Annotated in this window: 201 protein-coding genes and 3 pseudogenes (1 of these 204 cut by a window edge); 82 read left to right on the forward strand and 122 right to left on the reverse strand. The window is 62.7% G+C overall.

What is annotated here, in order from left to right; translation table 11 throughout:
• Window positions 1–157: 157 nt before the first annotated feature.
• From glnT to CO655_RS03995, 6 genes are all read right to left on the reverse strand, one after another.
• The gene (gene glnT / locus CO655_RS03970) at window positions 158–1,465 is read right to left on the reverse strand and encodes a type III glutamate--ammonia ligase (RefSeq protein ID WP_097663875.1); all 1,308 of its coding nucleotides are present in this window, start codon (window positions 1,463–1,465) and stop codon (window positions 158–160) included.
• Between the two features lie 79 nt (window positions 1,466–1,544).
• On the reverse strand, window positions 1,545–2,873 hold the full coding sequence (locus CO655_RS03975; protein WP_097606736.1) for an FMN-binding glutamate synthase family protein: 1,329 nt from the start codon (window positions 2,871–2,873) through the stop codon (window positions 1,545–1,547).
• Between the two features lie 14 nt (window positions 2,874–2,887).
• Window positions 2,888–3,574 carry a GXGXG domain-containing protein gene (locus CO655_RS03980; protein WP_010029131.1) on the reverse strand — a complete coding sequence of 229 codons (687 nt, stop codon included), beginning with the start codon at window positions 3,572–3,574 and terminating at the stop codon, window positions 2,888–2,890.
• A 57-nt stretch (window positions 3,575–3,631) separates the two neighbouring features.
• Window positions 3,632–4,537: a glutamine amidotransferase family protein gene (locus tag CO655_RS03985; RefSeq protein ID WP_097606735.1), complete on the reverse strand. Its 906-nt coding sequence runs from the start codon at window positions 4,535–4,537 to the stop codon at window positions 3,632–3,634.
• Between the two features lie 90 nt (window positions 4,538–4,627).
• Window positions 4,628–5,305 (reverse strand): helix-turn-helix domain-containing protein, encoded by a 678-nt coding sequence (locus tag CO655_RS03990; RefSeq protein ID WP_097663876.1) that lies wholly within the window; start codon window positions 5,303–5,305, stop codon window positions 4,628–4,630.
• A 75-nt stretch (window positions 5,306–5,380) separates the two neighbouring features.
• Window positions 5,381–6,340 (reverse strand): GlxA family transcriptional regulator, encoded by a 960-nt coding sequence (locus CO655_RS03995; protein ID WP_097663877.1) that lies wholly within the window; start codon window positions 6,338–6,340, stop codon window positions 5,381–5,383.
• Between the two features lie 87 nt (window positions 6,341–6,427).
• Between CO655_RS03995 and CO655_RS04000 the strand changes: the two genes are divergently transcribed.
• The 5 genes from CO655_RS04000 (at window position 6,428) to CO655_RS04020 (ending at window position 13,058) form a co-directional block, all read left to right on the forward strand.
• A complete protein-coding gene (locus tag CO655_RS04000; protein ID WP_097663878.1) occupies window positions 6,428–7,678 on the forward strand; it encodes a sarcosine oxidase subunit beta family protein in 1,251 nt (416 codons plus the stop codon).
• Between the two features lie 11 nt (window positions 7,679–7,689).
• On the forward strand, window positions 7,690–7,971 hold the full coding sequence (locus tag CO655_RS04005) for a sarcosine oxidase subunit delta family protein (protein WP_010030606.1): 282 nt from the start codon (window positions 7,690–7,692) through the stop codon (window positions 7,969–7,971).
• On the forward strand, window positions 7,968–10,925 hold the full coding sequence (locus tag CO655_RS04010) for a sarcosine oxidase subunit alpha family protein (protein WP_097663879.1): 2,958 nt from the start codon (window positions 7,968–7,970) through the stop codon (window positions 10,923–10,925). The genes CO655_RS04005 and CO655_RS04010 overlap by 4 nt, the downstream gene beginning before the upstream one ends.
• Entirely contained in the window at window positions 10,918–11,463 is a 546-nt protein-coding gene (locus CO655_RS04015) for a sarcosine oxidase subunit gamma family protein (protein WP_097663880.1), read from the forward strand. The genes CO655_RS04010 and CO655_RS04015 overlap by 8 nt, the downstream gene beginning before the upstream one ends.
• A 464-nt stretch (window positions 11,464–11,927) precedes the next feature.
• The gene (locus CO655_RS04020) at window positions 11,928–13,058 is read left to right on the forward strand and encodes an RNA ligase (RefSeq protein WP_097663881.1); all 1,131 of its coding nucleotides are present in this window, start codon (window positions 11,928–11,930) and stop codon (window positions 13,056–13,058) included.
• 289 nt (window positions 13,059–13,347) lie between these two features.
• Here the strand turns inward: CO655_RS04020 and rtcR are convergent, their stop codons facing one another.
• Entirely contained in the window at window positions 13,348–14,955 is a 1,608-nt protein-coding gene (gene rtcR / locus CO655_RS04025; RefSeq protein WP_097663882.1) for an RNA repair transcriptional activator RtcR, read from the reverse strand.
• Between the two features lie 211 nt (window positions 14,956–15,166).
• Here rtcR and CO655_RS04030 point away from each other — a divergent pair, with 211 nt between their 5' ends.
• Complete coding sequence (locus CO655_RS04030; RefSeq protein ID WP_097663883.1) at window positions 15,167–16,723, forward strand: RNA-binding protein; 1,557 nt, start codon at window positions 15,167–15,169, stop codon at window positions 16,721–16,723.
• Between the two features lie 789 nt (window positions 16,724–17,512).
• Window positions 17,513–18,919 carry an RtcB family protein gene (locus tag CO655_RS04035; protein ID WP_097663884.1) on the forward strand — a complete coding sequence of 469 codons (1,407 nt, stop codon included), beginning with the start codon at window positions 17,513–17,515 and terminating at the stop codon, window positions 18,917–18,919.
• 93 nt (window positions 18,920–19,012) lie between these two features.
• Here CO655_RS04035 and CO655_RS04040 read toward each other — a convergent pair whose 3' ends face one another.
• Both CO655_RS04040 and CO655_RS04045 read right to left on the reverse strand, forming a co-directional pair.
• Complete coding sequence (locus CO655_RS04040) at window positions 19,013–20,290, reverse strand: L-fuconate dehydratase (RefSeq protein ID WP_097663885.1); 1,278 nt, start codon at window positions 20,288–20,290, stop codon at window positions 19,013–19,015.
• Between the two features lie 79 nt (window positions 20,291–20,369).
• Entirely contained in the window at window positions 20,370–21,104 is a 735-nt protein-coding gene (locus tag CO655_RS04045) for an SDR family oxidoreductase (protein WP_097663886.1), read from the reverse strand.
• A 301-nt stretch (window positions 21,105–21,405) separates the two neighbouring features.
• Here CO655_RS04045 and CO655_RS04050 point away from each other — a divergent pair, with 301 nt between their 5' ends.
• Window positions 21,406–22,191: an IclR family transcriptional regulator gene (locus CO655_RS04050; protein ID WP_097663887.1), complete on the forward strand. Its 786-nt coding sequence runs from the start codon at window positions 21,406–21,408 to the stop codon at window positions 22,189–22,191.
• 71 nt (window positions 22,192–22,262) lie between these two features.
• Window positions 22,263–23,099, forward strand: coding sequence for an amidohydrolase (locus CO655_RS04055; protein ID WP_097663888.1), 837 nt, complete (start codon window positions 22,263–22,265; stop codon window positions 23,097–23,099).
• Window positions 23,100–23,130: 31 nt separating this feature from the next.
• On the opposite strand, the gene CO655_RS34230 is transcribed toward CO655_RS04055, so the two are convergent.
• Window positions 23,131–23,376, reverse strand: a complete 246-nt coding sequence (locus tag CO655_RS34230; RefSeq protein ID WP_245423755.1) for a hypothetical protein — start codon at window positions 23,374–23,376, stop codon at window positions 23,131–23,133.
• 470 nt (window positions 23,377–23,846) lie between these two features.
• Here CO655_RS34230 and CO655_RS04070 point away from each other — a divergent pair, with 470 nt between their 5' ends.
• A complete protein-coding gene (locus tag CO655_RS04070) occupies window positions 23,847–24,251 on the forward strand; it encodes a helix-turn-helix transcriptional regulator (RefSeq protein ID WP_004668301.1) in 405 nt (134 codons plus the stop codon).
• 41 nt (window positions 24,252–24,292) lie between these two features.
• On the opposite strand, the gene CO655_RS04075 is transcribed toward CO655_RS04070, so the two are convergent.
• The 13 genes from CO655_RS04075 to CO655_RS04130 all read right to left on the reverse strand — a co-directional run bounded on the left by CO655_RS04075 (window position 24,293) and on the right by CO655_RS04130 (window position 37,342).
• On the reverse strand, window positions 24,293–24,559 hold the full coding sequence (locus CO655_RS04075; protein ID WP_004668299.1) for a hypothetical protein: 267 nt from the start codon (window positions 24,557–24,559) through the stop codon (window positions 24,293–24,295).
• 65 nt (window positions 24,560–24,624) lie between these two features.
• Entirely contained in the window at window positions 24,625–25,368 is a 744-nt protein-coding gene (locus CO655_RS04080) for a TfuA-like protein (protein WP_097663889.1), read from the reverse strand.
• Window positions 25,365–26,630 (reverse strand): YcaO-like family protein, encoded by a 1,266-nt coding sequence (locus CO655_RS04085; protein ID WP_097663890.1) that lies wholly within the window; start codon window positions 26,628–26,630, stop codon window positions 25,365–25,367. The genes CO655_RS04080 and CO655_RS04085 overlap by 4 nt, the downstream gene beginning before the upstream one ends.
• 13 nt (window positions 26,631–26,643) lie before the next feature.
• Window positions 26,644–26,787, reverse strand: coding sequence for a hypothetical protein (locus CO655_RS33750; protein ID WP_176539216.1), 144 nt, complete (start codon window positions 26,785–26,787; stop codon window positions 26,644–26,646).
• A gap of 103 nt (window positions 26,788–26,890) precedes the next feature.
• Entirely contained in the window at window positions 26,891–28,843 is a 1,953-nt protein-coding gene (locus CO655_RS04090; protein ID WP_097663891.1) for a BTAD domain-containing putative transcriptional regulator, read from the reverse strand.
• Window positions 28,844–29,091: 248 nt separating this feature from the next.
• A complete protein-coding gene (gene nadC / locus CO655_RS04095; protein WP_170964991.1) occupies window positions 29,092–30,015 on the reverse strand; it encodes a carboxylating nicotinate-nucleotide diphosphorylase in 924 nt (307 codons plus the stop codon).
• The gene (locus CO655_RS04100; protein ID WP_097663892.1) at window positions 29,993–31,534 is read right to left on the reverse strand and encodes an L-aspartate oxidase; all 1,542 of its coding nucleotides are present in this window, start codon (window positions 31,532–31,534) and stop codon (window positions 29,993–29,995) included. Before CO655_RS04100 ends, nadC begins: the two co-directional genes overlap by 23 nt.
• The gene (nadA, locus tag CO655_RS04105; protein ID WP_097663893.1) at window positions 31,531–32,502 is read right to left on the reverse strand and encodes a quinolinate synthase NadA; all 972 of its coding nucleotides are present in this window, start codon (window positions 32,500–32,502) and stop codon (window positions 31,531–31,533) included. Before nadA ends, CO655_RS04100 begins: the two co-directional genes overlap by 4 nt.
• 69 nt (window positions 32,503–32,571) lie before the next feature.
• Window positions 32,572–33,501, reverse strand: coding sequence for a hypothetical protein (locus CO655_RS04110; RefSeq protein ID WP_170964990.1), 930 nt, complete (start codon window positions 33,499–33,501; stop codon window positions 32,572–32,574).
• A gap of 339 nt (window positions 33,502–33,840) precedes the next feature.
• The gene (locus CO655_RS04115) at window positions 33,841–34,656 is read right to left on the reverse strand and encodes a 3-methyl-2-oxobutanoate hydroxymethyltransferase (RefSeq protein ID WP_010031211.1); all 816 of its coding nucleotides are present in this window, start codon (window positions 34,654–34,656) and stop codon (window positions 33,841–33,843) included.
• A 26-nt stretch (window positions 34,657–34,682) separates the two neighbouring features.
• Entirely contained in the window at window positions 34,683–35,906 is a 1,224-nt protein-coding gene (locus CO655_RS04120; protein ID WP_097663894.1) for an FAD-dependent oxidoreductase, read from the reverse strand.
• 10 nt (window positions 35,907–35,916) lie between these two features.
• On the reverse strand, window positions 35,917–36,231 hold the full coding sequence (locus CO655_RS04125) for a MocE family 2Fe-2S type ferredoxin (protein ID WP_010028639.1): 315 nt from the start codon (window positions 36,229–36,231) through the stop codon (window positions 35,917–35,919).
• A gap of 22 nt (window positions 36,232–36,253) precedes the next feature.
• Window positions 36,254–37,342, reverse strand: a complete 1,089-nt coding sequence (locus tag CO655_RS04130; protein ID WP_097663895.1) for a fatty acid desaturase family protein — start codon at window positions 37,340–37,342, stop codon at window positions 36,254–36,256.
• Window positions 37,343–37,472: 130 nt separating this feature from the next.
• Here CO655_RS04130 and CO655_RS04135 point away from each other — a divergent pair, with 130 nt between their 5' ends.
• On the forward strand, window positions 37,473–38,501 hold the full coding sequence (locus CO655_RS04135; protein WP_097663896.1) for a LacI family DNA-binding transcriptional regulator: 1,029 nt from the start codon (window positions 37,473–37,475) through the stop codon (window positions 38,499–38,501).
• Between the two features lie 161 nt (window positions 38,502–38,662).
• Window positions 38,663–39,475, forward strand: coding sequence for a TIM barrel protein (locus tag CO655_RS04140; RefSeq protein WP_097663897.1), 813 nt, complete (start codon window positions 38,663–38,665; stop codon window positions 39,473–39,475).
• Between the two features lie 86 nt (window positions 39,476–39,561).
• Here CO655_RS04140 and cobM read toward each other — a convergent pair whose 3' ends face one another.
• Together cobM and cbiE are read right to left on the reverse strand one after the other, a co-directional pair.
• Entirely contained in the window at window positions 39,562–40,320 is a 759-nt protein-coding gene (gene cobM, locus CO655_RS04145) for a precorrin-4 C(11)-methyltransferase (protein ID WP_097663898.1), read from the reverse strand.
• Window positions 40,321–40,324: 4 nt separating this feature from the next.
• Window positions 40,325–41,557 carry a precorrin-6y C5,15-methyltransferase (decarboxylating) subunit CbiE gene (cbiE, locus tag CO655_RS04150; protein WP_097663899.1) on the reverse strand — a complete coding sequence of 411 codons (1,233 nt, stop codon included), beginning with the start codon at window positions 41,555–41,557 and terminating at the stop codon, window positions 40,325–40,327.
• Here cbiE and CO655_RS04155 point away from each other — a divergent pair.
• On the forward strand, window positions 41,556–42,326 hold the full coding sequence (locus tag CO655_RS04155; RefSeq protein WP_097663900.1) for a cobalt-precorrin-6A reductase: 771 nt from the start codon (window positions 41,556–41,558) through the stop codon (window positions 42,324–42,326). The two genes, cbiE and CO655_RS04155, sit on opposite strands and share 2 nt — an antisense overlap.
• On the opposite strand, the gene CO655_RS04160 is transcribed toward CO655_RS04155, so the two are convergent.
• From CO655_RS04160 to cobF, 5 genes are all read right to left on the reverse strand, one after another.
• Window positions 42,290–43,054, reverse strand: coding sequence for a precorrin-3B C(17)-methyltransferase (locus CO655_RS04160; protein WP_097663901.1), 765 nt, complete (start codon window positions 43,052–43,054; stop codon window positions 42,290–42,292). The genes CO655_RS04155 and CO655_RS04160 overlap by 37 nt on opposite strands.
• A complete protein-coding gene (locus tag CO655_RS04165; RefSeq protein WP_097663902.1) occupies window positions 43,051–43,782 on the reverse strand; it encodes a precorrin-2 C(20)-methyltransferase in 732 nt (243 codons plus the stop codon). The genes CO655_RS04160 and CO655_RS04165 overlap by 4 nt, the downstream gene beginning before the upstream one ends.
• Window positions 43,779–44,411: a precorrin-8X methylmutase gene (locus CO655_RS04170; RefSeq protein ID WP_097663903.1), complete on the reverse strand. Its 633-nt coding sequence runs from the start codon at window positions 44,409–44,411 to the stop codon at window positions 43,779–43,781. The genes CO655_RS04165 and CO655_RS04170 overlap by 4 nt, the downstream gene beginning before the upstream one ends.
• Before the next feature lie 2 nt (window positions 44,412–44,413).
• Window positions 44,414–45,796, reverse strand: coding sequence for a precorrin-3B synthase (gene cobG, locus CO655_RS04175; RefSeq protein WP_097663904.1), 1,383 nt, complete (start codon window positions 45,794–45,796; stop codon window positions 44,414–44,416).
• Between the two features lie 71 nt (window positions 45,797–45,867).
• Window positions 45,868–46,632 carry a precorrin-6A synthase (deacetylating) gene (gene cobF, locus CO655_RS04180; RefSeq protein WP_097664070.1) on the reverse strand — a complete coding sequence of 255 codons (765 nt, stop codon included), beginning with the start codon at window positions 46,630–46,632 and terminating at the stop codon, window positions 45,868–45,870.
• Window positions 46,633–46,833: 201 nt separating this feature from the next.
• Here cobF and repA point away from each other — a divergent pair, with 201 nt between their 5' ends.
• The 4 genes from repA (at window position 46,834) to CO655_RS04200 (ending at window position 51,707) form a co-directional block, all read left to right on the forward strand.
• Complete coding sequence (gene repA / locus CO655_RS04185; protein WP_010031417.1) at window positions 46,834–48,030, forward strand: plasmid partitioning protein RepA; 1,197 nt, start codon at window positions 46,834–46,836, stop codon at window positions 48,028–48,030.
• The gene (repB, locus tag CO655_RS04190) at window positions 48,027–49,022 is read left to right on the forward strand and encodes a plasmid partitioning protein RepB (RefSeq protein ID WP_097663905.1); all 996 of its coding nucleotides are present in this window, start codon (window positions 48,027–48,029) and stop codon (window positions 49,020–49,022) included. The genes repA and repB overlap by 4 nt, the downstream gene beginning before the upstream one ends.
• A gap of 156 nt (window positions 49,023–49,178) precedes the next feature.
• Window positions 49,179–50,393 (forward strand): plasmid replication protein RepC, encoded by a 1,215-nt coding sequence (gene repC, locus CO655_RS04195; RefSeq protein ID WP_097663906.1) that lies wholly within the window; start codon window positions 49,179–49,181, stop codon window positions 50,391–50,393.
• A 180-nt stretch (window positions 50,394–50,573) separates the two neighbouring features.
• Entirely contained in the window at window positions 50,574–51,707 is a 1,134-nt protein-coding gene (locus tag CO655_RS04200; RefSeq protein WP_097663907.1) for an RHE_PE00001 family protein, read from the forward strand.
• Window positions 51,708–51,829: 122 nt separating this feature from the next.
• On the opposite strand, the gene CO655_RS04205 is transcribed toward CO655_RS04200, so the two are convergent.
• The 3 genes from CO655_RS04205 to CO655_RS04215 are packed head-to-tail and all read right to left on the reverse strand — an operon-like array spanning window position 51,830 to window position 53,854.
• The gene (locus CO655_RS04205; protein WP_097663908.1) at window positions 51,830–52,540 is read right to left on the reverse strand and encodes a Bax inhibitor-1/YccA family protein; all 711 of its coding nucleotides are present in this window, start codon (window positions 52,538–52,540) and stop codon (window positions 51,830–51,832) included.
• Between the two features lie 20 nt (window positions 52,541–52,560).
• Window positions 52,561–53,328, reverse strand: a complete 768-nt coding sequence (locus tag CO655_RS04210; RefSeq protein WP_097663910.1) for an anti-sigma factor — start codon at window positions 53,326–53,328, stop codon at window positions 52,561–52,563.
• Window positions 53,315–53,854 (reverse strand): sigma-70 family RNA polymerase sigma factor, encoded by a 540-nt coding sequence (locus CO655_RS04215; protein WP_097606695.1) that lies wholly within the window; start codon window positions 53,852–53,854, stop codon window positions 53,315–53,317. The genes CO655_RS04210 and CO655_RS04215 overlap by 14 nt, the downstream gene beginning before the upstream one ends.
• A gap of 177 nt (window positions 53,855–54,031) precedes the next feature.
• Here CO655_RS04215 and CO655_RS04220 point away from each other — a divergent pair, with 177 nt between their 5' ends.
• Window positions 54,032–54,340, forward strand: coding sequence for a hypothetical protein (locus tag CO655_RS04220; RefSeq protein WP_097606694.1), 309 nt, complete (start codon window positions 54,032–54,034; stop codon window positions 54,338–54,340).
• Window positions 54,341–54,345: 5 nt separating this feature from the next.
• On the opposite strand, the gene cueR is transcribed toward CO655_RS04220, so the two are convergent.
• From cueR to CO655_RS04250, 6 genes are all read right to left on the reverse strand, one after another.
• The gene (gene cueR / locus CO655_RS04225; RefSeq protein WP_009995283.1) at window positions 54,346–54,735 is read right to left on the reverse strand and encodes a Cu(I)-responsive transcriptional regulator; all 390 of its coding nucleotides are present in this window, start codon (window positions 54,733–54,735) and stop codon (window positions 54,346–54,348) included.
• Window positions 54,736–54,744: 9 nt separating this feature from the next.
• Window positions 54,745–57,264 carry a heavy metal translocating P-type ATPase gene (locus CO655_RS04230; RefSeq protein WP_097663911.1) on the reverse strand — a complete coding sequence of 840 codons (2,520 nt, stop codon included), beginning with the start codon at window positions 57,262–57,264 and terminating at the stop codon, window positions 54,745–54,747.
• 347 nt (window positions 57,265–57,611) lie between these two features.
• A complete protein-coding gene (locus tag CO655_RS04235) occupies window positions 57,612–58,118 on the reverse strand; it encodes a hypothetical protein (protein ID WP_097663912.1) in 507 nt (168 codons plus the stop codon).
• 321 nt (window positions 58,119–58,439) lie between these two features.
• A complete protein-coding gene (gene treY / locus CO655_RS04240; RefSeq protein ID WP_097663913.1) occupies window positions 58,440–61,046 on the reverse strand; it encodes a malto-oligosyltrehalose synthase in 2,607 nt (868 codons plus the stop codon).
• Between the two features lie 150 nt (window positions 61,047–61,196).
• On the reverse strand, window positions 61,197–63,278 hold the full coding sequence (pbpC, locus tag CO655_RS04245; RefSeq protein WP_097663914.1) for a penicillin-binding protein 1C: 2,082 nt from the start codon (window positions 63,276–63,278) through the stop codon (window positions 61,197–61,199).
• Window positions 63,275–68,746, reverse strand: coding sequence for an alpha-2-macroglobulin family protein (locus CO655_RS04250; RefSeq protein ID WP_097663915.1), 5,472 nt, complete (start codon window positions 68,744–68,746; stop codon window positions 63,275–63,277). Before CO655_RS04250 ends, pbpC begins: the two co-directional genes overlap by 4 nt.
• A 208-nt stretch (window positions 68,747–68,954) precedes the next feature.
• Between CO655_RS04250 and msrA the strand changes: the two genes are divergently transcribed.
• Complete coding sequence (gene msrA / locus CO655_RS04255) at window positions 68,955–69,659, forward strand: peptide-methionine (S)-S-oxide reductase MsrA (RefSeq protein WP_097663916.1); 705 nt, start codon at window positions 68,955–68,957, stop codon at window positions 69,657–69,659.
• A gap of 7 nt (window positions 69,660–69,666) precedes the next feature.
• Here the strand turns inward: msrA and CO655_RS04260 are convergent, their stop codons facing one another.
• Window positions 69,667–70,206 (reverse strand): L,D-transpeptidase family protein, encoded by a 540-nt coding sequence (locus CO655_RS04260; RefSeq protein ID WP_097606688.1) that lies wholly within the window; start codon window positions 70,204–70,206, stop codon window positions 69,667–69,669.
• A gap of 274 nt (window positions 70,207–70,480) precedes the next feature.
• Between CO655_RS04260 and CO655_RS04265 the strand changes: the two genes are divergently transcribed.
• Window positions 70,481–70,921: a response regulator gene (locus tag CO655_RS04265; protein WP_097664071.1), complete on the forward strand. Its 441-nt coding sequence runs from the start codon at window positions 70,481–70,483 to the stop codon at window positions 70,919–70,921.
• 14 nt (window positions 70,922–70,935) lie between these two features.
• Here the strand turns inward: CO655_RS04265 and CO655_RS04270 are convergent, their stop codons facing one another.
• On the reverse strand, window positions 70,936–71,676 hold the full coding sequence (locus tag CO655_RS04270; protein ID WP_097663917.1) for a TetR/AcrR family transcriptional regulator: 741 nt from the start codon (window positions 71,674–71,676) through the stop codon (window positions 70,936–70,938).
• Between the two features lie 172 nt (window positions 71,677–71,848).
• On the opposite strand from CO655_RS04270, the gene CO655_RS04275 reads away from it, so the two are divergent.
• Both CO655_RS04275 and CO655_RS04280 read left to right on the forward strand, forming a co-directional pair.
• A complete protein-coding gene (locus CO655_RS04275) occupies window positions 71,849–73,048 on the forward strand; it encodes a multidrug effflux MFS transporter (RefSeq protein ID WP_097663918.1) in 1,200 nt (399 codons plus the stop codon).
• Between the two features lie 141 nt (window positions 73,049–73,189).
• On the forward strand, window positions 73,190–74,482 hold the full coding sequence (locus CO655_RS04280; protein ID WP_097606685.1) for an MFS transporter: 1,293 nt from the start codon (window positions 73,190–73,192) through the stop codon (window positions 74,480–74,482).
• A gap of 5 nt (window positions 74,483–74,487) precedes the next feature.
• Here the strand turns inward: CO655_RS04280 and CO655_RS04285 are convergent, their stop codons facing one another.
• From CO655_RS04285 to CO655_RS04305, 5 genes are all read right to left on the reverse strand, one after another.
• Window positions 74,488–75,525, reverse strand: a complete 1,038-nt coding sequence (locus tag CO655_RS04285; RefSeq protein WP_097606684.1) for a LacI family DNA-binding transcriptional regulator — start codon at window positions 75,523–75,525, stop codon at window positions 74,488–74,490.
• 88 nt (window positions 75,526–75,613) lie between these two features.
• Entirely contained in the window at window positions 75,614–76,654 is a 1,041-nt protein-coding gene (locus CO655_RS04290; protein WP_097663919.1) for a LacI family DNA-binding transcriptional regulator, read from the reverse strand.
• A gap of 364 nt (window positions 76,655–77,018) precedes the next feature.
• A complete protein-coding gene (locus tag CO655_RS04295) occupies window positions 77,019–77,333 on the reverse strand; it encodes a hypothetical protein (RefSeq protein ID WP_097606683.1) in 315 nt (104 codons plus the stop codon).
• Between the two features lie 94 nt (window positions 77,334–77,427).
• Entirely contained in the window at window positions 77,428–79,326 is a 1,899-nt protein-coding gene (locus tag CO655_RS04300) for an ABC transporter ATP-binding protein (RefSeq protein WP_097606682.1), read from the reverse strand.
• Between the two features lie 224 nt (window positions 79,327–79,550).
• On the reverse strand, window positions 79,551–81,512 hold the full coding sequence (locus CO655_RS04305; protein WP_176539217.1) for an ABC transporter ATP-binding protein: 1,962 nt from the start codon (window positions 81,510–81,512) through the stop codon (window positions 79,551–79,553).
• 123 nt (window positions 81,513–81,635) lie between these two features.
• Between CO655_RS04305 and CO655_RS04310 the strand changes: the two genes are divergently transcribed.
• The 3 genes from CO655_RS04310 to CO655_RS04320 all read left to right on the forward strand — a co-directional run bounded on the left by CO655_RS04310 (window position 81,636) and on the right by CO655_RS04320 (window position 85,956).
• Window positions 81,636–82,253, forward strand: a complete 618-nt coding sequence (locus tag CO655_RS04310) for an NAD(P)H-dependent oxidoreductase (RefSeq protein WP_097663920.1) — start codon at window positions 81,636–81,638, stop codon at window positions 82,251–82,253.
• A gap of 289 nt (window positions 82,254–82,542) precedes the next feature.
• Entirely contained in the window at window positions 82,543–83,949 is a 1,407-nt protein-coding gene (locus tag CO655_RS04315) for an FAD/NAD(P)-binding protein (protein ID WP_097663921.1), read from the forward strand.
• A gap of 69 nt (window positions 83,950–84,018) precedes the next feature.
• Entirely contained in the window at window positions 84,019–85,956 is a 1,938-nt protein-coding gene (locus CO655_RS04320; RefSeq protein ID WP_097663922.1) for a PAS domain-containing sensor histidine kinase, read from the forward strand.
• 53 nt (window positions 85,957–86,009) lie between these two features.
• Here the strand turns inward: CO655_RS04320 and CO655_RS04325 are convergent, their stop codons facing one another.
• From CO655_RS04325 to cyoA, 6 genes are all read right to left on the reverse strand, one after another.
• On the reverse strand, window positions 86,010–87,185 hold the full coding sequence (locus CO655_RS04325; RefSeq protein WP_097663923.1) for an acyltransferase: 1,176 nt from the start codon (window positions 87,183–87,185) through the stop codon (window positions 86,010–86,012).
• Window positions 87,186–87,294: 109 nt separating this feature from the next.
• On the reverse strand, window positions 87,295–88,053 hold the full coding sequence (locus CO655_RS04330) for an SURF1 family protein (RefSeq protein ID WP_097663924.1): 759 nt from the start codon (window positions 88,051–88,053) through the stop codon (window positions 87,295–87,297).
• 46 nt (window positions 88,054–88,099) lie between these two features.
• The gene (gene cyoD / locus CO655_RS04335; protein ID WP_097606676.1) at window positions 88,100–88,501 is read right to left on the reverse strand and encodes a cytochrome o ubiquinol oxidase subunit IV; all 402 of its coding nucleotides are present in this window, start codon (window positions 88,499–88,501) and stop codon (window positions 88,100–88,102) included.
• The gene (gene cyoC, locus CO655_RS04340; RefSeq protein ID WP_097581881.1) at window positions 88,498–89,118 is read right to left on the reverse strand and encodes a cytochrome o ubiquinol oxidase subunit III; all 621 of its coding nucleotides are present in this window, start codon (window positions 89,116–89,118) and stop codon (window positions 88,498–88,500) included. Before cyoC ends, cyoD begins: the two co-directional genes overlap by 4 nt.
• 5 nt (window positions 89,119–89,123) lie before the next feature.
• Complete coding sequence (cyoB, locus tag CO655_RS04345) at window positions 89,124–91,127, reverse strand: cytochrome o ubiquinol oxidase subunit I (RefSeq protein ID WP_097663925.1); 2,004 nt, start codon at window positions 91,125–91,127, stop codon at window positions 89,124–89,126.
• Window positions 91,128–91,169: 42 nt separating this feature from the next.
• Entirely contained in the window at window positions 91,170–92,372 is a 1,203-nt protein-coding gene (gene cyoA / locus CO655_RS04350) for a ubiquinol oxidase subunit II (protein WP_097663926.1), read from the reverse strand.
• 377 nt (window positions 92,373–92,749) lie between these two features.
• Between cyoA and CO655_RS04355 the strand changes: the two genes are divergently transcribed.
• From CO655_RS04355 to CO655_RS04370, 4 genes are all read left to right on the forward strand, one after another.
• Window positions 92,750–94,081: an MFS transporter gene (locus CO655_RS04355; protein WP_097606673.1), complete on the forward strand. Its 1,332-nt coding sequence runs from the start codon at window positions 92,750–92,752 to the stop codon at window positions 94,079–94,081.
• 299 nt (window positions 94,082–94,380) lie between these two features.
• Window positions 94,381–94,839: a hypothetical protein gene (locus tag CO655_RS04360; protein ID WP_097663927.1), complete on the forward strand. Its 459-nt coding sequence runs from the start codon at window positions 94,381–94,383 to the stop codon at window positions 94,837–94,839.
• Window positions 94,836–95,126: a type II toxin-antitoxin system RelE/ParE family toxin gene (locus CO655_RS04365; protein ID WP_097606671.1), complete on the forward strand. Its 291-nt coding sequence runs from the start codon at window positions 94,836–94,838 to the stop codon at window positions 95,124–95,126. The genes CO655_RS04360 and CO655_RS04365 overlap by 4 nt, the downstream gene beginning before the upstream one ends.
• Entirely contained in the window at window positions 95,108–95,974 is an 867-nt protein-coding gene (locus CO655_RS04370; RefSeq protein ID WP_245423756.1) for a metallophosphoesterase, read from the forward strand. Before CO655_RS04365 ends, CO655_RS04370 begins: the two co-directional genes overlap by 19 nt.
• Before the next feature lie 86 nt (window positions 95,975–96,060).
• Here CO655_RS04370 and CO655_RS04375 read toward each other — a convergent pair whose 3' ends face one another.
• From CO655_RS04375 to CO655_RS04390, 4 genes are all read right to left on the reverse strand, one after another.
• Window positions 96,061–96,528 carry a cyclic nucleotide-binding domain-containing protein gene (locus CO655_RS04375; protein ID WP_004679746.1) on the reverse strand — a complete coding sequence of 156 codons (468 nt, stop codon included), beginning with the start codon at window positions 96,526–96,528 and terminating at the stop codon, window positions 96,061–96,063.
• 100 nt (window positions 96,529–96,628) lie between these two features.
• Window positions 96,629–99,343: an ABC transporter ATP-binding protein gene (locus tag CO655_RS04380; RefSeq protein ID WP_097606670.1), complete on the reverse strand. Its 2,715-nt coding sequence runs from the start codon at window positions 99,341–99,343 to the stop codon at window positions 96,629–96,631.
• A gap of 270 nt (window positions 99,344–99,613) precedes the next feature.
• A complete protein-coding gene (locus tag CO655_RS04385) occupies window positions 99,614–100,051 on the reverse strand; it encodes an EVE domain-containing protein (RefSeq protein WP_097606669.1) in 438 nt (145 codons plus the stop codon).
• Between the two features lie 227 nt (window positions 100,052–100,278).
• Window positions 100,279–101,112, reverse strand: coding sequence for an SDR family oxidoreductase (locus CO655_RS04390; protein WP_097663929.1), 834 nt, complete (start codon window positions 101,110–101,112; stop codon window positions 100,279–100,281).
• Window positions 101,113–101,489: 377 nt separating this feature from the next.
• On the opposite strand from CO655_RS04390, the gene CO655_RS04395 reads away from it, so the two are divergent.
• Both CO655_RS04395 and CO655_RS04400 read left to right on the forward strand, forming a co-directional pair.
• Window positions 101,490–102,107: a TetR/AcrR family transcriptional regulator gene (locus CO655_RS04395; RefSeq protein WP_097606667.1), complete on the forward strand. Its 618-nt coding sequence runs from the start codon at window positions 101,490–101,492 to the stop codon at window positions 102,105–102,107.
• Between the two features lie 9 nt (window positions 102,108–102,116).
• Window positions 102,117–102,334: pseudogene (locus tag CO655_RS04400) on the forward strand (Tn3 family transposase); the annotation flags it as partial.
• Between the two features lie 139 nt (window positions 102,335–102,473).
• Here the strand turns inward: CO655_RS04400 and CO655_RS04405 are convergent.
• The 8 genes from CO655_RS04405 to CO655_RS04440 all read right to left on the reverse strand — a co-directional run bounded on the left by CO655_RS04405 (window position 102,474) and on the right by CO655_RS04440 (window position 113,651).
• Window positions 102,474–103,622, reverse strand: coding sequence for a glycosyltransferase (locus CO655_RS04405; protein WP_097664073.1), 1,149 nt, complete (start codon window positions 103,620–103,622; stop codon window positions 102,474–102,476).
• Complete coding sequence (locus CO655_RS04410; protein ID WP_097606666.1) at window positions 103,619–104,866, reverse strand: glycosyltransferase; 1,248 nt, start codon at window positions 104,864–104,866, stop codon at window positions 103,619–103,621. Before CO655_RS04410 ends, CO655_RS04405 begins: the two co-directional genes overlap by 4 nt.
• A gap of 9 nt (window positions 104,867–104,875) precedes the next feature.
• A complete protein-coding gene (locus tag CO655_RS04415) occupies window positions 104,876–106,084 on the reverse strand; it encodes a glycosyltransferase family protein (protein ID WP_097606665.1) in 1,209 nt (402 codons plus the stop codon).
• A 97-nt stretch (window positions 106,085–106,181) separates the two neighbouring features.
• Window positions 106,182–107,354: an ABC transporter permease gene (locus tag CO655_RS04420; protein ID WP_176539218.1), complete on the reverse strand. Its 1,173-nt coding sequence runs from the start codon at window positions 107,352–107,354 to the stop codon at window positions 106,182–106,184.
• Window positions 107,354–108,352 carry an ABC transporter permease gene (locus CO655_RS04425; RefSeq protein WP_040111305.1) on the reverse strand — a complete coding sequence of 333 codons (999 nt, stop codon included), beginning with the start codon at window positions 108,350–108,352 and terminating at the stop codon, window positions 107,354–107,356. Before CO655_RS04425 ends, CO655_RS04420 begins: the two co-directional genes overlap by 1 nt.
• Before the next feature lie 3 nt (window positions 108,353–108,355).
• Complete coding sequence (locus CO655_RS04430; RefSeq protein WP_097663930.1) at window positions 108,356–110,263, reverse strand: ABC transporter substrate-binding protein; 1,908 nt, start codon at window positions 110,261–110,263, stop codon at window positions 108,356–108,358.
• Window positions 110,263–112,152, reverse strand: coding sequence for an ABC transporter ATP-binding protein (locus tag CO655_RS04435; RefSeq protein WP_097606663.1), 1,890 nt, complete (start codon window positions 112,150–112,152; stop codon window positions 110,263–110,265). The genes CO655_RS04430 and CO655_RS04435 overlap by 1 nt, the downstream gene beginning before the upstream one ends.
• Window positions 112,153–112,307: 155 nt before the next feature.
• On the reverse strand, window positions 112,308–113,651 hold the full coding sequence (locus CO655_RS04440) for an adenylate/guanylate cyclase domain-containing protein (protein ID WP_097606662.1): 1,344 nt from the start codon (window positions 113,649–113,651) through the stop codon (window positions 112,308–112,310).
• A gap of 605 nt (window positions 113,652–114,256) precedes the next feature.
• Between CO655_RS04440 and CO655_RS04445 the strand changes: the two genes are divergently transcribed.
• Complete coding sequence (locus tag CO655_RS04445) at window positions 114,257–115,594, forward strand: nucleotide sugar dehydrogenase (protein ID WP_097663931.1); 1,338 nt, start codon at window positions 114,257–114,259, stop codon at window positions 115,592–115,594.
• Here the strand turns inward: CO655_RS04445 and CO655_RS04450 are convergent.
• Complete coding sequence (locus CO655_RS04450; RefSeq protein ID WP_097606660.1) at window positions 115,584–116,759, reverse strand: DUF3095 domain-containing protein; 1,176 nt, start codon at window positions 116,757–116,759, stop codon at window positions 115,584–115,586. The two genes, CO655_RS04445 and CO655_RS04450, sit on opposite strands and share 11 nt — an antisense overlap.
• 122 nt (window positions 116,760–116,881) lie before the next feature.
• Here CO655_RS04450 and CO655_RS04455 point away from each other — a divergent pair, with 122 nt between their 5' ends.
• Together CO655_RS04455 and CO655_RS04465 are read left to right on the forward strand one after the other, a co-directional pair.
• Window positions 116,882–117,370, forward strand: a complete 489-nt coding sequence (locus CO655_RS04455) for a class I SAM-dependent methyltransferase (protein ID WP_097663932.1) — start codon at window positions 116,882–116,884, stop codon at window positions 117,368–117,370.
• A 616-nt stretch (window positions 117,371–117,986) separates the two neighbouring features.
• Window positions 117,987–119,480 carry a reverse transcriptase domain-containing protein gene (locus tag CO655_RS04465; protein ID WP_245423757.1) on the forward strand — a complete coding sequence of 498 codons (1,494 nt, stop codon included), beginning with the start codon at window positions 117,987–117,989 and terminating at the stop codon, window positions 119,478–119,480.
• A 216-nt stretch (window positions 119,481–119,696) separates the two neighbouring features.
• On the opposite strand, the gene CO655_RS04470 is transcribed toward CO655_RS04465, so the two are convergent.
• A complete protein-coding gene (locus tag CO655_RS04470) occupies window positions 119,697–121,610 on the reverse strand; it encodes an adenylate/guanylate cyclase domain-containing protein (protein WP_097663934.1) in 1,914 nt (637 codons plus the stop codon).
• A 178-nt stretch (window positions 121,611–121,788) separates the two neighbouring features.
• On the opposite strand from CO655_RS04470, the pseudogene CO655_RS34240 reads away from it, so the two are divergent.
• The 9 genes and pseudogenes from CO655_RS34240 to CO655_RS04515 form a co-directional block, all read left to right on the forward strand.
• A pseudogene (locus CO655_RS34240) lies at window positions 121,789–121,957 on the forward strand (NAD(P)/FAD-dependent oxidoreductase); the annotation flags it as partial.
• 199 nt (window positions 121,958–122,156) lie between these two features.
• On the forward strand, window positions 122,157–122,600 hold the full coding sequence (locus CO655_RS04480; protein ID WP_010029468.1) for a DUF805 domain-containing protein: 444 nt from the start codon (window positions 122,157–122,159) through the stop codon (window positions 122,598–122,600).
• Between the two features lie 3 nt (window positions 122,601–122,603).
• Window positions 122,604–123,344 (forward strand): hypothetical protein, encoded by a 741-nt coding sequence (locus tag CO655_RS04485; protein WP_097663935.1) that lies wholly within the window; start codon window positions 122,604–122,606, stop codon window positions 123,342–123,344.
• Window positions 123,337–124,608 (forward strand): hypothetical protein, encoded by a 1,272-nt coding sequence (locus CO655_RS04490; RefSeq protein WP_097663936.1) that lies wholly within the window; start codon window positions 123,337–123,339, stop codon window positions 124,606–124,608. The genes CO655_RS04485 and CO655_RS04490 overlap by 8 nt, the downstream gene beginning before the upstream one ends.
• A complete protein-coding gene (locus CO655_RS04495; RefSeq protein WP_097606652.1) occupies window positions 124,595–125,551 on the forward strand; it encodes a MoxR family ATPase in 957 nt (318 codons plus the stop codon). The genes CO655_RS04490 and CO655_RS04495 overlap by 14 nt, the downstream gene beginning before the upstream one ends.
• Window positions 125,551–126,870, forward strand: a complete 1,320-nt coding sequence (locus CO655_RS04500; RefSeq protein WP_097663937.1) for a DUF58 domain-containing protein — start codon at window positions 125,551–125,553, stop codon at window positions 126,868–126,870. The genes CO655_RS04495 and CO655_RS04500 overlap by 1 nt, the downstream gene beginning before the upstream one ends.
• Window positions 126,867–127,943 (forward strand): stage II sporulation protein M, encoded by a 1,077-nt coding sequence (locus CO655_RS04505; RefSeq protein WP_097663938.1) that lies wholly within the window; start codon window positions 126,867–126,869, stop codon window positions 127,941–127,943. Before CO655_RS04500 ends, CO655_RS04505 begins: the two co-directional genes overlap by 4 nt.
• Window positions 127,940–128,839: an RDD family protein gene (locus tag CO655_RS04510; protein ID WP_097663939.1), complete on the forward strand. Its 900-nt coding sequence runs from the start codon at window positions 127,940–127,942 to the stop codon at window positions 128,837–128,839. Before CO655_RS04505 ends, CO655_RS04510 begins: the two co-directional genes overlap by 4 nt.
• Window positions 128,840–128,969: 130 nt before the next feature.
• Window positions 128,970–129,296, forward strand: a complete 327-nt coding sequence (locus CO655_RS04515; RefSeq protein WP_097663940.1) for a hypothetical protein — start codon at window positions 128,970–128,972, stop codon at window positions 129,294–129,296.
• Between the two features lie 140 nt (window positions 129,297–129,436).
• Here CO655_RS04515 and CO655_RS04520 read toward each other — a convergent pair whose 3' ends face one another.
• A complete protein-coding gene (locus CO655_RS04520; RefSeq protein ID WP_097664076.1) occupies window positions 129,437–130,318 on the reverse strand; it encodes a DMT family transporter in 882 nt (293 codons plus the stop codon).
• Window positions 130,319–130,515: 197 nt separating this feature from the next.
• Here CO655_RS04520 and gcvA point away from each other — a divergent pair, with 197 nt between their 5' ends.
• Complete coding sequence (gene gcvA / locus CO655_RS04525) at window positions 130,516–131,433, forward strand: transcriptional regulator GcvA (protein ID WP_097663941.1); 918 nt, start codon at window positions 130,516–130,518, stop codon at window positions 131,431–131,433.
• A gap of 49 nt (window positions 131,434–131,482) precedes the next feature.
• Here the strand turns inward: gcvA and CO655_RS04530 are convergent, their stop codons facing one another.
• The 3 genes from CO655_RS04530 to CO655_RS04540 all read right to left on the reverse strand — a co-directional run bounded on the left by CO655_RS04530 (window position 131,483) and on the right by CO655_RS04540 (window position 134,918).
• Window positions 131,483–132,229 carry a dienelactone hydrolase family protein gene (locus tag CO655_RS04530; RefSeq protein WP_097663942.1) on the reverse strand — a complete coding sequence of 249 codons (747 nt, stop codon included), beginning with the start codon at window positions 132,227–132,229 and terminating at the stop codon, window positions 131,483–131,485.
• A gap of 98 nt (window positions 132,230–132,327) precedes the next feature.
• Window positions 132,328–133,206, reverse strand: coding sequence for an FkbM family methyltransferase (locus CO655_RS04535; protein WP_097663943.1), 879 nt, complete (start codon window positions 133,204–133,206; stop codon window positions 132,328–132,330).
• Window positions 133,206–134,918 (reverse strand): adenylate/guanylate cyclase domain-containing protein, encoded by a 1,713-nt coding sequence (locus tag CO655_RS04540; RefSeq protein WP_097663944.1) that lies wholly within the window; start codon window positions 134,916–134,918, stop codon window positions 133,206–133,208. The genes CO655_RS04535 and CO655_RS04540 overlap by 1 nt, the downstream gene beginning before the upstream one ends.
• Window positions 134,919–135,101: 183 nt before the next feature.
• Between CO655_RS04540 and CO655_RS04545 the strand changes: the two genes are divergently transcribed.
• Both CO655_RS04545 and CO655_RS04550 read left to right on the forward strand, forming a co-directional pair.
• Entirely contained in the window at window positions 135,102–136,193 is a 1,092-nt protein-coding gene (locus CO655_RS04545) for a glycosyltransferase family 4 protein (protein WP_097663945.1), read from the forward strand.
• Window positions 136,190–136,942: a polysaccharide deacetylase family protein gene (locus tag CO655_RS04550; RefSeq protein WP_097663946.1), complete on the forward strand. Its 753-nt coding sequence runs from the start codon at window positions 136,190–136,192 to the stop codon at window positions 136,940–136,942. Before CO655_RS04545 ends, CO655_RS04550 begins: the two co-directional genes overlap by 4 nt.
• Here the strand turns inward: CO655_RS04550 and CO655_RS04555 are convergent, their stop codons facing one another.
• The 8 genes from CO655_RS04555 to pcaD form a co-directional block, all read right to left on the reverse strand.
• Entirely contained in the window at window positions 136,943–137,839 is an 897-nt protein-coding gene (locus CO655_RS04555; protein WP_097663947.1) for an alpha/beta hydrolase, read from the reverse strand. It lies immediately after the preceding gene.
• Window positions 137,836–138,210 carry a GFA family protein gene (locus CO655_RS04560; protein ID WP_097606642.1) on the reverse strand — a complete coding sequence of 125 codons (375 nt, stop codon included), beginning with the start codon at window positions 138,208–138,210 and terminating at the stop codon, window positions 137,836–137,838. Before CO655_RS04560 ends, CO655_RS04555 begins: the two co-directional genes overlap by 4 nt.
• Before the next feature lie 149 nt (window positions 138,211–138,359).
• Window positions 138,360–139,190, reverse strand: coding sequence for an MBL fold metallo-hydrolase (locus tag CO655_RS04565; protein WP_097606641.1), 831 nt, complete (start codon window positions 139,188–139,190; stop codon window positions 138,360–138,362).
• A 315-nt stretch (window positions 139,191–139,505) separates the two neighbouring features.
• Window positions 139,506–140,552 carry a 3-carboxy-cis,cis-muconate cycloisomerase gene (locus CO655_RS04570; RefSeq protein ID WP_097663948.1) on the reverse strand — a complete coding sequence of 349 codons (1,047 nt, stop codon included), beginning with the start codon at window positions 140,550–140,552 and terminating at the stop codon, window positions 139,506–139,508.
• A gap of 193 nt (window positions 140,553–140,745) precedes the next feature.
• Entirely contained in the window at window positions 140,746–141,357 is a 612-nt protein-coding gene (gene pcaG / locus CO655_RS04575) for a protocatechuate 3,4-dioxygenase subunit alpha (protein ID WP_097663950.1), read from the reverse strand.
• Window positions 141,358–141,359: 2 nt separating this feature from the next.
• Window positions 141,360–142,109 (reverse strand): protocatechuate 3,4-dioxygenase subunit beta, encoded by a 750-nt coding sequence (gene pcaH, locus CO655_RS04580; RefSeq protein WP_003595120.1) that lies wholly within the window; start codon window positions 142,107–142,109, stop codon window positions 141,360–141,362.
• 9 nt (window positions 142,110–142,118) lie between these two features.
• The gene (pcaC, locus tag CO655_RS04585; protein WP_097663951.1) at window positions 142,119–142,517 is read right to left on the reverse strand and encodes a 4-carboxymuconolactone decarboxylase; all 399 of its coding nucleotides are present in this window, start codon (window positions 142,515–142,517) and stop codon (window positions 142,119–142,121) included.
• Window positions 142,514–143,323: a 3-oxoadipate enol-lactonase gene (gene pcaD, locus CO655_RS04590; RefSeq protein WP_097663952.1), complete on the reverse strand. Its 810-nt coding sequence runs from the start codon at window positions 143,321–143,323 to the stop codon at window positions 142,514–142,516. The genes pcaC and pcaD overlap by 4 nt, the downstream gene beginning before the upstream one ends.
• A 656-nt stretch (window positions 143,324–143,979) precedes the next feature.
• Here pcaD and pcaQ point away from each other — a divergent pair.
• The 3 genes from pcaQ (at window position 143,980) to CO655_RS04605 (ending at window position 146,176) form a co-directional block, all read left to right on the forward strand.
• Complete coding sequence (pcaQ, locus tag CO655_RS04595; RefSeq protein WP_097606637.1) at window positions 143,980–144,897, forward strand: pca operon transcription factor PcaQ; 918 nt, start codon at window positions 143,980–143,982, stop codon at window positions 144,895–144,897.
• Between the two features lie 71 nt (window positions 144,898–144,968).
• Window positions 144,969–145,481 (forward strand): MbcA/ParS/Xre antitoxin family protein, encoded by a 513-nt coding sequence (locus CO655_RS04600; RefSeq protein WP_010028981.1) that lies wholly within the window; start codon window positions 144,969–144,971, stop codon window positions 145,479–145,481.
• Entirely contained in the window at window positions 145,478–146,176 is a 699-nt protein-coding gene (locus tag CO655_RS04605; RefSeq protein WP_097663953.1) for an RES family NAD+ phosphorylase, read from the forward strand. Before CO655_RS04600 ends, CO655_RS04605 begins: the two co-directional genes overlap by 4 nt.
• On the opposite strand, the gene CO655_RS04610 is transcribed toward CO655_RS04605, so the two are convergent.
• The gene (locus CO655_RS04610) at window positions 146,173–146,811 is read right to left on the reverse strand and encodes an alpha/beta family hydrolase (protein WP_097663954.1); all 639 of its coding nucleotides are present in this window, start codon (window positions 146,809–146,811) and stop codon (window positions 146,173–146,175) included. The genes CO655_RS04605 and CO655_RS04610 overlap by 4 nt on opposite strands.
• A 69-nt stretch (window positions 146,812–146,880) precedes the next feature.
• On the opposite strand from CO655_RS04610, the gene CO655_RS04615 reads away from it, so the two are divergent.
• Entirely contained in the window at window positions 146,881–147,063 is a 183-nt protein-coding gene (locus CO655_RS04615; protein ID WP_010028543.1) for a hypothetical protein, read from the forward strand.
• 474 nt (window positions 147,064–147,537) lie between these two features.
• Window positions 147,538–148,239 (forward strand): DUF899 family protein, encoded by a 702-nt coding sequence (locus CO655_RS04620; RefSeq protein WP_097663955.1) that lies wholly within the window; start codon window positions 147,538–147,540, stop codon window positions 148,237–148,239.
• A gap of 12 nt (window positions 148,240–148,251) precedes the next feature.
• On the opposite strand, the gene CO655_RS04625 is transcribed toward CO655_RS04620, so the two are convergent.
• The 6 genes from CO655_RS04625 to hutI all read right to left on the reverse strand — a co-directional run bounded on the left by CO655_RS04625 (window position 148,252) and on the right by hutI (window position 155,202).
• On the reverse strand, window positions 148,252–148,881 hold the full coding sequence (locus CO655_RS04625) for a J domain-containing protein (protein WP_097663956.1): 630 nt from the start codon (window positions 148,879–148,881) through the stop codon (window positions 148,252–148,254).
• 174 nt (window positions 148,882–149,055) lie between these two features.
• Window positions 149,056–149,631: a HutD family protein gene (locus CO655_RS04630; protein WP_097663957.1), complete on the reverse strand. Its 576-nt coding sequence runs from the start codon at window positions 149,629–149,631 to the stop codon at window positions 149,056–149,058.
• Window positions 149,632–149,636: 5 nt separating this feature from the next.
• Window positions 149,637–151,310 carry a urocanate hydratase gene (hutU, locus tag CO655_RS04635; protein ID WP_040140912.1) on the reverse strand — a complete coding sequence of 558 codons (1,674 nt, stop codon included), beginning with the start codon at window positions 151,308–151,310 and terminating at the stop codon, window positions 149,637–149,639.
• A gap of 113 nt (window positions 151,311–151,423) precedes the next feature.
• Window positions 151,424–152,251, reverse strand: coding sequence for an N-formylglutamate deformylase (gene hutG / locus CO655_RS04640; RefSeq protein WP_097606631.1), 828 nt, complete (start codon window positions 152,249–152,251; stop codon window positions 151,424–151,426).
• A 156-nt stretch (window positions 152,252–152,407) separates the two neighbouring features.
• On the reverse strand, window positions 152,408–153,943 hold the full coding sequence (gene hutH, locus CO655_RS04645) for a histidine ammonia-lyase (RefSeq protein ID WP_097606630.1): 1,536 nt from the start codon (window positions 153,941–153,943) through the stop codon (window positions 152,408–152,410).
• Window positions 153,940–155,202: an imidazolonepropionase gene (gene hutI, locus CO655_RS04650; RefSeq protein WP_097606629.1), complete on the reverse strand. Its 1,263-nt coding sequence runs from the start codon at window positions 155,200–155,202 to the stop codon at window positions 153,940–153,942. Before hutI ends, hutH (CO655_RS04645) begins: the two co-directional genes overlap by 4 nt.
• Before the next feature lie 122 nt (window positions 155,203–155,324).
• Here hutI and CO655_RS04655 point away from each other — a divergent pair, with 122 nt between their 5' ends.
• Both CO655_RS04655 and hutC (CO655_RS04660) read left to right on the forward strand, forming a co-directional pair.
• A complete protein-coding gene (locus CO655_RS04655; protein ID WP_097606628.1) occupies window positions 155,325–156,671 on the forward strand; it encodes a formimidoylglutamate deiminase in 1,347 nt (448 codons plus the stop codon).
• A gap of 61 nt (window positions 156,672–156,732) precedes the next feature.
• Window positions 156,733–157,455, forward strand: coding sequence for a histidine utilization repressor (gene hutC, locus CO655_RS04660; protein WP_097606627.1), 723 nt, complete (start codon window positions 156,733–156,735; stop codon window positions 157,453–157,455).
• A 31-nt stretch (window positions 157,456–157,486) separates the two neighbouring features.
• Here hutC (CO655_RS04660) and hutC (CO655_RS04665) read toward each other — a convergent pair whose 3' ends face one another.
• The gene (hutC, locus tag CO655_RS04665; RefSeq protein ID WP_010029431.1) at window positions 157,487–158,242 is read right to left on the reverse strand and encodes a histidine utilization repressor; all 756 of its coding nucleotides are present in this window, start codon (window positions 158,240–158,242) and stop codon (window positions 157,487–157,489) included.
• 195 nt (window positions 158,243–158,437) lie between these two features.
• Here hutC (CO655_RS04665) and CO655_RS04670 point away from each other — a divergent pair, with 195 nt between their 5' ends.
• From CO655_RS04670 to hutH (CO655_RS04690), 5 genes are all read left to right on the forward strand, one after another.
• On the forward strand, window positions 158,438–159,280 hold the full coding sequence (locus CO655_RS04670) for a transporter substrate-binding domain-containing protein (RefSeq protein ID WP_097663958.1): 843 nt from the start codon (window positions 158,438–158,440) through the stop codon (window positions 159,278–159,280).
• 105 nt (window positions 159,281–159,385) lie between these two features.
• Window positions 159,386–160,111: an ABC transporter permease subunit gene (locus CO655_RS04675; protein WP_097606624.1), complete on the forward strand. Its 726-nt coding sequence runs from the start codon at window positions 159,386–159,388 to the stop codon at window positions 160,109–160,111.
• A gap of 10 nt (window positions 160,112–160,121) precedes the next feature.
• Window positions 160,122–160,826: an ABC transporter permease subunit gene (locus tag CO655_RS04680; RefSeq protein ID WP_040111352.1), complete on the forward strand. Its 705-nt coding sequence runs from the start codon at window positions 160,122–160,124 to the stop codon at window positions 160,824–160,826.
• A gap of 25 nt (window positions 160,827–160,851) precedes the next feature.
• Window positions 160,852–161,628: an ATP-binding cassette domain-containing protein gene (locus CO655_RS04685; RefSeq protein ID WP_040111353.1), complete on the forward strand. Its 777-nt coding sequence runs from the start codon at window positions 160,852–160,854 to the stop codon at window positions 161,626–161,628.
• The gene (gene hutH, locus CO655_RS04690; RefSeq protein WP_097663959.1) at window positions 161,625–163,115 is read left to right on the forward strand and encodes a histidine ammonia-lyase; all 1,491 of its coding nucleotides are present in this window, start codon (window positions 161,625–161,627) and stop codon (window positions 163,113–163,115) included. The genes CO655_RS04685 and hutH (CO655_RS04690) overlap by 4 nt, the downstream gene beginning before the upstream one ends.
• A 10-nt stretch (window positions 163,116–163,125) precedes the next feature.
• On the opposite strand, the gene CO655_RS04695 is transcribed toward hutH (CO655_RS04690), so the two are convergent.
• On the reverse strand, window positions 163,126–163,671 hold the full coding sequence (locus CO655_RS04695) for a hypothetical protein (protein WP_097663960.1): 546 nt from the start codon (window positions 163,669–163,671) through the stop codon (window positions 163,126–163,128).
• Window positions 163,672–163,830: 159 nt separating this feature from the next.
• On the opposite strand from CO655_RS04695, the gene CO655_RS04700 reads away from it, so the two are divergent.
• Entirely contained in the window at window positions 163,831–164,568 is a 738-nt protein-coding gene (locus CO655_RS04700) for a phosphatase PAP2 family protein (RefSeq protein WP_097663961.1), read from the forward strand.
• 62 nt (window positions 164,569–164,630) lie between these two features.
• Here CO655_RS04700 and CO655_RS04705 read toward each other — a convergent pair whose 3' ends face one another.
• The 6 genes from CO655_RS04705 to CO655_RS04730 form a co-directional block, all read right to left on the reverse strand.
• Window positions 164,631–164,969 carry a helix-turn-helix transcriptional regulator gene (locus tag CO655_RS04705; protein ID WP_097606619.1) on the reverse strand — a complete coding sequence of 113 codons (339 nt, stop codon included), beginning with the start codon at window positions 164,967–164,969 and terminating at the stop codon, window positions 164,631–164,633.
• Window positions 164,966–165,349 (reverse strand): type II toxin-antitoxin system RelE/ParE family toxin, encoded by a 384-nt coding sequence (locus CO655_RS04710; RefSeq protein ID WP_097606618.1) that lies wholly within the window; start codon window positions 165,347–165,349, stop codon window positions 164,966–164,968. Before CO655_RS04710 ends, CO655_RS04705 begins: the two co-directional genes overlap by 4 nt.
• 165 nt (window positions 165,350–165,514) lie before the next feature.
• Window positions 165,515–168,076, reverse strand: a complete 2,562-nt coding sequence (locus CO655_RS04715) for an FAD-dependent oxidoreductase (protein ID WP_097663962.1) — start codon at window positions 168,074–168,076, stop codon at window positions 165,515–165,517.
• Window positions 168,077–168,336: 260 nt separating this feature from the next.
• The gene (locus CO655_RS04720; protein WP_097663964.1) at window positions 168,337–168,576 is read right to left on the reverse strand and encodes a hypothetical protein; all 240 of its coding nucleotides are present in this window, start codon (window positions 168,574–168,576) and stop codon (window positions 168,337–168,339) included.
• Between the two features lie 11 nt (window positions 168,577–168,587).
• Window positions 168,588–168,848, reverse strand: a complete 261-nt coding sequence (locus tag CO655_RS04725; RefSeq protein WP_010032482.1) for a hypothetical protein — start codon at window positions 168,846–168,848, stop codon at window positions 168,588–168,590.
• Complete coding sequence (locus CO655_RS04730) at window positions 168,849–169,166, reverse strand: helix-turn-helix transcriptional regulator (RefSeq protein WP_097663965.1); 318 nt, start codon at window positions 169,164–169,166, stop codon at window positions 168,849–168,851. It abuts the gene before it with no gap.
• A 195-nt stretch (window positions 169,167–169,361) separates the two neighbouring features.
• Here CO655_RS04730 and CO655_RS04735 point away from each other — a divergent pair, with 195 nt between their 5' ends.
• Window positions 169,362–170,423: a class I SAM-dependent methyltransferase gene (locus CO655_RS04735; protein WP_097663966.1), complete on the forward strand. Its 1,062-nt coding sequence runs from the start codon at window positions 169,362–169,364 to the stop codon at window positions 170,421–170,423.
• Window positions 170,424–170,447: 24 nt separating this feature from the next.
• On the opposite strand, the gene CO655_RS04740 is transcribed toward CO655_RS04735, so the two are convergent.
• Complete coding sequence (locus CO655_RS04740) at window positions 170,448–171,290, reverse strand: AraC family transcriptional regulator (protein WP_097664077.1); 843 nt, start codon at window positions 171,288–171,290, stop codon at window positions 170,448–170,450.
• A 246-nt stretch (window positions 171,291–171,536) separates the two neighbouring features.
• Between CO655_RS04740 and CO655_RS04745 the strand changes: the two genes are divergently transcribed.
• From CO655_RS04745 to CO655_RS04770, 6 genes are all read left to right on the forward strand, one after another.
• Window positions 171,537–173,003, forward strand: a complete 1,467-nt coding sequence (locus CO655_RS04745; protein WP_097663967.1) for an alpha-glucosidase/alpha-galactosidase — start codon at window positions 171,537–171,539, stop codon at window positions 173,001–173,003.
• Window positions 173,004–173,128: 125 nt separating this feature from the next.
• Complete coding sequence (locus CO655_RS04750; RefSeq protein WP_097663968.1) at window positions 173,129–175,216, forward strand: ABC transporter substrate-binding protein; 2,088 nt, start codon at window positions 173,129–173,131, stop codon at window positions 175,214–175,216.
• A gap of 176 nt (window positions 175,217–175,392) precedes the next feature.
• On the forward strand, window positions 175,393–176,400 hold the full coding sequence (locus CO655_RS04755) for an ABC transporter permease (protein ID WP_010031684.1): 1,008 nt from the start codon (window positions 175,393–175,395) through the stop codon (window positions 176,398–176,400).
• Between the two features lies 1 nt (window position 176,401).
• Window positions 176,402–177,535, forward strand: a complete 1,134-nt coding sequence (locus tag CO655_RS04760; protein ID WP_097663969.1) for an ABC transporter permease — start codon at window positions 176,402–176,404, stop codon at window positions 177,533–177,535.
• A 10-nt stretch (window positions 177,536–177,545) separates the two neighbouring features.
• A complete protein-coding gene (locus CO655_RS04765; protein ID WP_097663970.1) occupies window positions 177,546–179,213 on the forward strand; it encodes an ABC transporter ATP-binding protein in 1,668 nt (555 codons plus the stop codon).
• 23 nt (window positions 179,214–179,236) lie between these two features.
• Window positions 179,237–180,607 (forward strand): alpha-glucosidase/alpha-galactosidase, encoded by a 1,371-nt coding sequence (locus tag CO655_RS04770; RefSeq protein ID WP_097663971.1) that lies wholly within the window; start codon window positions 179,237–179,239, stop codon window positions 180,605–180,607.
• A gap of 238 nt (window positions 180,608–180,845) precedes the next feature.
• Here CO655_RS04770 and CO655_RS04775 read toward each other — a convergent pair whose 3' ends face one another.
• From CO655_RS04775 to CO655_RS04785, 3 genes are all read right to left on the reverse strand, one after another.
• On the reverse strand, window positions 180,846–183,335 hold the full coding sequence (locus tag CO655_RS04775; protein WP_097663972.1) for a S8 family peptidase: 2,490 nt from the start codon (window positions 183,333–183,335) through the stop codon (window positions 180,846–180,848).
• A gap of 3 nt (window positions 183,336–183,338) precedes the next feature.
• Window positions 183,339–184,436, reverse strand: a complete 1,098-nt coding sequence (locus CO655_RS04780) for an ATP-binding protein (protein WP_210201016.1) — start codon at window positions 184,434–184,436, stop codon at window positions 183,339–183,341.
• Window positions 184,437–184,974: 538 nt separating this feature from the next.
• Entirely contained in the window at window positions 184,975–185,274 is a 300-nt protein-coding gene (locus CO655_RS04785; RefSeq protein WP_010001186.1) for a hypothetical protein, read from the reverse strand.
• A 194-nt stretch (window positions 185,275–185,468) separates the two neighbouring features.
• Here CO655_RS04785 and CO655_RS04790 point away from each other — a divergent pair, with 194 nt between their 5' ends.
• Window positions 185,469–187,430 (forward strand): elongation factor G, encoded by a 1,962-nt coding sequence (locus CO655_RS04790; RefSeq protein ID WP_097663974.1) that lies wholly within the window; start codon window positions 185,469–185,471, stop codon window positions 187,428–187,430.
• Window positions 187,431–187,538: 108 nt separating this feature from the next.
• Here the strand turns inward: CO655_RS04790 and CO655_RS04795 are convergent, their stop codons facing one another.
• A complete protein-coding gene (locus CO655_RS04795) occupies window positions 187,539–187,916 on the reverse strand; it encodes a type II toxin-antitoxin system VapC family toxin (RefSeq protein WP_097663975.1) in 378 nt (125 codons plus the stop codon).
• Window positions 187,913–188,113 carry a type II toxin-antitoxin system VapB family antitoxin gene (locus CO655_RS04800; RefSeq protein ID WP_097663976.1) on the reverse strand — a complete coding sequence of 67 codons (201 nt, stop codon included), beginning with the start codon at window positions 188,111–188,113 and terminating at the stop codon, window positions 187,913–187,915. The genes CO655_RS04795 and CO655_RS04800 overlap by 4 nt, the downstream gene beginning before the upstream one ends.
• 334 nt (window positions 188,114–188,447) lie before the next feature.
• Here CO655_RS04800 and CO655_RS04805 point away from each other — a divergent pair, with 334 nt between their 5' ends.
• The 4 genes from CO655_RS04805 (at window position 188,448) to CO655_RS04820 (ending at window position 192,486) form a co-directional block, all read left to right on the forward strand.
• Complete coding sequence (locus tag CO655_RS04805) at window positions 188,448–190,565, forward strand: carboxy terminal-processing peptidase (protein ID WP_097663977.1); 2,118 nt, start codon at window positions 188,448–188,450, stop codon at window positions 190,563–190,565.
• Between the two features lie 105 nt (window positions 190,566–190,670).
• Window positions 190,671–190,967 carry a DUF1778 domain-containing protein gene (locus CO655_RS04810; RefSeq protein ID WP_097663978.1) on the forward strand — a complete coding sequence of 99 codons (297 nt, stop codon included), beginning with the start codon at window positions 190,671–190,673 and terminating at the stop codon, window positions 190,965–190,967.
• Complete coding sequence (locus CO655_RS04815; protein ID WP_097663979.1) at window positions 190,964–191,458, forward strand: GNAT family N-acetyltransferase; 495 nt, start codon at window positions 190,964–190,966, stop codon at window positions 191,456–191,458. Before CO655_RS04810 ends, CO655_RS04815 begins: the two co-directional genes overlap by 4 nt.
• A gap of 131 nt (window positions 191,459–191,589) precedes the next feature.
• Complete coding sequence (locus CO655_RS04820; protein WP_097663980.1) at window positions 191,590–192,486, forward strand: GGDEF domain-containing protein; 897 nt, start codon at window positions 191,590–191,592, stop codon at window positions 192,484–192,486.
• A 21-nt stretch (window positions 192,487–192,507) separates the two neighbouring features.
• Here the strand turns inward: CO655_RS04820 and CO655_RS04825 are convergent, their stop codons facing one another.
• The 12 genes from CO655_RS04825 to CO655_RS04880 form a co-directional block, all read right to left on the reverse strand.
• The gene (locus tag CO655_RS04825) at window positions 192,508–192,873 is read right to left on the reverse strand and encodes a hypothetical protein (RefSeq protein ID WP_010034897.1); all 366 of its coding nucleotides are present in this window, start codon (window positions 192,871–192,873) and stop codon (window positions 192,508–192,510) included.
• A 29-nt stretch (window positions 192,874–192,902) separates the two neighbouring features.
• Window positions 192,903–193,376 (reverse strand): hypothetical protein, encoded by a 474-nt coding sequence (locus CO655_RS04830; protein WP_010034889.1) that lies wholly within the window; start codon window positions 193,374–193,376, stop codon window positions 192,903–192,905.
• 19 nt (window positions 193,377–193,395) lie between these two features.
• Entirely contained in the window at window positions 193,396–194,616 is a 1,221-nt protein-coding gene (locus CO655_RS04835) for a hypothetical protein (RefSeq protein WP_097663981.1), read from the reverse strand.
• Between the two features lie 42 nt (window positions 194,617–194,658).
• Window positions 194,659–195,423: a TfuA-like protein gene (locus CO655_RS04840; protein ID WP_097663983.1), complete on the reverse strand. Its 765-nt coding sequence runs from the start codon at window positions 195,421–195,423 to the stop codon at window positions 194,659–194,661.
• A complete protein-coding gene (locus CO655_RS04845; protein WP_097663984.1) occupies window positions 195,413–196,573 on the reverse strand; it encodes a YcaO-like family protein in 1,161 nt (386 codons plus the stop codon). The genes CO655_RS04840 and CO655_RS04845 overlap by 11 nt, the downstream gene beginning before the upstream one ends.
• A gap of 131 nt (window positions 196,574–196,704) precedes the next feature.
• Window positions 196,705–199,707 (reverse strand): AAA family ATPase, encoded by a 3,003-nt coding sequence (locus CO655_RS04850; protein WP_097663985.1) that lies wholly within the window; start codon window positions 199,705–199,707, stop codon window positions 196,705–196,707.
• Window positions 199,708–199,815: 108 nt separating this feature from the next.
• Entirely contained in the window at window positions 199,816–202,425 is a 2,610-nt protein-coding gene (locus CO655_RS04855; RefSeq protein WP_097664078.1) for an AMP-binding protein, read from the reverse strand.
• Window positions 202,426–202,684: 259 nt separating this feature from the next.
• A complete protein-coding gene (locus tag CO655_RS04860; RefSeq protein ID WP_097606591.1) occupies window positions 202,685–203,188 on the reverse strand; it encodes an SRPBCC family protein in 504 nt (167 codons plus the stop codon).
• Window positions 203,181–203,528: a helix-turn-helix domain-containing protein gene (locus tag CO655_RS04865; RefSeq protein WP_097606590.1), complete on the reverse strand. Its 348-nt coding sequence runs from the start codon at window positions 203,526–203,528 to the stop codon at window positions 203,181–203,183. The genes CO655_RS04860 and CO655_RS04865 overlap by 8 nt, the downstream gene beginning before the upstream one ends.
• Before the next feature lie 61 nt (window positions 203,529–203,589).
• Window positions 203,590–204,405 carry a carbohydrate ABC transporter permease gene (locus CO655_RS04870; RefSeq protein WP_097606589.1) on the reverse strand — a complete coding sequence of 272 codons (816 nt, stop codon included), beginning with the start codon at window positions 204,403–204,405 and terminating at the stop codon, window positions 203,590–203,592.
• Window positions 204,402–205,343: a sugar ABC transporter permease gene (locus tag CO655_RS04875; protein ID WP_097606588.1), complete on the reverse strand. Its 942-nt coding sequence runs from the start codon at window positions 205,341–205,343 to the stop codon at window positions 204,402–204,404. The genes CO655_RS04870 and CO655_RS04875 overlap by 4 nt, the downstream gene beginning before the upstream one ends.
• A gap of 104 nt (window positions 205,344–205,447) precedes the next feature.
• Window positions 205,448–206,788: a sugar ABC transporter substrate-binding protein gene (locus CO655_RS04880; RefSeq protein WP_097606742.1), complete on the reverse strand. Its 1,341-nt coding sequence runs from the start codon at window positions 206,786–206,788 to the stop codon at window positions 205,448–205,450.
• 376 nt (window positions 206,789–207,164) lie between these two features.
• Here CO655_RS04880 and CO655_RS04885 point away from each other — a divergent pair, with 376 nt between their 5' ends.
• From CO655_RS04885 to ssuD, 8 genes are all read left to right on the forward strand, one after another.
• Window positions 207,165–208,574 carry an LLM class flavin-dependent oxidoreductase gene (locus tag CO655_RS04885; protein ID WP_097606587.1) on the forward strand — a complete coding sequence of 470 codons (1,410 nt, stop codon included), beginning with the start codon at window positions 207,165–207,167 and terminating at the stop codon, window positions 208,572–208,574.
• A 30-nt stretch (window positions 208,575–208,604) separates the two neighbouring features.
• Window positions 208,605–209,873, forward strand: coding sequence for an SfnB family sulfur acquisition oxidoreductase (locus tag CO655_RS04890; RefSeq protein ID WP_097606586.1), 1,269 nt, complete (start codon window positions 208,605–208,607; stop codon window positions 209,871–209,873).
• Window positions 209,874–209,880: 7 nt separating this feature from the next.
• Window positions 209,881–211,143, forward strand: a complete 1,263-nt coding sequence (locus CO655_RS04895) for an SfnB family sulfur acquisition oxidoreductase (protein WP_097663986.1) — start codon at window positions 209,881–209,883, stop codon at window positions 211,141–211,143.
• A 24-nt stretch (window positions 211,144–211,167) separates the two neighbouring features.
• On the forward strand, window positions 211,168–212,145 hold the full coding sequence (locus CO655_RS04900; protein WP_097606584.1) for an aliphatic sulfonate ABC transporter substrate-binding protein: 978 nt from the start codon (window positions 211,168–211,170) through the stop codon (window positions 212,143–212,145).
• Between the two features lie 24 nt (window positions 212,146–212,169).
• Window positions 212,170–213,006 (forward strand): ABC transporter permease, encoded by an 837-nt coding sequence (locus CO655_RS04905; RefSeq protein ID WP_097606583.1) that lies wholly within the window; start codon window positions 212,170–212,172, stop codon window positions 213,004–213,006.
• Between the two features lies 1 nt (window position 213,007).
• Window positions 213,008–213,772, forward strand: coding sequence for an ABC transporter ATP-binding protein (locus tag CO655_RS04910; protein ID WP_097663987.1), 765 nt, complete (start codon window positions 213,008–213,010; stop codon window positions 213,770–213,772).
• Between the two features lie 97 nt (window positions 213,773–213,869).
• Window positions 213,870–215,318 carry an FAD/NAD(P)-binding protein gene (locus CO655_RS04915; RefSeq protein WP_097606581.1) on the forward strand — a complete coding sequence of 483 codons (1,449 nt, stop codon included), beginning with the start codon at window positions 213,870–213,872 and terminating at the stop codon, window positions 215,316–215,318.
• A 131-nt stretch (window positions 215,319–215,449) separates the two neighbouring features.
• Window positions 215,450–216,619 carry an FMNH2-dependent alkanesulfonate monooxygenase gene (gene ssuD, locus CO655_RS04920; RefSeq protein ID WP_097606580.1) on the forward strand — a complete coding sequence of 390 codons (1,170 nt, stop codon included), beginning with the start codon at window positions 215,450–215,452 and terminating at the stop codon, window positions 216,617–216,619.
• Window positions 216,620–216,693: 74 nt separating this feature from the next.
• Here ssuD and CO655_RS04925 read toward each other — a convergent pair whose 3' ends face one another.
• The 10 genes and pseudogenes from CO655_RS04925 to CO655_RS04970 all read right to left on the reverse strand — a co-directional run bounded on the left by CO655_RS04925 (window position 216,694) and on the right by CO655_RS04970 (window position 226,892).
• A complete protein-coding gene (locus tag CO655_RS04925) occupies window positions 216,694–217,506 on the reverse strand; it encodes an ABC transporter ATP-binding protein (RefSeq protein WP_097663988.1) in 813 nt (270 codons plus the stop codon).
• Window positions 217,503–218,492, reverse strand: coding sequence for an ABC transporter ATP-binding protein (locus CO655_RS04930; protein WP_097606578.1), 990 nt, complete (start codon window positions 218,490–218,492; stop codon window positions 217,503–217,505). The genes CO655_RS04925 and CO655_RS04930 overlap by 4 nt, the downstream gene beginning before the upstream one ends.
• Window position 218,493: 1 nt before the next feature.
• Window positions 218,494–219,351, reverse strand: a complete 858-nt coding sequence (locus tag CO655_RS04935) for an ABC transporter permease (protein ID WP_097606577.1) — start codon at window positions 219,349–219,351, stop codon at window positions 218,494–218,496.
• A gap of 3 nt (window positions 219,352–219,354) precedes the next feature.
• Window positions 219,355–220,359, reverse strand: coding sequence for an ABC transporter permease (locus tag CO655_RS04940; RefSeq protein WP_097606576.1), 1,005 nt, complete (start codon window positions 220,357–220,359; stop codon window positions 219,355–219,357).
• Between the two features lie 117 nt (window positions 220,360–220,476).
• Window positions 220,477–222,381: an ABC transporter substrate-binding protein gene (locus CO655_RS04945; protein WP_097606575.1), complete on the reverse strand. Its 1,905-nt coding sequence runs from the start codon at window positions 222,379–222,381 to the stop codon at window positions 220,477–220,479.
• Window positions 222,382–222,562: 181 nt separating this feature from the next.
• On the reverse strand, window positions 222,563–224,071 hold the full coding sequence (locus CO655_RS04950; RefSeq protein ID WP_010033088.1) for an alpha-N-arabinofuranosidase: 1,509 nt from the start codon (window positions 224,069–224,071) through the stop codon (window positions 222,563–222,565).
• Window positions 224,072–224,281: 210 nt separating this feature from the next.
• Complete coding sequence (locus tag CO655_RS04955; RefSeq protein ID WP_176539219.1) at window positions 224,282–225,208, reverse strand: ArsR family transcriptional regulator; 927 nt, start codon at window positions 225,206–225,208, stop codon at window positions 224,282–224,284.
• 113 nt (window positions 225,209–225,321) lie between these two features.
• Window positions 225,322–225,745, reverse strand: a pseudogene (locus CO655_RS04960) (type II toxin-antitoxin system VapC family toxin).
• Window positions 225,742–225,990, reverse strand: coding sequence for a plasmid stabilization protein (locus CO655_RS04965; RefSeq protein ID WP_097606740.1), 249 nt, complete (start codon window positions 225,988–225,990; stop codon window positions 225,742–225,744). Before CO655_RS04965 ends, CO655_RS04960 begins: the two are co-directional and overlap by 4 nt.
• A 143-nt stretch (window positions 225,991–226,133) precedes the next feature.
• Window positions 226,134–226,892, reverse strand: coding sequence for an IclR family transcriptional regulator C-terminal domain-containing protein (locus tag CO655_RS04970; protein WP_097663989.1), 759 nt, complete (start codon window positions 226,890–226,892; stop codon window positions 226,134–226,136).
• 160 nt (window positions 226,893–227,052) lie between these two features.
• Here CO655_RS04970 and CO655_RS04975 point away from each other — a divergent pair, with 160 nt between their 5' ends.
• The 3 genes from CO655_RS04975 to pcaF are packed head-to-tail and all read left to right on the forward strand — an operon-like array spanning window position 227,053 to window position 229,659.
• The gene (locus tag CO655_RS04975) at window positions 227,053–227,760 is read left to right on the forward strand and encodes a 3-oxoacid CoA-transferase subunit A (RefSeq protein ID WP_097663990.1); all 708 of its coding nucleotides are present in this window, start codon (window positions 227,053–227,055) and stop codon (window positions 227,758–227,760) included.
• A complete protein-coding gene (locus tag CO655_RS04980) occupies window positions 227,757–228,443 on the forward strand; it encodes a CoA transferase subunit B (protein WP_097663991.1) in 687 nt (228 codons plus the stop codon). The genes CO655_RS04975 and CO655_RS04980 overlap by 4 nt, the downstream gene beginning before the upstream one ends.
• 10 nt (window positions 228,444–228,453) lie before the next feature.
• Window positions 228,454–229,659 carry a 3-oxoadipyl-CoA thiolase gene (gene pcaF / locus CO655_RS04985; protein WP_097663992.1) on the forward strand — a complete coding sequence of 402 codons (1,206 nt, stop codon included), beginning with the start codon at window positions 228,454–228,456 and terminating at the stop codon, window positions 229,657–229,659.
• A 188-nt stretch (window positions 229,660–229,847) separates the two neighbouring features.
• Here the strand turns inward: pcaF and CO655_RS04990 are convergent, their stop codons facing one another.
• A protein-coding gene (locus CO655_RS04990) for a transglutaminase domain-containing protein (protein WP_097663993.1) crosses the window boundary here: on the reverse strand, window positions 229,848–230,686 show its 3' portion. 100 nt of this gene lie beyond the right edge of the window; the window shows 839 of its 939 coding nt (coding positions 101–939); its start codon lies beyond the right edge, outside the window; it ends in the stop codon at window positions 229,848–229,850.

Raw genomic sequence — 230,686 nt, forward strand, 5'->3', positions numbered from 1 at the left:
TCGCCGCAACGATGCCGCGCGTCGATTTGCAGGATACGGTGAGTACGACGTTTTTCATGCTGTCTCTTCCTTGGCCAGATCAGGTGCCCGGGGATGCGACACGCCGAAGCTTGTCAGCCCCGGCGTGTCGGTGGTCATTGAGGAGTCTGTCGGTCCTTCAGATGTCGAGCGTGCTCATCCGCTCCCACTCGGTAAAATGCGAGCAATAGGCATTCCATTCCCGATGTTTGAGCTTGAGGTAGGCGGCGGAAAATTCCGATCCGATCGCCGCCTTCAAGCCCTCGTCGGCATCGTAGGCGCGAAGCGCATCGAGCAGGTTGAGCGGCAGCCGCGGCGCGTCCTTCACCAGATGCCCCTCGGCATACATGTCAATATCGTGGTGCGGGCCGGGGTCGGCCTGGCTGCGGATGCCGTCGAGGCCGGCGGCGATGATGATCGCCTGCAGGAGATACGGGTTGACCGCCCCGTCCGGCAGGCGCAGCTCGAAGCGCCCCGGCCCCGGCACGCGCACCATATGGGTGCGGTTGTTGCCGGTCCAGGTGACGGTGTTCGGCGACCAGGTGGCGCCCGAAGTCGTGCGCGGCGCGTTGATGCGCTTGTAGGAATTGACCGTCGGATTGGTGATCGCGGCAAGCGCCGAGGCATGTTTCATGATGCCGCCGAGGAAGGTCTTGCCCTGAGCAGAGAGGCCGAACGCCATTTCCTTGTCGGCGAAGGCGTTGACCTTGCCGTCGAGGTCCCAGACCGAAATATGGGCATGGCAGCCGTTTCCGGTCAGGCCTTTGAAGGGCTTCGGCATGAAGGTGGCGCGAAGCCCGTGCTTCTCGGCGACCGATTTGACCATGAACTTGAAGAAGGAGTGCTTGTCCGCCGTCCTCAGAACGTCGTCATATTCCCAGTTCATCTCGAACTGGCCATTGGCATCCTCGTGGTCGTTCTGATAGGGCTTCCAGCCGAGTTCGAGCATGTAGTCGCAGATTTCGGCGATGACGTCGTAGCGCCGCATCACCGCCTGCTGATCGTAGCAGGGCTTTTCGGCGGTATCGAACTGATCCGAGATGACAGAACCATCGGCAGAGATGAGGAAGAACTCGGGCTCGACGCCGGTTTTTACCCTGAGCCCTTCTTTCCCAGCCTCAGCGACCAGTCTTTTCAGCAGCACGCGCGGCGCTTGTTCGACAGGCCGATCGTCCATGACGCAGTCGGCCGCAACCCATGCGACGTCTTTCTTCCAGGGCAGCTGGATGACGGAGGAGGCGTCGGGAACGGCGAAGAGATCGGGATGGGCGGGCGTCAGATCGAGCCAGGTTGCGAAGCCGGCAAAGCCTGCGCCATCCTTCTGCATATCGGCGATGGCTTCGGCCGGGACCAGCTTGGCGCGTTGGCCGCCGAATAGGTCCGTATAGCTGATCATGAAATATTTGATGCCTTTTTCGGCGGCGTATTGCGAGAGGTCGAGTGTCACGTTTGTCCCCTTATGTTGATCTTAGACACTTGATGATGAAGCCGGCCGCATCCTCCCAAACGCGGCCGGCCGGGTGTTCTTAGAAGCCGGTCTTGCCGGGGATCCAGTTGGTGCCGGCAAGCGGCACTTGCGCCATGGCCGAGGCCTCGATCGTCAGTGCGACGAGGTCTTCCGGCTCGAGATTGTGCAGGTGGTTCTTGCCGCAGGCACGCGCGATGGTCTGCGCCTCGAGCGTCATCACCTTCAAATAGTTGGCAAGGCGGCGGCCGGCCGCGACCGGGTCGAGCCGCTTGGCGAGTTCCGGGTCCTGGGTGGTGATGCCGGCCGGATCCTTGCCTTCATGCCAATCGTCATAGGCACCGGCCGTCGTGCCGAGCTTCTGATATTCCTCTTCCCAGTGCGGATCGTTATCGCCGATGGCGACGAGTGCCGCCGTGCCGATCGCCACCGCGTCGGCGCCGAGCGCCAGCGCCTTGGCAACGTCGGCGCCGGAGCGGATGCCGCCCGAAACGATAAGCTGCACCTTGCGATGCATGCCGAGCTCCTGCAGCGCCTGGACGGCCGGACGAATGCAGGCGAGCGTCGGCATGCCGACATTCTCGATGAAGACGTCCTGGGTCGCCGCCGTGCCGCCCTGCATGCCGTCGAGCACGACGACATCGGCGCCGGCCTTCACGGCAAGCGCGGTGTCGTAATAGGGACGCGCGCCGCCGACCTTGACGTAGATCGGCTTTTCCCAATCGGTGATCTCGCGCAGCTCCATGATCTTGATTTCGAGATCGTCGGGGCCGGTCCAATCCGGATGGCGGCAGGCCGAGCGCTGGTCGATGCCCTTCGGCAGGTTGCGCATATTGGCGACGCGGTCGGAGATCTTCTGGCCGAGCAGCATGCCGCCGCCGCCGGGCTTGGCACCCTGGCCGACCACGACTTCGATGGCATCGGCGCGGCGCAAATCCTTAGGATTCATGCCGTAGCGCGACGGCAGGTACTGATAGACCAGCGTCTGCGAGTGGCCGCGCTCCTCGTCGGTCATGCCGCCGTCGCCCGTTGTGGTCGAGGTGCCTGCGATCGTCGCGCCGCGGCCGAGCGCTTCCTTGGCATTGCCGGACAGCGCGCCGAAGCTCATGCCGGCAATGGTGATCGGCGTCTTGAGCGTGATCGGCTTCTTGGCGAAGCGCGAGCCGAGCACCACCGTGGTGTCGCACTTCTCGCGATAACCTTCGAGCGGATAGCGCGAGATCGAGGCGCCGAGAAACAAGAGGTCGTCGAAATGCGGAACCTTGCGCTTGGTGCCGGCGCCGCGGATGTCATAGATGCCGGTGGCAGCCGCGCGGCGGATTTCGGCGAGCGTATAGTCGTCGAAGGTCGCGGACTTGCGTGGCGGGGTATAGGGGTTGTGGTAGCTCATGGGGGTCCCTCGCCTCAGTACGCGTCGGCGTTGTCGATGTTGAAATTGTAGAGTTTGCGGGCGGAGCCGTAGCGCTTGAACTCTTCGGGCCTGACGTCCGTGACCCCGGCCTTGTCCAGCAGTTCGGCAAGCTTCTCCAGATGCTCGGGCCGCATCTCTTTCTCGATGCAGTCGGCGCCCAGGCTCTTGACCTCGCCGCGGACGAAAAGCTTGGCTTCGTAGAGCGAATCCCCCAGCGCATCGCCGGCGTCGCCGAGCACGACGAGATGGCCGGACTGGCCCATGAAGGCCGACATGTGGCCGATGCTGCCATGCACGACGATGTCGATGCCCTTCATCGAAATGCCGCAGCGCGAGGCCGCATTGCCCTTGATGACGAGCAGGCCGCCTTGGCCGGTGGCGCCGGCATACTGGCTGGCGTCGCCTTCGATGACGACGGTGCCGGACATCATGTTTTCGGCAACGCCCGGGCCGGCGGACCCGTGAACCGTCACCCTGCCGCCGTCATTCATGCCGGCGCAATAATAACCGACCGAGCCTCTGACGGCGACCGTGACGGGGCTGTCGATGCCGACGGCGACGGCATGGCTGCCGCGCGGGTTGAGGACTTCGAATTCGGTGTCGTTGGCGCCCTTGGAAAGGGCGTGCAGCGCGCTGTTCAGCTCGCGAAGAGGGGTGTTGGAAAGATCGAATGTGGGCATTGGGTCCTCATTGGTCGGGGGAGACGGTCTCGGCCGGCTCCTGCTTTCAGGCGCCCCTCAGGCGGCCTTGTCGTGATCCCAGAAGTAAACGGTTGCCGGCTCCGGCTCCCAGACGCGGGCATTCTCGATGCCGGGAAGGTTGACCAGCGCGCGGTATTCCGAGCCGAAGGCGACATATTGCTCGGTCTCGGCCATGACGGCGGGCTTGCAGGCGATCGGATCGCGCACCACGCCGAAGCCGGACTTGGTGCCGACGACGAAGGTGAAGAAGCCGTCGAGATCGTCGAGCGCACCGGTCAGCGCCTGGCCGAGATCCTTGCCCTTGGCCATCTCGGCCGTCAGATAGGCGGCGGCGACTTCGGAATCGTTCTGCGTCTCGAAGCTCATGCCTTCGCGGATGAGTTCGCGGCGCAGATTGTTGTGGTTGGAGAGCGAGCCGTTGTGCACCAGGCATTGGTCGGCGCCGGTCGAGAACGGATGGGCGCCGAGCGTGGTGACGGCGGATTCCGTGGCCATGCGGGTATGGCCGATGCCGTGGGTGCCGCTCATCGCACGCACGCCGAAGCGCGCCACGACGTCTTTGGGAAGACCGATTTCCTTGTAGATTTCGACGCTCTCGCCCGATCCCATCAGACGGACCGCCGGGCGGATTTCTTCAAGCGCCTTGCGCACGGCGCCGAGCTTCGAGGCTGCGAGCTCGATGACCGCATGCGTGCTCTTGACCGAGACCTCGGCTCTAATGCCGGCCTTATCGAGGTCGCCGGCAAGGCCTTCGAAGTCCGCGCCCGGATTGGCGGACTGAATGGTGATTTTCGCTTTGCCCTCAGCCGTTCCGCCATAGATCGCGATGCCGGCGGAATCCGGGCCGCGATCCGTCATGGTGATCAGCATATCCGAGAGCAGATTTCCCAGCTGGGGTTCAAGGCTCTTGTCCTTGAGGAACAGTCCAACAATGCCGCACATAGCGCGTGCCTCCGTTCATGTTGCGAAAGGAGTAACAGCTCTGTTTGCGGTCTTCAACTGGGAGGAATAAATTTTTCTTTTAAGGCAACATCAGCCTCTGGTGACTTGTTGGGGATAGCTGATGATCGAGAGATACCGGCTCGGCAGTTTCACCAGCTGCTCCGGCCCATGCGGCGCATCGGCGTCGAAGAACAGGCTGTCGCCCGGCTGCATCTGGAAAAGCTGGTCGCCGTGGCGATAGACCACCTCGCCTTCGAGCATGTAGAGAAACTCCATGCCCTCGTGCTGGAAGGTCGGGAAGATGTCGGAATCGGCCGTCAGCGTGATGAGGTAAGGCTCGACGATGACTCCGCTCGAATTGTTGTCGATATGGCCGAGCAGATTATACTGGTGGCCGGCGCGTGTGCCGCGGCGTTCGAGCTCGATGCCCTGCCCCGCCTTGACGAAGACGGCATTGCGCGGTTCCTCAAAACGGCGGAAGAAAGCGGTCATCGGCACGCCAAGCGCCCGCGACAGCGATTGCAGCGTCGTCAGCGACGGCGAGATGTTGCCGTTCTCGATCTTCGACAGCATGCCGAGCGAAATGCCGGTCGCGGCGGCGAGATCGGTGACGGTGATGCCGAGTTTCTTGCGATAGGCCCGCACCTCATGGCCGATCGCCATTTCCAGGTTGTTTTCCTTCGGCTCCCGAACAGCGTGCGGATCCTGGGAAAGGGGCGCACGTGTGCCATGGTCCGGTTGTTCTGCCGTTTCACGCTTGGTTGTCATGAATGTCCCGCCGCCTGCTTTTTGTCCCGTTGCCAACCTATCGCCCTGGTGAAAGTTCCTCAACCATGAAGAAACTTAATCCCGCCGCGCCTGCCGCGGCGCGACGCCATAGAGGGCGCGGAACATCCGGGAAAAATGGCTGAGACTGGAAAAGCCGGTGGCCACAGCGATCTCCGAGACGGAAAGCGGGCTCTGTTTCAGCAGGCGCTGGGCGTGCTGCAGCCGGATCCTGTGATATTGATCGAGGAAGGTGGTTCCGAGATGGGCTGCGAACAGCCGGTCGAGATGGCGGGCGGAAACACCGGCGATGCGCGCCATGGCGGCGCGGCCGAGCGGCATTTCGATCGTCTCCTCCATGCGTTCGAGAACGCTGAGCAGGCCGGGATGGTGGACGCCGTAGCGCTCGGCGAGCGAGGCGCGCTGCGGTGCGGCGGGCTCGTTGACCTCGGTATGAAGATACCAGTCGCTGACGCGGCGGGCGAAATCCGGCCCCATGCGCTCGGCAATCAGCACATGCATCATGTCGAGCGGCGCAATACCGCCGCCACACGTGATGCGGTTGCCGTCGATCATGAAGCGCGCCTGGCGCGGCGAAAGATCCGGGAAGGCTTCGAGAAGCGCGGCCGCATGTTCCCAATGGATGGTGAAGTCGCGGCCGGCAAGCAACCCAGCCGCCGCCATCAGAAAGGGACCGCCTGAAATGCCGCCGATCCTCACACCTTCGCGCGCCAGCTGCCGCAGGCAGGCAAGGACGCCGGGATAACGCCAGTCCCGCGGCGAGCCGCCGGCGCAGACGAAGGCCGTGCCGAGATCGGAGCCCCTGGCCGGAAGAGGTTCGGCCGGCACGGGCACGCCCGAGGAGGAGAGCACCGGCGCGCCATCCGGCGAGAAGATCGACAGGCGATAGATTTCTCGCCCAGCCAGAAGATTGGCCGCCCTGAGCGGCTCGGTCGCCGAGGCATAGGACATCAGCGCAAATCCCGGGATCAGGATGAAGCCGATCTCCTGGACATTTCTGCTATCGGGTGAGGACATGTCTCTTTTCTAACCATTGATGTCCCTATTGCGCAAGTCGCGCGTCGCCTTTCTGGCATCATGCGGACGTTCCATTCGGATTGACCCATGCGCTATTCCGCTCTTTCGATTTTCCTCAACGGCCTTCGCGGCAATAAAAGCTGGGCGCCCGCCTGGCGCGACCCCGCGCCGAAGCCGCATTACGACGTCGTCATCGTCGGCGGCGGCGGTCACGGTCTTGCCACCGCCTATTATCTCGCCAAGGAATTCGGCGTCACCAACGTCGCCGTCCTCGAAAAGGGTTATCTCGGCTCCGGCAATATCGGCCGGAACACGACGATCATCCGCTCGAACTACCTGCTTGCCGGCAACAATCCCTTCTACGAGCTGTCGATGAAGCTTTGGGAAGGGCTGGAGCAGGATTTCAACTTCAACGCCATGGTCTCGCAGCGCGGCGTGCTCAACCTCTTCCACTCCGATGCGCAGCGCGACGCCTATACGCGCCGCGGCAACGCCATGCGGCTGCACGGCGTCGACGCCGAGCTTCTCGACCGGCGGGCGGTGCGCAAAAAGCTACCCTTCCTCGATTTCGACAATGCCCGTTTCCCCATCATGGGCGGCCTGTTCCATCCGCGCGGCGGCACGGTGCGCCATGATGCGGTCGCCTGGGGTTATGCGCGCGGCGCCGACAGCCGCGGCGTCGACATCATCACCCAGTGCGAAGTGACAGGCATCCGCACAGAAAACGGTGAGGTGACCGGCGTCGAGACCAGCAGGGGCTTCATCGGCTGCGGCAAGCTGGCGCTGGCGGCGGCCGGCAATTCCACCACCGTCGCCGATATGGCGGGCCTCCGCCTGCCGATCGAAAGCCATGTGCTGCAGGCCTTCGTCTCCGAAGGGCTGAAACCGTTCATCGACAATGTCGTCACCTTCGGCGCCGGGCATTTCTATGTGTCCCAGTCCGACAAGGGCGGCCTCGTCTTCGGCGGCGATATCGACGGCTATAATTCCTACGCGCAACGCGGCAATCTGGCGACCGTCGAGCATGTCGCCGAAGCCGGCGTGGCGATGATCCCGTCGCTGTCGCGGGTGCGCTTCCTGCGCTCCTGGGGCGGGGTCATGGACATGAGCATGGATGGCTCGCCAATCATCGACCGCACCCATATCGACAATCTCTATCTCAACGCCGGCTGGTGTTACGGCGGCTTCAAGGCCACACCCGCCTCCGGCTTCTGCTACGCCCATCTGATCGCCCGCAACACGCCGCATCAGACGGCCCGCGCCTTCCGGCTCGACCGTTTCGCCCGCGGCTATCCGATCGACGAAAAGGGCGTTGGCGCCCAGCCCAATCTGCACTGAGGACACTCAACATGGCGAGCCTGATTTCCTGTCCCCATTGCGGCGCCCGGCCAAAGGAGGAATTCTCGATTCGCGGCGATGCGAGCCTTGCCCGGCCGGCGCCGGACGCCAGCGCGGATGCCTGGTTCGACTATGTCTATCTGCGCGACAATCCGCGCGGCCGGCATAGTGAATTTTGGCATCATTCCTCCGGATGCCGCCGCTGGCTGATCGTCGAACGCGATACCGTTACTCATAAGGTCCATGGCGTCAGGGATGCCGCCCTTTCAAAGCTCGGCGGAGAACCGGCATGACGAGCTTCCGTCTTTCCTCCGGCGGTCGCATCGACCGCGCCATGACACTCGGCTTCAGTTTCGACGGCAAGGCGCTGGAAGGCCATCCGGGTGATACGCTCGCCTCGGCGCTGCTGGCCAACGGCATCCAGCTCGTCGGCCGCAGCTTTAAATATCACCGCCCGCGCGGCATCCTGACGGCGGGAGCCGCCGAACCGAACGCGCTGGTGACCACAGGCAGCGGCGGGCGCACCGAACCGAATACGCGCGCGACGATGATCGAGCTTTACCATGGGCTGACGGCGAAGAGCCAGAACCGCTGGCCTTCGCTCGGTTTCGATGTCGGCGCCGTCAACAGCCTGCTCTCGCCTTTCCTCAGCGCCGGTTTCTACTACAAGACCTTCATGTGGCCGGCGGCCCTCTGGGAAAAGCTCTACGAGCCGGTGATCCGCAAGGCGGCGGGCCTCGGCAGAGCCTCCTACGAGGCCGATCCCGATGCCTATGAGAAATGCTGGGCGCATTGCGATCTGCTGGTGATCGGCGCCGGCCCGGCCGGTCTTGCCGCAGCACTCACCGCCGGCCGCGCCGGGGCCCGCGTCATCCTTGCCGATGAAGGCCCCGAGCTCGGCGGCAGTCTGCTGTCCGAAAGCGGCCCGATCGAGGGCAAGCCGGCGGACGCTTTTATCGCCGAGCTGCTGAGCGAACTCGAGGTGCTGGCAAATGTCCGCCGCCTGCCGCGCCTGACCGTCTTCGGCTGGTACGACGACAATGTCTTCGGCGCCGTCGAACGTGTGCAGAAACATGCGGCGCTGCCCGATCCGGACCGCCCGGTCGAACGCTTGTGGCGCATCGTCGCCCGCCAGGCGATCCTGGCGACTGGAGCTGAGGAGCGGCCTCTGGTCTTCGGCGGCAACGACATTCCCGGCGTGATGATGGCAGGCGCCATGCGCAGCTATTTCAACCGGCAGGCAGTCGCACCCGGCAAGCGCACGGTGATCTTTACCACCAACGATGCCGGTTACCGCACTGCCGCCGATCTTGAAGCCGCCGGCCTCTCCGTTGCGGCGATCGTCGACAGCCGCGCGGATGCGGGCAAGGGCTGGCAGGGGCGTGCCGAGGTATTGAAGGGCGCCCGGGTGGTCGATGCCCATGGCGGCCAACACCTGCGCGGCGTCAGCGTCGAAACCGCTGGCGGCACCCGCCGTATCGAAGCCGATGCGCTTGCCATGTCGGGCGGCTGGAGCCCGGTCATCCACCTTGCCTGCCATCGCGGCGCAAAGCCGCAATGGTCGGACGAGGCGGCGGCGTTTCTGGCGCCGGCCGCGCAAGACGGTCTTGCCGTTGCCGGCTCGGCCGCAGGCCTCCAGGAAATCACGGCCTGTCTGGGTGATGGAGCCGCAAAGGCGGCCGCCGCCCTGAAGGCGATCGGTTTCGCAGCCGCGGAACCGGCCTTTGCTGCTGCGCCGGAAGCGGTTCGAGGCTCAAAGCCGCTCTGGTCCGTCAAGGGCTCGAAGGGCAAGGCTTTCGTCGATTATCAGAACGACGTGCATCTCAAGGATCTCGGCCTCGCGGTGCGCGAAGGCTACGGCCATGTCGAGCTTGCCAAGCGTTATACCACCAGCGGCATGGCGACCGACCAGGGCAAGCTTTCCAACATCAACGCCATCGGCATCCTCGCCGAGGCGCGCGGCGTGTCGCCCGCCGAGGTGGGAACGACGACCTTCCGGCCCTTCTATACGCCGGTCTCCTTCGGCGCTCTGACCGGGGCATCGCGCGGTAAGGATTTCCAGCCGGCGCGCAAATCGCCGCTGCACGGCTGGGCGAAAAAGAACGGCGCCGTCTTCGTCGAAACCGGCCTCTGGTACCGTTCCTCCTGGTTTCCGCGCACAGGTGAGGCGACATGGCGCGATAGCGTCGATCGCGAAGTGCTGAATATCCGCAAAAATGCCGGCCTCTGCGACGTCTCCACCCTCGGCAAGATCGAAATCTTCGGTCGCGATGCCGCCACCTTCCTCGACCGGGTCTATTGCAACGGCTTCGCCAAGCTTGCCGTCGGCAAGGCGCGTTACGGCATCATGCTGCGCGAGGACGGCTTCATCTATGACGACGGCACTACCAGCCGCTTCAGCGACGAGCATTTCTTCATGACGACGACGACGGCGCTTGCCGCCGGCGTGCTCACCCATCTCGAATTCTGCGCCCAGACGCTGTGGCCGGAGCTCGACGTCTGCTTCGCCTCCTCGACCGATCAATGGGCGCAGATGGCCATTGCCGGGCCGAAATCCCGCGCCATCCTTTCCGAGATCGTCGACGAGGATATCTCCGATGCTGCCTTCCCGTTCATGAGCGCCCGCAAGGTGTCCCTGTTCGGCGGCCGTCTCGAAAGCCGGCTCTTCCGCATCTCCTTCTCCGGCGAACTCGCCTACGAATTGGCCGTGCCGGCCGGCTACGGCGAGAGCGTTGCCGATGCGATCATGGCGGCCGGGGAAAAACACGGCATCTGCGCTTACGGCGCCGAAGCGCTCGGCGTCCTGCGCATCGAAAAGGGCCATGTCACCCACGCCGAGATCAACGGCACGGTCACCCCGGGCGATCTCGGTTTTGGCCGCATGGTGTCATCGACCAAGCCGGATTTTATCGGCAAGGCGATGCTCGCCCGCGAAGGCCTGCAGGATCCAGATCGCCCGCGCCTCGTCGGCGTCAAGCCGCTCAACCCGGCAAGCGGCTTCCGCACCGGCTCGCATATCCTTGCCGAAGGCGCTGCGGCGACGCTCGAAAACGACCAGGGCTACGTCACCTCAAGCGCCTTTTCGCCGACGCTCGGCCATAAGATCGGTCTGGCCCTGGTCCGGCGTGGGCCGGAGCGCATCGGTGAGAAGGTGACGGTCTGGAACGGCCTGCACAACGAATTCACCGATGCGGTGCTCTGCCATCCCGTCTTCATCGATCCTGAAAACGAGAAGCTCCATGCTTGATCTCCCGCAGCACAGACCGGTTCTCGCCGGGGCAGCATATGCCGATATCTCAGAGGCCGGCATCCGGCTGGAAGCCTTGCCGGAGGGTCACCTGCTGCACGTACTCGGCACGATCGAGCCTGCGGCACTTGCCGCCGAACTGGTCAAGGCCGGCCTGACGAACAGTTCGATCCGCAAGGCCGGCTTCCGCCAATGGTTCGTCGCCGGCGACGAACCGCTTCCGCCCGCCGGTCTCGACGCTCTTGCGGCGGCGCTCGCGGGAAAAGCCTTCGTCATGGACCAGAGCCACGGGCGCGTGCGCATCGGCGTTTCCGGCCGCTCCTCGCGGCTGCTTCTCTCAAAAGGCACCGCCATCGATCTCGATCCCGCCGTTTTCCCGGAAGGCAGTTCGGCGATGACCATGATGGGTCACATCTCCGTACAGATCGTCCGCACCGGCGATGACAGCTTCGAACTCACCGTTCTGCGCAGCTTCGCCGAAAGCCTCTGGGACGAACTCAGGCATATGGCGGCGAGCGCTGAAAAGGAAGGAGCGTGAGGGCCGTGCCGGCACAAACATCGACGATTGAGCGAAATAGCTGGAAGGTTCAACTTTCCGGCGCGGTGGCACGCAGCCGTTGACCGTCGAGCCAACACGAGAATTCGCTACAGCGGAGAGGATGGCGGCGAAATTTTTAGGGACTGACGATGGAGCAGATGGTAAGCGGTGCCCCAATCACACCTTGTGGCAGCCTAGATAATGCCGCGAGATAAATTCTTTGAGCATGATTGATCGAACCGTTATCTCGAATCGGATTCACGCTTCGACGCGGGGATCGCGAACGCCAGTAGCGAAATCATTGGCAAAGGCTGCGTTGGGTCCGAACCCAATGGCGTTGCATCCATCAGAGCGGACAATCAAATCTATTAGTAAATCGCGTTTGACGGCGTGGAACGGCTGAACAATTGATAAATTCGGCCAAAATTAATTCTGAAGGCGATAAAAGAGGGTGCTGTGAAAAGATGAACGACCCGATACACCCTGCACGCCAAATCCCGTTTCCCGACCTTATCGCTGGCTTGAAGCGAGCCCAAGGGCTCGGCCATGTCCATCGCCGTCAGAACGCAACCGGTACTTTGCAGCTCTACATCTATACCCCCCGATGCGTATATGAGGATGGTTGGGATCAGTTTTCGCTGATCGCTCGCGGTCTCATTGTGGACGAGGGCGCTGGTCGGGTCGTTGCCACGCCGTTTCCGAAGTTTTTCAATGTCGACGAGCGGCATGGCGAAGTACCCGATCTGCCGTTTGAGGCGTTCGAAAAGCTCGATGGTAGTCTGATAATCGTGTTCAATGATGCTGGCCGTTGGCACGCAGCCACCAAAGGCGCGTTCGACTCCGAACAGGCCCTATGGGCTCAAGCACGCTTGGATGCCCACGATCTCTCCGGTCTGTCGCCGGATACGACATATCTGTTCGAGGCGGTATATCCGGAAAACAGAATTGTCGTGCGATATGCGGAGCCCGCCATGGTGATGTTGGCGGCCTACCACGCTTCAGGTCTTGAAGTAACCTACGACGAGGTTCGAACGACCAGCCAAGCGTTGGGATGGCGTGCGGCCGAACGCCATGAGTTCGGGAATATGGCGGACATGATGCTCCATACTGCAACGCTCCCACGCGACAACGAGGGATTTGTCGTTAGATTCACAAATGGCTTGCGCCTCAAACTCAAAGGCTCCGAGTACCGTCGTATCCATGCGTTGATCTCACGCTGCACGCCATTGGCAATCTGGGAAGCAATGGCCGCCGGGGACGACATGGCCGCGATTCGTCGTGATTTGCCGGAAGAGTTTTGGAGCGATTTTGACAACATCGTACTCCTCCTGACGAAGGAATACGCGGCGATGGAAAGGAAGGTCGCTGAACTGGCAGCATCTGTCGCCCATCTTTCCGATAAAGAGTTGGGATTGTCGCTCAATTCACTGCCTGCTGACGTGGGTCCTTACGTTTTTGGCTTGCGAAAAGCAGGTGCAATCGTCGGCAGGTTCCGAGACGCGTTGATGCGTTCCATCAGACCCACTGGCAACGTGTTGCCAGGTTACCAGCCGTCATATGCCATGGGGCGTGTGATTGATGAGGCAACATCGTAGATTTGCAGCGTACAGTAGCTCTGGCGTGAATGCAGGATTGGAGAAGGCCTCGGCTGAGAGGTTCCTTCGGCTGTGACATTGAAGCAATAATGCGTTAAATAGCGGCATCAGTGGAACGTGTGCTTTGCTCCAGAAGACGTTCTATAGGTGAACCTCACGCCCAGACTTCCTGGTCGTGAAAACCTCCAATGTACTCTCCATGGAGAAACTCCCGTTGCTCGTCCATGGCCGATCTCAGATTAGCCCAGACAGGGCAACGTGGGAGTAGAACACCGGTTACCACAAGCCTTTATCCGGCTTTCCTAATGTCCTCGAATCTGAGGCTGAAGCGCGCGAGATATTTACTCAGGCGATCGGCGTCGTTGCTGCTCTTTTTCTCCAGTCGCGTGATCGCAAACAGGGCTCTGCCCGCAGCACTTGCCGTGGCATATTGACGGCAGGTGTGGAGAACAGTGGCAAGCTGGGCTGCGTCGAAGCGATCGAGGCGCGCAGCAGCTTCCGCACCCAGCACGTCTTCAATGATCAGATCCACCCTGCCGTCGTCACTTGAGCTGCGCCAAAACGCATTCAACCGTCGGACTTCATCGTCAACGACGTCGGTCGTGATGCGCCCATGCGGCGCGAGGGTCGCCATACGGGTCACCGACGCCGAGAGATCGCGAAAGTTGGCGCTCCAGACGGCTTGTGAGCCGGTTGCGAAACTCAGGTAGCGGTCGCGTGCTTCCTTGTTGAACGTAACATTTTCGCCCTCTCGTTCCAGATAGCGCCGGAGCTCGAAGTCGAGATTGGGTTCTATGTCCTCCTTGCGCTCGCGCAGGGCCGGCAGCTGGAATGTCCAGAGGTTCAGGCGGGCATAGAGATCTTCGCGGAACCTGCCCTTGCGGACGTCCTCGCCAAGATCGCGATTGGTGCCGGCAAGCAGTTGGAAGTCCGCGGACGCCTCCCGATCAGCGCCCACGGGCAGGAACTTCTTCTCCTCGATCGCGCGCAGGCACATGGCCTGTTCATCAAGGCCGAGTTCGCCAATCTCGTCGAGGAACAGCACGCCTTTGTCGGCGGACTTGAGCAAGCCGGCACGCTCGCCGGCGGCGCCCGTAAACGCGCCTTTCACATGGCCGAACAGGGTGGACATGGCCTGGTCGCCGCGCAGGGTCGCGCAGTTGACCTCGATGAACGGACCGCTGACCTTGCGCTGGCTCTTCTTCAGCTCGTAGATCCTGCGGGCGAGCTGCGACTTGCCGGCACCGGTCGGCCCGGTCAGGAGAACGGGCGCGGTCGAGCGGATCACCACCCTCTCGATCTCGTCGATCATTCTGTTGAAGGCGGCGCTGCGGGTCGAAATCCCCGATTTCAGGAAGGAGGCGGCGTCTTCGCGCTCGGAGGCGAAGCGCTTGGCGATCTCGTCATAGCGGGAAAGGTCGAGGTCGATGATCCGATGCGTGCCGGCGAAATCCTGTTCCGGCTCGCGGTCGCGCGGCGGCGAGAGCTGCAGCAGCTGGCCGGGAATGATGCGGGCTTCGGTCAGCAGGAACCAGCAGATCTGTGCGACATGGGTGCCGGTGGTGATGTTGACGAGATAGTCTTCCGTTTCGGGGTCGAAGTTGTAGTTGCGGGCAAAGTCCCTGAGGTGCGTATAGACCTCCGAAAAATCCCAGGGGTCCCGGAAGTTGATGATGTTGCTCCGCACCTCCGTTGCCGGCGCCACGGTTTCGATGTCGGCAACGATACGGTGACAGAGAGCTTGCGAGTGGTTGTCGAGGATCAGCTCCAGCTGGTCGATGAACAGGCCCGGTTGCTGGCAGAGCGCGACATTGGGGCGCCAGCGGCTCCAGCGATTTTCCCATTTCCCTGCGTCCAGGGTGGTTCCCAATATGCTGATGGCAACACGGCGCTTCATGACTTATCCAGAATTATAAAGCTATATAGTTTTCGATAATATAATCGGGATGTGGATTTTCGCAATTCATGATTGTGCGTGAAGGCTCAGAAAAAATTTAATATTTAAAAACAAACAGATAAAATAAAAATGCAGGCGGGAGGTGTTCTTTTCTCCAAACTGGCACGCGTCTTGAAAGGTATCTGGCACGAACCACACAAGAGGGGCTGTCATGGTCAACAAGGCGATCTTCAAAACCTACCTCGGAAAACTGCTTCCGGGAACGGACACAAAAAATCATGAAGCGGCCCCTGCCTACCGGCTGACGCCGCGCGAGGCGCTGGCGCAATATGCTGTGACCGGCACGTTCAACGGCACCTTCTATGCTGAAGGAGCCGAGCAGCTTGACGCGGTAAAGGCGCTTGCCCTTCAGGTCGACCCGGAATTTCTCGCCAAGCTGGCTGTTTACGCCGCTGAAAAGGGTCACATGAAGGACATGCCGGTGACGCTGCTCGCCATGCTCTCCGGCCTTCAGTGCGACGCCTTCGCCCGTGCGTTCCCGCGCGTGGTGAAGAGCGGCAAGATGCTGCGCGGCTTCGTGCAGATCATGCGCTCTGGCGCCACGGGTCGAAAGTCGCTCGGCACACGCCCGAAGAAGATGGTGCAGGCGTGGCTCGAACGGGCGAGCACCGAGCAGATCCTGCGTGCGATGGTCGGAAACGATCCTTCGCTCGCCGACGTCATCCGCATGGTGCATCCGAAGCCGGCAACGGAGGAGCGCAAGGCGCTCTATGCCTGGGCGATCGGCAAGCCGCACGACTACGCGGCCCTGCCGGAGCTCGTCAAGGCATTGGAAGCGTTCCGACGTGACCAGACGATGCCGGTGCCTGATGTGCCGTTCCAGATGCTGACCTCGCTGCCGCTGACGCGGGAGCATTGGGTCGAGATCGCCCGCAAGGGCGGCTGGCAGATGGTGCGGCAGAACCTCAACACCTTTGCACGCAACGGCGTGTTCGAGATCGAGGGTTTTGCCGAGGCGCTGGCGGCGCGGCTTGCCGATCCGGAGGAAATCCGCAAGGCAAAGGTCTTCCCCTATCAGTTGATGATGGCGTGGAAGATGGTCGACGGCCAAGTTCCGGATGTCGTGCGGGATGCACTTCAGGACGCGATGGATATCGCCATCGCCAATGTGCCGTCCCCGATGGGCAATGTCGTGCTCTGCCCCGACGTGTCGGGTTCCATGGGCTCGCCCGTGACCGGTTACCGGAAGGGCGCGACGTCCTCGGTTCGTTGCATCGACGTCGCCGGTCTGATGACTGCGGCGTTCCTGCAGCGCAACCCGAAGGCGCGGGTGCTGCCGTTCGAGAATGACGTGGTGCGCGTCAGCCTCAACAAGCGGGATTCGGTGATGACCAATGCCGGTAAGCTGGCGAAAATCGGTGGCGGCGGAACCAACTGCTCCGCACCGCTGAAGATGCTGGCAAAAGAGAGGGCCAAGGTCGATCTCGTGGTGTTCATCTCGGACAATGAGTCCTGGGTGGATGCGCGCGGCAGCGGAAAGCCGACGGCAGTGATGACGGAATGGGCCAGGATCAAACGGGTCAACCCGGCTGCAAAGCTGGTCTGCCTCGACATCCAGCCCCACGCCACGACGCAGGCGCCGACGCGGGAAGACGTGCTCAACATCGGTGGCTTCTCGGATGCCGTCTATGGAGTGATCATGGCTTTCGCGGCCAATAGCAAAGGAGCGGATGGCTGGGTGAAAGCCATCGAAGCAATCGAGCTCTGACGGGCTCATAGGAAGCAATACCCCCGCGCCGCCGTGACCGGCGCGGGGAGCCGTGACGAATGCCGGATGAAACTACAGATCGTTAATCTCCAGGTCGCGGGTTCGAATCCCGTCGGGTCCTCCAGTTCATGGACCCGTAGCTCAGCGGATAGAGCAGGACGTTTCACCACACCTCGTCGTCACGGACGAATGGAATGACATGGCGAATGCAAAAGGAACTACATAGCCGCGGCAGGTTCGAACCCTGCGAGGGATTAAACGTCCCCTTTGGTAGCGGGAAGTTTCTTAAACACTTGTCGCCATAGCCAAATGCAGCGGCGAATGCCGGACGGAACTACAGCCGCCAAAGTTGGATGGTCTGGCAGGTTCGACTCCTCCTGGGCATACGCTCTTTGGCACGAGCGGGGCCATCCGGTTTCGTCCATCCTCGTCGCGGCTGCATGGCCTGCACTAACCCGTTTCACGGGGACGGAATAACTCGGCGAATGCCGGCAGGACTACAGGTAGAGCGGCCCGTCGGATTTTCGGCGGGCAGGTCGGATGTTCAAATCATCCCGTGTTTCCGAAGGGAGCACGTAGCTCAGTAAACCGTCCTGCCAAATCTCGTCGCCGGGACGATGGTAAGGCCCTGGGCGAATGCCGCCGGTGATTACAGGGGCCGCATCGCGCCATGATCATGGAATGCGTGCGGTGAGATAGATCTCCGGCAATGCTCGTCGCTCAGGCGGTGTGAAGAGAAGCAACTGAACAAGAAGGACTGCAGACGCAGAAAAGACAATGATAGCGGTAATGAGCGGACAGGATTTGATCGATGCCGGCATGAGCCAGGGGAAGTGGTTTCGCCCGGCTCTCGACGCGGCCAACGCGGTTTTGAGCCAGGGTGGCTCGGCAACCGATGCGCTGGAGGCGGCAAGGGCCTTCCAGCCCGGGCCGACGCTTGCCTTGAAAGCCGATAACGATATCGAGATCTATTCCAACATCCGCGCCGAGAATGCCTTCGAGCAAGATAATGTCGAGAAGGTCAACGCGACGATGCGGGCGCTGGTGCGGACACCGGTTGTCCGTTCCGCGGCGATCATGCCGGACGCCTGCCCGGCGGGTCCGGTCGGAACGATCCCGGTCGGTGGCGTGGTGGCATCCGAAGCGATCCATCCCGGCATGCACTCGGCCGATATCTGCTGCTCCATGGCGATCTCGATCTTTCCTGGCGTGGATCCGAAGTCGCTTCTGGATGCCGTGCACGCCGTGACGCATTTCGGTCCCGGCGGTCGGCCCCGCGGTGCGCAGCTGAAGCCTTCCGAGGCGACGCTTTCGGCCTTCGAGCAGAATCCCTATCTGCGCGACGGGGCGCTGAGCGCTGGCATCGAGCATTTCGCCACCCAGGGCGACGGCAATCATTTCGCCTATGTCGGAACGATGAAATCGACCGGCGAAACCGCGCTTGTGACCCACCACGGATCGCGGGCACCGGGGGCGCGGCTCTACGACAGGGGCATGAAGGTCGCCAACCGGTTTCGGGAGCGCATTTCGCCCGAGACGCATCGGGAAAATGCCTGGATTCCGGCAGATACCGAGGAAGGTGACTTTTACTGGTCGGCGCTGCAGACGATCCGCCAGTGGACGAAAGAAAACCACTATGTCCTTCACGACATGGCGGCGGAAAAACTCTCGGCCAAGGTCGCGGACCGCTTCTGGAACGAGCATAATTTCGTCTTCCGGAAGTCGGACGGGCTGTTCTACCACGGAAAGGGTGCCACCCCTGCCTTCGACAACTGGGCGCATGACGCGACCGATCTGACCATCATTCCGCTCAATATGGCGGAACCGATCCTGATCGTCCGCGGCTCGAACGCTGCCCATGGCCTCGGCTTCTCGCCGCATGGCGCCGGCCGCAACTTTTCGCGCAGCGCGCATATGAGGCAGTTGTCCGCGGAGTATGGGGCGGATTCGCGAGGCCTGAGCCCGAACAACATCGCGGCTATTCTGGAGAAGGAAACAAGCGGTCTCGACGCGCGGTTCTTCTCTGGTTTCGCCGATGTGTCGGAACTGCCGAGTGCCTACAAGAGCGCTGCGAACGTGCGGGCGCAGATCGAACACTACGGTCTCGCCGACGTAGTCGACGAGGTGATCCCCTACGGGAGCATCATGGCCGGCGACTGGCAGCAGAATGCGCCCTGGCGTAAAAAGCGCCGGTAAAGACGAGGGAAGGCAACCAGGCTTGCCTTCCCTCAAATGCGCTCAGGCATATGGCGGCGGGCGCCGACAAGGATAGCGGCGCCCAAGGCCGCATTAGCCGCGAAATGTATAGCTGCTGATCGAAGCCGGTTTCATCTCGATGGAGAAGCCCGGCAGAACAGGCGGCATGTAGGCGGCGTTCTCGATCCGGCAGGGGTCGAGGAAATGTTCGTGCAGGTGATCGACATATTCGATGACGCGGCCGTCCTTGGTGCCTGACACCGCGACGTAATCGATCATCGACAGGTGCTGCACATATTCGCAGAGGCCGACGCCGCCGGCATGCGGCCAGACCGGCAGGCCGAACTTGGCGGCGATCAGCAGCACCGACAGGACCTCGTTCAGCCCGCCCATGCGGCAGGAATCGATCTGGACGATGTCGATCGCGCCCTCGGCGATGAACTGCTTGAACATGATGCGGTTCTGGCACATCTCGCCGGTCGCGACCTTCACCGGCGCGATCGCCTGGCGGATCTTGCGGTGGCCGGCGACGTCATCGGGGCTGGTGGGCTCCTCGATGAAAAAGGGCTTGGCAAAGGCGAGCGCCTTGACCCAGTCGATCGCCTGGCCGACGTCCCAGACCTGGTTGGCGTCGATCATCAGGTAACGGTCGGGGCCGATCACCTCGCGGGCGATCCGCAGACGGCGGATATCGTCTTCCAGATCGCGGCCGACCTTCATCTTGATGTGGTTGAAGCCGGCGTCGATCGCCTCCTGGCAGAGGCGGCGCAATTTCTCGTCCTCATAACCGAGCCAGCCAGCCGAGGTCGTGTAGCAGGCATAGCCCTCCTTTTCGAGCAGAGCGATGCGCTCGGCCTTGCCCGCCTCGGCGCGCTTCAGGATTTCGACGGCTTCGGCGCGCGTCAGCACATCGGTCAGATAGCGGTAATCGACGATATCGGCGATCTCTTCCGGCGACATCTCGGCGACGAGCCGCCAGACCGGTTTGCCGGCCTGTTTGGCGAGCAGATCCCAGACGGCATTGACGACGGCGCCGGTCGCCAGATGGATGGCGCCCTTTTCCGGGCCGATCCAGCGCAACTGGCTGTCGCTGGTCAGATGCCGCCAGAACTTGCCGGGATGGGCGAGCACGTCGGTAAGCTCGGCGCCGACGATGAGATGGCGCATCGCCTCGATCGCCATGCAGCAAATGTCGTTGCCGCGGCCGATGGTGAAGGTCAGGCCGTGGCCGGCAAGATCAGGCGCGTCCGTATCGAGAATGACATAGGCGGCCGAATAATCCGGATCGGGGTTCATCGCATCGGACCCGTCCAGGCTTTGTGAGGTGGGAAAGCGGAGATCGAAGACGCGAAGGTCGGTGATGCGGGTCATGTTGTTCCTCCCGATTGCAATGGCCGGATCGGCCGGCAGCCTGCCGGCCTCCTCATCGGCGAAAGCGCGTTGCGCTGGGTCAGATCGTCCAGCCGCCGTCGATGGCGATCGCCTGGCCCGAGGTGTAGGTGGCGCCGGCGAGATAGACGGCAAGATCGGCGATCTCTTCCGGCGAACCGAGCCGGCCCATCGGCTGGCGGGCGATGAAGGCGGCGCGGGCCGCATCGTAATCGCCGCCGGCGCGCATGCGGTCCTGCAGCGACGGGCTTTCCACTGTGCCCGGGCAAATGGCATTGCAGCGAATGCCTTCGGCGACATAATCGGCGGCGACGGATTTGGTCAGGCCGATGACGGCGGCCTTGGTGACGCCATAGGCGAAGCGGTTCGGCACGCCCTTGATGCTGGAGGCGACGGAGGCCATGTTGATGATCGCCCCGTCCTTGCGCTCGAGCATGCCGGGCAGTACGGCGCGGATGGTGCGGATCATCGCCTTGACGTTGAGGTCGAGGGCGAATTCGAAATCGGCATCCTTCATCTCCAGGATCGATCCGGCATGGACGAAGCCGGCGCAGTTGAACAGCACGTCGACCGCGCCGATCTCGGCGACCAGAGCTTGGACCGCGTCTTCGTCGAGCACGTTCAGCTTATGGATGGAAACGCCGGTTTCGGCGGCGAGCGTCGCCAGCGCGTCGGTGTTGATGTCGGTGGCGTGGACCTTGGCGCCGGTCGCGGCAAAGGCTGCCGCCGTCGCCCGGCCGATGCCCTGGCCGGCGGCGGTGATGAGAACGGTCTTGCCGGAAAGTCTGTTTGTCATGTCACGGGCCTTTTCTGGAATTGTCTGCGCGAGCGGTGCGTATAGTCATATCTTGGCGAAGGCCGGGCTGAGATGGAATAGGTTGTCCGCCAGCGCCTGCCATTTTCCCTCTTTGCGCGTTGCGGCCCGCCTGAGGCAAGGCACGATGCCGGCTTCTCGTCGTTTCCGTCGATCAGTTGTCTTCAGCAATAATTTGTCTGTTTATAGACAAACAGACGATTGGCCGAGGGTCAAGCACGAAGTTTTGCTTTTCCGGCCGCGGTTCTGCGTATATGCAGAATAATATTCACAGGAGGATGGAATGGAGCCCGACGAGTCAGACCGCTATCGCGCTCCGGCCCTCGACAAGGGCCTCGACATCCTGGAACTACTTGCCGGCGTCGACAGCGGCCTTACGCAGGCGGAAATCGCCAAGCGGCTCGACCGCAGCCCCAACGAATTCTATCGCATGCTCGACCGCTTGGTGCGTCGAGGCTACGTCACCCGGCTGGACGGCGATCGCTATTCGCTGACGCTGAAGCTTTTCGGGCTTGCACAGCTGCATGCGCCGGTGCGCCGGCTTGCCTCCTACGCCACGCCGCTGATGCGCGATCTCGCCCAGCGCGCGCGTCAGGCCAATCACCTGGCCGTCTTCGATCGCGGCGCCGCCGTTGTCATCGCCCAGCAGGAAGCGCCGGATTATTGGGGATTCTCGATCCGCATCGGCGCCCATATCAGCCTGTTCGACACCGGTTCGGGGCATGTGCTGCTCGCCTTCCGCAGTGATGAGGAGCGGGAGATGATGATATCGGAACATGTGCGCAACCGCGCTGATATCGAACTCGGCGCCGAATTCTACGATCGCCTCGATCAGATCCGCGAGCGCGGCTACGAGATGATGGCGAGCGCCCAGACCTCCGGCGTCTACAATCTGTCGGCGCCGGTTCTCGGGCCGGATCGGCGCTGTATTGCCGCCCTCACCTGCCCGTTCATCGCGCTCGTCAATGCGCCGTCGGCACCCGACATTACGCAGACGATCATGCTGGTGCAAAAGACCGCCGCCGAGCTCTCGCAGCTTGCCGGCGCCGACGTCAGCATCCCAGCCTGAGCTGTCGAATTTCTATTTGAACAATCCATTCACCAGGGATAGCTTGCCGCAAGCCAGCTTTGGAGGAACCCGTGCTCATCGACACCCATCTGCATGTCATCGATCGGTCGGCGCTGCCCTATCCCTGGCTCTCCGGCGTACCTGCGCTCGACCAGGATTTCCTCTACGAGACCTATGCAGCCGAAGCGCGCCGCTGCGGCATCACCACGGCGCTGCATATGGAAGTCGATGTCGATCCGGCCGCCATGCAGGCCGAGACCGACCACATCGCCGACATCGCCCAAAAGCCCGGTAGCCTGATTGCCGGCGCCATCGTCTCCTGCCGGCCGGAAGATCAGGGCTTTGCCGCCTATCTCGAGCGGCAGAAGGCCGATCCCTTCGTCAAGGGATTTCGTCGCGTGCTGCATGTCGTGGCCGACGACGTCTCGGAGGGCGCGCTGTTTCGCGAAAACATCAGGCGCATCGGCGGCAGCGGTCTGACCTTCGACCTCTGCACATTGCCGCATCAGGCCGGACGCGTCGCCGCCCTCGTCGATCTTGCGCCGGATGTGCAGTTCGTGCTCGACCATTGTGGCGTGCCCGATATCCGTTCGGACGCCTTTCAGCCGTGGAAGGCCGGCATAGCAGAGATCGCCCGGCGGCCGAACGTCATCTGCAAGATTTCGGGCGTCGTCGCCTATGCCGATGCCGAGACGTGGACGGCGCAGACGCTGCGGCCCTATATCGACCATGTCATTGCAAGTTTCGGCTGGGACCGGGTCGTCTGGGGCAGCGATTGGCCGGTCTGCACGCTCGGCGGCGGCCTTTCCACCTGGGTTGCGGCGACCCATGCCGCGCTCTCCGGCAGCAGCGAGGCGGAACGTTCGAAGCTGCTCTTCGCCAATGCCCAACGGCTCTGGTCACTCTGACGCGGCTTTTGCCGGGGTCAGGGCGGCAGCATCATCCTTGGAGGATGGCCGCGCCGGCATAGTGTATCGAAGTGGTACGGTCGGCATCCTGCAAGCCGGCGCGCAGGAACAGGCAATGATGGCACATCGCGGCGTTGCCATGCGCCCGGGCATAGGCCGGATCGAGTTCGACGGCGCGTTCGAGCAGCCCGTCAACGAAAGCCGGCACGCGTGCTGATGGCTGTTTCTCCACCTGGGCACGAACAATATTTCGAAGAACTTGCCGAGCTCGCGGCATCCAGCCCTCCGGGTTCCATGGCGCTTGCCGACCGTCGAAGCCGCTACCACACGGATCGGATATCCATTCTGACGACAAGGGCGCAGGCTCGATCGACACTTTGCGCTTGCGACCGCATAACTGCCAAATCGCAATCGATTTAAGGATAATTAATTCAAAATATTGCAGCCTCTTTTGCGCAGTTTTGCAGGCGCGGGGCGTGGTAATCCCGGAACATGCCGGCGGTTGGAATCAAGGGTAGCCCGCCCTCTCTCCCGTAGGTGACGCCACATCCCAAAATCAGGTGATGTATCGTCCAAAAGTACTACTTTGGCATGCTTTTTGCTCCTGCTAATATGAAGCGAGGTGATGTTTCGGTTTGGGACGACTTACAGCCGGGCAATTGCTAGCTTTGTGTAACTCAGGTAAAAGTTGTCAGACACGGATATGGCGAATAACCTCATCTCCGTGTCCTCAGGAGGGAAAATAAAATGAAAGAAGAACCGCACGCAGTGGATGTCCACGTCGGGAAGACCATCCGCATACAGCGTCTGCTGCGGAAAGTCTCGCAGACCGAATTGGGCGATCGCGTCGGCGTGACATTCCAGCAGATCCAAAAATACGAAAAAGGCTCCAACCGCGTTTCCGCCAGCATGCTGGTCGAAATCGCCGGCGCGCTGAAGGTCGACGTCAGGACGTTCTTCGACGACCTGTCCACTCCTGATACGGCCAACGACAACCCCGCTCCCAGCGAGGAATTCGTTATTTCGCGCGAGGGCGTCCTTCTCAACGCCGCGTTCTTCTCGATCAAGAACGAAGCGCTTCGCAAGAAGATCCTGAAGCTCGTCCAGGCAATCGCCCACACCGAGCAAATGGACGGTGAAGCGGCCGAATAGGCCGGATCTCCTTCACGCGTTCCGAACGGACTGCATGAAGGTCAATGGCGATCGATCAGGATCAGATTCTCGCTGGCGTCCTTCATTGCGATCTTGGCCTTGCTGCCGAGCAGTTTCTCGAGGTTGACGTCTAGCTCCCTGTCCGGATCTATGCCGTCCCAATCGATGACGACCTGCAGCAGCGCCATGTTCGTCAGGTGCATCAGATTACGCAGCTGAAGCTTTTCAGCCTCCTCCTTGGCTGCCGACAGCAGCCGGAAGATCCTTGCGTATTCACTGCCTGTACCTTCGTTATGTTGTTCAAACATTGTCCCGCCCCTTTGGCCGTGGAGGCCTCAGATTCCATCACCACTGCATCTTTTCGCCATTACCGTTATACAAGCGTTACAGGCGTCACACTGCGCGTGACTTCGGCGTGCAAAAGCTCCCAGTGAGAGGTCGCGGCAAAGTGCCAGTCACGGTTGATGGGCACGAATTCGTCACGGCGCAGCCATTCCAGCACCAGCCGCGCGTCGTCCCGCTTGCGTTCGACCCGGTTCTTGCGGAGGGCCGCGAGCAGATGGTCGCGGCGCGCCTTGCGGAAATGGCACTCGTCCACCACCCGCGCATAGGTGCGTTCGGAGAAATGCAGGAAGCGGCCGGAGAGCAGCAGTTTCTTGCGCTCGGCCGACGAAATCTCACCGCCGGCGTGAAGCGCATCGATCGTCGGCTCGAAATCGACCCAGGGCACCGAAAGCGGCAGCCAGCCGAGCGCCTGCGGCGCATGCACAAGCGCGACGGCCTCGTCGTCGAGCAGCCGTCCGGACTGGTAATCTTCGAAGATCGAGCCGAGCCCGACCATGCCGAAAGGAGCGCATTCGGCGGCCCGCAATGCGCCCATGCTGGCGCCGCCGGCAACGGCGACATCGTGCTCGAGCGCGTAGAGAATTTCCTTGTGCCAGACCGAAGGCAGATCGCCGAAATAGCCGTCGACGAGGCCGATCGCGGTGGCCCCATCCTCCACCGCTTTGAGAATGTCGCCGCAGACGGCAGGCGGCCGGAAATCGATGCAGGGAGACATGTTTCTCGCTGCGGCAAGACCGCCACCAAGGCTCGGACCGACGAACAGAACCTTCATGATTGGGCTCCCCTCATGGTGTTGACGGCGCGCAGGCCGAGTTGGATGTACTGACCTGAAATATCGACTTCCAGGCCCGGCACGATCACCCTGACGACGGAGACCGGCAGAGCCTGATAATGCGGAAACGGCACGACGACGATCTGCTCGATGCCGGTCGCCGTCAGCCGGTCGGCAATGTGGCCGATGGTCTCCTGGATGGTTGCGGGACGGCGATGGCGGGGCTGGAAGGCGCGCATTCGGCTATCGCCCTCCCAGAGTTCGACCACCTGCCGCATCGCCGCACTCCTGTCGAGCCGCTGATAGATGCGCGGCGAGAAATCGTCGCGGCTGCCGGCGATCGCCGTCAGCCGGCTCTGCGCCGCCTCGGTGATGGCCCGCAGCGCAGCACGCACGGGATCGGGATGGCAGCCGCAGCCGCCGCAGACATGGGCCCAGCGCGCATCGACGCGGTCGGACAGATTGCCCGGCATGATGACGGCCAGAAAAGCCGGGACACCGATATCCGTCGTCATGTCGAGCAGCAGCAGACGCATGCCGGCGCGCGAAATCCGGTCGGTCATGACATCGATGACCGCATCACCGAAGGAGGCGGGGTCGATGCGGCTCTCCTTGAGGCGCTGCGGCGATTTCAGCTGGGTCAGGGCCCAGGCGTCGCGCTCCACCAGTTCGCAAAGCCCATGCAGGACCGCTTCGGACGGCGTGTTGCCGGAGGCGAGCCCGTCGCTCGACTGCTCGAAGCCCGACGGTCGCTCGCCGCGATGGTCAAGGCCGACGAGCCACCAGGGGACAAAGACGCTGCTGCCGGAGAGGATGTCGAGGCCTGAGCACCAGGGGATGGGGCCGCCGCCGATGTCATCGGGCGCGCAGCGCGCAACATTGTCGAGATCGATCATGGCGGCGCCTTCCGCCCGCATGCTCTCGACGGTCGCCAGTGTCAGGTCGGCTGGCGCAATTTCCGCGATCCGCGTCTCGATCGCCTCCATGGCGGCCGACGCCATGGCGGCATCATTGTCGATGCCTTTGCCCTGGAAGACCGAAAGCGTATGGCTGTTCGGCCTCGTCGCGAAGGCGACGGGGATGTTCAGCACATCGAGAGCGGTCAGCAGGCCGACGCGCGTAATGCCGAATTCGCGCAGATGCGGCCTGACGGCGGCCAATGTCTGCGCCGGCGTGACCGCGCGGTCATGATAGTCGCTGATGCCGGCCGATGATCGTTCGAGGTCACCGGCTAGCGTTTCAAGGTCGGCGAAGGCGGACATACCTGTTTGTTCCTCAGCGGAACTTCAGGGCGTGTGTCAGATTTTCCAGCGCGTTCGCAGTGATGTTGAGTTCGTCCTGCTTCATCGCTGCCTTGGCTGCAGCCGAGAAACGCGGCTGGAAGGGCATTGCGGCATTGGTTTCAACAGTGGCTTTCATGTTCCATCTCCAATGGATAGGCAGCCGGGCTGCCGTTAACCATTGGAGGGGAACACTACCTGCGTCATTTAAGCGTTACAGGCTTCGTTAAAAGGCCGCATAATCAGGGAAGTCCGGCCAGATGCAGGCCATGAATCAGCGTTTCGGTGTACCGGGGATCGCGATCGGGCACGAAATGGCGAATGTCTTCGCTGCGGAAATCCGGGAAATTTTCCAGAACAACCTTGGCATAAGTGCCGGCCTTTTTCACGTCGCCCGCCATAGCATGGGCGGCGGCGAGCAGTCGGGCGGTCGCCTGTTTGGACTTCACCGGCTCAAGCGCTTCGATCGTCTGTTGGTATTCTCCGCGATCGAAATGAATGCCGCCACGATTCCAGTAGTAATAATCGGGGGGCAAGGGATTAAGCTTGAAAGCAGCCTTGTTCAGATCCAGCGCTTTGTCAAAGTCACTGTAGTGGCACAGGGCATCGGCATAATCGGCGAGGATGTCGGCATCGTTGGGATTGAGATCCTGGGCCTGCTGGAAATATTCCAGGCTTTCGTCGAAACGGCGGCGGTACAGCGCCACGAAGCCGAGTTCGCGGTAGGCCCGGCCGCTGTTCGGGTCGGATTGCTGGGCGAGCCGCGCGGCCCCATTCGCCTCGTCGAGCAGGTCGGTGTCCTGCATGCCGCGGATCAGCCATTCCATGCCGAGCGCGCGCGACACGCCGGCATGGGCGGCCGAGAAATTCTCGTAACGATTGAGCGAAGATTTGAACCATTTGCGCGCCTGGCGCAGATGCTGCAGGTCGGTCTGGGCGATCAGCCGCTTGCCTTCCAGATAGAGACGGTAGGCGGATGGCGGCGCATCGCCGATCGGCATCACCAGTTCGTGGCGCTCGATCGTGTCGGCGAGCGAGGAAACAATCCGCCGTGTCAGATGCGCGAAGGATTCGCTGATCTTCTGCATGACCAGCGGCAGTTCCAGCGCCCAGATCACCTCCGACGTCGTCGTCCGCGTCAGCCTGCAGGTCGCATAGACATCCTCGTCGCGGCCCTGGATGGTCACGTAGACCGCATAATCGAAGCTGAGGTCGAGGGGGCCGGGGACGGCGCGCGCCGGATCGACCGAGCGGCTGAGGATCTCGAGGCTCGTATGGGCTGCGATCACCTTGAAGCCGCGCTGCTGGCTGAGGCCGATGGTGACGTCTTCGAGAAGGGCCCGGCCGACGCGCTCCATCAGCGGATCGGTAAAAATACTTTCAGGCGGCAGGATGATGATCCGCGGCTGGCCGAGCGGGTCGGCGAAGCCGCCGAGCGCGGAGGACGGGCGCTCGGCCGCGGCCTGTGCTGCCGGGACCAGGCCGAGTTCGCGGGCAAGCGCGGTGGTGCTTTCCTCCGGCTCGGTATCAAAGTCGTCCTTCAGCTGGCTCTTGCACTTCAGATAGGCCTGACGGGCCGCGGCAAGATCGTTCATCCTGACATAGAGGCGCATCAGGGCCCGATAGGCCGTCTCGCTGGCGGGGTCGAGTTCCAGCAGCCGCCGGGCAAAGGCGACCTGCTCTTCCTCCGATCTGTCTTCGCCAGCCTCGACCAGCCGGGTGAGATGGGCGGCGCGCAATTCGTCAACACGCTGGCGCTCGAAGGTCAGCCAGTCCTCGGCCCCCTGCGTCGGCGACTTGGCGCCTTCGAGCAGTTCGCCATTCAGGATGTCGCCGTCTTCAGCGGCGAGCGGCCCTTTCTGCTTCAGCAAATGAACGTCGACTTCCCAGCCATCCGCAAGCCCGATATGGGTTCGGGTTGCGGCAAGCAGCGGCGGAAGCTCGGCGGGGATACTCTGCTCGATGCGCGACAGCAGCTGGCGCAGGCTGCCTGCCCGCTTTTCCGGCAATTCCGATTGCCAAAGCTGGCGCCTGACGGTTTCGCGGTCGAGTTCGAGATTGGCTTCGGCGGCGAGCATGGCGAGGAGAAAATAAGACTTCTCCGGCAAGGGGAGTTCCCTCCCCGCTGCCAGCAGTCGCGGCCTTCCGAGCAGGCAAAGCCTGCTCGTCGACATCTGTCCGGATGTCCGTTGCATCCCGCTTCTCACCCCTGAAAGCCAAGCGCGCATACGCACTCGCCGGTCAACTCTATGTTAGAGCTATATGCGGTCCGCGCATAGCGGCTTTGCTATCGAAAAGCGGATTTTTCGTCGAATATTTGCATTTTTTCGCGTCTGCCGACAGGAAATGCTTGCCAACACTTTCCAGGCGACACGAATTGCCGTCCGTTATTTCAGCCGAGCGAGGCTCGATGGCCGGCAATTTCAGCGAGCAGAGCCGAGGATCACAGCACCGGTGCGACGCGTTTGGCGCGGGGTTCCGCCGCGGTTGCGGCCTCGACGAAATCGAGGCCGATATCCAGCACCGGCGCGCTATGGGTCAGCCAGCCGACGGAAATGAGGTCGACACCGGAGGCCGCGATTGCGGCGGCTGTTGCCGGCGTCACCCGGCCGGATGCCTCGGTGATCGCCCGGCCGGCGACGACGGCGACGGCCTCGCGCAGCTGATCCGGCGTCATATTGTCGAGCAGAACGGCATCGACGCCTGTTTCCATCGCCTCATGCAGCTGATCGAGCCTGTCCACTTCGACCTCGACCTTCACCAGATGGCCGACACCGGCCCGGGCCCGGCGGATCGCCTCGGCAACGCCGCCGGCGATCGCCACGTGATTGTCCTTGATCAGCACGGCGTCATAAAGGGCGAAACGGTGGTTCATGCCGCCGCCGGCCCGCACCGCATATTTCTCCAGCGCCCTCAGCCCCGGCGTCGTCTTGCGCGTGCAGGCGACAGAAGCTTTGCTGCCGCTGATGACGGCGGCAATCTCGGCCGTCACGGTGGCGATGCCGGAGAGATGGCCGAGGAAATTCAGTGCGGTGCGCTCGGCGGTGAGCAGGCCGCGCGACGGACCTTCGATGGTGGCGATCACGTCGCCTGGTTTGACCGCGTCGCCATCCTCGACATGGCGTCGCAGGACGATCTCGGGATCGACGAGCGTGAAAGCGAGCTCGGCCGCGTCGAGACCGGCGATCACGCCCGGCTGACGGGCGGCCATCACCACCGTCGAGCGGTGATCCCTAGGGATGACAGATGCCGACGTGATGTCGCCGGCGAGGCCGAGATCTTCGAGCAAGGCCGCCCGCACCAGCGGCTCGACGATCAGGCGCGGAAGGGGAACGAGGCTCATCTCAGGCACTCCTGGCAAGGGCATAGGGCGGGGTTGCGCGGGCGATCTCCAACGCCTGGGAAAGGCGCATCCGTCGGCGTTGCGCATCGGCGAGCTTCAGCGGAAAATCGGTGCGGGCATGGGCGCCGCGCGATTCCATCCGCAGGCCGGCAAAGACGGCGATCAACAGCGCGACGATGGCCGGATCGGCGGCAGGGCCGTCACTTTCGGCAAGCGGCAGCAGGGCAGCGATCGCGTCCTGGACGGCATCCCGATTGCGCAGCACGCCGAGATGGCGCGAGACGATCGGCCAGACAAGCGATGCGTCGGTCGACACCGGCAGCCTTTCGGATTGGCAGGGACTGCCGGTGCGTGCCGGCATGCCCGCTATGTCGCGCGCCGCCCGCATGCCCATCACCGCTGCCTCCAGCAGTGAATTGCTGGCCAGCCGGTTTGCGCCGTGCAGGCCGGTCGAGGCTGCCTCCCCGGCAACCCAGAGGCCGGGAACCGAGCTGCGGCCGTTGGCATCGGTCGCGATCCCGCCCATGTGGTAGTGAACGGCCGGGCGCACCGGAATGAGGTCTTTCGCCGGATCGATTCCGGCTTCACCGCAAAGAGCTGCGATAACCGGGAAGCGTGTGGCAAACCGACTGCCGAGCGCGTCGCGGGCATCGAGGAAGACCCTGTCGCCGCGGGCGATCTCGGCGCTGATGGCGCGCGCCACCACATCGCGCGGCGCAAGCTCGGCGCCCGGGATGCGGGCCATGAACCGCTCGCCGCGTTCGTTGACGAGCAAGGCCCCCTCACCGCGCACCGCCTCGCTGACCAGCGCTAAGGGCCTGCGGCGGGAATCGAGCGCAGTCGGATGGAACTGGACGAATTCCATGTCGGCGAGATCGGCACCTGCCCGTGCCGCGAGCGCGATCCCTTGGCCGAAATTGCCGAGCGGATTGGTGGTCGCATCATAAAGACCGCCGATGCCGCCGGTGGCGAGCACCACCTTTCCGGTCGGCAGGATGGCGGCTCCACCCGCGGTCGCGCAGAGCAGGCCGGCGACCTCGTCGCCGTCCATCAGAATCCGCCGCGCTTCGAAGCCTTCGAGCACGGATATGGCGGGCGTCTGCGCCACGGCCCGCACCAAGGCGGCGATGATTGCCGCACCCGAGCCGTCGCCTTCGGCATGGACGATGCGGCGGCGATTATGGGCCGCCTCCAGTCCGAGCGAGAATTCTCCCGCCGCATTGCGGTCGAAGCGCACGCCGGCCTGTTCCAGCGCTGCAATTGCCGACGGCGCCTCGGCGATGATGCCGGCCGCGACGGTCCGATGGCAGAGCCCGTCGCCGGCCGCAAGCGTATCGGCCAGATGCAGCGCCGCGCTGTCGTCGGCGCCGATGGCGGCGGCAATGCCGCCCTGCGCCCAGGCGCTCGAGGTCTGTGTGCCGAGGGCAGCGCGGGTGACGATGACCGAGGGTTCCGGCGCCAGCGTCAGTGCGGTCATCAACCCGGCCAAGCCGCTGCCGACGATGACGGTGCGCCCGCCAAGATGATCGAGACGTTCGCTCATATCGCCAGCATCCTTTCGACGGCGCGCCGCGCCGCAGCGGCGATTGCCGGATCGACCGTCACTTCATGGCGGTTTTCCTCAAGCGCGGCGCGGATATTGGCGAGAGTGATCCGCTTCATATGCGGGCAGAGATTACAGGGACGAATGAACTCGACGTCGGGATGGTGCACGGCGACGTTGTCGCTCATCGAGCACTCTGTCAGCAGCACCACACGCGCCGGCTTCCGGCTGCCGACATAATCCGACATCACGGCGGTGGAGCCGGCGAAATCGGCCTCGGCCACGACGTCGGGCGGGCATTCCGGATGGGCGAGCACCGTCACGCCGGGGTGGTTTTCGCGCAGCTGGCGGACATCGTCGGCGGTGAAGAGTTCATGCACTTCGCAATGGCCGTGCCAGGCGATGATCTCGACATCGGTCTCGCGGGCGACGTTGCGCGCCAGATATTCGTCCGGGATCATCAGCACCTTCGGCACGCCGAGCGATTCCACCACCTGTTTGGCGTTGCCCGAGGTGCAGCAGATATCGGAGGCGGCCTTCACCGCGGCCGAGGTGTTGACATAGGTGACGACGGGCACGCCGGGATGGGCCTGGCGCAACAGCGCGATATCCTCCGGTGTGATCGAATCCGCCAGCGAGCAGCCGGCGCCGAGGTCCGGGATCAGCACGGTTTTCTCAGGGTTCAACAGCTTGGCGGTCTCGGCCATGAAGTGCACGCCGGCGAGCACGATCACGTCGGCATCGACCTCGATCGCCTTGCGGGCGAGCGCCAGGCTGTCACCGACGATATCGGCCACGCCGTGAAAGATCTCCGGCGTCTGGTAATTATGCGCGAGAATGACGGCGTTGCGGCGGCGCTTGAGCGCGAGGATGGCGTCGACGTCGTTCTCGAACGCCATCCATTCGGCTTTGGGGATGACGCGGCTGACGCGCTCATAGAGCGAGGATGCGGAAACAGGATGATTCATGGCCGGCTCCTAATTATGCTCTATTTGAGCATATCATGGGCAAAGAGATATTCTCGTTCTGAGCATATGTCAATTGCGGGAGAGCGGTAATTTCGTTCCGGCGAGTGCCCGTTCCTCGAGCACGGTGTGGCGGAAGCGGAAAAGCTTGGCCGGCCGGCCGCCGGTTTCGCTTTCCGTGCCGCCGGTCTCCTCGACCAGTTCCTGCTGTTCGATCAGGCGGCGGAAGTTCTGTTTGTGCAATGTCAGCCCGGCGAGCGCCTCGATGGTGCGCTGCAGTCGCAGCAGCGTAAAGCTCTCCGGCATCAGCTCGAAGACGACGGGGCGGTATTTGATCTTGGCGCGCAGCCTGGCGATCCCGGTCGCGAGAATGCGGCGGTGATCGGCAAACATTGCCCGGCCGAGATTGGCTTCACCAGCACATCCGGCTTCGGCCACGAGCCCGGCTTCATAGAGCAGTTCGTAGCGTTGCAGCGCCAGATCCTCGTTCCAGCCGCCGCCATCGAGGCCGAAGGTGAAATCGGCGCGGCGATGGCGGTGATCACGCCGGGCCGGATCGGCATCCGCCCAGCTTCCGAGGCGCGTCATGATCTCATCCAGCACGGCCGGGCGGCCCTGCCGATGGTCTTCCCAGGGGAAATAGTCGTACCAGCCGTGCCATCCCGGCCGGCCGGCGCCCGCCTGCTCGTTGACGAGGCCGAGATAGCTGATCGAAATCGTCCGCCCGCCCGGGATGTCGTTGTTTCGGTCGCGGTCGGCGAAGGTATAGAGCTGCTCGAGATAGCCGACCGGGTGCTCCGTCTGTTCCTGGATCCATTCGCGCAGGCCTGATTGCAGGGTGCGATGGCCCATTTCGAAGGGACCTGACGGCAGCGCGCCGCCGGACCGGATGGTCATCACGCGCGGCTCATCCCCCGTCACTGCGACGAGCACCGCAATCAGTTCCGCATGCGCAAAGCCGATCGTCACAGGGGGCCGAATACTCCGTTCCGAATGGGTCATTCCTGACACAGGCGGGAGCGGAAGCCAATGGAACGGAAGCCACTTCGCGGGCCTTCCACATCTCTCTGTCTCTCGTGAAGATGCCTTTCGCTTGCGCTCAAGGCGTTCGTCGCGGGCGCTCCTCACCCCCCTCATCTGCCCTACGGGCATCTTCTCCCCGCTGGGGAGAAGGGGGAGCAAGATGCAAGCTTCGTTTTCTGCAAGCGAACCTTTTAGGAGGGCGAGACGCTGCCACATCCCCCTTCTCCCCAGCGGGGAGAAGATGCCGGCAGGCAGCTGAGGGGGTGAGCGACGATAGGAGCGAATGCGCTGAGCGCAAGCGAAGGCAAGAACAGACGCTCAGCTATTCCCCGTCTCGCCCGCCAGCCGATCCAGGAAAGCCTTCAATTCGCTTTCCTCGATGCCGACGAGATGGCGCTTTTCCGGGTAGGCGCCGGTTCGGACATCATCGGCGAATTCAGTGAAGGCGGCGATGCGTTCGCGCTGCAGCCGGTCGTGTTCGGCGGCGAAGTTGCGGTAGACCTTGGCATGGCGGGGATAGTGGTCGCGGTTGGCGCCAAGCACGTCGTCGGCGAAGAGATATTGGGCATCGCAGCCGCTGCCGGCCCCCATCGAGATCATCAGCATCGAAGTATTGCTGCTGATGGCGGCAGCGACATCGCCCGGCACGACTTCGATTTCGGCAGCGAAGGCGCCGGCCTCTTCCAGCGCCTTGGTCTGCCGCCAGATTTCGGCCGCACTCGCCGCCGTCTTGCCGACGGCGCGGAAGCCGCCGGTCCAGGTCGCCTTCGACGGGATCAGCCCGAGATGGCCGCAAACGGGAATGCCCTCATCGCGCAGGCGCCGGACGATCTGTAGGCTGGCGGCGCAATAGACCGCGTCGCCGCCGGCCTTCAGCGCCGCGAAGGCGGCGCGCAGATAGTCTTCGGCCGAAACATGGTCGCCATATTCGAGCCCCGGAATGGCAAAGGGCGTGGGCGCGATCTCGCGAAAGACCGGACCGAGCAGCGATGGCGGCACCGAGACGATGTCGATCCCCGCCTTTTCGGCCGCTTCCGCCTCTTCCAGCGAGGTGACGCGCAGCATGGTCAGCTGGCGCTTGCCTTTTTCCGAAAGCAGATCGGCGACGGTTGCACGCTTATGTTTTTTCATCATCAATTCCTTTGAAAATGTCGGACGGCTCAGGCGGCCAGAAGGGATTTCAGCTTGACGTCGGCGGCTGTCAGCGCCGACGGGGCGGGGTGGGTGCGTGCGGCGATCAGCATTTCCGCAAGCCTGATGTCGCGCGCCACCGCATTGCCCGGGCCGATGCCGCTGGCGGCGATCAGCCGTCCGTCGGCGTCGAGATGGAAAAGAATGAAGGCGCCGGCGCCGAGGTCGCGGCGGTAATGCGTGGCCGCCCCTTCGGCAAGGCCAGCAATCTGCAGCGTCATGTCGTATTGATCCGACCAGAACCACGGCACCGATGAAACGGCTTCGTCGAGGCCGAGCATGTTGGCCGCGGCCAATGTGCCCTGCTCCTGGGCATTACGCCAGGATTCGAGCCGCACCCGCCGGTCGCCATAGATCGGCAGCGGGAAGGAGCAGCAGTCGCCGGCCGCAAAAACGTCAGGCGCCGAGGTCCGGAGGCAGGTGTCGACGGCAATGCCGTTTTCGATCGTCAGCCCCGCCCTTTGCGCGATCTCGACATTCGGCCGCGCGCCGATGCCGACGAGAGCAAGATCGGCTTCGATCACCTCGCCGCTCGACAATCGGATGCGGGCTTTCCCGCCTTCCGCCGTCAGCGCCTCGATGGAGACGCCGCAGCGGATATCGACGCCTTCGGCGCGGTGGCGCTCGGTGAGCAGATGAGCGATCTCCTCCGGGACGCCGCGCTTCAGCACCCGTTCCAGCCCCTCGATGACGGTGACCTTCGCGCCGAGCAGGCGCGCCGTCGCCGCAAGCTCCAGGCCGATGAAGCCGCCGCCGATGACGGCGATATGCCGTCCTGGTTTCATGGCCTCGCGCAGCGCCGCCGCATCGTCATGGGTCCGAAGCGCGCGGATATGCGGACTGTCCTCCGGGGCGCCGGGGAACGATCGCGCGGCCGCGCCCGTCGCCAGCAGCAGCTTGTCGTAGAGAAGCGCAGTGCCATTCGAAAGCGTGACGGTCCTGGAGGCGGGATCGAAGTCCGTAGCTTCCAGGCCGGTCAGGAGCCGGATGTAGTTTTCGGCGTATTTTTCCGCGGCAACGATGAATTTCGGATCGCTCGCATCGGCCCCCGCCTTCGAAAGCGGCGGCCGCTCATAGGGGTGCAGGGGTTCCGCTCCGACAAGCGTTATTTCGCCGTCAAAACCCTTTTCCCGCAAGGCGAAGGCGGCGCGGGCACCGCATTCGCCCGCACCCAGGATGACGAAATGAGCCACGCCCGCCTCCTTATACAGCGATGAAGACGGTGTCGCCTTCGACCTTGACCGGATAGGTCTTGAGATTGACGCAGACCGGGGCGCCCTTGGCTTCGCCGGTCTTGTAGTTGAAGCGGCCGTTATGTTTCGGACATTCGATGATCTCATCCATCACCAAGCCGTCGGCGAGATGGATATGTTCATGCGTGCAGAGCCCGTCGGTCGCGAAGAACTCGTCGTCGGGGCTGCGGTAGACCGCGAAGGTGCGCCCGCCATGATCGAAGCGGATGACATCCTCTTCGTCGATCTCGTCCTTGCCGCAGACTTCGATCCAGTTTCCGCTCATCTTTGTCCTCCTCGATTTTCGATTATTGCGCCGCCGGCGCCAGTTCGTTGTGGAATTCCTCGCGATAGGGCCGCGCGGTGGCCGGCAGTTCCCGCCTCAGGAAATAATCCTCGTTGCGCAGCTGGCGCAGGAAGGCCGGGATCATCTCGCGATAGCCGGAGAGGATCGACGGGTTCGGCGCCGGCAGGTCGTGCTTGATCATCGCGTGCAGCTTCGGCAGCGCGTGGTAGGGCACCATCGGGAACATGTGATGTTCGACGTGGTAATTCATGTTCCAGTAGATGAAACGGCTGATGGGATTCATATAGACGGTGCGGCTGTTCAGCCGGTGATCGATGACGTTGTCGGCAAGCCCGCCATGCTGCAGCAGCCCGGTCAGCACATGGTGCCAGGCGCCGTAGAGACGCGGCAGGCCGATCAGCATCAGCGGCAGGATCGAGCCGGTGGCGATTGCGACGGCGATCGTGGCGAGATAGATCGCCAGCCAGATGCGGGCGATGCGGATCGCTTTGGGCTGCTCCATCTCGGGAATGAAGGTCTTTTCCGCGGCGCTGACGACACCGAAGGCGTTGCGCAGCATGTCGATGACAGCGTGCCAGACATCAAGGATGCCGAAGAAATTGAGAACCAGCCGGAGGAGGTCCGGCGGCCGCATCACAGCGATTTCCGGATCGCGGCCGACGATGACGGTATCGGTGTGGTGGCGCGCATGGCTCCAGCGCCAGGTCACCGGATTGCGCATGATCATGAAGCAGGCGATCTGGTAGACGGCGTCGTTCATCCAGCGCGTCTTGAAAGCGGTGCCGTGACCGCATTCGTGCCAGCGGCTGTCGGAGGCCGAGCCGTAAAGCACGCCATAGGCGAGGAAGAAGGGCACGGCGATCCACGAACCCCAGAAATAGATGCCGAGCCCGGCAAGAACCGCCATGCTGCCGAGCCAGATGACCGTGTCACGGATCGCCGGCGCATCGGAGCGCTGCATCAGCGCCTTCATCTCCTTGCGCGGAATATCGGTGTGGTACCATTGTGCTGCCGCCAGCCCCGTCTCGACGGCGGTGCGGCCGCTTTCGCCAAGCAGATCGTAGTCACGTTTCTTTGTCTGGGTCGCCATCATCTGCCTCCCGTTGCCCTGCCTGGGAGGATAGGTTGACTTTGTAAGGCGCTCAATGCAGGCTTGATATAATCTATCAAAAGCCATCAGAAATGGCTTGCATCCATGATCGAATCTATCAGGAACCCCGATGCGCCGTCCCACCATCTCCGATCTCGCCCGCGCCTCGGGCGTCAGTGTTGCCACCGTCGACCGGGTTCTCAACGGTCGCCACCGCGTGCGCGAGGAAACGGCGCGGCGGGTTTATGATGCAGCCCAGTCGATCGGCTACCATGCCGTCGGTCTCATCCGGCAACGCGTCTTCGAGGATCTGCCGCAATACAGGCTGGCCTTCCTGCTACAGAAGCCGATGCAACCCTTCTATCAGGCTTTCGCTCGCGAGATCGAAGTGGCGGCGCGTGCCGTGACCACCGCCCGTCTCCAGATCCAGATCGACTATCCCTCCGCTTCGACACCGGCGGCGATCGTCGAGAAGCTCAAGGCCCTCGGCGCCCGCAATCAGGCCATCGCTCTCGTCGCTCCAGACTATCCTGCGGTGACGGCGGCAATCGAGGAACTGAGGGAAGGAGACATTCCCGTCTTTTCGCTGCTTTCCGACTTCGCCTCAGGGGTACGCAATGCCTATATTGGCGTCAACAACCGCAAGGTCGGCCGTACCGCCGCCTGGGTGATTGCCAAGACTGCCCGTGTGCCGGGCAAAGTCGCCTGTTTCGTCGGCAGCCACCGTTTTCACGGACATGAGCTGCGCGAGATCGGTTTTCGTTCCTATTTTCGTGAAAACGCGCCGGAATTCGACGTCATCGATACGTTGATCAACCTGGATACCCCGGAGATCACCCACGAGGCAACGCTGACACTGTTAGAGAAACATCCCGATCTCGTCGGCTTTTACGTTTGCGGCGGCGGCATGGAAGGTGCGATCTCGGCGATCCGCGAAGAGGACGTCGGCGGCAGAATCGTCCTCGTGGTCAACGAGCTGACACCCGATAGCAAGGCGGGTCTTGCCGACGAAATCGTTGCCATGGCGATCGGCACTCCGTTGCCGGCACTCTGCAAGGAGCTAATGGCTCTGATGAGGAGCGCGATCGAAAACGGCGAAACCGCTGTTCCCGGGCAGATCTTCCTGCCTTTCGACATTCATATTTCGGAGAACATCTGAGAAATGATGGAATTCCATCATTCCGACGGAAATTCTTTCAGCGATGAGGGCGACGCGTGGGCGATGACGGATGGATTGCCAGGCAAATTCCGATAGAGATTCCCGGACTATTCACGAGGACTGCTCCGCCACGACGCGGAGACGAGGAGGAAATACCAGCCATGACTTCGATCCGCTTTGTGCTCAACCATATGGCCGCGCCGTCGCTTGCCATCGATGATTTCTTCGCGCTGGCAAAGTCGCTCGGCATCGACGCGGTCGAGATCCGCAACGACCTTTCCGGCAACGCCATTCTCGACGGGACCAAACCCGAAGCGATCAAGCAAGCCGCCGAGAGCCACGGGCTGACGATCATCTCGATCAATGCGCTGCAGCGCTTCAACGAATGGAATGCAACCCGGGCTGGCGAAGCGCAGGAACTGATCGACTATGCCAGCGCCTGCGGCGCCAAGGCGCTCGTCCTCGTTCCGAAGAACGATGGCACCGGCTGCGCCGATGGCGAACGGCAGGCCAATCTGCGCCAGTCCCTGACGGCGTTGAAGTCGATGCTCGAGAAAGCTGGGATCATCGGCCTCGTCGAGCCGCTCGGTTTCGAGATCTGCTCGCTGCGTTCGAAGACCGAGGCGGCCGAGGCGATCAAGGAACTCGGCGCGCAATCGACCTTCAAGCTCGTCCACGACACCTTCCACCATCACCTTGCCGGCGAAGCGGCGACCTTCCCGGAGCTTGCCGGTCTCGTCCACATTTCCGGCGTCAGCGACCCCTCTGTGTCGGTTGCCGATATGCGCGATTCCCACCGCGTGCTCGTCGATGGCGACGACCGGCTCGACAATGCCGGGCAGATCCGTGCGCTGCTGCAGGCGGGCTACAAGGGTCCGTTCTCCTTCGAGCCCTTCGCAGCCGAAGTGCATGCCGTCAAGGACCCGGCTGCAGCGCTACGCACCAGCATGGATCATCTCACCGCACGAGTTTGAGACTGCAAAGACCTGCGGCGCTGTCATGAAGTGTCGCCACGATTGTCGATGCGGTCGGCCGCTGGCGAGCGGCCGACCGCATTAATCTATTCGCGGCCCCTGAACCGGCGCTGATAGGCGGGGTCGTAAAGCGAGCTCTCACGAAAATCCTCTGCCGCAAGCGATGGGCCGACGAAGATGATCGCCGTGCGTTCGATCGGCTCGGCCGCAACCTTTGCCTCGATGTCGCGGAGTGTGCCGCGCAGCACGCGCTCGTCCGGCCAGGAGGCCTTGACGACGATCGCGACCGGGCAGTCGGCGCCGTAGAGCGGCGTCAATTCCGCCACCACCTGCTTCAGCGCATGGATTGCCAGATGGATCGCCAGCGTGGCGCCGGTGGCGCCGAATTTCGCCAGCGTCTCGTCATTCGGCATCGGCGAAGCGCGGCCGGAAACGCGGGTGAGCACCAGGCTCTGGGCCACGGCCGGGATCGTCAGTTCGCGACCGAGCACGGAGGCAGCGGCGGCAAAGGCCGGAACACCCGGCGTCATCGTATAGGCGATGCCGTGTTTTTGCAGCCGGCGCACCTGCTCAGCCACCGCACTCCACACCGAGAGATCGCCGGAATGCAGCCTTGCGACATCCTGCCCGGCAGCCGCGGCGGCGAGATATTCCGCCTCGATCTCGTCGAGCGACATCGGCGCGGTATCGACGATACGCGCGCCCGGCGGGCAATATTGCAGCAGGTCGGGAGAGACGATCGAACCGGCATAGAGACAGACCGGGCACTGGGCGATGAGATTGCGGCCACGCACCGTGATCAGATCCGCAGCCCCTGGCCCCGCGCCGATGAAATGCACCGTCATTCCGTCATCCTTTCGTCCAACGCCACTGCGTCACCGGCATGGCCGGCCGCCAGCCGCTCATGCCGCCGATGGCGCCGGCGCGCGCTATTTCGATGCGCGTCAGCGAGCCGCCGCGTTTTGCCTGTTCTGAGAGCAGCACGGCTTCCATTTCCAGCGTCACGGCATTGGCGACGAGCCGCCCTCCCCGCTTCAGCGCCGCAACGGCAGCATCGATGACGCCAGCCTCGCTGCCGCCGCCGCCGAGGAAGATCGCATCGGGTTCCGGCAGGCCTGCAAGCGCGCCGGGTGCTGCGCCTTCGATGACGGCGAGATGCGGCACGCCGAAGGCGGATGCGTTGCGGGCGATCCGCGCCGCCCGCTCCGGCGATTGCTCGATGGCAATCGTCTTCAGCGACGGGTCGGCAAGCATCCATTCGATGCCGATCGATCCCGAACCCGCGCCGATATCCCAGAGCAGTTGACCGTGCCGCGGCGCGAGCGCCGACAGCGTCATTGCCCGGATTTCGCGTTTGGTGATCTGTCCGTCATGCTCGAACAGTTCGTCCTCGAGCCCGGCGACGAAAGGCAGAATGCGCGCCCCCTCCCCTGCCGCGATATGGAGGGCGCAGACATTGAGGGGATCGATGTCCGCCAGATCGAAATCCGCGGCGATCGCGCTTCTGCGCCGTTCCCGCGCGCCGCCCAGAGCCTCGAGAACGGTAAGCTGTGACTGACCGAAACCATCGGCGGCAAGCAGGTTTGCCAGCGCGCGAGGCCCGTTCTCGTCCGAGGTCAGCGCGATGATGCGCCGTCCAGGGTGCAGATGCGGCCGGATCAGGTCGATCGGCCTGCCATGCAGCGAAATCGTCGCGACGTCCTGCAGCGGCCAGCCAAGGCGCGAGGCGGCAAGGCTGAAGGCCGAAGGCGCCGGGATGGTACGCATCTCTTCCACCGCCACATGGCGGGAGAGCGTTGCGCCGACGCCATGGAGAAACGGATCGCCGGAGGCGAGCACGACGACCGGCGTGCCGCGCCTTGCAAGGATGGCCTCGATCGAGCGCGCGAACGGGCTCTGCCAGGAAAATCTCTCACCTGATATCAGCGGCGCCGCCAGCGCATGATGCCGTGCGCCGCCAAAGACGGCCGGTGCGCTGGCGATCAGCCTTTTCGCCTCCTCGCCCAGCCCTTCTGGACCATCTTCACCGATGCCGATAATAGTCAGCCAGGGCTGATTGCCGGGAGGAGAGAGATCAGACATGGGACGACCTCGCATTCTGATCCTCGGCGGCACCAGCGAGGCGCGCCTGCTGGCCGAAGCGCTCGCGGCGCGCGACGATTGCGACGTTCTTCTGTCGCTGGCCGGTCGCACCGAAAAACCGGCTGCGCAGCCGGTTCCGGTTCGAATCGGTGGTTTCGGCGGCGCCGCGGCGCTCGCCGATTTCCTGAACGGGGGCGGATATGATCTGCTGATCGACGCCACGCATCCCTTCGCCGAGCGCATCTCCGCCAATGCCGCCCATGCTGCCGAGGCCACCGGCATAAGCGCGATCGCTCTGCGTCGTCCCGAATGGCAGCGCCTGCCGAGTGATCATTGGCGGGACGTGCGGAGCATTCCGGCGGCCATTGAGGCGCTTGGCCCCTCCCCCCGCCATGTTTTCCTGGCAACGGGCCGGCAGGGTGCGCATAATGCCGAAGCGGCAGCACAGCATCACTATCTCGTTCGCAGCGTCGACCCCGTCGAGCCGCCGCTTGCGCTTGCGAATGTCGATTATATCCTCGATCGTGGTCCGTTCACGCTGGAAGGCGAATTGGCTCTGCTGAGGCAGCACCATATCGATGTCATCATTGCCAAGAACAGCGGCGGCGTCGCCACCTATGCGAAGATCGAGGCAGCCCGCCTGCTCGGCATCGAGGTGATGATGGTCACGCGTGCGCAAGCGTCCACGGTCAAGACGGTCGAAACTGTCGAGGCGGCGCTGGCGGCGGTCGATCACCTCTTCCCCTCCGCCATGAATCGCGGGGTGTAGACGAGGTCCGGCCTGCCGGGCCGCGTGACGACCCGCGTTTCGGCCGAGCCGATGATGATGCAGGTCGCCATATCGGCCATCGAGGCATCCGCCTGCGACAGCGGCTGTACGGCGATACGTTCGTCCGGCCGTCCGGCCGCGCGGCCGAATATGACCGGTGTCGCTGCCGGCAGATGGTCGCGCAACAGCTTGAAGGCCTCGCCGAGCTGCCAGGGCCGCGCCCGGCTGATCGGATTATAAAGGGCGATGACGAAGCCGGCCCTGGCCGCCAATTCGATACGATTTTCTATTATATTCCAAGGCTTTAGATTGTCGGACAGCGAGATGGCGCAGAAATCGTGGCCAAGCGGCGCCCCGGCTCTTGCCGCCACCGCCAGCATCGCGGTGATGCCGGGCAGGATGGTGAGATCGACCGCACGCCAGGCGGCCGGGCCATTCTCGATCGCCTCGCAGACGGCGGCAGCCATGGCGAAGACACCGGGGTCGCCGCCGGAGACGACACAGACCTTGGCGCCGTCGGCTGCCATCGAAAGTGCCGCCCCTGCCCTATCCAGCTCTTCGCGATTGTCCGAGGCATGGCGCAGCTGATCGTCGCGGAGCTGCAGCCTGTCGAGATAGGGTCCATAACCGAAGAAATCCGTCGCTGCGTCGACGGCAGCCAATGCCTCCGGCGTCATCTGTTCGGGATTGCCGGGACCGGTGCCGATTACGAAAAGCGCGCCGCTCATCGGCGGCCCTCCCAGCCCGGCACCAGGACGAGCGAAAAATACGGCGCATCGCCGTCGGCCCTGTCGGCAAGCTTTGCCATGGCCGCATTCGCCATGGTGCCGCGTTCGACATAGACGGCTTCGCCGAGTCGTCCGGCAGTTTCCAGCGCCCGGCGGATTTTCGGCAGATTGCGGCCGACCTTCATGATGACGGCGGCTTGCGTATCGGCCAGGCGACGCGTCAGCTCGGCCTCGGCCATCGTACCGGGCAGTACGGAAAGCACGTCATCCCCCTGGACGATCGGCATGCCGGCCAGGGACCAGCAGCCCGACATGGCGCTGATGCCGGGGATCACTTCCGTCGGGTAGCGCTGGGAAAGTCTGACATGCAGGTGCATGTAGGAGCCGTAGAACAGCGGATCACCCTCGCTGAGCACGGCGACGGTGCGCCCGGCATCGAGATGGCCGGCGATTGCCTCGGCGGACCGGTCATAGAACTGGGTGATCAGGCTCCGGTAACGCTCGTCGTTCTTGTCGATCTCGGTGGTGACGGGATAATAGAGCGGCAGCAGCGTCACGCCGGATTTCAGCAGCGGCTCGACGATCGCCTTGCCGTTGCCGCCCCTGCCCTCTTTGGCGAAGTAAGCAATGACGTCGGCATCTTCGATGGCTCGGACGGCTTTAAGGGTCAGGAGCTCCGGGTCGCCGGGACCCGTGCCGACGCCGATCAGGCGGCCTTGTTTTGTCATAGGCCCGGCCTCGCCAGCGCATTGATGGCGGCCGCCGTCATGGCGCTGCCGCCGAGCCGGCCGCGCACGATGGCAAAGGGGACGCCATAGGAATTTTCCGCCAGCGCATCTTTCGATTCCGCCGCGCCGACGAAACCAACGGGCATGCCGAGGATGGCAGCGGGTTTCGGGGCGCCGTCGCGCAAGAGTTCGAGCAGGTGGAACAGCGCCGTCGGCGCATTGCCGATCGCGACAATGCTTCCGCCGAGCCGTTCGAGCCACAGATGCATGGCGGCGGCTGAGCGCGTATTGCCGGTCTTAACCGCAAGCTCCGGCGTGGCGGGATCGCGCAGCGTGCAGATCACCTCGTTCATCGCCGGCAGCCGTGCCCTGGTAACGCCCTGAGCGACCATTTCCGCGTCGCAGAAGATCGGTGCCCCACCTTTCAGCGCCTCGCGCGCCGCGCTGACGACATCGGCGGAAAACAAAAAATGCTCCGCCGCTTCGACCAGCCCGCAGGCATGGATCATGCGCACGGCGATCTCGGCCTGATCTTCGGTGAAGCGCGAAAGATCGGCCTCGGCGCGGATGATCGCAAAGGAACGCTCATAGATCGCGTCGCCGCTGCGGATATAATCGTAGTCTGGCATTCCTATTCCTGTCGCAGCGCCTTCGAAACGCCGGTTGCGCCAAGCCGTGTAAGGCAGGCGGCGGTCGATTCGCCAGCGCCTCTGTTATCTTCGATGGAGCGGGCGAGCCTCTCTATAGCGAAATCGATCCGTCCGCCAGCGATCCGTTCATCCGGCCGATCCATTGCCAACCCGTTGAGGATGAGATCGTAACCTTCAGCCGTGCCGGTCAGGGTCAGCGCCGGGCGCACATGCGCGCAGCCTTTGGCACAGCCGGAGAGATGCAGCGTCAGCGACCCGTCGAACAGGTCGGGTGCGGCGGCCAGGATGCGGCGGGCCAGCGTTCGTGTCTCGTAGAAGGCGGAGCCACAGGCGCCGGCGCCGGCGCAGGCGGCAATATGCTCCGCTTTCTCGCCAGGTTGCGCGCTGAAGCCATATTGGGCGGCCGCGGCTCTGATCGCCGGCACTCTCTCTGCCGGCAGGCCGAGGAAGAAGAAACCGCGACCCGGCGCCAGCCGGATGGCCGTTGCGCCGGAGGCTTTGGCGAGATCGAGCAGGGCGGTCAGGTCGGACGCTCTCGTCTGGCCGAATTCCGGCCGCACGCCGAGCACGGCTTTGCCGTCCGCCAGCCTATGCAGGCCCGGTAGCGGCATCCTTGCCGAGCACGACTGAATGGATCGGATGGTGGCCATGGCGGGAAAATGTGTTTGCAGAAGCACCGGATCGATATCCCGTGCCCGACTGCCCTGCCCGAGCATTGCCAGCAGAACCAGGATTTCGCCTACGGCCGAGACGGCCGCCTCCGCAGGACCGGCCGCGACCGGCGTTGCGGTCGCACCATCGCCGTTGATGGCGACAAGCCAATGCGCTTGGGATAGTGCGACGACACGAATATCGGCGGAAAGCGCCGACAAGCCGAAGGTTCCACCGCCGTCGATGACGATCGACAGTTTAGGCGCAAGCCGCGGCGAGGCGAGCAGTTCCTGAAGCTTGCTGCGCAGGGCCAGTTCCATTGCGGCCGGATCGCTCACCTCTTCCGGGTCGATGCCATGCAGCGGCGAGATCTCGATCGCCGGCCCGTCCGGCACGGTGATCCCGGCGGCATCGATATCGGAAGCGAGCTGTCCGACCGTCTCGGCCCGCAGCCCGCGGATCTGCAGATTGCCGCGTGCGGTGATCTCGAGAATGCCGTTTCCATGCGCCGCAGCTGAGCGAGCAAGGGCGGAGAATTGCGAGAGCGTCAACGCGCCGCCGGCCGGCCGCAGCCGCACGAGCAGGCCATCACCGGTCGGCATCGGCGCGGCAAGGGCGGGGCAGGCGCCGCGCGCGTGCCTCTTCGCCGCCGCGCGATCACGGCCGTCCGTCGCGTCTCTTCTATCGATCGCCTTGGCGGTCTCACTGCCCATTCTTAATCCTCTGTCCGTGTCTTACATGATCGCGGCAGACGCGGCAAAACATGATGGAAACGGTCGGCCGGCTATTCCTCGAAATCCCGTCCCTTGCGCAGGAGATAGATGTCCATGATCCAGCCATGCCGTTGCCGGGCCTCGCTCCTGAGGGTGAGGATATCGGTCGCGACATCGCCGAGCCGCCCTGATCGGACGATCTCGTCCTCGGTACCGAGATAGGCGCCCCAGAAGATCTCGGCATCTGGGTCGTCGATCTTCGCAAAAGCCTGTTCGCCGTCGAGCATGACGACCGTCGTGGGCGCCTGGAGCCCCTCCCGCGCCAGCCGGCGCCCCGTGGTAATTTCGATCGGCTTGCCGACGAGATTGATCGGGATTTTGTGGCTGGCCGCCAGGGCCTGGATGCTGGTGACGCCGGGAACGACACTGTAATCGAAATCCAGGTCGGCTTGCTGCCGCACCCGTTCGATGATGCGGATCGTGCTGTCGTAGAGACTGGGATCACCCCAGACCAGAAAGGCGCCGCTGCCATCCTCGGGCAGGCCGGCGATCAGCTCTCCATAGATATGGGCGATCTCGCCATGCCAGGCGTCGACGCTTTGCGTGTAGCTTCTGTCGGCCGTCTGTCGCTGCGGCACTGCGAATTCTGAAATCCGGATCCCCGGCCGTGTGATATACCGCTCGCAGATCTCGCGGCGGACTTCGGCAAGCTCTTCCTTTGCCGCGCCCTTGAGCGGCAGGAAGATCACGTCGGCGGCGTTCATCGCATTGATTGCCTGTATGGTGACGTGCTCCGGGTTGCCCGTGCCGATGCCGATGATATGGATGTGCTTCACGACGATACTCCCATGATTCCTGGCGGTCTTGCCGAAAAAGCCGGGTCGCCGCAAGGGCAGGGCAGGGAGTTGGCCGCGGCCAACCGGGCCGCCGATGAGGCCCTGGCCCCTATTGTTGCCGGAAATCCCGAATCGTGTCACTTTCGATACGCTTTTTGACGCTATGTTGACAGAAAAGCGCATCGAAAAGGATTGGGTGTTTTGGACAACATTAGCGTATCGACGACAGATGTGCGGATCGAGCGGCATGCGAACCAGCTGTCGCGGCAGTTGAAGCTGCTGCGTGACAAGCTGTTTCCGCCGCTTTCGCAGAAGACGCTGCGTACATTCTCCTCCGGCGAGGCCGCTCAGATGATCGGCGTTTCCGACGGCTATCTTCGCCAGCTTTCGCTGGATGGCAAGGGGCCGCAGCCGGAACTTTCCCCGAATGGCAGGCGCTCCTATACGCTCGGCCAAATCAATGAATTGCGCCATTATATGGCGAAGCTGAAGCCGAAGGATGCGCTCAGCTATCTTCCCTGGCGGCGTCCCGGCGAGAAGCTGCAGACGGTCGCCGTGACCAATTTCAAGGGCGGTTCGGCCAAGACGACGACGACACTCTATCTGGCGCAGTATCTGGCGCTGGCCGGTTACCGGGTGCTTGCCATCGATCTCGATCCGCAAGCCTCGCTCTCCTCCATGCTCGGCGTGCAGCCCGAATTCGATCTCTCCGACGGCGATACGCTCTATGGCGCCATTCGCTACGATGCCGGACGCAAGCCACTGAAAGAGATTGTCCGCAAGACCTATTTCGACGGGCTCGATCTGGTGCCGGGCAATCTCGAGCTGATGGAGTTCGAGCACGAGACCCCGCGGGCGCTCAATGATCGCCAGAAGCCGGCCGAGCTGTTCTTCCGTCGGGTCGGCGTGGCGATTGCCGAGGTCGAGGCGGATTACGACGTGGTGGTGATTGATTGCCCGCCGCAGCTCGGCTATCTCACCCTCGGAGCCGTCTGCGCCGCCACATCGCTGCTCATCACCATCCATCCGCAGATGGTCGACGTCGCGTCCATGTCGCAGTTCCTGCTGATGACCTCGGATCTGCTCTCCGTCGTTCGCAAGGCCGGCGGCGACCTGCAGCACGACTTCATCAAATATGTCGTCACCCGCCACGAACCTTTCGATGCACCGCAGTCGCAGATCGTTGCGCTGTTGCGCAGCCTGTTCGGCGATGACGTGTTGACGGCAACCATTCTCAAGTCGACGGCGATTGCCGATGCCGGCCTGACCAAGCAGACGCTCTTCGAAATCGAGAAGGGGCAGGTGCGCCGCTCGACTTACGATCGGGCGTTGGAATCGGTCAATGCCGCCAACAGCGAGGTTCTTGCCGGCATTCACAAAGCCTGGGGCAGGACATGAGCAGACGCGATCGCCTCAAAGGTCTTTTCGACGATACGGCGCAGGAGTTGGCCGCGGCCAACTACGAGGAGTCTTCTTCGCGCGGATCGGCCGGGCCGGTCCGGACGATGGCGCTGACCCTCGGGCGCATGGAGGAAGAGAGCAGGGCGATGCAGGAGGCCTTGCTCTCCGGCGAACGCATCGTCGAACTCGATCCCGATCTGATCGATTCCTCCTTCGTGCGCGACCGGCTTGCCGACCAGCCGCTCGATATGGAAGACGAGCTGGTGCGGTCGATTGCCGAGAACGGCCAGGAAGTGCCGGTTCTGGTTCGTCGCCATCCTGATGACGAGGCCCGCTACCAGATCGCCTACGGCCATCGACGCCTGCAGGCCGTCAGGCTGCTCGGACGCAAAGTGCAGGCGATCGTCCGTCAGCTCGACGATACCGATGTCGTCATCGCGCAGGGTATCGAGAACTCGGCGCGCCGGAACCTTTCCTATATCGAACGCGCCGTCTTCGCCTTCAATCTCGAGCTCAAGGGGTTTGAGCGTCCTGTCATCATGAAGGCGCTGTCGACCGACAAGACGGAGTTGTCGAAGCTGTTGTCGGTCGCAAAAGCCATCCCGGCCGAGATCGTCCGCTCCGTGGGAGCTGCCCCCGGCATTGGGCGGCGTAAATGGATGGCGCTGGCCCAGGACTGGAACGGGATGACGGCGGCGCGGCTTGCGAAGCTTATCGCCTCGGAACAGTTCATGGCGGAAGAGAGCGACCGCCGTTTCGAGCTTTTGGTTGCCGAGCTCGCCCGGAAAGAGGCGAAGCCGGAGCCCACGGAATATGACTGGAAGCCGAAGAGCGGCGGCAAGATTGCCGGCCGAATCAGAAGCGCCGGCAATTCTTTCACGATCGCGTTGAAAACAGGCGATGCGCCGGATTTCGGCGCTTATATTTCACGCCGTCTCGATGAGCTTTACGAAGCCTATCGGGAAGGCAAGTTGCAAGCAGGAGAGTAGGCCGCAAAAGAAAAAAGCCTCCGAACGTTGCCGTCGCGGAAGCCTTTCTCATATCTGGACAATCTGAGAATCGCACTTCCTCGAATCACTGTCAAGCATCTTCGGCATCCTTTTGGGTGGTAAGATTTCTTTTGCCTTGAAAAAAAGGTGAGGGACATGGAGCCTCAATATGTATCGACGCCCTTTGGGCGGCGATCGATGACGCTTGGCATGCTGGCAAGCCAGGAAAGCGCCAGCAAGGTCGATCCGGACGCATCGGTCGACAAGTGGAAGATCTTTCGCTCGCTCTGCGAGGCAAAGGACATGATCGGCGTATCCGATCGTGCGCTTGCCGTTCTCAACGCGTTGTTGACCTTCTATCCGAAGAACGAGATTGCCGAGGCCAACGGCTTCGTGGTTTTTCCTTCGAATGAGCAGCTCTCGTTGCGCACGCATGGCATGGCCGGCACGACGCTGCGGCGGAATCTGGCGATGCTGGTGGAAGCCGGCCTGATCATCCGGCGCGATAGCCCGAACGGCAAACGGTTTGCCCGCCGCAACGGTGAGGGCGGGCTTGGCGAGGCCTTCGGCTTCAGCCTGGCGCCGCTTCTTGCTCGCGCCGGCGAGATCGAAGCGCAGGCGGCTCAGGTGATGGCCGATAGGCTCGAATGGAAGCGCCTGAGGGAGCGCCTGACGCTCTGCCGGCGTGACATCGCCAAGCTGATCGAGATCGCGCTGGAAGAGGAAATTGCGGGCGAATGGATCGAGATGCAGAAGCATTTCAATCTGCTGTCGGCCAGCCTGCCGCGCCGTCCGTCGGCTGCGGAGATGAGAAGCCTGCTGGCGGATCTCGAAGCGTTCCGCGAAATGATCATCAAGACGCTGGAATCGAAAACGAAAACAGAAAAAACAGACGCCAATGACAGCCAAAACGGTCGGCACATACATAATTCAAACCCACACCTAATATCTGAACTTGAACCAAGCTTCGAAACGAAGCAGGGCGCAAAGCCGGAGGAAGAACCGCGGGCGTGGCGGGAGCCGCCAAAGTCCTTCCCGCTTGCCATGGTGTTGCAGGCCTGCCCCGAGATCGCCGCTTATGGGCCGGGCGGCGGGATCGGCAGCTGGCGGGATCTGATGGCCGCGGCCGTCATCGTCCGCTCGACGCTGGGCGTCAGCCCGAGCGCCTATCAACTGGCCTGCGATATCATGGGGCCGGAAAACGCCGCCACGGTGATCGCCTGCATTCTGGAACGAGGCGGCCATATCAACTCGGCCGGCGGCTATCTGCGCGACCTGACCCGGCGGGCGGAACGCGGCGAATTCTCGCTCGGGCCGATGCTGATGGCGTTGATGCGGGCAAATGGTCCGCTGGCGAGGAGAACCGGGTGAGCGGGTGGCCAAAAGCCTCGCGCCAGCTGCGAGGGTTAGAAGGAAATGCGGCCTGTCGATGAGACCCCTAACCGCTTTCTTCCCTTAGCACTTTTATTGAAATACACCGTTAACCATGTCATAGTGACGGAAGAAAACATGTCTTTTGCTTCCATTTGTGAAAAACCGTAAAGCTTAACAATGCGCTACGATATAGACGGTGCGATGCTGCAGAACCTGCTTCCACCCCTTGCCGCCGCAGAGGACGGATTGGCACGGCTGGACGAGCGGGTGTTGCGCTCGCCGGTCGGCGAGGGATTTGCCGAACGCAGTCATTTCTTCGATGCCGCCGGTGCGCTCTGGGTCGCCGGCGAACTCGTGCATGTCGAGGATCTCGTTTTGCACGACGCGCATATGGATAGCCGCGCGCCGAGCCACGAACTGACGATCGCCCATTCGGTGCTGCGGACGCGTCGGCGCATCTGGACCGGGGAACCTTCCTGGGCTCTTAGCGGGCCGGGCCTTGCAACGCTGACCGCGACCATGGGGGAAGGGGAGGGCACGGCCCAGGAAAGCAAAAACCCGGCAACCGTGGTCAAGACCGACGACGAGGACGAGGATGAAGACGGGCCGCTCGCTGCCGAGATGGCGGAGATCGATGCGCTTCTTGCCCGCTCGCAGAAGCTCATCGATATCCATACCGGCAAGGCGCCGGCTGGAGAGACAGCGGCAGTATCGACGACCAAGCGCACCGACGACCCGCTCGGGCTGCTCGGTGACGAGGAATGGGACGAGGAACAGCGGCTTGCGGAGTGGCGAAGCGTGCTGCCATTGGCCGACAGCCTGCCGCCGGTTCTCGGCGCTGTCATTCTGTTTGAAGCCTGGGACAGGATCGAGCCGCTACGGCGCCAGCATTGGCTCGGCGGTCTTCTGGTCGCAAGTTATCTGCGCGCCCGCGGCAAGGTCGCCTCGCATCTCTTCTCCTTCTACGGCGGGCTGAAGCTGGTGCGCCATGAGCGGCGTCGGGCCCGCGACCGGGCCACACGGCTGCAAGCCTTTCTGGAGGCGATGCATCTGGGTGCCGCAGCCGGTCTCAAGGAAGTCGACCGGTTGTCGCTGGCACGCACGCAGATGGAGCTGCGCTTCCGCGGCCGACGCTCGAACAGCAGCCTGCCGGACCTTGCCGATTTCATCCTGTCGCGGCCGATGGTCTCGGCGGCGATGATTGCCCGCCATCTCAGGATTACGCCGCGCGGCGCGCTGAACCTCGTCAATGAGATCGGCATTCGCGAAATCACCGGCCGCGGCCGCTATCGCGCCTGGGGTATCATCTGAAACGAAAGCGGCCGGGTCGTGAACCCGGCCGCTTCGTTTTTAAGTGAGCACCCGATCTGCCATCCTGTCACAGACTGCAGACCGGGCGCTCTTGCGCTTCCATTGCCCCCAGAAGCGCGGTTCTATTCCCGCTCGCCGGTGAAGTTGAGCAGAAGCTGGAAGATGTTGACGAAGTTCAGGTAGAGCGAGAGCGCACCGAAGACGGCGAGCTTCTGGTTCGATTCCTGATCGTAATTTTCCGAATACTGTTCCTTGATGTTCTGCGTGTCGTAGGCGGTGAGGCCGACGAAGACGACGATGCCGATCACCGAGATTGCGAACTGCAGCGCGCTCGAACCCAGGAAGATGTTGACGATGCTGGCGATGATGACGCCGAAGAGGCCCATCATCAGGAACGAGCCCATTCTGGAGAGGTCACGCTTCGTCACATAGCCGTAGAGGCTGGTGGCGCCGAACATCGTGGCGGTGATGAAGAAGGTCCGCGCGATGCTCATCCCGGTGAAGACCAGGAAGACGGAGGCGAGCGACAGGCCCATCACCGCGCAGAAGGCCCAGAAGGTGATCTGCGCCGTGCTCGCCGACATCGTCTGGATGCGGAACGTGAAGAAGAAGACGAAGGCGAGCGGCGCCAGCATCACCACCCACTTCAGCGGCGAGCCGAAGATCGGCACGTAGAGGGCCGGCGTCGAGCCGACGACGAAGGCGACGAGGCCTGTTATGACGAGGCCGAGAGCCATATAATTGTAGACGCGCAGCATGTGCTGGCGCAGACCCTCGTCGAAGATAGCCTGGGAGCCGGCAACGGCGCCATAGCGGGGATTGATCGGGTTCATGCTGATCTCCTCGGTTAGAACTAATAGAGCGAGCGGGCGAGCCGTTCGGCCGCCTGATCGAGATTGAGACCGCTATCGTCAGCGATCAGGGCGTAAGCGACCTCGCCGATCTGCCAATAGGCGGCTTCTGCTTTTTCCAGCGTGAGATGGCTGACCGGCTTGACCTCGAAAGCGCCCGGACGGACGGCGAAAAGCGACAGCCGCTTTCCATCCGACTGCTCGATCGCCATCTCGACGCTCGGGCCGAATTCGGATGGGAAGATCTGCACGTCGGCGATCTTCCAATCCCTAGGCAGTTCGGGCATCACGATCGCGGTGGCCGCGCGGATTTCGTCGGCGCTGTAAGTGGTCGGTGGCTGCGAAGGCATGGTTTCGCGCAGGACCGCGGTCTGATAGGCGCGGACGGCATCCTCGACATAGGCGGGCGCTGGAACGGAGGCCGCCACCTCGGTCGCCGAGAATGCACCGAAGGAATTGTGCGCCACCCAGCCGGCGGTCACGAGAATACCGACCGCGGCGATGCGCTGCATGGAGTGGAAGATGCGGCCATAGGAAAGGCCACGCTCCAGCCGGCGGGCGGCATCGCGGGTCTCGGCACGGCCGAAGGCGCTTTCGCCGGCAAGCGCCAGGCGCAGTTCACCTTTCACGCTGAGATCGGCCATCACCTTGGCGGCAATCGCCGGGTTCTCGGAAAGATAGGACTCCACCTGGATGCGGCGGGCGACATCGAGCTCGCCATCCACATAGGCGTCGAGATCGGCGTCGACGATCGGGTCAACTGCTTTCATGGCCGTTCCCTCCGATTAATCTCAGATGCGAAATGCGCGGTGTCTTCTCCTCGAATTCGCGCAGCTGCGTGCGGGCGCGGGAGATGCGCGACATCAGCGTGCCGATCGGAATGCCGAGCGCATTGGCGGCTTCCTGATAGGAAAGGTCTTCGATCGCCACGAGATGTAGCGCCTCGCGCTGTTCCTCCGGCAGGTCGAAGAAGGCGTCGCGCACCTGCTGCAGGCGCACGGCGTGTTCCTGGCCGGCCGGCAAGGACTGCTCGGCTTCGACAGCCGCTTCGTCGTGGCGCCGTGTCAGCGACCGCTTCTGGCGAAGGCGATCGATATGGGCATTGTGCAGGATGGACAGCAGCCAGGTGCGCAGGTTGCCGCCGCTGCGGAAGCTCTTTCGCTTCTCGAAGGCGCGCACCAGCGCATCATGCACCAGATCCTCTGCCTCGTCCGAATTGCGCACCAGCGCGCGCGCGTAGCGCCTCAGCGCTGCGAGCTGGCCGATGACGTCGAACGGGCGGTCTTTGCGTTCCATGATTGAGTATACGCAAGCGCGCCGGATTTTATTCCCGGCGGGACAAAAAAAGTCATCCGGACGGAACATCGTTGCCGAATATTCGGCCAGGATACGATGAGCGCCCTAAATCGGCGATTGTTTATGACAATTACATGACAGATCATCACGCCGCTGATTTGGAGGGGAAGATACACAATGAAGGAAAAGAAGCGGGTCTACGAAGCTCTCGTGGACGGCGCCATGGAAGGGCTGACGGGTGAGGCGCTGTATGATTTCGTCAAGATGCGTTGCCCGAAGGCCACCAGCAAGAAGATCGTCCGGGCCTCGCTTCTCGCCCTGACCGATCCGCATCTCAAGGACCGCAACATCCTCGACGTGATCTATGCGCTTGCGATCAAGCACCGCCTCGACGAGGGCGTGCTTGATGACGGCGACGAGGACGATGCCGCGGAGCCGGCGCCGTTCTCTCACGCGGTCATCCAGGACACATCTCGACCTTCCTGAAATGCTCAGCGGCCATCTGAAAGCTCTTCGAGAATCGGACAGTCCGGCCGGTCATTGCCGTGGCAGGCATGCACGAGGTGCTCCAGCGTGCGGCGAAGTTCCGTCAGCTCACGGATCTTGCGGTCGATCTCACCGAGTTTGCTCTCGGCTATATCCTTGACGTCGGCGCTCGCCCGAGCCTTGTCTTCATAGAGCGCCAGCAATTGCCGGCATTCCTCGACCGAAAAGCCGAGACCGCGCGAGCGCTGCAGGAAACGCAGTTTGTGAACGTCGCTCGCAGCGTAGTCGCGATAGCCGTTTCCGCCCCTTTCGGGGCGGATCAGGCCAATATCCTCGTAATAGCGGATCGTCTTCGAAGGCAGGCCGGAGCGCTCGGATGCTTCGCCGATATTCATTGCCATCTCCTATAATTTTGCCAAGCGCAGCCTCAGCGCGTTGGCAATCACCGACACGGACGACAGGCTCATCGCCGCTGCCGCGATCATCGGCGACAGCAGCAGGCCGAAGACCGGATAGAGCACGCCGGCGGCGACCGGAACGCCGAGGGCATTATAGCCGAAGGCGAAGCCGAGATTCTGACGGATGTTGCGCATCGTCGCCTCCGCCAGCCGCCGCGCTCTGACGATGCCGTTGAGGTCGCCCTTTACCAATGTAATGCCGGCGCTTTCCATCGCAACATCGGCGCCGGTGCCCATGGCGATGCCGACATCGGCCGAAGCAAGTGCCGGCGCATCGTTGACGCCGTCGCCGGCCATGGCGATGACGGCGCCCTTGGCGCGCAATTCCTCGATCAGCGCCTTCTTGCCTTCCGGCAGCACGTCGGCGCGGACCTCGTCGATGCCGAGGCTTTTTGCCACCGCCCGCGCCGTGCGCTCGTTGTCGCCGGTGGCCATGATGATCTTCAGCCCGCTGTCGTGCAGCGCCTTGATGGCGGCTGATGTCGTCGGCTTGATCCGGTCGGCGACGGCGACGAGGCCGGCAAGCTTGCCGTCGAGCGTGACGAACATCACCGTCTTGCCATCGCCGCGCAGGGCTTCGGCCTTTTCCGACAGCGCCGCGGGATCGATGCCGAGATCGGCGAGCATCGCCGCATTGCCGAGCGCCACCGTCATGCCGCCGGCAAGGCCCATGACACCCTTGCCCGTCTTTGCCTCGAAGCCGGTGACCTCGACGAAGGTGGCATCGCGCTCTTCGGCGCCGGAAACGATCGCTTCGGCCAGCGGATGTTCAGAGCCGCGCTCCAGGCTTGCCGCCAGCGACAGCAGCCGGTTCTCCTCGATGCCGCCGAAGGCGACGATGTCGGTGAGAACTGGTTTGCCTTCGGTCAGCGTGCCTGTTTTGTCGACGATCAGCGTGTCGACCTTGGAAAAGCGTTCCAGCGCTTCGGCATCCTTGATCAGCACGCCTTCCTGAGCGCCGCGCCCGGTTGCGATCATGATCGACATCGGCGTCGCAAGACCGAGCGCGCAGGGGCAGGCGATGATCAGAACGGCGACGGCGGCCAGCAGAGCATTGGCCAGGCTCGGTTCCGGCCCGATCGCGGCCCAGACGATGAAGGCAAGGATGGCCACGACGACGACGGCCGGCACGAAGACGGCCGACACCCGGTCGACCGCGCCCTGGATTGGCGCCCGCGAGCGTTGCGCCGCGGCGACCATGTCGATAATGCGCGACAGCACCATGTCGGCGCCGACCTTCTCGGCCGCCATGACGAGCGATCCATTCTTGTTGATCGTGCTGCCGGTCAGAGCATCGCCCTTCGCTTTCTCCAGAGGCAGGGGCTCGCCGGTAATCATCGATTCATCGACGGTCGACTGGCCTTCGAGGACGGAACCGTCGACCGGAATGCGTTCGCCGGGACGCACGCGCAGCCGGTCGCCGGCCTGGATGTCGTCCACCGGCACGTCGCTTTCGCTGCCGTCGGCATTGATGCGGCGCGCCGTCTTCGGCGCGAGATCAAGTAGGGCGCGGATCGCCGAGCCGGTGCGTTCGCGCGCCTTCAATTCCAGCACCTGGCCGACGAAGACGAGCGCGACGATGACGGCGGCCGCCTCGAAATAGACCGGCACGGCGGCGCCGTGGCCGCGAAAGCTCATCGGGAAGATCCCGGGCGCAAGCGTGGCGACGAGGCTGTAGAGATAGGCGGTGCCGACGCCGAGACCGATCAGCGTCCACATGTTCGGGCTGCGGTTGACGAGGGACGCCCAGGCGCGGCGGAAGAAGGGCAGGGCCGCCCACAGCACCACCGGCGTTGCCAGCAATAGCTCGATGTAGGTCGCCTGCGGTTCGCCGATCGCTTCGCGGAGCGGCAGGCCGAGCATCGGCCCCATGCCGAGCGCCAGCAGCGGCAGGGCAAGGATGGCGCTGACCCAGAGCCGTCTGGTGAAATCCACAAGTTCCGGGTTCGGGCCCTCGTCAGCAGGAGGAATGCCCATCGGTTCCAGCGCCATGCCGCATTTCGGGCAGTCGCCGGGACGGTCGCTGACGACCTCAGGATGCATCGGGCAGGTATAGAGCGTGCCCTTCGGCGCCGGCTTTGCGGCCGGGCGGGCGCCGTCGCGATAGGCCGTGGGGTCGGCTTCGAACTTGGTCTTGCAGCCGGCCGAGCAGAAGTAGAATTTTTCGCCGTCGACCTTCAGAAAATGTTTTGCCGTCGAACGATCGACGGCCATGCCGCAGACAGGGTCCTTCGCTGTCAGGTAATCCTGCGGCGTCGCCGCGAATTTCGTCCGGCAGCTCTCGGAGCAGAAATGGTAGATGCGGCCAGCATGCGTAAGCGAGGGCTTGCCGGCCTCCGGATCGACGGTCATGCCGCAGACGGGATCACGAATGACCGTGTCGGCGGCTTTCTCCCGAGCATGGCTGCAATGGCTATGATCATTGCCATGGGTGTGACCGTGATGGTGGTCGTGTTTTATGTTCATGCTTATCTCCTATGCCCCAAGGGCAGTTGGAGAGACTTATCGACCTTCCAGCAACTGGAAGGTCAAGTGCTAATTTCGGCGAGATTGATTTTTCGACGGCCGCCGCTCGCTTCCGGAGCGGGGGGGGCTTCACATAAAATGGGCACAGATATACGCTAAGCGCTTTGGACATCGGAAACTCCGATCTTTTGGCGCAACGGCCGCAGCCTTCCGGCCGTCGTGGAGGCGCGATCCGAGAGCGCAGGCCCCTGTCAAAAAACATGTTTTTGCCGACAGGCAGCTTTCCGACGAACTGCAGCGCGACCAAGGTCCGGAAAGCCGTGGCGGACATTCGTGCTTTCGAGACTTCAGTTACCTTTAATGCGTGCCCGAAGCTTGAGGAGATAAGACCTGGCCTTCCAAGCGAATAGCGCAAAGCTGATGTTTACAGCCACTGCAACGGTGACAACGGTCGTAAGCGCCCACAGACTGCCGCTTAAGAAGCTGCCAATAGTCAGTAGCAAGACATCTGCGACGATCAGCACTCCCCATCCTGGTCCGGCGTTAATTTGACGTTGCAGGGACTGCAGCGACCCGCGCCGAGATTGCTGAAGCTCCATCGCCCGGGCTATAAACTTGTTGAGCGGATAATTGGCTTCCCGATCCTCGATCGAAAAGCACACCTCCAACTCGTACTGGACGTCATCCAGAAAAGCGCGGAACCTACGAAGCCCTCGAAAGCTGTCGTAGAGCGCACCCTTCCTTTTGGGATCGGCCAACAAAAAGTCGAGAAAGTGGTCTTCGTCGTAGGGTGCGCCCGGCGTCGCGCGGTGCTTCTCGAAAAGGCGAATAATTTTAGTTCGGGCTTCAGTCATGCTTGCTTCCCCAACGTCCAACTCGTTGTTCAATGATAATCCTTGCAAAAGCTTGTTGCGCCGATTTCCGCATGTTTGATTCTTACGCCAGTCCGAACGTCTCTTTTTCACACACCCACACCGTTAGCGGACTCTGTCCGGACGCGGCAACCTTGCCGTCGAACCTACGGCAGATTCCGACGGAGGATCGGACGCGTCGAAGGTGGCAAGCGGCTATTCCTGCTCCAATGTGCGACAAACAGGTGTTTTTAGACACCCGCCATCCTTAGCGTATATCTGTGCCCATTTTATGTGACGGACCCGGGTGGCGTGGCGCCATCTTCAGGTCGGGCTGATCAGCCCGAGGGGCTGGCTTCCGAGCAAGGCGGCAACCGAAATGCTGCCGCCGGGCTCGATGGTTTTTCCGGTCAGCAGATCCGCCTTCAACCCGTGAAGAGGGGAGGGCACCGCGATCGCCGTGTCCTCCCAGAACTCCGGGCCGGCAAAAAGCACGCCGGGATCGAGCCAGCCGAACATCATTCGGGGCACGGCGACGATTGCGAAATCGCCTTTATGCACCCGGGCAAAGGCGAGCAGATGGTCGCGGCGGCTGCCCGTCGCCTTCAACGGCAGATAATCGCCTTTCGAAAACAGAGCCGGGTGCCGCCGGCGCAGCTGCAGGCCAATGCTGACGATACGCTGCTTCAACGCCGCCGCCTGAAGCTTGGCGATCGGTCCGGCTTCAGCAAGCCAGGCAACCAGCTGTTCGTGGTCGACCGGTCGGCGATTGTCGGGATCGACGAGACTGAAATCGAAACCTTCCGCGCCCTGGTAAATGTCGGGAATGCCCGGCGCCGTCAGCTTGAGCAGTGTCTGCGACAGGCTGTTGACGTAGCCGGCCGCAATAAAGGGCTGCAGCACCCTTTCGAAATCTTCGAGAAAGGCGTCATTGTCCGGCGACACCAGCGCCGCGGCATAACTCGCGACCGCCTCCTCATAAGCGTCATCCTGTTCGGTCCAGGCGGTGCGCAATTTCGCCTCGCGCACCGCCTTGACCGCGTAGTCGGTAAAGCGGGTGCGAAGCTCTTCCATCTGTCCTCTGTCGAAATCCTCCGGCCAGACGCCGGCGAGCGCCTGATAGAGCATCCATTCGGTATTCGGCTCCGGTGCGGCGCCATCCGCGAGATCCTTCAGCCACGGCCGGTTCATGTCACGCCAACGCGCCACTGCCTGGGCAAAAACATCCGCCCCCTCGCTCAAGGCGTAAAGCCTCGCGCGCGCATCCTCGCCGCGCTTGGTGTCGTGGGTGGCCGTTGCCGAAAGCCCATGCGGCTGCAGCCGCGCCCGCTCGGCCATGCGGCGATGGAAGCCGTCCGGGCCCTCGGGCGGCTTGCCCGGTTCGCTGCCGACCTCGTTTGCGGCAAGCAGCCTGTTATAGCGGTAGAACAGCGTATCCTCCGTCGCCTTCGCCATGATCGGCCCGCTCAACTGCTGGAAGCGAATCCGGAATTCGTGAGCCGCATCGCCCTCGATCCTGCCTTCGAGAAGCTTCAGCACATGATCGAGCGCGCGCCGGTCGTCGAGCTCAGCCATGACGTGCGATGCCGTCGCGGCGAGGACGGCCGAATCCTGCCAGGAAAGCGGACCGCCGTCGCCATAGGTGCGGTAGACGGGGAAGGCGACCAGCAGCGCGCCGAGCGCGGTGGCGATCTCCGCTTTGTCGAGTTCGGGAAAGATGCCTGCCGCGATCGTTGCCAGCCTGCCGGACTCGCCGGCGAAGTTGCGCTCCACCATCTGTCGCCTGGCAAGCCGCCGGCCCTCTTCGGGATCAGCCGCCTCGCCGGCGAGGCCGCGATAGGCATCATCCAATATGCGCAGTCCGCCAGCGTCGATGAAGAGCTCGCTCAGCGCGGCGATGAATTCATATCCTGTCGTGCCGGCGACCGGCCAGCTCTCCGGCAGCACCTCGCCCGCCCCGAGGATCTTTTCCACGACGATATAGATATCGGCTCCGACCGCTGCCCTCAGTCTGTCGAGATAGGCCCTGGGTTCGGCGAGCCCGTCGACGTGGTCGATGCGCAGCCCCTGCACTTTGCCCTGGCCCACCAGCTCGAGCACCAGCCGATGCAGATCTTCGAACACCGGGGGATCTTCGACGCGGGTGCCGACCAGTCCGGTCACCTCGAAAAAACGGCGGTAGCTCAGATGCCGCGCCGCCTCCTTCCAATGGGTCAGGCGCCAATGCTGTTCCTCATGCAGGCTTTTGAGAAAGTCATGATCGGACGAGACGTCCTCGAGTTTTTGCCGGAGAATCGCCCGATCGCCGCCTTCGAAGAGGATATCGCGCAGCGCGCGGGCAAAATCCTCGCCCGACGTCACGGCCACCTCGGCCATTCGCATGGCGACCGGATCGTCGAGGCGGTTGGCGAGCGCGCCGTAGCTGGCGGGGTTCAGCGGCAACAAGGTCTGGAAGTAAGCCAAGGCGAAGTTGCCGTAAGTCTCGTCGAGCACAAGACGCAGTTCGCCTGCAGCCAGCGCCTCTTCGAAGTCCCGGCCGAGCTGCGGCAGGGTCAGCGGCTCGCGCCAATCGATGTCGAAGTGGCCGGCATAGGCGCTTTGCCGGCCGGATGTCAGCACGTCGCGCCACCAAGCGTTATCTGGCGAGGCGGCCATATGGTTCGGAACGATGTCGAGAACCAATCCCATGCCGGCGGCAGCAAGTCTTTCCGTCAGCCGGTTGAAGCCTGCCCGGCCGCCAAGTGCGGGGTCGATGTCGTTGGCGTCGGTGACGTCATAGCCATGGGTCGAACCGCTGACGGCGGTGAAGATGGGTGAGGCGTAAAGGTGGCTGATGCCGAGCGTCTTGAGATAGGGAATGAGGCCGCAGGCGCGATCGAAGGTCATGCCGTTGCGGAACTGTATCCGGTAGGTCGCGGTCGGAAATGTCATGAGGCCGTCTGACGTTGGAGGGAGACCCTTTTCAACGGTTGTGGCCGGGTTTTTGTTCCCTCGTGGCGCCGCGTGTCTTGTGCGCTAATGCATGTCGTCCGGAAGTGTGCAGCGGTTCCGGGACAACGACATGCATCAAAACAAAGGGCTTTAGTCGATGAAGACGCCGACGCTCGCGGCTCGTCCGGCGGAGTCGATGACGGTCAGTTTCGAATAGCCGCCGCCGTCGGGCTGCCATTGCTGGGTGCGCCGGCGCGAAAGGTCGGGCAGCGGCTTGCCGTTGGCAAGCCAGCGGAAGGGCGCGCGGCCGCCCTGCAGCTTCAGCATCAACGGCGACAGATCGCCGCCTTTTGCACCGAGATCGATATGGGCGCCTTCGGGCGGATAGACAATCTGCGGCGCGGGTTCGCGTCCGGAGGCGACGAGCAGGCCGCTGGCATTCAGCGCAAAACGCCGCTGGCTGATCGGAAGCTCCGATTGGGCGATGCGCACGGCTCCGGCCGGAGGTCGCGGCAAGGGCGTCGTCGCGATGCCTGACTTGGCGAAAGCCTCGAACAGGATCGGTGCGGCGGTGCCATAGCCGGTCAGGCCGGGCACGGCGCTGTTGTCGGGCCGCCCGACCCAGACGCCGAGCACATAGCGTCCGTCATAGCCGACCGACCAGGCGTCGCGATAGCCGTAGCTGGTGCCGGTCTTGTAGGCGATGCCGCGCTGCGGCGCGCCGGCGGGGGGAATGACGCCGGAGAGAATATCGGCGACGTTCCAGACCGCCACCGGCTCGAGCAGCGGTTCGCCGTCGAGCTTGCCAGGTGTGCCGGTGATGCCGTCGCCGAGCCTTGCCGGCTGACCGCGATTGGCGAGCGCCGTATAGAGCTGCACCAGATCCTTCAGCGTGATGCCGACGCCGCCAAGACCGATCGCAAGGCCCGGCGTCTCGTTCGGCGGCAGGGCCGGACGCACTTCGGCGCGGCGGAAGCGCACCAGCAGCCGCGACGGCCCGACGGCGTCGAGCAGCTTGACGGCCGGCACATTCAAGGAGAGTTGCAAGGCCTCGCGCACGGTGACGTCGCCCTGGTAGCTCATGTCGAAATTGCGCGGCCGGTAGCCGAAGAAATCGGCCGGCCGGTCTTCGATGATCGTCTCCTGAGAGACGAGGCCTTGCTCGAAGGCAAGTCCGTAGATGAAGGGCTTCAGCGTCGAGCCGGGCGAGCGGTTGACGCGCGTCATATCGATCCAGCCGGAGCGGCTGGCGTCGAAATAATCGGCCGAGCCGACCTCGCCGACGATCGCCCCGGTCTGGGCATCGGCCATCACCATGGCGAGCGAAAGCTTCGGCCCGAGCTTCATGGCCGCGGCCCGGGCGACCGCTTCCAGCCCTTGCTGCACCGGCTTCTTCAGGGTCGTCTGATGCTTGAGCACATCAGGCTGCTTGCGCAGCGCGGCTTCGGCCACATGGGCGGCCAATGCCGGCAGCTGCATGCGCCGCATGGGGATCGCGACAGCTTCGGCCCGCTCCGCCTCGCCATCGCCGACGGCCTCGGCCACCGCGGCGCGCTCGAGCACGCGCTTGCGCGCCTCTTGCGCCGCCTGGAGATTGCGGTCCGGCCGGCGCCGTTCCGGCAATTGCGGCAGGGCGACGAGCAGGGCGGCTTCGGCGACCGTCAGGCGGCGCGGCTCCTTGCCGAAATAGGCGAGGCTTGCGGCGCGCACGCCTTCCAGATTGCCGCCATAGGGCGCATGGGTGAGATAGAGATCGAGAATCTCTTGCTTCGACAGCCGCCGTTCGATCTGCACGGCGCGGGCGAGCTGCAGCAGTTTTGCCGAAAACGAGCGTTCCGCGCGTGGCTCGATCAGCCGCGCCACCTGCATTGACAGCGTCGAGGCGCCGGAGACAATTCGGCCATTGCGGACGAATTGCAGGCTGGCCCGCCCGAGGGCCCAGACGTCGACGCCGCCGTGATCGTAGAAACGCTGATCCTCATAGGCAACAAGCATGCGCAGGAATTGCGGATCGACATCGGCGACTCCAGTCTTCAGCCGCCAGCGGCCTTCGGCCGTCGCGAAGGCGCGCAACAACTGCCCGTCGGCATCCAGCACTTCCGGGGAAAGCATATCCGCCTTGTCGAGCGGCGGCGGAAAGGCCTTGTCGGCGGCGTCGAGCGCAAGGAGAGCCCCGCCGGCAAGAATGATGCCGGCGGCGGATCCGATGGCAAACTTGCGCCACAGCCTCATTGTTGCGCCGCCACGACCTCCATCTTGCCGGTCGCCGTGCGGGCCGAAAGCTCGGGCCGATACATGTCCTCGACGCTTGCGGCCGGATGGTCGTAGGTGCCGGGGGTGACGGCGCGCACGACATAGGCGACGTTGAATTCACGATTGTCGCCGGCCGCACGGTTGAAAGCGGCGACGAAGCGGTCGTAGCGGAATTCGGTATGGGCGGCGGAGATTTCGCCGATCCAGTCGAAATTCGTCATCTGGGCGCTGTCGACGAGGTTCGGATTGTCGATCTCGAAACCGGCCGGCAGGAGGTCGGTGATGACGATGCGCGACGGCCAGTCGTTGGTCTCGCGCACGTGGATGACGACGACATAGCGTTCGTTCTGCTTGGCCTCGCTGACATTCGCCTGCTCGCCGTCGAGCGTGTAATAGCTGCGCTCGATGAGGAAGCCGTCGCCGCCAGCCGGCAGCGGCACGGTCGGAGCGGCAACGGTGGTGACGATGGCCGAGACCGCGTCGTTCGTCTGGTTGGTCAGCGTCAGCGGATGGCCGGCGAGCGCCTCGCCGGTCATCCGGGCCATATAGGCGCCGGTGTGCGCCGCGCCGTTGACGTCGACCTTCAACCCGTCATCGCCACCCTGGATGGCGCGGGCGGCCAGCAGCATCCAGGTTTCTTCCTGGGTGCTCTTGTATTTGCTGCGACCCCATTCCTTGGCAACGGCCTTGGCAAGATCCGGGATGACAGGCGGCACCGGCCGGCTTTCGGCGGCAAGCGCCAGGATCGCCGCGCCGTCGCGCAGGATCGTGCCGTAATCGGTACGCGACAGGTTCACGCGCGACACCATCGACTGCTGCGACATCTGCAGCGCGTCGAGGAAGATGTTCTTCGAGCGCTGGGCGTCGCCGTAGAGCGCCAATGCGGCGGCGATATGCGCCTTGGCGAGCGGCGTCGGGAAGTCGTTGATCATCGTATCGGCGTAATAACGCAGATCGCTGATCGCGGCCTTCTTGTTGCGGGCCAGCACATAGACGGCATAGGCGATCTGGTCGCCCTGACCCTTGATGTCGGTGGTGTAGGAGAGGGTATTCTGCAGGTTTTCGAGCGCCTGCACGAAGGCCCGTTCCGGCACGTCATATTTCATTTCGCGGGCTCGCGTCAGGAAATCGGTGACGTAGGAATCGAGCCAGACGTCGCCCGAATCCGGCCCCCAGAGGCCGAAGCTGCCGGCCGAGGCCTGGTAGGAGAGGACGCGGTAGATCGCGTCCTGCACGCGCTTGTGCACGTCGGCGTCGTTTTCGATGCCGGCCTGCTTCGCCACTTCGGCGAAGTAGAGCAGCGGCAGCGCCCGGCTGGTGGTCTGCTCGGCGCAGCCGAAGGGATAGCGGTCGAGCGTCATCAGCAGCGCCGGAATGTCGAAGGCGGCCGAACGGGTGACGTTGACGCTGATTGCGGCCCCGGGCAGCACGCTGTCGGCCAAGAGGTTCTTGTCGACGGTGAGTTTTGCCCCCGGTTTCAGCGCCAGCACCCTGCGTTGGGTGATCGGCAGGGATGCCGGGCGCACCGGCAGGTCGACGATCTGGTCGAGCGAAAGGCCGGAGGCGTCGGAGAGGTTGATCGAGACGCTGCCGGCGCCCGGCTGCCTGCCGATCAGCGAAAGCGTCAGCTCCGTCTTTGCGCCGGCCTCGAGGCGGATCGTCTGCGCGGCGGAGGCCTGCTCGATGCCGACCGCCTCGTTGCCGGTCAGCTGCAGTTTGAAGTCGCCGGCCGGCGCATCGGTATTGGCGATGTCGAGGCGCAGATCGGCCTTGTCGCCGGGGGCGAGGAATTTCGGCAGGCTCGCGGTCACGACGACCGGATCACGGATGATGACATCCTTGACGCCGTGGCCGACACCGGTCTTCGACCATGCCACCGCCATGACGCGCGCCGTGCCGTTGAATTGCGGAATGTCGAAGGAGACGTTGGCCTTGCCTTCGGCGTCGAGCTTCACCGGTCCGGAGAAGAAGGCAACGAGCTTCTGCGTCGGCGGGCTTGCCTGCAGCGCAATGGCGCCGCCGTCACCGCCGGTCCGGAGCTTGCCGGTGGCACCCAGCGAACCGTCGATCAGCCGGCCATAGAGATCGCGGATTTCGAGGCCCAGCTGGCGCTGGCCGAAATACCAGTCTTCCGGATTCGGCGGTTCGTAGCGCGTCAGGTTGAGAATGCCGACATCGACGGCGGCAACCGTGACATAGGCATCCTCATTGGCGCCCGCACCGGCCACCTGCAGGCCGATGTTCAACGGTCCGCGCGGCAGCATCTTTTCCGGTGTGTCGAGTTTGACCTGCAGGGCGCGCTGTTCGGGATCGACCTTCAGCCATTGGATGCCGATCGAGCGCATCGGCATGTGGCTGTCCTGGGCGTCGCCGGGACGGAAGAGGGTCGCGGTCACATAGGCGCCGGCGCCCCAGTCGGCGGTGACGGGGATTTCGATCTCGCCGCCGGTTTCGCCGATCGTCGCATTCTGCACGGCGACCAGCTTTTCGGTTCCTGCCGTCACCATCAGCTCGCCGCCGTAGCGCGAGGTGACTTTCAGCTTGGCCGTCTCGCCGATCTTGTAGCTGTCCTTGTCGAGGGCGATTTCCAAGCCGTCCGGCGTTTCGGTCGAGGTCGAGCTCACGAACCAGCCGGCATCGAACTCGACGCTGGAGGTCGGACCGTCGGCATCCGGACTTTCCACCTCGAGGCGATAGCGGCCCCATGTCACCGGCACGGAGATCTTGCCGCCGTCCATCGTCGCGTCGACGCTGCCGTCGGAAATCTGCTCGGCGGTATAGACCGGCTCATATTTCCAGGTGGTTCCCTCGCGATACCATTGGTATTGGCGGTTGAGGCTGTAGAATTTCCAGCGCAGCCCCTTGCTCTCCTGCTTCTTGCCATCGGCGCTGACGCCGATCACCGTGAAGTTGGCGATCGAATTCTCGGGCAGCTCGTCGGAAAATTCCGGCTTGATGCCGATCGTCGCGCGCTCGTTCTTCACCGGAATGACAAGCGAGCGTTCGATGGCGCGCCCGCCCGCTTCCTGCATCCTGATATAGACGGTGGCGTTGAGCAGCTGCGTCGTTGCCGGCAGATCGCCGACGGTGAGGTCGGTCGAGGCTTGCCCGTTCTCGTCGAGTTCCGGCAGGCCGTCGATCGGCAGGCGGGAATCTTCGCTCGCTTCCTCGTCGGCAAGCCCGAACTGGAAGCCCTTATAGGCGGCGCTCTCACGCGTCGGCTTGACGACGACGTCGCCTTCGAGCGTCAGGCCGACGGCCGGGGCGCCGTAGAGATACTTGCCCGAAATCGTAATATTCGCCGGCGTATCAGGGCCGATTTCCTTGGCTTCGGTCTTGATCTCCATGTCGGTGCGATCGGGCACGAAATCATCGACGAGGAAACTTTTGCTGGCGATCGCGCTGCCCTTGGGATCGGTATAGATGTTCATCGTCCAGGTGCCGCGCATGGCGTTTTCCTGGGTGGCGAAATCGACGGAATAGCCGCCGAGATTGCTGGTCTGGCTGACGACCCGCCGGTCTTCGACGCCGTCCGGGCGGCTGAAGATGAAGGTGAGCGGCAGGTTCTCGATGGCGTTGCCGTCGGTGTCGCGGGCAAGCGCCTGGGCATGCACCGTCTCGCCGGCGCGGTAGATGCCGCGTTCGGTGAAGGTCAGCACATCGATCGCGCCGGGTGCGGGGCGGCCGGTGACGCCGCGGTCGGAGAGATCGAAGCCGGCCCGGGTCATGTCGAGGAAGACATAGTCCGACGTGCCGTTCTTGGCGGCGATGACGGCGGGCGTCAGCGCCGCCGTGCCGCGGATCAGGCCGGCGGTGAAGGTGGCGCGGCCGTTTTCGTCGGTCGTCGCGGTGCCGAGCACTTCATTGTTCTTGGCGAGCAGCTGCAGCTCGACGCCTGACATCGGCTTGGCCGAGGCGAGCGAGCGGGCGAAGACGTTGAGGCCGTCGGTGCCGGCATAGGTGGTGATGCCGATATCGGAGACGAGGAACCATTGCGTCGCCTGCGAATCCCACTCCTGCGACGGGGCGTTCGGCGCCGTCGCGGTCAGCACGTAGATGCCGGGCTTGCGCTCGGGCAGCGCCTCGTCGACCGGGAAGCTGGTGACGATGTCCTTGTTGAGATCATTGGCGATGTCGATCGAGCCCTGCCAGACCAGTTCGCCGTTCTGGTCCTGGATGTTCTGGGCGCTATAGCCGTCGAGCTGGCTCAGGAACTGCGAGTTGGCCAACAGCGGTGCGATGGCGCGATCGCCGATGCGGTAGAGCTTGAGGTTGGCCGAGGTGAGGTTGACCGAGACGATCGGAATGCCGCGGCGCGCCGTCGAGGGCAGCACGAAGCTATCGCCGGTAAACCGCACCATCTGGCTGCGGTCCTTGATGTAGACGTCGATGCTGACGGGCGCTTCAAGGGTCTCGTCGACCGACGACGGCAGGCCGGTGCGGAAGGCGATCTTATAGGTCTCGCCGTGCGTCAGTCCCTCGACGCAGATCTGCTTGTCCTTGGTTTCCACCGCCTTGGGAGCGGCGCCGTTGAGCGTCACGAAGGGCGTGTAGTCGGTGGTCTTGACGAGCGACTCGGAGAAGGTGGCGCAGGCCCGCGGTGTGGCGCTGTCGGCATCGACCGTGTGTTCGGTGATGCGGAAGCCCTGCGTCGCCTTCAGCTGCAGATAGGCCGCCTGCACATCGTCGGAGGCAACCAGCTCCAGGCTAGCCTTGTAGGCGTGGAGGGCCGGGCGGTAATTGGCGTTTCGGTCCAGGGCGTCGGCGAGCACGGCGAGCGCCTCGGCGCGCTTGGCCTTGGTGCGGGTCAGCTCGTAGCCGTTCAGCGCGTCGAGCACGGCCTGGCCGCTCGTGCCGGTCTGGGCGCTGCCGAGCGAAGCGGCGGCGCGGGCGGTTTCGAGCCAGAGATCGGCATCACCGGGGGTGATCGACAGCGCGCCGTGGAAGGCGATCAGCGCGTCGGTCAGATTGTTGGCGGTCATGTCGAGACGGGCGCTGGCCGTCAGGCTGTCGACGCTCTGGCCCTGCTGGGCGTCGGTCAGGGCAAGATTGTCCCTGAAGTCGTGGGCCTGCTGGATCAGGTCGTTGGTCAGGAAGGTCAGGCGCGGCGCCGCGCCGATATCCGGCTCCTTCTGGGCGGCCGTCTCGACGATCTTGCCGGCGATGGCGCCGGGGAAGGCGTTCATCGTCTTGAAATCGGATTTGAGGAAGCACCATTTCACCTTGGGATTGTAGGTGAAGGCCTTGCAGCTCTTGTCGCCGATGCAGGAGGTCTTGCACTGATCGAGCGAGACGTTCTGCTCGGTGCGAAGATCGAAGCCGAAGAAATCGGCGTCCTTGATCGTCTGAATGTCACGCTTCGTCTCCGCGGCGGCGGCTGGAAAGCTGACGGTGATCACGGACAAAAATGCGATGCTGGCGAAAGCAAAGAACGAGCGCACGGACATAGGTTCCCCCCAAGGATACAGGCGATGCTGGCTCTAACCGGCGGCACTCTCCTCACTCCTCACGCGATTGTCAACTCAACTTGAGCGCTGTTTCAACTTCGCACAGCCACTTTCTTTTGGTTGTCACATCGGCGTGAGTGATCGCCTTGTGATTTGCCGCTTTTGCAAGGATGCGCAAGGATTTGGACAACTCGCAGGAGGTCGCGCCATGTCCATGTCTTTCCACCGCAGGCGCTTCGCCGCGCTCCTTGCCGCCGCTGTTGTCTTACTCGGTGTGAGTGCAGCGGGCGCCGCCGAGGAGGCGGTCGTCATCCCGCCGCCTGATATCGACGAAACCGCCACATCGGGCACCGAGACCGCCATTTTCGCCGGCGGCTGTTTCTGGGGCGTCCAGGGCGTCTTCCAGCACGTCAAGGGCGTCGAGAGCGCCGTCTCCGGTTATGCCGGCGGCGAGGCGAAAACGGCGCAGTACGAAACTGTCAGCACCGGCTCGACAGGTCACGCCGAAGCCGTCGAGGTGCGGTTCGACCCGAAAAAGATAAGCTACGGCAGGTTGCTTCAGATCTTCTTCTCCGTGGCGCACAACCCGACGCAACTGAATTTCCAGGGACCTGACCGGGGCACGCAGTATCGCTCGGCGCTGTTCGTCTCCAATCCGCAGCAGCGCAAGGTCGCCGAACGCTATATCGATCAGCTCGACAGGGCGCATGTCTTCCAGCAACCGATCGTCACCAAAGTATCGGATGCCGCCGGCTTCTATCCGGCCGAGGCCTATCATCAGGATTTCCTGACGCTCAACCCGACCTATCCCTATATCGTCTACAACGACCTGCCGAAAATCGAGAACCTGAAGTCGCTGTTTCCGGCCGACTACCGCAGCGAGCCGGTCCTCGTCGGGAAGGCGAAGGGCTGATTGATCGTCAGGGCATGATGTCGATCGGCGTATGGTCGGGCACGCGGGCCCAGATATCGCGCATCTCCGCGTTGGTGACTGCGATACAGCCATCCGTCCAATCCAACAGGCGGTGAACGTCTCCGAGCAGGCCCCAGCCATTGGGCAGCCCGTGGATCATGATGTTGCCGCCGGGCGGAAAGCCGTTCACTTGAGCTGCGCGCTGCTCTTCCGGCTTCGGATAGGAAATGTGCAGGCTCAGATGCGCCATGGATTTCGGATTGCGCCAGTCTATTTCATAGCGCCCTTCCGGTGTTTTTTCGTCGCCTTCGCGCTGCTTGGGGCCGGCATCCGCCGCCCTCCCGAGCGAAATCCGATATGTCGCGATGGGAGCGTCCGCTCTGAGAAGAACCATGCGGCGTTCGGATTTATAAACACGGATGAGGTCGGCGCGTTGCTCCAGCGGTGCATCCGGAGGCGGCGAGCCCGAGCCGATCCTGGCCATCACCTTGGTATAGGCGAAAAGGCTGATCGCCACGAGGGCAAGGACGATAAGCTTGGTTCTCAACGGGATCCTCCAAAAGCAATGGAATAATCAAATCGTATCATTGCGCCCGCATCAAGAAGCGCGGGCCCGGGATTGAACACGATCGAGCACCGGTTTTTGCTTTGCCGGCTTTCGGTTAAGATTTTATCAACGTTAACAATATCTTAAATCCGGGAAATCGCGTTTCACGGCGGAACATATCGTCAAGTTGCCCGTTACGACAATGAGTTTCGAGCAGCACAGGCTGCCGGAGCGGATCCTTCTTTCGAAGTATGGCGTAACAAGGGGACGTATCATGGCCACCAATGTCGTGCGGCGCTGGCAACGGGATGATCTCATGAAACAGCGCGTATTGATCGTCGAAGATGAATTCCTCATCGCACTCGATCTCGGCGCGACGGTGGAAGGCATGGGCATGCAGGTCGCCGGCCTGGCGAATGATCGCGAACAGGCGCTGCGACTGGCGCCGTCGGCCGATATCGCCTTCGTCGACGTCAATCTTGCCGACGGCCCGACCGGGCCCGAGCTCGGCAGGCGGCTGGCCGAAGAGCACGGCATCGCCGTCGTCTTCATGACCGGCAATCCCGAGAGCGTCGCCGACGGCGTCAAGGGGGCGGTCGGCGTCGTCCAGAAGCCAGTCATGCCCTCGGTTGTCGAACAGCTGGTGAAATATCTTGCCGCGCGCCGCGTCGGCATGTTCGCGGTCGTGCCGGCGCAGATGACGGTTTTTGCGTGATCGGAAGCGCTTGATCAGCCGGACAAAGCGGCAAGCTGCAGCTGAGCCTCGGCCTTTTCGGCCTTCGGGCCGCCATAGGCCCTGAGAAAGGTACACACCGCGTTGCGCGCTGCCTTTTCCAGTTCCGCGTCGCTCGGAGTTCCCCCGAAAAGGGTCATCATCTGCAGGTCGGCATTGGCGAGCGCGACGAACTGCCGGGCGGCGACGTCGAAATCGTCGATGACGAGAGCTCCCTTTTGCGCCAGCCGCGCGAGAAGCGCGGAAAGCGCGGTGGTCAGCTTGCCGGGCCCGTGCTGGCGCCAGCTCTCGAAGAGGTGCGGATAGCGCTCGCCCTCCGTCTGCACCAGCTTGCGCAGGAATTTTCCGTCATGGTTGCAGAGGCAGTTCTTGTTGAGGCGCACGACGAAGGCCGTCAGGTCGTCCTCGAGATTGTCGGCATTGTCAGGGAAGGCCGACAGCACGGAGAAGAGCATGGCGTTGGCGCGGTTCATGACGTCCTCGACGACGGCGACGAACAGCGTTTCCTTCTCGCGATAGTGGTTGTAGATCGTCTGCCGGGAGACACAGGCGACGGCGGCGATCTCATCGATGCTGGCGGCGGCGAAACCCTGGCGGCAGAAGACGTCGGCGGCGGCATCGAGGATGGACATGCGCTTGGCGCATTGCCCGCGCTGGGTATGTCCCGTCATCCGGCCTGCCGGTGTCATGCGATCTTTCATGCGAGCGAAGATAAGACGTCTTGACGTTTTAGACAATGGCGTCTAGTTTTACATCAGTGTCCAAATTTATTGACACTCCTGGTTCAGCCGCTGAAGATATGAGCTCCCAACTTCGTCTTCGCGCGAACGATCATCATTGAACCCCTAAGAGCAATGCGGCGGAGTGACGATCCGGCGCTCCGCTTCGCTTTTATGAAAGATCACCATTATGACGGCTTCCTTCTTTCGCATTGCGCTCATTCTCGGCCTTTTGTCGGCCATCGGCCCCTTTGCCATCGACATGTATCTGCCGGCGCTGCCTTCGATCGGCCAGGACCTGCGGGCCAATAATAATGTCACCCAGCTGACCTTGCTCGCCTTCTTCATCTCCTTCGCGCTCGCCCAGCTCTTCTATGGTCCTCTGTCCGATATGTGGGGCCGCAAGCTGCCGCTCTATCTCGGCATCGGCCTCTTCGCGCTCGCCTCGGTCGGCTGCGCGCTTGCGACCGATATCGAAACACTGATCGCCTTCCGTTTCGTCCAGGGCTTCGGCGGTGCCGCCGGCATGGTCATTCCGCGCGCCATCGTCCGCGACATGCATACCGGCGTTCAGGCCGCGCGCCTGATGTCGCTGCTGATGCTGGTCTTCTCGATCTCGCCGATCCTGGCGCCGCTGACCGGCAGCGCCGTCATCGAATTCTACGGCTGGCGCGGCGTGTTCTGGGCCGTGACAGCAGCCGCCCTGATCGGCCTCGTCCTGCTTGCCACCCAGCTTGACGAGACGCGCCCGGCCACCGAGCGCAGCGGCAGCGGCCTCGGGAGCGCCATGGCCGCCTACCGGCTGCTGCTTTCCGACCGCAACTTCCTGACACTGACCTTCATCGGCGGTCTCGGTATTTCGAGCTTCCTCGTCTATCTCGCCAATTCGCCCTTCGTGCTGATTGAGCATTATGAGCTGACGCCGACGCAGTACAGCTTCGCCTTCTCGATCAATGCCGTCTCCTTCTTTGCGGTATCGCAGGCGACGGGCTGGCTCGGAGAGCGTTTCGGCCTGGTGCGCGTCATGCGGATTGCCGTCAGCGCCTTTGCGCTGGCCATGGTCGTCATGGCGGTGATGATGGCTGCGGGCTTCAATGCGCTGCCTGTCATGGCGAGCTTCCTGTTCATCGGTTACGGTTTCCTCGGGCTTGTCATCCCGACGAGCGCGGTGCTGGCGCTTGAGGATCACGGCGCAATCGCCGGCACCGCCTCGTCGCTGATGGGCACGCTGCATTTCGTCATCGCCGCCGTCGCCATGGTGATCTCGAGCCTGTTCTTCGACGGCACCGCCGTTCCGATGGCCGCTGGCATCGCGCTCTGCGCCTTCGCAGCCTTCGTGCTGACCCAGGCGACGATCGGCCGCCGCGCCGCCGTCGCCGCTGCCGAATAGTCAAAGACCGGCCGCACCGATCCCCGGATGCGGCCACCAATCTGGGTTGCGGGATCGGAGAAAATACCTCGTCCAATTGAATATTGGCGGGCGGCACTATCTACGCTCCTCCGACGCACATGATCATTCCGGAGAATACGCATGGTTGATGAGAAGCGGCTGATCTCGAAAATCACCTGGAAGCTGATGCCGTTTCTCGGCATCCTCTATCTGATCGCCTATATCGACCGGCAGAATGTCAGCTTCGCCAAGCTGCAAATGGTCGATGCTCTCGGCCTGAGCGAATATGCCTATGGCCTCGGCGCTTCGCTCTTCTTCATCGGCTATTTTCTCTTCGAGGTGCCGAGCAATCTCTTCCTCGACAGGCTCGGCGCGCGTGTCTGGTTCGCCCGCATCCTGGTCTCCTGGGGCCTCGTCACCATCGGGCTCGCCTTCACCCAGAACGCGGCTATGTTCTATATCCTGCGCTTCCTGCTCGGCGTCTGCGAAGCCGGCTTCTTTCCCGGTGTCCTCTATCTCCTGACGCTGTGGTTCCCGTCGGCCTATCGCGGCCGGATGGTTGGCCTGTTCATGATCTTCAGCGCGATCGCCAATGCCGTCGGCGCACCGCTCGGCGGCGCGCTGCTCGATCTCGACGGCCTCTACGGCTTTGCCGGCTGGGAATGGGTGTTCCTGGCGACCGGTATTCCCGCCGTCATCGCCGGCATTGTCACCTTCTTCTATCTTCCCGGCCGGCCGGAAAATGCGAGCTTCCTGAGCAGCGAGGAGAAGAGCTGGCTCGAACGCCGGCTCGCCTCGGAAAATGCCGGCATGGGCGAACATGCGTCGGACGGCTTCAAGGCGCTCGTCGACCCGCGCGTCCTTTTGATGGCGCTCTGCTATATCGCCTTTCCGCTATCGGCCTATGGGCTGAGTTACTGGCTGCCGACCATCGTCAAGGCCTTCGGCGTCAGCAACACCGTCAACGGTTTTCTCAACGTCATTCCCTGGCTGCTGGTCGCCGTCTCGCTCTATGCCGTTCCCGCCATGGCCGACAAGGCGCAATCGAAGACGCCCTATATCGTCATTCCGGCGTTCATCGGCGCGGCCTGCCTGCTGCTGTCGGCGCTGATCCCGAACCACACGCTGCAATTCGCCTCCCTCTGCGTCGCCGCCGCCGGCATCTTCGCGCCGCAGCCGGTGTTCTGGAGCCTGCCCTCGCGGTTCCTGAAAGGGGCGGGTGCGGCGGCCGGGCTTGCCGCCATCAATTCGGTGGGCAATCTCGGCGGCTTCGTCGCCCAGAACGTCGTGCCCTGGATCAAGGATGAAAGCGGCAGCACGATCGCACCGATGTTCTTCCTCGCCGCCTGCCTTGCCGCCGGCGCCCTCTTGGTCTTCTTCGTGACGCGTCAGTTGTCGAGCCGGGAGGCTGCGGCGGCGCCGAGCCGGATCTGAAGGCTTCAGCCCGTCAGTGTGAAAGCGTCGCTTTCGCCCGGAACCAACTCCATCGGCCAGATCCTGTTGCGGGCGCCCTGCGGATAATGCTCGGCATAGGCCGGCATGGTGGCGAGCAGGGTTTCGCCGAGCTGGGCGCCGAGATCGCGCAGCGACATGCGGAAGGAGGTCAGCGACGGCTGCAGGAAATGCGTGCGCGGCTCCTCGCGGAAACCGACGACGGCAAGGTCGCGGCCGGGCACGATGCCGGCCTCGGCCAGCCTGCGGTAAAGCCCGATCGCCATCAGCTCGTGGATCAGGATGATCGCGGTTGGCCGGTCTTCGATCATCAGCAATTCGTGGCCGGCCTGATAGCCGCCCTGTTCGCTCGACTTGACGCGGATGACCAGCGCCGGGTCGAAGGCAAGGCCGTGGCGTTGCAGCGCCTGACGATAGCTGTCGAGGAAGATGTAGCCGAGATTGATGTCGGAGGAGGGGGCAGCCACCGCAATCCGCCGGTGGCCCTTGGCGACGAGCCGGTCGACGCCGCGCGCCGCCACGCCTTCGAAATCGAGGTCCATCCAGGTATAGCTGCCGCCGGACGCGCTGCGGCCGAGCGCCACGAAGGGGATGCGCGCCTTTTCCAGGAGCTCGATGCGCCGGTCGGTGCGCCGTGTCGCCGAGATGATCAGCGCATCGACGAGGCGGCGCGCCACCATCCGCTTCAGATATTCGTGCGGATCCTCGTCATCGGGGCAGGGCAGCATGACCAGATCGAGCTTGTGGCGGGAAAAGACGCTCTGCAGCCCGTCGGTGACGCCGAGGAAGAAGTCGTCGCTGTTTTCGACCGTCTCGCGGCTGACCTCGAGCATCAGCCCGATGACATTGGTCATGCCCTGGCGCAGGCTGCGGCCCGACTGATTGGCGACATAACCGAGCTCTTCGGCGGCGGCGAGCACGCGCCGGCGCGTTTCGTCATTGACGTCGGGCTTGCCGTTCAGCGCGCGGGATACGGTGCCGATCGAAATGTCGAGATGCTCGGCGAGCTGGCGAATTCCCTTCATCTCTGGCGATCGTCCTCCCTTGCCGCGCCGCGCGTCATCGCCCTTCTTGCCACAGGACGGCGTCTGCGAAAAGCCATGGGGGAAGAGGTTACGGTCTGAAGCTCTGGCGGATGACGAGTTCCGGAATGACGCGTTCGTAAGCTGGCGGCGAATCCGGGTTTTCCAGCCGCCGCTCCAACAGCGCGACGGCGCGTTGCGCCATCATCAGCGGGTCCTGGCGGAAGGTGGTCAGTTGATAGCTCAGCCAGGCCGATTCCGGCACGTCGTCGAAGCCGATGACGGCGACATCTTCGGGGACGCGTAGCTGCGCTTCCAGGCGCAGGACATCCATCAGCCCGAAGGCGATCTGGTCATTGGCGCAGAAGATGGCGTCGGGCTTTGTTTTTTCCGCGAGAAGCGCGCGCCCGGCGGTGACGCCGCCGTCATAATCGGAATCGCCGCCGCGGGCGAGGGTGACGGATGCGCCAAGCGTCTCCGCCGCCGAAAGGAAGGCGCTTTCGCGTTCGACGATCGCAGGCGTTCCCGTATTGGAGCCGATGACCGCCAGCCGCCGCCGGCCGCTGTCGTAAAACGCCGTCGCCGCCTTGCGTGAGGCTTCGGAGTTGCCGGCGCGCACGTGGTCGGCGTCGGGCTCCGACCGGCCGATGACGACGAGCGGCTGGCCGTTTCGCTGCGCGAGCTCGAGGAAACTTGCCGGCGGCGAGCCGGAGAGAATGATGATCGCCTCGGCGCGGTGGCCGATCAGCATCTTCTGGGCGGCGAGCAGTTCCTCTTCCGTCTGACCGGTGTTGATGAGGATCGGAATGCTGCCGCGCCGGATCAGCGATTTGGCAAGGGCTGCGGCGAGATGCGCGCGAAAGCCGACCTCCGGCCGCGTTGCGACGATGCCGACGAAGCGGCTCTGATTGGCGAGCACGCCGCGCGCCAGATCGTTGACATGGTAGCCGAGCTCTTCAGCCGCCCGCAGCACCTTTTCGCGCGTTGCCGGGGCGACGCTTGCGCCCGGCGTGAAGGTGCGCGAGACGGCCGAGCGCGAAACGCCCGCCAGTTGCGCCACCTGCTCGGCGCTGACGAAGCGCATGCGTTCTTTTTTCGGCGCTTTGCCGGCATTTATGGAACTATCATTCATCGGCCCTCAGCTATTGCTCGACTCTGACAGGCAGATGACAGCCGGTGGGGCGGGGGAAATTTTTGCGAAGGCATTGTCGTTGGGATGATCGACCGAATCACGCCAAAGGCTGCCCCTCACCCTAACCCTCTCCCCGTAAACGGGGCGAGGGGACGTGCCCCGCGAGACGTTGACGAGGGACGGAGAGGTCGCGGCCTGTCCCCTTCGCCCCGTTTACGGGGAGAAGGTGGCGGCAGCCGGATGAGGGGCTAATTCTTGGCCGATGTCCCTGATATAAAATGACAAAGCCGAGGCTGCGGGACGCAACCTCGGCTGAGAGCCGAGCGGCGCTGACGGGTTCAACGCCGCTGCAAAAACTTCAGGTCTACTCGCAGACCCGCACGGTTTCGGCGTGGTAGCCGCCGTCATAGCGGTTGCGGACGTCGCGATCCTCATACCAGCATCTCGGCTCGGGTTCGACATAGCGGGGGCTCTCGACATAACGAGGGCCTTCATCGACGTAGCGCGGGCCACCATTGGCGATTGCGCCGCCGATCAGGCCGCCGACGACACCTGCGGCTACGCCGCCGGCGATGATGCGGCCGGTATTGTCGTGATGACGGTCGCGCGCGGCAGCGGGCTGAATAGCCGATCCAACAAGGGCCGTCGCGATCAACAGGCTGCTAATAATTCTCTTCATAACATTCTCCTCAGTGGGCACTCGTCCCGGATAAGAGGAAAATACGGCAGCAAGGCGTTTGTTCGTTCAAACTTTGCGACAGGCGTTAATGCAGTCAGGTCGCCGATTGCGTCGCCGTCGTCTCCTCCAGCACATCTTCGGGTATATCGTCGAAAGAGGCGTAATTGAGGTTATAGAGCCTGGAGTACAGCTTGCCGTTCTTCATCAGCTGGCGATGGTCGCCGCTTTCGATGATCTCGCCGTTCTGCAGCACGATGATGCGGTCGGCCTCGCGGATCGTCGCCAGGCGGTGAGCGATGACCAGGCCGGTGCGGTTTTCCAAGAGCTTCACCAGCGCCTTCTGGATCAGCATTTCGGTATAGCTGTCGATATTGGCGGTGGCTTCGTCCAGCACGAGGATCTTCGCGTCCGCCACCAGCGCCCGGGCAAAGCTCAAAAGCTGGCGCTGGCCGAGCGATAGATTGCCGCCGCGCTCGCCGAGAATGCTGTCGTAGCCATCGGGCAGGCGCATGATGAAATCATGGGCGCCGACGGCCTTCGCCGCCTCGATCACCTGCTCGCGCGTCGCCTCCAGCTTGTGGTAGCGGATGTTTTCGAAGACGGTGCCGGTGAAGAGGAAGGGTTCCTGCAGCACCATGGCGATCTGCGCCCCGAGCGAATCCTGCGTCAGGTCACGCACATCGTGGCCGCCGACCAGCACCTCGCCCTGCTGCACATCGTAGAAGCGGTGGATCAGCGACATGCAGCTTGATTTGCCGGAACCCGTCGGCCCGACCAGCGCCACCGTCTCGCCCGGATTGACCTTGAAGCTCACATGTTTCAGCACCGGATGCTTCGGATTGTAGCCGAAGACGACGTCCTTGAATTCGACCGAGCCGTCCATGTCGCGCGACAGGGTCTTGGCGTCGGGGGCGTCCTTGATGTCGACCGGCACGTCGAGCACTTCGGTCAGCCGCTGGCCGGACGCCATGGCGCGCTGCATCACCGAATATTGCAGGGTCAGCGACCGGATCGGGTCGAAGAAGCGCTGGATGTAGAACAGGAAGGCGACGAGCACGCCGACATCGAGCGCCTGGTTGAGAACGCGGGCGCCGCCGACGACGATGACGAGCGCCATTGCCACGCCCGTCAGGCTGTCGACGATCGGCACCATCACCTGCGCATAACGCGCCGCCGTCAGATGCGTCTTCAGGTTGGCGTGCGCCTTGTCGTCGTAGAGCGTGAAGTTGACGCCCTGCCGGTCCATGCTCTGGACGGCGCGCACGCCATGGATCGCTTCGGCAAGGGCGCCGTTGGCGACCGAATTGGTCTCATGCGCGGCCATGAAGGATTTGCGGGCGAGAGGCAGCCAGAACAGCCGGACGACGAAGAGCACCGGCAGCACCGAGAGCGTCAGCAGCCCCAGCTTGAAATCCAGATAGAGCATCACGAAGACGATGCCGAAGAGCAGCACGATGTCGCCGACCGAAAGCACCGAGGTTTCGAGGAATTCCTGCATCGAGTTGACGTCGCCCTGCAGGCGCGACATCAGCCGCCCCACTTCGGTCTTGTCCATGAAGGAGAGCGAGACGCGCTGGAGATGCGAGAACATCGCCTTGCGGATGTCGAAGAGCACCTCTTCCGCGACATTGCCGACCAGCGTCTCCTGGGCATAGCTTGCCGCATAATTGATAAGGATGGCGATGGCGAAGGCGACGATCGCCCAAATCAGCGCCGAAGGATTGCCGCCCGGCGACATGCCGTGGTCGATGGCGTAACGGATGATCAGCGGGATCAACAATTGCATCGTCGTGAAGGTCAGGACGGCGACGACCGCCCAGAGCACCTGGGTGCGGTAGGGGTGGACGAAAGCCCAGATGCGCTTGACGATGTTGCCGTCGAAGGCCTTGCCGAACATTTCCTCCTCGACGCGGTGCGAACCGACCACCGCCCGCGGCGGCCGGCGCCCATCCTCGCGCACGTCGGGACGCTCGGTTTCCAGTTCCTCGGCCATCGTCGTTCCTCCTGCGGCCATCACTTGAGGGTGGTCCGCACATCAATTGATAGTCCGCGCTTCTCCCCAGCGGGGAGAAGGTGCCCGCAGGGCGGATGAGGGGGCCACACGGCACGCCCTCGCTTGCCCTTCGCTTCCGCTCAGTGCACTCGTCGCTATCGCTCCTCGCCCCCTCATCGCCTCGCTTTGCTCGGCACTTCTCCCCGGTGGGGAGAAGAGGGGAGTTACGCACTCAGCACCTCGTCGCCCGGCCGCACCTGCAGGTCGTAGAGCGCCTTGTAGCGGCCGCCGAGCGCAAGCAGCGCCTGATGCGTGCCGCGCTCGACGATCCTTCCGTCTTCGACGAACAGGATCTGGTCGGCATGCATCAGCGAGCTCAGGCGATGGGCGACGATAATCGTCACCCGGTCGGCGGCATAGCGGCGCATGGCGCTGCGGATGCGCTGTTCGGTCGCCGCGTCGATTGCCGCCGTCGAATCGTCGAACACCATCACCGCCGGCTTCAGCATCAGCGCGCGGGCGATCGAGAGGCGTTGCCGCTGGCCGCCGGATAGCGATACGCCGCGCTCGCCGACGACGGTGCCGTAGCCGGTGGGCAGGCCGAGCACGTAATTGTGCAGCTGGGCGCTTTCGCTGGCGCGTTCGATGCGGCTTTCCTTCGCCCATGGGTCGCCATAGGCGATGTTGTTCTCGATCGTCGTCGTGAACAGAAAGGAATCCTGCTGCACGACGGCAACGGCGCGGCGCAGCGACTGCAGCGTCGCCTTGCGGATATCCTGGCCGTCGATGGTGATCCTGCCGCCGCTGACGTCGTAGAAACGCGGGATCAGATGGGCGATGGTCGATTTGCCGCTGCCGGGCGGCCCGACGATGCCGATCGTCTGGCCGCGCCGGGCTTCGAAGGAGACATCGTGGAGCACGGTGCGCTTTTCCGAGCCGGGATAGGCGAAGCTGACATTCTCGAAGCGCAGCACGCCATCCGTCACCGCCAGTTCCCTGGCATCCGGCGCGTCCTTGATCGCGATGTCGAGGTCGAGCAGGGCAAAGAGGCGCGAGCCGCAGGTGGAGGCGCGGGCAAAGGCGTTGACCATCAGGCCGAGCTGGCGCACCGGCATCTGCAGAATGGTCATGAAGGTCAGGAACGAGGCGAGCGTACCGACGGTGATCTCGCCCGACATCACCTTGCCGCCGCCGATCCAGAGCACGAGGCCCATGGCGGCGAAGAAGGAGAAGGTCATGGCGCTGGTATTGGTGACGCGGATGCCGACGCGCTGATGGGCGAGCGCCAGGGCATTCTTCGAGGCCGCCTCGAATTTGGTGAGCTCATGCTCCTGCGCGGCAAAGGCGCGCACGACGCGGATACCGCCGAGGTTCTCCTCCATGATGCGGGTCAGCACCGACAGCCGCTCCTGCAGATCAAGCCAGGTGGCGCGCAGCCTGAGCTGCGTCACCGAGGAGCGCCAGCCGACGAAGGGCACGAAGGAAAGCGCCAGCAGCCCGAGTACGACATCGGTCGACAGCAGCAGATAGGCGCCGATGCCGATCAGGATCGACAGAAGGATCATGCGCACCAGCGCGGTGGAAAAATACATGCGCACGCCTTCGAGATCGAGCATGCCGACGGTGATCAGGTCGCCGGAATGCACCGTGTCGTGAAAGCTGAAGGAGAGACGCTGGATCTTTTCGTAGCAGGCCAGGCGCAGCTCGTAGCCTATGTGGTGGCCGACGGCTTCGCTGTAATAGTTCTGCACCATGGTGAAGAGGCCGCGCAGCACGCTGGCCCCGAGCAGCAGCAAGGCCGTGGTCAGCAGCGCGTCCTGCGCCGCCTGGCCCGCCGCACCGCCGCCCATCGCCATCTGCGTGTGGTCGACGGCCTGGCCGAGAAGGCGGGGGATCATCAGCTGGAAGGTGGAGGCGATGAGCGTGGCGCCGATCGCAAAACCCGCCTGCCAGGGGTGGCGGAAGGCCATCACGGTGATGCGCACCAGTGTATAGAGGCCTCGGCCCCAGCCTGCCGCAGTTGCAAGCGCCATCGAAGCCGAAGGCTTCGTCGCGCGTGTTGACGCTTCGCTGCTCACGGTATTTTTTCCAATAGATGTGTGCTCGGACGCTGGCCCGGAAAGACGGCAAATCCATGAAAGGATTGATAGCACCGTCACTTTTGCCGATTCCATTTGGCGGTTCAAGTAAAGAATTCACCAACTGGTTATTTTTGCGTGAGGCCGCCTCGCCTCCGCCGCGGGAACAATCGGCGCGCGGGTGGGTTGCAGCAGGCAGACCCGTCGGGCAACCGTTACCGGAGAGATACGATGCCGCTGAAAGCCCTTGCTCTCAACGCCACGCTGAAGACGAGCGACGCCGAGGATCCATCTTCCACCGACCGGATGGTCGGGCTCATCGACAAGGCAATGTCCGAATACGGGGTCGTGACCGAAGTGCTCCGCCTTGCCGATTTCAACGTCAAGCCCGGCGTCACGTCGGACGAGGGCGAAGGCGACGACTGGCCCGATATTCGCGCAAAGCTGCTCGACGCCGATATCCTGCTGCTGGCGACGCCGATCTGGCTCGGCCAGCCCTCCAGCGTCTGCAAGCGGGCGCTCGAGCGCATGGACGCCTTCCTGGAGGAGACGGACGATCATGGCCGCATGGTTTCCTACGGCAGGGTCGCGGCCGTTGCCGTCGTCGGCAATGAGGATGGTGCCCATCACGTGTCGGCCGAACTCTATCAGGCGCTGAACGATGTCGGCTTCACCATCCCGGCCAATGCCGTCGCCTACTGGGTTGGAGAGGCGATGGGTTCCACCAATTTCGTCGATCTCGACAAGGTGCCGAAGGTCGTGACGAAAGCCGTCGACATGCTGGCGCGCAATACGGCGCATCTGGCGGGCCTATTGAAGGCGAAGCAATATCCTGGCGAGGGCGGTTGAGGTTCGGTCACGAAGCACCCTTCGAAATTACGAATTGATTCAATAGGTTATGGAAATTGGCAACAAAGTTCTTGCCAGGGCTGCTGTTTCGCGCTTTCATACACGACCAGTTTGATAGACTATCGGCGAGGGGAGTTACCCCTCGTTTTCTTGCGGGCCCGCCTGATCGGACCCGATGCTGCGGCAGCCGTGAATTTGCCGCACGACCCTCATCAACGCGTGGCCGGATGTTTATGCGTTGAAACCTCGATCGACCCCAGGGTGCTGATGAAGCCGCAAAGGAGTTGCGATGACGGTTCAGGGACTTTTCTCCGGAAGGGCCAATGCGGCGGCGAAGATATCAGCCGTTGCGCGCATTGCGATCGTCGGGCGCGGCTTCTCCGGCATGATGACGGCCATTGCGCTGATGAGGACGGTGCGCGCACCCTTCCACCTGCAGCTGTTCGATCCGAATTCCTCGGTCAGCGGCGGCCAGGCGCTCGCCTCTGCCCGTGCCTCGACGATCCTTAATACCCGCGTTCGCGATCTCTCGGTCTCGGTCGGCGACAGCGACGATTTCAACGACTGGCTCTGTAGCAACGCCGCCTTCCGCGCCGCCGTGCCGGCCGCCATTCCGGGTTTCCGGCAGATCTTCGTGCCGAAGGAAATCTTCAGCGATTACGTCTACCAGCGCTTTTCCGAAGCGCTGGCGGCGCGCCGGGACATCACCGTTCAGGTCTGCAACGATCCTGTGGTGGCCATCCGCCGCAGCCACGGCAATCGCTTCCTGCTCGAAAGCACCAATCCGGCCAATCCGCTGTTCGATACGGTGATCCTCGCCACCGGCTATGGCCTCAGCGATCCGCATGCAGAGGAGCCGGATGCTTCGCCGGTCCGCGCCCAGCGCCTCGTCGCGCGGCCGCATGCCGTGCTGCTCGGCAGCGGCATCCGCGTCGTCGATCAGCTGCTGCAGCTTCGCGATTCCGGCTATGCCGGTCAGGTGACGATCCTTTCGCGACACGGTTTTCTGCCGCAGAGCCACACGCCGAACGCCGCTGATCCGGTCTTTCCGGCCGAAGCGCTGCCCGAGAGCCTGCCCGAGATCGTGCGCTTCATCCGCCAGGCCTGTCGCGAGGCGGAGGAAGAGGGCCGAAGCTGGCAATCGGTGATGAACGGCCTGCGCAAACACGCCCGCTCGCTCTGGCGCGCGCTGCCGGCCCGCGACAAGCACCAGTTCAACCGGCATTTGAGAGCGATCTACGACAGCCATCGCAACCGCCTGCCGGAGGCCATGCACCTGCGCCTGCAGCGCGAGCTTGCCGAAGGCCGTACGGTGCTGCGCCGCGGCCGGGTCGGTCGCCGGGGCCTGAGCGGCCTGTTTTTCACACCGGCGGGCTCCTCTGCCGAGGAGGTGATCCATGCCGAGCGCATCATCGATTGCCGCTGCCAGGCGCCGGATCTCTCGGCGCCGCTGATGCAAAGCCTGTTTTCCACCGGCCTTGCCATGCCGGACGAACTCTCGCTCGGACTGGCTGTCACCGCGCGGGGCGAACCCTTCCTGGAGGACGGTTCGACGGTTGCCGGGCTCTTTGCCGTCGGTCCGCTCGGCCTCGGCAGCCTGCCCGATATCGATCTCGTGCCCGAGATCGTCTCGCAGGCCTATGCGGCGGCCGAACGGATCGGCGAGCTGTTCTATCCGCAGGTCAAGGCGGTCTGAAAAAGTGTGATCTTTTCGGAACCATCTGCGCCCCGCCGCGTTAAAAACGCTGGTGACCGAGAGGGGCAGATGGAAGTGCTGGATCGACATGATACGTCTCTTCACGAAGAGGGGCGCTTTCGTCTTCTGGTCGATGCCATCACCGACTACGCCATCTACATGCTGAGCCCCGAAGGCATCGTCACCAGCTGGAATACCGGCGCTCAGCGCTTCAAAGGCTACAAGCCGTCGGAAATTCTTGGCGAGCATTTTTCCCGTTTTTATGTCGAAGAGGATCGCGCGGCCGGAATTCCCGAGCGCGCGCTTGCCACGGCGCTCGAGCAGGGACGGTTCGAGGGGGAGGGCTGGCGCCAGCGCAAGGACGGCAGCCGCTTCTGGGCGCATGTCGTCATCGATCCTATCCGCCGCCCCTCCGGCGAGCTCATCGGCTTTGCCAAGATCACCCGCGATCTGACCGAACGCAGGGCAGCCGAAAACGCGATCCGTCAGAGTGAGGAACAGTTCCGCCGGCTTGTCCAGGGCGTCTCCGACTACGCGATCTACATGCTCGATCCCAATGGCAATGTCAGCAGCTGGAATTCCGGCGCCGAGCGGATCAAGGGCTATCGGCCGGATGAAATCATCGGCCGGCACTTCTCGACCTTCTATACGCCGGAGGACCGCGCCGCCGGCCTGCCGGAGACGGCGCTCCGCGTCGCCCGCGCCGAAGGCCGGTTCGAGCGGGAAGGCTGGCGTGTCCGCAAGGATGGCACCCGCTTCTGGGCCAGCATCGTCGTCGACGTCATCCGCGGCGATGACGGCGAGGTGCTCGGTTTTGCCAAGATTACCCGCGATATCACCGAGAAGATGGAGACGCAGCGGGCGCTGGAGCAGGCGCGCGAAGAGCTTTTCCAATCGCAGAAGATGGAGGCGATCGGTCAGCTGACCGGCGGCATCGCTCATGATTTCAACAATCTGCTGATGGCCGTGCTCGGCAGCCTGGAGATCCTGAAGAAACGCATGCCGCAGGATCTGTCGCTGACATCGCTGGTCGACAATGCCATGCAGGGCGCCCAGCGCGGTGCTGCCTTGACCCAGCGCATGCTGGCCTTCTCCCGCCGGCAGGAATTGCATATGGAGCCGATCGACGTCTCCGGCCTGGTGCGTGGCATGATGGATATTCTGAGCCGGTCGCTCGGCCCCCTGACCACGATCGAGACTTCCTATCCCGTCCGGCTGCCGACCATCCTCACCGACCCGAACCAGCTGGAGATGGCGATACTCAACCTCGTCGTCAACGCCCGTGACGCCATGCCGGCCGGCGGCCGCATCACGCTACGCGCCTCCGAAGAATCGATCGCCGCCGGCAAGGGGCCGCTTTCGGCCGGCCGCTATATCAGGATCGCGGTGATCGATGAAGGCGAGGGCATGGATGCGAAGACGCTGGAGCAGGCGGTCACGCCGTTCTTCACCACCAAGGGTGTCGGCAAGGGCACCGGTCTCGGCCTTTCCATGGTGCAGGGTCTTGCCACCCAGTCCGGCGGCCGGCTGATGCTGCAGAGCAGCCCGGGCCAAGGGACGACGGCGGAATTGTGGTTCCCGGTCGCGACCGTCGAACAGAGGGCTGCGGCCGCGATCGACGTGCCGCAGCCGGACGATGATGCACAGCGGCGGCTGCGCATCGTCGCCGTCGATGACGACGGCCTGGTGCTGATGAATACGACGCTGATGCTGGAGGATCTCGGCCACACCGTTTTTGAGGCGATGGCCGGTCCCGAGGCGCTCGACATCCTGCGCAAGGAGCCGGTCGATCTGGTCATCTGCGATCACGCCATGCCGCGGATGACCGGGGCGCAGCTCGCCGAGGCGATCCGCAGCGAGTGGCCCGGGATGCCGATCATCCTCGCCACCGGTTACGCCGATCTGCCCGACGGCGCCGGCGCCGCCAATCTGCCCCGGCTCGGCAAACCCTTCTCGCAGGCACAGCTCGCCGATGCGATCAGCCGGGTCGCTGCTCAAGGCGCGTGACGGGCGGGCTGGATTCTGACGTGCGTTACTTCGCCACGTTCCGAATGTTTGCGCTATGCGCGGAGCTTCTCGTTGCCATCATCCTGGATGACCGCGCTGTCGGCTGCTTCCCGAAGGTCACCCGTCGTGGCTGAAGGTGTGCCGCCGAGAAGACGCTTTTCGGTCTCTTGCAGATCAAGGATCGCCTGTTCGATCCCCTCGGCCGGGATCTGGCGCGAGACCAGGCGCGAGCGATGATGCTGCCACAAGGTGACGAGCAGGCGCCGGCTCGGGACTTCTATCGTTTCATGCAGGAACCATGCTCCGCCGACCGCAACGAAAAGCGCTGCCGCAATCAGCGCCGGTTCAGGCAGCAGAGTTTCAAAAGCCCGGTGGACAAGGAACATGATCGGGACGTGGAAAAGATAGAGCGAGAAGCTGATCGTGCCCAAAAACCTGACGGGGGCAGCTGCCAGGATGCGTGCTGCGATGGGCGGTTGTCGCGCGACGAGCGCTACGATGACGGCTGCGGCGGCCGCGCTTTGCAAGCCCCAAAATTCAGGGGAGAAATTCGGCAAGACATGCCTGTAGGTGAAGAATACGGCCAGAAGGACGAGCGTGAAAATCCCCGTGAGCGCGGATGGCGTCCATCGTTCCAAATGAGAATGCAGCGCACCGGCAAGTGCGCCGAAAAGAAAGTAGGGGAGCTTGGACAGGAGTAGGATTCCAGGCCCCGGCAATTCGAGCAGGCCATCCACGACGACGACAATGGCGAAGCCTGCGATCACGGCGCTATGGCGATGCGGGCGGGCGAGGCAAAGCCATAGAACCGGGAAGAGCAGATAGAATTGAATTTCGGGCGGAATTGACCAGAAAACGCCGCTCGATCCGAGAAGAAAGACATGGCGCACAAAGTCCGTGCCGCCGTTGATCGGCTGAACGAAGTTTAGATCCTGCATGCCCGACAGCATCGCCACGAGCAGGACGGCAGCCAGATAGACCGGATAAATGCGGGCAAAGCGGCTCACCAGGAAATCCAGGACGTTTTCCCTGGTCACCGGCCGCGAACCGTAGAGATGGGCCATGAGAAAGCCGCTGAGGGCAAAGAACAAGCCGACGGCTTCACTGCCCATCGTCATCAGATGCTGGGCGGTACTTGGAAAGATGAGGCCGATATGCGCCTGAACGACCAGCAGCGCGGCGAGGCCGCGCAGGCCATCGAGACTGGGGATGTAATCCGGCCGGCTCATCTGCAGCTTTTATCTATTCTGGTCAGGCAAGCAGTAGCCGACATGACTTTATAAGATATTAATCCGCTGCGCTTGAGCTGCGCGGCGCAACTGCATGCCGGAACTCGTATTATTCGCGGCGGCCTGTTCCCCTCTCGCCGCGCAGGATGAACACCAGCAATGCCAGCACCATTGCCGCCAGCCCGTACCAGGTGATTGCATAGACGAGATGGTTGTTGGGAAAATGGATGACCGTCAGGCCGCCGCCGGGCAGGCCGCCGGGATTGGCGGTAGCATCGGCATCGATGAAATAGGGCGCGACCGCATCAAGGCCGCGCTTCTGCGCGATCGCTGCGACATCGCGCGAATACCAGCGGTCGGCGGCGACGTCGTTGGATTGCAGCAATGATCCTTTCGGCTCCGTCATCCGCACCAGCCCTGTGATTTCGACAGAGCCTGCCGGCTGACCCTCGCGGCGCGTGGCCGGATCGCGCCGTTCGATCGGCACGAAGCCGCGATTGATGAGGATATCGGTGCCGTCGGCAAGCGTCAGTGGCGTCATCACCCAATAACCCGGACCGAGCGCCGTCGAGGCATAGACCAGCGTCTCCTTGTCGTTCGCAAGCGTTCCGGCCACGGTCACCCGGCGATATTCGTCGTCGGCGGCATTGACCTTGTCCCAGTCGGCACGCGCCGGGGCCGGCACGGGTGCGGCATGCACACGCTGGTCGATGCGGGCGATGAGATCGCGCTTCCAGCCGAGGCGCTGCACCTGCCAGGTGCCGAGGGCAAAGAGCGCGGCGGCGAGCAGCGCCAGGCAGACACAGAAGAAAGCGCGCTTTGCACGCGAATGCCGTCTTTCCGCCTGTTCCGAGGGAGCCTCACTCATGGCTAGAATCGCTTCGGGCGGCGGTGCCGCCGCCCTTTCGATACCGTCACGGCATGTTCTTCATCATCTCGGGGCTCATCGGCATCATGTTGGTATTGAGATGATGCATGACCCAGAGCGAACCGGAGAGCGCGATGGCGACGATGATGAGGGTGAAGATCAGCGCCATCATCGTCCAGCCGCCTTCGCTCCGGGGGTTCATGTGCAGGAAGAAGACCATATGGACGACGATCTGGATCGCCCCGATGACCATCACCAGCACCGCCGTCACCGCCGGGCTGTCGAAGACGCCGGCCATGACCAGCCAGAAGGGAATGGCGGTCAGGATGACGGAGAGCGCGAAGCCCGTCATATAGCTGCGGAAGGTGCCGTGGCCGGCCTGATGGCCGTGGCTGTGGCCGTGATGGGCCTCGTGGGCATCCTCATGGGCAGGTGCTTGCGAACTCATCCGAGAACTCCCAAGAGATAGACGAAGGAAAAGACGCCGATCCAGACGACGTCGAGGAAGTGCCAGAACATCGACAGGCACATCAGCCGGCGGCGGTTGGCCTCGACCAGCCCGTGCATCGACACCTGGACCATCAGCGTGATCAGCCAGACGATGCCGAAGGTGACGTGCAGACCGTGCGTGCCGACCAGCGTGAAGAAGGAGGAGAGGAAGGCGCTGCGCGTCGGCCCGGCGCCTTCGTGGATCAGGTGGACGAACTCGTAGAGTTCGAGCCCGATGAAGGCCGCGCCGAACAGGCCGGTGACGGCGAGCCAGAACAGCGTCTCCGCCTTGGCGTTGCGTTCCATCTGCAGCATGGCGAAGCCATAGGTGATCGAGGAGAAGAGCAGCATCGAGGTGTTGAGGGCGACGATCGGCAGATCGAAGAGATCGGCCGGCGACGGACCGGCGGCATAATTGCGGCCGAGCACGCCGTGCGTCGCAAACAGCACCGCGAAAATCAGGCAGTCGCTCATCAGGTAGAGCCAGAAGCCGAGATTGGTGCTGTTCTCCGGATGATGGTCTTCCGTCAGGTAGAATTCAGGCTTTTCGGCCGTGTCGATGGTCTGATCGCTCATGGTTATTACACCTGCTCGGCAAGCAGCGCGGTGCGCTTGCCTTCGGTTTCGGTCACCGCGTCAGCGGGGATGTAGAAATCGCGTCTGTAGTTGAACGTATGGCCGATCGCCACGACCAGCAGGGCGACGAAGGAGACGACGACCAGCCACCACATATACCAGATCAGGCCGAAGGCGAGGGCGACGCTGATGGCCGAGAGGATCGCGCCGGTGCCGGTATTCTTCGGCATATGGATCGGCTTGAAGCCGCCGAGCGGGCGCTCGTAGCCGCGGTTCTTCATGTCGTACCAGCTGTCATGGTCGTGCACGACTGGCGTGAAGGCGAAGTTGTAGTCCGGCGGCGGCGAGGCGGTCGACCATTCGAGCGTCCGGCCGTCCCAGGGATCGCCGCTGTCGTCGCGCAGTTCCTCGCGCTTCATGAAGCTGACGACGATCTGGATCAGGAAGGCGGCGATGCCGAGCGCGATCAGGCCGACGCCGAAGGCGGCGATGATGAACCAGATCTGCAGCGACGGATCCTCGAACTGGCTCATGCGGCGGGTGACGCCCATCAGGCCGAGCACATAGAGCGGCATGAAGGCGAACCAGAAGCCGATCTGCCAGAACCAGAAGCTCAGCTTGCCCCAGAAGGGATCGAGCTTGAAGCCGAAGGCCTTCGGGAACCAGTAGTTCACGCCGGCGAACATGCCGAACAGAACGCCGCCGATGATGACGTTGTGGAAGTGGGCGATGAGGAACAGCGAATTGTGCAGCACGAAGTCGGCCGGCGGCACGGCGAGCATGACGCCGGTCATGCCGCCGATGACGAAGGTCACCATGAAGCCGACCGTCCACAGCATCGGCACCTCGTAGCGGATACGGCCGCGATACATGGTGAAGAGCCAGTTGAAGATCTTCGCTCCTGTCGGGATCGAGATGATCATCGTCGTGATGCCGAAGAAGGAGTTGACGGACGCCCCCGAGCCCATGGTGAAGAAGTGGTGCAGCCAGACGATGTAGGACAGGATCATGATCACGCAGGTGGCGTAGACCATGGAGGCGTAACCGAAGAGACGTTTTCCCGAGAAGGTGGCGACGACTTCGGAGAAGATGCCGAAGGCCGGCAGCACGAGGATGTAGACCTCCGGATGGCCCCAGATCCAGATGAGGTTGATGTACATCATCGGATTGCCGCCGAGGTCGTTGGTGAAGAAGTTCGTCCCGGCATAACGGTCGAGCGACAACAGGGCGAGCGTTGCCGTCAGGATCGGGAAGGAGGCGACGATCAGCACGTTGGTGCAGAGCGCCGTCCAGGTGAAAACCGGCATCTTCATGAAGGTCATGCCCGGCGCGCGCATCTTGACGATGGTGGCGATCAGGTTGATGCCCGACAGCGTCGTTCCGACACCGGCCACCTGCAGGCCCCAGATGTAATAGTCGACGCCGACGCCCGGACTATAGGCGGCGCCCGACAGCGGCGGGTAGGCGAGCCAGCCGGTCTGGGCGAATTCGCCGATGAACAGCGACAGCATGATGACGATCGCGCCGGCGGTCGTCATCCAGAAGGAGAAATTGTTGAGGAAGGGGAACGACACGTCGCGCGCGCCGATCTGCAGCGGCACCACGAAGTTCATCAGGCCGGTGACGAAGGGCATCGCCACGAAGAAGATCATGATGACGCCGTGGGCAGTGAAGATCTGATCGTAATGGTGCGGCGGCAGGTAGCCTTCCGACCCGTTGAAGGCGATCGCCTGTTGGATGCGCATCAGGATCGCATCGGAGAAGCCGCGCAACAGCATGATGACGGCCAGGATCACATACATGATGCCGATCTTCTTGTGATCGACGCTGCAGATCCAGTCGTGCCAGAGCGGGCCCCAGAATTTGAAATAGGTGATGGCGGCGAGGACGGCGAGACCGCCGATGACGACGCCGATGAAGGTCACGACCAGGATCGGCTCGTGATAGGGGATGGCGTCGAGGGTCAACCGGCCGAAGATGAACTTCAGGAGGTCAGGATTGGAAAACATGGAGCAACCCGTTCATTATGTCTTGCGACGCAAAGCGCCAGGTTAATTGTTGTTGTTGAGTTGCGCAGGCGCCGGATCGGCGCCGTTGCTCATGCCGGGCATGGAATGGCCGTCATGCTGCATGCCCGTACCGGGCGTGCTGTCCGTACCGGGCGTGCCCTGCATGCCGGGCATGTCGTGCTGCATGCTGTTGCCATCGGTGCTTCTGTCTGGCTCGCTGCGTGCCGGAGCCCCCGTTGCCGGCACGGTGGCGGCCGGCGCCACGACGCCTTCGCCGGCATGGCGGTTGTCATATTGCAGTTTCTCGCGATTCTCGGCGCTTTCCTTCCCGCCGCCGCCCATCATGTCGATGTGCATCATCTCGTTCATGCACATCTTGCCCGGCGTGGCGCACATGTTGAGGATGGCGGTGTAGAGATCGGCGTCGGCGCCGGCATAATAACGCACCGGGTCCTTCTCGCTCGGCTTCTCGAGCTTCAGATAGGCGTCGCGGTTGAGCATCGTGCCCTGCTGCTTGACCTTCGCCACCCAGGCGTCGAAGCCTTCGCGATTGAGCCCATGGAACTTGAAGCGCATGTGCGAGAAGCCGGCGCCGCTGTAATTGGCCGAGAAGCCCTCATACTCGCCTTCCTTGTTGATGACGGCGTGCAGCTTCGTCTCCATGCCGGGCATGGCATAGATCTGGCCGGCAAGGGCAGGGATGTAGAAGGAGTTCATCACCGAGGAAGCGGTGATCTTGAAATTGATCGGTTGATCCACCGGCGCTGCCATCTCGTTGACGGTGGCGATGCCGAGTTCGGGATAGAAGAACAGCCACTTCCAGTCGAGCGCCACGACTTCGACGGTCAGCGGCTTGGTATCGGCCGGAATGGCGCGCTCGGCATCGAGGCGGTCGAGCGGGCGGTAGGGATCGAGCTTATGCGTGGAAATCCAGGTGACGGCGCCGAGCGCAATGATGATCGCCAGGGGTGCAGCCCAGATGACGATTTCGAGGCGGGTCGAATGATGCCATTCCGGCGCGTAGGTCGCGGCCGTGTTGGAGCGGCGGTAGCGCCAGGCGAAGAGCAGCGTCAGGAAGATCACCGGAACGATGATCAGAAGCATCAGCACCGTCGAGACGACGATCAGATCGCGCTGTTGCGCGGCGATGTCGCCGGAGGGCGCCATGACCACCATGTTGCATCCTGCCAGGAAAAGCAGCGGCAAGACGGATAGAAGGCGGGAAAACTTCATGAGTTTTGGCACGTCTCTAAGCTCTTGTTGTTTCGTTTGGTTCGCGACTAAAGCACTGAACCGGATCGCGACATGAGGCGGAAGGTCGCAGTGCAGCAAACATGCCGCACTGCGGCAAAAATCATCGGGCGCTAGTGCTCTGAAATCCTGATGAAATATAGAAGGATTTTAGGCCTGCGCATGTCTCAGGCCAATATATCCGCAACAGCCGGTCAGGCCAGCATTTGCAGGGGAAAATCACCGTCCGGATCACGCAAATTTTTCGGTCCGCGCTTCATTTGAGCCGTGATGATGAACTATTTCCGTCTTACGGACTTGATAAGCCTGCAGGTTTGATCAAGATCACGCTTGGGGCGCCGTGCCGGAAGCGCCTTAACGAGGAGGCGTCTATGGCAACAACATCGCATTACGGACCGTCGTCGTCGTCGCTGGAACGCGACGCGCGGCGCATTCACGACGACAAGCCGGTGTCACCGGGCAGCATCGCCATCGGCGTGGTGATCGGCCGCATGTCGGAATTCTTCGATTTCTTCGTCTACGGTCTCGCCTCGGTCCTGGTCTTTCCGCAGCTCGTCTTTCCCTTCGCCCCCGACAGGCTGACCGGCACGCTCTATTCCTTCGCCATCTTCTCGCTCGCTTTCCTCGCCCGTCCCGTCGGCTCCGTCGTCTTCATGGCCATCGACCGGATGTATGGGCGCGGCACCAAGCTGACGATCGCACTCTTTCTGCTCGGCGGCTCGACCGCCTCGATCGCCTTCCTGCCGGGTTACGAGCAGATCGGCGTTTGGTCGATCGCGCTTCTGGCGCTCTTCCGTCTCGGCCAGGGTTTTGCGCTCGGCGGCGCCTGGGACGGTCTGGCATCGCTGCTCGCACTCAACGCGCCGCCCAATCACCGTGGCTGGTACGCGATGATCCCGCAGCTCGGCGCGCCGATCGGTTTTGCGCTGGCAAGCACGCTCTTCGGTTATTTCGTCGCCAACCTTTCCAGCGAGGATTTCCTCTCCTGGGGCTGGCGTTATCCCTTCTTCGTCGCCTTCGCGATCAACGTCGTGGCGCTGTTTGCGCGTCTGCGCCTGGTCATGACCAAGGAATTCGGCACGCTGCTCGAGCAACATGAGCTGGAGGCCGCACCGATCCTCGAAGTGCTGCGCGTTCACGGCCGCGACATTCTGATCGGCGCCTTCGTACCGCTCGCCAGTTTCGCCATGTTCCACCTGGTGACCATCTTCCCGCTCGGCTGGATGAGCCTGTACGGCAACCAGCCGATCGGCACCTTCATGGTGGTGCAGGTGGTCGGCGCCATGGTCGGCATCGTCGCCATCATCGCCTCGGGCCTGATTGCCGACCGCATCGGGCGGCGCGCCCAGCTCGCCATCTGCGCCGTCATCATCGCCGTCTTCAGCTTTATCGGGCCGATCCTGATCGCATCCGGCAATAACGGCCACGATGCCTTCGTCATCATCGGCTTCGGCGTGCTCGGCCTGTCCTTCGGCCAGGCGACCGGTTCGATCTCGTCGCGCTTCGGCCGCGGCTATCGCTATACCGGTGCTGCCTTCACCTCGGACCTCGCCTGGCTGGTCGGCGCCGGCTTCGCACCGCTGGTGGCGCTCAGCCTCTCCAGCCGCTTCGGCCTGACCTTCGTCGGCTACTACCTGCTCTCCGGCGCCATCTGCACGCTGGCCGCACTGGCCTTCAGCAGGGCGCTGGAACAGCGCGAATAGATGGGCTTGAGGACACGGCCTGCATGGGAAACCGTGCAGGCTCAGTTTGCTGACAAACCTCGCTCTTGATGCCGCGTCATCCTCGGCTTGTGCCGAGGATCTGCTACATATCAACCGACGCAGATGCTCGGGACAAGCCCGAGCATGACGAACGAGGGGGGCTCGACTTTTGTCCGTAACCCTAGTCTACGTGCGGAACTATGCAGGCTTTCGTTCTCCGCCTACGAAATTTCAATTATTGAATGCATTGCAATCTATAATTAAATGCATATCCTTGTCGGCCTGAACGAGGATATGCCATGACCGCGGAAACCATCGATCATTCGACCCTTTCCCGCCTTGTCGAAGCAGGCGCGGTCGACGCCGCGCACGTCGTCGGCAAGACCGGCGGCTGGTCCGTCGTCATCCGCTACGGCAAATCAGAGCACGCGCTTGCTGCCCAACGCAGTCGGCAGGTGCGCCTGTTCAAGCGCATGGATACTTTGGTTTCCTATCTCAAGGATGTCGGCATCTCGCAGTTCGATGTCGATGCGGCCGATTACGCTCCGGAGACGGCATCGCGACCGGACCGGGCCGCCGCGCTGCGTCGGACCCATGAGGCGGCGGAATACGACAAGTGGTTCCGCGAACAGGTCGAGGAAGCGATCCGGGAGGCCGATGATCCGAATACGGTCTGGATCCCGCACGAAGTCGTCGAGGAAGAGATGGCGCGCGAACGGGCAGAGCTGCTGGCGCGGCTTAAGAGCGAGACCAAGTGAAGCTCGTCTGGCATGCGAAAGCTGCATCCGATCGTAAGAAAGCAATTCAGTTTATTGCCGACCAGAATGTCGCCGCTGCGATAAACCAGCTCGATGAGATCGAGCGTCAGACCGATTTGCTCATCGATCAGCCGGAGATCGGCCGGCGCGGACGAATTGATGGAACGCGTGAACTGGTCATTTCACGCACACCATTTATCGTCATCTATCGTGTTCGCCATAAAATCAAACAGGTGGAAATTCTGCGCCTCGTCCACGGCGCGCAGAAATGGCCGCCAAAATCCTGAACCTTGTTGCAGGCGGCAGTCTTCTCGCCTCCGGGATGGCCTGCTCATCTTGCTTTGGGGATGAACTTCGATATCCCTCTTCAAGGATCTGTAATCGTTGCGAGGGTCGAAAGGTGCTGGCTTGTTCAGAGTGGATGCCCGCAGTCCGCGAAATCGACGGACAGACGGCCATTTGCGCAATAGGCGACGTTCATGGATGCGCCGATCTTCTCCAAGAGATGCATGCCGGTATCGCCCATGAATTTGACCTCATCTCTCCACGCGCTGCTTACTGTATCCATCTCGGCGATCTGATCGACCGGGGCCCGGAAAGCTTGCGGGCGCTCAGCTTGGCCATGCAGGGCATTCCCGGTGCGACCAACTGCACCCTGATCGGAAATCATGAAGATCGATTGCTTCAATTGCTTCGCGCACCTGACGCCAAGATGATGGATCGTTGGCTGGCGAATGGCGGTGCCGAATTCTTCGAGGAGCTCAGCGTTGACCCCCGCGACGGATGGGAAGGCCGAGTGTCGGAGCTTCTAGGCGGCCATACAATTGAATGGCTGCATTCGCTGCCTCTAAAGCTGCAGCTCGGAGACCTGCTTTTCGTCCATGCGGGCATCGATGTAGAGGTTCCGATCGATCGTCAGACAGCAGAAACTCTTGCGTGGATTCGCGAGCCTTGGCTTTCTTCGAACGGGCCATATGAAAATAACCTGGCTGTCATACATGGTCACACGCCCATCGCTGATGTCGTTCTCGGCAACCAACACAGGATCAACCTGGACACCGGGGCCTGCGAAACAGGCGTCCTAAGCGCGCTTCTCATCCATGGCAGCCGGATGAAGCTCCTGCAGACCCGTTGAAACGCTGCAAAATCCTCCGGACTGCATGATGTTTACAGCCCGTTCGGTCTTTGTATTTGCTGTGGAGCAATTCTGGTTCGGCGGCTTTACTGCGCCATCTGCGGCTGCTTCGCCGCCCGCGCCGCGGTCAGTTCCGCGGTGGTGTGGTTCAGGCGGTCGGCGAGCACGCGCATGATTTCGACGGCCATTTCCGGGAAGTCGCTGAGCAGCTTCAGGAAGTGCTCCTTGCTGATGCGCAGCACTTCCAGCGGCGAGGTGGCGCGCACCGTTGCCGTGCGCGAGACGTCGCAGAGGATGGCGATTTCGCCGACGATGGAATTGAGCTCGACGTCGGCGACCTTGATCTCGCCGGCCGGCGAGGAGACGATGATGTCGGCGCTGCCGGAGAGAATGACATAGGCGGCGTCGCCGACATCACCCTGATGGAAGAGATCCTGACCGGCCTTGTAGGTCATGCGGTCGGAGGTGAAGGCCAAAAGCTTGAGCTTTGCTGGCGCAATCCTTGAAAAGATCGGCACCCGGCGCAGCATTTCGACTTCGTCTCTCAACAGCATTAGCGTTTCAATCCCCTGGGCGCAGGGTTCTTCGAACCAGACGCCTTCAATTCCCGGGCATTCCCTAGGGAACGCCTACCATCGCCGCTCCCATAGAATATTACGATAACAGTTCCTTGAACATACCGTTTTTCTCGGAAAGTTCCGGATAGTTCCCGGCCTCGGCCAGGCCGCCGCGGTCGAAGAGCAGGATCCGGTCGAACATCTCGGCAAGCCGCGCATTGGAAAGCACCCAGATGATCGCCGGCCGCTCGCCTTCCTTATGCAGGTCTTCGATGATGTTGCGGGTGATCTGGTCCTGGACGCGCTGATCGAGCGCCGACAGCGGCCGGTTGAAGATGAAATAGTCCGAACGCTTCAGAAGCGCGCGGGCAAGGTTCAGCTTCTGCCGTTGCACCATGGTCAACCGCTTGCCGCCCGAGCCGACGTCGAATTCCAGCCCGATCGACAGCACGTCGTCATAAAGGTCGAGCGCGTCGAAGAGTTCGCCCATGACGGCGCGGATACGGTCGGAGGCGTCGGCCTGCTGGTAGGCGATGCGGCCGAACAGCACATTGTCCATCAGGCTGGCCGACGGGGTGAAGCGTTCGGCATCATAGCGCTCGATCAGCTCGGCGAGGTCGGCCGGAATATGCGCGTGGAACTGTTTGCGGGCGCTGACGATCTTGTCCATCAGCTCGGTCGTCAACAGGCCGAAGCGGTGGCGCGGCTCGATATAGGCGAAGCTCAGCCGGATGATCGCCGAGCGCTCCTCCGGCGTGGCGTCCTCGAAGCGCCGGCTTTGCAGCTTCTGCAGCAGCGCCTGATAGGTCGGAATGTCGTCCGCCGTCATGAAGGTCAGCTGCTGGAAGAAAGGATGGTCCGGCGGCAGGTCATGGAAGAGCTCGACGGCGTTTTCGGCGATCTCGAGACCCATGGCGTAGAGATCGGTGCTGAGGCCCGTCTCGCGGAAGAGCTGCTGGAAATAGGGGTGCGCAGCCAGCCTGCGGTTGGTCATCAGCGGCCGCTTCATCGTGCCGAAGAGCAGGTTTTCGCCGACCGTCGCCTGGGCGTTGTAGGCGTCGAAATCGAAAGGTACGACGATGCCGTCGAGCCCCTCGTCACGCAGCCGGTCCCGCAGCGAAGCGCGCAACGCGACGACATGGTCGCTGACGGCCACATGCACGTCGGTGTTGACGGTCGAGCGCAGCGCCAGATCGAGAATGTCCTGCGAGATCAGCACGGCGTCGAGCACCGGCCGGATCGCTTTCAGAAGGTCTTCCGGCCCGCTGGCGCCGGCGGCCTGGTAATCCACCCAGTCGCTGTTGAGGTCGAGGGTCGGATTGCCGGCCTTCACGGCCTCGGCCGAATGCCATTTATATTCGAGCGCTTCCTTCTCGTCGTAGACGGGATCGGTCATCGGCGCATGCTTGAGGCCGTAGAGCAGATTGCTGGCGAGCGAGCCATGGAAGAAGAAGGTGTCGGCCGAGGCATAGGAGATGCGCCGGCCGGTGATCGATTCCGGCAGGTCCAGCAGGTCGCGCCCATCGATGGTGATGCGGCCGGAATCCGGCCAGATCATGCGGCCGAGCGCTTCGGCGAAGGCTTCCGCGCCGCTGCCGTTCGGGCCGACGATCGCCACCGTCTCATTCGGCTTGATTTCGACCGAGACGTGGTCGACGAGGCGGGCGCCGCTATCGTCGGAAAGGGTCAGGTTGGTGACGACGAGGGCGCTCGTCAGCGCCCCGACCGGGGTGGTGGCGAGTTCCTGGATCTGGCTGTCGATCAGCGGTTCGACGTTGAACTGTTCGTAGACCTGCTGGTATTTCACCTGCACGTCCTGGCGCATCTGGTCCCAGTCGATCAGTTCCTTCAGCGGACCGGGCAGATCCTTGTAGGCCGATATGACGGCGACGAGCTGGCCGATATCGAGCCTGCCCTGCAGCGCCAAATAACCGCCGATCGCGTAGAACAGGAAAGGCGTGACCTGGGCAAGGAAGTTGTTGATGAACTTCACCAGGAATTTCCACTGGTAAAGGTCGTAACGGATCGAGAAGATGCGGCCGAGCCGCCAGGCGATGTCGGCACGTTCGAGGTTGGATGTGTCGTTGCCGTGGATCGTGCCGATGCCCTCGACGATTTCGCCGACGCGGCCCGATAGTTCACGCGCCGTCAGCTGCCGCTGGCGGCCGAGATCCAAGAGGCGTTTCCTCATGCGGGGGATGACGACCGCCTGCACGCCGACGATGCCGGCGGCGATCATGCCGAGCCAGAAATTCTGCACGATGATGAAGGCAAGCGCGGTGATCGCCTGGCCGCCGAGAAGGGCGGGCGAAACGAAGGCATCGCCGGTGAAGCCGCCCATCGGCTCGACCTCGTCCTTGATCATAGTGGCGATCTCGGCCGATTTCACCCGCTTGAAGTGGATCGGCGGAAACCGCAGCACTCGGTCGATCAGCTCGAAGCGGATACGGCGCAGCATGCGCTCGCCGAGCCGGCCCTTATAGGTGTTGATGTAGAATTTGAAGAGGCCGTTCAGCACCACCAGCGCCAGGAACACCAGGCTGAGGGCCATCAGCATCTGGAAACGGTTGAGCTCTACGCCTTGAAAGAATTCGACATGGCCGATCAGCGGAATGTCGTAGGCGATATGCATGAATCGCTGCGTTGCCCCAGGCCCTTCGAAGCCGTCGCCCTGGATCGGTCCGTTGACGATCTGCTTCGGCAGGTCGAAGGACAGGAAGTAGGGGATCATCGAGGCCGCGACGACGGCCAGGATCCACAGCTGCTGCAGCCGCGTGTTCTTCCAGATGTAGCGGGCGAGGCTTTTTTCCATGGCTAACCGTCAGCTTGCAGGGAAAGTCCGGAGGCGCGATCCGGGCGCCGGAACGGGGAGAATTTTGAGAACAGGATCATGCAGCCGGACCGCCGATATCGCAATGAAAACAAGGCGGAGCGACCGGCCGCAACAATGCCGATTCTCGCCGGAACATTGCTTATATCACAGGAATTTTGGATTACAGCATGCCGATATCGGTGCTGCGAGCAAAAGAAACCCCCGGAAAATCCGGGGGCTCGTCATTCCAGATCGCAAGACCGGTCGCGTTCAGGCGCTCGGATCGGCATGGCTCATCGCCTCCGCGATCATATCGGCATCCTCATCGCCGATGCCGAACAAACCGAAGCGGAGCTGATAGCCCCAATTGGGGCCGACCCTGGTGAAGGCGAGCCGGCCGAGCAGTGACCGGATCGGGGTTTCTTCCGCAGGCTGCCAATCGACATCCCGCCGCCAGGGCCTGAACCCGCTTTCCATCTCCACCTGGTAAGGCGCGCCGTCGCGGGCCATGCCGATCGCAGTGAAAGCCTGAAGGCGGTCCTTGCCGCCAAAGACCACGGTGGGCGAATAATAGATCACGCGATCCCCGAGCGTGATCCGCCTGAGGGGTGATGCCTTGCCGTGACAGACCTGCATGAAGCCGGCTTGACGGCCGATGCGGACATGCTCTGCTGAGGCGACGGCGATCCAGGCTTTTCTGGCCGTCATAAGGGTCTCCTGCTGTTCGTTGGACAGCAGAACCTTATGACCCGACACTGCCAAATTCTGGCAGTATCATACGTCTCGATGCGAGCCGCCGAGCATCAGATGGACACAGATAGTGATACGGGCGGGATTCGCCGTTGTCATCTGGATGCCGATCTTCCCGAACGCAGACCGGCCGCCGAGATCAACAGGCCGGCAACGGACGCGTCGGTCGCCGGCCGACTGCAGTTCTATCCTCCCGTAACGCTTTTCATGACGGCTCGCTGCATCGAACGCGGTGTCAGCCGATTTGAAAATATAACGATCTTGTTCATGAACCCGGCAACTACGGAGGCCTTGCCTTGTGACAGCGCGCGAAGACCGCTTTGGGCGACAGGACGGGGCTTCATCGTCAGAATACGCAGCATGCGCGAGACAGGGGCGCTAGCGGCCGAATCGAATCCGGTTTCGGTGTGTCCTGGGCAAAGGCAGGTGACAGTCACGCCTCGAGGGCTGAGTTCGTCGTGCAAAGCTTCTCCAAACGACAGCACGTAAGACTTCGTTGCTGCATAGGCAGAAAACCCAGGGACGGGTTGGAATGCCAGAATGCTCCCTATGAGAAGTATTTGTCCCGACCCGCGGGTTGCCATATCCTGTCCGAAGATAAAGCTCAGTTCCGTTACCGCCGTGATGTTGAGCTGTATCATATCGGTCGTGCGCTCCAGCGGGGTGTCCAGAAAATCCCCGTGCAACCCATACCCGGCATTGTTCACCAGAATATCGATCTGCAGCGACTTGTCGTCCAGACTGCTTTTCAAGCGAGCGGCAGCGCCAGGGGCTGCAAGATCGATCGGTTCAACAACGATCTCGACACCATATTTCTGGCGAAGCTCTATGGCGAGCTTCTCCATCGGTTCCCTGCGCCGGGCGGCGAGCACGAGATTTACTTTCTGCGCTGCCAAGAGTTCGGCATATTCGAGACCCATGCCACTGGAGGCACCGGTGATCAGAGCCCGCTTCGTTGCGGCACCATTCAGCTTTCCTACGAGGGACGTTTGCGTTTCCGCGTTAGCAACGTGTTGCATCTGTTTTCCTTTTAACTACGTGGATCTCTGGCGGAGCTGGCACAATGTTGGCCTTTACCCGCCCGTATAGAATTCGAACGTCTACCGGAGCAGGAAGCTCAAGATGCGTTCGGTGAGTGTTCCGAATGGGGGCTGGAGCAGTTTCACGATGTTCCACCGTCCCTGCTCATAGATGCCTTTGGCAAGGCTCAGTCGCCTGAAGCCCTCGACGCCGTGATAGGTTCTGCTGGCAGGCCTGCATCCCTTTGATCCGCGTCGGTGACTTTTGCTATGGCGTTCATGGTGAATTCCGATGTAGACAGAAGAAACTTATGCCTCTACATAGGCGATGAAGTTATCAGTGTCAGCAATGTTTCTACGAGAAACTTCGAGGTACCATGCAGGCCGCACCGCACCGCCCCTATCATCACGGTGATCTCCGCCGTGCGATTATCGAAACTGCTCTGGACATGCTTCGTACAGAGAAGGACTGGCAGTTCACGCTGCGGGAAGTCGCCCGTCGGGCAGGCGTCAGCCACGCGGCGCCCTACAAGCACTTTCCGGATCGGACTGCCCTTCTTGTAGAACTCGCCATGATTGGGTTCGATCGACTACGCGAGGCGCTAGTGGATGCGAAACCCGAAGCCCCCCGATCTCTGCTCGAGGAGATCACTCCGATATCTCTGGCATATGTCGCGTTCGGAACCGAAAACCCGGCCTTATATCGCCTGATGTTCAGCCCGGAGGAGGGGCGGGCTGTAGGAATGCATCTCGATCATAGGGCGCTCGCCGTATTCGACGTGGTGCTGGACATGCTCGGACGCGGCCAGGCTGCCGGGACCATTCGCAAGCGGCCAGTCAGGGGACAGGCGACCGCCGCATGGGCGCTCATTCACGGCATCACCCTGCTCGCGATCGATGGACTTCTGGTGCCAGAAAAAGTCGGATCGGCGCCGCTGGACGCAGCCATTGCCACTCTGGTGGACGGGCTGGCAATCCCGCAACCGAACACTTAGCTGAAGAGCGGTCTTGCCCAGGCGCTCCGGCAGATGGGCCGGATCGCGAGCGGACACTGTTCATCCTCGACTGGATCGACGACGAGGACTTGCGCAAGACAACAACCGCGGAGCTAAACAAGGGCGAAAGTCGCGAAAGCCTTCTACGCGTCGTGAATCTTCATCGTGTCGGCCGCTTCCGCGACCGCAGCCAGGAAAATCTGTCGATCAGGGCATCGACACTCACCTGGTCGTCACCGCCCATCATACTGACATGAGGCAAGCTTATACAGGCTTGCTGCTGCCAGATAGTGGCAGGATAAGATTTGCCGGGCTTTGCCGAAGCCGTGCGCCCGCGTCTTTAACCGCGGGCGCTCATCGAAATCCTCAAACCTTCGAATTGCCGGCCAGCATGGAGCGGATGATGCCGGCGGTTTTCTCCGCCCCGTCGAGATCGAGCAGGACCCTCCCGCGACGCGGTGCGGCGAGCGCCTTTTCGACGGCTTCCTTCACATGGCCCGGCGTCAGTCCCTCTTCCGGCAGGATGTCGGCGAGGTCAAGCGCCTGCAGCCGTTCGGCGCGCACCGTCTGCTCGGTCTCGCCGCCGGCGACGAAGGGGACCAGGATTGCCCGGCATTGGCTGCGCAGGAGATCGCCGACCGTGTTGTAGCCGGCCTGCGAAATCGACACCTTGGCGCCGCGCAGCAGCGAGGGAAAATCCTTGCGGAAGCGCACCAGCGTCACATTCTCGGGCGCATCCTGCGACAGCGCGGCGAAATCGGCCTCCGGCAGGTTCGGCCCTGCGACCAGCAGCCAGCGTAGATCGGCCGGCAATAACGCCGCCGCCTCTTTCGCCGCGCCGATCAGCGCCGCGCCGACCGCACCGCCGCCCGCCGACGCGATGATGTCGAAGGTCTCAGCCGGTTCCGGCGCCGGCGGTGCGGCGACGAGGCCGGTATAACGTACCCTGTCGGCAATCTCTGCCGTCAGCGGAAAGGTGTCCTCGAGCCTGACGAAGCCGGGGTCGCCGTGGACGAGCACGGCATCGAAATGCGCCTTGACCAGGGCTGCGGTCTCCGCGTCGCGGCCGGCCTTGCGGTTCTCCTGCAGGATGTCGCGCACCGAGCTCAGCAGCTTCGGCCGCGGTTCGGCTTTCTCGATCGCCGCGAGCAAAGGCAGCAGTTCGAAGCGCATCTGCCGCCGGCCGAAGGGGAAGGCTTCGATGATGACGACATCGGGCCTTGCGGCATGAAAGGCCTCGAGCAGCAGGTCGCGGCGGGCATGGAGGAAGTCCTCGCCCACCGGCCGGCCATCGGCATCGGCAAGGCCGGAGAAGCCGGCATTGCTGGCGACGACCGCCGGCAGCGCCACGGTCTTGACGCCCTCGCCGGGAAAACCCGGCACCGGCAGGCCGCCGGTCACGACAGTGACGTCGAAACCGTCCTTGACGAGCGCATTGGCGATGCGGCTGGCGCGGGCGATATGGCCGATGCCGAGCAGGTGCTGGACGTAGAAGAAGATCCGCGGTGCCGTCATGACGCCTTCTGCCATTCGGCCTCGAACAGGCCGCTGAGCTGTCTGATGCTGGAGTGATAGTCGAAATCGTCGCGCACCCGCCTTTCGGCGGCGTCGCCGAGGCGCTTGCGCAGCGCCGGGTCGCGGATCGCCGCCTCCAGGGCTCTGGCCAGCAGCGCCGGATCTTCCGGCGGCACGACGAGGCCGTTTTCGCCGTCCCTCAGAAGTTCCGGCACGCCGGAGACTTCGGTCGAAATGCAAACCAGCCGCTGGCTCGAGGCTTCCACAAGCACGTTCGGCAGGCCGTCGCGGTCGCCATTGGCGGCGATCCGGCAGGCGAGCGCGAAGAGGTCGGCGCGGCGATAGTGATCGAGCACGTCTTCCTGCGCCAGGGCGCCCTTCCAGACGATGCGGTCGGAAAGGCCGAGTTCGCTGGCCAGCGCCTTCAGCTTCGCCAGCGCCTCGCCGCCGCCGATATGCTCCATGCGCCACTGCAGATCGGCGGGCAGCAAGGCGAGGGCGCGCAGCAGCACGTCGTAGCCCTTCTTCTCGACGGCGCGGCCGACGCTCAAGATGAAGGCGGGATCGTTCGGATCATCGCCGGTCCGCCGCGAACGCTCGCCGGCAAAATGACCGAAACGCGCGAGGTCGAGACCGTGGTAACTCAAGTGCACCGCATCCTTGCGCGATGTCAGGGTGCGCATGTGCTCGTAGCCCGCCCGGGTGCAGGTGACGGTCCAGCGGGCGCGGTTCAGTTTTTCGGTGAGCTCCCAGTCGGGCGACGTCCATATGTCCTTGGCATGCGCCGAACAGCTCCAGGGCGTGCCCGTCAGGATGCTTGCATATTCCGTCACCGAGGCCGGCGTGTGGATGAAATGCGCATGCAGCCACTCGCCTCCATCAGGCCATTCGCGCCCCAGCACCAGCGCCTGGCCGAGACGGCGGAAGCGGTTGCGCGAGAGGTCGCGTGGCAGATCGGCCAGAAAACGTTTGATCAGCGCCTTGAAGCCGGGTTTGGAGAAACCGGCGATAAAGCCTTTGAGCACGCGGATCGGCTCCTCGTGCAGATATTCCGGCAGGTAGACCACGCGCGCCTTGATTTCGTCATGCACGGGATGGCGCTTTTTGTCGGTCGGCCGGCGCATCGAAATCAGCGTCAGGTCGAAGCCGGCCTTTTCGAGGCCGAGCAGCTCCTGGGCGATGAAGGTTTCCGAAAGGCGGGGATAGCCTTTCAGCACGACGAGAATCTTGCGGCGTGGCGGCAAGGCTTGGTCCTATTCCGCGCCGACGAGGGCGAGGTGGCTGGCGCGGCCGTCGATCCATCGGCCGACGGTCTGCGAGATGTGGTCGAGCCCTTCGAGATGCATATTGCTGCCGCTCTTCGACGGCGGCAGGCGGGAGGGCAGGCGCTTCAGCGCCTCAGCCATGATGGTGGGATCGACCGATTGTTCCGGCAGCAGCATGTCGACGAGGCCGAGCTCGCTGGCGCGCTTGGCGCGCAGCAGCTGTTCCTCGCGCGGCTTGACGCGCGGCACGATGAGGGCCGGCTTGTCGAAGGAGAGGATCTCGCAATAGGTGTTGTAGCCGCCCATGGCGACAACGCCGGTGGCGCCGTCGATCAGTTCTTCCATGTGGTTGTCGAACTCGATCACCTCGATATAGGGGATGGCTTCGCCCTTCTGCACCAGCTTGGCGCGCTCGGCAGCCGGCATATAGGGCCCGAGCACGACGAGCGCCTTCTGCGTCAGCGTCGGATCGGCCTCATAGGCATTCATCACGTCGTGGACGAGATCGGAACCATCGCCGCCGCCGCCAGTCGTGACCAGCAGGTAATTATCCTTGCGGGCGTGGATCGAGGTTTTGCCCTTGGAAACGCTGCGCTGCAGGAAGCCGACGAAATCCATCTTCCGGCGCAGGCTGGCCGGCACGTCGAGACCGATCAGCGGGTCGTAGAAATCAGGCGGGCCGTAGACCCAGACGCTGTCGTAATATTGGTCGATCTTCTGCATGATGCCGTTTCTCTTCCACTCGGCATCGAGCAGAGGCGGCGCGTCCATGATCTCGCGCAGCCCAAGCACCAGCACGGTGCCGCGGGCCTTGAGATAGGCGAGCGTATCCTCGACCTCACCCTTCAGCCCCATCGGCTCCTTGTCGACGATGAAAATATCGGGCTGGAAGGTCTCGGCGGTGTGGCGAATGCTCGATTCGCGCATCTTCAGCGTCTCGTGCAGGTCGATATGGCTGGCGAGCGACGTATATTCGCCGTTGCGCAGCTTGATGACGCTCGGGATTTTCACGAAGTCGACGCGGGCGCGGTAGTCGAAGGCGCCGGCGATCGTCGCGCCCGAAATGATCAGGATGTTGAGGCCGCGATAATCCTCGACCAGCGCATGGGCGATGGCGCGACAGCGGCGCAGGTGGCCGAGGCCGAAGGTGTCGTGGCTGTACATGAGGATGCGTGCATCTTCGAGACGTCTGGCCATGGGTGTCCCCTCCGGGGTGAACAACATGCGTTAGTACCCCCACCGTCCGGAGGCCACGAGGCGGGGGCGGTGCCGTGCGGCGCCGCCGGGTTTCCTGCTATTTGTAGGGATCTGCCGCATCGCGCAAGCCGTCTCCCAGAAAGTTGAACGCCAAAATGACAAGAACAACAGGAATGATCGGAAAGAGCAGCCAAGGATAGAAGGCGATGACGCTGACGCTTTTTGCCTCGGTCAGCAGAATGCCCCAGCTGGTGATCGGCGGGCGAAGGCCGAGGCCGAGGAAGGAGAGCGCGGTCTCGCCGAGGATCATGCCGGGGATCGAAATCGTCGCCGAGGCGATGAGATGCGACATGAAGCCCGGTACCAGATGGCGGCCGATGATGCGCGGCGTGCTGGCGCCCATCAGCTGGGCGGCCTGCACGTAATCCTCCTCGCGCAGCGCCAGAAGTTTCGAGCGCACGGCACGCGCGAGCCCGGTCCAGTCGATGATGCCGAGGATGACGGTGATGCCGAAATAGATGACGATCGGGCTCCAGGTCACCGGCATGATGGCGGCGAGCGCCATCCACAGCGGCAGGCTCGGCAGCGATTGCAATATCTCGATCAGGCGCTGGACGATGAGATCGAAAATGCCGCCCCAGTAGCCGGCGAGGCCGCCGATGACGATGCCGAGCACGAAGCTGATGGCGATGCCGATGAGACCGATCGTCAGCGATATCCGCGCGCCGTAGAGGATGCGCGAGAGGACGTCGCGGCCGAGCCGGTCGGTGCCGAGCAGGAACATCTGGCCGCCGATCGACGGGCAGACCAGATGATAGTTCGAGGCGACGACACCCCAGAACTTGTAGGAATCGCCACGGCAGAAGAACCGGATCGGCTGCACGTCGTTCGGCCTGTCGGTATAGACGCGGTGCAGCGTATCGAGGTCGAGCGTCATGGTGCGCCCGTAGACGAAGGGACCGACGAACTCACCCTTGTCGAAGAAGTGGACGCGCTGCGGCGGCGCATGAATGAAATCGACGTTGCGCGTGTGCAGGCCGTAGGGTGCCAGGAACTCGACGATCAGGATCATCAGGTAGATTGCGGCGAGAAAGATGCCGGAGACCAAGGCCAGCCGGTGCTGCTTGAACTTCCACCACATCAGCTTCTTCTGCGAGGCGAGATGGATGCGCGATTGCGCCGCCGTCATGGTTTCGGTCGCATGCGGATCGAAAGGTGCGGTCGAGACGTAATGCGGCAGCGGCGCGCCGGGTGCGGGAAGGGGCGACATTATTTGGTGCTCCTGCCTTGCAGACGGATGCGGGGATCGAGGAAGCCGAGGGCGATATCGGAAATCAGCACGCCGATGACGTTGAGGAAGGCGAGGAACATCAGGAACGAGCCGGCGAGATACATGTCCTGGCTCTGCAGCGCCTTGATCAGCATCGGCCCGGTCGTTTCCAGCGACAGCACGATGGCGACGATCTCCGCACCCGAGATGATCGACGGCAGGATCGAGCCGATATCGGCGACGAAGAAGTTGAGCGCCATGCGCAGCGGATATTTGACCAGCGCCCGCATCGGATGCAGGCCCTTGGCGCGCGCCGTCGTCACATATTGCTTCTGCATCTCGTCGAGCAGGTTGGCGCGTAAGCGACGAATCATGCCGGCCGTGCCCGCCGTGCCGACGATGATGACGGGGATCCACAGGTGGGAGAGGATCGAGCGCGCCTTCTCCCAGCTCATCGGCGCCGAGATGTATTGCTGGTCCATCAGATGGCCGATCGAGATGCCGAACCAGATATTGGCGAAATACATCAGGATCAGCGCCAGCATGAAGTTCGGAATGGCAATGCCGAGCAGGCCGAGGAAGGTCAGGCCGTAATCACCCCAGCTGTACTGATGCGTGGCCGAATAGATGCCGATCGGAAAGGCGATCAGCCAGGTGAGCAGGATCGTCGTGAAGGAGACGAGGATGGTGAGCCACAGCCGGTCGCCGACGACGTCGGACACCGGCAGCTGGTATTCGAAGGAGTAGCCGAAATCGCCGTGCAGCATGCCGCCGACCCAGTAGAAATAGCGCACGATCTCCGGCTTGTCGAAGCCGTATTGCTGGCGCATCTCCTCGATTTCCTGGAGATTGGCGGTCTCGCCGGAGGCGCGCAGCTCGGCGATCTGGCTCTCGAAGAAGTCGCCGGGCGGCAGTTCGATGATGGTGAAAACCAGCGCTGAAATGACGAAGAGCGTCGGTACCATGGCGGCGATGCGCCAGAGAATGTATCTGAGCACGCCTCAGGCCTCCTTGTACCAGAATGCATCCGGCATGTAGATGCCGAGATAGGAGGTGGGATCGAAGCCGTAGAGGGCTTTCTCCGGCAGGTTCTGCAGCTTGGCGGCGCGAAGGATCGGCTGCAGCGTGCTGTTGATCAGGCCGATTGAAAACACCTGCTGCGTATAGAGCGACAGCATCCTGTGCCAGATCACCTGACGCTCCTCGAATTCGGCCGTCGAGCCCCATTGTTTGAGCAGGTCGACCAGTTCGGCCGCCTCCGGCAGGTCGGGTGCGACACCCTCCTGGCCGGCGGAGAGGTAATGCATGCCCCAGAGCGGCCATTGCAACTGATCGTCGAGCGTCGGCGCCAGGCCCGAGGGCGACATGTCGGCCGTCGGCACGCCATTGTCGAGGCCGTACCAGATCGACATCATGATCGTGCCGCTCATGGCGCGGTTGCGGAAGACATCGCGCTGCGAGGTGCGGGTATAGAGCGCCAGGCCGATATTGGCCCAGTGATCGTGCACCAGCTCCAGCACGTCGGTATCGAGGTTGCTTTCGCCGGCGGTCTCGACGGTGATCTCGGCGCGCCGGCCGTCCGGCAGCAGCCTTATGCCGTCGGCGCCACGTCTGGTCAGGCCGAGTTCGTCGAGCAGGCGGTTGGCCTCATCGGGATCGAACTTGACGAAGGCGTCGGCATATTCCTGCTTGAACAGCGGGCTGTCGGGCAGCACGGTATCGGCGCTCGGCGTGCCCAGGCCGTAGAAGGCGACCATGTTGATCTCGTGCCGGTTGATCGCCAGCGACAGCGCCCGGCGCAGGCGAACGTCGCGGAACAGGCCGCGCCACACCTCGTCGGCGCAGTTGAGGTTCGGCAAGAGCGTGATGCGCGAGCCGCGCGCCACCTTCCAGAGATTGACCTTCACCGGAAAGCGCTTTTCGGCCTCCTTCAGGAAGGTGTAGTCGTTGAAATCGATGCCGGTCGCCTGCAGGTCGGCTTCGCCCGCACCCGCCTTGGCGGCGATGATCGACGAGGAGGAGACGTTGAGGACGAAACGGTCGAGATAGGGCAACTGCCGGCCGGTCTCGTCGACCCGGTGGAAGAACGGGTTGCGCTCGAAGACGAACTGGTCGGCCGGCAGCGCCGTGGTGTTGCGCCAGGGATCGAGCGTCGGCAGGTTGGGATTTTCAGGCCGGTAGGAACGGGCCATCTTGATGTGCAGATCCTGCCACTTCTTGACGCGGCTGGTCTTCATCATCTGTTCCATCTTCGCCTCGTCGGGCTGGAACTTCTTATGGAATTGCTTGAGGTAATGCGCCGGTCCGAAGATGACGAGCGGCTGGGGACCTGCCAGCGTCGGCAGGAACATCGGATTGGGTTTTTCCCAGGTGTAACGCACCGTCAGCGGATCGAGCATCTCGAAGCGCGGCAGGCTGCCGTGCGGGCGAAGCTCGAGCGCGCCGCCGCCCGGCGTCAGCTTGTCGTTCAGGATGACGTCTTCCCACCAGTAGCGGAAATCGTCGGCGGTGAACGGCTGCCCATCGGACCACTTATGGCCTTCGCGCAGCGTGAAGGTGAAGACCGTATCGTCCTCCGAGCGGAAGTCGGCAAGGATATCCGGCTGAAACTGCAGGTGCTTGTCGTAGCCGATCAGGCGGGAATAGCCGTAGATCGTCATGAAGCGGATGTCGCGCTGGCTGCCGATGATGGTGCGCACCGTGCCGCCATAGGCGCCGGGTTCGAGCCCCATCTCCTTGAGATTGACGATGCGCGGACGGGCGGGAATGCGCTCGGCCATTGCAGGCAGGCTGCCTGCGGCCAGCCGCTCTTTGAGGAATTCCGGCTCGACTATCTGCTCGGCGCGAAGCACCGCCGGTGCGATCGCCGCCCCGACAAGGCCGCCGAGAAAGGTGCGACGCGTCACCATCAGCGCAACTCCTTGGCCGTAGCACCCTTGCGGGCGCGCACCAGATGGCCGTCGCCGAGATCGGCATAGGCAAGCTCGGAAGCATCGTCATGCTCGGCGGTGAAGGTCACGCCCCAATTCTGCTTGTCGGCGGCGCCGTTTTCCCGGAGCGCCTTGAAATCGAGCGGCCGGTCGAGATCGGGGAAGGGGACGGCGGCGAGCAGCGATTTCGTATAGGGATGCACCGGATCGCGCAGGATGATTTCGCGCGGCGCGATCTCGACGATGCGGCCCTTGCACATGACGGCGATGCGGTCGGCCATGTAATCGACGACGGCGAGGTTGTGCGAGATGAAGAGATAGGTCAGCCCCAGCTCCTTCTGCAGATCCTTCAGGAGGTTGAGGATCTGCGCCTGGACGGAGACGTCGAGCGCCGAGACCGGCTCGTCGAGGATGACGAGTTTCGGGCCGAGGGCAAGCGCGCGGGCGATGCCGATGCGCTGGCGCTGGCCGCCGGAGAAGCTGTGCGGGTAACGGCTGAGATAACGCTTGTCGAGGCCGATCGCCCCCATCAGCCCCTCGACCTTGCGCTTGCGCTCATCACTGTCGCCGCGATCGTGGATCTCCAGCGGTTCGCTGAGGATGTTGCGCACCGTCATGCGCGGCGACAGCGAGGAGACCGGATCCTGGAACACCATCTGGATCTTGGTGCGCATGTCCTGCAGCTCGTCGCCCTTGACGGCAAGCACGTCGATGACATCCTTGCCGTCGTTGAACACGACCGCGCCGCTGTCGGGTGTGATGGCGCGCATCAGGATCTTGCTGAGCGTCGTCTTGCCGCAGCCGGATTCGCCGACCAGGCCGAGACATTCGCCGCGGCGGATGTCGAAGCTGACATCGTCGACGGCGCGCAGGACGGTGGCCTCATGCTTGCCGAGGAGACTGCGCTTGCGCGTCTTGTAGGTCTTCGAGAGATTGGTGACCGACAGCAGCGTGCCCGGCGCCTCCGCCTGCAGCGGCTTCTTCTTGCCGACGAGAGTCTCGAGATTGACCGGCACGTCGCGCAGCGCCTTCAACCGCTCGCCGGGTTTCATGTCGAAATGCGGAACGGCGGCCATCAGGGCCTTGAGATAGGGATGCTGCGGATTGCGGAAGATCGCCTCGACCGGCCCGGCTTCCATGATCTCGCCGTGATAGATGACGACCACCTCGTCGGCCATGTTGGCGACGATACCGAGATCGTGGGTGATGAGCAGCATCGCCATGCCGAGCTTGGCCTGCAGGTCGCGCAGCAATTCCAGGATCTGCGCCTGGATCGTCACGTCGAGGGCCGTCGTCGGCTCGTCGGCGATCAAGAGCGCCGGCTTGCAGATCAGCGCCATGGCGATCATCGCGCGCTGGCGCATGCCGCCGGACAATTCGAACGGATACATGTCGTAGGTGCGGTGCGGATTGGAAAAACCAACGAGACCGAGCATTTCCTCGGTCTTCTCGCGCGCCTCCTGCTTGTCGATCTCGGTGTGGATCAACAGCACTTCGCTGATCTGGTTGCCGACCGTATGCAGCGGCGACAGCGAGGTCATCGGCTCCTGGAAGATCGTCGCCATGCGCCGGCCGCGCAGATCGCGCATTTCCTCGCTGTCGCGCGACAAGGAGAGGATATCGGTCGTGCTGCCGTCGAGCGGATCGGTGAAGAGGATGCTGCCCGATGCCTTGGCCGGATTGGGCAGGATGCCCATGATTGCCTGGCTGATCACCGATTTGCCCGAGCCGGATTCACCGACGAGAGCGGTGACCTTGCCCGGAAGGATGCGGAGATTGGCTTCCTTTACGACACGCAGCCGGTCGCCGAAAACGGAGAAGGAGACGTCGAGATTCTCGATACGCAACAAATCGGCAGCGGACGCCATACCAATGATATTCCCCAGTCTTCTATGTTCCCTTTCAGGCACACTATCGTACCGCAAACGGGGTGTCTAGTTGATGACAATCAAGGGGATATCGCCGCCTTTCGCCGTGGTCATCCGGACGAAACACGCAGTCTTATCGGCGTCAGCCTGGCGTCTTACTGGATGAACTTCTCCATGCTTGTGCGCTTGACCTGTTTCTTCGCGTCCCGGTGCAGCAGGATGACCTGCTCGGCTTCGGAAAGCCCGTTCTGCACGGCCTCGCGGAAGTGTTCGTCGACATGGAGCTCGGGGGCCGGCGCGCGCGGCTGCAGCACCGTCACCTTCTGGCGGATGCCGCGCAGCTTCTCTTCGCCGAGCCGCGTCCACTCGCCGCCGCAATAGCCGGCGAAAGCCTGGCTGGCGACGACTTCGCGGCCATATTTCTTGGTCAGGATCTGCAGACGCTGCACCTCGTTGACCGCCGATCCGAAGGCGGAGAAGGTCAGGCGGTCCTTGAGGCCGACATTGCCGAACATGACGTTGCCGACATGCAGGCCGATGCCGTAGCCGATCTTGCTGAGACCCTTCTGCTGGCGGTCGTTGTTGAGCTCGGCCACCCGCGCCTGCGCCTGGTGGACGGCCGACAGCGCTGCCTCGCAGGCGATTTTCGAGGGGTCTTTGTGGCGGCCGCAGGGATAGACGGCCAGGAAGCCGTCGCCGAGGAAGCTCAGGATTTCGCCGCCATTACGGTTGAAGGGGGCGGCGATCGCGTCGAAGAACTGGTTCAGCGTGTCGATATAGGCCTGCCGGCCTTCCTTTTCGGCATACATGGTGGATTCGCGCATATCGCCCATGACGAGGGCGGCGCGGATCGTCTCGCCGTCGCCGCGGCGGATCTGGCCGTTCAGCACCCGCTTGCCGGCGTCGCCGCCGAGATAGGTGGTCAGCATGTTGTTGGCGAGCTTGCCGAGCACCGCCATCTTGGCGGCGACCGCCAGATGGTTCTGCATCCTCAGCAGCGCGTCGATCATGTCGTCGGAAAAGCCGTTATTGTGGTCGGTCGACCAGGAGCCCATCATGCCCTGCACCGAACCGTCGCCGAAGGGCTGCACGAAGGCAAGGTAATCGGTGATCTTGTCCTTGCGCAGATCCTCGAAGATCGGGAATTCGGCCGGCCCTTCCTGCGACAGCCGGCGGCGGATGTGCTGCAGGTTGTTGTCGAGCAGGTAATAATAGGGGCTCTGCAGGAAGCGGTCCGGCTTCTGCCCGGCCGGCATGCGGAAGCCCTCGATGGTGACGCCGCTGGCGCGCCGCCAGGTGAAGCTCAGCGCGTCGTAGAGCGGATGCAGCATCGAAAAGGTCAGATGCACGCGGGCGATCGGCAGGCCGGCGGAGGCAAGCCTTTCGCAGAAGCCACGCACGATGTTTTCGAGGTCATCGCCTGCCAGCGAGGAATTCGTCAGCCATTCGGCGACCCGGTCCAACAGGATGGAGGACACGCTGGTTTCGATCGTGCTCATTCTCGGTATGATCCTCATAAGGCACGCCATCCCCAAGAGGCAAAAATCCCTCGGCCGGCACATTTTCATGCGCAGGTCACAGGGAAATCAGGATGTACGAGCGGTATTATTGTGTCAACGATCTGCCGAAAGCCCGGCAGCAGCGCCCCTCAGCTCCCCCGGGCGGGGACCGGACGGGTGGTCCTTTCACAGCGGTTCATTATCAAAAGTCAAAATAGGGATGCTGCAAATGCGAAACAATGGGAGCGGGATTTTTTTGTGCGCTGAAGTTGCAACAAAGGATTGTACCGGGGCATTTCGGCCACACCCGGCTAAGGATCTTGAGCAGTCACCCCTCCCCAACCCCTCCCCACAAGGGGGAGGGGCTTAACTTGCGGCAGTGCCTCACTCAAAAATCATCGCCGAGAACGCTGAGGCCGAAAGAGGGCAGGCCGACGCCGCGAATTAGTCCCTCCCCCTTGTGGGGAGGGGTTGGGGAGGGGTTTTAGGTCGCCAACTGCGCGTAATTGCCCCGAAGAGAAGAGCAAGACCTGACATCGGGTTTAATTCGCCGAAATCATGCATTAGATCAGCGTTCTGAATTTCTCGGTTTGAAAGATCCCGCCTTGGCCACTTCCACCTTCGATACGCTTTTGCAGAAGATCGAAACCCGCGCGGCGCGCGCCGGCGTCATCGGGCTCGGCTATGTCGGCCTGCCGCTGGCGATCGCCGTGGCGCGCAGCGGTTTTGCGGTCACCGGCTTCGACATCGACCCTTCCAAGATGGTGGCGCTCGATGCCCGCCGCTCCTATATCGATGCCGTCAGCGATGCAGCCCTTGCCGCCGAGATCGATGCCGGGCGCTTCCAGGCGACGACCGATTTCGCCGGGCTTGCCGCCTGCGACGTCATCATCATCTGCGTGCCGACGCCGCTCACCAAACATCGCGATCCCGATCTGTCCTTCGTCGAGGCGACGTCGCGCTCGATCGCCCAGCATCTGCGCCCCGGTCAGCTCGTCGTGCTGGAATCGACCACCTATCCCGGCACGACCGACGATATCGTCAAGGCCATCCTCGAAGGCACCGGGCTGAGATCCGGCGCGGATTTCTTCGTCGGCTTCTCGCCGGAACGCGAGGATCCCGGCAACCTGCATTATCACACCGCCACCATCCCGAAGGTCGTCGCCGGCGACGGGACCGAGGCGCTGGCGCTGATGAAGGCGTTCTATGGTGCGGCGGTATCGACCGTCGTGCCTGTTTCCTCGAATGCGACGGCCGAGGCGGTCAAGCTCACCGAGAACATCTTTCGTTCGGTCAACATCGCCCTCGTCAACGAGTTGAAGACCGTCTATGCGGCGATGGGCATCGATGTCTGGGAGGTGATCGAGGCGGCCAAGACCAAGCCCTTCGGCTATATGCCCTTCTATCCCGGCCCCGGCCTCGGCGGCCATTGTATCCCGATCGATCCCTTCTACCTCACCTGGAAATCGCGTGAATACGAGTTGCCGACCCGCTTCATCGAGCTTGCCGGCGAGATCAATTCGGCAATGCCGCGTTATGTCGTCGGCAAGCTCGCCGAAGCGCTCGACATCCGCGCCGGCAAGGCGCTGAGCCGCAGCAAGGTGCTGGTGCTCGGGCTCGCCTACAAGAAGAACGTCGCCGATATCAGAGAAAGCCCGTCGCTGCGGCTGATCGAGATCATCGAGGAGCGCGGCGGCCGGGCCGACTATCACGACCCCTTCGTCGCCGAGATCCCGCCGACGCGCGAACACCAGGCCCTGAAAGGCCGCAAATCGGTGGCGCTGACGCCGGACGCCGTTTCCGGCTACGATGCCGTGCTGGTGGCAACCGACCATGACAGCGTGGATTATGCGGCGATCGCAAAAGGCGCGGCACTGATCATCGACACCCGCAACGTCTTCAACCGGCTCGGCCTTTCGGCCGATCATGTCATCAAGGCGTGACGGCAACGCCGGAGAGCGCCTTGCCGGTCATCCGGCTTGCGGCCACCGCATAACCGCCCGATGCGCCATCGATGAAATGCATATGGTCGCGCGAAATCGGCGTCGGCACGAAGCAGGTCATCAGCGCCGAAGCCTGCCGATGCAAGCCGTAGCGGGCGATGCCCTTTGCTCGCGCCGCTTCCAGCAGCGCCTCGATGCGTTTCAGGTGCTCGGCATCGACATCGACCGTCATCTTCAGCCCGTCGTCGAACTTGCGGAAATCGGAATTGCCGGCGACGTCGTTTTTGTAGCGGCGCGCATCGAAGCGGCCGAGCGGAATGCCGAGCTTGTAGCAGACGACGGTGACGGCGAGCTGCAGGAAGATGATCAGTTTCTGGCGTAGTCGCCGGCCGGCCGGCGCCGTGGCCTTGGCCTCGCGATTGATGCCGTGCAGCGAGAAGGCGAAATCCGGGCCGCCGGCCGGCACCGGATGGCTGCCGCGGTTCTGCTCGCCGGTGATGGCGACGATGCCGTTGACGAGGTCGCGGAATTCTTCGCCCGGCCGGCCTTCGCCGGGAACCGCGATGATCGAGACGATCTCGCCGTTCTGCGCGTCGATCGGGCTCCAGCGGCAGGAAAGGCCGGCGAGATCGGGCCGTGTTCCCGGGGCCGCCCGCTCTATACCGTAATGGCCCTGCTTCATCTGCCGCTCCGCCCAGCTGGTGCCGCCGCCCCAGAACATCGCATAGGTGACATAGGGGCTTGCCGAGTAACGCGCGACGCGCACATCGAGCCCCTCGGCGCGGGTATCGGCGACCGGAACGATGGCGACGCGCAGCATCAGGCCGAGATCCTCCTCGACCCAGACCTGCACGGCGGCAAGCGCTTCGCGGGCCGTCTGCTCGAGCCCGCCCGGCAGCGCGATCAGCGCCCCGTCGCCGCCGAAGACGAAGGGATAGTCGCCCTTGCCGACGGCGTTCAATACCGCCGAAATGACGCTGGCGCCCGCCATGTTGACGTCCTTGTACCGGCCGCCGGCGATCGCCTGGGTCGAGCCGACAATATCGGCCAGCGCCAGCACCCAGCCATCCGGCAGCGGCCGGTAGTTGGCGGCATCGGTCACGCCCTCGAAGGCGCTGAAGAGCGGCACGGCGGCAAAGAATTCTTCGTCGGTCACGGTTTCCATGTCATCGACCTTAGCACAGACGCATGTTGGTGCTGCAACGCCAATTCCCATTTACGGCAATCGACTTGGCAAGGTTTCAGTGTTAGCACGCGCTCACGATTTCATGACGGATACGGATCTAGATGAGCCGCCTCGACAGCTTCATTCGCCGGTTGACGGCTCAGCGCGATATTTTGAACGCGATCATCGACCTGGTCGCCGAAATCGACGGCCCGGTGCTGGAATTCGGCCTCGGCAACGGCCGCACCTATGATCACCTGCGCGAGCATTTCCCCGGCCGCCGCATCATCGCCTTCGACTGGGAGGTCCGCTCCTATTCGGCCTCGACCCCGGAGCCGCAAGATATGGTGACCGGCAATATCCGCGACTCCGGCCAGGCCTTCCTCGGCATCGGCGCGGCCCTCGCCCATGCCGATATCGGCACCGGCCACGACGAGATCGACGCCGTGACACTGACCTGGCTGCCGCAGCTGATCGCCGGCGTGCTCGCTCATAACGGCATCGCGGTCAGCGGCCTGCCGCTTGAGCATCCGGAGCTGGCGGTGCTGCCGCTGCCGGAGGGGATCAAGGAAGGGCGGTATTTCCTCTATCGCAGGAAAGGACGAGGGTAGGCGGTGACTGCCGTATCGGTACTCTTGGCCGAAGGGGGCAAAGTGACAGGTCAAGGCAGCCCAATAATTTCCATTAAAATCAGTTGATTAAATTGCGAATCTTATATTGCATTTAACTGGCAGTTGCATAACTTCTTCAGCAGTTAAGTGCTGACTTCCGAATTTACAAAATTCATGGGAACAAACCTCAACTACACCTTGAAAAAGTGAGGCGCTACCGGCAGTGTAGTCGGCATGTCCATGGTTGCCATGGCGTCGGACGTGAAGCTGGACCTGTCCATGCGGATCGCGCGCCACGGGGACCAGGCCAAGGTGGCAATCGCTGCCGAGGTGTCTGTCGTCGCGGCTCTGCCGTGCGCAGTGGATGGGTTGAGCCTGACCGTTGGTCCAGAAGCTGTGAATACGCCGTCTTTAGGCGGTCCCCAAGCAGCTGATAGACAATTTACGCGGTGGGCGCGGCCGGGGCCGGTGACGCTTGACATTGCCAAAAACCTGCTAGGGTAGAAGGTGAAGAAATGTGTGAACCTGCCTCGAAAAACCGGCTCGTCTGAGCTGGCTTACCGGCCTGTGCGTCCTCGCGCTGGCCGCAGCGTCCATGGTTGCCATGGCGTCGGACGTGAAGCTGGACCTGTCCATGCGGATCGCGCGCCACGGGGACCAGGCCAAGGTGGCAATCGCTGCCGAGGTGTCTGTCGTCGCGGCTCTGCCGTGCGCAGTGGATGGGGTGCCTGTCAACGGTCGGGAAAGTATGTACGGGGACCCGAGCGGAGAAATTATGGCATCGTTGATCCAGGATGTCCGGTCTGAGCAAAACATCTTTTCAGCATGGCGGCACGTAAAACGAAGCGCTATTTCCTCACAGAATGATGATATTCGCGGGGCTGCATCCGAATTCGAACATCAACACCAAAGACACTTGCGTCGGATCATCGACCAGCTTCGAAAGGACCGCTTCGAATTCGATCCTGTTACGGGGGTTCTTAAGGATGCTCGAAAACGGATTGCTGCCGGAAAGGCGCCTCGGCCCATCGCAATCGCAACTCTTAAAAATCGCGTGGTTCAACGCGCGGTTCTCCAAGTCTTGCAACCTCGCATTACGACCAATCCAAAGGATCGAAACACCAAGTACGAATTAATCCGTGACCCTCGGCTTGGCAAAATCAATGATGTGAACAGGTCCAAATTTGGTGTTGGGGGACTGATTTACCCCTACGGCGGAGTCGAGCCGGCCATCAAGCTCATTCGGGGAGCGATTGATAGCGGTGCAAAATATTTCTATCAGTCTGATATCGAAGCCTTCTTCACCAAAATTCCGACAAAGCACGTTGTAGATTTCGTGCGGTCGGAAACCCGAGATGACGCTTTGGCAAACCTCTTTGAACGGGCTTTGGCTGTTCACCTGAATAATAAGGAAGAGCTTCAGGGTTATGCATCGCTGTTCCCCCAGGGCGGTATCGGTGTTGCCCAGGGATCATCGCTCTCAGCGTTCGCAGGAAATGTCCTGCTTTACGACTTAGACCATCAACTCAATGCAATGGGGGTAGATGCGGTCCGCTATGTGGATGACATCCTAATGGTCGCAAGAGATAATGCGGTCCTGGATGAAGCGATAAAACACGCTGGAGATACTCTTAAGTCCTTTGGTTTTGGATTATATCAGCCGGTAAAAGGCAGCGAAAAGGCTGCAAGGGGCGAATGCAGCAGTGCAATCAATTTCCTTGGATGTTCAATTCAACCGAACCGGTGCGTGCCCAGCGCGGTATCCGTTAAGCGGTTGAAGGATGACGTGACAAGATCACTCAGTGAATCCAAGACTGCTATTGGGGCGTTCCTTAAGGGCAACAAGGGGCTGCACTCTAAGCTGTCGAAAACCGGCACACTCGACACGATAGGAAAGCGAATTTACGGTTGGCAGAAAGCATTTGCGTTCTGCACCGATGCCCAGCCTTTCGAGCACCTTGACGCTTTCATCAGCAAACAAATCACAGACTACGAGGCTGTTGTCACGAGGCTAGTAAACGGTTCAGCCGCCGCGACACGAATGCGAATTCTCGGCATTCCGTCTACTCACGAGATGTTTCTGAGCGACAGAAAAAGCCAGGCGGACTAATCCGGCCCGAAATTTGGGAAGGGCTTGCATTATACAGGGTTTGGAAGGGAAAATCTGGATGTCGCCCCTCGCGTGTCCTTGGTCACCACGGACGCCTTTAGGCCGATTTGCTGATACGCATACGCCATCTGGAGCTGCCCAAATACTTCTGACCCCTCTCACGAGGGTGATGGCGCGTTTGCGAAAACGAATATCGCCACTTTTCGCGATCAGACTTTAGCCGTCGCTCTCCCCAACCAATTCCCATATATCCACCTTCTCCGCCCGGCCCTTCACCTGCGCCAGGCCGAGCGACCGAAACAGGAAACGATCGCCGACGGCGTTATGGATGGCGGCGCTGGCCAGGATCGACGTACCGAATTCCTTGTTCAATCCCTCCAGGCGCGAGGCGACATTGATCGTATCGCCCATGGCGGTGTATTGCTGGCGCGAAATCGCCCCGAAACTGCCGACGACGGCCGGGCCTGTGTGCAGGCCAAATCGCGTGATGAGGACAGGACGGCCGTTCACTCTGTTCTCCTCGTTAAGGCCGTCGATTGCCGCCTTCATCGCGAGCGCGCAGCGGCAGCCGTTTTCGGCATGTCTGGCATCCGCAACGGGGGCGTTCCACATGACGAAAATGGAATCGCCGAGATATTGCACGACCGTCCCGCCGTGGCGCTCTGCGATGATGTTCAGCAGCTCGAAATAGGCCGATAGCGTATCGACGACGTTTTCCGGAGAATTGAGCTCAGATATGGTCGTGAAGTCCCTGATATCGGTGAACAGCACGGTCACATCCTGCCGTTTGGCTTTGACGACCGCTCGCCCCTCGGGGCTGATGATGCGCCGAACCACTTCACGCGGAACGTAGAGGGCAAACTGGCTGATGGCATGCCGGCTTGCCGAGAGCGCGCCGGCCAGTGTGTTGATCTCCGTTATCCAGGAATGCGAGACGGGCGTCTCGCCGAGATCGAGATCGCCGATCCGCCGCGCCTCGTCGGCGAGCCGATAGAGCGAGCGGCTGACCATGCGGGAAAGCAGCACCGATGCGCCGACTCCGGCGATCAACAGAGCGCCGGCAATCAGCAGATTGCGCACGAGCAGCCGATGGGCTTCCTCCACGAGGTCTGCGAGCGGCACGACGATCACGGCCGTGCTGTCCTTAAACAGGCCTGAGACACTGACAGGGGCGATTTGCGCCAGGTGGCTTTCGTCGTCGATATCGAGCCGCGCCAAGCCGCCGCTTGCGAAGGCGGGATCTCGCCTGAGCCTGGCCACGGCTTCCAGGCTCGTGTCGAAACTGTTTGCCGTCGCGGCGAAGGCGCCTGATGTTCTCGCCCATAATCCGATGACCCTGCTCATGATCTGGGCGTCGGAATGGGCGACGAGGTTGCCGCCGCCATCGATGATGTAGGCTCGCGCATGCGGAGAAATCCCCTGCGCATTCAGCAGGCGGCCGATCGTCTGCAGGTGAATGTTGATGCCGACGACCACCCGGCCGTCATCCTTCATCGGCGCCGCGATCGTCAGCGTCGGTATATTGAGCGTTCCGGTCACATAAGGCCCGACGGAAACCGGCACACCGTCCTGGACGACGGATTGGTACCAGGGACGTTGCCGCGGATCGAAGGATGCGTAGTCGATATCCCGCTCGCCGATCGGACTTGCCCGGCTGTCGAGAAAGCGAAGCGTCGATATGACATTCGCGCCTTGTCTCTCCGCGATCGTTCGGATCGCGAAAGCCGTGCCATCGGGCGCCGCCAGCGCCTGACGCACATCCTTTCTGGCCGTGTTGATGACCTGCAGATAGGAGCCATCGGGATAGCCGGTGTAAACGCTCGTCGCCTCGGGGACGTTTCGCAGAACCTCGAGAAAGACTTCCTGTTTTGCCTTGATATCCTGAGACGGCGGGGAAATGAGCTGCGGCAGGGTCGATGCCAGCGCCACCGCCTCGGTGCCGCCCTGAAGCGCACTTTTGTATCCCTCGATCAGCCGCAAGCTCATCTCGCGCATCTGCTGCGCGCCGGCGTTCACCGCAGCCGCGCTTCCCTGCCAGAATGCCATCCAGATGATGGGCATCGACGTGCAAAGCAGCGACGCGACGACCAGGACGCCGAGATGCACTCTGAGCGGTTTGGACCAGCGCACGAGATTCCCCTCAAAATGCGGATACGTCTCAGCGCACCTATCGTCCCGATGCTCGTCCACCCGTGCGAAATGAGCGTCCCCAACGATGCCAGCTAACTGCTTTTTTCGGGCTTGCACAAGGCGTCGATGTCAAGACTCCTCCCGTCACGGCTGTAGCTTCACTGCGCCTTGGAGGACCGGCGCGTTCGGGCCATTCATCCAGGCCGGCGAAAACAAGGAGACCAGCGTCAACGGTGTCTTCACCGCCGGCGAGGCCGCAAGCTCGATGCACCGCGGCACGCTCGCCTCGGTTTCCGGCGTGCTTGCCGCGGTGCCGTCAGTCGCTGGTGATGCAGTCTGCCGGATAGCTCGCCCGGCAGAGCCCGCACCGTCCTCTTGATTTCGCTGCCTGGTGCGAAAGCCCAACAGGTGGGCGTTGCTTTTCCTGTGATGTAAGCCAAGCCCTGCCTGAAGGATGCGGACTTCTTGCAATCTTTACGTTTGAATTATAGATGTTTCCATCTGAATACCACGCTTGCACCAGGTGGAAATTGGGGGCCATTTCAGATGGGGTTTACTGAGGCTGTTCGGACTGTTCTGAAGCAGAAATACGCAACCTTTTCCGGTAGGGCTTCCCGGTCGGAATATTGGTGGTTCATGCTATTCTACGTGCTGGCGCTATTCCCACTTGCAATACTGGCCTTTGTGCTCGCCTTTGTTACCATGAGCACCGGAGCCCCGTCGCCGGTTCACTACACTGTGGTCATCTGGATGTTGTTCGCGTTGGCAATGTTTTTGCCGGTGATATCTCTGCAGGTCCGTCGGTTCCATGATCGCAACATTTCCGGTTGGTGGTATCTCGCGCTATTTGCCCTGGGCTTTATTCCCTATGCCGTCTTCGTCACATTCCCGGTGACGATTGTTATTTCCGTCCTTCCGGGCACCGAAGGTCCGAACAAGTTCGGGCCGGATCCGCTGCGTCCCGAAGCGCGTGCAGAGGTTTTTGCCTAGAGCATGGCCATCCGCAACGCCGGTCTGCTGGCGGCTCTGTTCCTGGCCGCCTCGGCTTCATTTCCGCCTGCGCGGGCGCAGGACAGCGATCGTCCGATCAGCGCGGTCGGCACTGAATACGCCTCGCAGTGCCTGCTGAACGGCGTGCACTGCAAGCTTGTCTACGGCGATGCGTCGGAGAAGGCCAATGCAGCCTCGGGCACGACACAGGACAAGCGGTCATCACAACGCAAGCCGTCCTTTGCCATTCGCGAGCCGGTCATCGACGGGCCTCTGGCGGTCGGCATGGTGCTTGTCGGCCTGGCGGTGGCGATCGGCCTATGGATGCGCTTCGGCAATGGCGGCGTGCTGTTGTCGTCAGCTCCACGTGACATCAAGCAGCGGCAGGGGGAGGCGCCGGCGAGCTGGCGCACCGGCGCCGGCGCGGCTGAGGAGGAGCCGAACGACGTCTTGCAACGCATCGCGGCCATGGCGGATCGACAGCAGGCGCTCATCCTGCTCTTGAGGCATTGCCTGCTGCACGCCGCCGATATTACGGGAACGCGGCTTTTCCGCTCCGATACGGAGCGCGCCGTGTTTGCCCGTCTGCCGAACTCGATGCCCGACCGCGACCGGCTGGCAAATCTGCTGACCGCGGTGGAACTTGCTCATTACGGTGGGCGTGCCGTTGCGGAAAGGCATTTCGGCGTCCTTCTCGCGACGGCCCGCGACCTGCTGTCGACCGGCAGATTAGCCCATGCGTAGCTCGGCCCCGATGCTGGCGCTGGGCCTGTTGCTGGTGCTGGCGGCGCTGGCAATCTTCGCCTTGTCGCGGGGCAGCGATTACGACCGCTCGCCCCTCGGCAACAAGGGATTGGAATTGTGGCTGCAGGCCAAGGGGATCCCCGTCCTCCGATCCGACCCGCATGTCGTCCAGGCACGTTCCGAAGTCTCGCTGCGCATTGTTCCTCTGTCGATACGCCAAGGCGAGGTCGCATCCCAGCCGGGCGATGAAACGGATGACCTGAGCCCGGAAAACCCGGCTGAGGAGGCAGGCCGATACGCGCTGCCGACGCTGATCGCATTGCCGAAGTGGCGCAACAGCGTATCGACGGAGGGTGTCGCCGGCAAATCGGGGCTGGTTGATTTCAGCGAAATCAGCAACGAACTCGACAAGATCGGCTACTCGGATTTCGGTTTCGCCCGCAGCGAGACGGGTTTTGAAGAGGCACAGCCGCACCTGCAGCCGGGCCAGCCGATCAAGATCGCTCTCTACCAGCCGCAAACCTTCGAGCGGTCGAGCCTCCCGGAAGGCTGCGAGGAGATTGCCGGCATGCCGCTGGGGGCGCTGCTGTTGCGGTGCGACGATACCCCTGACGTCTATCTGCTCTCGGATCCCGACCTGTTGAACAATCACGGGCTGGCTTTGGCCGATAACGCCGCCTTTGCCGTCTCATTGGTCCAGTCTCTCCGCGGCGCCGGTGAGACGCGGCCGGTCTACCTGGATACGGCCGGGCGGCCCCTGGATGACGAGGCGACGGTTGACGAGGGGCAGTCCTATGAGCGCTCCACCGCCGATCTGAAGCGGTTTTTCGTCTATCCCTTGTCGGTCATCTGGGGAACCGTGCTCGTTGTCGCGGCGATCTCTTTCTGGCGCGGCGCCTATCGCTTCGGGCCGCCTTTGCGCGAGGCTTCGGCAAATATCGAACTGTCGAAGACCGCCGCCATCGAAGCCACGGCGCGGCTCCTGCGCCTGTCGGGCAATGACGGCCGGATGACGGGCCAGTTCGTGCTGCATCTGCTTGCCGACAAGGCGCAGCTGCTTTTCGGTTCCGGCGCCGGAAATCAGGCAGGCATCGCGCGCCTGTTTCAACGCCTGGCGCGGCACGACAAGGCGAAGGCGCAGGCATTGCACGCCACGGCCGAGGCGCTGATCGAACGCGGGCATTTGATGACGCGGTCGGACCTGCACCGCAATCTCGAGACATTCAGAAAATTGCTAGGGAGTTTTGAGTTTGGATCTCAGTGAATTTCGCGATCTCATCGCTACGGTTCGTGGCGAAATCGGCAAGGTGGTACAGGGGCAGGACGCCATCATCGATCTCGTTCTGATTTCGATCTTTGCCGGCGGGCACTGCCTTGTCGAAGGCCCGCCCGGCACGGCCAAAACCCTGCTGGCCCGGTCGGTCTCCGCTGCCATGGCGCTGGATTATCGCCGCATCCAGTTCACGCCCGACCTGATGCCGGGCGATGTGCTCGGCGTCAATCTCTTCAACTTCCAGACCAATCAGTTCCACCTGACCAAGGGGCCGGTCTTTACCGACATTCTGTTGGCCGACGAGATCAATCGCGCGCCGCCGAAAACGCAGTCCGCGCTTCTCCAGGCGATGAACGAGCGGATGGTCACGATCGACGGGACCGATTATTCCCTGGGGTCGGATTTCTTCGTGCTCGCCACGCAGAACCCGATCGAACAGCAGGGCACCTATCCTCTGCCCGAAGCGCAGCTCGATCGCTTTCTGTTCAAGCTGGTCGTCGATTTTCCCGACCGCGATACGGAAATCGCCATTCTGTCCAGGCATGCGGATCAGGCCTTGAAAGCGGATGTGCGCAATGCCGGCATCCGCCCGCTGGTGACGAGTGCGGCGCTCGCCGCGGGCCGCGCATTGATCGATGCGATCCATCTCGACAAGACGATCCTGACCTATGTTGTCGATCTGGTGCGCGCTACGCGCTCCGATCCCGATATTCTCTATGGCGCATCCACGCGCGCGGCCGACGCTCTTGCCGCGGCGGTCAGGGTGCGCGCCGCCTTCGAAGGCCGGGATTACGGCTTGCCGGATGATGTTCAGGCGTTGCTCGTGCCTGCGCTTCGCCATCGCATCATCCTCTCGCCTTCGGCGGAAATTGACGGCCGCATCCCGGACGAGGTGCTGGCCAATATCAAGAACCGCGTGGATGCGCCTCGTTAATGCGGCCATCCCGATATCTGATCGCGCTCGTTCTGATCCTGGCTGCGGTGACGGTCTTCGTCAGCGTATGGTGGCGCGATATGGGTTACCCGCTGCTCTTGCTGTGGGTCGCGCTTGCGGCATTGACGGCAGGCGATCTGGCGATGTCGGCCTTCTCAGGCCGAATGACGGTGGAATTCGAGCTGCCGCCGCAAGGCTTTGTCGGCCATGTCGCCGAGTTTACGGTGGGGGTTCGGCCGCAGAAGGGGGTGGTGCCGGACAATATCGGAATCCGGCTCGATTGCGCTCCCGAGCTTGTCATCGGCGAAGGCAGATCGGCGAGCCCCGCGTCGCCCGCCGGCGAGAAAGTTTTCCGGGCCGCTTTCGATCTTCGCCTGACGCGACGGGGACGATACGCGGTCCATGAGCTGTGGCTGAAATGGCCATCGCGGCTGAGGCTGCTCGACATTATCGCGCGCATGCCCGTGGGAAAAGAGATCGCCGTCCTGCCCGATATATCGCCGGTGCTGTCGGGAGCGATCAGAACCCAGATCCTGCCGCTGGAAGCCGGCCAGAAGGATTTGCGGCTGCGCGGCGAAGGATCGGAATTCCATCAGCTGCGCGAATTTGCCAGCGGCATGGACCCGCGCAGCATCGACTGGAAGCGGTCGGCGCGGATGCGCAATCTCGTCGTGCGCGAGATGAGGGCCGAACGAAACCACCAGATCATATTGTGCGTCGATTCCGGACGGCTGATGGCCGAGCAGCTCGGCGGCTTCGCCAAGCTCGATCGCGCCATCAACGCCGCTCTGGCCATGTGCTGGGCCGCAGGACTTGCCGGCGATCTCGTGGGCTTTTACAGCTTCGACAGCCGCCCGCGCCTGTTCGTGCCGGCCTTGCCCGGAAGAGCCGCCTTTCCGCGGCTGCAGACGGTTTGCGCCGATTTGCGTTACGAAACCCAGGAAAGCAATCATACGCTCGGACTGACGCATCTGTCGGCACGCTTGAAGCGACGTTCGCTGATCGTGATATTCTCCGATTTCGTCGACAGCGTCACGGCGGAGCTGATGATCGAGAACATTCAGGTGCTCGCCCGGCATCACTTCATCGTCTACGTCGCCTTGCGCGATCCGGTGCTGGCAAAGCTGACGGAACCCGAGGAGATGAGCTTGGACGCTGTGGCCCGCTCCGTGGCGGCGCGCCAGATCCTCAACGAGAGGCGCACCGTCATGGAGAAACTGGCGCGTCTCGGCGTGCTCTGCCTCGACAGCACACCCGAGGCGCTGACCTCGGATCTTATTGCCCGCTACATCGAAATCAAATCCCGTGAGATGATATGAGCGATATCGGTATCGACGGCAGGACAGAGACGGGCGCGCCGGCAAACGGCGCCATCCAGACCGATATGCTGCGCTCGGCACGCTTTCGCATGGAGCGCGAGGCGCATTGGCGGCAGCTGGACGAACTCGTGACGCGGGCGGAGAAGGGCGGCGCGGCGACGCTCGGCTATGATGAGGTGCGCAACCTCGCCGGCGGCTACAGGCAGGCGATGAATTCGCTGAGCGTGGCGCGCGACATTTCCCTGGATCGCGCGCTGATCGCCTATCTCGAAAGCCTCTGCGCCCGGGCCTATCTCGTCGTCTACGCGCCGCAGGAAAGCCTCGGCGGCCTGATCAGCCGCCTGCTGGTCCACGGCATTCCGCAGGCGGTGCGCCGATCGGCGCTGCCCCTGTTCATCGGCTTCCTGGCGCTCATTCTGGGGGCTGCCGCCGGATATAAGCTCTTCACCCACGACCCGAGCTGGTTCTATACCTTCGTGCCGCCCGAAATGGCCGATCAGCGCACCCCCGGCGCATCGGCCGATTATCTCCGCTCGACGATCTATGGCAATGAAGGGCATGAGAGCGACAAGCTCGCCGCATTTTCCGCATTTCTCTTTTCCCACAATACGAGCATCATCGTCCTGACCTTTGCCCTCGGTGTTTTCGTATCGGTGCCGAGCTTTATCCTGACCTTCTACAATGGCCTGATCCTGGGTGCGTTTTTTGCGATGTTTTCCGGCAAGGGGTTGGGCTACGACGTGTTCGCCTGGCTGTCGATTCACGGCGTCACGGAACTTGCGGCCATCGCCATTGCCTGTGCCGGCGGTGCAAGGCTCGGCCTGGCCGTTCTGCTACCGGGCGCGCGCACGCGCAGGGAGGCCTTGCGCCACCAGGCCCATGACGCCGTCAAGCTCGCCATCCTTGCGGCACTGATGCTTGTCGTGGCCGCCTTCATCGAAGGATTTCTGCGCCAGCTGATCCAGGATCCGGTGTGGCGTCTCACCATCGGCTGGGGGATGGGTGTCTTCTGGGCGAGCTGGCTGCTGCTTGGCGGCCGCGAAAGCAAGGTTTTGCCGGGAGCCCGGCGATGAGCCAGTCAGTGACGGACGGCAAGCGCACCGAGCAGTTCCTTCCGCCCGAGGGCGTGCCGATCAATTTCGCGATCGCCTCGCTCGGAACCCGTTTCGGCGCGCAATTCCTCGACATCCTTTTGACCGCTCTCGTCATCTTCATTTGCACCGCCGTCGTCATCTTCGCCGGGCTCCTGCCCGTGAGCGCCGATCTGATGCTCGGCGCCTTGCTCGGCTTTCTGCTGCGAACCCCCTATTACATTCTCTCGGAGCTCATCTGGAACGGCCGCACGCTCGGGAAAAGAATAACCGGCATTCGCGTCATCAACGCCAATGGACGGCGGCTGACGCCGCACCAGGTGACCGCGCGCAACCTGATGAAGGAGGTGGAGATCTTCGCTCCCATCGGCCTTTTGTCGACGCTCGACTCTCAGTCCGCTTGGATGAACGGTTTGACCGGCTTCTGGCTCCTGGCCGTCGTCATCGTTCCGCTCGCCAACCGGCGCCGGCAACGACTTGGCGACATCATCGCCGGTACCCTGGTGGTCGACAATCCGCGCTCGGTGCTGCTCGCCGATCTCGCTGTGTCCGCGCCCGCTACGGCATCGTCGCAGCCGGCCTTCGATTTCCAGCCCGAACATCTCGACGTCTACGGCAAATATGAGCTGCAGACACTGGAGGACGTGCTCCGCGACTCGACGAAGAATCCTGGCAATGAAGAGATCGCCAAGATCGTACGCACCATCACCAGGAGGATCCGCTATCCGGATCCCGTCAAGCCCGGTCAGGAACTGGTTTTCCTCAACGAGTTTTATCGCGCTCAGCGCGAGCATCTGGAGAGCTTGAAGCTTTTCGGGACGCTGCGGGAGAACAAATATCACGACCATTCCAGGACAGAGGCGAAGAAACTTGTTTGAGGCATGCCGCGCGGCTGTCATAGCGCTTCTGCCGATCGAACACTAATTGTGGTTTCGCGCTGCAGCCAATTGACTTCGGAAATGCGCGAAGTTGTATTGCGCTCAGAAATTGTAATTTAGGGGTAGTATAATGAAGTTGCGTAATTTCGGCGCTATCGCGCTTGTTCTTGCTACGGCGGGTCATGCTCAGGCTGACGATCGCACAGCCGGAATAGCAAACTCCTTTCGTACTATCACGAAAGGAGCTTGCGGTTTCAACATGACGCCAGCATCAGCATTGAGGGCTGCAACCACTCTTGGAATGTCGGATCTTCGCGAGCCATTGATTCCGGCGATGCTTGCCGTTTGCCAAGAGGTAATAAATGGAAACAAAAGCCAAACCATTGAGATCCGCGTTCCCGACAACCGCAACGTGACGCGAAAAGTCACCCTTGAAAGAGCCAAGTGGTGGCAATGATGATGTGCCTCTCAGCAGGAAACATCGTTTGATGTGATTTCGCCGGCACTTGCGCCTGGCTCGGGAATGAAAAAGGCCCGTCCCCTGAGGGACGGGCCAATCCGCTCCGGGAACCACAGAGCGGTGGGGAAGCTTGGCGGTCACGCCTTATTCATGTGTTCCGACAGCTTCGGGGACCGGCGCTTGTTGGAAACCGCCATCGCCAGTCCGGCCAGGATCAGGATCACGCCCGCGGCAAATGTCGGGCCAAGATGATCGCCGAAAAGAAACGATGCGGCGGCGATCCCGAAGACCGGCTGCAGATATTGGACGCTTGCGGCGACCCGCGCCGGCACCGCCCGCAGAATGTGAAGCCAGAGCAACAGGCCGGCGACCGTCACCAGCACGCCGAGATAGGCCGCCGTCCAGAGCACCTGCGCGGTGATCTGGAAAGGCAGGTGCGCCATCTCCCAGCCGGCCAGAGGCAGGATTGCGACAAGCCCGGCACATGCATTCCATGCGGCGACGGGCAGGGTGCCGTATTTGTCCGCGAGTTCCGCGCTCCAGATGTAATAGAAGGCAATGGCGACCGCCGAAATCAGCATCCAGACCACACCCGTCATCGTGGTTTTCGAGAGGTCGTCCACCCCTGAGCCGCTTCCCACGGCGACGAGCGCAATGCCGCCGAAGGCCGCCAGCAGGCCGACCCAATGCCGACCGGCCACGGACTGCCCCAGGCGGATCGCAGCGAAGATGACGATGAAGATCGGGATGGTTGCGGAAATGAGGGTTCCGACCGACGCCGAGGTGCCTTGCACGCCGAATGACTGCGCGACGTTGCCGAGCGTGATACCCATGACACCAAGGGCGATGACGCTCGGAACGGCTTTCAACGGCACCCGAAGCTGACCCCGCGACAGGAGCAGCAAGAGGGGGACAGCCACGAGGAAACGCATCGCCGTGAACATCAGTGGCGGGACTGTTGCAAGGCCGAGCTTGGTGATCGGAATCGACAGTCCCCACATGACGGCGAGCAGAAGCATGGCGCCGACGCTCTTCATGGCAGGTGAAGACGCGGGAGCGGTCAGGACGGCGGGATCGGTCACATGGTGCGTCATGGGAACTTCGTCGAATGGGTTGGCCTATAAGTGCAGCTGCGTCACATCTTCATCCATGATATAGCAGCCGACAAACCATTTGTTGTCACAGAACGCGTGAGCAGCGCTCACACATGAGAATCATGGCAGACCCTCAACTCCCGCCGCTGCAGACCCTTCGCGCCTTCGAGGCAACGGCCCGACGGCTGAGCATGACGCTGGCGGCGGAAGAACTGCATTTGACCCACGGAGCGGTCAGCCGCCAGGTGAAAGCGCTGGAGGATCATCTCGGGGTCCAGCTCTTTCGCCGGTTGACCCGGAAGATCGAACTCACCGACGCCGGCGCTTCCTTCTTCAGCACCGTCACCCGGCTGCTGTCCGAGATTGCGCGAGAGGCGGACGGCATTCGTCGCCGGAACGAAACCGATGCCCGCCTTGTCGTCAGCTCGGGCGTTTCCTTCGCAACCAAATGGCTCACGGCCCGTCTGCACAGGCTGATGGCGCGCTACCCGGATTTCGATGTCCAGCTCGAAGTCACGGACGCGCCCGTGGATTTCACGACAGGCAAGATCGATGTCGCGCTGCGCTATGGGGCCGGCCAATATCCGGCAGCGACGGCCGAGCGGATTATGAACGAGACGGTTTCACCGGTCTGTTCGCCGGCATATCGGGAGCGCATGGGCGGGCTTTCAGCGCCACGGGATCTCACCACCTGCCAACTCATCCACGAGATCGGGATGACGACGACCTGGGAGCGGTGGTTTGCGACAATGGATGTGCCATGCCCGAAGATGCGCGGGGCGGGTTTCAGTCACGGAAGCATGTCGATCGAGGCGGCGATCCGAGGCGAGGGGGTGGCCCTCGGTCGCAGCGTGCTGGTCGCCGAGGATCTGCGCGCCGGCCGACTTGTGGCGCTCTTTCCCCGCGCGAAAATGGACGTGGAATGGGGCTATGATCTTGTCTACCGCATGGGCAATCAGGATCACCCGAAGGTGCGGGCCTTGCGGAACTGGATCGCCGACGAGGTGCGGGACTTCACCGCCGCCAATTTTTTGGATTGACCGCCATTAATGCATGTCGCCCGGAAGTGTGCAGCGGCGGAAGTCGGAGCTATCGCAACAGATGCGATGCCAAAAAATCGGCTGCGTTCCGGTGTGCGGCCTCAGCGATTGGGCTTGCCGATTTCAGGAAAAAATCGTGCGCCCCGCCGTCATAAACATCAAGGGCAACAGACCCTCCAAGCCGTTGCGCCGCCCGTTGGAGTTCCCGGCCGATCGACAAGGGAAACGTACGATCAGCACTTCCCCAGATCAGCAGTAAGGGCGGCAAAGAACGGACAGGCTGCGAATACGCGTTCGGGAAGCCGCCATCGATCAGCACCACAGCGTCAATATCGGCGCGTCCGACCGTAGCGGCCGAAGCGATTTGCGCGCCAAGGGAGATTCCGAGAACGCCAACTTTGCCGCCGTGGAGCGGTTGCCCCTCAAGATAGGCGGCCACGCCCTGAAGGGCCGATGTCCACTCCGGCAATCGTTGCGCATAAAAGGCGATCCGCGCACGCGCGCTGCTCGCTGTGGCGATGGCGTCAATGTCGGCCGCCGACAGGACGTGAATGAGATAGGCATTCAAACCAGCAGCCCGGAACGCCTGGCCGATCTCATCATAAGCGGTCGCTCCAAAGCCCTTGCTGCCGCTCAAGATCAAAACAGCCGGACATGTTGCCTTCGCGCAGTTCCCGAAGCTCTCAATCAGAATCCGGCCACCTGGCGTCGATACGGTGAATTGCTGCCGGGATGCAGCATGAGCATTACCAAACATAAACGCGAGAAAAACGAGGATGCATGAAAACAAGCGCATTTGCTTCTCAAACTCTGCCAACGTACAAAAATTAGGAGTTTTACTGGCGCTGCAATGACGCTTGTGGCTTATGGCATCCAGTACACGAGAAGCCGCCTCTACGGCAAAAACAGCACATTGTACTGATCGATGTCCGCCGGAAGATCCCGCACCTTCATCTCCTCCTCGCGGTCCTCGAAGAGGACGAGGCAATCCTCGTAAAAGCCGGAGAGCATAGTCGTGAAAGCTTTGGTTCCCTCGCGCCCGTAGAAGAGCGGCGTGAACTCCATGTGGAGCGGCACGCGGCGGGCAAGCAGCGGCTGCATCGAGCGGCAGGCGACCGGCTCGTAACCCTCGATATCCATCCAGACGAGGCCGATGGCGGCCGGGTCGATCGCCAGGTCGGCAAGGATTTCGGATACCGGCTTCACCGGCACGCTGATCTTCGTGTCGGTCGCACTTTGGCGGATGGCGCTGCTCTTGCCGTGATTGTTGCGATTGAGGAAAAAGTCGATCTCGCCTTGGCGCTCGCCGGCGGCGCAATTGACGAGTCGCACTTTCTCTTCCAGCCGGTTCTGGCGGATGTTGAGGGCAAGGAGCGGGAAATTGCGCGGGTCGGGCTCGATGCTGACGATCCTGATGTAAGTGCTGCTCAGGGCGAAATAGACGGTCTGGGTGCCGATATTGCCGCCGATCTCGAGCAGCGTCGCCTCCTTTCGAAGCAGGCCGCGCTCGCGCAGGATGACGATCAGCCGGTCGACGGCGTCGCGCTCGAAATGACCCTTCCGGAAGACCTTGCGGCCGATATAGTCGGCCGGCGAAAAGGTCATCAGATGATCGCCGGCATCGACCGTCATCGAGACGACGCGCGGGCCGATATTTTCGATCAGCAGGCGGCGGCCGAAGCGGGTGTCGAAAAAGCGCGAGGCGGCGGTATTGCGCGCCTTGCGCAGGCGGCGGCTCCAATATTTGGCGGTGAGCCAGGGCTTGCCGGGCATCAGTCTTTTCCTTCGAGCGGTTCTGCCGCTTTCTCTCTCGGAATGACATAGACTTTCAAGGGTAGCGCCCGGCCGCGCACGCTGATTTCACGGCTTTCGATGCCGGAAAGGTCGGCGCCGGCGAGCTTCGCCACCGGCTCGGAGATGACGATTGCCGCTTCGAACTCCTTGGCGGCACTTTCCAGCCGGCTTGCGACGTTCACGGTATCGCCGATCGCCGTCATGCTGCGCACCCGGCCGTAGCCCATCGTACCGACGACGGCCGGGCCGGTGTGGATGCCGATCGCGATGCGCAGCGGCAGCGCCAGCTCCTCGGCGAGTTCGGCGGCGAGTTTCTCGATCTCGCCGACGATCGCCGCAGCGGCGTTAAGCGCCTGGCGGCAGGCTTCCTCCGGCGCGGTGCCGAGGCCGAAGAGCGCCATGGCGCCGTCGCCGATGAACTTGTCGAGCCGCCCACCCGCCTGCTCCACCGCCTTGCCGATGATGGCGAAATAGCGGTTCAGCAGGAAGACGACGTCGAAGGGCAGGCGCGTTTCCGTCAGCGTGGTGAAATGGCGGATATCGACGAAGAGCACGGCGATCTCGCGTTCGCGCCCCGGGCTGGTCTCCTGGCTGTTGGCGGGAAGGGCGGTTTCGACCGCCGGCACCAGAAGCGGCGCGACCGCGACGTCGCGGTCCGGGCGCAGCTGGCAGGCGAGCCGAACGTCGGGGCCGGCATTGATGCGCTTGAGCGTCGTCTGTTCCATCTTGTCGGGCGCGGGCAGGCTTTCATAGTCGCCGAGGATCTGCACGCGGCAGGTAGAGCATTGGCCCTTGCCGCCGCAGACGGAGTAATGTGGCAGGCCGCCGAGCCGGCTTGCTTCCAGCACCGTGAAGCCGCGCGGCACGCGGATCACCTCGCCGCCCGGATAATGCACCGCCACCTGGTCGAGGCGCTCCTTCAGCCGGCGCCGGGCGCGGGCGACGACGACGAGGAGCAGCGAGGCCGAGAAAGCGCCGTAGAGCCCGGCGCGGACCGTGGCGATCCGGGCGCGAACCTCGGGGTCGTGGAGATAGTGGGCGTTGAGGTTGACCTCGTAGGGATTGGTCGTCAGCTGATAGGAGGGATCGGCAAGGGTACGGCCCATCTGGACGAAACCGAGGATCGAGAGCACCGGCACGAGGATCGCCAGCGCCAGCAGCAGCGGCGCGGCGCCCGCATACCACGGTCGGTAGCGCAGCCAGAAATGGAGGCCGATGCAGCCATGGAACCAGACGGCGATGACGCCCAGCACCTGGCGTGCGCCATTCGCCGGATTCTTGATCCAGAGCTGTTCGACGACCGTCTCGTAATCGTCGATATAGCCATAGAGCTCATGGGCGATGCGCGTGCCGATGACATGATCCATGAGAAGCAGCGGGATCAGCAGGCCGAGCACGATCTGCGCCGTTTCCCCCTTCGGCATGACCAGGCTGCGGCGCATGTAGATGGCGCGCAGCACCAGCCCCAGATGGATCAGCACCGAGGCGTAAAACACTGCCGTGCCGGCGGGATTGCGCCAGATGGCGAGGAAAAGGTGGCGGGCCTTGTCGGCGGCGGCGAGTGAAACCAGCCCGAGCGCATGGTTCGACAAATGCAGCAGGACGAAAATGAAAATGACGAGGCCCGAACCAAGCCTCGCCCGTCTGATCGCGCGCTCCGAAAAAATCCCTGTGGCTGAGGCCGTCGTCATTCATTCCCGTTCTTGTCGATGGAACCGCAGGCTCTTAGAGATTGCGAAAAAGGCGGAATTGCTTCGAGCGCGATCACATTCCATATGCTTATGCGCAAGTTTTAGGGAATGGGACAATAGCGGAATTTTTCGCCCGGCCGCGAGCGCCGATTTGGAAACAGTCTGTCTTATGAGGGATGCGGCATGCGGGTGGCTTTCTACGCGCCGATGAAATCGCCGAACCATCCGGTGCCGTCGGGCGATCGGCTGATGGCGCGGCTGCTGATCCGGGCGCTGGAGCGTGCCGGGCACGCGGTTGAGGTCGTCTCCGAATTCCGCAGCTATGCCGCAGCGCCGGAGGCGGCAGCCGCGCTCGAACCCGCCATCCGCGCCGAAGATGAGCGGCTGCGGCTGAAATGGCAATCGGCGCCGCGCCCCGAGCTCTGGTTCTGCTACCACCCCTATTACAAATCGCCCGATCCCTTCGGGCCTGCGATCTCAGCCGAATTCGCCATTCCCTATGTCACCGCCGAGGCCTCCTATGCGGCAAAGCGCGACGGGACCGGCTGGGCGGCGCAGCAGAAGCGTGTGGGCGAGGCGGTCCTGCAGGCGGCGGTCAATATCTGCTTCACCGAGCGCGACCGGGCCGGACTTTCGGCCGCCTTTCCGGCGGCGCGGCTCGCCGGCCTGAAACCCTTCATCGATCCGGCGCTCTTCGAAGCGCTGTCGGCCACGCCGGATCCGCGCCGGCTGGTGACGGTGGCGATGATGCGGGCGGGCGACAAGATGGAGAGTTATGCGATGCTTGCAAAGGCATTGCGGCTGATCGAAGACAGGCCATGGAGCCTTTCCATCATCGGCGATGGGCCGATGCGGCATGAGGTACAGGCGCTGTTTGCCGATTTTTCCTCGCGCGTCGAATGGTTGGGCGCCCTGGGTGCTGCCGAGATTGCCGGATTGCTGGGGCGCGGCGGGTTCTATGTCTGGCCCGGTTGCGGTGAGGCTTACGGGCTTGCCTATCTGGAGGCGCAGGCGGCCGGCCTGCCTGTGGTCGCGCAGGCAACGGCAGGCGTGCCCGCCGTCGTCGAGGCTGGCGTCACCGGTCTTTTGACGCCGGATGGAGACGTTGCCGCTTATGCCGCGGCGGTGGCCGCCCTGCTCGACGACGGTGAGAAGCGTGAGGTGATGGGGCAGGCGGCACGACGCTTCGTGCTCGATGAGCGTTCGCTTGCGACGGCTGCGCGCGCCTTGGACGGGATTTTGCGCGACAGCGCCGGAACAGGAGCAGGAGAATGAGCGAAGGCAAGAGCTGGGAGCCGCTGCGGCGCGAGCTTGACCGCTGGCAGGCCGCCGGCCGCGCGGCGCGGTTCTGGCTGCGCGATGACGATGCCGTCGAGCCGACGCCTGATCTGGAGACGCTGCTGGCGCTGACCAGTAGGTACGACATTCCGTTGACGTTCGCCGTCATTCCCGCTCTGACCGGCGAAGCATTGGCCGCGCGGCTGGCGGAGGAGGCGTCCGTCGCCGTGGCGGTGCATGGCTGGTCTCACACCAATCATGCCGGGCGTGAGCGCAAGAAGCAGGAACTCGGCAGCGAGCGGCCGGCGGACGTCGTTCTCGCTGAATTGCGCGACGGGTTTCGGCTGCTGCAGCGTCTGCATCCCGCCCGCTTTGTGCCGATCCTGGTGCCGCCGTGGAACCGGATCGACGCCGCCCTCATCCCTGCTTTGCCCGATCTCGGCTTCGCAGCGCTTTCGGTCTACGGGCGGGCAAGGCGGAACGGGCCGATGCCGCTTCTCAACACCCATGTCGACATTATCGACTGGCATGGCACACGCGGCGGCCGCAGCGAAGAGGAACTGGTTGCCGAACTGGTGGCCGAGCTTGGCGACCGGTTTGCCGGCAGCGACGAGCCGATCGGTGTTCTCACCCATCATCTCGTGCATGACGCCGCCGCCTGGGATTTCCTGTCGGCCCTATTCGAGCAGACGGGCCGACACCCCGCCGTCCGCTGGTCGCCGGCGCCTGCACTTCTGCAAGCGTAATCAGGCGGCGTGAACCCGTCCGAGAAAGTCCCGCATAAGGGCGGCGACCTCGTCGAGGTGGGTCTCGAGCAACCAGTGCCCGCCGCCGAGCAGATGCAGTTCGGCGTCCGGCAGATCGCGGAGATAGGCGCGTGCCGACTTTTCCGGCATGTAATGGTCGTTCGGCCCCCAGACGATCAGGGTCGGCGGTTGGAAGTCCCTGAGATATTTGCGGTGCTCGGGAAACCAGGCGCGGTTTTCCCTGAGGCCGGCGATCAGATCGATGGCGATTTGCTTGCGCTGCGGCGTCATCAATGACCAGTGCAGCGTCCAGAGGTCCGGCGGGATAGTCTCGGCAAGAGGCGGCGGCAGGTCGTTGAGGAATTCCTCCTTGAACGTCTTCTCGCTGATCGCTCCCGCCAGCGCCTTCCTCATCTCTGCGGGCGGCAGGCTCCACGTCGCCTCGATATCCGCATATTTCGGCCCGAGCGCATCCTCGTAGGGAATGTCGCCGTTCTGGATGATGAGCGCCACGACGCGCCGCGGCGCTCTGATCGCCAGCCGCGCACCGATCGGCGAGCCGAAATCATGGAGATAGAGGGCGAAGCGGCCGACATCGACCGCGCCGACGAAGGACTCCAGCCAGGCGGCGTAGCCATCGAAACTGTAATCGAAATCATCAGGAGTGCCGCTGTAGCCTGCGCCCGGGAAATCCGGAGCGATCAGGCGCCAGCGATCGGCAAGGCGCGGCATCAGATTGCGAAACTCATAGGAGGAGCAGGGATAGCCGTGCGGCAGCAGCAGGACAGGCGCGTCCGGCGGACCGGCCTCGCGATAGAAAGTCTCGATGCCGGCAACGGTGATGCGGTGATGCCGGACGAGCGCGGCGACGGGAGGGCTTTCGGGGCGGCCGTTCACCTGCGATCTTCCTCGTGCTGCTCGGCGCCCTCGACCGGCCGCAGCCACGGTTCGCGGCGCTTGATCCAGAGTTCGTAACGCGGCACGAGCGGCGTCGGGGCTTCGGACAGGATGCCGAGCTTGATTTCCGCCTCTTCGTCATCGGCGGAAAACAGCCGCGAGCCGCAGCCGGTGCAAAAACGCCGGCCTTGGAACTCGCCGGTTTCTCCGGAATATTCGAACTGGGCGGCGGGCCAGATTCCATAGAAGGTGAAGGCCGAGCCGCTCTCCTTCCTGCAATCGGTGCAATGACAAATGCCGACGCGCAAGGGTTCGCCTCGAACAGAAAGCTGCACCTGCCCGCAAAGGCATTGTCCTGATAACACGGTCATGGCTGATCCCCGCTTCATCGATCTTGCGCTGCCGGGGAAACGGTCGGGCCCGGCTACTGTTCCGTCAGGAAAGCGCAGGCGCGCGGGCTGCGAAGGACCAAGGCGTCTTCACCTTGCCTTGCGCCGACAAAGGAGCGGTTCGGCAGCGGTCAGATCACCACGGTCTGATTGTCGCGGGCAGCGAAGGCGCCGGGGAAGGCGGCCTCGGCCTGCGCTTCCATCTGTGCCAGCTGCTCGTCCGTGCGGGAGGGAGCGTGGTGGAACAGGGCGAAGCGCTTGGCGCCGGCCATTTTCGCAAGTTCGGTGCCGTGTTGCCAGGTCGAATGGCCGAAGCCCTTGAAGCGCTGCATCTCGTCTTCATTGTAGGTGCAGTCGTAGACGACGAGATCGGCGTCGCGCATCATTTCCAGCGAGACCGGATCGTATGTGCCGGGGATATGCTCGATGTCGTAGATCAGAGCGATCGAACGGCCCTGCCACTCGATGCGGTAGCCGATGGCACCGCCCGGATGGTTCAGCGTGAAGGTCCTGATCTCGATGCCCTCATGCGGGGTCAGAACCTGACCGGCATGGAAATCGCGGAAGTTCATCGTCGCCTGACAGATGTCGGTCTTGACGGGGAACCAGGGCGGGCTGATGAACTGCTCGACCATTTCCCGTGTGCTCATCTTGCCGTCGAGATGGCCCGACCAGATGTTGACGTTGATCGAGGGATAGTAGATCGCCTTGAAGAAGGGCAGGCCGATGATGTGGTCGTAATGGCAGTGGCTGAAGAAGAGATCGACGTCGCTGACGCCGTCGGCGAGCAACGACAGCCCGGCCTCGCGCAGGCCGGAACCCGCGTCGAAAAGCATCCGATGGTTTCCGCAGCGAATTTCGATGCAGGACGTGTTACCGCCGTAGCGGTCGAATTCGGGGCCCGATACGGGAATGCTGCCGCGGACGCCCCAAAATTTTATCTGAAACTGTTCTGTCGTCATCGTTTTTCAAACCGGCCTTCCCGCTTCGCCATCGTACTCATAGTTTATCCCGATGCGAAGCAGCAGAATTCCACGGGTTTGCCTGCGCCCCCTTTCACTCTCCTAACCGCTAGCGGAAGAAGAAGTATATTCTCCTAAGCAATCGGCTTTCGCGTCGGAAAGCAACCCAGTATGGTTGGTTTTCGGTAAATCGGCTGCTCGAGGCGGGCGTTTTCTGCAAGTCATGCCTATTAGATGGTTGCGCGCGATCGAAAAAACAATTGCCGCGCCGGGCGACAGAATGCTCGCCCTATGCCGACTGCTGCCGATGCCGCGTCACGCAGTTCCGAGCCTCTTGATATTTCCTATGAGTTCTCCGGCGAGCCGCAGCGAGGCGGCCGTTGCCATGGCCATTTGCGGCAGCAGCAGCCATTCGAGCGTCCAGGCGGCCCCCGAGCGTTCCTGTTCATGGACAAGGGATTGGTGGATGCCGGAGAGCGCCGTGGCGTTGAAGCGGGCCAGCGAGACCAGGACTTCGGCGGCGACGGGATTCTGCTTGTGGGCCATGGCCGAAGAAGTGCCGCCACCTGAAATTTCGATCTCGCGGCCCATCTGGGCGAGCAGGGCGATATCCTGGCCGATCTTGCCGAGGCTGCCCGAGATCGAGGCGAACAGGCCTGATATATCGGTGATCACAAGGCGCGTGCTCTGCCATTGGCCGATGTCGGTGAGGCCGAGCTCCTGGGCGAGCGAGGCGCGCACGGCTGCGGCCTGCGGCCCGAGCTTGTCGAGGGTGCCGGCCGCGCCGCCGAACTGAACGGGGAAATTCTGCTCGGTCAGTCGGTCGCGATAGGTCGTCAGCGGCGCGCGCCAGGCAGCGAGACGGTCGGCGGCGGTGATCGGGATCGCCGCCTGCATGCGGGTATGGCCCATCAGACTATTGCCGCCGAACCGACGCTCGAGCGCATCGAGGCCTGAGATGATGGCAGACAGCCGGCCGGCAAACAGGAAAACCACCGCCTTTAGCCGGATCATCAGGCTGGTGTCGATGACATCCTGGCTGGTGGCGCCGAGATGCAGGTTTTTGGCCGCCTCCTCGCCGACCGCGGCGCGCAGCTGCTTGATGAAATCGGGGACGACGACGCCATCGCGCGCCGTTGCCGCGCGAAGACTGGCGAGATCGGGGGAAAAGCCGGTGCAGGCCGCGGCGATCTGTCTTGCCGCTTCCGCGGGGATGACGGCGTGATCGGCTTCGGCCTTGGCGAGCGCGGCCTCGAAAGAGAGCATGCCGCGGAGATCGGCTTCGGCGGAAAAATAAGGGGCGATTTCATCGTCGCCGAGTAGGCCGGAGAGGAAGGGGTGGTCGAAGGGCGATGCGCTCATGGTCTGCTCTTTGTGGCTGCGGCCCCCTCATCCGGCTGCCGCCCCTTCTCCCCGAGGGGAGAAGGGGTGTGAGGCAGCGCCGGCGCCTATGGGCATGTCATCTCGTATGGCACATCCCCTCTCCCCTTGGGGAGAGGGTAGGGTGAGGGGGCTTCGGGCAACGGGCTTTCCATCGAAGCCACCGGCCAGCCCCTCAAATATCCAAAAACACCGTTTCGTCAGGACCCTGCAAACGGATGTCGAAATGGCAGATGGCACCGTCGCGGGTGGCGACCATCGTTGCGACGCGTTCGCGGTGTTCGATGCGCGATAGCAGCGGGTCGGCGGCGTTGGCCTCAGCCTCCTCCGGGAAGTACATGCGCGTCTGCAGGCCGATGTTGATGCCGCGGGCGACGATCCAGACGGTGATGTGCGGGGCTTGTCTGCGGCCGTCCTTGAACGGGACGCGGCCGGGCTTGATGGTCTCGAAGCTGTAGACGCCGTCCTCGGCGCGGGTCGGGCAGCGGCCCCAGCCGGTGAAATTCGGGTCGGCGGCGCCGCGCATTTCCGAGGGGCTGTTGTAGAGGCCGGCGCTGTCGGCCTGCCAGATCTCGACGACGGCGTCGCGCACCAGGGCGCCGGCGCCGTCGAAGATGCGGCCGGTGACGGTGATGCGTTCGCCGAGCGTCTTGTCGTTGACCATCGCCACGCCGAGATCGCTGTCGTAGACACCCGTTATGTCGCAGAAATTCGGCGTCAGGCCGATATGGACATAGGGCCCTGCCGTCTGCGACGGAGTTTCCTTGAGATAACCGAGCTGCTGCATGGTCAATTGCCCTCCAGCCTGTTTTCGAACATCGTCGAGCGGCGGCCGCGCAGCACGATATCGAATTTATAGGCGCGTGAATCCATCGGAATGGTGTTGCCCCAGTCGAGCGGCGCGATCAACTGTTCGATCGCCGCCTTGTCCGGGATGGTGCCGACGATCGGACATTTCCAGATCATCGGATCGCCCTCGAAATACATCTGGGTGATCAGGCGCTGGGCAAAACCGTGGCCGAAAACCGAGAAGTGAATATGGGCCGGGCGCCAGTCGTTGATCCCGTTCGGCCAGGGATAGGCGCCGGGTCGCACCGTGCGGAAATGGTAGCGGCCTTCCTCATCGGTGACGGCGCGGCCGCAGCCGCCGAAATTCGGGTCGATCGCCGCCAGATAGCTTTCCTTCTTGTGGCGGTAGCGCCCGCCGGCATTGGCTTGCCAGAACTCGACCAGCGCGCCGGCCACCGGTTTTGCCCGTTCGTCGAGCACCCGTCCATGGACGATGATGCGCTCGCCGATGGCGCTTTCGCCGGGCCGCGCATAATTCAGGATCAGGTCGTTGTCGAGCTCGCCAATCATCGAATGGCCGAAGACCGGGCCTGTCGTTTCGGAGATCGTGCCGTCGAGCGAGAGCAGCGCGCGCTGGGGCGCTCGCAGCACGGAGGTCTTGTAGCCGGGGGTCAGCGCCGGCGCATGCCAGGCGCGGTCGCGGGCGAAGAAGGCGCCGGTCTCCGGCTTGCGGTTCGGTAGTTCGGACATTTCTCCCCCTCAGGCCGCCTTTTCGGCGTCCATTTGTGCAAAGGTCTGTTTGGCGATCTTGATCGCATGATTGGCGGCGGGAACGCCGGCATAGATCGCCACATGCAAGAGCGCCTCGCAGACATCCTCGCGGCTCGCACCTGTGTTGGCGGTGGCGCGCACATGCATGGCGACCTCGTCGTCCTGGCCGAGAGCAGCGAGCAGGGCGATGGTGACGATCGAGCGCTCGCGCTTGGTCAGGACAGGCCGCGACCAGACATGGCCCCAGGCGGCTTCGGTGATCAGCTCCTGGAAGGGGCGGTCGAATTCGGTCGCCGCAGCGGCGGCGCGGTCGACATGGGCGTCGCCGAGCACGGCGCGGCGGGTCGCCATGCCCTGCCGGTAGCGTTCGGAGGGAGTCTCGTTCATGGGCTGCTTTCTCCAGGCGAAATCGATGTGAGGAAGGCGCGGATGATCGCCGTCAGCGCTTCCGGCTGCTCGACGCAGGGGATATGGGCGCAGTCCGGGATGACCTCGTAACGGGCGCCCGGGATCAGCTTCGCGGTCGCAAGCACGAGATCGGGCGGCGTCGAGCCGTCCTGGTCGCCGACGATGCAGACGGTCGGGACCGCGATCCTCTTGGCCGCTTCGGTGAAATCGGCATCGCGGATCGCTTCGCAAGCGGCGATATAGCCTTCGACCGGCTGACGCGTCAGCATGTTGCAATAGCCTGAATAGGCGGTGTTTTCGGGCCGGCGGAAGGCAGGCGTGAACCAGCGCTCCATGATGGTGTCGACGATGCTGCCGATGCCGTTTTTCTCGACCGCGGCGATGCGGGCATTCCAGCTTTCTGCTGTCCCGATCTTAGGGGCGGTGTCGCTGAGGATCAGGGCGCCGACGAGATCCGGCCGGCGCTGATAGAGCGACTGGGCGATGAGGCCGCCGACGGAGAGGCCCAAGATGACGGCGTCCTTGACCGAGAGCAGATCGAGCAGGCCGGCGAGATCCGTCGCATGGTCCTCGATCGATGCGGGGAGCTGGCCGACATCGGAAAGGCCGTGGCCGCGCTTGTCGTAAAGCAGAATGGCGAAGTCGCCGGCAAGCCGCACCACGACATCGCGCCAGATGCGGAAATCCGTTCCGAGCGAATTGATGAAGACGATCACCGGCCGGTCGGCGGGAGCGCCGATGACCTGATAATGGATCGTTACGTCGTTTATGCGGGCGAATTGCACGTCACTCTCCTCAAATCAGCCGGGGCAGCCCCTCATCCGGCTGCCGCCACCTTGCCTGGGTCGAGCCACGCGTCTCGACCCGTCTTCAGACCCCGCCAGCGGGGAGAAGGAGATATGCCGCACCGTCTCCCTCAACCTCGACGCTCCGTTTGGCACGTCCCCTCGCCCCGCCTGCGGGGAGAGGGTTAGGGTGAGGGGCGGCCATTGGCGCTTCCGTCATGCTCGGCCTTGAGCCGAGCATCCACGCGGCATCCACCAATAGCCGCGCCATGGATCCTCGGGTCAAGCCCGAGGATGACGGAGAGCGGGGTGGCTGCCCCTCACAAATTGCACGTCACTTCCTCATCAAGTCAGTTCACCTGGCAAGCGCATTCCGACATGGGCGACAACGTCGCGAATGGCTCCATCCGCCTACCCACCCTCCGTCATGCTCGGCCTTGAGCCGAGCATCCACACGGCACCCACCGGCAGCCCGCGGGCATGGATCCTCGGGTCAAGCCCCGAGGATGACGGAAAGTGGGGTTGGCTTTCTCGACAAACCCGCCGTGGGGAACCAATCCAACGGCACCCACTCCTAATAATAAAACTGACCGGTTGATCCGGTTAAGTAAAATGATATTTTCTGGCTTTTCGATAACCCAGGAGTTATGGGAACAATGATCGATAGCCGCATCAAGTTTCGCCATCTGCAGACCTTTGTCGAGGTGGCGCGGCAAAAGAGCGTGATGAAGGCGGCCGAATTGCTGCATGTCAGCCAGCCGGCGGTGACGAAGACGATCCGTGAACTGGAGCAGGTGCTGGGCGTCGATGTCTTCGAGCGCGACGGCCGCGGCATCAAGATCACCCGCTACGGCGAGGTTTTCCTGCGGCATGCCGGGGCGGCGCTGACGGCGCTGCGCCAGGGTCTCGATTCCGTATCGCAGGAACAGTTCGCCGAAGCGCCGCCGATCCGGATCGGCGCCCTGCCGACGGTCTCGTCGCGCATCATGCCGCGGGCGATGGAGCTCTTTCTTCAGGAGAAGACGTGGAGCCGGGTGAAGATCGTCACCGGCGAGAACGCGGTGCTGTTGGAAGAGCTGCGCGTCGGCGACCTCGATCTGGTCGTCGGGCGCCTGGCCGGCGCCGAAAAGATGGCGGGCTTTTCCTTCGAGCACCTTTATTCCGAACAGGTGGTGTTTGCCGTGCGCGCCGGTCATCCGCTGCTTGACGGTCGGCAGTCGCTGTTTGCAGCCTTCGGGGACTATACGGTGCTGATGCCGACGCGCGGTTCGATCATCCGGCCGGTTGTCGAAAATTTCCTGATCGCCAACGGCGTCTCCAGCCTGCCGAACCAGATCGAGACGGTGTCGGATGCCTTCGGCCGCGCCTTCCTCAGGGCAAGCGATGCGATCTGGATCATTTCCAACGGCGTGGTGGCCGGCGATGTCGCCGATGGGCGGCTGGCGCTTCTGCCGGTCGATACCGGCGAGACCAAGGGGCCGGTCGGGCTGACGATGCGCACCGATGCCGTGCCGTCGGCGGCGCAATCGATCCTGATGCAGACGATCCGCGAGGCGGCGCGGGAGCTTTCCTGAGCTCAGCTCTTCAAATTTGCTTGCTGAATGCCCAGATTTGGACTAAATCTAGTTCAGGACAGGAGAGCATCATGCAGCAGGCACGACGCAGGGAGCAGGAGCCGGAACGGCTGGAAACGGAGCGGTTTGCGCCGGCAAACCGACGGCGGCTGAGCCCGCCGGCCTTGCGGACCTTTTTGGCGATTGCCGATCTCTGGGGCTTGAACGAAGAGCAGCGGCTGCTCGTGCTCGGCTATCCCTCCCGCTCGACCTATCACAGCTGGGCCAAACAGGCGCGCGAGCACGGGGCTTTCACGCTCGATGTCGATACGCTGACCCGGATCTCCGCCGTATTCGGCATTCATCAGGCGCTTGGCGTGCTGTTTTCCGACGAACACGCCGGCGTCGCCTGGCTGCGCACGCCGCACCAGGCGCCGGTGTTCGGCGGCCATCCGCCGCTCGATATCGTCACCAACGGAACCCAGGACGGGTTGATGACCGTGCGCCGGTTCCTCGATGGCGCTCGCGGAGGCCTCTACATGCCGCCGAACAGGCTCGACGAGGCCTTCACGCCGTACGAAGACGCGGACATCGTCTTCCGGTGAGCGAGCGTTTTGCCGAGGCGCCGCGGCCGTCCTACCGGCTGATCCCATCGCAATTTCCGCCGATCGGGCTATTCGAGACGGTGACGCGGGCGGCCGATCTCGAGGCCGTGATGGAACTGGTCGGCTGGACCAATGATCGCCTTGTCGCCGACCGCATCCAGCGGCTTGCGAGGGATGAATGGGTTTACGGCAGTCCGAATGCCAGCATCGTCATGGCGGCGTTCCTGCATGTCGCGCCGGGCGGCATGCGTTTCAACGGCCCCGATCTCGGCGCCTGGTATGCCGCCGACAATCTGAAGACAGCCGCCGCCGAGGTCGGCCATCACCTCCGGCGCGAGACTGTCGCGCGCGGGGTGACGACGATGGCGCGCACCTATCGAAGCTACAAGGCCACTCTGATCGGCGACTATCTCGACATTCGCGGCGAGCAGACATTGCGGCCCGATGTCTATGACGGCGCGAGCTATGCGGCGTCGCAGGTGCTGGGCGAAGAGGTGCGTTCGAGCGGCGGCGCCGGCATTCTTTATAACAGTGTGCGGCTGAGAGGCGGGGTGAATATCGCCGCGCATCGGCCGCGCAACATTCGCGATGTGCTGCAGGCCGATCATTTCGAAATCACCGTTTTCGCGGCCGATCGGCGCATCGACGTCAGGAAGCTTGCAAGCCGACGACGGCAGCCGAAAGCCGGCGCTTAAACCGGCAACCGCTCGGCCCAAGCCTTGGCCGCCTGCGCCATCGCGGCGAGATGATCGGCAGCCGAGAAGCCGGAGATTTTCTTGCGCGGCTTCAGGTCGTGGTCGCCGTCCTCGAGCCAGAGGATTTCGATCCGGTCGGAGAGATCGTAGCCCGGCACCTCGTCGCGCGTGCCGAATTCGTCCCGCGTTCCCTGGCAGATCAGCGCGGGCGTCGCCAGCCCCTTGAGATGGCCGGTGCGCAGCTTGTCCGGCTGGCCGGGCGGATGGAAGGGATAACCGAGGCAGAGAAGGCCGGCGATCTTCCCCTTGTCATGGAGATCGTCGGCGACCATGCTGGCGACCCGGCCGCCCATCGACTTGCCGCCGATGATCAGGGAGCCCTCCGCGCCGAGCGCGGCAATCGCCGCCTCATATTCGGGATTGAGCGTTTCGGCGCGCGGCGGCGGCTTGCGGATTCCGGTGCGACGGGCAGCCATATAGGCGAATTCAAAACGGGCAACGCGGAAACCGACGTCGGCAAGCGCTTCCGCCGCGGCCGTCATCGACGCCGAATCCATCGGCGCGCCGGCGCCATGCGCAAGCAGGATGGTGAAGCGGGCATCCTCGGGGCCTTGCAGCAGAAACCTGTCAAGCATCGGCAATCCTCCATCCGCCATCGGAACCATGTCGACGGCCGTGACTTGTTCCTGGAAAGGAGACAGACAATGTCAACGAACGACGAAAACGTAAAGCCGGAGCAGCGCCGTCCCAAGGACGTCGCCGCCGTCCCTGGGAAAGCTGAGCCCGCTGACTCAGGTTCGATGGCGCCGCCGGCCGTGCAGCCGGCCGGGGAGGGGGACAAAAGCGAACGGCCCGTGGCCAACCCCGTGACCGGCGTCGCCTTTTAGGGGATCACAGAACTATGATGCAGATCGGCCCTTGAAACCGCGACGCAAAGGGCGCATATACCAGCCCTGCCTGAAAAACGGATGCTCGGGGTATCGACGTCGTCGAACCCTTTGCTGTCCGACAGGATAAGGGCGCTCCCCGCAAGGGTCGAGCGCCCTTTTTGCTTTCGGACATTCACGAGGCCTCGCTCGAAGCTGGGCGATCTTGAGGAACTCCCACCAAAATCTATATAGCACTTCGGAATCCCGAAATTGGCTGCGGGACTGAAATCATTACATATTTTTCCGCCGCGGCGGGGCAAAAAAGCCCGCGCATTTCGGAATCCCGAAGCGGGCGAATTTCGGGATTCCGAAGTGGGATTTTTTCTTGGCGTTCTTTTTGCGCCGTGCTGTCGATTTTCGCATCCGCCGATCGTCATCTTAACGATGTGCTGCAGGTCAGCACGTTCTCAGGCAACCGTAGGAGATATGACTATGAATAATCAGAATCTCGTACCCGCCGCCGTGCTTGCGGCAAAGAACGGCGTCCGGTACCCCAACGAGAGCGAGGAATATCGCATCGCCCGCGATACGCTGCTCGCCGAAGAGATCGAATTGCGCCGCCACATCGAGCGCGTGGCGAGACAGCGCCGGGCGCTGCCGCCGGGCGGCGCGGTGACGAAAGACTACCGCTTCGAAGGCGCCGACGGGCCGATAAGCTTCAGCGAGCTCTTCGCCGACAAGGACACGCTGGTCGTCTACAGTTATATGTACGGGCGTGAACGCGAGCGCCCGTGCCCGATGTGCACCTCGCTGCTCTCGGCCTGGGATGGCGAAGTGCCCGATATGCAGCAACGCGTGGCGCTTGCCGTCGTCGCCCGCTCGCCGATCGAAAGGCTGCTCGCTTTCAAGAAGGAACGCGGTTGGCATCACCTGCCGCTCTATTCGGATATGACCGATGAATACAGCCGCGATTATCACGCGATCGGCAGGGATGGCAGCGATGGCGCCGCCTTCAACGTCTTCACGCGGCGCGACGGCACCATTCGTCATTTCTGGAGCGAGGAGATGGGCGAGGCGACGGCCGATCCCGGCGAAGATCCGCGCGGCGCGCCCGATCCGATGCCGCTCTGGACCGTGCTCGATGCCACGCCCGAAGGCCGGGCGCCGGACTGGTATCCGAAGCTGTCCTATTGAGGCTGCAGGCCGTCAGCCGATGGAACGGTTTCTCGGTGCCTCGGCCCATTCGATGTTGGTGACCGTGGCCTCCGGCAGCGGCGTCGGGTCGATATCGTAGATATAGCCGCTCAGCATGTCGGCGGCGCGTTCCGTCGCCTTGATCTTCGCTTCGGTTTCGGCCACCGCCTTGGCGATCGCCTCGATGCGGGCGCGGAACATGTGCGCGAGCACATCGCGGCCCGACTCTTTGGCGAGCCGCTCCAGATGCAGCCCGATGCGCGAGGCATGGCGCTCCAGCTCGCTCTTGCTGAAGCGGGCTTTCCGCAGCTCCTCCGAAAGGCTGTCCTGCATGACGGCGACAGGGTCGAAACTTCCCGGCGCGCGCTCGTCGAGCACTGCATCGGTGACGAGCTTCTCGATCATGACAAGCGCCTGCAATTCGGCGGCGTCGGCGAATTCGACGTCGTAGCCGGTATCGTCGTAAACCTTGCGGCGGACCGGATCGAGGAGCAGCGCATAGGCCTTCTGCAGATTGTCGAAGGCTTGCGAATCGCCGCCCGAATCCGGGTGGGCGACCTTCGCGAGCTTGCGATAGGCTGCCTTCAATTGCGCTTCGTCCGCATCGCGTTCAACGCCGAGAATATCGTATGGATCCGTCACGCCTGCTCCCCTGCTGCCCTGGTCTCGCGGGCAGTCTAGGTCTTCTTCTGCATCAGAAAGGCGAAGTTTAGACCGAAAGCACGAATGACGTCCATGGCCCGACATCGAAATAGCCGATGCGAACGCCTGGACCATTCCGTGATTATCAAATCTTTCCAAGCCGTTGCGATAGGATCAGGCTGTAGCGATCGAGACGAGATAACATTTGGCTTCACCGTCGATTTCAAGCACGCTTTCCCCAGCATTCTCGATCAGCAGCGCATCGCCGGCCGCGAGCGCGCCGGTCTCGGCGCCCTGCCGGAACGACAGGGTGCCGCGGTGGCAGAGCAGCAGGCATGTCGGCGACGTCAGCGGCACGGTCTTGCCGCCAGCGATTTCGATGCGGACGAGCCTATGGGCAATCCCGTCGCGGCGGGTCATGACGTTGAGATCGGTGATCGCGCCATCCTGGAGCCTGGCCGTGACCGGGATATCCGCCGAGAAGGCCAGCGGGTCGCTCGCCACCGTCAGCAGCACCGGTGTGCCGCCTTCGATGTCGAGCACCATGCCGTTGCCGTCGAGGATCGCCAGGGTGCGGTCGATGCCGGGAAAGATCGAGAACGGCCCGTCGGCTGCGACGGTCGCCATGCTGACGCGCCAGTCGAAACCGGCAAGGCCGGCCTCTTCGGGCGAAACGGCGATCTCCACCGTTTCGCCGCCGCCGTTTTTCCACGGCATGCGCTTATGATCGCCGGCGCGCAGGATCCGCACGAGACTCAGTTCCCGAGAATGCCGGGCAGGCGCAGGCCCTTGTCCCTCGCGCAGTCGAGGGCGATGTCGTAGCCGGCATCGGCGTGGCGCATGACGCCGGTCGCCGGGTCGTTCCAGAGAACCCGCTCGAGACGCTTGGCCGCGTCATCCGTGCCATCGGCGCAGATGACGACGCCCGAATGCTGGGAGAAGCCCATGCCGACGCCGCCGCCGTGATGCAGCGATACCCAGGTGGCGCCCGACGCGGTGTTGAGCAGGGCGTTCAGCAGCGGCCAGTCGGAGACGGCGTCCGAGCCGTCCTTCATCGCCTCGGTTTCGCGGTTCGGCGAGGCGACCGAACCGGAGTCGAGATGATCGCGGCCGATGACGATCGGGGCCGAAAGCTCGCCATTCCTGACCATTTCATTGAAGGCCAGAGCCAGGCGGTGACGGTCGCCGAGGCCGACCCAGCAGATGCGCGCCGGCAGGCCCTGGAAGGCGATGCGCTCCCTGGCCATGTCGAGCCAGTTGTGCAGGTGCTTGTTGTCGGGCAGCAGTTCCTTCACCTTGGCGTCGGTCTTGTAGATATCCTCGGGATTGCCCGACAGGGCCGCCCAGCGGAAGGGACCGATGCCGCGGCAGAACAGCGGCCGGATATAGGCCGGCACGAAGCCCGGGAAGGCGAAGGCGTTTTCGAGGCCTTCGTCCTTGGCGACCTGGCGGATATTGTTGCCATAGTCGAGGGTCGGAATGCCGGCATCCCAGAAGGCGATCATCGCCTCGACATGCTCGCGCATCGAGGCGCGCGCCGCCTTTTCCACCGCCTTCGGATCGCTCTCGCGCTTGGCCTTCCATTCGGCCATCGTCCAGCCCTTCGGCAGGTAGCCGTTGATCGGGTCATGCGCCGAGGTCTGGTCGGTGACGATATCGGGGCGGATGCCGCGGCGGACCATTTCCGGCAGGATTTCGGCGGCATTGCCGAGCAGGCCGACGGATTTGGCTTCACCTGATTTGGTCCAGCGGTCGATCATCTCGAGCGCTTCGTCGAGTGTCTCGGCCTTGGCGTCGAGATAGCGGGTGCGCAGGCGGAAATCGATCGAGTCCGGATTGCATTCGACGGCGAGGCAGCAGGCGCCGGCCATGACGGCGGCGAGCGGCTGGGCGCCGCCCATGCCGCCGAGACCGCCGGTCAGGATCCATTTGCCCTTGAGATTGCCGCCATAATGCTGGCGGCCGGCCTCGACGAAGGTCTCGTAGGTGCCCTGCACGATGCCCTGCGTGCCGATATAGATCCACGAGCCGGCCGTCATCTGGCCGTACATGGCAAGGCCCTTCTTATCCAGCTCGTTGAAATGATCCCAGGTCGCCCAGTGCGGCACCAGGTTGGAATTGGCGATCAGTACCCGCGGCGCATCCTTGTGGGTGCGGAAGACGCCGACCGGCTTGCCGGATTGCACCAGCAGCGTTTCTTCTTCCGTCAGCGTCTTCAGCGTCGCGACGATGCGGTCGAAATCCTCCCAGGTGCGGGCGGCGCGGCCGATGCCGCCATAGACGACGAGTTCGTTCGGATTTTCCGCGACATCGGGATCGAGATTGTTCATCAGCATGCGCAGCGGCGCTTCGGTCATCCAGCTCTTGGCATTGAGCTCATTGCCGCGGGGTGCGCGGATTTCGCGGATGTTATGGCGTGGATTGCTCATGGCGGTTCCCCTGTCGAGTGATCGTTATCGTTTCAGGCCCAGAGCATGATGCCGAAAAGTGTCAGCGGTTTTCGGACAGCATCATGCTCTAACTATTTAATTTAGAACAGGATTCAGATTTTCGGCCGAACCGGCCTAAAATCATCCTGTTCTAGTGCGATCTGCTCGATGCGCACCAGAATGTCTTTGAGATGGCCGCGAAGCCGGTCCGCTCTAGCGGTGTCGTAGGCAAAGGGCGGCGCTTCCGTCTGCAGATGGGTCGATTGCGCGAGCTCCATCTGGATCGCATGCACGCCGGTTTCCGGCCGGCCGTAATGGCGGGTCGTCCAGCCGCCCTTGAAGCGGCCGTTGAGCACGCTGTCATAGCCTTCGGCGGCCTCGACGACGGTGAGGGTCGCCTGCTCGATGGCGCCGTCGCAGGTCTTGCCCATATCGGTGCCGATATTGAAATCCGGCAGCTTGCCTTCGAAGAGGAAGGGAATGTGCGAGCGGATCGAGTGGCAATCATAGAGGATGGCGACACCATGCATTGCTCTGACGCGCTCGATCTCGGCGGCAAGAGCGGCGTGATAGGGCGCATGAAAATCTCTGAGCCGCGCGGCGATATCGGCCTCGTCAGGCGCCTGCCCATCCTTCCAGATCGGCTTGCCGTCGAAGTCCGTTTCCGGAACGAGGCCGGTGGTGTTCTGGCCGGGATAGAGGCTGACACCCTGGGGATCGCGGTTGGCGTCGATCACATAACGGTGGAAGGTGGCGCGCACCGTCGTCGCGTCGGACAGCAGGCCGTCATAGAGCCGGTGGATGTGCCAGTCGGTATCGGCGAGGATCCGGCCATTGTCGTTGAGGCGATCGGCGATGTCAGGCGGCACGTCGGTGCCGGTATGGGGGAAGGCGAGGATGACGGGGGAGGTGCCCTGACGGATTTCGTATGGTGTGGTCATGGCAAAAACCCCTCCCCAACCCCTCCCCACAAGGGGGAGGGGCTAGAACTAGCCGCGTGCTCTGCGTTCAAAATTGAATGCAACGGGAGCCGCGAGGTTAGCCCCTCCCCCTTGTGGGGAGGGGTTGGGGAGGGGACTTTCTTGTTCACTATCATTTCAACCCTCCAAGACCGGCAGAATGCCATTCGAAACGGTGGCGTTCAGCGCCCCCGTCGCGACCAGCTCAGCTGCGGCGGCGAGATCGCCCGCCATGTAACGGTCGCTCTCGAGGCTCGGCACCTGGCTGCGGATCGCGGCGATTGCCTTCAAAAGCTCCGGGCTCGTCGAAAGCGGCGCGCGCAGTTCGACGCCTTGGGCTGCGGTCAGCGCCTCGATGCCGATGATGCCGAACAGGTTCTCGGTCATGCCGAGCAGACGGCGGGCGCCGTGGCAGGCCATCGAGACATGGTCTTCCTGGTTGGCCGAAGTCGGCGTCGAATCGACCGAGGCCGGGTGCGACATCTGCTTGTTCTCAGACATCAGCGCCGCCGAGGTGACCTCGGCGATCATCAGGCCGGAATTCAGGCCCGGCTTCTTGGCGAGGAAGGCCGGCAGGCCGTAGGAGAGCACCGGGTCGACCAGCAGCGCGATGCGGCGCTGCGAGATCGCGCCGATCTCGCAGACGGCAAGGGCGATCTGGTCGGCGGCGAAGGCGACCGGTTCGGCGTGGAAGTTGCCACCTGACACAACCGAATTGTCCGACAGAACCAACGGATTGTCGGTCACCGCATTGGCCTCGATTTCCAGCGTGCGGGCGACCGAGCGCAAGAGATCGAGGCAGGCGCCGTCGACCTGCGGCTGGCAGCGGATGCAGTAAGGATCCTGCACACGCTCGTCGCCCTCGATATGGCTCTGGCGGATGACGGAGTTTTCGAGCAGGCCGCGCAGCGCGGCTGCGGTATCGATCTGGCCCTTATGGCCGCGCAACGTGTGAATATCCGGATGGAACGGCGCCGAAGAGCCCATGGCGGCATCGGTCGACATGGCGCCGGTGATCAGTGCCGATTGCGCGGCGCGATGGGCGCGGAAGAGGCCGGCGAGCGCCAGCGCCGTCGAGGTCTGCGTGCCGTTGATCAGCGCCAGGCCTTCCTTGGCGGCAAGCACGATAGGTTTCAGTCCGGCCCTTTCGAGCGCTGTGGCGCCGGGCAGGCGTTCGCCGGCGAAGAAGGCTTCGGCCTCGCCCATCATCACGGCCGCCATATGGGCGAGCGGCGCGAGATCACCGGAGGCGCCGACCGAGCCCTTTTCCGGGATCAGCGGAATGACGCCCTTATCCAGCATGGCTTCGATCAGCCGCACCAGTTCCAGCCGCACGCCGGAGGCGCCGCGGCCGAGCGAAACCAGCTTCAGCGCCATGATCAGCCGGACGATATTTTCCGGCAGCGGCGCGCCGATGCCGCAGCAATGCGACAGGATGAGATTGCGCTGCAGCGTGGCGACGTCGGCGCTGTCGATCTTGATCGAGGCGAGTTTGCCGAAGCCGGTATTGATGCCGTAAACCGGCGCATTGCCGGCGGCGATCTCGGCGATGCGGCCGGCGGCCTTGGCGATGCCGGCATCGAAGGCGGGATCGAGCCTTGCCGGCGCGCCGGTCCAATAGATGGTCTCGAGATCGCTGAGCGAGACGGAGCCCGGGTGGAGCGTGATGGTCATCGACCGTTCCTTTCGCCTTTGAAGACGCGTGTATGAAGCGGATTGAAGCCGATGCGGTAGACGAGCTCGGCGAGGCTTTCGACATTCCAGACTGCAAGATCGGCCGACTTGCCGGCTTCGAGCGTTCCCGTTTCCGTCAGCAGGCCGAGCGCGCGCGCGCCTTCACGGGTGGCGCCGGCGATGCACTCCTCGACGGTGAGGCCGAACAGCGTCGCCGACATGTTCATCGTCAGCAGCATCGAAGTGAGCGGCGAGGTGCCGGGATTGCAATCGGTGGCGATCGCGATCGGTACGCCGGCCCGGCGCAGCGCCTCCACCGGCGGTTTCTGCTTTTCGTGTATGGCGTAGAAGGCGCCGGGCAGCAGCACGGCGACGGTGCCGGCAGCGGCCATTGCGGCAACGCCGTCCTCGTCGAGATATTCGAGGTGATCGGCCGAAAGCGCGCCATAGGCGGCCGCCAGCTTGGCGCCGCCGAGATTGGAGAGCTGTTCGGCATGCAGCTTGACCGGCAGGCCGAGTGTCTTGGCCTTGTCGAACACGCGGGCGATCTCGGCTGTCGAAAAGGCGATGCCCTCGCAGAAGCCGTCGACGGCATCGGCAAGGCCGAGATTGTACATGTCGTCGAGGCCGGGCAGCACGACATCGTCGAGATAGTCGCCGTTGCGGCCCTTATATTCCACCGGCGTCGCATGGGCGCCGAGATAGCTGGTGGCGACGCGCACCGGCCTGACATGGCCGAGCAGGCGGGCGCTCTGCAGCATCTTCACTTCGCCGCTCCGGTTGAGGCCATAGCCGGATTTGATCTCGATCGTCGTCACGCCTTCGGCAAGCAGCGTATCGAGCCGCGGCAGCGCCGTGGCGACAAGTTCTTCGACCGACAGCGCATTGGTCGCCTGAACCGAGGAGACGATGCCGCCGCTGGCCCGCGCGATCTCCTCATAGGTCGCGCCTTCAAGCCGCATCTCGAACTCGCGGGCGCGATTGCCGCCGTGAACGATATGGGTGTGGCAGTCGACGAGGCCGGGTGTCATCCAGCGGCCTTCGAGATCGACGATTTCGGAGCGCTCGATGGCTGATGCCGGCAGTTCGCTTTCGGCGCCGGCAAAGGCGATGCGGCCATTTTCGGTGAGCACGGCACCCTTTTCGACGATGCCGAGCCCCGGACTATCAGGCGCGAGCGTCGCCAGCCGTGCGTTGCGCCACAGCACCGGCCTGACGTCGGCGGATGGGGTTCCTTCAGAAAAATTGTTCCCAGTCATCAGCTTTGCGCCTTTCCTTATGCCGAAACATGTATATACATAATAAGCAGGTGACAAGAGAAATTTTGCGCGCTCTTCTGGAAAAGAAAGATCGGCGGCGCGGCAGAAGTGGAGAAAAGGCCATGACCACAGTTCACGCAGGCACGGCGCTGACGCCGCAAGGCTGGCAGAAGGACGTGCGGCTGACGCTGGAAGGCGGGCGCATCGCCCGGGTCGAGGCCGGCGTTGCCGCCGCGCCCGGCGATGAGCGCCATGCTCTGATCGTTCCGGCCATGGGCAATCTGCACAGCCATGCCTTCCAAAGGGCGATGGCCGGTCTTGCCGAAGTGCGCGGTCCGGCCAACGACAGCTTTTGGAGCTGGCGCACCGTCATGTACAAATTCGCGCTGGCGATGACGCCGGAGCATGTCGAGGCGGTTGCGGCCAAGCTTTATGCGGAGATGCTGGAGGCAGGCTTTTCCCGCGTCGGCGAGTTCCATTATCTCCATCACGACAGGGATGGCGCGGCCTATGCCAATATCGCCGAGCTTGCCGAACGTATCGGGGCGGCGAGCCAGGAGACCGGCATCGGTCTGACGCTTCTACCGGTTTTCTATGCCCATTCCGGCTTCGGCGGCGCTCAGCCGATCGACGGCCAGCGGCGCTTCATCAACTCGCTCGAAAGCTTCGAAAGGCTGATGGAGGGATGCCGTGGCGTGACCGGCCGGCTCGACGGCGCCGAGCTCGGGCTTGCGCCGCACAGCCTGCGCGCCGCAACGCCAGAGGAATTGGCGATGCTCGTGCCGATGGCGGGCGACGGCCCGATCCATATCCATGTCGCCGAGCAGGTGAAGGAGGTCGAGGACTGCGTCGCCTGGTCGGGAGCGCGGCCCGTGCAATGGCTGCTGGATCATATGCCTGTGGATGAGCGCTGGTGCCTGATCCATGCGACGCATATGACCGAGGACGAGACACGGCGGATGGCGAAAAGCGGCGCGATTGCCGGTCTCTGCCCGATCACCGAAGCCAATCTCGGCGACGGCGCCTTTGCCGCGCCGCTTTTCCTCGAAGAGGGCGGGCGCTACGGCATCGGCTCGGATTCCAACGTGCGGATCTCGCTGCCGGAGGAGCTGCGCCAGCTCGAATATTCGCAGCGTCTGGCGCTTCGCGCCCGCAACGTCATTGCCGCACCCGGCGGTTCGACGGCGCTTGCGCTGTTCAGCCAGGCGCTCGCCGGCGGCGGCGCGGCGCTCAAAGCCCCGGCCGGTCTCGCCGAGGGCCATCACGCCGATCTCGTTTCGCTCGATACGTCGGCCGTTCCCTATCTCTCCGGCGACCAGATTCTCGATCACTGGCTGTTTGCCGGCGGCGTTTCCGTCGATTGCGTCTGGGCGCGCGGCCGCAAGCAGGTGGAAGGCGGGCGTCATTTCAAGCGCGACGCCATCGACCGGCGTTTCCTCGCCGCGATGGGCGAATTGCTGGCCGGCTGAAAAAGCGCTTTTCATGAGCGGGGCATTCGGACTAGATCGGGAAACCAATCGGAACGTGGCGATGAATCAAAGCAGGGACCCCACCTTGCATCAGCGCATCCTGAGCGACATCGAGGGCCGTATCGTCTCGGGCGAATGGCCGCCGGGTCATCGCATTCCCTTCGAGGTCGATCTCGCCACCCAGTATGACGTCTCGCGGATGACGGTGAACAAGGTGCTGACCCAGCTCGCCAAGGCCGGCCTGATCGAGCGCCGCAAAAAATCCGGCAGCTTCGTCACCCAGCCGCAGGCGCAATCGGCGGTTCTCGAAATCCACGACATCAAGGCCGAGGTGCAGTCGCTGAACCTGCCCTATTCCTATGCGGTTGCGAAGAAGGCGAGCCGCAAGGCCAAGGCGGAAGACAGTCGCCGGCTGGAACTGCCTGTGGCGTCCTCGGTCGTCGAGGTGGTCTGCATCCACAATGCCGGCGCACGGCCCTTCTGCCTGGAGGAGCGGCTGATCAGCCTTGCGACCGTGCCGGAGGCCGCCGATGCCGATTTCCTGACGGTGGCGCCGGGGCCGTGGCTGCTCAACCAGGTGCCGTGGAGCGCCGCCGAGCACCGGATTCACGCCGTTTCCGCCAATGCCGAGGTGGCCGCCGCCCTCGACATCCCCCGCAACGCCGCCTGCCTGGTGGTCGAGCGCCGCACCTGGAGCGGCGCCGGCCCGGTGACCCATGTGCGCTTCACCTATCCCGGCGATCGTCACGCGCTGGTGGCAAGGTTCACGCCAGCGTCACAATAAGCAAGGTTCCATATACAAGATAGCGGGTGTCTTAGTCTTCGAACATCTTGCCGCTGCGCGCTTCGAGCCGGTAGCGATAGCCGGGATAGACGAGGCGGGCGGTCGAAACCACCTGTTTGGCCGACCATGTGCGCCGGCGGATCGTCAGGCAGGGCTCGCTCTTCAGGATGGTCAAAAGCTTGCATTCCCAGGCCTGCGGCATCGCCGCCTCGACGACGTGCTCGGAGCCGCTGAGCGGGGCGGCGGCCGTCAGATAGGCGTTCGGCGTCAGCGTCGTGAAATCCTGCTCGAGATATTCGGGCGCGGCTTCCGGATGGACGAACCGGTCCTCGATCTGCACCGGAACGCCGTTTTCGCTATGGACGATCAGCGAGTGAAAAACGGCGGCGCCGATTGCCAGTTCCAAGGCGTCGGCAATCTCGGGAGAGGCGGTTTCCCGGGCGAGAATGACGACGGAAGCCTCGTGGAGATGGCCGCGTTCGGCGATTTCCTCGGCGATGTTGCGCACCTCGAACAGCGCCGAATAGCCCTTGCGCTCGGCGACGAAGGAGCCGACGCCCTGGATGCGGACGAGCTCGCCCTCATTGGCGAGTTCGCGCAGCGCCCGGTTGGCTGTCATCTTGCTGACGCCGAGCTCGACGACCAGCTCGTTTTCCGACGGCACGCGGTATTTCGGCGGCCATTCGCCGCTGTGGATGCGATCGAGGATCACCTGCTTGACGCCGGCATAGAGCGGCGTGCTGTCATTTCCCGCCAGGTCGCGCTTCATCTCGCCGGACCCCTTCATTGCCTATTCCTTATGCACGGATTCAATTTGCCACATAATCGACTTTCCACTTGCATATCACAAAATATCTCATATGGTACCATATACAACCTCCCAATCGGTCCTTGAGACGAAAATAGGACGGAAAGGGCAAGCCGGCGAAGATCGGCGGAAGACGCCGCAAGGTCTGTTTCAACTCCAGAGGAGAATTCATCAATGAAATTCAGCGCAATCCTGTTTTGCGGCGTCGCCGCTCTTTCCACCTTTGCCGCTCCCGCCTTTGCCAAGGACTGGACGAAGGCGACCATCACGCTTGAAGGCGCGTATGCGCCGTGGAACCTCACCAATGCCGACGGCACGCTCGGCGGTTTCGAGCCGGAGCTTGCCAAGGTGCTTTGCGAACGCGCCAAGATCGAATGCACGCTGGTCGCCTCCGACTGGGACGGCATGATCCCGGCGCTGAATGCCGGCAAGTTCGACGTCATCATGGATGCGCTGTCGATCACCGAGGAGCGCAAGCAGATCATCGATTTCACCGTTCCCTATGCCGCGACGCCCGCCGCCTTCGCCACCGCCAAGGACGGCCCGCTGGCAAAAGCCGCCGGCACCGGCGCCACGATCAAGATGACACCCGGCCAGACCGGCGTGAAGGAGATCGACGCTCTGAAGGAACTCTTCAAGGGCAAGACGATCGGCATTCAGGCGGCGACCGTCTACGCCAAATTCGTCTATGACAATTTCGGCGACATTGCCGAGATCCGCGAATACAAGACCGGCGCCGACCGCGACCTCGACCTGCAGAACGGCCGCATCGACCTCGGCTTCGATGACGCCGTCTATTTCGCCAATGCCTTCCAGGCCGCCAACGGCGCGCTCGACTTCACCGGTCCCGAGATCGCCGGTCCGATCTGGGGCGAGGGTGAAGGCCTCGGACTGCGCAAGGCCGATACGGACCTGCGTGACAAGCTCAACGTGGCGATCAAGTCGGCGCTTGCCGACGGCACGGTCAAGAACCTCTCGATGAAGTGGTTCAAGATGGACGTCAGCCCGCAGCAGTAAGCGTTTCGGCCCTTCGGCCGCAGACACGGGTCTCCGGCTTTATCGCCGGGGACTGCGTGTTATTGTCAATCCACAAAACACTGCCGCGGACGGGGAACGGACGATATGGCAAGTTTGGAACTGCTTGGCTTTGGCTCGACGGGATGGGGCGCGCTGCTTATTTTCGCCGCCTTGATGACGCTGGCCGTCACCGCGACGGCGCTTGCGATCGGCGCGGTGCTGGGCGCGATCGTGGCGGGTGCGAAGCTCTCCGGCAATCCCTTCTTCGTGGCGCTCGGCAATGTCTATACGACCGTGTTTCGCGGCGTGCCGGAACTGCTGATCATCTATCTCATCTATTTCGGCGGCTCCTCGGCCGTCACCTCGATCGGCAAGGCGATGGGCTATGAGGGTTTTCTCGGCCTGCCCTCCTTTGCCGCCGGCGCGCTTGCCGTCGGCATCATCTCCGGCGCCTATCAGGCGGAGGTGTTCCGCGGCGCTTTCCTCGCCATTTCCAAGGGCGAGCTCGAAGCCGCTTCGGCGATCGGCATGCATCGCGGCATGCGCTTCCGCCGCATCATCATCCCGCAGGTGCTTCGCTTCGCGATTCCCGGCCTCGGCAATGTCTGGCAGCTCAGCCTCAAGGATTCGGCGTTGATCTCGGTCACCGGTCTTGCCGAGCTGATGCGCACCAGCCAGGTGGCGGCGGGTTCGACCCGGCAATATTTTCTGTTCTTCATCGCCGGTGGCTGCCTCTACCTGATCCTGACCAGCCTTTCCGACCGCATCTTCAACGGTGCGGAGCGCCGCGCCAATCGCAGCATGCCGGCCTCCGCCATGGGCCAGGCATAAGGAGGCGATGATGGATTTCACCTTTCTCGCCTCGACCATGGTGACGCTGCTGAAGGCCGTGCCGACGACGCTGATCCTGTTTTCACTGTCGATCTTCTTCGGCGGCCTGCTGGCGCTGGTCATCGTCACGATGCGGGTCAGCGGCAACCGCTATCTGTCGGGTTTCGCCAAGGGCTATATCTTCGTCTTCCGCGGCTCGCCGCTGTTGATCCAGATGTTCCTGGTGTTCTACGGCCTCGGCCAGTTCGGCGTCATCCGCTATTCCTTCCTCTGGCCCTTCCTGCGCGAGCCGATGGTCTGCGCCGTGCTGTCGCTGGCGCTCTGCACGGCAGGCTACACGGCGGAAATTTTTCGCGGCGGCATTCGCGCCGTTTCGCCGAAGGAGATCGAGGCGGCGCGCTCGATCGGCATGTCCGGCTTCCTGATGGTGCGCCGCATCCTGGCGCCGATCGCCTTCCGCCACGCGCTGCCGGCCTATTCTACCGAGATCGTGCTGATGATGAAATCGACGGCGCTCGCCAGCCTCGTCACCGTCTGGGAGGTCACCGGTGTGGCCCAGCGGCTGATCTCGCAGACCTACCGGACGATGGAAGTCTTCCTCTGTGCCGCGATCATCTATCTCGTTTTGAACTTCATCATCCTGCAGGGCATGGCCCTGCTCGAATATTCGCTGTCCCGACACCGCCGCGCGGCTCCGCAGCCGCTGAAGGCGTAAGCGATTTGACCTGATTGGAGCAACCATGCCAGGCGTAACCCGACTTTCGGTCCGCAATATCCGCAAGAGCTTCGGCACGCACGAGGTGCTGCGCGGCATTTCCCTCGATGCCGAGGACGGCGATGTGATTTCGCTGCTCGGCGCCTCCGGCTCCGGCAAATCGACCTTTCTGCGCTGTATCAACCTGCTCGAAACCGCGAGTGACGGTGAGATCTGGGTCGATGGCGAGCACATCGAGATGGTTCACAAGAACGGTAAGACAAGGCCGGCGAGCCAGAAGCAGGTCGATCATATCCGCTCCGAACTCGGCATGGTGTTCCAGTCCTTCAATCTCTGGTCCCATATGACCATCTTGCAGAACGTCATCGAAGGGCCGATCCATGTGCTGAAGCGGCCGCGCGCCGACTGCATCGCCGAGGCCGAAGCGCTGCTCGAAAAGGTTGGCATCGCTGATAAACGCCATGCCTATCCCGCCCATCTCTCCGGCGGCCAGCAGCAGCGCGCCGCAATCGCCCGCGCTTTGGCGATGAAACCGAAGGTGATGCTTTTCGACGAGCCGACCTCGGCGCTCGATCCGGAACTTGTCGGCGAAGTGCTGCGGGTCATGCGCGCGCTTGCCGAGGAAGGCATGACCATGCTCGTCGTCACCCATGAGATGAGCTTTGCCCGCAACGTCTCGAACCGTGTCGTCTTCATGCGCGAGGGGCTGATCGAAAGCAGCGGCAAGCCGGATGAAATGTTCACAACAGGCGCCACACCCGCCTTCCGCCAGTTCATCGGCCATTTCGGAACAGGCCAATGACCGTCACCATCGATAGAGTGCTGACCTGGCGCGATGTCGCGCGCGTCGGGGCAGGGGAAGCGCTTGCATTGTCGCCGGCCGCCTGGGCGCGGGTCGAGCAGGCAAGCCGCATCGTCGAGCGTATCGTCGAGACCGGCGTGCGCGCCTACGGCGTCAACACCGGCGTCGGGGCGCTCGCCGATACGGTCGTCGACCGGGCCTCGCAGAGCCTGCTGTCGCGCAGCATCGTGCTCAGCCATGCCTGCGGCGTCGGGCCGCTGCTGGCCGGACGCGACGTGCGCGCCATCATCGCCGTCCAGATCGCCAATTTCGCCCATGGCCATTCCGGCGTGCGGCGCGAGATCGTCGAGCATCTCGCAGCCCTGCTGGAGCATGACTGCATTCCCGACGTGCCGTCGAAAGGCTCGGCCGGCTACCTCACCCACAATGCTCATACCGCGCTCGTCCTGATCGGCGAAGGCAGCGCCACTGTAGCCGGCCGGCGCATGAGTGGCCGTGAGGCGCTGGCGGCGATCGGCCTTCAGCCGTTGGTGCTCGGCGCCAAGGAGGGCTTGAGCCTTGTCAACGGTACGGCCTGCGCCACCGGGCTCACCGCCGCAGCACTTTTGCGCGCCGAACGGCTGCTCGACTGGGCCGATGCCATCGCGGCACTGACGCTGGAAGCGGCAGGCTGCCAGATCGCCGCCTTCGACGAGGCGGTGCTGGCACTGCGCCCGTCGGCCGGGATCGCGAAAGTCGGCGCCACCTTGCGCGCACGGCTTGAGGGCAGCGGCCTCGTCGCCGCCGCCTTCGGCCGGCGCACCCAGGATGCGCTGAGCCTGCGCTCGGTGCCGCATGCCCATGGCGCCGCCCGCGATGTTTTCGACAATTCAGCCCGTATCGCCGATCAGGAGCTTGCCTCGGTGACCGATAATCCCGCCGTCTCGGGCACGCCCGAAAATCCGATCGTCTCCTCAGAGGCGCATGCCGTGGCGCCGGCGCTCGGGCAGGCGGCCGACAGTCTCGCCATCGCGCTGGCGCAGATCGGCGCGATCAGCGAAAGGCGCATGGACCGGCTGGTCAATCCGCTGGTCAGCGGCCTGCCGCCGTTTCTGGCGAGCGATGCCGGCAGCCATTCCGGCTTCATGATCGCCCAATATACCGCAGCAGCCCTCAGCAACGACAACCGCCGCCTTGCCGCGCCCGCGGCCCTGGACGGCGGCCTGACCTCCGGCCTGCAGGAGGATTTCCTCGCCCATCCGACAGCCGCCGCCGGCAAGCTGCACGCCGTCATCGACAATGCCGAATATATCCTGGCGATCGAACTGATGGCGGCTGCCCAGGCGCATGATTTCCTGGCGGCGACGGCGCCGCGGGCGCCGGGCACGGATCTCGTCTACCAGGCGGTGCGGCAGTCCATCTCGCATTATGGCGACGAGCGGCCGCAGAACGGTGATATCGAGGCCGTGCGCAGCCTGATCCGCGAGACCGCGCCGCCGGTTATCTAGGCGAGAGCTGTCAGAAAGGTTTACTTGTCGCCGAATCCTGCTTGGCCGGTTCGCTGGCCTCGAGGCGCTTGAGGCACTGGGCGAAAGTGGGATAGAGCTGATCCACCCGCGAGAGCGGCAGCGTCCAGTCGCCTTCGTCGCCGGCAAAGGTCAGCCGCACATCAGGGGTTCCGGCAAAGGAATTCTTGATGATCTTTTTCAAGCCGGCGCTTCCCTTGCTGCCCATCGGCCAGAGGCGAAGCGTGGTCTTGTCGAAGAATTCGGCGGCGACCACTTTCGTCACGTCGCGATCGGTCAGCGTCACCTCGGTCTTGGTGCCGGCCGGAATATCCCAGGTGTTTTTCGTCACCAGCCAGAAGGTCTCGGTGGCGCTCTGGCGGAATTCCATGGTTTTGCCGATCTCGCTGTTCCACAGCAGCCGGCAATAAGGATGCGGGCTTTCATTGGCAAAGCCGACCGACCATTGTCTCGCGCCGCCCATCCATTCGGTCTCTGCGAAGGCGGAGACCGGCGGCAGGGCGGCTGCCATCAGAACCATCGCGGTCAGAATTTTCATCGCCGAAACCTCTCCAGGACAACCGGCTCCAGCCATAGCAAAAGAAGGTTGAGCTTTTGCTACCGGGATGCCTGTAAATGCTGCAAGGTCTTGAATTTGCGGCTCGCCTTGCCGATCTGGCGGGTATCGGCGTGATCAGAAGGGAGTTCGACGGCAGGTATGAGTGAGGTTCAACGACGCGGATTTTTGGCGAGACTCAGCGCATATGAGCCGCTGACATTGATCACCATGGCATCCATCGCCGGCGGGCTGTTCCTGCTGCAGCGGCTGACGAGCGAGGTTCTCGAGGGCGAGACATTCCGCTTCGACGAGGCGATCCTGCTGGCGCTGCGACGGGCGGACGATCTGGCCGTGCCGATCGGCCCCGGCTGGCTGACGCATGCCTTCGACGATATTACCAGCCTCGGCGGCGTCACCGTTCTCTCGCTGCTGACGGTTCTCATCACCGTCTATCTCTTGCTCGATCGGCGCTGGCCGATCGCGCTCTTCATCTTTTCCTCGGTGTTGACAGGATGGCTGGCGAGCACGACGCTGAAGATCCTCATTGCGCGACCGCGCCCCGATATCGTGCCGCATCTCGTCGAAGTCAGCGACCTCAGCTTTCCCTCCGGTCACGCCATGGTCTCGGCGGTGACCTATCTGACGCTCGGCGCGCTGGTCGCACGCACGCAACGTTACCGCTCGACGCGGATTTTCGTGATGGCGGCAGGCGTTTTCCTCGCCGTCATCATCGGTTTGAGCCGGATCTATCTCGGCGTCCACTATCCCACCGACGTCTTCGCCGGATGGTGTGCGGGCGCGCTCTGGGCGCTCGGCTGCTGGCTGATCTCGAAACGCTTCGTTCCGAGCCGAGCCCCCGATGATGCCGCTGAAGCCGGAAATGGCGACAGGCGGTAGCGCCTCTACATTCGACGCCGCCTGCCAACGAATAATGAGTATCTCGGCCGGGGCCGTTCTCGTTAAGCCGTGACGGCATTGAAGGTTATGTTGCCGGCTTCTCCGGCCTTGGCATGAGGCCTTACGACAATTTCAACGTCCTGGTTGAAAGCTGTCAGGAAGCTCATGAGCCGTTCAACGGAGTATTCCCGGAAATGCCCCCGGAAGAGGCGGGACACTTCCGGCTGAGTGATGCCCATAATGGTTCCGGCCTTGGCCTGGTTGAGTTTGCGCTCGTTGACGAGGCGGTGCAGGGCCGCCACAATCTGCGCTTTCAAGAAGTGGTTTTCGGCGTCCGGTAGCCCCAGCTCCGCAAAGATGTTGGGGTGGCCGGCATGAACCTCGACATGTTCGGTTTTCATCGCTTGCGCTCCTCATTTTGTTTGGCTGCATAATGGGCTTCCGCGTCGCGGAACCGGTGCTTGATCAGCTCGATATCGCTCTGAGGGGTTTTGATGCCGCGCTTGGACTTCTTCTTGAAGCAGTGCAGCACATAAACGGCCGTTTCAAAACGAACCGTATAAACGGCGCGGTAGGTATCGCTGTCGTGGTCTTCGACCAGCTCCACTATACCATTGCCGAGTCCCTTGAGCATCTTTGCCGATGGAGGGTGTTGCCCCGTCTGTGCCAGAAACAGCTCAAAGCCAAAAGCTTCCTGCACTTTGGGCGGAAACTCCGCATAGTCTTTGCGGCTCGACGCTATCCAAAGGAGCGGCCGGGTAGGGCGGGGTAGATTTTCCATCTGATGCAATTATGAGTAAAGACTCATAATGTGTCAAGCCGCATTCGCTGGCAGGACATTAAGTGTGGGAGCTTTCTCGCCTCTTCGATACCGCTTTCATCTGAGGAAAAAGCGGGTCAATGTTTGTGGCGCCCCATCCCTGCGGCGCCACAAGTGCTTGAGCGCTTAGGTGCGCGGCTTCAGGTTTTCCGGGTCATAGATCGGCTTGTAGCCGACGCCGACGACTTCCACCGGATAGGTCTCGGCAAAGTATTCGACATTCAGCTTGCGTCCGACCTGGCAATGCGACCAGGGCAGGTAGGCGAGCGCAATGTTCTTGCCGACCGTCGGGCCGTAGGCGATCGAGGTCGTGTAGGAGCGGCGGCCGAGCTCGTCGACCAGGACCTCGCCGGTGGCGGGATCGACGACCGGCAGGTTGCCGAGCGGATAACGCTTGACGCCCGACTTGTCGGTATTCTCGGTCATCACGAGCGTGCAGAGCATGGCCGGCTGGTGCTCGCGCGCCTTGTATTCCAGATGTTTTGCCTTGCCGCGGAAATCGGCTTCCTTGACCTTCGGACGGGCGAGATCGGCTTCGATCAGGTTGTACTGGGTCAGCAGGTCGGCGTTCTGCAGGCGCAGGCTCTTTTCCATGCGGCGCGAGTTTGCATAGGTTTCCACACCGAAGGCCATCACGCCGGTCGAGCGCAGCGCATCCCAGACGGCGAGGCCGTCTTCGTACTTCATGTGCAGTTCCCAGCCCTGCTCGCCGACATAGGAGATGCGGAAGGCGGTGACCGTTTTGCCGGCGATTTCGATCGGCTTGATCGCCGCAAAGGCGAAGTTTTCCTGATCGAGCCCGGCCGGATCGGCCACGACCTTCTTCAGCGTGTCGCGCGCATTCGGTCCCCAGATGCCGACCGTCACGAATTTCTCCGAAACGTCGGTGATGGTCACGTCGAGGCCGCGGTCCTGGGCGACGCGCTTCATATAGTGCAGGTCGCGCGGGCCGGCATCGGCGCCGTTGACGAGGCGGCAGCGGTCGGCCATGCGGAAGACGGTGAAGTCGGCGCGCACCATGCCTTCGTCGTCGAGGAAGTGGGTGTAGACGCCCTTGCCGATGTTGGCGTCGCCGCCGACCTTGGCGGCGCACAGCCATTCCATCAGCTCGACATGGTCAGGTCCCTCGATATCGACCATGTGGAAATGGCTGAGATTGACGATGCCGCAATCCTCGCTCATCGCCAGATGCTCGGCATTCGACACACGCCAGAAATGCCGGCTGTCCCATTCGTTCTCGCGAACCGGCACGCGGTCGGCGTATTTCTCCAGAAGGTGCTCGTTGGCGGCGTAGCCGTGCGCACGCTCCCAGCCGCCGAGCTCCATGAAGTAACCGCCCAGCTCCCTTTCGCGCTCGTAGAAGGGCGAGCGCTTGGCGTTGCGGCCGGACAGATAGGGTTCGCGGGTGTGGACGGCGGGGAAATAGATCTTCTGGGCGGCTTCGTAGCAGCGGCCTTCGATGAACTCTTCGGTCAGCTGATGCGGATAGAAGCGGGCGTAATCGATGCTGTTGTGATCGATTTCGGTGCGGCCGTCGGTCATCCAGTCGGCGATCAGCTTGCCGTAGCCCGGGCCGTCCTTGACCCAGATGGCAACGCAATACCAGAGACCGCGCACCTTCTGGCTCTCGCCGCAGGATGCGCCGCCGGCGGCGGAAACCTGCAGCAGGCCGTTGAAGGAGTGACCTTCGTTATAGCCGAGTTCGCCGAGGATCGGCGTCAGTTCCATGGCGCGCTCGAGCGGCTCGAGGATCTGTTCCATCTCGAGATCGCGCTGCGAGGGCGAAAGGCGGGCTTCGTGTTTTTCGAGAAGCTCGCGCGGATGGCACATGCGCGGATTGTTGGCTTCGTAATAGCCCCACTCGATCTGGCCGCCCTCGGTCGTCGCCGGGTCGCCGGTATCGCGCATATAGGCGGAGTTGCCCTGGTCGCGCAGCAGCGGGAAGCCGATTTCCTTGCCGGTGCCTTCGAACTCGTTATAGGGGCCGAAGAAGGTGAGCGGGTGATCGACCGGCATGACCGGCAGGTCTTCGCCGACCATCTCGGCGATCAGGCGTCCCCAGAGGCCGGCGCAGACGATGACGTGGTCGGCCATGATCGTGCCGCGATGGGTGACGACGCCCTTGATGCGGCCGCCTTCGACGATCAGCGATTTGGCCGGCGTGTTGCCGAACACCTGCAGCTTGCCGGCCTTTTCGGCGGCATCGACCAGCTTGCCGGCGACGGTCTGCGAGCGCGGGATGACGAGGCCGGCATCCGGATCGAACAGGCCGCCCATCACCTGATCTTCCTCGATCAGCGGAAACTTTTCCTTGATCTCGGAAGGGCTGACATAATGGGCGCGGGTGCCGAACGCGCGGGCCGAGGACAGCTTGCGCTTGATTTCCTCCATCCAGGCGTCGTCGCCGGTGCGCGCCACTTCGAGGCCGCCGATGCGGGCGTAGTGGCCCATCTTCTCGTAGAAATCGATCGAATATTGTGTGGTCCAGACCGAGAGATAGTCGTGGCTGGTGGTGTAACAGAAGTCCGAGGCGTGGGCCGTCGAGCCGATATCGGTCGGTATGCCCGACTTGTCGATGCCGACGATATCGTCCCATCCGCGCTCGACGAGATGATGCGCGATGGAGGCGCCGACGATGCCGCCGAGCCCGATGATGACGACCTTTGCCTTTTCCGGAAATGCTGCCACGTGCTGTTCCTTCTACTTATGGCACGAATTAAAATAACCTAGCCGCGCTTGGTTTGCGCTTCACGCATGAGATCCAGGAGCCATGTCAGCCGCGTAAGCGTGTCACGTTTACCGAAGCTGCAAAACCCCCAGGCCTCTTCGCATGGAAGCTGAGATGAGGGCATTATGCCTAAGGCTCATGATCGTCATTGGTCCTACGCCGCCGAGTAACGGCGCAATTGCGCTAGTCCGGATCGCCGCTGAAGCAAAGCGCTACCTCGTCACAGCGCTGAAATCGCCTTGAGCCGGTCGATATCGACGAGCACGATATCTTCCGACACAGGCTCGCGATTGTGCAGGCGGAACCATTCGGCCGCTTCGCGCACCCGGTCGCCATGCGGCGATGGATAGGCGCCCAGTCCGAGCACCCATTCGCGCACGGTTTCGCGCTCCATCCGCCCGGCGCGGTATCGGTCGCAGACGGTTTTCGCCGAAGCGACGAGATCATTGATGCTTTTCACGGGGCTGTCCCTCAATGCACGGAAGGCTCTTCGTCTTCGAGAAGGGATCGGATGCCGTCGCGCGCCACCACCGCGAGGAATTCGTCGAAAGCCTCCCGGTCGGTCGCAAAGGGCTCGTCCCAGCGGATCAGGTCCTCCGACTGGGTGACGACTTCCATCGTCCAGTCCTCGTTGCTGCCGGCGGTTCGAAAAATATCGACGAGCACGGTGATGCCGTCGTCGGTGAATTCTCCGGCCAGTTCGGAGTGCTCAAACTTCTGCTTCTTCGTCATTCAGCCGCCAGCGCCGGGAGGGGCGTCGTTTTTGAGATATTCTTCATATTGGACCGTCTCGGTCTCGTTCGTGTCTATAGAAGCCGAGGCCGGTTTTGCCAAGCGAACGCCGGCGCCGCCGCCATTCTCCGCGATGAAAAGCACGCCGGCGTCTTCCAGGGCGCGCTTGATATGCCGCAGCGTTGGCGCGTCGGGGGAAAGTTTTCCGGCCTCGAAAGCGGCAATCGTCGCCTTGGTGATCTCGGAGGCTGCCGACAGATCCCGCTTGGACCAGGCGATGAGAGCACGCGCGGCACGGCACTGGGCTGGAGACAGCATGAATATCCACCTGGCATTGAACTCTGATCTGGCTCTGGGGCAGCCCTATGAAGATGTGAGCGCGTCCGAAGAAAGCAAGCCGATGAAATTCCTGCGACTTCGATATCTAGCCTCATTGGGCGATAGGGAGGGTTGATTGACTGCATATCATTAAAGCCTAATTTAGGGCTCCTTTGTCACGCCCGGGAGGTAACGATGCGTGAGCCAGATATGCAGAAACTCGATGCGCTTGTCGGTCGCCTCGTCGGCGATGTCGGCGCTGCCATGTCGGGTGCCTTGGTCGTGCTTGGCGACAAGGTGGGGCTCTACAAGGCGATGGCCGACGGGAAGCCGGTGAGCGTTGAAGAGCTTGCCGCCAAAACCGGGATCAAGGAGCGCTATGTCAGGGAATGGCTGAGCGCCCAGGCTGCTGCGGATTATATCGTTTACGATGAGAAGACCGATCGTTTCAGCCTGACGGCAGAACAGGCGATGGTCTTTGCCGAGGAAAACAGCCCGGCCTTCTTCGTCGGCGCCTTCGAGGTGGTGCAATCCATGTGGATGGACGAGCCGAAGATCGCCGAAGCCTTCCGCACCGGCAAGGGTCTCGGCTGGCATGAACACAGCACCTGCCTCTTCCGCGGCACCGAGCGCTTCTTCCGCCCGGGCTACAACAGCCATCTCGTCAACGAATGGATTCCGGCGCTCGCCGGCATGGACGAAAAACTCAAGGCCGGCGCCAATGTCGCCGATGTCGGCTGCGGTCACGGCGCCTCGACCATCCTGATGGCGCAGGCCTATCCCGCCTCGCATTTTACCGGCTTCGACTATCACGGCCCGTCGATCGAAAGAGCGAAGGCCGCCGCCAAGGAAGCCGGCGTCGCCGATCGCGTCACCTTCGAGCAGGGCAAGGCGGCGGAATTTCCGGGGCGCGACTATGATATGGTCGCGATGTTCGACTGCCTGCACGACATGGGCGATCCGGTCGGCGCCGGCCGGCACGTCAAGGAGACGCTGGCGCCGAACGGCACCTGGCTGATCGTCGAGCCCTTTGCCCATGATCATCTCAAGGACAACCTCAATCCGGTCGGGCGTGTCTATTACGGCGCCTCGACGATGATCTGCACGCCGGCATCGCTCTCCCAGGAGGTGGGGCTTGGGCTTGGCGCCCAGGCGGGGGAAATGAAGCTGCGCAAGGTGGCGCTCGACGCCGGCTTCAAGCATTTCCGCCGGGCGACCGAAACGCCGTTCAACATGGTGTTCGAAGTCCGCGCCTGAGAGCCGGCTGCGCGGCGGCCGGCGTTATTTCGGCCGGCCGATGCTGGCATACATGCCGGTCGTGCGGAATTCGGTGGGGTTGGTGCCGTAGACGCGGCGGAAGACCTTCGAAAAATAATTGGCGTCCTCGAAGCCGCACATGATGGCGACCTCCTTGACCGGCAGGAAGTCCGCCTTGGTCAACAGCTTGACGGCGCGCTGCAGCCGCTGCTGCAGCACGAATTCGGCCGGCGGCACGCCTTCGCTTTCGGCGAAGCTGCGGGAGAAATGGGCGCGGCTGAGGCCGACGATGGCGGCGAGTTCATTGACCGGCAGCGGCTTGTCGAGATTGGCGTTGATATGGTCGATCACCGGCTGCATCAGGCTGAGCTCGGCGGCAAAGGCCGGTGAGTTGAAGACGTCGTCATAGAGCGCCATCGCCGCTTCATAGGCGATCGCCGAGGCCGCACCCGGTGAGGTCGCGCCCTTGACGAGGCGCAGGCTGCAATCGGCGAGATGATCGATGGTCGAAGGCTGCAGCTTCAAGACCGGGCCGGCGGTGGACAGCACCAGCTGGTGGATGCGCAGGGTTTCCTCGCCATTCATCGAGATCCAGAAATACTCCCAGCGCTCGCCCTTCTCCAGCCAGTAGCGATGATTGTGCGGGACGAGCACCAAGAGCGTGTCGCCGCCCTGGAGGCGATAGTTGCGGTTCTGGTAGCGCAGCCGGCCGCTGCCGCTGATCGTGTGCTGCAGCACGGTGAACGGGGTTTGTCCACGTTTTCGGCCGTCCCAGTCATAGGTCTCGTTCTCCCGCACTTCATAGCCGGCACTGGTCGGCATGGCGTGCAGGCGCTGGCGGCCGCGGGGCAGCGAAACCGTCCTCATCGACTGTCCGTTGGCGATCAAATCCTGCAGCACAAAATTACCCCTGAAAGCATAATCCTTCTCTGGTCGGCCCGCCGGATTCGGGCATAATCCCGCTCGACAATAAGAGGAGACGACGGCCGATAAAAGCGGCCGGGAGGAAAACAGGCAGATTTTACGGCTTTTTCAACCACATGCGCCGGCATGCGGCCTGATCCTCCATAACCGGTCTTTTCTCTAGCATTCCATTGGGTCGAGGTGAAGATCATGAGTTTCAAAATCGCTATCATCGGTGCGGGCAGCGTCGGTTTCACCAAGAAGCTGTTCACCGACATATTGTGCGTGCCGGAGTTCCGCGACGTCGAATTCGCGCTGACCGATCTCAGCGAACACAATCTCGAAATGATCAAGGCGATCCTCGACCGGATCGTCGAGTCGAACGGGCTGCCGACCAAGGTGACGGCGACGACCGACCGGCGCCAGGCGCTGGCAGGCGCGCGTTACATCATCAGCTGTGTCAGGGTCGGCGGGCTCGAGGCTTATGCCGACGACATCAGAATTCCGCTGAAATACGGCATCGACCAATGCGTCGGCGATACGATCTGCGCCGGCGGCATTCTCTACGGCCAGCGCAACATCCCCGTCATCCTCGACTTCTGCAAGGATATAAGGGAGGTCGCCGAGCCGGGCGCGAAATTCCTCAACTATGCCAATCCGATGGCGATGAACACCTGGGCGGCGATCGAATACGGCAAGGTCGATACCGTCGGCCTCTGCCACGGCGTCCAGCACGGCGCCGAACAGATCGCCGAGGTGCTCGGCGCCAAATCGCTTGGTGAGCTCGACTATGTCTGCTCCGGCATCAACCACCAGACCTGGTTCATCGACCTGCGCCTCAACGGCCGCAAGATCGGCAAGGATGAGCTGGTGGCGGCCTTCGAGGCGCATCCCGTCTATTCGCAGCAGGAGAAATTGCGCATCGACGTGCTGAAGCGTTTCGGCGTCTATTCGACCGAGAGCAACGGCCACCTTTCGGAATACCTGCCCTGGTACCGCAAGCGGCCGGAGGAAATTACCCGCTGGATCGACATGTCCGACTGGATCCACGGCGAGACCGGCGGTTACCTCCGCTATTCCACCGAAACCCGCAACTGGTTCGAGACGGAATTCCCGCAATTCCTGGAATCCGCCGGCAAGCCGATCGATCCGGCCAAGCGTTCGAACGAACATGCCAGCCATATTCTCGAGGCGCTGGAGACCAACCGGGTCTATCGCGGCCATTTCAACGTCAAGAACAACGGCGTCATCACCAACCTGCCGGCCGATGCGATCATCGAATCGCCCGGCTTCGTCGATCGCTTCGGCATCAACATGGTCTCCGGCGTCACCTTGCCGGAAGCCTGTGCGGCCACCTGCATTTCCTCGATCAACGTCCAGCGCATGTCGGTGCATGCGGCGATCTCGGGCGACATCGACCTTCTGAAGCTCGCCGTGCTGCACGATCCGCTGGTCGGCGCCGTCTCGACGCCCGAGGAGGTCTGGCAGATGGTCGACGAGATGGTCGTTGCCCAGGCGCGCTGGCTGCCGCAATATGCCGATGCCGTGCCGGCCGCCAAGGAGCGGCTGTCGAAATCGAAGGTGCAGACCCGCGACTGGGCCGGGGCCGCACGCCGCAGCGTCCGCTCGATCGAAGAGCTGCGCGCGGAAAAGGCGGCGCTGAAACAGGCCGGCTGATTTTCGTGAAGGATGGGTCGTCATGGGTTTCCGGGAGGGAAATCCATGACATCGACCCGCTTTCACGCCGTTCGAGGAGAAAGGAGCCCGGTGACGCCCGCGCTCCGGAACAAGAGGGAGAAACGATGATGAATTTCCGCAAAGCAGGCATTCTGGCCGGACTGGCGCTCGGCGTCTCGGTCTTGGCGCTGCATGCCTATGCTTCCGAACCGACCGTGCCGCCGGTGCCGCCGGAATTTCCGGCCGAAGGCAAGATCAATTATGTCGCGCGCGACTCCATTCTGGAGTTCAAGGCGCTGCCCGAATATCACGAGCCCGACTGGGTGACGAAGAATTTCGTTTCCGCCGGCAAGCTGCCGCCGGTCAAGGACCGGCTGCCGAAGGAGCCGCTGGTCTTCAAGACGGGCAATATGCCCGACGGCACCGGCGTCTACGGCGATACGATGCGCCATGTCATCGGCGGCCGGCCGGAAGGCTGGAATTACGGCGCCGGCCAGACGCAGGGCTGGGGCGGTATCGATATCGGCCTGTCCGAATGCCTGACGCGCACCGCGCCGCTGTTCCAGGTCAAAGCCCAGGACACCGAGCCGCTGCCGAACCTGGCCAAGAGCTGGGACTGGTCCGAGGACGGCCATAAGCTGACCATGCACCTGGTCGAAGGCGCGAAGTGGTCGGACGGCGCGCCGTTCAGTGCCGATGACATCATGTTCTACTGGGAGGACGAAGTCATCGATCCCAACGTCTCGCCGCTCGGCGGCGGCGCTTCGCCGGAGGCTTTCGGTGTCGGCACGACGCTGAAGAAGATCGACGACTACACCGTCGAATGGACCTTCAAGGAGGCCTTCCCGAAACAATATCTCTATACGATGGCCTACCCGAACTTCTGCCCGGGTCCGTCGCATATCCTGAAACCCCAGCATCCGAAATATTCGAAGAACACCTACGACCAGTTCAAGAACGCCTTCCCGCCGGAATACATGAACATGCCTGTGATGGGCGCCTGGGTGCCGGTGGAATATCGCTCCGACGACATCATCGTGCTGCGGCGCAACCCCTATTACTGGAAGGTCGACGAGAAGGGCAATCAGCTGCCGTATCTCAACGAGCTGCACTACAAGCTCTCGACCTGGGCCGACCGCGACGTGCAGGCGGTGGCGGGCTCCGCCGACTTCTCGAACCTCGAGCAGCCGGAAAACTTCGTCGCCTCGCTGAAGCGCGCCGCCGAAAAGACCGCGCCCGCCCGCCTGGCCTTCGGGCCGCGCCTGATCGGCTATAACCTCAGGATGAACTTCTCCGCCAATGGCTGGGGCAACCCGGATGAGCGTGGCCAGGCGATCCGCGAGCTGAACCGCAACGAGGACTTCCGCAAGGCCGTCAGCATGGCGCTCGACCGCAAGGCGATCGGCGACTCGCTGGTCAAGGGGCCGTTCACGGCGATCTATCCGGGCGGACTGTCCTCCGGCACCAGCTTCTACGACCGCAACTCCACCGTCTACTATCCCTTCGATCTCAAGGGCGCCAAGGCCGAACTCGCCAAGGCAGGGCTCAAGGATACGGACGGCGACGGCATCGTGAACTTCCCGGCCGGCACGGCCGGCGGCAAGAATGTCGAAATCGTCATGCTGATCAACAATCAGTACACGACCGACAAGAGCCTTGCCGAAGGTGTCGTCGGCCAGATGGAAAAGCTCGGGCTGAAGATCGTCATCAATGCGCTCGACGGCGCCAAGCGTGACGACGCCCATTATGCCGGCCGCTTCGACTGGCTGATCCAGCGCAACGCCACGGAACTGTCGTCGGTGGTGCAGAATACCGAGCAGCTTGCCCCGGTCGGCCCGCGCACCAGCTGGCATCACCGCGCCGGCAAGGATGACCAGCTCGATCTGATGCCGTTCGAGAAGGAGCTCATTGACGTCGTCAACAAGTTCAGGACCAGCCAGAACAATGACGAGCGTGTCGATCTGATGAAGCAGTATCAGAAGATCTCGACCGAGCACGTCAACACGGTCGGTCTGACAGAATATCCGGGCGCGCTGATCGTCAACAAGCGCTTCTCGAATGTGCCGCAGGGAACGCCGATCATGATGTTCAACTGGGCTGAAGACTCGGTCATCCGCGAACGCCTGTGGGTGGCCGCCGACAAGCAGGGCAAATATGAGCTGTTCCCCGAGCAGCTGCCCGGCAAGCCCGGCGACAAGGGCCCGATCAATTGATTGAGGTCGCCTGGTAACGAAGCTAAAGCGCGTCGCAGAGAGTGCGACGCGCGGGAAAAGCTCCCTCCCAGCTGAAGTGAAATTCGGGCCGCGCGTGCCGCGCGCGGCCTGATATGACCAACAAGCCGGCCGCGCTGACGAGGAGCGACCGGCGGCAAGGAGAAGCGAACCGTCTGATGTTACGATTCCTGCTCGTGCGCATAGCCTCCGCGATCCCCGTTCTCTTCATCCTGAGCGTGGTGACTTTCGCGATCATCCAGGCTCCGCCCGGCGACTACGCCGATTACATCCGCTCCCAGCTGATCAACCAGGGCGGCGCCTCCTATGCCCAGGCCGAGGCGCAGGCGCAGGCCTACCGGGTCGAACACGGCCTCGACAAGCCGATGGTCGTGCAATACGTCAACTGGATCGGCGGCATCGTCACCCGCGGCGATTTCGGCTACAGCATGTTCTACAACAAGCCGGTCGCAGACGTCGTCGGCGAACGCCTGCCGCGCACTTTGCTTCTGGCGCTCGTCTGCCACATCTTCGCCTCCGTGCTCGGAATCGGCTTCGGCATCTGGGCGGCGACGCGGCAATACAGCTGGATCGACAGCCTGCTTTCGGGAATTTCCTTCCTCGGCATGACGGTGCCGCGCTTCCTGATGGCGCTGATCATCGTCTATCTCCTGGTCTTCCAGTTCAACGTGACGGAGATCGGCAGCTTCTTCTCGCCGCAGTATGGCGGGGCGCCCTGGTCCTGGGCGAAATTCGTCGATCTCGTCAGCCATGTCTGGCCGGTCGTGGCGATCGCCACCTTCGGCGGGCTCGCCTACAATATGCGCGTCATGCGCGGCAACCTGCTCGATACGCTGAACGCCCAATATGTCGAGACGGCCAAGGCCAAGGGACTTTCCGGCGGCGCCGTCGTGATGCGCCACGCGGTGCCGAACGCCCTGCATCCGCTCGTCATGTATCAGGGCGTCGTGCTGCCCTACATGCTGACCGGCGAGATCGAAACCGCCATCATCTTCGCGCTGCCGACCGTCGGCCCGGCGATCGTCGGCTCGATGGCGATCGGCGACGTCTATGTCACCGCGACCTTCATGATGGTGCTGTCGGCGACGCTGATCGTCGGCAATATCATCGCCGACATGCTGCTCGCTTTGCTCGACCCGCGCGTCCGTCAATACGGAGGAGCCTGAGATGCTTGCTTTCGACTCGTCCGCCACGCCCCCCACCGAACTTGCGGTGAAGAAGCCGTCGCACGGCAGCGAGAGCTATCTGGCACTCGTCTGGCGCCGGCTCAGGCGCTCCTGGACCGGCATGGCCGGGCTTATCCTCGTCGGGCTCTTGATCCTCATGGCGGTCTTTGCCGATTTCTTTGCGCCGATGGACCCGAAGGCGACCGATGTCGGCTTCGCGCCGCCGCAGGTGATGAGCTTCCACGACAAGGACGGCAATTTCGTCTTCCAGCCGCGCGTCTATGCGCTGTCGGATTCCGAGGAGCTCGACCCGGTCACCTTCCAGCCGATCGTCGGCATGGATTACGACAATCCGCGGCTGCTCGGCTTCTTCGTCAAAGGCGCCGAATACAAGCTGTTCGGCCTGATCCCGGCCGACCGCCACTTCTTCGGCTCGACCGACGGCCAGCCGGTGCATTTCCTCGGCACCGACAAGTTCGGCCGCGACGTGCTGTCGCGCGCCATCATCGGCTCGCGCATCTCACTGATGATTGCGCTGACCGTGGTCTTCATCGTCACCCTGATCGGCACGACGGTCGGCATGGTCTCCGGCTATTTCGGCGGCACCTTCGACATCTGGCTGCAGCGCTTCGTCGAACTGGTGCTCGCCTTCCCGCAGCTGCCGCTCTATCTGGCGCTGACCTCGCTGATCCCGGTGACGGCGCCGACCAACGTCTTCCTCGCCTTCGTCATCTTCGTCATGTCGGCGCTCGGCTGGGCGCAGATGTCGCGCGAGGTGCGCGGCAAGACGCTGGCACTCGCCCGCATCGATTATGTCAGGGCGGCGATGGCCGTCGGCGCCACCGACCGGCGCATCATCATCCAGCATATCTTCCCGAACGTGATGAGCCACGTCATCGTTGCGGTGACGCTGCACATACCGAGCGTCGTGCTTCTGGAATCCTTCCTCGGTTTCCTCGGTTTTGCCGTCAAGCCGCCGCTGATTTCCTGGGGGCTGATGCTGCAGGATACGGCGACCTATTCGGTCATCGGCTCCTATCCCTGGATTCTCGCTCCCGTCGGCTTCGTGCTCGTCACCGTCTTCGCCTTCAATGCGCTCGGCGACGGACTGCGCGACGCAGTCGACCCCTATTGAGGTGATTGATATGGCGCTTTCCCTGGTCAATTCCTTCGCCCCGCCCGTCCGCCACGATCATGACGGCCGCTCGGAGACGCCGATCATCGACGCCCGCAATGTCGCGGTGAATTTCAAGGTCGAGGACGGCATGGTCGAAGCCGTCAAGGACGTCTCCTTCCAGCTCTATCGCGGCGAGACCATCGCCATCGTCGGCGAATCCGGCTCCGGCAAATCGGTGACGGCAAGAACGGTGATGGGGCTGTTGTCGAAGCGCGCCGTCGTCTCCGGCAAATCGACGGTTTCCTATGACGGCAGCAATATCCTGAAATTCTCCGAGCGGGCGCGGCGCAAGCTGCGCGGCGACCGCATCTCGATGATCTTCCAGGAGCCGATGAGCTCGCTGAACCCGATCTATACGATCGGCAGCCAGATCGTCGAGGCGATCCGCGTGCATCGTCGGATGAGCCGCGGGCAAGCGGAAGAGCGGGCGCTGGAACTGCTCGAACATGTGCAGATCCCCGATCCCGCCGCGCGGCTGAAACAATATCCGCATCAGCTTTCCGGCGGCCAGCGCCAGCGCGTGATGATCGCCATGGCGCTCGCCAACGACCCCGACGTGTTGATCGCCGACGAGCCGACGACGGCCCTCGACGTCACCGTGCAGGCGCAGATCCTCAACCTGATCCGCAACCTGCAGAAAGAACTGGGGATGGCGGTGATCCTCATCACCCACGACCTGACGGTGGTTCGGCAGTTCTCCGACTACGTCTATGTGATGCAGCACGGCGAGGTGCGCGAGCACAATGTCACCGAGGCGCTGTTTGCCAATCCGCAGCACCCCTATACCAAACACCTGCTCGCTTCCGAGCCGCGCGGCCAGGCCAATCCGCTGCCGGAAGGATCGGATATCATCCTCGACGCCAAAGGTGTGCGCGTCGGCTTCATGCTGCGCCACGGCACTTTCCTGAAGCCCGAGATGCGCGAGCTCGTCGCCGTCGACAGTCTCGGTCTCTCGCTGCGCCGTCATGAGACGCTCGGCCTCGTCGGCGAATCCGGCTCCGGCAAGACCACCTTCGGCCAGGCGATCCTGCGGCTGAACACGCCGCAGGCCGGCGAGATCCATTTCGACCGCCAGCCGATCCACGGGCTGTCGCGGGCCGAGATGCGGCCGCTGCGCGCCCGCATGCAGATCGTCTTCCAGGATCCGTTCTCATCGCTCAACCCGCGCATGACGATCGGCCAGATCATCGAGGAAGGCCTCGTCGTCAACCGGCTCGGCGCCACCAGGGCCGAGCGGCAGGACCGGGTGCGCGAGGCGCTGATATCAGCCGGCATGCCCGGCAATATCCTCTCACGGTTCCCGCATGAATTTTCCGGCGGCCAGCGCCAGCGCATCGCCATTGCCCGCGCCATCGCCCTGGAGCCGGAATTCATCCTGCTCGACGAGCCGACATCAGCCCTCGACCTTTCCGTCCAGGCGCAGATCATCGAGCTGTTGCGCAAGCTGCAGGACGAGCGGGGCTTGAGCTACCTCTTCATCTCCCACGACCTCAAGGTTGTGAGGGCGCTCTGCCATCGCGTCATCGTCATGCAGCATGGCAAGATCGTCGAGGAAGGTCCCGTCAACGAAGTTCTCACCCATCCCAAGACCGCCTACACCGAACGGCTCGTCAAAGCCGCTTTCGAGGTAGCATGATTGACCGCATGCCGGAGGTTATAATGGCAGCAAATCCCAAAATCACGTTCATCGGAGCTGGCTCCACCGTCTTCATGAAAAACATCATCGGCGACGTGTTGCAGCGTCCCGCACTCTCGGGCGCGACGATCGCCCTGATGGACCTCAACCCGCAGCGGTTGGAAGAAAGCGCCATCGTCGTCAACAAGCTGATCTCGACGCTCGGCGTCAAGGCCAAGGCCGAGACCTATTCCGATCAGCGCAAGGCGCTTGCCGGCGCCGATTTCGTCGTCGTCGCCTTCCAGATCGGCGGCTATGAGCCCTGCACCGTCACCGATTTCGAGGTGCCGAAGAAATACGGCCTGCGCCAGACGATCGCGGACACACTCGGCGTCGGCGGCATCATGCGCGGCCTGCGCACCGTGCCGCATCTCTGGAAGGTCTGCGAGGATATGCTCGCCGTCTGCCCAGAGGCGATCATGCTGCAATATGTCAACCCGATGGCGATCAACACCTGGGCGATATCGGAGAAATACCCGACCATCCGCCAGGTCGGCCTCTGCCATTCCGTACAGGGCACGGCGATGGAGCTGGCCCACGATCTCGACATTCCCTACGAGGAAATCCGCTACCGCGCCGCCGGCATCAACCACATGGCCTTCTATCTCAAATTCGAGCATCGCCAGGCCGACGGCTCCTACCGCAACCTCTATCCCGATCTCTTGCGCGCCTATCGCGAGGGCAGGGCGCCGAAACCCGGCTGGAACCCGCGCTGCCCGAACAAGGTGCGCTACGAGATGCTGACGCGGCTCGGCTATTTCGTCACCGAAAGCTCGGAGCATTTCGCCGAATACACGCCCTATTTCATCAAGGAAGGCCGCGACGACCTGATCGAGAAATTCGGCATCCCGCTCGATGAATATCCGAAGCGCTGCATCGAGCAGATCGAGCGCTGGAAGGGCCAGGCGGAAGCCTATCGCAGCGCCGACAAGATCGAGGTTCAGCCGTCGAAGGAATATGCCTCCTCGATCATCAACTCGGTCTGGACCGGCGAACCCTCGGTGATCTACGGCAATGTCCGCAACAATGGCTGCATCACCTCGCTGCCGGAAAATTGCGCCGCCGAAGTGCCCTGCCTGGTCGACGCCTCCGGCATCCAGCCGACCTTCATCGGCGACCTGCCGCCGCAGCTGACCGCGCTCATCCGCACCAATATCAACGTCCAGGAGCTGACGGTACAGGCGCTTATGACGGAAAATCGCGAGCACATCTACCACGCCGCGATGATGGACCCGCACACCGCCGCCGAACTCGACCTCGACCAGATCTGGTCGCTGGTCGACGACCTGCTCGCCACCCATGGCGACTGGCTGCCGGAGTGGGCTCGCACAACGAAAAAAGTCCAGGCCGCCTGACCGCCTCTCCCTGGTCGGGCATCAAGGAGCCCCGCGGTGGCAACAACCGCGGGGCTTTTGTATGGGGGGAGGCGCTTTCGATTGAGGGCAGATGTGCCGACGCTTCGATCGATCTTGCCTTGCATGTACTCCCATGAAGGCGCATCAAATCTGGTCAGAATCGTCTCCGCCGAAGCCCGTTAAGTTGGCGAACGGCGTCCAGGGGCATGTCGCGTCTAGTCTAACTCATGGCGACTGCTTATCGGCTTTGCACCATGATCTCGTTTTCGGCCGCGATATCGGTTTCAATCAGCGTTTTGGAGGAGATTACGCCGCTATAGAGATCGATATCGACACCGCGTGCCTTCAAAGTGACCACCAGCGAATAGCGGGTCTTGCGATTGACGATGCTCTTGGCAGCGCGATTGCGCCACCAGCCAAGAACCGGCTTCACGCAAAGCAGTTCCCGACTCAACAACTCGACCGCAGGGCCTGTCCAGACATCGCAATGCAGCGATCCGGCCGAGATGCTGCCTGGACCAAACATCCATCGGGCGTCGTCAGGATGGCTCGGCGCTTGCGCACCATCTTCCCGTTCCGCTGCGTTCACACGTCGCTTGAACAGGTCGGGTAGCTCGCCCCGGCGCTGCAGATCGAAGCGAAGCCCAAAGGATTGATACCGCTGTGGATCGACATTGGCTGAGAAGCCCGGATTGGGGTCGATGAAATAAGACAGCGTTATCTTGAGTTCAACGATAGTATTCTGCAGCTTTTCTAGGACCTCGGCGGGCAGTGGGAGTCTGTAGTAATGGCATTCATTGAATTTTCGATCTCCCTTTAAGCGGAATGGCTGGATATCGGCCTGCGCGATCAGCGCGAGATGGTCTCGCGCTGAGGCGGAGGCACGCTCGAAATCTGGCACGCCATAGCCGAACCGCCGCACCAAGGGGTAACGGTCCTTCTTTCCTGCCGGACTGTTGAGCAGGTCTAACATCGGCTCCGTCCATTCGGCGCTATGGACGACTAACGCCCTGATGGTTTCCGGCCAGTAGTTCGGGTGTTCGGCAGTCAGCCTTGCGACCAGGCGGGCAGCCTGTGCGGTCGCGGCGCTTGTCGCTTGGAATGCCGTGAGCGCGTTTGCACCTGTCGTCGGCGAAGTGGTCAGAAGCGACAGAGATTCAAGGCTGAGAACCTCGCGGCGGGCAGGGCTGACCGCCTGGTTGCCTGCCTCCATGACCACTTCCGGCTTGATCGGTGCTCGAGCGTGGGCCCAATTGACACTAGTGCGGCTGTATGGGCTGAGCTCGCCGGCCTCAACACGGCAGGACCAAGCCTCGTAGCCAGCATCGGCGATCTGGTTAAGATCCGTGTATCCACCAACCGTGATGGCGTTCCACGCCTGGCTCGGATCCTCCGCCGGATAATCATCCTGTGGCGAAATACGGGCGTATTCGATTTCCGACGGTACGTTGCCCGCCGAGATGACGAACAGCCGTTTTGGCGCGCTCTCCTCGTCGGCATTCATCGTGCCGGCTGCAGCTTGGTCGATCGCCGCGCTCCAAGTCGTCGGCCTTGCGCCGGAAACATCATCATTCGTCACCGCCATGCAGAAGATCCGGCTTCTGTCGGGGGCGGCGATTTCAGCCAGCGAGACGGCCGTTTGGGTGATCACCCCGTAGGACTGCGGATCATTCGGATCCGCGCCCTTCGGCGGCAGAAGCTTGATGGATTCAAGACGATGAGAGAGGCGCCGTTCGGATTGATCAGACAGAGACGCCGTCAAATCGCCGTGCAGAGCAAGGCCCGCCATCGCGGTTCCGTGACTATGATGATCATCGACGCCCCAGTCACGGTCGATCGCATGCTGGTCGGCCGCGGCGAGTGCCGGCTCGATCAGCGAGTGAGCACGATTGATACCGGTATCGAGAACACATACGGCGGGCACCTCATTTCCAGGCCAGACGATGCGGGCGGCGAGGTCATCGACCCACTCGTTCTGGCTTTCCCGGGCGTCCTCAAGGAAAAACACCGGTGAGTCGTTTGCTCGCCTCAGTTCGCTGACGACGCCGGTTGCAAAGGTCATCAATTCGATCGCGGCGCGCCGCGCAAGGACGGGAATGACGACGGCTTCCGGGAAATAAAGCCGACGATCAGCCGATGCGGCGCGCAGGGCGAGCCGGCGGCACACGTCTTCGACCGCCGCCTCGTTGTCGCGATGCGCCCAGATCGCCCACCACATGAGGTGCTGTGAATCGCCGGGTAAGGCTTTCGGATCGTCGGTCCAAAAGACCTCGAGATGAGCGCGCCTGATCTCCTCAATCCTCTCGACTCGGCTTGCGTTGGGCGGATTGCCTTTCGGAGAAAGGGGGCCATTAAGATAGTCGTCGAGGATCTGCTGTATGGCTTCCTGTGAATTGTCCGGGACATACAGCGCCACGGTGCGCGCGTTCGCCCGATCCTTTGTCGCGCCCGGGCGGATTCCTTGCTTTTTCCATTCCAGGACGTCCGCGTTGGTGCCTGGCCTCAGTTCTACCTCGATATAACCGCCATCGGCCGGTTCCAACCTGGGATCAGCGGCTCGAAGCTCTGCGATCGCGGCGAGCGCGACGTTCAGTTCATTGGCAAGCTTGCGGCCATGTTCTGCACGAATTCGAGGAACGCTCGATCCGCCCCCGCCCGTGCCGCTATAGGGGCTCGTGGTGTGAAGCGCCGAAACATCGATATGAGGAAGCGTGAATCGGCTCGCCATCGGTTAGTTTGAGTGCCTTTCGTCGAGGAATGCGTCGCGCATCTCCCGCCGCTGATTGAGACGCTGGAGGAGGTCATCAGTCGCGATCGACTTGCGTTCATCGAGGATCGCGGTCTTTACCGCATCGTCAGTCGCACGAACGATTTCGGACTGGCTGAGACCATCGGCGGTTTTGACGATCTTCGTCCAACCGAGCCGGGCCGAAGACATCGGCTTCAGATTGTTGACGATGATCTGTTTGATCTGGTCGGCCGTCGGGGCTTCGAACTCGAGGACCAGATCATAGCGGCGCAAGAGCGCGCGATCGAGGAGAGACGGGTGATTGGTCGAACAGACGATCAGACTGTCAGTTGAATTGGCTTCTTCCATGAATTGCAGGAAGGAATTGAGGACACGGCGCATCTCTGCGACATCGTTCGTCGACGTCCGGTGCGCACCGACGGCGTCGAACTCGTCGAACAGGTAGACGCCGCGACGCTTTGACGTTTCATCGAAAACAAGTCTGAGCTTTGCTGCTGTTTCGCCCATGTAGCGGGTGATCAGCCCTTCCAGTCGGATCACATAAAAGGGCAGCCGAAGTTCGCCGGCGATCGCCTCCGCCGACATGGTCTTGCCTGATCCGGGTGGTCCGACGAATAGTATCCTGCGATTGGGCGTGCGACCATGCTCGCGCAGCCAGTCGCGTTTTACCTGCTGGCGTATCATGTCCCCCAGATTGTTGAGAAGAGCCGGTGCCAGAACCATGTCCTTCAGCTTGAAACGCGGTTCGCGAAGCTCGAGCAGGCCTTCGAGGTCGCCTCGCGGCGCCCCGAGCGGAATAGCAACGCCTGCACCACGAGACCGCCGAGCCCGGGCCTTGTCGACCTCGGCACGCATCTCCTCTGCTGTGGTCTTGTGTCCTTGGCGGGCCTCAGATGCGGCGATCTGGAGAGCGATGGAGAAGAACAAGTCGTCGTCGCCTTCAGCGCGGCTTCTAAGCATGGCAAGGATTTGCTTGGCGTTCGACACGATTGTTCTCTCTTCGTTGAGCCATCTTAATACAAAATGGCGCGGCAAGATAAGGTGGTCAGATATGTCATCCACACCGGGATCCTGCGCCAAAAGCCACAATAATTCCTTACCCCGTAGGGCCATCATTTATGGAGGGTTTGCCACGGTTTCGGGGGGAACTCTTTTCGGCCAAGTCTCGTTCCCCCCTCTCATGCTGTTCGAACATATCAAGAACATGTGTTGTGCCACAAGCGGGGATTGCCATCTGTGAATCCACTACGGGGCGAATTGGCGCAAATCTCAACCGGGACAGCCTACCTTTGAGGTGCAGCCGTCGGAATTCAAGGCATAGTTTCATTGCCCGCCGGACAATTCGTGGGGAAGCGGCCTTTCACTTCTCCAAGGGTAGGCCGACATGCATCAGTGCGACATCCGCCATCCGTTCTGCCTGTGGCCATCTGACGGCCTCCGGGCCGACAGATTGCGTGCCATCTCGAAGAGATGACGATCGACCCGTTCAGTGGGTTGAAGGCTTCGAACAGATTCTGGAGGACCGGCTGGACCTCTTCGGGATTCGACATCAAGCAGCCCGCGATGTGGCAACGACCGCAGGGTTTGCGTAGGAATTTTGTTAGGTCGGCGCGGGTCCTTAAATCCCCGACCCATCGAGTTGCTCGTCGTCATCGCCTTCCCAGGGTGACGGCATCGAGGTGCGATTGGCCGAGGGCATCGGCATCCAGCACTTCAGCTCCGGCTCGGCATATTCGATGATGTGCCCGGGCGAAGAATCCGAGGCGCGCCAGCCTTCTCCTGCGAATTGATCGCCATGCGACCAATAGGCGAGATCAACTTCCGCCGGCCCCTGCTCGGACGCCCGGATCGTCACCAGGATCCGGCTGCCGTCTCTCGGTGCGCTTGCCATCTGGCGCCAGCGATCTGGGTCATCCATCGATTTTCCTCCTGCCTTGCTGCTGGGACAAGTGTTGCTTCGTCATCGAGAGTGGTCAACCCAAACTTTGTGGGAGCCACGGTCTCGCGGAGAAACCAAAGCGCTGAAAAACTGAACACCTCTGGCGCCTTGCAGCGGTTCAGGGCATCCTGTGATGGCTGAAAAGTGTGTTTATGGCAGTTGGAGGAATGCCGATGCGTTGCTTTACCGTGCTTGGACCCTCGCAGACCGGAAAATCGACAGTCGTGGAAAGGCTCGGCTCGCTGGAGGGGACGCCGAGAAAATCCAGCTCCCCTTATGGATTGAACCTCACAGAGTTTACCTTCGGAAACGAGGCGTGGTGTGCACTGGATGCGCCAGGACCCAACGAAGCGTTGGCGCATGCGCAGCACGCGCTTCTTGCCAGCGACGCCTGCATATTGTGCGTTTCATCGGCACCCGAGGAGGCTGTGCTCGCCGCGCCCTATCTCAGGATAATCGAAGCCTCGGGGACGCCTTGCATCCTCTTCGTCAACCGGATGGACGAACCGAGAGGGCGGTTGAGGGACGTGATCGCCGCGCTTCAAGACTACGCCAGCCACACCCTTTTGCTTCGCCAGATCCCGATCCGCGAGGGGGACAGGATCATTGGCAGTTGCGATCTGATTTCGGAACGGGCATGGCGCTACCGGGAAGGCCAGACGTCGGCGCTGATCGCAATCCCCGAAAGCACTGCCGAACGCGAGCACGAAGCGCGCACCGAGCTCCTGGAACACCTGTCCGAATTTGATGACTGGCTTCTCGAGGAACTGATCGAGGACCGCGAGCCATCCAGCGACGCGCTCTATGCCATTTCATCACGGGTTCTCAGGGAAAACAAAATTATCCCGGTGCTGATCGGTGCTGCAAGTCACGGCAACGGCATGATGAGGCTGATGAAGGCGCTGCGCCACGAGGCGCCGCCGGTCGGGATTCTCAGGCAGCGTCTGGCTCAAACGGGAGCTGTCGATGAAGGCAAGCTGGTGGCAGTGAGCTTCCATGCCTATCATCGCCAGAATGTCGGCAAGACGGTGCTCGTGCGCGCACTTGGCGAGGGACTGCGGCAAGGCGCATCACTGGGCGGCTCCAGCCTCGGCGCCGTCCAAAATCTCGCAAACGGGCGGTCCAATTCGGCGGTTCTGCCCGCGCCGGGAGATGTCTTCGCGACGGTCAAGTCCGACCACCTGTCTGTCCCTTCGCTGTTGGCCTCCGGCGCGGTGGTCGCCCCGCCTGAGTGGACGGAACCACCGACGCCGATGCTTGAAAGGATCCTGGTTCCGGGCAGCGAGCGCGATGAAAACAAACTTTCCGAAACGCTGGCGAAACTGTCCGAGACGGATCGCGGTCTGAAAGTTTTGCAGGAGGAAGGCACGGGCGCTCAACTTGTCCGCGCCCAAGGGCCGGTGCATCTGCGTGATCTCTGCCGAACGCTGGCGGAAGTCTTTCACATCTCCGTGACCGACCGAACGCCCAGCCCAATCTACCGCGAGACGATCGCGAAACCATCGGAGGTTCACTACCGCCATCGCAAACAGACCGGCGGTGCCGGGCAATTCGCGGATGTGAAGTTGAGCATTCACCCCAACGAGCGCGGCCAGGGCTTCACCTTTGGCGAAACCGTCAAGGGCGGCGCCGTTCCGCGCAATTACTTCCCCGCCGTCGAAGCGGGCGCGCGCGAAGCGATGGAGAAAGGACCGCTAGGCTTCGAAGTCATCGATGTCGGCGTAACGCTGTTGGATGGTCAGCACCATGCCGTCGACAGTTCGGAACACGCCTTCCGGACTGCGTCGAAAATGGGGGTGCGACAGGCGCTTTCCGAGGGATCGCCCGTCTTGATGCAGCCGGTCTTCCGCACGGAGTTCCACATCCCGTCGGTCTATTCAGGCAGCCTTGTCCAGATCGTCGCCGCTCTCAACGGTCAGGTTCTCGGCTTCGACCGTGATGAAACCGCCAAGGGATGGGACATCTTCCGGGCGCTCGTTCCGGGCGGCGCACTTGAAGATCTGGCGCGGTCGCTGCGCTCGGCGACGCAGGGCATTGGTTATTTTTCCAAGACCTTCGATCACTTCGAGGAACTATACGGCAAGGAAGCGGACGCCATTGTGAAGGCAAAGGAGAAAACGGGCACCGCACACTGAAACGTTCGCGCCACTGCATGCTCGTTCACAGAGCCGGGCTCACGCCCGCCCTTACGCGGCTGAAATGTTTGCAGTTGTCGTCGCACAAGCCCGCGGTTGGGGGCTTGCTTACGCATTGTCGGGCGTGTGCAGTGAAGCCCCCGCCTTTTCGGCCGCTGCCCGCAGACGCTTGTCTCTGGTCCATAAGGCCGCTCGCTGATCGAGGAGAACTGAAGCCATCAAATGGGCATCTGTGTAGCCAATGCCCATGCTGAAAATGGCGTGGCGATCGATCATCATCATGACTTCGTCGTGCGTCGCGACGAACGCTTGGCGCTGGGCCGCCAGGAAAGCGATCACGTTACTGCGATCCCGAAGGCTGCCAAGCGCGAGTTCTCCGATCACGGCTGGATGGCATAAGAGACGATCGTCCTCGATAATCCTGCGCAGCTCTGAATCGGCATGCCGGAAATGATCGATCCAGATGGAAGTGTCGGCAAGTATCACTTGCGAGCTGCGCTCCGGCGGCGTGGCGCTGCCTCCGCATCCGGCATGGTTCCGCCGAGGGCGATGAGGCGTTTTCCCGACTCCACACGAACAAGCGTCTCCAACGCCTGGCGGACCAGAGTGGCGGTTTCTTTCGTGCCGGTTAGGGACCTGGCCCTTTCCATGAGGGTGTCGTCGAGATTGATGGTTGATCGCATGGTTGGTTTCCCAGTTCTGGTGTTGAAAATAGCACCATTTGGTGATGAAATCTACGCCCGGTATTCACGTCTGAGACGTCCGTGGCTTGGCCCAATGAACCGCGCTTTCCCATCATCGATCCAGAATTGCAGAGAGCGGGCGGAGCGAATGCTTCGGGCCGCCCAGAACACAGGACGATCCGTTCCCATACGCTTCATTGCCTCCGTCCATCATTCCGAACAGTTTCGCGGCGCCTCAAACCATTCCATTTGCCACCCGCTTGCCAAAGAACCATAATTGCGCCACCTAAATCACCCATCGACAAAGCACGCATAAGAATTGGATCCACGCTGAATGCGCATAGCCTACGTTTTTCTTGGTGCATTTCTTGCAATTGCGCCGTCCGCATATGCTGAAGTTGCACCGCCGCCTGTTTTGAAGCCGCTGGAGCGGCAGGCGGATGCGGCTTTGTTGAGCGCGCAGTTTCTGTCGCGCTACAGCTACAAGCCGGTGGCGCTCGATGACGCCTTGTCGGCGAGGGTGATGGATGGGTTCATCAAGGCGCTGGATCCTGATCGCATGCTCTTCCTGCAGGCCGATATCGACAAGTTCATGGCGGACCGCAGCAAGATCGACGATGCGATCGAGCGGAAGGATCTGAAGATCCCGTTTGCGATCTTCAATGCTTATGAACGGCGCGTTGCCGACCGCATGAGCTATGCACGCAGCCTGCTGAAGCAGGGTTTCGATTTCAGCGTGAAGGAAGATTATGCGGTGCTGCGCGAGAAGGCGCCCTGGCCGCAGTCCGAAGCCGAGAGCAATGAGCTTTGGCGCAAGCGCGTCAAGAGCGACTGGCTGCGGCTGACGCTCGGCGGCAAGACCGATGCGGCCATTCGCGAAACGCTCGACAAGCGTTATGAAAACACGCTCGAGCGCGCCTACAAGTTCAAAAGCGACGACGTTTTCCAGTCGTTCATGGATGCCTATTCGAACGCGGTCGATCCGCACACGGATTATTTCGGCGCGGCCGCCTCGGCCGATTTCAATGTCTCGATGAAGCTGTCGCTGTTCGGCATCGGCGCGGTGCTGCAGGAGCGCGACGATTACACGACGATCCGTGAGCTCGTGCCCGGCGGGCCGGCGCAGCTCTCCGGCAAGCTTGCCGTCGGCGACCGCATCACCGGCGTCGGCCAGGGCAAGGACGGGCCGATCAAGGAAGTGGTGGGCACGCGCCTCGATGAGGTTGTGCAGATGATCCGCGGCAAGAAGGGCTCCGTCGTGCGCCTGGACATCCTGCCGGCCGATGCCGGCGCCGATGCCACGCATCGCGTCGTCAGCCTGGTGCGCGACAAGATCAGCCTCGACAAGCAGGCCGCCAGGAAGACGGTACTGTCGGTCAAGGCGGGCGACGCCACGCGCAAGATCGGCATCATCACCCTGCCGGTCTTCTATGAGGATTTCGATGCCAAGAACAAAGGCGACAAGGATTATAAGAGCGCCAGCCGCGACGTCGCCAAGCTTCTCGACGAGCTGAGCCAGGAGAATGTCGACGGCGTTCTCCTCGATCTGCGCAACAATGGCGGCGGCTCGCTCGACGAGGCGATCGATCTCACCGGCCTCTTCATCGGCAAGGGCCCGGTCGTTCAGCAGCGCGCCAGCAATGGCAAGATCGTGGTGAAGAGCGCGGAGTTTCCAGCCCCCGCCTGGACGGGCCCGATGGGGGTGCTGATCAATCGCGGTTCGGCCTCGGCGTCGGAGATCTTCGCGGCGGCCATCCAGGATTACGGGCGCGGCGTCATCATCGGCGAACCCAGCTTCGGCAAGGGCACGGTGCAGACGGTCGTCGATCTCGACGAGGTGGTTCACAACAGCAAGCCCGAGCTCGGCGAGCTGAAGGTGACGATTTCGCAGTTCTTCCGGGTCAATGGCGGCACGACGCAGCTGCGCGGCGTCACCCCCGATATCAGCCTGCCGGGCCTGTCCGATCCGACGAGCTTCGGCGAGACGAGTTATGACAATGCCTTGCCCTGGGCAGAGATCAAGCCGGCAAAATATACACCGGAAGGCGATGTCACGGCGTTGGTGCCGGCCCTGCAAAGCCGTCATGATGCGCGGGTCAAGAGCGATCCGGATTTCCAGCGCCTGATCGAGGACATTGCCGAGCTGAAGGCGCAGCGCGAAAAAGGCGTCGTGTCGCTGAACGAAGCCGAACGCCGCAAGGAAGCGGCGGCCCGCGAGAAGCGGTTCAAGGATCGGGCCGAGGCGAGCGACGGCGAGGATCCGACCGGAGATGACGGCCTGCAATCGGACGAGCGCAGCCTGAGCGCCGATATCGCCATGGAAAACGCCCGCAAGAAGGCCAAGGACGTCCTGCTCGACGAGGCGGCCGCCATTGTCGCGGACGGGGCGGATTTGCAGCAGGGCGGCGTTAAGGCAGCGACGACACAAACGGGAAAGCCCGAGGGAAAATAGGGCCCGCGCCGCGCGAACGATGGATAGCGTAACGGCGATATCTTTACGATGCTTGTAAAGATGGTGTCGTTACGCTATTTGTAAGGCTCCAGATAGGAGTTTCCCATGCCCGCCTCGTCCACGAACAAAGGTCCGGAGGCAAGCGTGCCGCTGAATATGCGCATCAAGCCTGCGACCCGCAATTTGATCGACCGCGCCGCCGAACTGCTTGGCAAGACGCGCACGGACTTCATGCTGGAGGCTTCGGAGCGCCGCGCCGAGGAAGTGCTGCTCGACCGCACTGTATTCACCGTCAGCCCCGAAATCTATGCCGAATATCTTGCCCGCCTTGATGCACCGGCTGAGCCCAATGAGCGTTTGAAACGGACGATGTCCACCAAAGCGCCGTGGGATGAGGCGTGACCCTCAGCCGGCCGGCGCCTTTGGCCGATCATCATGATCTGGCCGAATTCAGGTCCAGCGTGGCTGAACTGGACGAATGGCTGCGTCGCCGCGCCCGCGCCAATCAGGCAGGTGGCGCATCGCGCACCTTCGTGGTCTGCCAGGGGAGCCGGGTCATCGCCTATTACGCGCTCGCCTCCGGCGCGGTGCGGCAGCCGGAAGCGCCTGGTCGTTTTCGGCGGAACATGCCCGATCCGATTCCGGTTGCCGTGCTTGGCCGCCTCGCCATTGATCAATCCCACCAGGGGCGCGGTATCGGCAGGGCATTGGTGCGCGACGCGGGCCTGCGCCTGGTCAACGCCGCAGAAATTCTCGGAATCCGCGGCCTGCTGGTGCACGCGATTTCCGACGGCGCGCGCGCCTTCTATGAGGCGGTCGGCTTCCTGCCCTCGCCATCCGATCCTATGATGCTGATGGTTGGGCTGCATGATCTCAATGGCGCGCTGCGGTGAAGCCGGTCGCGGCGAGCTGTTCTCGTTGACGTTTCCGTAATCACGGGTGGCACCATTGCTTGCCGCAACCGGCCCTTTCCTCGTAAGATTTCTGCGCCATGTCATGCCAGGACAACCAGACAGGGTAGGGTATGGACGCGCTCGTCGAACAGCTTCTCAATCTTTCCGCACACACCGAAACGCTGATTGCGGTCTATGATGGGGATGACCGGCTGCAATATGCCAACAGTGCCTTTCGTTCGGCCTATTTCATCGAACCGGACGAGACGCCGCTCTGGCCGGATCTCATGCGGCGCAATTTCGAGCTGAACCGGGGCACGGTCCTTCGGACCGATGATTTCGAGGCGTGGCTGCGCTCGACCCAGTCGCGCCGCGGCAAGATCGGCTATCGCGCCTTCGAGACCGATTTGTGCGACGGCCGCTGGCTGTGGATGACGGAGACGGTCCAGCAGAACGGCTGGATGCTGTGCATCGCCAGCGACATCACCCGGTTGAGAGCGCAGGGCAGGACTGTCCGGCAGGATCGCGATCAGGCGATCAAGGCGTCCTATACCGACGAGCTCACCGGCGTCGCCAACCGCCGTTTCGTCATGGCCCGCGTCGACGACATGCTGGCCGCCGCCCGGGGTGGCGGCAGCGGCTGCCTTGCCGTCTTCGACATCGACAATTTCAAGCGCATCAACGATCGGCTCGGCCACCACGCCGGCGATCTCGTCCTGCGCGATTTCGCCCATCGCATTCATCAGAATGTCCGCCGCAACGATTGTTTCGGCCGGGTCGGTGGCGAGGAATTCCTTCTCGTCATGCCGGCAACCGCCCAGGAGGACGCCATCGCCATGATCGAGCGCATGCTGACGGTGATCCGCTTCTCCCGGCCGCTACCGGACTCGCCCGATTTCAGCTACACCTGCTCCGCCGGCATCGCCGCCTGCCTGCCGTCAGACAGCGTCTCGGATCTTTATCGGCGCGCCGACCAGGCTCTCTATGACGCCAAGATGAGCGGCCGCGACAGGGTGCGCGCGGCGTAGGGTTATCGGCGTTCGAGCGCGCTACTTCCCGCGTTTATTGCCCGCGATTGGTTGCAGAGCATTTACCTTTGCGTCTAGGGCGTCGAGATCGCTTTGCAACACGCGCTTTGGTTTGGGAAACGTGATTGTTCCAGTCTCATCGAGTTCAAGCGGAATTTCGTAATCGGAGGGCACCGGATCGACATTTGGCACCGTTTCGTAAACGGTGACGCCGCCCACGCCGTTACTGTGCCCGATCAGTACATAGAAGGTAGTCGGGTGATTTACGGCAACCTTCTCGAGTTTCGTACCCGTCTTAGTGTCGACGCAGGGACTATCGCTAAGCCAGTCTTTCACTGTGAGCGAAGCGTAGGCTTTCGAAATGTAAACATCAACCTTATATGGCATAATTGCCCTCCCGTTGCTGTAGACTCGACCTACTCGTTATTGAGGCGACCATTGCGATGCGCCATTCTCAGGGTGATGGCGTAGGAACTAGGCGACCTCTTGCCTGGCAACTGCGAATCCAGAATGAGGCTCCTTGCGTCGCCAAAGGCCGTCGTAATTTCGAGGATTTGTTCAGATGCGGTGATCCGCCACATTTGGTAACCCAGATCTTTGTCAAAGCCGCAGCCCTTGGCCTCCTCGGCATCTGGGCCGGTGATAATAAAAATGCGGGTTGAATCCAGCCTGTAGCAATGGCCCTCGAAAGCGTAGCCATAAGCAAGCACTGTGTAGCCGGTTACTCTTCCGGCATGCAGCTTAATTTGCAGCTCTGCTTTACTCACAAGCCCGACATCCAGATGGGCGATGCCGTTAGCGTCATTCAAATCTATGCCGTAAAGTATAATCTCATCCGCTTTATAGCGGCGCCCAGAAAGTGAGGGTGCTGGAACGCTTTCGTCTGTCATCGATGCCTCCCGTCGTTGGTTAGAGAATGCCGCGCCACCTCATGCAATCGTCAAGCTGGTCGAGATAGGAGACCCCGCGCCCGCGGCTCGCCGCCTCGAGGAAGGCCAGGGCCGCCGCTTCGAAGGTCAGGCTGTCGGGATCGAGGTATTTCCAGGAGCGAATGAGCGCTTGGCCGATGATGTCGCGCGCCTCCTGCAGGGCGGACTTCGCGGCGAAATGGGCCAGCTCGTAAGAGGCTCTGTGGCCGCGCAACCCTTCTTCGATCAGCGCCGGCGCCATCTGCTGGCGCAGGTCGCTGAAGCGCCTCGGATCGATATCCGACACGCCGCGTTCGTAGAGCAGCGACTGGTAGACCTCGACGAGGCTGTCGAAGAGGCCGGCTGCGAAGGGTTTCGACCGGTCGTGCACTTCCTGGCTGACATCGCCGATACGAAGCGAATTGTTGAGCAATCTCAGCTGTTTCTCGTCGCTGAGCTCGGCAAATTTGTCGAGTTCGTTGTGCAGCAGTAGGTTGCCGCCGGTGCGGCGCAGCAGCCGGTCGAGCGCGGTGTCGAAGTGCAGCAGTCCGAGCAGCGAGATGAAATCGGCGATCGCTTCGTGGTAGGCAAAGAAATCGCAGGCCGCTCCGTCGCCTTCGAGGATTCCGAGTTCGCTGAGCAGAATGAGGTGGCCCATTTCGTGGGCGACCGCATCGAAATTCAGCGCGAAACAGGATGGCGCGCCGTGTTCCTCGCTTTCGCCGAGTTCGAGAAAGCCGAAACCGGATTGGGCGTTTTGCCAGTGCGGGATGCGGGGGACGATTTCCAGCCGTTCCAGCGTCGGCTGGAAGAACCAGACGATCGAGCGGCCGAGATAGCCCTCGCAGATGTCGAGAACGCGGCGGGTGCAGGCATAGCTGTGGGTTGCAAGGAAGGCCGGTGAGCCCGGCCCTATGTGATCGAAATGGCCGTCGGGGCCGGGTTCGGCCGGCGGCTGCAGAAGGCCGGGATAGGGCGGAATATAAGGCGCGGCGTAGGGCGATTTCGCCTCGAGCGGATTTGCCACATAGATGCGGGCGTCGGACGGTCCCGCCAGGATCGGTCCTGCCGACGGCCCGATCCACACCACTTCGGGTTTCTCGTAACCGGGAATGAAGGATGGCTGGGGGAAGACAAGGAAACGCGTTCCAAGCGGCCGCTCTGGAGCTGCCCCCTGGCCTGCGCCCTCGTTATGCGTGATGGCATCCAATGCTGCCCCCACCGCTCGTTGCCCAACGTCAAGCGATCGTCGACTATACCAGTACTACGTGCCTTTCGGCAATAGACTATCGAGCATGTTGTAGTACTCCATGTCGTTGGCGAATGATTCCGTAAGTTCAAATGCAAAATGAATGTCTTCATTCAGCCGGTTGATCTTTTGATCGGCGAGATGTGTCAGCAGATTTACCGCGTCGATCTGCTTCCGGCTTTCCGCTCCGGCTCGCAGCCAGGCCTTTAGTGCTTCGATTTCGTCCGCGGCGGCACAATTGTTTTCGGCCGCCGCCAGCAGCTTCGGGAAGGATCTTTCGCTGAAGTGAAGCGCGCGCGCCAAGGATTCGAGCTCGCATCGCAGCCGTCTTTCGATGACGTCGGCGCGTTCGGCTTTCTTGAGCGTCAGCCTGATGTCGATGAGGGCGTCGCCGAGGGCGCGTGATCCGAGTGCAACGGGCGCCATCGGCACCGTGACGTCGGCATCGTCGGCGAGCGGGTGCCTTCGGTACCAGCGGTAGATCAGCCCGTGGCCGATCATGCCCTGTGGCGCGAGTTCGGCGGCCCGCAGCGCGCCGATGCTGGCGGCGCCGTAGATGCGCACGCCGCGGGCCATCGCCCACAGGATTTCCTGGTGGCGGACGGCCGGAAGCTGGCCGAAGACGCCGTCGACCAGCACGATCGCCGCGGGCGCATATTTGGCAACGGCCCGCACGACATCCGCGCAGCCGACGGGAGGAAGGTAGATCGCATCCAGATAGGTCCGGGCATCCGCCTCCGACAGCGTGGGGCCGAGAAAAACCACGATATCATCCCGCAAGATCGGCCTCCGGATTGGTTTCCAGCGGCGGCGCGACGACGCGGACGACGTGAAGCGGGATGCGGTCATCCGAATGAAGAACCACCAGGACGGCCGCATGCGCGCCGGCGAGCTTCAATGCCTCGATGACCGGCGCAAGGGATCGCTCTTCGCCCGCAGAACAGTCCTTGGGGAAGGAGCGGCCCGCCTTTGCGAGTTGCAGGCGCCAGGCGGCCAGTTCGGTCGCGTCGGCATAATTATAAAGCTCCGTCCTGATATCGTCGCGCGCTGCCGAAATGACGCCAAGGCGGGACTGGCAGGCCTCCAGCAAGGCGCTGGTCAGCGCGCGATCATGGCTGATATCGCAGCCGAAACCTTCGGCCGGCAGCGGCGCAAAGGGGGCTCTGCCGGCATCTTCCATGACGTGGCACCAGTAGATCGGCAGGGCGTGCGGCGCCGGGATCTGCCAGATTCCGACGACAAAACCGGCCTTGGCGAGCCGCCGCATGATGTCGCCGGCGCTTCCCGATTGCACCGACCGGCCGTCGATCTGAAAGCGGTCGAAGAAATGCGGCGTCTTCATCGCCGTGCAGCGGGCCTGCCGTTCCAGGATCTCCAGGCAGGCATGCAGGACGGCGCCTTGTAGGCTCGTGCCGGCGGCAAGGCCCGTCGTGTCGCGGGCGATCCAATGGGGATGCGGCGACGGGACGATATAGGCGGTATCGACGAGAGCAAGCGGAACGGCCATTTGCTGCCCCGAAAAGAGATCCAGCCCGGCAATCCAGGCGAGCATCTCCTCGTCCCGGCCGATGCCGAGGTGCGACCAGCCTCCCCGTGCATTCATGGCGCGCAGGCTTGCCGTGACGATGCGCTCCTGATCAATCCGCTCCGAGGCCCAGCCTTCCAGGGATTCCATCAGGCCCGATATCGCCGCCAGCGGAAGGGTCAGCCCCTTGCCCTGGCTGACGGCGACCGAGCGTGAGCGCGGCCGCACGACCTGGACAACCGGGACGCCGATCCAGTCGAGCGCGGTGATCGAACCCAGCCTGGTGATGCCGTAATCCTGTCTGCGCGCGAGGATGCGCTGCACCGTCTGCCGGGGATCGGGAGGCGAGGGGACCTCGGTCTTCAAGATGATATCAAGGATGTTATCGAGCACCGCTTCGTCCATCACATCCTTCCATCTCTGCTAGAGCATGATGCCGAAAAGTGTGAGCGGTTTTCGGACGACATCATGCTCTAACTCTTTAATTTAGAACAGGATTCAGATTTTAGGCCGACCGGGCCCAATATCATCCTGTTCTAGGGCCGCGGCAGTCCGTCCAGGCTTTGCTTTGCTCTTTCCGCCAACCAGGCGGCCTTTTGTCCTTCGGCAATCTGGATGGCGCGTGTCAGGTCTCGTCTGATCGATGAAAGCGGCTCGTTCAGATCGTCTCTCAGTTGGGCGCTGAGGCGGTAGAGTTCGGCGAGCCAGAACGATTGGCCGCTGCTGCGCCCGACATTGATCGCATTCTGCACGGTCGCCAGGGCTTCGGCGGACCGGCCGCGCTGCCGCAGCACCTGCGCATGCATGTCGCTGTGCATGGAAAAATTGTCGTCGGTGCCCAATTGCTGCTGGAGCGCCAGGCCGCCGGCAAAACGCTCTTCGCCGCCGGCTGCCGACGAGGTCATCAGCTCCGCCCAGCCGCAATACATGTTGGCCCGCGCCTGGCTGGCCGCCAGCCCGTGCCGCTCGGCGAGCGACAACATCTGTTCGCCGAGTGCGTGGACATCGTCATAGCGGCCCTGGCAGCGGGCAAGCACCATGGCGTAATAGAGCGCATGCACCATGCTGCCGGCGTGATCGGTGGCGTTCGCCCATTCCAGGCATTGTCCGATCGCATGTTCGCTCGCCTCGGCGTCGTCGAGCAGCAGGTAGGAAAGGGCGCTCTCGCCGAGGCCGCAGACCTTGGCGTCATGGCCGCCGAAGAAGGCCCGATTGCGCACCGCGCTTTCCGGATCGTAGAGCGCGAGCCCCTTGGCGACACAGTCGAGACAAAAGCCGTGTTCGCCGGCGTGGAAGCTCGTCGCCCAGCCGCAGTGATAGGATTGAAGCCGCGTCTCCCGATCCTCGACGGCTTGCATGTCGCTGATGAGAATGCGCGCGCGTGACTGCTGGGTCAGAATGTTGGGGGCGGTGAACCACCATCCCCAATAAACCGGGAAATGCTTGACGCGCACGGCCGAGGGCTGCTTGCGCAGAAGCTGCATGGCGCCGGCATAGACCCGCCGCGCGCTCTCCGATCCCTCGCCTTCGAGCGCGCTTGCCACGACGCCTTGAAGTTCGAACAGGCTGAGCGCGAGTTCGGTGCGGTCGGGGTGACGCCGGGAAAGGTTGCCGACCGCCTCGGCACAGAGTTCGAGCGAGACATTTGCCTCCTGCATTGCCGAGCGGAGGACGCTTGCCTCCGCCGCCGCCAGGGCAAATCGGGCGGCAGCGTCGTGCAGGCCTGCCTCGGCACACTGCCAGGCGGCGATTGCCGCCGGCAGGCTGGGCTTTCCTTCGCCGATCAGGAGATCGGCGATCCGCCGGTGGATGCGGCGCCGGTCGCTCTTGAGAAGGCTGCTATAGGCCGCCTCCTGCGCCAGCACGTGCCGGAACTGATAGGAGCCGTGCGAGGTGGTCGAACGCTCGATGATGCCTTGCGACAGAAGCTGCTCGATATCGACGTCGACGCTGCGGCGGCTGACCCCTTCGAGGAGATAGGTGAGCAGCGAGATGCTGAATTCGCGGCCGATGACGCTGGCAAATTGCGCCGCCCGGCGTGCCGAACCGGTCGCAGCGAGCCTCGCCGACAGCAGATCGTTGAGCGAGGTGACGCCGCCTTCCCTGAGCAGCCCTTTCCATTCCGAGAGTGATTTGCCCAATGGCTGCCTGCCGCGGAAGAAACTGGCCAGTTCTTCCGCATAGAGCGGCATGCCGTCGCATTGGTCGAGAATGAAATCCGACAGGCCGGGCGGGGGATGCTCCCGCCAGATCGAGGCGACGAGATCGCGAACCGCGGCCGCGGTCAGCCCCGGCAATTCGATCTCGCTGGCGACCGCGAGAGATCGTCGGATTCTCGATGTCTGAATGACCAGGATCGGAAGCCCGGCCGCCAGCGATCCCAGCCTGTCGATCAACTCCAGCGTCATGTCGTCGGCCCAGTGCACATCCTCGAAGATGAGGAGCGTCGGGAGACCGGCGGCCTTGCATGTCAGAATGTCGGCGGCGGCTTCGATGACCTTCCGCCGGAAGGCGCGCCCGGAGAGATCGGAGACGCGGATATTGCGCGACGTCGCCGGCGAACGGTCGGCGGTGAATGCGAGGATGGTGTCGGCGACGGATGCATCGAGCTGTCGGCCGGAGGCTTGAAGAGCCCGCATGAGGGCGTCGTTGTCGCCATCCTTCAGGACCGCGGGTTCGGCGACCAGCCGTTCGAGAAACGAAACGAATGGATGCAGCGGCTGGCTCTCCAGGCGCCTGCCGCATTGGAAGATCACGGTCTCATGCGCGCTCGGCCGCAAACTCTCGGCGAATTCGCCGACCAGCCTGGATTTGCCGATGCCGGCCTCGCCGACGACGGCGATCAGGCTTCCCTTGCCGCCGAGCGCCGAATTCCACGCGCTGGAAAGGGCGGCAAGCTCCTTTTCCCGGCCGCGGATCGGCCTGTCCTGGCCCTGGGACGGCGATGGTTCCGGGGCCGATTGGTCGCGTTCCTGCGGGCGCCAGAGCGCAATCGGATGTTCGAAGCCTTTGAGCCTTGCCTCCCGCAGCAGGCTGTAATCGAATTTCTGCCGGGTGAGCTGGACGGTCGAATCGGCGACAAGGACGGAATTGGGGTCGGCCTCGGCCTGCAGCCGGGCCGCCAGAACCGGCGCCGTGCCGACGATCTCATCGCCTTGCGTGGAGAAGACGACGAGCCCGGTGGCGACCCCGATCCGCAGCCGGAACGGCCGGCGCGCCTTGGCCCTGGTCTGGGTCTCGGCCCCGGCCGCGACGCGCAGCAGTTCCAGAGAAGCGCGCACCGCGCTTTCAGCGGCATCCTCGGACTGTTCGGGATAGCCGAAGAAGCAGCATCCGCCATCGCCGAGCCGCTGGTGAAGAAATCCCCCGTGTTTCCTGATGACCGCTTCGGCGCTCTGATGTAACGCCGAGACCGACCGGAAGAATTTCTCCGGCTCGCTGCGCAACAAGAGCTCGGTGGAGCCGACAATGTCATAGAAAAGGGCAGTGACCTGTCGCCGCTCACCTGTAAACCGAATTCGTGCGTCGAGGGTTTTCATAGCGGGGTGCCCAACACCACTGAAGCCATACTCAGGACAGCCGATTTAATGCCTGCATGCAAGCTTTTCGTGCGGTGCTGCTAATATATTCTGCTGTTCGCTTGCGGCTCAGACAGTCTCCGCCATGACAGTACGTCCGCCCGTGCCGCGGGCCATTGCTATCCCGCCAAGCAGATTGCGAAGGTCGGCCGCGATTTTGTTGGCGATGACGCCGAGCGCCAGGCCACCTGATATCGCCAGCAGATGAAAGAGGGGAGCCGGCAGCACGGCCGCTGTCTGCGGCATCAGCAGTTCCGGCACGAAACGGTGCAGCAGGTAGGTGGGAAAGGCCGAGACGGCGATCAGCGTCACGAGACGCCCCAGCCGCACGGGCAAGTGAATGCGCGGCAGGTAGAGAAGGGCGAGAAGCGCTGCGAAGATCGTCAGATATTTGACCGTCGTTCCGATCCAGAGCGTCTCCCAGAAGGCGAGATAACCGAGCACGGCGGCGGCAACCGCCGTCAGGATGATCCGCTGCGTCTTCTTGCCGGCAAGGCCCGCGCACCAGCCGAACATGCCGAGATGCAGGCCCCAGTAGATGGTGAAAATCTGCCGCCTGCCGACATCGAAGAGGAGTGGCAGAGAAAACCGCGCTGTGACCGCCAGCGCCAGGAGGGCGAGCGAGAAGGCGAAGGGTTGCGATCGCGCCAGCCTTCGCACCGCAGGCACGGCGAAAATCAGCGAGAAGACGAGAAGCGTCTGCGCATAGGCTTCTATGAACCAGTAGAGATAGGGAAGCATCTCGTGGCGCTCCGGCTCGGCATAGCCGAAATTGCCGGTCAGCGTGACCGAGGCCCAGGGAACGGTGCGCCAGGCGAGCCCATAGGCGGCAACGATGAGAAAATAGGGAATGAGAACATTGATTGCCGGCCGCAGCGCCTGGCGAAAATTGCCGGCGAGGAAATGGCCCGACTGGAAACGTGCCAGGCTGAAACCGACGAGGAGCAGCATCACGCCCGATCCGCCGGGAATGGGCCAGAGCATTTCGTGATGGGTGATGACGAGCAGGATGGCGATCGCCCTCAGCACCAGATCGGTCGGCAGCGCCCTGACCTCTGCGATGTCAGTCCGTGCAACCCGCGGGCCGATATCGAGCTCGGCGATCACCGTCTGCTCCCAGCCTTCCGGCAGCTCGATGCCAAGCCTGTCGAGTTCCATCGTCAATTGCAGGAAGCGGAGGGAATCGCCGCCGAGCGAGACGAAACTGTCGCTGCGGCTCACATTGTGGGGGTAGAAGACCCTGATATAGGCATCGAGCACGCTGACCGCCGCGGCGCGGCTCGTTTCGCGCGTCGCCAGCATCTCGTCGCTAAGGCCGGCATAGTCGATCTTGCCGGAGGCAAGCCTCGGGAGCTCTCGTCGCGCCCTGACGGAGACCAGGCTCGCCGGAAGATGGCTCGCTTCGACGAGCATTCCCAGCGCCCGATCGGCGGAAGCGGCCTCGCTCACATAGGCCTGCAGACCGTGATCGTCACCGACAACGGCAGCCGCGATTCCCTCCTCAGCCAGAACCTGTTCCATGATATCGAAGCCGATCCGGAGCCCGGCGACCTTGGCGAAACGGCTCTTGCGGCCAACAATCCGGAAGAAACCGTCCTCGTCGCGCATGGCGATATCGCCGGTCTTCAATGCCGCGACCTCGGCGCCCCGCTGAAGATCGGCGCGATCGGCGCCGTAGCCCATCATCACGTTCGGGCCGGCATAGACGAGTTCTCCGGCAACGTCAGCTCGGTCGAGCGGATGCCCGTCATCGCCGACGAGGCTGAGGCTGCCGCCGGGAATGGCGATGCCGATCCGCTCCTCATTGTCGGCTAGGCTTTCCGGCGGCACGAAGGCGATGCGGGCGGCTGCCTCGGTCTGGCCATACATGACGAAGAAGCGGCCGCCGTTCGCGCGCATATGGTCGCGGTAGAGGCGGATAAGTTCGGGCGCCAGCCGTCCGCCGGCCACCGTCATGAAGCGCAGCGCCTTCAACTCGTGGCTTCGCAAGCGCGTCCTTTCCATCAGCTCATAGGAATAGGGCACGCCCGAAAGATTGGTGCAGCCGCTTTCGCCGAGCAGTCTTGCAAAATCCTCGCTCACCACCGAGACGCCTGGAATGAAGATGCTGCCGCCGGCAACGAGGTGGGAATGGATGACGGAGAGGCCGTAGGAATAATGAAGCGGCAGAACGAGCGCGGTTCTGTCGGCAGGGGAGAGTTCGAGATAACCGGCAATCGCACGCGCATTGGCGTCAAGATTGGCATAGGACAGGCGCACGGCTTTCGCGAGCCCGGAACTGCCTGAGGTCATCAGCAGCAAGGCGAGATCCGGATGCAGCGGCGCGTCGCTTTGCCCGGGCCGGCTTTCCTGGACGAGCCGCCAGCGGCCGCCGGCCGGGCGGTAGGTGAAATCAGGCCGAAAGGCTGACAGAAACTCTTGCCACAGCCTGTCATCGCAGGGCGGCAGCATCGCCACTGCATGGCCGGCGCGCAGCGCGCCGAGATAGGCGACGATCACATGTTCCGAAACGTCAGCCGAAATCGCCACAAGCCGCTTTTCCCCCCGTCCCAGCCGCTCGGCAAAGCGCAGCGTCCGGGCATTGAGGTCGGCATAGGAGAGCGTCCGTCCGTCGGCGAAGATAAGGGCCGGGCGCTGATCGGCGCGAGCGATTTCAGGAAACAAGTCGGCGGGGGTCATGCTCGCGCTTCGAATGGCAGAAAACTGGCCGAAGCGCGTATAATCCTTGATAATGTCAGTCAAGTAATTTGCGGCTGCACAAGCTTGGGGTGGCGCAGTTTCGAGCTCGGCCGCGGGAAGGCGGCTTCGCCCTGATCAAGGTTAGCATTGGCTACATTTGGATTAAGGGTGAATGTCCGGGAACGCGCCTCGCTCCGGCGGGTGGCGGAGTCACTTCCCACGAGCAGACGGTTTCTCGAGGCGATTTTCCCGACCGGCGTTACTCGCCTAGGCTGGACAGCAATTCGTCGAGCTGCTCCAACTGCTCCGGCAATGCGGTGGCCGAGCCCTGTAGGGCTTCCTCGAGCGCCTCCTTCGACGGATAGACTTCGTGGAAAGTCAGGAGTGTCCTCCCGCCTTGGTCCTCGAAGGTCACGGTCGTGATCGCGCCCTCTTCGCCCTCGTCGTTGGTCCAGACGATGCGCTCGTTCGGCACCACCTCGAGATACTTGCCGTAGAAGGCCATGGTGTCCGAACCGCCGGCGCCGAATTCCAGCCGATATTTGCCGCCGGTACGCACGTCCATCTCGCACGAGACGAGCGAAATGCCGGATACCGACTTTGGCACCCACCAGCGCCGGAACAGCTCGGGCTGGCTCCACGCCCTGTAAACCGTACCCGGAGGCGCATTGAATGTCCTGGTTACCAGGAGTTCGCGATCCCCTCTGCGCTCGACCGACGTGCGGTTCTCAGCACCACCTGCACCGTTAACCTGCTCAGTCATCGCTTCCCTCCTGTTGCATCTCGCTGATGATTTCGTCCAAGGCTTCGAAGCGGGCCTCGAAGAGCTTGCGATGTGCCTCGATCCACTCGGCCTCCGCCTTGAGGCCGCGTGTCCCAAGCTTGCAGGTTCTCACCCGTCCGACCTTCTGTGTGACGACGAGCCCCGCCCGCTCGAGAACCTGGACGTGCTTCTTCATGCCGGTCAGCGTCATCTGGAACCTGTCCGCAAGACTGCTGATCGACGCGTCCCCCCACCCAAGCTGATCGATGATCCCGCGGCGGGTCGCATCGGACAGCGCCGCAAACGAGAGATCGAGGGGAGGGCTTACATACTGAACCATCTGGTTCAGTATGTAGCCTGTTCGCGCTTGAAGTGCAAGCGTTTCGAGCCGTCTGCGGTGATCATTTGAGGCCGCCGTGGGCGAGACCTGTCACGAGATAACGCTGCAGGAAGAGCGCTACCAGATAGACCGGTGTGATGCCGGCGAGCGAGGCGGCTGCCATCTGGCCGAAATTGACCAGCCGATCCCCCTGGAACAGCGAGATGCCGACAGGAAGCGTGCGCGTCTCGTCGGAAAAGGTGAAGGCGGAGGCAAAGAGGAACTCGTTATAGGCGAGGACCGAGACGATGATCAGCGTCGCCACGATGCCCGGTACGATGATCGGGGCGACGATATGGACGAGGATCCGAAGAGGGCCAGCTCCGTCGAGCGCCGCCGCCTGTTCGATCTCCAGCGGCATGCGCCGGAGAAAGGGGGTGAGAAGCCAGAAGGCGACGGGGATATTGGCAAAGCCGTAGAGCATCACCAGGCCGGCATGGGTGTTGAGGAGCCCGGTTGCCTTGAGAAGATAGAACAGCGGAATGAGAGCCACGATCGGCGGCGCCATGTAGCTCGACAGAGTGAGATCACCCAGCCACTTGCCACCGATGCCGAGCCGCAGCACGGCGTAGGCGGCGGGCAGGGTGAGCAACAGCGTCAGGGCGCCGGCGAGCAGCGAGACGGCAACCGAGTTGGCGATGAACCCTGAGAGATGGGCGGCCTCGAAAGCGGCCGGCCAATTGTCGAGCGTCGGGCTCGTCGGCAGGAAACGGCCGCTCAGCACGTCGTCCTTTGTCTTGAAGGACACCGAGACGAGATAGGCGATCGGCAGGGTGAAGAAGACGAGGACCGGTGCGATCGCGGCAACGAGCGGGATGTCGGAGCGGCTGATCTTCATGCGTCTTTCCTCTCGAGATGCTGGTGAAGGCGGATGACCGGCCAGAGCACTGCGCCAATCACCAGGCTGTAGATCAGGGTCTCGGCGGCGGCGCGGGCGACATCGAACTGTTCCAATGCGCGGCGATAGATGGAGAAGCCGGTCGTCGTGGTGGCAAAGCCCGGACCGCCGAACGTCAGGACATAGACGAGGTCGAAGACCTTGAAGGAGAGGATGAGCTTCAGCAGATAGATCGAGGAGAGCGGCGCCGCCACGAGCGGAAGCGTGATGTGCCGGAAGCGTTGCAGCGGTGATGCCCCATCGATGATCGAAGCCTCGTGGACGCCTTCGGGAATGGTCGAAAGGGCGGCGAAGCTGAGGATGACGACGAAGGGCGTCCATTGCCAGATATCGGCAACCGCGATCGCGAACCAGGCAAAAACGGGATCGCCCAGGAAGCTCACGGGCGCGTCGACGATGCCAAGGTTCAGGAGGAGCCCGTTCAGGAGCCCTCCGGCCGGTGCCAGGATCAACTTCCATGCGACTCCCACCATCACCGGCGGCGTCATGAGCGGCAGCAGGATCAGGCTTACCAGGAACCGTCCGGCCTTCAGGAGCCGGGTGAAGAGCAAGGCGATCAGGAAGCCGATCACCAGCTGGATGCTCGCGGTGACGAAAGCATAGGCGATGCTCTTGGTCACAGAGGTCACAAACAGCGGATCCTGGAGGACCTCCCGCACATGCTGCAATCCGACAAAGCTGCGGAAGGGTTTGCCGAGCGTGCTCTTGCTGAGCGCAAGCGCCACCAGGAAGAGCGTGGGGTAGGCCAGGGTGGCGGCGAGCCCGAGCAGGATCGGAGAGATCCACAGCCAGCGGACGAGCCGGTGTGCCGAAATGCCGTGATCGGCCGTCGTTAAGGCGGCTCGTCTTCGAGCGAGGGGAAAATCGATCGCAGTCATGTCATCGCGCCTGTTGTTCTTCTCTCGAAAGGCGTGCCCCGCTCTGCCGCAGGGCACGCCTTCGGGTCTTGTGTTCCACGTCCGCCAGGAGGGGGGCTCAATGATCAGCCATTGGCTTCGATGATGTTCGTCCAGGCCTTGTGGGCATCGGCGATCGCCTGTTCGGCATTCTTCGTCCCGGCAAGGGCCAGCGCGAGTTCATCGGTCAGCGCGTTTTCCAGCTTCGGGGCATAGACGGCCGTCGGCCAGGCGAGGCTGTTTTCCAGCGCACCGTCTGCCAGCAGCGGCTGCACGAGCGGCTGGAAGGCCTTGAACTTCTCGGAGTTGAGGCCGGAGTGACGGTCGGGATCGATGCCGGAGCCGGTCAGCGTGAGCAGCTGTTCGTGGTAGTCCCTGCTGGTCGCGAGCTTGATCAGTTCCCAGGCGACATCCTTGTTCTTCGAGCCGCTGGTGATCGCGAAGCCGAAACCGGCATTGAAGGCAAGCCGCGGCGTCTTGTTGGCGCCACCGACGGGAATGCGGGTGACGCCCCACTTGTCGACGATCTTCGAGCCCTTGGGATCCTGGGCGTAGCCGCCGAGGTCGGTCCAGAAGTCGATCTGGGCGGCCTTGCCGCTGAGGAAGGCGGGCAGACCTTCCTCGAAGCGCGTCTCGAGCGGCGTCGGCAATGCGTGCGGTGCGGATGCGAGCAGCGACTTCAGCGCTTCCACGGCTTCGGTGCTGTCGAGGGCCGAGGTGCCGTCCGCCTTCAGGAAGTTGCCGCCGAAACCGGTCAGGCGATTGGCATAGGTCGACAGGATGATGACAGGGATCTTCGCGCCCAGGACTGCAGCACCATAGATGCCGTTCCTGGATTCCGCCTCGGTGATGACCTTGGCGTTTTCGTTGTATTCGTCCCAGGTCGTCGGTGGCTTGAGGCCGTACCGATCGAACAGTTCCCTGTTGTAGAACAGAAGGTGGCTGTCGCCGTCATAAGGCAGGCCATAGCGACGGCCGTCATGCAGCGTGTACTGGTCATAGATCGTCTGGATGAAATCGTCGGGTTGGATTTCCGCCTTGTCTCGCTCGATCAAGTCGGTCACGTCCTCGATCACGCCGTCCTCGGCGAGCTGGCCCTTGTAGGTATAAAAATAGTCGATGACGTCGAATTCGCCGGCCCCGGACTGAAAGTCGAGGGTCGCCTTGACGCTGACCTGGTCGTAGGGAACGGCGGTCACGTTGACCTTCGCACCCGTCAGCTTTTCGAAATCCTCGGCGATCTTCTTGCCCGTGACGACATGCGGCTGAATGATCAGGAGGTTGAGGGTGCGGCCGGCGAGCCGATTGTCCGCGGCGAGGGCGGAGGAGAAGACGCCCGATGAGAGAAGAGAGAGCGCTCCTGATGCCAGCATGGTTTTCAGGACCGTGCGGCGGCCATAGGCTTGGTCGATGATGGGGTTGGACATGAATTGATCCTCGGTTGCGACGGCGCCGGCCGCAGGGATGACCACGGAGCGGTATTCCGTGTGGCAGCTGCGTCGGCCTTTGGGGGGATCATTCGACAGATAACTCTTGCCGTTAACCAACAGGAATTTAAAGTACACAAAAATTATAGAATTTATTTTCAAATTCAGCCACACCTCTCGCTTCGAGAGGGGGCCGAGGGGAAAAGCACGATCGGATGCGGTCAGATAGGCCGGTCAGCCAGGGATAACCGAGGGTCAACAAAAACCAGAAAAAAATTCCACGAAATAGTACATAAAAAACATATAATAACTGTTAAATGGGCGTCGCATCGGGATGCTTCGGGGACCACGCCTGAAATCCGGATGGGATCGAGGAATGACCAAGCAGATACACTTCAACGCCTTCGACATGAACTGCGTGGGCCACCAGTCGCCCGGCCTTTGGGCCCATCCCCGTGACAAATCCTGGAAATACAAGGATCTGGACTACTGGCAGGATCTTGCCAGGACGCTCGAAAAGGGGGTGTTCGACGGCATCTTCATCGCCGACGTGATCGGCTATTACGACGTCTACAAGGCCAACAACTACCACGCCATCCATCAGGCGGCGCAGATTCCGGTCAATGATCCGATCCAGCTCGCGGCGCCGATTGCACTCGCCACCGAACATCTCGGCATCGGCATCACCGCCTCGATCTCGTTCGAGCACCCCTATCCCTTCGCACGGCGTCTTGCCACCGCCGACCACCTGACAAAGGGGCGCGTCGGCTGGAATATCGTGACCTCCTATCTGGAGAGCGGCGCCAAGAATATCGGGCAAGGCGGATTGCGTGCGCATGACAACCGCTACGAAGTGGCGAGCGAATATCTGGAGGTCATCTACAAGCTCCTTGAGGGGGCCTGGGAAGACGGCGCTGTGCTGCGCGACCGCGAGAAGCGCATCTTCACCGATCCCTCGAAGGTGCACGAGATCGGCCACAAGGGCCGTTTCTTCGAAGTACCGGGCTACGCCCTGACCGAGCCGTCGCCGCAGCGTACGCCGGTGCTCTACCAGGCCGGCGCTTCAGGGCCGGGCAAGCAATTCGCGGCGGAGCATGCGGAATGCGTCTTCGTCGCGGCACAGACCAGGACGATCCTGAAGAATTATGTGCGCGATGTCCGGGTGCGGGCGGCGACCGTCGGGCGCGATGCGTCGAAGTTCCGCATCTACAATCTGATGACGGTCATCGTCGACGAGACCGACGAGAAGGCGCGCGCCAAATTCCGCGACTATCTCGACTACGTTTCCTATGACGGCTCGCTGGTCTTCATGTCCGGTTGGACCGGCGTCGACTTTTCCCGCTACGCGCCGGATGACCTCGTGCGCAAGGTCGAGACCAACGCCATCCATTCGGCGATCGAGAGCCTGTCGGAAGGCGATCCGAATAAGCGCTGGACGATCAGCGAGCTGGCCGAATGGGGCGGTATCGGCGGCATGGGACCGGTGGTCGTGGGATCGCCCTCCACCGTTGCCGACGAGCTCCAGGCCTGGGTCGACGAGACCGACGTTGACGGCTTCAACCTTGCTTATGCCGTAACACCCGAGAGCTTCGAGGATATCGTCGGCTATCTGGTGCCGGAACTGCAGAAGCGCGGCGTCTATCCGACCGGCTATCGCCCCGGCACGCTGCGGGAGAAGCTGTTCGGCGAGGGGCCCTATCTGCCCAAGGCGCATCCGGCCGACCGTTACCGCGACATCGAAGCCTTCAAACGCAACCAGGCGATCACGCTTGCCAATGCCAGCTGACATTCCAATCCAACCCGACGAGGTTTTCCCATGGGAAGCATCACCGACACCAAGATCGATTACAGCGTCCATCCGCGCGTCAATTCCACCGATCCTTTCACGCCCCGTCCGCGCCCGGTTACGCCGGCGCATGTGATCGGGAGCGACGAGGAGGCGATCCGGATCGCCGAGAGACTGGCCGCGAGCTTCAAGGTCGGGGCGGCTCTGCGTGACCGTGAGGGACTGCTGCCGGTCGCCGAGCTCGACGCCTATTCGCAGAGCGGTCTCTGGAGCATCAACGTGCCGAAAGCCTATGGTGGTCCGGAAGTCTCCTATGCCACGCTCGCCAAGGTGATCGCCATCATCGCTGCAGCCGATCCGGCCATCGCGCAGATCACTCAGAACCATCTGGCGATCGTCGCGACCGTCGATCTCGACGGCACGCAAGAGCAGAAGAAACTGTTCTTCGGCTGGGCGCTCGAAGGGATCCGATACGGCAACGCCTTCTCCGAGCTGAAGAGCAAGACCGTCGCCGATTTCGAAACCAAGGTCGTTCATGACGGCGACGAGGTGGTCGTCAACGGCGAGAAATTCTATACGACCGGCGCGCTTCTTGCCCATATCGTGCCGATCGTCGGTGTCGACGAGACCGGCCAGGGCTATCTCGTCTTTGCCGACCGCGACGCCCCCGGTCTCACCGTCACCAACAACTGGTCGAGCTTCGGCCAGCGCACCACCGCGTCGGGTTCGGTCAAGATCGAAAACGTGCGGGTGCCGAAGGCGCGGGCGCTGAAGGTCACCTCTTTCGACCATCCGACGGTCGGCGGCCCCGTCTCGCAGATCATCCAGTCGGCGATCGATGTCGGCATCGCCCGGGGCACGATCGACGATACGATCGAGTTCGTCGGCAAATATAGCCGCCCTTGGATCGACAGCGGCAAGGCGACGGCCGGCGAAGACCTCTTCACCATCGCCCAGATCGGCGACCTGAAGATCAAGCTGCATGCGGCCGAAGCGCTGCTCGAGATCGCCGGCCACGCCATTGACGCGGCGCGCGCCGATCCGACGCTGGAGACGGTCTCGGAGGCGACGATCAAGACAGGTGAATCCAAGGTTCTGACGACGGAGATTGCGATCCTGTCGACGAACAAGCTGTTCGAACTTGCGGGAACGCGCTCGACCCTCGCCGAGCATGGACTCGACCGCCACTGGCGCAATGCCCGCGTCCATACGCTGCATGATCCAGTGCGCTGGAAATACTACCACGTCGGCAATTATTATCTGAACGGCGTCCATCCGCCGCGCCACGCCTGGAACTGAGCCCAAGATGAGCACCAATGATCGCCAGCTGCACCGCGAGGCCGCGCTCACCGCCGGCCGTCCTGCGCCGCACATCGCCGCCCGTCGGAGCGTCGCCCATCTCATCCGCGATGATGCGGAGGCCATCCGGATCGCCAAGGACCTGGCGCTTGAATTCGCGGTCGGCGCCGCCCAGCGGGACCGCGAACGACGCCTTCCGCTCGCCGAGATCGACCGCTTCTCGCAGAGCGGTCTCTGGGCGATCGGCATCCCGAAAGCCTATGGCGGCGCCGGCGTCTCCGCGGCAACGCTGGCCGAGGTCACCACCATCATCTCGGCGGCGGATTCCTCGATCGGGCAGATCCCGCAGAACCATTTCTACATGGTGGAGGCGCTGCGACTGAACGGCAGCGAGGAGCAGAAGCAGCACTATTTCCGGCGCGTGCTGGAAGGTGATCGTCTTGGCAATGCCTTCACCGAGATCGGCACGAAGACGCCGGTCGACTTCAAGACGCATTTCGCCGATCGCAACGGAAAGCTCTACCTGAACGGGCAGAAGTTTTACGCGACCGGCTCCCTCTTCGCCCATATCGTCGTCGCTGTGGCGAAGGGACCGAACGGCCGTGTCCATCTGGTCTTCATCGACCGGGCGACTCCGGGGCTCGGCTTTGTCGACGACTGGTCGTCCTTCGGGCAGCGTTCGACGGGCAGCGGCACCGTGACCTTCGACGACGTCGAGGTGACGCCGTCCCAGATCGTCGACCATGATGGAAGCTTCGAACAGCCGACGCCGATGGGGCCTTTCGCGCAGATCATCCATGCCGCCGTGCAGGTCGGCATCGCGCGCGGGGCGCTCGCGGAAACGATTTCCTATGTTCGTGCCCATGCGCGGCCATTTTTTGAACTGGCGATCGAGCACGGTTATGAGGATCCGCACACCATACACGGCGTCGGCGACGTGGCGATCAGAGTGCATGCGGTCGATGCGCTGCTCGCAAGGGCTGGCCGGATTGTCGACCGCGCCACCGCAGAGCCGACGGCGGCGAGCGTAGCGGCGGCATCCATCGCCGTCGCGGAGGTCAAGGCGCTCGGGACGGAGGTGGCGCAGCTTGCCGCCACCAAGCTGATCGAGTTCGGCGGCGCGCGTTCGACGCTCGAAAACTATGGGCTCGACCGCTTCTGGCGCAATGCCCGGACGCATTCGCAGCATGATCCGGTGCGCTGGAAATACCACCATATCGGAAACTTCTATCTGAATGGCATCCTGCCCCCGCGGCATGGCGCCCTCTGATTTTTCAATCATTTATCGAATTCTATGGAGATACGAATGAAATCGCTGCTCGGCATTGCCCTTGGTGCCTTGATGTCGGTGACCGCTCTTGGTCAGGCGCTCGCGGCCGACCTGTCCGAAATCCGCATCGACTGGGCGACCTATAACCCGGTCAGCCTCATCCTGAAGAATGACGGCCTGCTTGAAAAGGAGTTTGAAAAGGACGGCATCAAGGTGACCTGGGTTCAGTCCGCCGGCTCGAACAAGGCACTCGAATTTCTCAATGCATCGTCGCTTGATTTCGGCTCAACGGCCGGCGCCGCCGCACTGATCGGCAGGGTCAACGGCAACCCGATCAAGTCGATCTACGTTTATTCCCGCCCCGAGTGGACCGCCCTCGTCACCCGCAAGGATACTGGTATCACCAAGGTCGAGGATCTGAAAGGCAAGTCGATCGCCGTCACCCGCGGCACCGATCCGCACATCTTTCTCGTCCGGGCGCTGGCCGAGGCCGGCCTTTCCGAGAAGGACGTGTCGCTTGTCCTCCTCCAGCATGCCGACGGCAGGCTTGCGCTGCAGCGCGGTGACGTCGACGCCTGGGCGGGTCTCGATCCGATCATGGCCTCGGCCGAGATCGAAAACGGCGACCTGCTGTTTTATCGCAAGCCGGAAAACAATAGCTGGGGCATCCTGAACGTGCGCGAAGAGTTCGCCAAGGAGCATCCGGAGATCGTGTCGCGCGTCATCGCCGCCTATGAGGTCGCGCGCAAGAAGGCGATCGCCGAGCCTGAGGCCCTGAAGGCCGCCCTCGTCGCCGCCACCAAGTTGCCGGACACCGTCATCGCCCGCCAGCTCGAGCGTACGGACCTCACCAATTCGAAGATCGGCGATGCACAGCGTGCGACCATCGAGGCTGCGGGCCTCGCCCTCCAGCAGGCCGGCGTGCTGAAGCCCGAGGTCGACGTCAAGGCCGCCGTCGCCGAACTGATCGATCCGTCCTTCGGCGCTTCCTTGGGCCAATAGGACAGTACCTCCGGGAGAAAGCCGATGGCAGTGCTCGATACCGCAGCGCGACAGCCGGAGAAGCAGGAGATCGAGAGGCGGCCCGTCCGCCTTTCCGTCTTCGATCGCCCGGTCGCCGGCTTCCTCTTTCCGCTGTCGCTGCTTGTCCTCTGGGAAGCGCTCTTTCGTCTCGGACTCGTCGAGGGGCGTCTTATGCCGGCGCCTTCACGCATCTTCGAAACGGTCTTTGCGCTGGCAGTCGGCGGCGATCTCGCCGGACACGTCGCCATCACCCTGTGGCGCGTGCTCGCAGGCTTCTTCGCCGGCGCGGTGGTCGGCACGGTCCTGGGGGCGCTGACAGGCTATTCGGCCATCCTCCGGCGATTGCTCGATCCGACGCTGCAAGCCTTGCGCGCCATTCCCTCCATCGCCTGGGTTCCGCTGTTCATCCTCTGGTTCGGCATTTTCGAAGCCTCGAAGATCGCCTTGATCGCGGTCGGCGTGTTCTTCCCCGTCTATCTCGGTGTCTATGGCGCGGTGCAGGGGGTCGACCGGAAGAGTGTCGAGGTCGGCCGGGTCTTCCGCCTTTCCGGCCTGGATCTTGTGCGACGCATCCTGCTGCCCTCGGTACTGCCGGGATATGTGCTGGCGCTGCGGGCGGGCCTCGGCCTCGGCTGGATGTTCGTCGTTGCCGCCGAATTCATGGGCGCTTCGCAAGGGCTCGGCTATCTCCTGGTCGATGGCCAGCAGCTCGGAAAGCCCGACCAGATTCTGGCGACGATCCTGGTCTTTGCCGTGGTCGGCAAGTTCACCGACACCTGCCTGCTCGTTCTTTCCGCACCTTTCGTGCGCTGGCAGGACAACCATGCCCGGAAGCACTGACATGCTGGAGATCAGCCACCTCGGAAAGATCTACCCGAACGGGGCGCATGCGCTCGAAGACTTCACACTGCAGGTCGGGGAGGGCGAGGTCGTGGCCATTATCGGCGGCTCCGGCTGCGGCAAGAGCACCCTGCTGCGGCTGGTCGCCGGCCTTGAACCCCCGACGCGCGGCGAAATCCGGCTTGGTGGCCGCCGTCTCGTCGAGCCGGACGCGCGAGTCAACATCGTTTTCCAGGAGCCGCGCCTCTTCCCATGGCTGACAGTCGCGGACAATATCGCCTTTGGTCTCCGGCACCTCGACAAGGGGGAGCGATCGGCACGGGTGGAGGCCGCGTTGTCACGAATCGGGCTCTCCGGATATGGTGGGCGCTGGATTCGCGAGCTCTCCGGCGGTCAGGCGCAGCGCGTTGCGCTCGCCCGCGGCCTGGTGACCAGACCTTCCGTGCTCCTGCTCGACGAGCCCTTCTCAGCGCTCGACGCGATGACCCGGACTGACCTGCAGGATCATCTCTCGGATCTCTGGCAGGAGAATGGCAGCACTATGCTGCTCGTCACGCATGATATCGAGGAGGCGGTCGCACTCGCTGATCGGATCATTGTGATGCGGCCGTGGCCGGGTCGCATCCTTGAGGTTGTGCCGGTTGACCTGCCCCGCAGGCGGGACCGCAACTCGCCAGGCTTCGCGATCGTGAAGCGCGAACTGTCGATACTCCTGGAACGATCCCTCGATCGCACAGATGACAAACGTCTTGCTGCAAGGCGATGAGAGACTATCGTTCCATGGCATACCACCTCAGCGGCGTCCTCAAATTTAGATCGTCTTGCGTAATCTCTACCCAACATCATTGGAGAACGAGGGCTGCATGAGTGGACAGGATGCTGCCGGCGCTGGAGGCATCACCATTGTCATCATCGGTGGCGGCTTTACCGGCGCTGCCGTCGCGGCCCACCTCGTTGCCGATGGCAAGCTGGCGGCGGGTGCCAAGGTCGTGGTGGTCGAGCCCAGAGAGGATCTGGGCCAAGGTCTGGCCTATAGTACAAACGACCCTGCGCACCGGATAAACGTTCCCGCCGGTAAGATGACACTTTTCCCGGCGCGACCCGACGATTTCCTGAACTACCTCGCAGAATGTTCGACCGAGGTCGGCGACGAAGGGTTGATCGGTCGAGATGGCCTGCCTTATCCCAGGCGGTCCGTTTTCGGTGACTATGTGGCTGCCCGACTGCGCCCCTTGATCGCAGAGGGTCGGATCGAGCACTGGCGAGCGACAATCCAGACGGTTCGCCGAGACGGCCAGGCATATCGGTTGCGGGCTGTCGACGGGTCCGAAATTCGAGCCGATTTCCTGGTCCTTGCCGTCAGCCATCCGCCACCGGCCTTGCCCCGCGTGCTCGCGCCGTTGCACGGTAACGGCAAACTCGTCACGGATGTCACGGTCGCTGGTGCGCTGGCCGCCATCGCGGCGGCGGACCGTGTGTTGATTATCGGGAACGGCCTGACCGCGGCTGATGTCGTGGCATCGCTGAAGCGTCGCGGACATTACGGCCACATCACCTCTATCTCGCGGCGCGGTCTGCGTTCGCGCGGACACGGGCCAGCCGGGCGGGAGGCGCTGGGTGATTTCGTGACGGAACCCGCAATGACGGCGAGCGGCCTCTTGCGACGCGTGCGCGCAGGGGTTCGGGAGGCTGAGGCCAAGGGGCTGACCTGGCACTGTGTGCTCGATGCTGTTCGCTTGCAGGGACAAGCGGTGTGGGCCGCTTTGCCGATGGCCGAACGCCGGCGGATCGCCCGCCATGTCCGGCCGTTCTGGGACGTTCACCGCTTTCGCATCGCGCCGCAGGTGGAGGATGTGATCAACGATGCGCTCTCCAGCCGCAAACTTGAAATCCTCGCCGCTTCGGTCGCGGCGGTTGAGAGAACCGGCTCCGGCTTTACGGTGAGCCTACGACAACGGCATAAGCGAGATCGTCGTGAAATCACGGTCGACGCCATCGTCGTGACGACAGGGCCGGGGCATGGCGGTATTCTCGAGAGCCAGGATTTTTTGCGCGACCTTAGCGCCGCCGGCCTGCTTCAGCCCTGCCCGACGGGGCTTGGTATCGCCTGCAATGGTGACGCACATCCGATCTCTCGCAGCGGCAAAGCCGTTTCCGATGTGCTCATTGCCGGCCCTTTGGCCCGAGGAACCTGGGGTGAGCTGATGGGTCTGCCCCAGGTCACCGAACACGCCGTGTTCGTGGCGAACCGTATCAGACAGATCCTCGCCCATCGCTTCGATCACCGCGCCGCGGTGTTGCGGGCATCCTGAAGACTGCCGCGAGAGAACTGATCTTTTCGAAGCTGCCCGATAGTTGGAAGAAAATTCCTTATAAAAACTATAGAATTTCATAATCTCGGCGGAAATCTGTAACGGCTCCGCCGCCTTTTGACAGGACTGGAATAATGGCAATCGACAAGCCCCTCGACTTTCTATGGTTCATCCCCTCGTCCGGCGACGGTGCGTATCTGGGGTCGGACGATCTCAGTCGCCCGGCCGATCCCGGCTATTTCCGCGAGATCGCGAAGGCTGCCGACCGGCTGGGATATTCCGGCGTGCTTATTCCGACGGGTGCGGCGTGCGAGGAATCCTTCATTCTGGCCGCGGATCTCGCCGCCCACACCGAGCGACTGAAATTTCTGGTGGCCATTCGGCCGGGCACCGCATCGCCGGCCTATTATGCGCGCCTCGCCGCGACGCTCGACCGCGTTTCCAACGGCCGCCTGCTGATTAACATCGTGGTCGGAGGCAGTGCCCAGGAACTCGCCGGTGACGGCATTTTCCTGCCGCATGACGAACGCTACGATCATGCCGGCGAGTTCTTCCAGGTGTTCAACTCGCTGGTCGAGACCGGTAAGGCCAACCTCGACGGCAAGTATATCAAGGCCATCGATGCGAGACTTGGCCTGCCGCCCGTACAGGAACCGCGCCCTCCGCTCTATTTCGGCGGATCGTCAGACGCTGCGATCGCCTTTTCCGGCGGCATCACCGACAAGTACCTGACCTGGGGCGAACCGCCGGCGCAGGTGGCGGAGAAGATTGCCAAGGTCCGCAAGGCCGCCGCGGCGCAGGGCAAGCACGTCACCTTCGGCATCCGTCTTCACTTCATCGTTCGCGAGACCGATGAAGAGGCCTGGGCTGCCGCCGACCGGCTGATTTCCAAGCTTTCCGACGAAACGATTGCCGCAGCGCAGGAGGTGTTCGCGAAGAGCTCGGATTCGGTCGGCCAGGCGCGCATGGTCGCCCTGCATCAGGGACGCCGCGACAAGCTCGAAGTCTCTCCCAATCTCTGGGCGGGCATCGGTCTCGTCCGCACGGGCGCGGGAACCGCGCTGGTCGGATCTCCGAAAACGATCGCGGAACGTTTGAGGGAATATCAGGCGCTCGGAATCGATACCGTCATAGCCTCCGGCTATCCGCATCTGGAAGAAGCCTACCGGGTTTCCGAGTTGCTCTTCCCCGAAATCGGCCTGCCCGGCCCCCATGGGCAGATCCGCTCCTCCTTCGGCGAACGCCGGGTTTTCGGGGGCGGCGGACATGGTGGGAATGTGAAAATCGTATCCGCCTCCTGAGGAATTACCGGCGAACGCCTCCTGCCTCAAAGGGCCGCTGCCGACGCCGCTATTCGCTACATCTTCCGCACCACTCACACCGCCGCGCTGAAATCCGCTGCCAGCACCGCATCCTTCAGCGCGCGCGAATAGGGATGCTGCGGATTGTCGAGCACGGGGCGGGCCTGGCCGCGTTCGACGATTTCGCCCTTGCGCATGATGATGATGTTGTCGCTGATGTAGTAGGCGGTGGCGAGGTCGTGGGTGATGTAGATGATCGAAAGCCCGAGCTCGTTCTTCAGGCGGCCGAACAGGTTGACGATCGCCATGCGCAGCGAGGCGTCGACCATGGAGACCGGCTCGTCGGCGACCAGCAGGCGGGGCTGCGGGATCAGCGCGCGGGCGATGGCGACGCGCTGCAGCTGGCCGCCGGAGAGTTCGTGGGGAAAGCGGCCTTTCACCTCTTCGAGCGTCAGGCCGACGTGATGCAGCGCGGCATCGGCCATGCGCTCCGCCTCTTTCCGGTCCGGCCGCTTTGCCGAGGCGACGAAATTGCGGGCGGTCTCGAAGAGATAGCGGTCGACCCGCTTCAGCGGATTGAAGGCTTCGAACGGGTTCTGCAGCACCGGCTGGACCTCCTTCATGAAAGCCTTGCGTTCGGATCGGCTGTGGATGGAGACGGTTTTTCCGGAAAATTCCAGCCGCCCTTCCGTCGGCTCGGTCTGCCCGAGGATCATGGCCGCGATCGTCGATTTGCCCGAGCCGGATTCGCCGACGATCGACAGGATCTCCGGTTCCGCCCCGACTTCGAAGCTGACGTCCTTGACCGCAGTGATCAGGCGCCGGCCGAGCATGCCGCCCTGGCGGTAGATTTTCGTGACATGCGAGAGGTGAAGCAGAGCCGTCAAACCTGATCTCCCGTAACTGCAAAACAGGCCACGCGCCGCCCCGGCTCGACGGTGACCAGCGGCGGCACCTTCTGCGAGCAGATATCCATCCGCTTCGGACAGCGCGGATGAAAGCGGCAGCCTTCCGGCGGCATGGCAAGGTTCGGCGGACGGCCCTCCAGCGAGGGCCGCGCCGAGGCATCGCCGATGCGCGGCAGGCTGCCGACCAGATGCTGCGTATAGGGATGGAGCGGCATGCTGAAGAGCTTGGCGGTCGGCGCCTCCTCGACGAGGCGCCCGGCATAGACGATGCCGATGCGGTCGGAAACGGTGGCGTGGACGCCCATATCATGGGTGACGAACAGGAAGGACGAGCCCATCTCGCGCTGGATCTCGCGGATCATCGACAGCACGTCACGCTGGACGATGACGTCGAGCGCGGTCGTCGGCTCGTCGGCGATGATGAATTCCGGCGTCAGGATGGTGGCGAGCGCGATGGTGGTGCGCTGGCGCATGCCGCCGGAGAGTTCGTGGGGATAGGCATCGAGCAGGTGCGGATCGAGCTTCAGCCGCTGCAGATGCGCGGCGACCTTTTCGAAGAACACTTGCTTGCCGACCGGCATGTGGCGAAAGGCGAAATCGGTGAAGGAATGGCGGATCCGGCGCACCGGATTGAGCACGTTCATCGAACCCTGCATAATATAGGACAGATGCTTCCAGCGCAGCGCCATGCGCTCCTCCGGCTTCATCGCGTAGATATCCTGGGTGCCGCCGGCGAAATGGAATTTCACGTTCCCGGACACGACCCGAAGCGGCGGCCGGATGGCGCCGGCGATGGTTTTGATCAGGGTCGTCTTGCCGCTGCTCGATTCCCCGGCAACGCCATAGACCTCGCCGCGGCCGATCGTCAGGCTGATATCGTCGACGGCGCGCACTTCGCGATCGACGCCGTAAAGGAAGGCGCGGTAATAGGCTTTCAGATTCTGGATTTCGACCAAGGCATCCATACTAACTTCCCATCCGGTTCAGCCGGCTGCGCGGATCATTGTATTCGTTCATCGACATCGACAGCAGGAAGAGCGCCAGGAAGAGGATGACGATGACGGCGACGGGGGCGGCGACCCACCACCATATGCCTGAGATCAGCGCCGAATGCGCATTGGCCCAGTAAATCATCATGCCCATGGTCGGCGTCTCGATATCGGTGAAGCCGAGCACCGAGAGCGTGATTTCCATGCCGATCGACCAGATCATGTTGTTCATCGTCGTGGCGAAGACGATCGGCAGCACATAGGGCAGGTGCTCTTCGACGAGGATCTTGCGCATGCTCATGCCGGAGTAAACGCTCTGGGTGGTGAACGGCCGGGTCTTCAGACCGATCGCCACCGAGCGGATCAGGCGGGCGTCATAGGACCAGCCGAGCGAGGCCATGATGACGATCAGTGCGGCCCAGGTCATGCTGTCCTTCAGCACGAAGTAGAACAGGATCAGCAGCGGAAATTGCGGAATGACCATGACGCTGTCGTTGATCGCCATCAGCACCCGGTCGACTGCGCCGCCGGCATAACCGGCCACCAGCCCGACGACCAGCGAGATGATGCGCGAGAGAAAGGCGACGCCGATGCCGAAATAGAGCGTGTTGCGAAGACCGGTCGTCAGCTGCCAGAAAACGTCCTGGCCGCGCGATGTCGTGCCCAGCCAATATTCGCCGTCTGGCGGCATGTCGGGCGGCAGGAGATAGATGTCGGTCGAGCCATAGGGCGAGAAATAGGACAGGATGACCAGCCCGACGATCACGGCAAAAAGCAGCAGGCCGCAGAGGAATTCCATATTGTGGCGTGAGAGGTCGCGGATGATGGTAAACATGGCCTATTCCACCTTGATGCGCGGATCGATCAGCGGGCTCAGCACGTCGATGATGAAGACGGCGGCGGCGACGCCGACGATCGAGAGGGCGCTGAGGCCGAGCACCAGGCTGTAGTCGCCGGCATGCACCGCTTCGATCAGCAGATTGCCGATACCGGGATAGCCGAAGACGATTTCGGTGATGACGGTGCCGTTGAAGATGGCACCGAGCGACATGGCAAGGCCGGTGAATTGCGGCACCATGGCGTTGCGGGCGATATAGGAGCGGAGAATCTTGTTCTTCGGCACCCCGCCGAGTTCGGCGAAGGTGACGTAATCATCGGTGATGATGTTGGAGACGAGCGCCCGCATGCCGATCAGCCAGCTGCCAGTTCCGACGAGGATCAGCGACAGGGCGGGCAGGATGGAATGTTCGAGGATGTCGAGGACGAGCGCGAAAGAGAGGTCCAGATTGGTGTTCATCTCGTAGCCGCCAGTGATCGGCAGCACCGGCCAGAGATAGCCGAAGACGATGAGAAGCACGAAGGCAAGGATATAATAGGGAATGGGCAGCAGCGCGATGAAGACGAGGCTGACGCCCTTGAGCACCATGTTCTTCCTGTAGTAGCCGGCGAGCGCGCCGATCGCATTGCCGAGCACGAAGGTGATCAGCGTGGCGACCGTCATCAGCCCGATCGTCCAAGGCAGGGAGCGCAGGATGATTGTCGAAACGGGGGTCGGAAAGGCCGAGAGCGAGGGGCCGAGATCGCCTGTCGCAAGCCGCAGCCAGAAGTGCAGATATTGTTGCCAGATCGTGCCTTCCATGCCGTAAAGCTCGCGCAGCGACTGGCGCATCAGTTCGATCGCATTGGGATCGGACTGCCCCATCTGCGTGATGGCGCCTATGCTTTCTTCGACCGGATCGATCGGGGTCAGGTGGGTGACGAAGAAGGTGATCGTCACGCCGAGAAATACGACGAGCAGAAACTGACCGAACCGCTTCAGCACAAAGATCAGATAGGACGTCATAAGGCGGAGCTTCCTCTCTGGTTCCTTTCTGGAAAGGATCGACGAGCATGGCAGCTGGGGCACATGCCCGCCGATGAGGGGGCCGGCGCGATGGCTCACGCGCCGGCGTTGGGAGGTTTATTTCGGTTGAGCCGGCTTCAGCTTGACCATCATCAGCCTCGAATTCGCCCAGTTCGGCACCGGATCCGTATAGGGGTCCTTGATCGTCGGATAGCCGGTCCAATAGGTCGTATCCATCGAGGTGAAGACGTTATAGGACATCAGCGGGATCGTCGGCATTTCGCGGGCGACCAGCTTCAGATAGTCCTTGCCGAGCTCGATGCCTTTCGGATCGTCGGCACCGATGCCGCGGATGCTCTCGATGATTTTGTCGAGCTCCGGATTGGACCAGCGCTGCCAGTTGCGCGGTGGCTGGTTTTCACCCTTCTTCGCTACGAACTGCGAGTGCCAGCTTTCGAGGAAGAAGGAGAGGTCGGGATCGCCGCCCCAGGTCTCGACGCTCCAGGCGATCGCCACATCGAAATCGCCGGGCTGCAGCGCCGTCTGCCAAAGTTTCGCGGCGGGCACGGCCTTGGCGTCGATACCGAATGCCGCCCATTGCTGTGCGATCAGGGTTCCTGCCCGGGTGAAGACGGAGCGCGTGTCGCCCTCCACCGTCATGCGGATTCTGAACGGCTGACCATCCGGCGTCATCCACTTGCCGCCGGTTTTCTTGAAGCCGGCCTTTTCCAGAAGCTCGGTCGCTGCCTGCGGATCCGGCTTCCACCAGCCATAGCCGAAGGCGTCGCTGATCGCCTGCGGGTCGGTCGGGATCTGATCCTTGAACTTCGGCTGCTTGCGCAGGATATCGGCAATCTGTTGCCCGATGGTCGGGTCATACGGCTTGATCTTGCGCTTGCCGGTATCGATTTCGAAGTCCTTCAGCCAATCCTGCATCGGCGCCTGATAGTCCTTCATCGTGGCCGCCGTCGGCGGCACACCAAGCGCCGAGAGCGTCGCAGCGCCGCGGTAGCTCGCCATGTCGACCGCCTTGATGTCGATCAACAGGGCAAGCGCCCAACGCACATCGGCCTTGTCGAAGGGCGGGTTCTGCGTGTTGAAGATGACGGCCGGCAGCGTCGGATCCGGATGGGCGAAGGGGAATCCCGGGAACCAGGTGTCGACGGTCTTCGACTTCTCCTTGAGGGTGAACATGCCCTCCGGCGTGTTGTCGTGAATGATATCGAGATTGTGCTCGAGCTGGGCGATCGTCCGCTTATCCGGCGGGCCTGGATCGGTATAGGTGACGTATTTCGGGGCCGGCTCGCCGAAGCGGGCAAGCGAGGTCCGCTGCCAGTCGTCGCGCTTCTCCCAGGTATACCACTGGCCCTGAGGGTCGTAGGCCTTCAGCTTGTAGGCGCCGAGCGAGACCGGATTGGCGAAATCGTAGCGAAGCGGATCCTCCACCTTCTCGAAGACATGCTTGGGCATGATCCAGGCGCCGTTCCAGCGCACCGTGAAAATCGAATGGAAACGCGAATTCGGCTTCTTCAGCTTGAACACCACGGTCTGGGGATCGGTCGCCTCGACGCTTGCCACCTGCACCGTGAAGGCCGCACTCCAGACCATGCCGGGATGATCCATCTGCGTCTTGACGGTATAGACCACGTCATCGGCCGTGAATTCCACGCCGTCGCTCCAGTAGAGCCCCTTGCGCAGCTTCACGGTCATCTCGGTGAAGTCGGCATTATATTGCGGCTTGTCGGCGGCGAGCGAATTGTCCCAGCTCGCGCCGCCAAGCCCTTGTTCCGGGTCGATATACCAGAGCGTATCCATGGTCAGCTGCTGCAGGCCGGTCGAAACCCCGCCGCCGCCATTGACCCAGATGTTGAACCAGCCGGGATTCTTGATCGTCCCTTCCGGATTTTCGACGATGAGCGTCTCCTTGCGCGGCAAGGAGGTGTATTCTTGGGCTCCGGCCACTGCGGTCAGGCCGATGGTGGCCAGCACGAAGCCGAATGCAAACCTCTTCCACTTTTGCATGAACTCCTCCCTTGAAAGCGATCATGCCGCGGCCGCAGGGGCACGCATGGGCATGTCGCGGTTGCCGGTTCGCAGAAGCCTCGGAACTTCCATGTCTTCGGCGAACCATCCCTCCGGCCCGTCTGCCTCCTCGCAGCCGAGCCGAATTCTCAGCCAAGCCGATTGGCCGGCCCGGCGGCTGTCACACCGACAGCCGGATGACGTTATAAGACAGCGGTTTCAGCGCCGCCCGCACCCGTCCATCCTCAACCCTCGCGCTCTCGACCTTGGCGGGCACGACCGTTTCCGGCCGCCGCGCCGTATTGACGGCTTCGAGATCGCCATGGGCCATCTCCACCTGCTCGATCAGCCGGGCGCCGCCAAAGCCTTCCAGCCGCACGTCGAGATCGAGCGCCGTGTCCGGATGGCGGTTGACGGCAAAGAAGGTGAGCGTCCGGCCATCCTCCGAATGGACGGCCGAGACGTCGAGATAGGGAACCTCGTTCTCCTCGTCGCTGTCATAGGTCGGGCCATCGACGACCAGCTGCAGCGCCGAGCCGCGCCCATAGCGGGAGGCGTAGTAGAAGGGGTAATAGATCGTCTGGCGCCAGGCAGCCCCGCCATCCTCGGTCATGATAGGGGCGATGACGTTGACGAGCTGGGCGATGCAGGCGATACGCACCCGGTCGGAACGGCGGATGAAGGTGTTGAGGATGCCGCCGACCTGCAGCACGTCCTCGAAATTATAGACGTCTTCGAGCAGGTGCGGCGCATCCGGCCACTCGTCGCGCGCCAGGATCTCCTTGTCCTGCTGGTTGGAATGATACCAGACGTTCCATTCATCGAAGGAAATGCCGATCGTCTTCTTCGAGCGCTTCTTCGCCTTGATATAGTCGATCACGCCGCCGATCGTGGTGATGTAGCGGTCGAGCTTGGTCGCCCGAGCGAGATAATTCAGCGTGTTCTTCTCGCGGTTGGCGAAATACATATGCAGCGAGATATAGTCGGCGCTGTCGTAGCACTGCTCGAGGACCTGTGCCTCCCAATCGGGATAGGTCTTCATGTCGGAATTGGACGAGCCGCAGACCACGAGTTCGAGCGACTTGTCGAAGCCGCGCATCGCCTTGGCCGTCTCATCCGCCAGCCGGCCATATTCATAGGCCGATTTGTGGCCGACCTGCCAAGGGCCGTCCATCTCATTGCCGAGGCACCACAATTTGACATCGTGCGGATTGGCCCAGCCGTGTTTGCGGCGCAGATCCGACCAATAGGTGCCGCCGGGATGATTGCAATATTCGAGGAAATTGCGGGCGGCATCGAGGCCGCGGGAGCCGAGGTTGACGGCGAGCATCGGCTTGGTGTTCGCCTTCTTGCACCAGTCGACGAATTCGTTGACGCCGATCTGATTGGCTTCGCGGGTGCGCCAGGCAAGGTCGAGACGAACCGGGCGCTCCGAACGCGGGCCGACGCCGTCTTCCCAATTATAGGCCGAGACGAAATTGCCGCCGGGATAACGGCAGTAGGGCGTGTCGAGATCACGGACGAGGTCGAGAACATCGCGGCGGAAACCGTCCTCATCGGCTGTCGGATGTCCGGGCTCGTAGATGCCGCCGTAGATCGCTCTGCCGAGATGCTCGAGGAATGAACTGTAGAGCCTGGCGTCAATGGTCGCGATGCGGAAATCGCGGTGGGCAACGACATTCGTCTTCAACGGATCCTCCCATTTATGTATCAGAAATTTTGTTTTCTTGCCCCTAACTTGATATCAGGAATGTCGTTCTGTCAACCGAGCTACATCTTTTATCATACTAATTCATTTTTCGGTAAAAATAACGTATTTACAGTATATTATCGTATCTCATCCATCGCGAAATCGAAAAACAACCGGCGTTTTTAAATCAAAATTTCCGATATTGATTGATCACACATGGAGCCGCATGATGATGTCGCGCCCGTGATTTCCGAAGCCACGGCCGAAAATATTGACGCCGCCGGTATGGCCGGCATTCTCGGCGATGCCGACGCGTAGCCGGATGGAGGAATGCTGGCCGAGCGCGAGATCGCCGAGCGTGACATTCGATGCGGCGACACCGTCGATGAAGGTTCCGCGCGTCGAGATGCGCCAGGTCTTCATCATCCCATATTGCGAGCCCTCGAGCTTCCACCAGGCCGGGGTGAAGACGCCGCGCTTGTCGCCGTAATCGCCAGGCGACGTCCAGGTTCCGATCGCCATGCCATTGACCCAGAGCGTGATGTCGGAGGGCCAGTCCGGATTGGTGCCGGGCACCTCAGACGACAGCTCTAGCGAAAACTCGATGGCGCGAATATCCTTGTTCAACACCTTGGCATTGTTGGGGAATTTATACTCGACATAGCCTCTTCCGAACCAGACGAGCCCGGCCTGCATGCGCTGCGGATCGAGGAAATAGTCCGGCACATCGAGGGGGCCGATGACGCTCTCGCTGGAACAAAGGCCGCATGGCGCATGGACGTCGCAACTGGTGTAGAGTCCCACCGGCATCTCGACTTCGATGATGTTGTTGGCTCGTTGCGCCGCACTTTCCTCGAAGCTGATCAGGATCTCGCTGTAGATCGCCGAGCAGATCTTCTGGTTCCCCTTCCGCGCTTTTGCCAGCTGCGAGTCGACAAGCCGTGCGTCTTCCAAAATCTGAATGCCGGTGGCGACCGTGGATTGGGGGAGAGACAAAGCGCGCGCGATATCGTTGATATTCATCGGCCCCTTGGCGCAGAGCAGCTTGAGAATCTCGATCCGCGCCGGGGCAGAAAGTGCGCGGATCGCCTCACTATTCTCGCCGGCGGCAATCGTCAAAAACGAACGTTCCATCATTCCCCCAATGATTCCGATGAAATGATGTATATCGGAAATTATGATACATCAAGAGGGAACGGCTGCGCCGGCCGTGATAACCCGTGTAGGCCTGGAATTCTACGCGCGGAGGGTTAGCGGATTTCCCACGGATTGAGGATTTGCAAGCCAATTCCCTCAAAATCGGACACGTTGCGCGTTGCGAGCGAAGCGCCGCGCGAGATGGTAATGGCTGCGATCTGTGCATCGAACTGGCTGATCGGCCTGCCAGCCTTGCGGCGATCGGTGGCAATGATGGCGTAGACGTCTGCCGCGTCACGATCGAATGGCAGGACGCGGCCGCTCATATCCTCGTTGAATATTGGCAGGATTGCCGTTTCGAGATCACTCCGGCGCCGCCCGTGAGGAAGGAGACGCAAGCCATGTAGAATTTCCGCTTCGGTAATCGCGGTCGTGAATACCGATGATGCATGTTGTACGCCCAGCCATTTGCTCACAGCCGCATTCGGTACGGGGTGTGAGCAGTTCCGAAATGACGTTGGTATCGAGAATGATCACACGTCAAAGTCCGGCGTGTCACGGATCGGCTGCCGGGGCGGAATTTCGAGCTCAATTCCGCCGACCGATTGCAGGCGGGCGCGGATAGTATCGGCGAGATTGCGCGCCTCCGGCTCGGTGGTCGCAAGTGCCGTACGCAGAATATCGCGTGCTTCGTCTTCCATTGAACGGCCATGCGTCGCGGCGCGGACGCGCAGCCGCTGCTTCAATCCCTCATCGAGATTGCGGATCGTCATGCTGGCCATGCCTCCATTCATCAATGACAGCATATAAATCATTGATTGCAGGTTCAACGGCCAGCGGATGCGTTCCCGTTCTCAGGTCCCACAGAAAGGGTAGGGCGCGGGTCAATGCCCTCCGACCGGGGCCGCTCGCTTTAAGCCTGCCGTCAACGGTGCAGGAGCGGCCGCAATGCGGCCTGCGTTTCCTTCAGCAATGGCAGATAGCGTGCCTTCATCTCCGCCGCCGGGACGAGGGCGGCCGGCGCGCCGATATTGATCGCCGCGACCGTTTCGCCGCGGTCGTTTTCCACGGGCACGGCAATCGAGCAGAGGCCGATCTCCAGCTCCTGATCGATCACGGCGTAGCCGTCCGCGCGCACGCGCCGGAATTCGGCAATGAGTTCCTCGGGATCGGTCTTGGTATTGGCAGTGTTTTGCTTCAGCTCGCTGCGGGCAAGGATGGCGCGGGCCTCGCTTTCGGGAAGGGCTGCGAGCAGCACGCGGCCCATTGAGGCGCAATAGGCCGGCAGGCGGCTGCCCGGGGTGAGATTGATCGACATGACCCGGCGCTGCGAGGCCCGGGCGACATAGACGATTTCGATGCCGTCGAGCACGGAGGCCGAAGCGCTCTGGCCGGCGCGTTCCGAGAGATGATCGAGATGCGGCTGCAACAGCGCCGGCAGCGGCGTCGCTGAGAGATAGGCATGGCCAAGCCGCAGGATCTTCGGCGTCAGGGTGAAGAACTTGCCGTCATAATCGGCATATCCAAGCTCGGCGAGCGTCAGCAGCGAGCGGCGTACGGTGGCGCGGTCGAGCGCCGTCAGCTTCGAGGCCTCGGCGATCGAGAGCCGCTGCCGTGTCTCGCCGAAGGCTTCGATGACTTTCAGACCGCGGGCAAAGCCGCTGACGAAATCGGTTTCGCGCATGGTTTTCAATCTCCAATCAATGCTTTCATTTTGTGCGATATATGAACAAATGTCAAATATCGCACAAAATATCTTGCAGAATGCCCCTGCCGCGCTTTATCTCTGAACAGGAAGACGGGATGGCGAGCTGCCCACCCGATCGAGCCAAGGAGAATCCGGCATGGACAAGACAGTCGGGAGCACGGCGCAGGCCGTCTCCGAGATCGGTGACGGCGCGACCGTCATGATCGGTGGTTTCGGCGGGTCGGGGGCACCGATCGAATTGATCCACGCTCTGATCGACAAGGGCTGCAAGGATCTCACCGTCATCAACAATAATGCCGGCAACGGCCGCATCGGCATCGCGGCGATGATCGATGCCGGCATGATCAGAAAGATGATCTGCTCGTTCCCGCGCTCGTCGGATCCGCGCGCCTTCACCGACAAATATCTGGCCGGCGAAATCGAGCTCGAACTGGTGCCGCAGGGAACGCTGGCCGAGCGCATCCGCGCCGGCGGGGCCGGCATTCCGGCCTTCTACACGCCGACGGCCTATGGCACGGAGCTCGCCGAGGGCAAGGTCATCGCCGAATTCGACGGCCGCCATTATGTGCAGGAACGCTGGCTGAAGGCCGATTTCGCCATCGTCAAGGCTGCGGTCGGCGACACACACGGCAACCTCACCTACAACAAGGCCGGCCGCAACTTCAATCCGCTGATGTGCATGGCGGCGGCGAAGACCATTGTCCAGGTCTCATCGATCGTGCCCGCCGGCGGCATCGATCCCGAGCATGTGGTGACCCCCGGCATCTTCGTCGACCGTGTCGTTGCCGTTCCCAATCCGCAGCAGGAAGAAGAGCTCATTCGAGCCGGAGTGGCCTACGTATGACCGTCGATATCAGAGACATCAAACTCACCAATGCGCAGATCGCCTGGCGCGCCGCCCAGGATATCGCCGACGGCGCCTATGTGAACCTCGGCATCGGCTTTCCCGAAATGGTCGCCCGCTATCAGCCGCCCGGCCGTGAAGCGATCTTCCACACCGAAAACGGCATCCTGAATTTCGGCGAGCCGCCGGCGGAAGGTGAGGAGGACTGGGATCTGATCAATGCCGGCAAGAAGGCGGTGACGCTGAAGCCGGGCGCGGCCTTCTTCCACCACGCCGACAGTTTCGCCATGGTGCGCGGCGGCCATCTCGATGTCGCCATCCTCGGTGCCTATCAGGTCGCGCAGAATGGCGATCTCGCCAACTGGCGCGTGGGCAGCAAGGGCGTGCCGGCTGTCGGTGGCGCCATGGATCTCGTGCACGGCGCCAAGCAGGTCTGCGTCATCACCGAGCACGTCACCAAGACGGGCGAGCCGAAGCTGGTGGAGAAATGCACCTTCCCGCTGACCGGTGTGGCCTGCATCACCCGGGTCTATACCAGCCACGCCGTCATCGACATCGTCAACGGCCGCTTCGTCCTGCGCGAGAAGCTGGCCGCGATGTCTGAGGAGGAATTGCAGGCGATGACCGGTGCGCCGCTGCATGTCGACGGGCCGGTTGCCGATCTCGTCGTTCCGAAACTCTAAGGGAAAAGCCATGACCGAAGCCTTTATCTGCGACTATATCAGGACGCCGATCGGCCGCTTCGCCGGCTCGCTCTCCCAAGTGCGCGCCGACGATCTCGGCGCCATCCCGCTGAAGGCGCTGATGCAGCGCAACGGCGCCGTCGACTGGGAAGCCGTCGACGACGTGATCTTCGGCTGCGCCAACCAGGCGGGTGAGGACAACCGCAATGTCGCGCGCATGTCGGCGCTCCTGGCCGGCCTGCCGATCGCCGTGCCGGGCACGACGATCAACCGACTGTGCGGCTCCGGCATGGATGCGGTGATCACGGCCGCACGCGCCATCCGCGCCGGCGAGGCCGAACTGATGATCGCCGGCGGCGTCGAAAGCATGTCGCGCGCGCCCTTCGTCATGCCGAAGGCCGAGACGGCCTTTTCGCGGACGGCCGAAATTCACGACACCACGATCGGCTGGCGTTTCGTCAATCCTGTGATGAAGAAGCAATACGGCGTCGATTCCATGCCGGAGACCGGCGAGAATGTCGCCGCGGACTATCATGTCAGCCGCGAGGATCAGGATGCCTTTGCGGTGCGCAGCCAGGCTAAGGCCGCGGCCGCCCAGGCGAGCGGACGATTGGCGAAGGAAATCACCCCGGTCACCATTCCGCAGCGCAAGGGCGATCCCGTCGTCGTCGACAGGGACGAACATCCGCGTGCGACGACGATGGAGACGCTGGCGAAACTCGCCACACCCTTCAAGAAAGAGGGGGGCACGGTCACCGCAGGCAATGCCTCCGGCGTCAATGACGGCGCGGCGGCACTGATCGTCGCTTCGGAAGCGGCGGCGCGGAAATATGGCCTGACGCCGATCGCCCGCATCCTCGGTGGCGCCTCCGCCGCCGTTCCTCCGCGTGTCATGGGCGTCGGGCCGATCCCGGCTTCGCGCAAGCTGATGGCCCGGCTCGGCATGAGCCAGGAACAGTTCGACGTCATCGAACTCAATGAAGCCTTTGCCAGCCAGGGCCTGGCGGTGCTGCGCGCGCTCGGCATTGCCGATGACGATCAGCGGGTCAACCGCAATGGCGGCGCCATCGCGCTCGGCCATCCCTTGGGCATGTCGGGCGCCCGCATCACCGGCACAGCGGCGCTGGAGCTTGCCGAAGCCCGCGGAAAATACTCGCTGTCGACGATGTGCATTGGCGTCGGGCAGGGGATCGCAATCGCACTGGAAAGGGTTTGAGGGCGCGGCACGTCAGATCCCGAGAGACCGCCACATCCCCAACTCCCGGCGTTCCGGCGCCATAGCCACCTTATCACAGGCGCAGATCCTGGGACCGGATGTCCCATTTGGCCGATGCACGAGGGCAGAATGGTAGCAGGAGAGCCAGGGTACTCGCCGCGGCAGCGTATGACACTCCGCGCGGCGTCTCAGCCCTCTAACACTCTTTCATGACGCTCGCGCAATGAGTTGAAGACGCTTCCGGGCAGCCTTAGTTTCGTATCTTCGAAAAAACGCCGGTTCAACGCGTCGAAGTCTGCATCCGGATCGGCCGTAACCAAGGCGATCTCGTCAAAGAAATCCAGTTCGGAGTCCGAAAGCGTTGAATTTGGTGCGGGTTGTGCACCCCAAACGTCCCAGGGCAGGACTTCGCGACCGTTGAGGGTGGCGAGGTCGCGGATCAGGTTACCAGCGATGAACCACAGACCACGAAGCTGCGCGAACTCGATGCCGAACAAGTTCGGATCGAGTTCTCCGGTGCGGCATCTGCGCCAGGCGTCGGACGCGGTCAAAAACTGGTCGCGTGGAACGTCATGGATGTCGAAGCCAATTCCGAGCTTGCGGATGAAAACCTCGTCGAGCTGGCTGTCCAGCAGCGCCCAGCGTCCATCACTCGCGCTCCAGTATTCGCAAACCCAGTGATCTTCGAATTTGCCGGGATTAAAGTAGGCGCCGAACCCTCCACGGCCTCGAGCGGGAACGCCGTGGTGGCGAAGGATTGCGATGGACAGTAACATGTAGTGGCGGCAAATGCCGACCAGGCGCTTCCCGGGCGCCCGGGCACAGGAAAGCGGACGATCGTCAAGCGCCAGCAACGCATCAACCATCTTCTCGATCGGGCGGATATGGCTTTCGGCGCGGCGCGCGTCGGGAACCTTGTAACCATAGAGTGGTTCTGCGGCGTGTTCGTAGATCAGCAGAGCCTGCACCGTGCGGGCGACCCCCGATGGATCGGACGGCAGCATATCGAGGAGTGCGGAATGGCGCC

The sequence above is a fragment of the Rhizobium sp. M1 genome, assembly GCF_002531805.1.
Lineage (GTDB): Bacteria > Pseudomonadota > Alphaproteobacteria > Rhizobiales > Rhizobiaceae > Rhizobium > Rhizobium etli_C.

Excerpts from the sequence above, each read along its gene's own strand:
- CO655_RS03975 (WP_097606736.1), bottom strand. The coding sequence starts at position 2,873 with ATGAGCTACCACAACCCCTATACCCCGCCACGCAAGTCCGCGACCTTC.
- CO655_RS03980 (WP_010029131.1), bottom strand. The coding sequence starts at position 3,574 with ATGCCCACATTCGATCTTTCCAACACCCCTCTTCGCGAGCTGAACAGC.
- CO655_RS03985 (WP_097606735.1), bottom strand. The coding sequence starts at position 4,537 with ATGTGCGGCATTGTTGGACTGTTCCTCAAGGACAAGAGCCTTGAACCC.
- CO655_RS03990 (WP_097663876.1), bottom strand. The coding sequence starts at position 5,305 with ATGACAACCAAGCGTGAAACGGCAGAACAACCGGACCATGGCACACGT.
- CO655_RS03995 (WP_097663877.1), bottom strand. The coding sequence starts at position 6,340 with ATGTCCTCACCCGATAGCAGAAATGTCCAGGAGATCGGCTTCATCCTG.
- CO655_RS04000 (WP_097663878.1), top strand. The coding sequence starts at position 6,428 with ATGCGCTATTCCGCTCTTTCGATTTTCCTCAACGGCCTTCGCGGCAAT.
- CO655_RS04005 (WP_010030606.1), top strand. The coding sequence starts at position 7,690 with ATGGCGAGCCTGATTTCCTGTCCCCATTGCGGCGCCCGGCCAAAGGAG.
- CO655_RS04010 (WP_097663879.1), top strand. The coding sequence starts at position 7,968 with ATGACGAGCTTCCGTCTTTCCTCCGGCGGTCGCATCGACCGCGCCATG.
- CO655_RS04015 (WP_097663880.1), top strand. The coding sequence starts at position 10,918 with ATGCTTGATCTCCCGCAGCACAGACCGGTTCTCGCCGGGGCAGCATAT.
- CO655_RS04020 (WP_097663881.1), top strand. The coding sequence starts at position 11,928 with ATGAACGACCCGATACACCCTGCACGCCAAATCCCGTTTCCCGACCTT.
- rtcR (WP_097663882.1), bottom strand. The coding sequence starts at position 14,955 with ATGAAGCGCCGTGTTGCCATCAGCATATTGGGAACCACCCTGGACGCA.
- CO655_RS04030 (WP_097663883.1), top strand. The coding sequence starts at position 15,167 with ATGGTCAACAAGGCGATCTTCAAAACCTACCTCGGAAAACTGCTTCCG.
- CO655_RS04035 (WP_097663884.1), top strand. The coding sequence starts at position 17,513 with ATGAGCGGACAGGATTTGATCGATGCCGGCATGAGCCAGGGGAAGTGG.
- CO655_RS04040 (WP_097663885.1), bottom strand. The coding sequence starts at position 20,290 with ATGACCCGCATCACCGACCTTCGCGTCTTCGATCTCCGCTTTCCCACC.
- CO655_RS04045 (WP_097663886.1), bottom strand. The coding sequence starts at position 21,104 with ATGACAAACAGACTTTCCGGCAAGACCGTTCTCATCACCGCCGCCGGC.
- CO655_RS04050 (WP_097663887.1), top strand. The coding sequence starts at position 21,406 with ATGGAGCCCGACGAGTCAGACCGCTATCGCGCTCCGGCCCTCGACAAG.
- CO655_RS34230 (WP_245423755.1), bottom strand. The coding sequence starts at position 23,376 with ATGCCGCGAGCTCGGCAAGTTCTTCGAAATATTGTTCGTGCCCAGGTG.
- CO655_RS04070 (WP_004668301.1), top strand. The coding sequence starts at position 23,847 with ATGAAAGAAGAACCGCACGCAGTGGATGTCCACGTCGGGAAGACCATC.
- CO655_RS04075 (WP_004668299.1), bottom strand. The coding sequence starts at position 24,559 with ATGTTTGAACAACATAACGAAGGTACAGGCAGTGAATACGCAAGGATC.
- CO655_RS04080 (WP_097663889.1), bottom strand. The coding sequence starts at position 25,368 with ATGAAGGTTCTGTTCGTCGGTCCGAGCCTTGGTGGCGGTCTTGCCGCA.
- CO655_RS04085 (WP_097663890.1), bottom strand. The coding sequence starts at position 26,630 with ATGTCCGCCTTCGCCGACCTTGAAACGCTAGCCGGTGACCTCGAACGA.
- CO655_RS33750 (WP_176539216.1), bottom strand. The coding sequence starts at position 26,787 with ATGAAAGCCACTGTTGAAACCAATGCCGCAATGCCCTTCCAGCCGCGT.
- CO655_RS04090 (WP_097663891.1), bottom strand. The coding sequence starts at position 28,843 with ATGCAACGGACATCCGGACAGATGTCGACGAGCAGGCTTTGCCTGCTC.
- nadC (WP_170964991.1), bottom strand. The coding sequence starts at position 30,015 with ATGCCCTTGCCAGGAGTGCCTGAGATGAGCCTCGTTCCCCTTCCGCGC.
- CO655_RS04100 (WP_097663892.1), bottom strand. The coding sequence starts at position 31,534 with ATGAGCGAACGTCTCGATCATCTTGGCGGGCGCACCGTCATCGTCGGC.
- nadA (WP_097663893.1), bottom strand. The coding sequence starts at position 32,502 with ATGAATCATCCTGTTTCCGCATCCTCGCTCTATGAGCGCGTCAGCCGC.
- CO655_RS04110 (WP_170964990.1), bottom strand. The coding sequence starts at position 33,501 with ATGACCCATTCGGAACGGAGTATTCGGCCCCCTGTGACGATCGGCTTT.
- CO655_RS04115 (WP_010031211.1), bottom strand. The coding sequence starts at position 34,656 with ATGATGAAAAAACATAAGCGTGCAACCGTCGCCGATCTGCTTTCGGAA.
- CO655_RS04125 (WP_010028639.1), bottom strand. The coding sequence starts at position 36,231 with ATGAGCGGAAACTGGATCGAAGTCTGCGGCAAGGACGAGATCGACGAA.
- CO655_RS04130 (WP_097663895.1), bottom strand. The coding sequence starts at position 37,342 with ATGGCGACCCAGACAAAGAAACGTGACTACGATCTGCTTGGCGAAAGC.
- CO655_RS04135 (WP_097663896.1), top strand. The coding sequence starts at position 37,473 with ATGCGCCGTCCCACCATCTCCGATCTCGCCCGCGCCTCGGGCGTCAGT.
- CO655_RS04140 (WP_097663897.1), top strand. The coding sequence starts at position 38,663 with ATGACTTCGATCCGCTTTGTGCTCAACCATATGGCCGCGCCGTCGCTT.
- cobM (WP_097663898.1), bottom strand. The coding sequence starts at position 40,320 with ATGACGGTGCATTTCATCGGCGCGGGGCCAGGGGCTGCGGATCTGATC.
- CO655_RS04155 (WP_097663900.1), top strand. The coding sequence starts at position 41,556 with ATGGGACGACCTCGCATTCTGATCCTCGGCGGCACCAGCGAGGCGCGC.
- cbiE (WP_097663899.1), bottom strand. The coding sequence starts at position 41,557 with ATGTCTGATCTCTCTCCTCCCGGCAATCAGCCCTGGCTGACTATTATC.
- CO655_RS04160 (WP_097663901.1), bottom strand. The coding sequence starts at position 43,054 with ATGAGCGGCGCGCTTTTCGTAATCGGCACCGGTCCCGGCAATCCCGAA.
- CO655_RS04165 (WP_097663902.1), bottom strand. The coding sequence starts at position 43,782 with ATGACAAAACAAGGCCGCCTGATCGGCGTCGGCACGGGTCCCGGCGAC.
- CO655_RS04170 (WP_097663903.1), bottom strand. The coding sequence starts at position 44,411 with ATGCCAGACTACGATTATATCCGCAGCGGCGACGCGATCTATGAGCGT.
- cobG (WP_097663904.1), bottom strand. The coding sequence starts at position 45,796 with ATGGGCAGTGAGACCGCCAAGGCGATCGATAGAAGAGACGCGACGGAC.
- repB (WP_097663905.1), top strand. The coding sequence starts at position 48,027 with ATGAGCAGACGCGATCGCCTCAAAGGTCTTTTCGACGATACGGCGCAG.
- repC (WP_097663906.1), top strand. The coding sequence starts at position 49,179 with ATGGAGCCTCAATATGTATCGACGCCCTTTGGGCGGCGATCGATGACG.
- CO655_RS04200 (WP_097663907.1), top strand. The coding sequence starts at position 50,574 with ATGCGCTACGATATAGACGGTGCGATGCTGCAGAACCTGCTTCCACCC.
- CO655_RS04205 (WP_097663908.1), bottom strand. The coding sequence starts at position 52,540 with ATGAACCCGATCAATCCCCGCTATGGCGCCGTTGCCGGCTCCCAGGCT.
- CO655_RS04210 (WP_097663910.1), bottom strand. The coding sequence starts at position 53,328 with ATGAAAGCAGTTGACCCGATCGTCGACGCCGATCTCGACGCCTATGTG.
- CO655_RS04215 (WP_097606695.1), bottom strand. The coding sequence starts at position 53,854 with ATGGAACGCAAAGACCGCCCGTTCGACGTCATCGGCCAGCTCGCAGCG.
- CO655_RS04220 (WP_097606694.1), top strand. The coding sequence starts at position 54,032 with ATGAAGGAAAAGAAGCGGGTCTACGAAGCTCTCGTGGACGGCGCCATG.
- cueR (WP_009995283.1), bottom strand. The coding sequence starts at position 54,735 with ATGAATATCGGCGAAGCATCCGAGCGCTCCGGCCTGCCTTCGAAGACG.
- CO655_RS04230 (WP_097663911.1), bottom strand. The coding sequence starts at position 57,264 with ATGAACATAAAACACGACCACCATCACGGTCACACCCATGGCAATGAT.
- CO655_RS04235 (WP_097663912.1), bottom strand. The coding sequence starts at position 58,118 with ATGACTGAAGCCCGAACTAAAATTATTCGCCTTTTCGAGAAGCACCGC.
- treY (WP_097663913.1), bottom strand. The coding sequence starts at position 61,046 with ATGACATTTCCGACCGCGACCTACCGGATACAGTTCCGCAACGGCATG.
- pbpC (WP_097663914.1), bottom strand. The coding sequence starts at position 63,278 with ATGAGGCTGTGGCGCAAGTTTGCCATCGGATCCGCCGCCGGCATCATT.
- CO655_RS04250 (WP_097663915.1), bottom strand. The coding sequence starts at position 68,746 with ATGTCCGTGCGCTCGTTCTTTGCTTTCGCCAGCATCGCATTTTTGTCC.
- msrA (WP_097663916.1), top strand. The coding sequence starts at position 68,955 with ATGTCCATGTCTTTCCACCGCAGGCGCTTCGCCGCGCTCCTTGCCGCC.
- CO655_RS04265 (WP_097664071.1), top strand. The coding sequence starts at position 70,481 with ATGGCCACCAATGTCGTGCGGCGCTGGCAACGGGATGATCTCATGAAA.
- CO655_RS04275 (WP_097663918.1), top strand. The coding sequence starts at position 71,849 with ATGACGGCTTCCTTCTTTCGCATTGCGCTCATTCTCGGCCTTTTGTCG.
- CO655_RS04280 (WP_097606685.1), top strand. The coding sequence starts at position 73,190 with ATGGTTGATGAGAAGCGGCTGATCTCGAAAATCACCTGGAAGCTGATG.
- CO655_RS04285 (WP_097606684.1), bottom strand. The coding sequence starts at position 75,525 with ATGAAGGGAATTCGCCAGCTCGCCGAGCATCTCGACATTTCGATCGGC.
- CO655_RS04290 (WP_097663919.1), bottom strand. The coding sequence starts at position 76,654 with ATGAATGATAGTTCCATAAATGCCGGCAAAGCGCCGAAAAAAGAACGC.
- CO655_RS04295 (WP_097606683.1), bottom strand. The coding sequence starts at position 77,333 with ATGAAGAGAATTATTAGCAGCCTGTTGATCGCGACGGCCCTTGTTGGA.
- CO655_RS04300 (WP_097606682.1), bottom strand. The coding sequence starts at position 79,326 with ATGGCCGAGGAACTGGAAACCGAGCGTCCCGACGTGCGCGAGGATGGG.
- CO655_RS04310 (WP_097663920.1), top strand. The coding sequence starts at position 81,636 with ATGCCGCTGAAAGCCCTTGCTCTCAACGCCACGCTGAAGACGAGCGAC.
- CO655_RS04315 (WP_097663921.1), top strand. The coding sequence starts at position 82,543 with ATGACGGTTCAGGGACTTTTCTCCGGAAGGGCCAATGCGGCGGCGAAG.
- CO655_RS04320 (WP_097663922.1), top strand. The coding sequence starts at position 84,019 with ATGGAAGTGCTGGATCGACATGATACGTCTCTTCACGAAGAGGGGCGC.
- CO655_RS04325 (WP_097663923.1), bottom strand. The coding sequence starts at position 87,185 with ATGAGCCGGCCGGATTACATCCCCAGTCTCGATGGCCTGCGCGGCCTC.
- CO655_RS04330 (WP_097663924.1), bottom strand. The coding sequence starts at position 88,053 with ATGAGTGAGGCTCCCTCGGAACAGGCGGAAAGACGGCATTCGCGTGCA.
- cyoD (WP_097606676.1), bottom strand. The coding sequence starts at position 88,501 with ATGAGTTCGCAAGCACCTGCCCATGAGGATGCCCACGAGGCCCATCAC.
- cyoC (WP_097581881.1), bottom strand. The coding sequence starts at position 89,118 with ATGAGCGATCAGACCATCGACACGGCCGAAAAGCCTGAATTCTACCTG.
- cyoB (WP_097663925.1), bottom strand. The coding sequence starts at position 91,127 with ATGTTTTCCAATCCTGACCTCCTGAAGTTCATCTTCGGCCGGTTGACC.
- CO655_RS04355 (WP_097606673.1), top strand. The coding sequence starts at position 92,750 with ATGGCAACAACATCGCATTACGGACCGTCGTCGTCGTCGCTGGAACGC.
- CO655_RS04360 (WP_097663927.1), top strand. The coding sequence starts at position 94,381 with ATGACCGCGGAAACCATCGATCATTCGACCCTTTCCCGCCTTGTCGAA.
- CO655_RS04370 (WP_245423756.1), top strand. The coding sequence starts at position 95,108 with ATGGCCGCCAAAATCCTGAACCTTGTTGCAGGCGGCAGTCTTCTCGCC.
- CO655_RS04375 (WP_004679746.1), bottom strand. The coding sequence starts at position 96,528 with ATGCTGTTGAGAGACGAAGTCGAAATGCTGCGCCGGGTGCCGATCTTT.
- CO655_RS04380 (WP_097606670.1), bottom strand. The coding sequence starts at position 99,343 with ATGGAAAAAAGCCTCGCCCGCTACATCTGGAAGAACACGCGGCTGCAG.
- CO655_RS04385 (WP_097606669.1), bottom strand. The coding sequence starts at position 100,051 with ATGACGGCCAGAAAAGCCTGGATCGCCGTCGCCTCAGCAGAGCATGTC.
- CO655_RS04390 (WP_097663929.1), bottom strand. The coding sequence starts at position 101,112 with ATGCAACACGTTGCTAACGCGGAAACGCAAACGTCCCTCGTAGGAAAG.
- CO655_RS04395 (WP_097606667.1), top strand. The coding sequence starts at position 101,490 with ATGCAGGCCGCACCGCACCGCCCCTATCATCACGGTGATCTCCGCCGT.
- CO655_RS04405 (WP_097664073.1), bottom strand. The coding sequence starts at position 103,622 with ATGACGGCACCGCGGATCTTCTTCTACGTCCAGCACCTGCTCGGCATC.
- CO655_RS04415 (WP_097606665.1), bottom strand. The coding sequence starts at position 106,084 with ATGGCCAGACGTCTCGAAGATGCACGCATCCTCATGTACAGCCACGAC.
- CO655_RS04420 (WP_176539218.1), bottom strand. The coding sequence starts at position 107,354 with ATGTCGCCCCTTCCCGCACCCGGCGCGCCGCTGCCGCATTACGTCTCG.
- CO655_RS04430 (WP_097663930.1), bottom strand. The coding sequence starts at position 110,263 with ATGGTGACGCGTCGCACCTTTCTCGGCGGCCTTGTCGGGGCGGCGATC.
- CO655_RS04435 (WP_097606663.1), bottom strand. The coding sequence starts at position 112,152 with ATGGCGTCCGCTGCCGATTTGTTGCGTATCGAGAATCTCGACGTCTCC.
- CO655_RS04440 (WP_097606662.1), bottom strand. The coding sequence starts at position 113,651 with ATGAGCACGATCGAAACCAGCGTGTCCTCCATCCTGTTGGACCGGGTC.
- CO655_RS04450 (WP_097606660.1), bottom strand. The coding sequence starts at position 116,759 with ATGGAAACCGTGACCGACGAAGAATTCTTTGCCGCCGTGCCGCTCTTC.
- CO655_RS04455 (WP_097663932.1), top strand. The coding sequence starts at position 116,882 with ATGAGCCGCCTCGACAGCTTCATTCGCCGGTTGACGGCTCAGCGCGAT.
- CO655_RS04480 (WP_010029468.1), top strand. The coding sequence starts at position 122,157 with ATGGGGTTTACTGAGGCTGTTCGGACTGTTCTGAAGCAGAAATACGCA.
- CO655_RS04485 (WP_097663935.1), top strand. The coding sequence starts at position 122,604 with ATGGCCATCCGCAACGCCGGTCTGCTGGCGGCTCTGTTCCTGGCCGCC.
- CO655_RS04490 (WP_097663936.1), top strand. The coding sequence starts at position 123,337 with ATGCGTAGCTCGGCCCCGATGCTGGCGCTGGGCCTGTTGCTGGTGCTG.
- CO655_RS04500 (WP_097663937.1), top strand. The coding sequence starts at position 125,551 with ATGCGGCCATCCCGATATCTGATCGCGCTCGTTCTGATCCTGGCTGCG.
- CO655_RS04505 (WP_097663938.1), top strand. The coding sequence starts at position 126,867 with ATGAGCGATATCGGTATCGACGGCAGGACAGAGACGGGCGCGCCGGCA.
- CO655_RS04510 (WP_097663939.1), top strand. The coding sequence starts at position 127,940 with ATGAGCCAGTCAGTGACGGACGGCAAGCGCACCGAGCAGTTCCTTCCG.
- CO655_RS04515 (WP_097663940.1), top strand. The coding sequence starts at position 128,970 with ATGAAGTTGCGTAATTTCGGCGCTATCGCGCTTGTTCTTGCTACGGCG.
- CO655_RS04520 (WP_097664076.1), bottom strand. The coding sequence starts at position 130,318 with ATGCTTCTGCTCGCCGTCATGTGGGGACTGTCGATTCCGATCACCAAG.
- gcvA (WP_097663941.1), top strand. The coding sequence starts at position 130,516 with ATGGCAGACCCTCAACTCCCGCCGCTGCAGACCCTTCGCGCCTTCGAG.
- CO655_RS04530 (WP_097663942.1), bottom strand. The coding sequence starts at position 132,229 with ATGCGCTTGTTTTCATGCATCCTCGTTTTTCTCGCGTTTATGTTTGGT.
- CO655_RS04535 (WP_097663943.1), bottom strand. The coding sequence starts at position 133,206 with ATGCCCGGCAAGCCCTGGCTCACCGCCAAATATTGGAGCCGCCGCCTG.
- CO655_RS04540 (WP_097663944.1), bottom strand. The coding sequence starts at position 134,918 with ATGACGACGGCCTCAGCCACAGGGATTTTTTCGGAGCGCGCGATCAGA.
- CO655_RS04545 (WP_097663945.1), top strand. The coding sequence starts at position 135,102 with ATGCGGGTGGCTTTCTACGCGCCGATGAAATCGCCGAACCATCCGGTG.
- CO655_RS04550 (WP_097663946.1), top strand. The coding sequence starts at position 136,190 with ATGAGCGAAGGCAAGAGCTGGGAGCCGCTGCGGCGCGAGCTTGACCGC.
- CO655_RS04560 (WP_097606642.1), bottom strand. The coding sequence starts at position 138,210 with ATGACCGTGTTATCAGGACAATGCCTTTGCGGGCAGGTGCAGCTTTCT.
- CO655_RS04565 (WP_097606641.1), bottom strand. The coding sequence starts at position 139,190 with ATGACGACAGAACAGTTTCAGATAAAATTTTGGGGCGTCCGCGGCAGC.
- CO655_RS04570 (WP_097663948.1), bottom strand. The coding sequence starts at position 140,552 with ATGAGCGCATCGCCCTTCGACCACCCCTTCCTCTCCGGCCTACTCGGC.
- pcaG (WP_097663950.1), bottom strand. The coding sequence starts at position 141,357 with ATGCAGCAGCTCGGTTATCTCAAGGAAACTCCGTCGCAGACGGCAGGG.
- pcaH (WP_003595120.1), bottom strand. The coding sequence starts at position 142,109 with ATGTCCGAACTACCGAACCGCAAGCCGGAGACCGGCGCCTTCTTCGCC.
- pcaC (WP_097663951.1), bottom strand. The coding sequence starts at position 142,517 with ATGAACGAGACTCCCTCCGAACGCTACCGGCAGGGCATGGCGACCCGC.
- pcaQ (WP_097606637.1), top strand. The coding sequence starts at position 143,980 with ATGATCGATAGCCGCATCAAGTTTCGCCATCTGCAGACCTTTGTCGAG.
- CO655_RS04600 (WP_010028981.1), top strand. The coding sequence starts at position 144,969 with ATGCAGCAGGCACGACGCAGGGAGCAGGAGCCGGAACGGCTGGAAACG.
- CO655_RS04610 (WP_097663954.1), bottom strand. The coding sequence starts at position 146,811 with ATGCTTGACAGGTTTCTGCTGCAAGGCCCCGAGGATGCCCGCTTCACC.
- CO655_RS04615 (WP_010028543.1), top strand. The coding sequence starts at position 146,881 with ATGTCAACGAACGACGAAAACGTAAAGCCGGAGCAGCGCCGTCCCAAG.
- CO655_RS04620 (WP_097663955.1), top strand. The coding sequence starts at position 147,538 with ATGAATAATCAGAATCTCGTACCCGCCGCCGTGCTTGCGGCAAAGAAC.
- hutU (WP_040140912.1), bottom strand. The coding sequence starts at position 151,310 with ATGAGCAATCCACGCCATAACATCCGCGAAATCCGCGCACCCCGCGGC.
- hutG (WP_097606631.1), bottom strand. The coding sequence starts at position 152,251 with ATGACCACACCATACGAAATCCGTCAGGGCACCTCCCCCGTCATCCTC.
- hutH (WP_097606630.1), bottom strand. The coding sequence starts at position 153,943 with ATGACCATCACGCTCCACCCGGGCTCCGTCTCGCTCAGCGATCTCGAG.
- hutI (WP_097606629.1), bottom strand. The coding sequence starts at position 155,202 with ATGACTGGGAACAATTTTTCTGAAGGAACCCCATCCGCCGACGTCAGG.
- CO655_RS04655 (WP_097606628.1), top strand. The coding sequence starts at position 155,325 with ATGACCACAGTTCACGCAGGCACGGCGCTGACGCCGCAAGGCTGGCAG.
- hutC (WP_097606627.1), top strand. The coding sequence starts at position 156,733 with ATGAATCAAAGCAGGGACCCCACCTTGCATCAGCGCATCCTGAGCGAC.
- hutC (WP_010029431.1), bottom strand. The coding sequence starts at position 158,242 with ATGAAGGGGTCCGGCGAGATGAAGCGCGACCTGGCGGGAAATGACAGC.
- CO655_RS04670 (WP_097663958.1), top strand. The coding sequence starts at position 158,438 with ATGAAATTCAGCGCAATCCTGTTTTGCGGCGTCGCCGCTCTTTCCACC.
- CO655_RS04675 (WP_097606624.1), top strand. The coding sequence starts at position 159,386 with ATGGCAAGTTTGGAACTGCTTGGCTTTGGCTCGACGGGATGGGGCGCG.
- CO655_RS04680 (WP_040111352.1), top strand. The coding sequence starts at position 160,122 with ATGGATTTCACCTTTCTCGCCTCGACCATGGTGACGCTGCTGAAGGCC.
- CO655_RS04685 (WP_040111353.1), top strand. The coding sequence starts at position 160,852 with ATGCCAGGCGTAACCCGACTTTCGGTCCGCAATATCCGCAAGAGCTTC.
- hutH (WP_097663959.1), top strand. The coding sequence starts at position 161,625 with ATGACCGTCACCATCGATAGAGTGCTGACCTGGCGCGATGTCGCGCGC.
- CO655_RS04695 (WP_097663960.1), bottom strand. The coding sequence starts at position 163,671 with ATGAAAATTCTGACCGCGATGGTTCTGATGGCAGCCGCCCTGCCGCCG.
- CO655_RS04700 (WP_097663961.1), top strand. The coding sequence starts at position 163,831 with ATGAGTGAGGTTCAACGACGCGGATTTTTGGCGAGACTCAGCGCATAT.
- CO655_RS04705 (WP_097606619.1), bottom strand. The coding sequence starts at position 164,969 with ATGAAAACCGAACATGTCGAGGTTCATGCCGGCCACCCCAACATCTTT.
- CO655_RS04710 (WP_097606618.1), bottom strand. The coding sequence starts at position 165,349 with ATGGAAAATCTACCCCGCCCTACCCGGCCGCTCCTTTGGATAGCGTCG.
- CO655_RS04725 (WP_010032482.1), bottom strand. The coding sequence starts at position 168,848 with ATGACGAAGAAGCAGAAGTTTGAGCACTCCGAACTGGCCGGAGAATTC.
- CO655_RS04730 (WP_097663965.1), bottom strand. The coding sequence starts at position 169,166 with ATGCTGTCTCCAGCCCAGTGCCGTGCCGCGCGTGCTCTCATCGCCTGG.
- CO655_RS04735 (WP_097663966.1), top strand. The coding sequence starts at position 169,362 with ATGCGTGAGCCAGATATGCAGAAACTCGATGCGCTTGTCGGTCGCCTC.
- CO655_RS04740 (WP_097664077.1), bottom strand. The coding sequence starts at position 171,290 with ATGAGGACGGTTTCGCTGCCCCGCGGCCGCCAGCGCCTGCACGCCATG.
- CO655_RS04745 (WP_097663967.1), top strand. The coding sequence starts at position 171,537 with ATGAGTTTCAAAATCGCTATCATCGGTGCGGGCAGCGTCGGTTTCACC.
- CO655_RS04750 (WP_097663968.1), top strand. The coding sequence starts at position 173,129 with ATGATGAATTTCCGCAAAGCAGGCATTCTGGCCGGACTGGCGCTCGGC.
- CO655_RS04755 (WP_010031684.1), top strand. The coding sequence starts at position 175,393 with ATGTTACGATTCCTGCTCGTGCGCATAGCCTCCGCGATCCCCGTTCTC.
- CO655_RS04760 (WP_097663969.1), top strand. The coding sequence starts at position 176,402 with ATGCTTGCTTTCGACTCGTCCGCCACGCCCCCCACCGAACTTGCGGTG.
- CO655_RS04765 (WP_097663970.1), top strand. The coding sequence starts at position 177,546 with ATGGCGCTTTCCCTGGTCAATTCCTTCGCCCCGCCCGTCCGCCACGAT.
- CO655_RS04770 (WP_097663971.1), top strand. The coding sequence starts at position 179,237 with ATGGCAGCAAATCCCAAAATCACGTTCATCGGAGCTGGCTCCACCGTC.
- CO655_RS04775 (WP_097663972.1), bottom strand. The coding sequence starts at position 183,335 with ATGGCGAGCCGATTCACGCTTCCTCATATCGATGTTTCGGCGCTTCAC.
- CO655_RS04785 (WP_010001186.1), bottom strand. The coding sequence starts at position 185,274 with ATGGATGACCCAGATCGCTGGCGCCAGATGGCAAGCGCACCGAGAGAC.
- CO655_RS04790 (WP_097663974.1), top strand. The coding sequence starts at position 185,469 with ATGCGTTGCTTTACCGTGCTTGGACCCTCGCAGACCGGAAAATCGACA.
- CO655_RS04800 (WP_097663976.1), bottom strand. The coding sequence starts at position 188,113 with ATGCGATCAACCATCAATCTCGACGACACCCTCATGGAAAGGGCCAGG.
- CO655_RS04805 (WP_097663977.1), top strand. The coding sequence starts at position 188,448 with ATGCGCATAGCCTACGTTTTTCTTGGTGCATTTCTTGCAATTGCGCCG.
- CO655_RS04810 (WP_097663978.1), top strand. The coding sequence starts at position 190,671 with ATGCCCGCCTCGTCCACGAACAAAGGTCCGGAGGCAAGCGTGCCGCTG.
- CO655_RS04820 (WP_097663980.1), top strand. The coding sequence starts at position 191,590 with ATGGACGCGCTCGTCGAACAGCTTCTCAATCTTTCCGCACACACCGAA.
- CO655_RS04825 (WP_010034897.1), bottom strand. The coding sequence starts at position 192,873 with ATGCCATATAAGGTTGATGTTTACATTTCGAAAGCCTACGCTTCGCTC.
- CO655_RS04830 (WP_010034889.1), bottom strand. The coding sequence starts at position 193,376 with ATGACAGACGAAAGCGTTCCAGCACCCTCACTTTCTGGGCGCCGCTAT.
- CO655_RS04845 (WP_097663984.1), bottom strand. The coding sequence starts at position 196,573 with ATGGACGAAGCGGTGCTCGATAACATCCTTGATATCATCTTGAAGACC.
- CO655_RS04850 (WP_097663985.1), bottom strand. The coding sequence starts at position 199,707 with ATGAAAACCCTCGACGCACGAATTCGGTTTACAGGTGAGCGGCGACAG.
- CO655_RS04855 (WP_097664078.1), bottom strand. The coding sequence starts at position 202,425 with ATGACCCCCGCCGACTTGTTTCCTGAAATCGCTCGCGCCGATCAGCGC.
- CO655_RS04860 (WP_097606591.1), bottom strand. The coding sequence starts at position 203,188 with ATGACTGAGCAGGTTAACGGTGCAGGTGGTGCTGAGAACCGCACGTCG.
- CO655_RS04865 (WP_097606590.1), bottom strand. The coding sequence starts at position 203,528 with ATGGTTCAGTATGTAAGCCCTCCCCTCGATCTCTCGTTTGCGGCGCTG.
- CO655_RS04870 (WP_097606589.1), bottom strand. The coding sequence starts at position 204,405 with ATGAAGATCAGCCGCTCCGACATCCCGCTCGTTGCCGCGATCGCACCG.
- CO655_RS04875 (WP_097606588.1), bottom strand. The coding sequence starts at position 205,343 with ATGACTGCGATCGATTTTCCCCTCGCTCGAAGACGAGCCGCCTTAACG.
- CO655_RS04880 (WP_097606742.1), bottom strand. The coding sequence starts at position 206,788 with ATGTCCAACCCCATCATCGACCAAGCCTATGGCCGCCGCACGGTCCTG.
- CO655_RS04885 (WP_097606587.1), top strand. The coding sequence starts at position 207,165 with ATGACCAAGCAGATACACTTCAACGCCTTCGACATGAACTGCGTGGGC.
- CO655_RS04890 (WP_097606586.1), top strand. The coding sequence starts at position 208,605 with ATGGGAAGCATCACCGACACCAAGATCGATTACAGCGTCCATCCGCGC.
- CO655_RS04895 (WP_097663986.1), top strand. The coding sequence starts at position 209,881 with ATGAGCACCAATGATCGCCAGCTGCACCGCGAGGCCGCGCTCACCGCC.
- CO655_RS04900 (WP_097606584.1), top strand. The coding sequence starts at position 211,168 with ATGGAGATACGAATGAAATCGCTGCTCGGCATTGCCCTTGGTGCCTTG.
- CO655_RS04905 (WP_097606583.1), top strand. The coding sequence starts at position 212,170 with ATGGCAGTGCTCGATACCGCAGCGCGACAGCCGGAGAAGCAGGAGATC.
- CO655_RS04910 (WP_097663987.1), top strand. The coding sequence starts at position 213,008 with ATGCTGGAGATCAGCCACCTCGGAAAGATCTACCCGAACGGGGCGCAT.
- CO655_RS04915 (WP_097606581.1), top strand. The coding sequence starts at position 213,870 with ATGAGTGGACAGGATGCTGCCGGCGCTGGAGGCATCACCATTGTCATC.
- CO655_RS04930 (WP_097606578.1), bottom strand. The coding sequence starts at position 218,492 with ATGGATGCCTTGGTCGAAATCCAGAATCTGAAAGCCTATTACCGCGCC.
- CO655_RS04935 (WP_097606577.1), bottom strand. The coding sequence starts at position 219,351 with ATGTTTACCATCATCCGCGACCTCTCACGCCACAATATGGAATTCCTC.
- CO655_RS04940 (WP_097606576.1), bottom strand. The coding sequence starts at position 220,359 with ATGACGTCCTATCTGATCTTTGTGCTGAAGCGGTTCGGTCAGTTTCTG.
- CO655_RS04945 (WP_097606575.1), bottom strand. The coding sequence starts at position 222,381 with ATGCAAAAGTGGAAGAGGTTTGCATTCGGCTTCGTGCTGGCCACCATC.
- CO655_RS04955 (WP_176539219.1), bottom strand. The coding sequence starts at position 225,208 with ATGATGGAACGTTCGTTTTTGACGATTGCCGCCGGCGAGAATAGTGAG.
- CO655_RS04965 (WP_097606740.1), bottom strand. The coding sequence starts at position 225,990 with ATGGCCAGCATGACGATCCGCAATCTCGATGAGGGATTGAAGCAGCGG.
- CO655_RS04970 (WP_097663989.1), bottom strand. The coding sequence starts at position 226,892 with ATGCGCGAAACCGATTTCGTCAGCGGCTTTGCCCGCGGTCTGAAAGTC.
- CO655_RS04975 (WP_097663990.1), top strand. The coding sequence starts at position 227,053 with ATGGACAAGACAGTCGGGAGCACGGCGCAGGCCGTCTCCGAGATCGGT.
- CO655_RS04980 (WP_097663991.1), top strand. The coding sequence starts at position 227,757 with ATGACCGTCGATATCAGAGACATCAAACTCACCAATGCGCAGATCGCC.
- pcaF (WP_097663992.1), top strand. The coding sequence starts at position 228,454 with ATGACCGAAGCCTTTATCTGCGACTATATCAGGACGCCGATCGGCCGC.